The following is a 219015-nucleotide window of genomic DNA, read 5'->3' on the forward strand; positions in this document are numbered from 1 at the left end:
GACCCTCTCGCCACCCAACAAACCACCGGCAAACCCAAATCCGACAGGCTGCTAGCGCGGTTTCCGTTCCCAGTGGCTCACGGAAGCCGCTCTCATCCATTGCTTGGCCGGGCAAATGCCCCCGATCGGGTGTTTCCACCTGATCGGAGTTTGCTCTAGGCGCTCAGCCGCCCGAGCCGCCGGTGCCGCTGGTGTTCGAATTCGCCGCCGCCGGCTGGTTCGGCGTCGGGCCGGCACCGGTCGCCTCGCGGTAGGCGGCCGTCGTCGGCGGCGGCGGCCCCTCCGGCTTGTCGGCAGTCATCTTGTGGAAGCCGAGCGCCAGGGTGATCACGATCAGCAGCGGCGCGATGACGGTGGACAGCGAGATGCGCGGCATTCTCCGCTCCTTCGGAAACTTGCCCCCTCAGGACGCATAAGGGCCCTGCCGGTTCAGACGGAGCACGGATCGATGGCGGTGGACCCAGCCCCGGAACTGCTCACCCCCGCCGAGATGGCCCGGGCGGATGCGCTGGCGGCCGAGGCCGGCATCCCCACGCTTCGCCTGATGGAGGCGGCCGGCCGCGCCGTGGCACGGGCCGCAGGACGCCGCTTCCGCCCCTGCCGCACCCTGGTCCTCGCCGGCCCCGGCAATAACGGCGGCGACGGCTATGTCGCGGCGCGCCTGCTGGAGGCGGCGGGCTGGCCCATCGCCGTCGCAGCCTCGGCGCCACCCCGCCCCGGCAGCGATGCGGCGGCCGCGGCGGCGCGCTGGCGCGGCCCGCTGGTCCCCTTCTCGGTGGAGGAGGCAGGGCGCGCCGGCCTCGTCATCGATGCCGTCTTCGGCGCCGGCCTCGCCCGCCCGGTCGGTGGCCTCGTCGCCGAGGTGCTGCAGGCCTGCCGCGCGCCTATCCTCGCCGTCGACACGCCCTCCGGCCTCGATGGCGCGACCGGCCAGGTGCAGAGCTTCGCCCCGCAAGCCGCCCTCACCGTCACCTTCTTCCGCCTCAAGCCCGGCCACCTGCTGCTCCCCGGCCGCGGCCTCTGCGGCGAGACGCTGCTGGCCGAGATCGGCCTGCCTGCCTCGGTCCTCGCCGCCATTGCCCCGCGCTGCCGCCGCAACGGCCCCGGCCTCTGGCGCCTGCCCGGCCTCGACGCCTCCTCGCACAAATACACCCGCGGCCACCTGACCATCCTCGGCGGCGCGGCGATGACCGGGGCGGCCCGGCTCGCCGCCGGCGCCGCGCACCGGGCGGGTGCCGGGCTCGTCAGCATCCGCGCTCCGGACGCCGCCGCGGCCGCACTCTACGGTGCGGCCGAACCTGGCAGCCTCGTCACCGAAGCCTCGATCGAGACCCTGCTCGCCGACGGGCGCCGCGCCACCTGGCTGATCGGCCCCGGCCTCGAACCCGATGGGGCGACCCGCACCGCCATCCGCCAGGTGATCGGCGCCGGCCGGCAGCTCGTCGCCGATGCCGGCGCCCTCGGCGCCGCCGCCGGCACGCCGGAGCTGCTGCAGGGCGCCGCCATCCTCACCCCCCATGCCGGCGAGTTCAGCCGCGTCTTCGGCCCCATCGGTTCGGACAAACCCGAGGCGGCGCGCCAGGCGGCCGCCAGCACCGGCGCCGTGGTGCTGCTCAAGGGCGCCGACACCGTCATCGCTGCGCCGGACGGCCAGGTGATCATCAACCACAACGCCCCGCCGAGCCTCGCCACCGGCGGCACCGGCGACGTCCTGGCCGGCACCATCGCCGCGCTGCTGGCCCAGGGCATGCCGCCCTTCGAAGCCGCCGCCGCCGGCGCCTGGCTGCAGGGCGAGGCCGCCCGCCGCCACGGCCCCGGCCTGCTGGCCGAGGACCTGATCACTCTCCTGCCAGCGGCAGCGGCGGAGGCGCGGAGGACCTGACGGAATCCGCTTGCTCGCATTAGGTTACATAGGATTTCATTGCGCTTCCCTGAAGGGCCCGACCATGTCCGAAGTCCTGGAACAAGCCGGCCTCCTCGACCGTGCCCTCCGCCGCGTCACCAGCCTCTGGCGCGACATGGCCGACCGGGTCACCGGCGCCGAGGCCGAGGGCATCGCCGAGCAGATGCGCGCCTGCCTCGAGGACCGCGGCGGCGAGCTGTCGGCCCGCAACCGCGCCGCCAAGCTGGCCCGTGCCTATCTGGGCCTCGACGCGCCGGGCCGCATCGGCTTCCTCCGCACGCTGGCCGCCTTCGACTCCGACGAGGCCACGGTCCGCGCCGCCATGGAGCGCGTCCAGGCCGCCGCCGACGCCGCCGAGCGGGCCAGCGCCCAGGCCCGCCTCCGCCGTGCGCTGGAGCCGCCGCGGCTGCGGCTGCTGACGCAGTTCACGACCATCCCGGACGGGGTGAAATTCCTGGTCGACCTGCGCGGCGAGCTGCTGCGGCTGACGGACGGCGACCCCCTCCTCGGCGCGCTGGAGAGCGACCTGCGCGGCCTGCTGGCGAGCTGGTTCGATGTCGGCTTCCTGGAGCTGCGGCGGATCGACTGGAACAGCCCCGCTGCCCTGCTGGAGAAGCTGGTCAGCTACGAGGCTGTGCACCGCATCCGCACCTGGCGCGACCTGAAGAACCGGCTCGACAGCGACCGCCGCTGCTATGCCTTCTTCCACCCCCGCATGCCGGAGGAGCCGCTGATCTTCGTCGAGGTGGCGCTGGTGAAGGGCTTGGCCGGCAGCGTCCAGAAGCTGCTGGACGAGAAGGCGCCGGTGCTCGACTCGGCCCAGGCCGACACCGCCATCTTCTACTCCATCAACAACTGCCAGCGCGGGCTAGACGGCATCAGCTTCGGCAATTTCCTCATCAAGCGGGTGGTGGCGCTGCTGGGCGAGGAGCTGAAGGGGCTGAAGGCCTTCTCCACCCTCTCGCCCATCCCCGGCTTCTGCCGCTGGCTGCAGGAGCGCATCGCCGAGGGCGAGGCCGGGCTGGTGACGGAGGAGGAGCTGGCCGCGCTGCGCGCCGCTGCGCCCGCCATGCTCGCCCTCCCCGCCCCGGCCGAGGGCGGCGCCGCCACTACCAGCGCCCCCTCCATGGCGGTGGAGACGCCGGCCCAGACCCTCGCCCGCATCCTCGCCCGCCGCGGCTGGCAGCGGGAGGAGGCGCTGGCCAAGCTGCTGGAGCCGGTGCTGACGCGTCTCTGCGCCACCTATCTGGTCCAGGCCGCCTCGGCGCGGAACCCGAAGCGGGCGCGCGACCCGGTGGAGCATTTCCACCTCTCCAACGGCGCGCGGATCGAGCGGCTGAACTGGCGCGGCGACACCTCCGACAAGGGGATGCGCGAGAGCGCCGGGCTGATGGTCAACTACCTCTACGACCCGGCGCGGATCGAGGAGTACCACGAGGGCTATATGGGCGAGGGCCGGCGCCCGATGGCGAGCGCCATCCGCAAGCTGGCCCGGGTCTGAGCTGCCCCGGCCCGCAAGGCGGGCCATGACCGCGCTCGGCCAGATCGGCCAGCTCGACTACACGGTGCTCTTCGCGCGCGACCTCGCGGCGATGCGGGATTTCTACAAGCGGGTGCTGGAGTTCCCGCTGTCTCGCCGCCTCAGCGACCGCTGGTTCGAGTAGCGCATCGGCTCGGTGACGCTGGCGCTGACGACGCATGGCGGGCGCTTCGACGATCCGCCGCCGGCGCCGGGCGCGCTGTCGGTGCAGCTCGCCTTCCGCGTCGCGCCGCCGATGGTCGCGGCCTGCGCGGCCGAGCTGGAGGCCAAGGGGGTCGTCCTGGTCTCGCCGCCGACGGACCACCCCTTCGGCCACCGGACCATCTTCTTCCGCGACCCGGACGGCAACGTCATTGAGATCTATGCGGAGATCTGAGCCGGCGGGCTAGCCCCGCGCCCGCATCAGCCGCGCCTTGTCCCGCGCCCAGTCGCGCTCGGCGATGGCATGGCGCTTGTCGTGCTTCTTCCGGCCCTCGGCCACGCCGAGCAGCACCTTGGCGCGGCCCTTCTCGTTGAAATGGATCTGCATCGGCACGATGGTCGCGCCCTCGCGCGCGATGTTGCCGATCAGCTCCTGCACCTGCTTCCGGTGCAGCAGGAGCTTGCGCGGCCGCGTCGGCTCGAAGCGGGCGACGGTGCTGCCCGCCTGCCATTCGGGGATGGTGCAGTTGAAGAGCCACATTTCGCCGTCGCGCTCGCCCGCCCAGGCCTCGCTGAGCGTGGCGCGGCCGGCGCGGAGCGACTTCACCTCCGGCCCGACCAGCGCCATGCCGGCCTCGATGGTCTCGCCGATCGTGTAGTCATAGCGGGCGCGGCGGTTCTGCGCCGCGATGCCATGCGAGATCAGCCCCTTCTTTTTCGTGTCTGCCATGGGGGATACTTAGTTAAGCAGGCCCACGGAAACCATGGCCTCCCGCACCCGCTTCCGCACCGGCTCGGAGACCGGGGCCATCGGCAGGCGGCAGTGGTCGCTCCCCTTGCCGAGCAGGCTGGCGGCATACTTCACCGGCCCCGGCGAGGTCTCGGCGAAGAGCGCGTCGTGCAAGGGCACCAGCCGGTCCTGGATGCCGATCGCCTCGGCGATCCGCCCCTCGCGCCAGGCCTTGTGCATCTCGGCGCAGAGCCTCGGCGCCACATTGGCGGTGACGCTGATGCAGCCATGCCCGCCGGCCGCGTTGAAGGACAGCGCCGTATGATCCTCGCCCGAGAGCTGGATGAAGTCCGCGCCGCAGGCCCGCCGCGTGTGCAGCGGCCGCGCCAGGTTGGCGGTCGCGTCCTTGACGCCCACGATGTTCGGGTGCCGCGCCAGCCGCGCCATGGTCTCGACGCTCATGTCGATCACGCTGCGCGGCGGGATGTTGTAGATGAAGAGCGGCAGGTCGGCCGCATCCGCCAGCGCCTTGAAGTGGAGATACATCCCCTCCTGCGTCGGCTTGTTGTAGTAGGGCGTCACGACGAGCGTCGCATCCGCCCCCGCCGCCTTGGCGTGCTTGACGAAGTCGATCGCCTCGGCGGTGCTGTTGCTGCCGGCGCCGGCGATCACCGGCACCCGGCCGCGCGCCACCTCGACGCAGAGCTCCACCACCCGCTTGTGCTCGGCATGGCTGAGGGTCGGGCTCTCGCCCGTCGTGCCGACCGGGACGAGGCCCTCGGTGCCCTCGGCGATCTGCCACTCCACCAGCTCCTGGAAGGCTTTCTCGTCCAGGGATCCATCGCTCCGCATCGGCGAGATCAGCGCGACCATCGATCCCCTGAACATGACCCGTTTCCTCCGTGGCGAGCGCGCGACATTAGAGCAATCTCCGGTCAGGTGGAATCACCTGATCGGCGCGCCGCGCGGCCGCGAGGCGGAACGGCTTCGGAAACCGTTAGTTCGCGCATGCGACATCACCCGGCGAATCAGGATACACCGCACCGATGCGCCGCCGCACCGTCCTCGCCTTGCCGCTCGCCCTTGCCCTGCCGCAAGGGGGCCTCGCCCAATCCGCCGGCCCCGGCGCCGCGGAGACCATGCGCTCGGCGGGCCGTCAGGCCGTCGCCTTCGCCGGCAGCCAGCGCTGGGCCGAGGCCGATGCCGCCGCCCTCTCCGCCGACCCGCTGATCCGCAAGCTCGTCGCCTGGATGCGCCTGCAATCCCGTGGCAGCGGCGCGACGGCGCCGGAGATCGCGGCCTTCGCCCTCGCCAATCCCGCCTGGCCGGCGCAGGAGGCGCTGTCCCGCCGGGCGGAGGAGGCGCTCGCCGCCGACCCGAACGACACCCTCGCCGCCGAGTACTTCGCCGCCCGCGCCCCGCGCACGCTGGAGGGCTACCAACGCCTCGCCGATGCCCTGGCCCGCGCCGGCCGCGGCGAGGAGGCGGCGAAGATCATCCGCATCGGCTGGCAGGAGGCACCGGCCGACCCGATCGCGGAGCCCGGCTACCTCGACCGCAACGCCGCCAGCCTGACGCCGGAGCACCACTGGCAGCGCTTCGACCGCCTGGCGCTTGCCCGCGAGGCGGCGGCGGCCGGCCGCACCCTCGCCTATCTCGACCCGGCCCGGCAGGGCATCGCCGCCGCCCGCCTCGCCTATGCCGCCGACCAGGCCGATGCGGACCTCCCGGCGCTCGCCACCGCTGCTGCCGCCGACGCCGCCCTGGCCTTCGAGCGCGCCCGCTGGCTCCGCCGCCGCGACCGCGATGCCGAGGCCGCCGCCTGCTGGGCGACGAGCCCTGCGCCGACGCAGGAGGTCGCCCGCGCCGCCTGGCCGGAGCGCCAGCTCCTCGCCCGCAAGCTGATCCGCCTCGGCGACCCGCGCACCGCCTATGCCGTCGCCGCCCGCCACGGCCTCGAGGTGCCGGGCGAGGCGCGGCAGGAGGCCGAATTCCTCGCCGGCTTCATCGCCCTCCGGCGGCTGGACGACGCCGCTTCGGCCGAGCGGCACTTCACCCTGCTCGCCGAGGGCAGCCGCAGCGTCATCACCCGCGCCCGCGCCCTCTACTGGCAGGGCCGGGCCCTCGCGGCCCGCGGCGATGCGGCCGCCGCCCGCCAGCGCTATGCCGCCGCTGCCGAATTCCCGGTCACCTTCTACGGCCAGCTCGGAGCGCTCGCCATCGGCGAGGACGGCGCCGCCCTTTCCGCGCGCATCGCCCGCACCCCCGTGCCCGCAGCCTCCGCCAGCCTGGCCGCCGGCTTCGCCGGCAACGAGATGGCCCGCCTGGTCCTGGCGCTGGCCGATATCGGCGAGACCCGGCGCGCCCGCACCTTCCTCCTCCGCCTGGAGGAGACCGCCGCCGATCCGGCCGAGCGCGTCCTCGTCGCCCAGCTGGCCAGCCGCATCGGCCGCCCCGACCATGCGGTCTGGGTCGCCCGCCGCGCCGGCGCCACCGGCCTCATGCTGCTCGCCGATGGCTGGCCCACCCCCTACCCCGCCCCGGCCGATGGGCCGGAGCCGGCCCTGACCTATGCGATCACCCGCCAGGAGAGCAATTTCGACCCCGAGGCCGTCTCCTCCGCCAATGCGCGCGGGCTGATGCAGCTGCTGCCCAGCACCGCGCAGCTCGTCGCCCGCCGCCTCTCACTGCCCTATGCCGTTGGCATGCTGACCGCCGACCCGGTGCTTAACATGCGCCTCGGCGCCGGTTACCTCGCCCAGCTGCTGGACCGCTTCGCCGGCACGCTGCCCTTCGCCATCGCCGGCTACAATGCCGGGCCCGGCCGCGTCGACGAGTGGATCGGCACCTTCGGCGACCCGCGCGGCGGCACGACCGCCATGCTCGACTGGATGGAGCTCATTCCCTTCGGCGAGACCCGCAACTATGTGCAGCGGGTGATCGAGAACATGGCCATCTACCGCGCCCGCGACCCCGCAGCCGCCGCCCTGCCGCATCCGATGACGCGCTGGCTCGCGGCGTGAGCGCGCTGCCGCGCCGCATCGCCTTCAGCGCCCGCGACGGCCTCCGCCTCTCGGCGCTCGAATGGCCGGGCGATCCGGCGGCGGTGCCGCTGCTCTGCCTGCCGGGCATCGCGCGGACGGCGCTCGACTTCACCGGCGTCGCGCTCCGCTACCGCGGCCGCCGCCGGGTCGTGGCGCTCGACTATGCCGGCCATGGCGAGAGCGGGCGCGCCGCCGACCCGGCGCGCTACCGGGTCGAGGGCGCCATCCGCGACCTGACGGATGCGATGGCGGCGCTGCACCTGCACCGCGTCGCCATCCTCGGCACCAGCTTCGGCGGCATCCTCGGCATGGCGCTCGGCATCCTGCGCCCCATGACGCTCGCCGCCCTCGCCCTGAACGACACCGGCCCCCGGCTCGAGCCGGTGGGCCTCGACGAGGTCCGCGGCTTCATCGGCCGCGACCCCGCCTTCGGCACGATCGAGGAGGCTGCCGGCTTCCTCCAGCAGGTCCTGCCGCCCCTCGGCATCCCCGAGGAAGGCTGGCGGGCCGTCGCCGAGACCACCTATGCCCGCGGCCCCGACGGCCGGCTGCATCCCCGCTGGGACACCCGCATCCTCGCCGCCATGCCGCGCGAGGCCGGCCCAACCGAGCTCTGGCCGCTCTTCCACGGCCTGCCCGCCATCCCTCTGCTGCTGATCCGCGGCGAGGCCAGCGCCATCCTCTCCGCCGGGACGGCAGAGCGCATGCGCGCGGCGCGGCCGGAGATGGAGTTCGTCTCCCTCCCCGGCATCGGCCATGCGCCGACGCTGCTCGAGCCGCCCTGCCTCGCCGCCCTCGACCGCTTCCTGGCCCAGGTCCGGTGAAGATGACGCCGCTCCGCTTCGTGGCGACGATGGGCGGCATCGGCCTGCTCCGTCCGGCGCCGGGAAGCTGGGGCTCGGCCCTCGTGCTCCCCCTCGCCCTGCTCGGCCCCACGGCCTGCCTGGCCCTCGCCTTCCTGCTGACCGTGCTTGGCCTCTGGGCCGTCGACCGGCTGCTGGCCACCGACCGCCGTGCCGACCCGGGCTGGGTGGTGATTGACGAGGGGGCCGGCCAGCTCCTGGCCCTCACCGCCCTGCCGGCCGAGCCGACCGGCTGGGGGATCCTGCTGGCCTTCCTGCTCTTCCGGCTCTTCGACGTGACGAAGCCGGGCCCGGTCGGCTGGGCCGACCGTCAGCACGGCCCCTTCGGCGTCATGCTGGACGATGTCGTGGCCGGAGCGATGGCGGGCGCGCTCCTGCTGCTGCTGCGCCTCGCCTGGCCGGGCCTTCCCCTGTAGGCTTGCCCCAGGATGCTGCCCGAAGAGACCCTCGACGCCGCCCGCAGCCTGCTCGCCCTGCTCGAGGCGCGCGGCCTTACCCTCGCCACGGCGGAGAGCTGCACCGGCGGCCTCATCGCCGCGGCGCTGACGGCGATCCCCGGCTCCTCCGCCGTGGTGGCCCGCGGCTATGTCACCTATTCCAACGAGGCGAAGGCCGGGATGCTCGGCATCCCGATGGGAGTGATCGAGGGCTACGGCGCCGTCAGCGAGACCGTCGCCCGCCGCATGGCCGAGGGCGCGCTGCGGGCGAGCGGTGCCGGCATCGCCGTCAGCTGCACCGGCATTGCCGGTCCCGGCGGCGCGACGCCCGGCAAGCCGGTCGGCCTGGTGCATATGGCAGCGGCTCAACGCAGCGGGCGGACCGTGACGCTGCGCCGCGTCTTTCCCGGCGACCGCACCGCCGTCCGCGCCGCGACCGTGGCCGAGGTCCTGGAACTCGCCCGCTCGCTGGCCGGGTAGCTATTCCAGCCGGAAGGCATCTGCGATCCGCCGCACCGTCCCGTCGGCCGCGACGAGCAGCAGGTCGAACCGCACCCCCGCCCCGCCGCGGCCGGGGTTGGCGGCGAGCCAGCATTCGCCGGCCCGCAGCAGCCCCTCCCGCTCGGCGACGAGGTCGATCTCCCCGGCCGCTGTCCGCACCCGCCGCGCCAGCACGAGCCAGCCCTCGGCGACAAGCGCCGCCTCCGCCGCCGCCTCGGCCTGCCGGCCGGAGAGTTCCGCCCGCCCTCCGGTCGCGGCCCGGCTCAGCGGCTCACCGCCTCGCGGATCGCCGCCACGGCCTCCTCGATCATGGGCGCCGAGACATCGAGATGGGTGCAGGCCCTGACGCGCCCACCGAGCCCACTCACCGCAATGCCCTTGAGCGCGAGCCGCGCCTGCAGCGCCTCCACCGTCAGCCCCGTATCGCGGACATCGAAGAAGACCAGGTTGGTGTCCGGCTCCTCCACCACGATCCCGGGGATCTGCCGCAGGCCCCGCGCCAGGGCCTTGGCATTGGCATGGTCCTCGGCCAACCGGTCCACATTGTGATCGAGCGAATAAAGACAGGCCGCCGCGCAGATGCCCGCCTGCCGCATGGAGCCGCCGAGCCGCTGCTTCCACCGCCAGGCCTGGCCGATGAACTCCGCCGAGCCGCAGAGCACCGCCCCGAGCGGCGCCCCGAGCCCCTTGGTGAAGTCGAGCCAGACGCTGTCGTACTGCGCGACCATCTCGCTCGGCGCGATCCCGGCGGCGACGCAGGCATTCATCAGCCGGGCGCCGTCCATATGCGTCGACCAGCCCTGCTCATGGGCGACGGCGGCGACCTCGTTGAGCTGCGCCAGAGGCCAGACCGTGCCGCCGCCGATATTCGCCGTCTGCTCCACCTCCAGCAGCCGCTGCGGCGGGGCGTAGCGCGTCCTCGGCCGGATCGCGGCGCGCACGTCATCGGCGGTGAATTGCCCGCGCGGCCCCCGCAGCGGGTGGATCTGGACCCCGGTCAGCGCCGCATGGGTGCCGCCCTCGCTGTGGAGGATGTGGCTCGTCTCATGGGCGATGACCTCGTCGCCCTTGCCGCAATGGGTCAGGATGGCGATGACGTTGCACATGGTCCCCGACGGCAGGTAAACGGCCGCCTCCTTGCCCATCAACGCCGCCATCCGGTCGCAGAGCGCATGGACGGTCGGGTCGTCGCCATGCTGCTCGTCGCCGACCTCGGCGCGCATCATCGCCTCCTTCATCGCCGGGCCCGGGCGGGTCTGGGTGTCGGAGTAGAGGTTGATGCGGACGGGCGGGGCGCCGGCGGGCGGGCGGGCGGGGGCATGGACCATGGCGGGACTTCCTCTCAATCGCCGCGACCCTGCGGCGACCCGGCCGCGCTGGCAACTCCCCGCACGCGGCTAGATGTGCTTCGCCCAGACCGGCGCGACCCGCGGCCGCGCCGCGACCGCCTGGGCCAGCGCCTCCACCCTCGGGCAATTGGCCGGCGTCCACTCCCGCCCGCCCATCCAGCGCGAGAGGAAGGCGAGGTAGAGGTCGGCGACGCAGAACCGCCCGCCCAGCAGGTAGGGCGCCGGCGCGATGCCGTCCTCCACCAGGCGCCAGACCGCCCGCCCCATCTCGAAGGCCCGCGCCCGGATCGCCGGCGCATGGGAGGAATCGGCGCTGAACCGCTCCGGGTAGTCGCCCCGGGTCACGCAGGGATAGAACTCGCCGGCGATCAGCGCCATCCAGCGCAGCGCCACGGCCCGGCCCGGATCGCCGGACGGCGGCAGCAGCGCGGCCTCCGGATGCCGGTCGGCCAGCGTCAGCAGAATGGCGAGGCTCTCCGTCACCACCGTCCCGTCCGGCAGGATGAGCGTCGGGATGCGCCCCATCGGGTTGATCCGCCGGTAGTCCTCCGCCAGCTGGTGGTCGCCCTCAAGCGGCACCGGCCTGAGCTCCACCGGCGCCCCGATCTCGGCCAGCGCCATCTCCACCGGAGCCGAGCCCGACCCCTGGTCGCCATAGAGGATGTAGGTCATGGACAGGAGCCTGCCGCGACCGGCCCGGCCCTCGCCAACACAAAAGTCTGATGCCGCGGATCAGCCGCGCTGATCAGGCGGCCGGCACCGCGCTCGCTGCCCCGTTCGGCCGGCCGTAGAGCTGCATGGCCCGCCGCTCGAAGGCTCGGACCATCAGCCGCACCGCCTCATTGAAGACGGTGCCGATCACGGCCTGCAGCAGACGGGAGCGGAACTCGAAATCGACGAAGAACTCGACCTGCGTGCCCTGCGGGTGGGGGACGAATTTCCAGTGGTTGTTCAAGTAGCGGAACGGCCCGTTCATGTACTGCACATGGATGTCGTGCGGCCGTTCCAGTTGCACCTCGCTGCGGAAGCTCTCCCGGAACAGCTTGAAGCCGATGGTCAGGTCGGCGACCAGCTTGTCATCCGTCTGCGAGATCACCCGGGCGCCGACGCACCAGGGCAGGAATTCGGGATAGCGGCGCACATCCGCGACGAGGGCGAAAAGCTGCTCCGGGGTGTAGCGCAGGATGCGCCTCTCGGCATGGGTCGGCATGGGCCTTAGGTGGCACCCGCCGGCGCCATGGCAAGCTGCCGCTCCCGCGCCGTCCGCAATGCCGCGAAGTCGCGATCCGCATGGTAGCTGCTGCGGGTCAGCGGCGTCGCCGAGACCAGCAGGAAGCCCTTGGACCGCGCCATCCGGGCATAGTCCTCGAACTCGTCCGGCGTCACGAACCGGTCCACGGCCGCATGCTTCACGCTCGGCTGGAGGTACTGGCCGATGGTGAGGAAGTCGACCTCGGCGCTCCGCATGTCGTCCATGACCTGCAGCACCTCGATCCGCTCCTCCCCAAGGCCGACCATCAGGCCGGACTTGGTGAAGATGGTCGGGTCCAGCCGCTTCACCCCGTCCAGCAGCCGGAGCGAGTGGTAGTAGCGCGCCCCCGGCCGGATGTTCGGGTAGAGCTTCGGCACGGTCTCGAGATTGTGGTTGAAGACATCCGGCCGGGCCTCGACCACCACCTCGAGCGCCCCGTCCTTGCGAAGGAAGTCCGGCGTCAGTACCTCGATGGTGGTCTCGGGCGTCGCCGTCCGGATCGCCCGGATGGTCTCGGCGAAGTGTCGTGCGCCGCCATCCGGCAGGTCGTCCCGGTCGACGCTGGTGATCACCACATGCCGCAAGCCGAGCGTCGCCACCGCCTCCCCAACGCGCCGCGGCTCGTCGGCATCGAGCGCCTTCGGCAGCCCGGTCGCCACGTTGCAGAAGGCGCAGGCGCGGGTGCAGGTCTCGCCCATGATCATCATGGTGGCGTGGCGCTGCGACCAGCACTCGCCGATATTGGGGCAGGCGGCCTCCTCGCAGACCGTGACCAGCTTCTGGTCCCGCATCAAGGCCCGGGTCTCGTGATAGATCGGATGCGTCGGCGCCTTCACCCGGATCCAGCTCGGCTTGCGCTGGATCGGGTTGTCGGGCCGCCGGACTTTCTCCGGATGCCTCACGGCATCACGCGCCTTTTCCGGGTGCCTGATTTCGATGCGGGTCGTCATGGGTCACATGTGGATCACGCGGCCATAGGCATCAAGCACCGCCTCATGCATCGCCTCCGAAATCGTCGGATGGGGGAAGATGCTCTGCATCAGCTCCTCCTCCGTCGTCTCCATGGTCTTGGCGATGGTGTAGCCCTGGATCATCTCCGTCACCTCGGGCCCGACCATGTGGGCGCCCAGCAGCTCCCCGGTCTTGGCGTCGAAGATGGTTTTGATGAGCCCCTCCGGCTCGCCCATGGCGATCGCCTTGCCGTTGCCGATGAAGGGGAAGCGCCCGACGCGCAGCTCGTGCCCCGCCTTCTTCGCCGCCGCCTCGGTCAGCCCGACGCTCGCCACCTGCGGCCGGCAATAGGTGCAGCCGGGGATGTTGAGGACATCCATCGGATGCACCCCCTCGATGCCGGCGATGGTCTCGACGCAGAGGATGCCCTCATGGCTGGCCTTGTGCGCGAGCCACGGCGCCCCAGTCAGGTCGCCGATGGCATAGACCCCCGGCTCGCCCGTCCGGCAATACTCGTCGATCACCACATGGGTCCGCTCGACCTTCACCTTGGTGCCTTCGAGGCCGATATCCTCGACATTGCCGACGATGCCGACGGCGGAGATGACGCGATCGGCCGTCACCTCCTGCACCTTGCCCCCCGCTTCGATGATGGCGGTGACGCTGTCGGCGGCCTTGCGCAGCCCCTGCACCTTGGCCTCCGTCAGGATCTTCATCCCCTGCTTCTCGAAGGCCTTGCGGACGAAGGCGCTGATCTCCGCATCCTCGACGGGGAGGATGCGGTCCATCACCTCGACCAGCGTCACCTGCGCCCCGAGATTGAGGTAGAAGCTGGCGAACTCCGCCCCGATCGCGCCCGAGCCGATGACGATCAGCGACTTCGGCATCGAGGGCGGCACCATCGCCTCCTTGTAGGACCAGACGAGCTTGCCGTCCGCCTCCAACCCCGGGAGCGTCCGCGCCCGCGCACCGGTCGCCAGGATGATGTGCTTCGAGGCCAGCTCCGCGACCGGCTTGCCGTCCTTGCTGACCGACATCTTGCCGGGCCCGGCGAGCTTGCCCTGCCCGTCGAAGACCGTGACCTTGTTCTTCCGCAGCAGGTGCTTGACGCCGCCCGAGAGCTGCCCCGCCACCGCGCGGCTGCGCTTGACGATCTTGCCGAGGTCGAAGCGGATGTTGTCCGCCGCGAAGCCATAGGCATCGAGCGTGTGGAGCAGGTGGTTGATCTCCGAGCTCCGCAGCAACGCCTTGGTCGGGATGCAGCCCCAGTTGAGGCAGATGCCCCCCAGATGCTCGCGCTCCACCAGCGCCGTCTTCATGCCGAGCTGCGCGCCACGGATGGCGGCGACATAGCCGCCCGGGCCGCCGCCGAGGACGACAAGGTCGAAGCTCTGGGTCTCAGCCATTCTCAATCCTCCCGCGCGGCGAGCGCCTGCAGCGCCGCGCCGCTGAGCTGTTGCTGGGTCCATCCCTCGCGCGGCCGCGCGCCGATGGAGCGGTAGAAGGCGATGGAGGGCGCATTCCAGTCGAGCACGGCCCATTCCATCCGGCCGCAGCCGGCCGCCAGCGCCCGCCGGGCGAGCTCGGCGAAGATGACCCCCCCGATGCCGCGCCCGCGCCGCTCCGGCTCGACGAAGACATCCTCGAGATAGAGCTTCGGCGCCCCGTCGAAGGTCGACACGCTGTAGAACCAGAAGGCGAAGCCGACCGGCTTCCCCTCCCACTCCGCAATCAGCGCCTCCGCCCTCCGGGGCTCGTCGAAGAGCAGGCGGCGGAAATGCTCCTCCGTCGCCGTCACCTCATGGAGCAGCTTCTCGTACTCGGCGAGCGCGCGGACGAAGCGAAGCACCAGCCCCTCATCGCCCGGCTGGACGTCGCGGAGATGGAGGGTCACAGCATCAGGCTCAGCGGATCCTCGATGACGCCCTTCAGCGCCTGCATGAACTCCGCTGCCAGCGCGCCGTCGATGACGCGGTGGTCGACCGAGAGCGTGCAGGTCATCACCGTGGCGACCGCGAGCTCGCCCTTGCGCACCACCGGCCGCTGCTCGCCCGCCGCGACGGCGAGGATGCCGGCCTGCGGCGGGTTGATGATCGCGCTGAACTCCCGCACCCCATACATCCCCATATTGGAGATGCTGAAGCCGCCGCCCTGGAATTCCTCGGGCTTCAGCTTGTTCGCCTTGGCCCGCGCCGCGAGGTCCTTCATCTCGTTGCTGATCGCCGACAGCCCCTTGCGGTCCGCCTGCTTCACGATCGGAGTGATGAGCCCGGTCGGCGTCGAGACCGCGACAGAGATGTCGACGTCTTGGAACTGGAGGATCGCCTCATCCGTCCACATGGCGTTGACACTGGGGAAGCGCCGCAGCGTCGTCGCCACCGCCTTGATGACGAGATCGTTGACCGAGAGCTTGAAGGCCCCTGCCCCTTCCTTCGGCGACTTCGCGTTGAGGTCGGCGCGCAGCTTGAGCAGCGCGTCGATCTCGAAATCCATCGTGACGTAGAAATGCGGGATGGTCTGCTTCGACTCCGCCAGCCGCCGGGCGATGACCTTGCGGATGGTGGAGTTCGGCACCGGCGTATGCGGCTGGGTGACGGTCGGCGCGGGCGCGGCCGGCTTCGGCGCCGGGGCAGCCGCCGGGGCCGGGGCGGCCGGCGCCGGCTGCGCCGCGGGCGCCTGCTTCGGCCGGTTCAGCGCCGCCTCGATGTCCGACTTCACGATCCGGCCCGCCGGCCCGCTGCCCTGGATGCCGGCCAGGTCGAGCCCCGCCTGCTGCGCCATCCGCCGCGCCAGCGGCGAGGCGAAGATGCGTTCCTCCCCCTTGGCATGCCCGTTGGCGACCGGCGGCAGCGGCTGCGAGTTGAGCGACTGCGGCTGAGGCGAGGGCTTCGGCGCCTCGATCGGCTGCTCGGCCGCACCCGCAACCTTGCCGCCATCCGCCTTCACCGCCTCGATCGCTGGCTGCGAGGGCGATTCGTTCCCCGCCGACCCGCCCGACCTGGGCGCCTCGCCGACGCTCTCGCCCGGCTCCACCAGCACGGCGATGGTATCGTTCACCTTCACGCCCTGGGTGCCGTCCGCGACCAGGATCTTGCCGAGCACGCCCTCATCGACGGCCTCGACTTCCATGGTCGCCTTGTCGGTCTCGATCTCGGCGATGATGTCGCCGGCCTTGACCTGGTCGCCTTCCTTCTTGAGCCAGCGCGCCAGCGTGCCTTCCGTCATGGTCGGCGAGAGCGCAGGCATCAGGATGTTGGTCGCCATCTCCCCGCTCCCCCCTACTTGTAGGTCACGCGCTTCACCGCATCGACGATCTCGGGGATCGTCGGCAGCGCCAGCTTCTCGAGGTTCGCGGCATAGGGCATCGGCACGTCCTTGCCGCAGACGCGGACGGGCGGCGCATCCAGGTAGTCGAAGGCCGCCTCCATCACCTGCATGGCGACCTCGACGCCGATATTGGCGTAAGGCCAGCCCTCCTCGACCGTCACCAGCCGGTTGGTCTTGCGGACCGACTGCGCGATGGTCTCCGCATCCAACGGCCGGATGGAGCGCAGGTTGATCACCTCGGCCTCGATTCCCTGCTTCGCCATCTCCTCCGCCGCCTGCATCGCCCAGGTCACGGCGATGGAATAGGCAACGATGGTCACGTCCTTGCCGGCGCGCTCCACCTTCGCCTTGCCGATCGGGACGATGAAGTCGTCGGCCGTCGGGCAGTCGAAGGTGTGGCCGTAAAGGATCTCGTTCTCCAGAACGATCACCGGGTTGGGGTCGCGGATCGCCGAGCGCAGCAGCCCCTTGGCATCGGCCGAGGACCAGGGCGCCACCACCTTCAGCCCCGGCACATGCGCGTACCAGCTCGCATAGCACTGCGAATGCTGCGCGGCGACGCGCGCCGCCGCGCCGTTCGGCCCGCGGAAGACGATCGGGCAGCCGAGCTGGCCCCCGCTCATGTAGAGCGTCTTGGCCGCCGAGTTGATGATCTGGTCGATCGCCTGCATCGAGAAGTTGAAGGTCATGAACTCCACGATCGGCTTGAGCCCGGTGAAGGCCGCGCCTACCGCCATGCCGGTGAAGCCATGCTCGGTGATCGGCGTGTCGATGACGCGCCGTGGCCCGAACTCGTCGAGCAGGCCCTGGCTGATCTTGTAGGCGCCCTGGTACTGCGCGACCTCCTCGCCCATGAGGAAGACCTTGTCGTCGGCCCGCATCTCGACCGCCATGGCGTCGCGCAGCGCCTCGCGCACCGTCATCGGCTTGGTGGGGCCCCAATCCTTCTCGGGCGCGGCCGCCGCCTCGCCCATCTTGGCGGCGCCTTCGTGGCGCTCCGTCCCGCGCTGGGCGACGGCGCCGTAATCCTCGGCCTGCTTCGCCACCTCCCCGACCACGGGGCTCGCCGCCGCCGGCGGCGCCGGATGCTTCGGCGCTTCCGTGTCATGCCCCGGCGCCACGCCCTTCGAGCCGGCACCGCCGCCATCGAGTTCGGCGATCGGCGAGTTGACGGCAACGCCCTCCGTCCCTTCCGGCACGACGATCTTGGTCAGCGTGCCCTCGTCGACCGCCTCGACCTCCATCGTCGCCTTGTCGGTCTCGATCTCGGCGATGACGTCGCCGGACTTCACCGCATCGCCCTCCTTCTTGAGCCAGCGAGCGAGCTTCCCCTCCGTCATGGTCGGGGAGAGGGCCGGCATCAGGATCTCGACACCCATCTCAGCGCGCCTCCACCAGCACATCGGTCCAGAGCTCGGCCTCGTCGGGCTCGGGGCTGGACTGCGCGAAGTCGGCCGCCTCCTGGACCACCGCCTTCACCTCGTCGTCAATCTTCTTGAGCGCCGCCTCCTCGAGGCCGCCCTCCAACAGCAGCTTGCGCGCCGTCTCGATCGGGTCGGACTGCTCGCGCATCTTCTGCACCTCCTCGCGGGTGCGGTACTTCGCCGGGTCGGACATGGAATGCCCGCGATAGCGATAGGTCTTCATCTCGAGGAGGTACGGCCCGTTCCCCGCGCGGCAATGCGCCGTCGCCCGCTCGCCCGCCTCTTTGACGGCCATGACATCCATGCCGTTGACCTGCTCGCCGGGGATGCCCCAGGCCGCGCCGTTCTTCGACAGGTCGCGCGAGGCGCTGGCCCGCTCCACGCTGGTGCCCATGCCGTACTTGTTGTTCTCGATGATGAAGATGACCGGCAGCTTCATCAGCGCCGCCAGGTTGAAGCTCTCGAAGACCTGCCCCTGGTTGGAGGCGCCCTCGCCGAAATAGGTCAGCGAGACGTTGCGCGACTCCCGGTACCAGTTGGCGAAGGCGAGCCCGGTGCCGAGCGAGACCTGCGCGCCGACGATGCCATGCCCGCCGAAGAAGCCCTTCTCCCGGCTGAACATGTGCATGGAGCCGCCCTTGCCGCGGGAATAGCCGCCCGAGCGCCCGGTCAACTCGGCCATGACGCCGCGTGCCTCCATCCCCGTCGCCAGCATGTGGCCGTGGTCGCGGTAGGAGGTGATGACCTGGTCGCCCGGCTCGAGGCAGGCCTGCATGCCGACGACGACCGCCTCCTGCCCGATATAGAGGTGGCAGAAGCCGCCGATCAGCCCCATGCCGTAGAGCTGGCCCGCCTTCTCCTCGAAGCGGCGGATCAGCAGCATGTCCCGATAGGCCTGCAGCAGCTGCTCCTGCGTCATCGGCGGCGCCGATGCCGCCTTCCCACGGCGCTTCGCGCCTGTGGCTTCCGCTGCCTGGGCCATGCGGTCCCCTCCCTTGCCTGCGATGTCTCAGCGCCTCGAATTACGCGCCCCAGCCCTTGACGACAAGCGAGCGCCCGCGAAAAAACCCAGCCAGGGCAAGGAAATACGGCGATTAACCAGATGTCGGTTAATATGGTTTAGGTGCGGCGCAGCAGGCTTGCCGCCCGTTTCCCGCACGCCCCCAGCAAGCGCAAGAAGCGCAAAGCAGTTCCACCCGGGACGCATCATCCGGTTCTGCTTGACGCGCCAGGCCCGCGCCCGGGATAAGCTTGCCTCTCAACTTCGTGACCTCGTAGGAGAGCCGGATGCCTAGCTGGACCGGCTGGCTGCTCGCCCCGCTGCACGCCCTGGCGCTGGCGAGCAGCGCCAAGTCCTTCCGCGGCAACCCGGTCCTCGGCAGCCCGGCGCTGAACCGCTTGGGCCTGCACATCGCCCGCAAGAGCCTCGCCGCCCGGATGGCAGGCCGGCGCCGCGCCCGGCTGGCCGAGGCGCTCTCCCCCGCCGATCGCGCCGCCTTCGACCGCGACGGCTACCTCGCCATCCCGGACTTCCTGCCGCCTGCCGCCTTCGCCCCGATGCGCGCCGAGCTCCTCGGCCAGCAGGCCGAGGCGCGGGAATTCGTCGACGGCTACAGCCTGACCCGCCTCATCCCCCTCGATGCGCTGACCCTGCCGGCCCTGCCCGCGACGGCCGAGGCCCTGGCCTGCCCGCGCTACCGCGCGCTGCACGACTATGCCGGCTCCCACCGCCTGCCGCCGCATCGCTTCGTGCAGACGGTCTTCAGCGGCGTCCGCGACGCCCCGCCGGATGTGCAGAGCCACTTCCACACCGACACCTTCCACCCGACGGTGAAGTCGTGGCTCTTCCTCACCGATGTCCCGGGCGATGCGGCGGGCTTCACCTATGTCCCCGGCTCCCATCGCCCGACCCGGCGCCACCTCGCCTGGGAGCGCCGCCTCTCCGTCACCGCGGCGCGGCATGCGGACCGGCTGACCGGCGAGGGCTCGCTCCGCATCGAGGAGGCACGGCTCGCCCGCCTCGGCTATCCGCCGCCGCGGAAGCTCGCCGTCCAGGCCAATACTCTGGTCATCGCCGATACCAGCGGCTTCCACCGGCGCGGGATCAGCGAGGCCGCGGCCTGCCGCATCGCCATCTGGGCCTATGCGCGCGGCAATCCCTTCACGCCCTGGGCCGGGCTTGGCCTAGCCGGCGCGGGGGGATGGAAGGTCAGGGCCTTCTGGGCCGCGCAGGACGCGCTGGCCCGCCTCGCCGGCCGCGGCAATGGCTGGCGCTGGGTCGGCGCCCGCAGCCCGGCGGCGCCGCCCTGACGGTCAGTAGAGGCGGCGCTGCGCCTCGTAGGGGATGACGATCTCGTCCTTGCTGACCAGGTTCAGCAGCGTCCGCGCCCGCTCGTCGAGCTCATCCCGGTCGATGCGCTCGCCGCGCAGCCCGTTGACCTTGCGCTCCATCGAATCCCGCTCCGCCTCGGCCCGCGCCAGCGTGGCCCGGGCCTCGGCGATCTGCTGCTGCTTCTGCTCCCGCGCCAGCAGCCCGCTCTCGCCATGCAGCGAGTGCCAGATGAAATAGCCGCAGAGCAGCGCCAGCCCGACCGGCGGCAGAGCCTCCGCCAGCTTGCGCTTCACCGCACGTCCGAAGGACATGTCCGGAATCCCCCAATCCCCGGCCTATAAGCACCAGCCGGGGCGGGTTTTGGCAAGCGGGATCGGCGGCTTGCCGCCGAATTCCTACCGCCTGAGGATCGTCCGCCCCGCATAGCGCGCCGCGGTGCCGAGCTGCTGCTCGATGCGGATGAGCTGGTTGTACTTGGCGAGCCGGTCCGAGCGGCTGAGCGAGCCCGTCTTGATCTGCCCGCAATTGGTGGCGACGGCGAGGTCGGCGATGGTCGCATCCTCGGTCTCGCCCGAGCGGTGGCTCATCACCGCCTTGTAGCCCGCCCGGTGCGCCATCTCGACGGCCTCGAGCGTCTCGGTCAGCGTGCCGATCTGGTTGACCTTGACCAGGATCGCATTGCCCGTCCCGCTCTCAATCCCCTGGCGCAGCCGCTCCGGGTTGGTGACGAAGAGGTCGTCGCCGACCAGCTGCACCTTGCCGCCGAGCCTCTCGGTCAGCAGCTTCCACCCCGCCCAGTCATCCTCGGACATGCCGTCCTCGATGGAGATGATCGGCCACTTGGCGCAGAGCCCGGCGAGGTAGTCGACCATCCCCGCCTGGTCGAGCGTCTTGCCCTCGCCCTCCATCGTGTAGACGCCGCCCTGGAAGAACTCGGTCGAGGCGCAGTCGAGGGCGAACATGATGTCCTCGCCGACCCGGTGCCCCGCCGCCTCGCAGGCGCGGGCGATGAAGGAGAGCGCTTCGTCCGCCGAGCCGATATTCGGCGCGAAGCCGCCCTCGTCGCCGACATTGGTGTTGTGCCCGGCATCGTGCAGCTGCTTCTTCAGCGCGGCAAAGACCTCGGCGCCGATCCGCACCGCATCCGCCTGCGTGCCGGCCGCGACCGGCATGATCATGAATTCCTGGATGTCGATCGGGTTGTCGGCATGCTGGCCGCCATTGATGATGTTCATCATCGGCACCGGCAGCGTGCGGGCGAAGACGCCGCCGACATAGCGGTAGAGCGGCTGCCCCAGCTCCTCCGCCGCCGCCTTGGCGACCGCGAGCGACACGGCAAGGATCGCATTCGCCCCGAGCCGCGCCTTGTTCGGCGTGCCGTCCAGCTCGATCATCGTCTCGTCGATGCGGACCTGCTCGGTCGGGTCCATCCCCGACAGCGCGTCGAAGATCTCGCCCTCGACATTCGCCACGGCCTTCTGCACGCCCTTGCCGCCGAAGCGCGCCTTGTCGCCGTCCCTGAGCTCGACGGCCTCATGCGCGCCGGTCGAGGCGCCGGAGGGCACGATGGCCCGCCCGATGGCGCCGCTCTCCAGCACCACCTCGGCCTCGACGGTGGGGTTGCCGCGGCTGTCGAGGACCTCGCGGGCGATGATGTCGACGATGGCGGACATGGGGGACCTCCGGCTCTCTCAGCGCGCGGATACCGGCCCCGCCGCCGGGCGGCAAGACCCCAACTTTCCGGGAGAGGCCCGGTCGCGGCCAGGCCTACTTGCCCCCGCCGTCCCCGCCGCCGCCCCCGTCACCTCCGGCATCTCCGCCGTCGTCGTTCCCGCCATCGCCACCGCCGCCGCCATCCCCATGGGCGACGACGCCATCCGGGCTGCCCTCGCCGCCCTCCTCAGGCTCCGACCGCATCGCCATGGCGACCGCCCCGAGCCCGAGGATGACGAGCGGCGCGGCCCAGGCGGCCACCCCCTCCGACGCCAGCCCGCAGGCCACCACGCCGCCGAAGCCGAGCGCCGCCAGGACCAGCGCCTTCCTCACCCGCGCCGGGCGCCCTCGGTGAGCGCCCTGAGCCGCGCCACGGCCAGCTCCAGCGCCGCCACCTTGGCCGAGGCATCGGGCCCGTCGGCCGCGAGCGCCGCATGCGCCTGCTCGATCGCGGTCAGCACGTCGTTGATGGTGGCGAGGTTGCCCTGCGCGGGGTCGTTGTCCCGCCCCTCGGAGAGGCTGCGGAAGATGCTGTAGCGCTCCCCCGCCCCGATCCGCCCGTCATTGCGGAGCGCGGCGAGGAAGCGCGCCTGCTGCGCGTCCAGCCCCTCGCGCCGCGCGCGGATGGCGCCGCGGGTGCCGAGCCCAGGCTCCGGCCCGATCACCGCATGCAGCATGGCGATGACCGCGGCCACATGCGGCTGCCCCTCCTGCACCAGCGCGGCGAGGCTCGGCGCCTCCCGCCGCTGCGCCAGCACCGCCGGCAGGTCGGCCAGTGCCGCGATGCCGGCGAGCCCCGCCGTGCGCACCGGCTCCAGCACCGGCGTGCCGCTCGCGGCCCGGACGGCCTCGAGCCCCCTCGCCGCCGCCTGGGCCAGCGCCTGGCCGTTCCCGACCGTTTCATCCCGCACCCGCTGCCCGGCCGCGGCCTCCGCCAGCACATGGGCATAGTCGCCGAGCGCGGCGAAGGCCGGCGTCAGCACCCGCCCCGCCGCCTCCGCCGCCCCGGCCGGCGGCGCGGTGAAGCGCCCGGCCGGCGCCTGCCGCCCGCCGATGGCGAAGGCGATTGCGTTGTCCTCCCTCAGGGCCATGCGCTCGAACCCGTCCATCCGCCCGATCGCCGCCTCCACCGCGTCATCCGCCTGGTCGAGCGTCTGGGCGAAGCGCAGCGAGGCGGGGGCCGGCGGCTCCGGCCGCTCCCCCATCTGGGCGCAGCCCGCGAGCAGCGGCAGGGCGAGGAGCATCAGGCGAGGCCGGACCATGCGGTGTCCCTTCTGGCTGGTATGCCGCCGAGAGAGACCCCCGGCGGGCGCTCAGGTCAAGCGCAACCGCCGGCACCATGCCGCGCCGTGGCTTTCCCCAAAGTTACAGGAGCATGGAGGACTTTGGAGCGGTTTCCGTTCGCCTCGGCTCGCGAAGCCCGCTCCGGATTGGTGCTTGATCGAGCGAATTCCTCCGACCGGGCAAGTCGACCTGGCCGGAGTTTGCCCTAGACCAGCCGCGCCTGCTTCACCGCCGCCCCGATGAAGCCGCGGAACAGCGGATGCGGCGCGAAGGGCTTCGACAGCAGTTCCGGATGGAACTGCACGCCGATGAACCAGGGATGGTCCGGATACTCAACGATCTCCGGCAGCTCTCCATCCGGCGACATGCCGGAGAAGCGCAGCCCAGCCTCCTCGAGCTGGTCCTTGTAGTTGACGTTGACCTCGAAGCGGTGCCGGTGCCGCTCCTCGATCGTCGCCGCGCCGCCATAGACCTCGCGCACCAGCGACCCTTCGGACAGCTTCGCCGCATAGGCGCCGAGTCGCATCGTCCCGCCGAGGTCGCCCATCGCATTGCGCCGCTCCAGCGCATTGCCGCGCAGCCACTCCGTCATCAGCCCGACCACGGGATGTTCGCAGGGGCCGAACTCGGTCGAGGACGCGCCCTTCAGCCCGACGAGATTGCGCGCCGCCTCGATCACCGCCATCTGCATCCCGAAGCAGATGCCGAAGAAGGGAACCTTCCGCTCGCGGGCGAAGCGCACCGCCTCGATCTTCCCCGGCGTCCCCCGCTCGCCGAAGCCGCCGGGCACGAGGATGCCGCTCGCCCCCTCCAGCCGCTTCACCGCCTCGTCGCCGCGTCGCTCGTCGAAGACGCCGCTGTCGACCCAGTCGAGGTTGACCTTCACGTTGTGCGCGATCCCGCCATGGGTCAGCGCTTCCATCAGGGACTTATAGCTGTCGAGCAGGTTGGTGTACTTGCCGACGACGGCGATGGTGACCTCGCCCTCCGGCTGCTTGATCGAGTGGACGATGCGGTCCCAGCGCCGCATGTCCGGCTCGCCATAGGCCGAAAGGCCGAAATGCCGCAGCACCTCCTGGTCCATGCCCTCGGCATGGTACTGGATCGGCACGTCGTAGATCGTGCTGGCATCCAGCGCCGGGATCACGCTCTCCGGACGGACGTTGCAGAACAGGGCAATCTTTCGCCGCTCGTTCTCCGGGATCGGCCGGTCGCAGCGGCAGAGCAGCACCTGCGGCTGGATGCCCAATCCGAGCAGCTCCTTCACGCTGTGCTGCGTCGGCTTGGTCTTCAGCTCGCCCGCCGAGGAAATGTAGGGCAACAGCGTCAGGTGGACGAAGAGGCTCCGCGTCGGCCCCAGCTCGTTGGCCAGCTGCCGAAGCGCCTCGAGGAAGGGCAGCGACTCGATATCGCCGACCGTGCCGCCCACCTCAACTAGGATGAAGTCGTAGCCATCCGTCTCGGCCTGGACGACTTCCTTGATCTTGTCGGTGATGTGCGGAATCACCTGGACGGTGCCGCCGAGGTAGTCCCCCCGCCGCTCTGCGGCGATGACGTCGGAGTAGATCCGCCCCGTCGTCCAGTTGTCGGCCTTGGTCGCATGCACGCCGGTGAAGCGCTCATAGTGACCGAGATCGAGGTCGGTCTCCGCACCGTCATCGGTGACGAAGACCTCCCCATGCTGATAGGGCGACATGGTCCCCGGATCCACGTTCAGATAGGGATCGAGCTTGCGCAGGCGGATCTTGTATCCGCGTGCCTGCAACAAGGCACCCAAGGATGCCGCTGCGATGCCCTTGCCGAGGGAGGAGACCACGCCGCCGGTGATGAATACGAACCGCGCCATGGGCGCCCTTCATAACCGGCTCCGGCGCGCTCCGCTACCCGGGATGGCACGGTCCAGGGAAGGATCAGCCATGCGGTACGGGGACTTGTAGCCGCGCGACTCGCCTCGGACGGGGCTTCGCCGCTCCCGTGCCCGCCCATCAAGGCCCGAAAGGCCCTTGGAAACCTTCAGTTTGGCCGGAAGCGCGGCAGCTAGTTGGTCGGGACGCTTGGGGCCGCGGGGGTGGCGGGGGCAGCAGGTGCCGTGGCGGCGGGCGGCGGCGGGGCCGCGTCGAGAATCGAGCCGCGCAGCCCCGTGCCCCGCCCGAGCAGCGCCAGCGCCAGCGACAGCACGAAGAAGGCCGTGCCGAGAACCGCCGTCGTCCGGGTCAGCAGGTTGGCCGTCCCCCGCCCGGTCATGAAGGACCCCATCCCCTGGGAGGAGCCGATGCCGAGCCCGCCCCCCTCGCTGCGCTGCAGCAGCACCACCCCGATCAGGGCCAGGGTGACGAAGAGGTGGATGACGAGAAGAACGGTGGCCATGGTCTTGCAACGAGGTCCTGGAGGGGGTGCGGAGGCGCCTTCTACAGGCTTGCCGCGAGCGAAGCCACCCTCCCCTGCGCCACCGCCTCCGCCAGGTCATGGCTGGCGAGGTTCTTCCCCTTCGCCTCCACCTCGAGGTCGGTCCAGGCCAGGTGCCCGGCCGCCCAGTCGTTGATGGCCCGGTTCCACATCCGCTCCGAATGCGCCCGGATCTCCCGCGCCGGCACCCCGGCCGCCACCAGCGCCCCGAAATCGGGCAGGGTGTTGAGGTCGAGCCCGCCCGGCAGCAGCCCCTCCCGCGGCGCGCTGAGGTGTCCCATGGGCCGCACCCCAAGCCAGCTCTCCCTCACCCGCTCGATCCGCGGGTCATCGGGGGCGATGTGCTCGCCCTGCGAATGGCACCAGTGGTGATGCAGGTCGAGCACGATCGGCAGGGTCTCGGCCAGCGGCAGCAGGTCGTCCAGCCCATAGGCGATCTCGTCGTTCTCGACGGTCAGCAGCCCCTGCGTCTCCTCCGACAGCAGGTCGAAGCCCCGCCGGAACCCCTCGATCCCCGGCGCCCGCGCCCCGCCATGGATGTTGATATGCGCCCCCTCCCGGTGCCAGCCGCCGGCGAGGCCGAGCATCCCCATCACCTCGGTATGGTAGTCCAGTTCCTCGACGCTGTTGGCCAGCGCCCGGGGGTTCTCGGTGGACAGCACGCAGAACTGCCCGGGATGCATGGACAGCCGCACCCCCGCCGCCCGCGCCCGCTCGCCGATGGCGGTGAGCCCGCGCTCCACCATCTCCCGCAGCGCCGGCTCCGCGTAGCGCGGCCTGGCGACGGGGTGGGTGTAGACCGGCAGCACGCTCGAGATGATGCGGAGGCACCGCTCGAGCGGCGGCGCTGCGGCTGCCTCCTCCACCTGCGCGGCCAGCGCCGCCATGTTTCCCTTGACCAGGCCGAGCAGCTTCGCCGTCGCCTCCGCCGGCCCGAGCCGGCTGAGCGCCGTGACCGTCGTGTCGCGCAGGTTCATCGAGGCCGCCGGCCGGTCATCGCCCGCCGGCGGCACCCATTTGCAGCACCATCCGATCCGCATGGGCGCCGAACGCATCGCGCGCCCCCGAGGTTCGCCTTGCAAAACCGGCCTTAAGTTGCTATACTGGAATGATCATCGCCCGCGCGCCTCAGCCGAGGAAGACGTCATCAGCCGCGATGCCCTGTACGCCGAGGAGTTCGATCTCGAGCGATACGCCCGGCCTTGGCTGCGGCTCGTAATCCGGCGGTGGCAGGTTGAACTGGGTGTAGACCTGCAGGATGGTCCGGTCGCCCTGCACCTCGTAGCGAACCTGCATCCGGAAGCCATCCTCCGGGGTGACCCGGAAGGCTTCAGTGCCGATGAAGATCGGCGGGGGCGTGTCCTGGGGCAGGAAGGAGCTGCAGTAGCCGGACAGGTCGAGCACATCGCCATCGGCGTGCCGGAAGTCGGTGACGATGTCCCTGTTGCTGGGGCCGATGCCGGTATCCAAGGTCGTTCCGGATATGTCCTCCCGATTGAACAGGAAGCGGTCGGCGCCTGCCCCGCCGGTCAGGCGATCGAGGTCATACCCGCCCTGCAGCGTGTCGTCTCCTGTGCCGCCCTCGATGGTATCCTTCCCGCCTCCGCCCCGGATGCTGTCCCGTCCGGCGCCGCCGTGGAGCCAGTTGTCGCCATCATACCGCTCGAAAGCCTCGGCACCGGAGGGGCTTGGCGGGCCGTAGCCCCAGCCGATGATGATGTCGTTCCCCGCGCCGCCGAAGGCGGTATCCTCGCCATAGCCGCCCCAGACGACGTCATTCCCGCCGCCGGCGAGGAGCAGGTTGCGGCCTGGCGTGCCGTCGTATTCGGGCGGGTTCGGGCCGCCGCCGGACGCGTCGCCCACGACCAAATCATCCCCGGCGCCGCCGGAGACGAGATCGTCGCCCGCACCGCCGAACACGCTGTCATTGCCGTCGCCGCCGAAGACGGCGTCCTGGCCCCCCAGGCCGTCCAGGCGGTCGGCACCGCCGAAGCCCGTGAGGAGATCGTTGCTATCCGTCCCGGACAGGCTGTCGGCACCGGCGCGGCCTAATCGGATGCTCATCGGGTTTCCTCTGGGAAGTCCATGCTTCTGCATCGATCTTGCCCATCCGTAACCCGGCGGCGATCCGCACCGAACCTGTTTTCCAGCCAGCCTGGCCGGTTCGGCTTCAACTTCCTTTGACGGTGCCTCTATACGGCCTCAATTCCTCAGTCGACGGCTCAAACCACTAAGATCGGCGACGAAAGCCACAGCCAGCCTCAACCGATTGAGGGAATTGAAGCGAGATGGCGGCCCACCATCAGGCCTCGACCACCACATACTCATCCTCGACCTTCACGGGGAAGGTCTCCGCCACATAGGGCCCCTCGATCAGCGCCGCCCCGCTCGTCACCTGCGCCGGGAACTGCCTGACCTGCACCCGCTTCGGGTCGAACCAGGACTTGCCGGTGCGGATGTCGAACTCCCAGTAATGCCAGGGGCAGCGGACCATCTCACCCCGCCGCGCATAGCGGTAGACGCCCGGCTCGGGGCTATCGACATGGCCCGAGACCAACCCGGCGCAGAGGCTGCCGCCCTGGTGCGGGCAGCGGTCGCTCAGGGCGTAGAAGGCGCCGCCGAGGTTGAAGACGACGATCCGCTTCCCCTCCGCCTCCACCAGCTTCCGCCCGCCGGCCGGGATCTCCCCCACCGGCGCCACCACGATCCGCGCCACCGCCTTAGAAGCCGTAGAGCGCCCGCGCATTGCCCCCGTAGATCGCCTGCCGCCGCTCGGCCGGGATCACGCCGGGGATGGCCGCGCGCGGGTCGTCGAAGTCCCAGTGCGGATAGTCGCTGGCGAAGAGGATGCGGTCCCAGCCCACCCATTCGCAGATGTCGAGGATATGCTGCCCCCGCTCCGGCTCCTCCATCGGCTGGGTCGAGACCCAGATATGCTCGCGGATGTACTCGGAGGGCGCCCGCTTGAGGTGCGGCACCTCGCTCTTCAGGTGTCGCCAGTGCTTGTCGAGCCGCCAGCCGACCGAGGGCAGCCAGGCGAAGCCGCACTCGATCAGCACGACCTTGAGGCCGGGGAGGCGCTCGAATACCCCCTCGGTGACGAGGGAGATCACCTGGTTCTGGCAGGAGGTCGCATGCTCGCTCACCTCCTCGATGTAGAAGGAGGGCCAGCCGCCATTGGTCATCGCCCAGCCGCTATAGCCGAAGGCGTGGAAGGCGACCGGCAGCCCCGCCTCCACCGCCGCCTCGTAGATCGGCCAGTAGCGCGGGTTGCCGGCCGGCTCCGCCGTGCGGCTCATCATCAGCACCTGGCAGAAATTCGGGTCGCCGGCGCGTTTCCGGATCTCTGCCGCCGAGGCCTGCGGGTCCTCATAGGGCACGACGACGCTGCCGCGGAGCCGTGGCTCGCGCCGCAGCCAGGCCTCGAGCTGCCACTCGTTCGTCGCATGCGCCATGGCGGCGGAGAAGGCGTTGTTCCGGTCTCCCTGCCCGCTCGGCTGCAAGGGGTTCAGCACCCCGACGTCGATCCCGTAATTGTCGAGCAGCTGGAAGCGCAGGAAATCGAGGTCCGAGGCCGGCGCCCCGCCCGTCGGCGGCCAGGCGTCGCGCCGCGAGGCCAGGGGCTGCGCCTTCGGGAAGGGCGGCTGCCCCGCGGTGAAGCCATGCCGCGCCCGCATTCCCCAGGTCTGGAAGTGGTCCCACCAGCGCTCGCTGAGGAAGGGCCGCAGGGCCTCCGGGTTGTCGGGACGCGGATGGATATCGACGTCCACCAGGCCCTGCGTCGCGGCGGTCGGCTTGCCAGGGGCGGCGATCGGCTGGATCACGTTCATGCCACGACTCCTTCGCTGAGGCGCTGATAGGTGGCGAGCGGGTTGTCCCGCATGAGCTTCGGCCAGAGGCTCTCCGGGATGCCAGCCGGCATGGCGGCATCCCCCTCATACTGCCAGTGGGGCCAGTCGGAGGCCCAGAGCAGCAACGCATCGGAGCGCAACTGGTCCATCACCCGCTGCACGATGGCGCCATCCTCCGGGGCGTCCAGCGGCTGGACGGTGAGCCGCACCTGGTCCCGCACGATCTCCGCCGGCAGCCGGTCGACCCAGGGCACCTCAAAGCGCACGCCCTTCCAGGTCTTCTGCAGCCGCCAGAGGAAGCTCGGCAGCCAGGAGACGCCGGATTCCAGCAGCACCACCCGCAGGTCGGGAAATTTGGAGAAGGCGCCCTCGGTGATGAGGCTCGCCAGCGTGCTCTGGAAGGCCTGCTGGTTGGCTGCGTATTCCTCGAGATACCAGCTGGTCCAGCCGACCGAGGTCTGCGGGTGCCGGTAGGCGCTGCCGGCATGGATGCCGAGCGGCAGCCCGTGCCGCACGCAGGCCTCGAGGACCGGCCAGAATTGCCGCCGCCCGAGCGGCACCTCCCCCATCGCCAGCGCCAGCACCTGGACGAAGCGCCGGTCGGGCGCCAGCCGCTCGATCTCGGCGACCGCGGCCTCGACGCTCTGCAGCGGCAGCACGATGGAGGCCCGCAGCCGCGCGTCTCGGTCGAGCCACTCCGCCCGGGTCCAGTCGTTCAGCGCCTGGGTGAAGGCCGCGGCCATGTCCTCGTTGAAGACGAGCTGCACGCCATAGAGCGGGTTGAGGATGCCGAGCGCCGTCCCCAACCGGTCCAGCGACTGCGCCTGGAGCTGCCCGACCGTCGCCGCGCCGCGCCCATCCGCCCCGCGCCAGTCCGCCCGGATGGTCTTCGGCGAGCGGACCGGCCAGGACTGGGTGTCGAGGGTAGTGATCCCCCGCTCCGCCACCTGGTCGCGCCAGAACTCGTCCATATAGGGGGCGAGCGCGGTCATGCCCGGCACCATCGGGTGCAGGTCGCAGTCGATCGGGCGGAACCGGCCATACATCGGCGCCATCACCCTCCCAGTTCCGCGAGCCCAAGGAAGGCCGCGGCCAATCTTGCCTGGCCCTCGAACATCGCGCGGCCGGAGACGGTATCACACCCCGCCGCGGCCGCCGCGTCCAGCAGCGCCGTGCGCTCCGGGTTCGGGACGACATCCGCCACCACCTGGCCGGGCGAGAGCCGCCCCGGCTCCACCGCCAGCGCATCGCCGGGGCGGAGCCCGAGCGGCGTCGCATTGACGACGAGGCCCTGCCCCGCCGGATCCGCCGGGCCCGTCGCCACCGCGCAGCCGGGGAAGGCGGCCGCCACCGCCTCGGCCAGCGCCCCGGCCCGGCCCGGCGCCGGGTCGGAGAGGACGAGCGAGGCCAACCCCGCCCGCGCCAAGGCAAAGGCGATCGCCCTCCCCGCCCCGCCGCAGCCGAGCTGGAGGGCACGCATCCCCGCCGGCTCGTGCCCCTCGGCGCGGAGCCCGGCGACGAAGCCCTCGCCGTCGAACATCTCGCCCTCCCAACTGCCATCAGCCCGCCGCCGCACGGTGTTCACGGCGCCCGCCAGCCGCGCCAGCGGCCCGAGCGCATCGAGCAGCGGCACCACCGCCTGCTTGTGCGGCATGGTGAGCACGACCCCGTCGAGGTTGCGGATGCGCGCAAGCCCCCGCCATGCGGCGGCGAGGTCGCCAGCCGCCACCTCCATCGGCAGGAAGGCCGCATCCAGCCCCGCCCGCGCGAAGGCCGCGTTCCACCACTCCGGCGAGCGCACCACCCCGACCGGGTCGCCGAGGATGGCGAAGAGCCGGGCCCGACCGGTGATCGGCATGCTGCACCCCTTCCGCTGTCCGCGCGCCTCGCCCATCCTCGCCCCGGAGATCGCGCGGAGGAAGGCATGGCGAGCGGCAAGAGGCCGGTGGCGCTGGTGACGGGGGCGCGGCGCGGCATGGGGGCGGCGACCTGCATCGCCCTCGCCGGCGCCGGCTACGACATCATCGCCATCGACAAGGAGCTGGAGGGGGCACGGGAGACCGGCCATGCCGTGGTCGCCGCCGGCGGCGACTTCGACTTCCGCTTCTGCGACCTGGCCGATCCGGAGGCGGTGGCGCGGATCGCGGAGCTCGCCTGGGAGATCGGCGGCGGCGTCGAGGCGGTGGTGAACAATGCCGGCGTCGGCACCCTGGTCCGCGGCGACCTGCTCGAGCTGGCGCCGGAAAGCTGGGAGCGGGCGCTCGCGGTCAATACCCGCGCGCCCTTCTTCCTCACCCAGGCGCTGGCGAAGCAGATGGTGGCGGCGGAGGCGCCGCGGCGCGGGCCGCGCGGCATCGTCTTCGTCACCTCGGCCAATGCGGTGCTCGCCAGCCCGGACAGGGCGGATTACAGCGCGAGCAAGGCCGCGCTTTCCATGGTCGCCCGCTGCTTCGCCCTGCGCCTCGCCGAGGACGGCATCCCCGTCTACGAGGTCCGCCCCGGCGTCATCCGCACGGCGATGACGGAAGCTGTGGCCGAACGCTACAGCCAGCGCATCGCGGACGGCCTGTCGCCGATCCGCCGCTGGGGCGAGGCAGAGGACGTGGGGCGGGCGGTGACCGGCCTGCTCTCGGGCGCCATCCCTTTCTCCACCGGCGATGCCTTCCATGTCGATGGCGGGCTGCATATCGGCCGGCTCTAGCCTCGCCGCCTCCGGCTAATCGATATGGATGTTGGCGAGCCGGGCGACCTCGGCGTTGACCGCGATCTCGCGCGGGATGCGCTCGCGGAACTCGGCCGGCCCCTCGCCCTCCACCACGCCGCCCGACTCCTCGATGCGGCCGATGATCTCGGGCCGGCGCAGCAACCCCTGCACATCCGAGGCGATGCGGGCGACGAGCGCTTCGGGCAGGCCGCCGGGCGCGGCGAAGCTGTACCAGGGCGAGGTGTCGCGGATCGGCACGCCCTGCTCCGCCATGGTCGGCACATCCGGGAAGGCGCGGGCGCGGCGGGGCGCGGCGATGGCGATCGGGCGGAGCTTGCCGTCGCGGGCAAGGCCGATGGCGCCGGAGAGCGTCGAGAAGGTGATCGGCACCCGGCCGCCGATCACGTCCTGCATCGCCGGCACGGCGCCGCGATAGGGCACATGGGTCAGCTCGATCCGCGCCGCGCGCATGAACATCTCGGTGGCGAAGTGGCCCGAGGTGGCGACGCCCGAGGTCGCGGCGGCCAGGCCCGGTTGCCGGCGCGCGGCGGCGATCACGTCCTGCAGATCGCGGTAGGGCTGGTCGGCGCCGGTGAAGAGCACCGTAGGCGAGGAATAGATGACGACGATCGGGGTGACGTCGCGCAGCGTATCGAAGGGCAGGCGGGCGAAGACGGCGGGGTTGCTCGTCAGGTTGCTGGTGCAGAGCAGCAGGGTGTAGCCGTCGGGCGGTGACTTCGTCAGCGCCTCGACGGCGATGTTCTGCGATGCGCCGGGGCGGTTCTCCACCACCAGCGGCTGGCCCCAGAGCGCCTGCAGCGGTTCCTGCAGGAGGCGGGCGGCGAAGTCGGTGGGGCCGCCGGCGGGGAAGCCGACCAGCAGGCGGATCGGCCGGTCAGGCCAGGCCGGCTGGGCGCGGGCGGCGGCGGACAGCGTGAGGCCGGCGGCGGCGAGCACCCCGCGTCGGTCGAGCATGGCGTTTCCCCGTCCCTGTCGTTGCGGCAAGCATTCGCCTTGCGGACCGGCCCGTCAAGCAAGCCCGGGCGGGGCAAACCGCGCAAGAAGCGGGACCCGATGCGGCAAGCGGCGAGGACCGAGCGGCATGCCGGCCGCTGCCATCCGCCGCAGCCCCAGGGCGTCGATCGATGCCGGCAGCGTCGCGGGGCGGCACGCGGCCTGGCGATCAGCTTCGCAGGAAGGGGTTGCCGCGCCGCTCCTGGCCGAAGCTCGAGCCGGGGCCATGGCCGCAGAGAAAGGCGATGTCGTCGCCGAGCGGCAGCAGCTTCCCATGGATCGCCGCAAGCAGGGCTGCCTGGTCGCCATAGGCGAAGTCGGTGCGGCCGACGGAGCCGCGAAACAGCACGTCGCCGACCACGGCGACGCGCAATGCCTTCTGGACGAAGACGACATGCCCGGGCGTATGGCCCGGGCAGTGCAGGACGTCGAAGGCTTTGCCGCCGATCGGGACCACGTCGCCCTCGGCGAGCCACTGGTCGGGGACAAGGTTGCGGGCGGTCATGCCGTATTTGGCCGCCTGCTCTTCCAGCCCTTCGAGCAGGAAGGCATCGCGCCGGTCGGGGCCGATGACGGGCGGCGTGCCGGGCAGCGCCGCCTTCAGCTCCACCGCGCCGCCGGCATGGTCCATATGGCCATGCGTGAGGAGGATACTCTCGACGGACAGCTTCAGCTCGCCGATGGCGGCGAGGATGCGGTCCACCTCCCCGCCCGGGTCGATGACGCTGCCGCGGAGGCTCGCCTCGTCCCAGAGCAGGGTGCAGTTCTGCTGGAAGGGCGTGACGGGGATGACGGCGGCCTTGAGCATGGGCCGAGCCTAGGCACCCCTCCCCGTCCCGGCAAGCGGGCTGGACGGGCAAGCCCATGCGACGCAGCCTCGCGCGATGCTGGACTCGATGCGCGGCGGCGCCCTTCCGCCACGGGCCGTCGGCCTGATGCTGCTTCTCTGCCTCGTATGGGGGCTCAACCTGGTGGCGATGAAGCTCGGCAACCAGGGCATCCCGCCGGTGCTGCAGGCGGGGCTGCGCTCGCTGATCGCGGCCGTGCTGCTGCTTGCCTGGTGCCGGTGGCGGGGGATCGGCTTCGGCCTCTGGCGCCGGGACGGGACGCTCGGACCGGGGGTGCTGGCGGGGCTGCTCTTCGCCGTTGAATTCGTCGCGCTCTTCATTGGGGTCGGGCTGACGACGGCATCGCGCGGCGTCGTCTTCCTCTACGGCGCGCCCTTCTTCGTGGCGCTCGGGGCGCACTGGCTGATCCCGGATGACCGGCTGACGCGGGCCAAGGCCATCGGCCTGCTGGTGGCCTTCGGCGGGCTGGTGCTGGCCTTCATCGAGGGGCTCTTCGCCCCGGCGGGGGAGCAGGCGCTGCTGGGCGACCTGCTCTGCCTGCTGGCGGGGGCGCTCTGGGGGGCGACGACGGTGCTGGTGAAGGCCTCGGCGCTGCGGCGAGCGCCGGCGATGCTGGTGCTGCTCTACCAGCTCGCCGTCTCGGCGCCGCTGCTGCTGCTGGCCTCGCTCCTGCTCGGCGAGGCTTGGCAGATCGATGCGCGGCCGCTCGTCATCGGCGCGCTGCTTTACCAAGCGGCGGGGATTGCGGGGGCCAGCTACGCCCTCTGGTTCTGGCTGGTCTCGCAGTATTCCGCCTCGCGGCTGGCGGCCTTCAGCGTGCTGACGCCGATCTTCGGGGTGATGGCGGGGGCGGTGCTGCTGGGGGAGCCGCTCGGGCGGCTCTTCGGCGTCGCGCTGGGGCTGGTGGTGCTCGGCCTCTGGCTGGTGAACCGCCCTGCCCGTGCGGTCGCCAGGACGGGATGAAAAGCGGTCCATCTGCGCGGTTATGAGGCAGACTGGGGTGGCAACGCCGTGACCCCGGCCCCCGGCCGCTGGCACGCATCTCGCAAAGCCTTTCTTCGCGGCTCGCCGTCGCCCTTTGCGCGGCGAAGCGGCTGCCTGCCGCACAGGCTTCGGAGACCCGTGGGGGTGCAACCCTCGGGCTCGGGAGCCAAGGCCTGAAGAAGGAAGGAATACCAGTGACCTCGACCTCTCCCACGATCACGCGGCGCGCGGCGCTGGGCGGCCTCGGCGCCGCGCTCGCCATGCCGGCCCTTCGCCCCGCCTTCGGCCAGGGCACCCCGATCAAGGTCGGCGTTCTGCACTCCCTCTCCGGCACCATGGCGATCAGCGAGACGGCGCTGCGCGACACGGTGCTGATGATGGTCGACTGGGCGAATGCCAAGGGCGGCGTGATGGGCCGCAAGGTCGAGGCGGTGGTGGTCGACCCGGCCTCCAACTGGCCGCTCTTCGCCGAGAAGGCGCGCGAGCTGCTGCAGGTCCACAAGGTGGACGTGACCTTCGGCTGCTGGACCTCGGTCTCGCGCAAATCCGTGCTGCCGGTCTTCGAGGAGCTGAACGGCATGCTCTTCTACCCCGTCCAGTACGAGGGCGAGGAGCAGAGCAAGAACATCTTCTACACCGGCGCCGCGCCGAACCAGCAGGCGATCCCGGCCGTCGAGTACCTGATGTCGAAGGATGGCGGCGAGGCGAAGCGCATCGCCCTCCTCGGCACCGACTACGTCTATCCGCGGACGACCAACCGCATCCTGCGCGGCTTCCTCCAGTCCAAGGGGATCGGCGAGGGCGACATCATGGAGGAGTACACGCCCTTCGGCCACAGCGACTGGCAGGGCATCGTCGCGCGGGTGAAGCGCTTCGCCTCCGAGGGCAAGAAGACGGCGATCGTCTCGACCATCAACGGCGACGCCAACGTCCCCTTCTACCGCGAGCTCGGCAACCAGGGCATCAAGGCCGAGGACATCCCCTGCATCGCCTTCTCGGTCGGCGAGGAGGAGCTGGCGGGCATCGACACCAAGCCGCTGGTCGGCCACCTGGCGGCGTGGAACTACTTCATGTCCGTCCCCGGCACGCCGAACACCGAGTTCAAGCAGCTCTGGCAGAGCTACATCAAGAACCCGAAGCGCGTGACCAACGACCCGATGGAGGCCACCTATACCGGCTTCCGCATGTGGACCCAGGCTGTCGACAAGGCCAAGTCCACCAAGGTCGACGATGTCCGCGCGGCGATGATCGGCCAGAAGCTGATGGCCCCCTGCGGCTATGAGGAGGAGATGCTGCCGAACCATCACCTCTCGAAGCCGGTGCTGATCGGCGAGGTGCAGGAGGATGGGCAGTTCAACATCGTCTGGAAGACGCCGGATGCGGTGAAGGCGGAGAACTGGTCGCCCTTCATCCCCGAGAATGCCAACCGGCGTCGCTGAGCCTGGCGGCGGCGCCGGGAGGCTCCGGCGCCGCCTCGTCCTGAAAGTCGATATGAGACAGTTCTTCCTGGCCCTGGGCCTGGTGCTCTGGCTGGCGCTGCCGGCCCGGGCGCAGGACGCCTTCACCGCCGCCCTGCCTGGCCTTGCCGGCGGCTTCGGCGACGTCGCCACCTCGGTCGAGCAGCTCGGCGCGCTCGGCGACCCGCGGGCGCTGCCCGTGCTGCGGGCGCTGCAGGAGGGCAGGCTGCAGAAGACGGCCGATGGCCGGGTGCTGCTGCCCGGCGGCCTGGATGCAGCGACGGGGCGGGCTGTCGATGCCCCGGCGGCGGAGACGGTGCGGCTGAACAACCGGGTGCGGCAGGCACTGCGCGGGGCGCTCGGGCGGCTGCAGCTCGTCTCGCCGGATGCGGCGGAGCGCGGCGCGGCGGCGGAGGCCATCTTCCGCGCGCGGAGCGCCGAGGACGTGCCGCTGCTGCAGGCCGCCATCGGGCGCGAGGCGGATGCAGCGGTGCGCGCGAAGATGGTGCTGGCGCTGGCCGCGGCGCAACTCGTCGCCCCGGATGAGGAGGCGAAGCGGGCGGCGGTCGCGCGGCTCGGCGCGGCGGGCACGGTCGAGGCGCGGGCGCTGCTGCTGGAGGCGCGGGCGGCCAATCCGGGGATGGCGACGGCGATCGACGTCTCGGTCGCCACCATCGACCGGGCGCTCTCGCTTCGACGGGCGGCGGAGACGCTGTTCCAGGGCCTCTCCCTCGGCTCGGTCCTGCTGCTGGCCGCACTTGGCCTTGCCGTCACCTTCGGGGTGATGGGCGTGATCAACATGGCGCATGGCGAGTTCGTCATGCTCGGCGCCTATGCGACCTTCCTGGTGCAGGAGGCCTGCCGCGGCATCCCCTGGCTGGCGCCCTGGTCCCTGCCCCTCTCGGTGCCGGCGGCCTTCCTGGTCGCGGCGGCGGCGGGGGCGGTGCTGGAGCGGGGGCTGATCCGGCATCTCTACGGAAGGCCGCTCGAGACGCTGCTGATGACCTTCGGCGTGGGGATGATGCTGCAGCAGGCGGTGCGGACCATCTTCGGGGCGCAGAACCGCGAGGTCACCTCGCCGGCCTGGATGCAGGGAACGCTGATGCTGCCGGGCGGCATCGCGGTGACGCAGAACCGGCTCTGGATCATCGTCTTCGGCGTCGCCGTGCTGCTGCTGGTGGTCGCGGCCATCCGCTTCACCCGCTTCGGGCTCGAGATGCGGGCGGTGGTGCAGAACCGGCGGATCGCGGCGACCATGGGCATCCGCACGGGGCGGGTGGATGCCCTGACCTTTGCCTTCGGGTCGGGCATCGCGGGCATGGCCGGGGTGGCGGTGAGCCAGATCGACAATGTCTCGCCCAATCTCGGCACGGGCTACATCATCGACAGCTTCATGGTCGTCGTCTTCGGCGGCGTCGGCTCGCTGGCGGGGACGTTGGTCGGGGCGCTGACGCTCGGCGTCGTCAACAAGGTGCTGGAGCCCTATGCGGGGGCGGTGCTGGCCAAGGTCTTCGTCCTCATCGCCATCATGCTGTTCATCCAGCGGCGGCCGCGGGGGCTCTTCGCACTCAAGGGCAGGGCGGCGGAATCATGAGCGCGTCCCTGGCGGCGCCCGCGCCGGGCGGGTTCGGGCGGCTGACGCTGCGGCTGGTGCTGGTCGGCGCCGTGCTGGTGCTGGCGGCGCTGCCGGCGCTGAACCGGCTGCCGGCGGAGAATGCGCTGCATGTCTCCGACTTCATCGTCACCGTCACCGGCAAGTGGATCACCTATGCGATCCTGGCCCTCGCCATCGACCTGGCCTGGGGCTATGCCGGCATCCTCTCGCTCGGGCATGGCGCCTTCTTCGCGCTCGGCGGCTATGCGATCGGCATGCACCTGATGCGGCTGATCGGGCCGCGGGGCGTCTACGGCCATCCGGTGCTGCCGGACTTCATGGTCTTCCTCGGCTACAAGGAACTGCCCTGGTATTGGCTTGGCTTCGACCACTTCCCCTTCGCCATCCTGATGGCGGTGGCGGTGCCGGGGGCGCTGGCGGGCGTCGTCGGCTACCTCGCCTTCCGCAGCCGGATCACGGGCGTCTACCTCTCCATCATCACCCAGGCGCTGACCTACGCGCTGATGCTGGCCTTCTTCCGCAACGACATGGGCTTCGGCGGCAATAACGGCTTCACCGACTTCAAGGAGCTGCTGGGGATGCCGTTCAACACGCCCGCCGCCCGGAGCGCGCTGTTCTATGCCTCGCTGCTGCTGCTGCTCGGGGCGCTGTGGCTGTGTTCAATGGTCGTGCGCTCGAAGCTCGGGCGGGTGCTGGTCGCCATTCGCGATGCGGAGAGCCGGGTGCGCTTCCTCGGCTATGACGTGACGCAGCACAAGCTCTTCGTCTTCGTGCTCTCGGCGATGATCGCGGGGCTGGCTGGTGCGCTCTACGTGCCGCAGGTCGGCATCATCAACCCGGGCGAGTTCAGCCCGGGGAACAGCATCGAGGCGGTGATCTGGGTCGCGGTCGGCGGGCGGGGGACGCTGGTGGGCGCGCTGCTCGGCGCCTTCTCGGTCAATGCGCTGAAGACCTGGCTGACGACCGTGGCACCGGATCTCTGGCTCTTCGCGCTGGGCGGGCTCTTCGTCGCGGTGACGCTCTTCCTGCCGCGCGGGTTGATCGGGTTGTTCTCGAGGGCAGAGCGATGAGCGAGCCGGTCCTCTATCTCGACGGCGTCTCGGTCGTCTTCGACGGGTTCCGGGCGCTGAACAACCTCTCCCTCATCGTCGATGCGGGGGAGTTGCGCGCCATCATCGGGCCGAACGGCGCCGGCAAGACGACGATGATGGATGTCATCACCGGCAAGACGCGGCCGACGGCGGGCGTGGTGCGCTTCCGCGAGCATGACCTGACCAGGCTCGACGAGGCGAGCATCGCCAATCTCGGCATCGGGCGGAAGTTCCAGAAGCCGACGATGTTCGATGCGCTGACGGTCTTTGAGAACCTGGAGCTCGCCCTGAAGGCGCCGCGGGGGCCCATCGCCTGCCTGCGCTGGGTGCTCACCGGCGAGGCGCGCCGGCGGATCGAGGCGGTGATGGAGGAGGTCGGCCTTTCCGCCCGGGCGCAGGACCGGGCCGCGATCCTCAGCCACGGCCAGCGGCAATGGCTTGAGATCGGCATGCTGCTGATGCAGGACCCGGAGCTGCTGCTAGTGGACGAGCCGGTGGCGGGCATGACCGATCAGGAGACGGAGCATACTGCCGCCCTCCTCCTCCGCATCGCGGGACAGCGGAGCGTCGTCGTCGTCGAGCACGACCTGGAGTTCGTGCGGGCGCTGGGTAGCAAGGTGACGGTGCTCTGCGAGGGCTCGATGCTCTCCGAGGGCAGCATCGACCATGTGCAGAACGACCCGCGGGTCATCGAAGTCTATCTGGGGCGCTAGGCGATGCTCAAGGTCGAGGCCATCGATCTTTCCTACGGCGCCTCGCGCTGCCTGCGCGGCGTCTCGCTGGAGGCCGATCCGGGGCGGATCACCTGCGTGCTGGGGCGGAACGGCGTCGGCAAGTCCTCGCTGATGCGGGCGATCGTCGGGCTGGAACGCATCCAGGGCGGGCGGATCCTGTGGGAGGGCCGCGACGTCGCCGGGATGGCGCCGGCGGAGCGGGCGCGGGCGGGCATCGGCTACGTGCCGCAGGGGCGGGAGATCTTCCCCTTCCTCACTGTGCAGGAGAACCTGGAGACGGCGCTCGCCGCGGCGCCGCGCGGGAGCAAGGTGCCGGAGGATGAGATCTTCGCCCTCTTCCCCATCCTGAAGCAGTTCCTGAAGCGCCGCGGCGGCGACCTCTCGGGCGGGCAGCAGCAGCAGCTCGCCATCGCGCGGGCGCTGACGGCGCGGCCCCGCCTGCTGATCCTCGATGAGCCGACCGAGGGCATCCAGCCCTCCGTCATCAAGGACATCGCCCGGGTGATCCGCCTGCTGGCGCGGGAGAAGGGCATCGCCCTGGTGCTGGTCGAGCAGTATTTCGAATTCGCCCGCGAGCTGGCCGACCGCATCGTGGTGATGGTGCGCGGCGAGGTGGCGCTCGGCGGCCCGGTCGAGGCGTTGGAGGACGAGGCGGTGCGGCGGCTACTGACCGTGTAGCCCGCCGCGCAGCACGACCGGGATCTTCATATAGCGCACCCCGTTGCTCTCGGCCGGCGGGAAGCGCCCGGCGCGCATGTTCACCTGGATCGAGGGCAGCAGCAGCAGGGGCAGCGGGAGCTTGGCGTCCTTGCCCTCGCGCATGGCGACGAACTCCTCCTCCGTGACTCCATCTCGTACATGCGGGTTGCGGGCGCGCTGCTCGGCGACGGTGCTCTCCCAGGCGAAGTGGTCCCGCCCGGGCGCCTTGTAGTCATGCGCGGTGAAGAGCCGCGTCTCCGGCGGCAGGGCGAGCAGGCGGCGGATGCTGCGCCAGAGGGTGCGGGCGTCGCCGCCGGGGAAGTCGCAGCGGGCGGTGCCGTAATCGGGCATGAAGAGCGTGTCGCCGATGAAGGCGGCGTCGCCGATGCGGTAGGCGATGCAGGCGGGGGTGTGGCCGGGGACGTGGATTACCTCGGCCTCGAGGCCGCCGAGGCGGAAGCGCTCGCCATCGGCGAAGAGGTGGTCGAAGTCGCCGCCGTCCGGCGCCAGGTCGCCGGCATCGAAGACCGGGCGGAAGATCGCCTGGACATCGCGGATCCCCTCGCCGATGCCGATCCGCGCGCCGGTGCGGGCCTTGATGTAGGGTGCGGCGGTGAGGTGGTCGGCATGCACATGGGTCTCCAGCACCCAGGCGAGCCGTGCGCCCTCCTCTTCCGCCGCCCGAAGGATGGCGTCGGCGCCGGCGGTGTCGGCGGTGCCGGCGCGGTTCTCCCAGTCGAGCACCGGGTCGATGACGGCGCCCTCGCCGCTCGCCCTGTCCCAGACCAGGTAGCTGACCGTGTTGGTCGCCGCATCGAAGAAGGCCCGGATCGCCGGGCCGGTGCTCTCCACCATGGCATCCATCCCTGCCGAGGCAGGAAGCATGCTGGACTTCGCCCGCGATGTCAGCCCGGAAGGTCGCGGTCCGCGAGGCCGATGCCGCGCTGCATGAAGACCAGGTCGACCCAGCGGCCGAACTTGATCCCGGCCGCCTTCAGCACGCCGGCCTGGCGGAAGCCGAGGGAGACATGCAGGCCGATGGAGCCGACATTGTCGCTGTCGCCGATGAGGGCGAACATCTGGCGGAAGCCGGCCTCCGCGGCGCGTTCCAGCAGCGCCGCGACCAGCGCCTTGCCGACGCCCTGCCCGCGGACGTCGTTGCGGACATAGATGCTGTCCTCCGCCGTGTAGCGATAGGCGGAGCGGTCGCGGAACTGGGCGTAATAGGCGAAGCCGATGATGCCGCTGCCCTCCCCCGCCTCCGCCTCGGCGACAAGCCAGGCCCAGCCGCGGGACTGCACGTCGGAGAGGCGGCGCGCCATCTCGGCCTCGTCGGGCGGCACCTCCTCGAAGGTCCCGGCGCCGTGCTGGACGTGATGGGCATAGATGGCGGTGATGGCCGGAAGGTCGTCGGGGCCGGCATCACGGATGATCATGCAGCTTGTCCTGGCAGGAGAATCGATTGCGCCCTCGTCCTAACCGCGGGGGCCGGGTGGGACAAGCATTCGACTCAGACAGGCAGCCCGAGTTCCGCGGCGAGGCGCTCGGCCAGCGCCAGAAGCGCGCGGTCCCGGCCCGCGGCGGCGACCAGGGAGAGGCCGACCGGGGCGCCCTCGGCGCGGCCGACGGGCAGGCTCACCTCCGGCAGGCCGGCGAGGCCGGCGATGGCGGTGACGCCCATGGTCCGCTCGCGGATGGCGTTCTGCTCGGCCGGGCTGGCGCCGAGCCTCGGCGCCGGCACTGGCGAGGTCGGGTAGGCGAGGACGGCGCCGCCGGCCAACAGCGCGCGCATCCGCGCCTGGAAGCCGCGGCGGAAGGCGCGGCCGGCGGCGGCCTTGGCCGGGTCCATCGCGCGGGCGGCCGCGAAACGCTCGGCGACGCCGGGGCCGAATTCGGGCCGCGTCGCCTCGACCCAGGAGCCGAGCGTCGCCCAGGCTTCCTCGGCCTGGACGCAGCGGAAATGCTCGTAGAGCGCATCGAGGCCTTCCGGGGCGACATCGACGCGGAGCGCGCGGCCGAGCAGGCGCTCAAGGGCCAGCATCGGCTCGGCCAGCGCCACGACGGTGGGCGGGACGGCGTTGATCCAGGCATCGTCCACGCGCAGCAGCGGGCCGAGGCCGGGGCCCGTGCCGTCCTCTGGCAGCAGCACGGCGCCGACGCGGGCGAGGACGGAGGCGCGGCCGGCGAACCAGCCCGGCGTGTCGAAGCTCGGGCCGAGGCCGCGGGCGCCGGCGAGGCTGACCGCACCCCAGCTCGGCCGGATGCCGAAGATGCCGCAATAGCTGGCCGGGATGCGGACGGAGCCGCCGGTGTCCGAGCCCATGGCGAAGTCGACGAGGCCCGCGGCGACGGCGGCGGCTGAGCCGCAGGAGGAGCCGCCGGGAAAGCGGTCCGGCGCCGCCGGGTTGCGGGGCGTGCCGTACCAGACATTCTCGCCGGTGAGCCCATAGGCGAGCTCCACCGTCTTGGTCTTGCCCTGCAGCCTGGCGCCGGCCTGGAGCAGGGCCTGGATGACGGGCGCCGTCGCCGCGGCGGGCGGGTTGGTGCGGGCCCAGGCGGGACTACCGTAGCCCGTCGGCTCGCCGGCGACGTCGAAGAGGTCCTTCACCGCGAAGCCGAGCCCGGCCAGCGGGCCGCCCGGCGCGCCTCCAATCTCGAGGCGGGGACCCGGCATGAAGGGGCTGTCGCGGTCGGTCATCGCATCCGGCATGCTGGCCTCCGGGGGGTCGGATCTGTGGCGCCGCGATCCTGCCTGCGGGGGCGGTTGGCGAAAAGGCCGATCTCGTCCGTGCATGGCAGGCATTTCACGGCGCCGGTTGCGTTTTTCATCGCAGCGCAGCATGTAGCGGGGCCATGGACGCCATCGCCCCGAGCCCGAAACCCGCCATCCCCCCGGCCTTTGCCGGCGAGACGGTGACCTGGGTCCATCATTGGACCGATCGGCTCTTCTCCTTCCGCTGCACCCGGGATCCGGGCCTTCGCTTCGTCGCCGGACAGTTCGCCATGATCGGGCTGATGGTCGCAGGCAAGCCGCTGGTGCGGGCCTATTCCATCGTCAGCCCGCCCTGGGACGAGGAGCTGGAATTCCTCTCGATCAAGGTGCAGGACGGGCCGCTGACCTCGCGGCTGCAGCACATCAAGCCGGGCGACACGGTCGTCATCGGCCGCAAGCCGACGGGGACGCTGCTCACCGAGAACCTGCTGCCGGGCAAGACGCTCTGGCTGCTGGCGACGGGCACCGGCCTCGCCCCCTTCCTGTCGCTGATCCGCGAGCCGGATGTCTACGAGCGCTACGAGCATGTCGTCGTCTGCCATACGGTGCGCGAGGTGAAGGAGCTGGCCTACCGGCAACTCATCAGCGAGGAGCTGCCGCGGCATGAATTTCTCGGCGAGATGCTGGCGGGCAAGCTGCTCTACTACCCGAGCGTGACGCGCGAGGCCTTCCAGACCCGGGGGCGGATCACGGACCTGGTCGAATCGGGCAAGGTATTCGCCGATCTCGGCCTACCGCCCCTCTCGCCGGAGCAGGACCGGGTCATGCTGTGCGGGTCCGAGGCGATGAATGCCGAGGTGAAGGCGCTGCTGGAGGCGCGCGGGTTCGTCGAAGGATCGAACAACGAGCCGGGCAGCTACGTTCTCGAGAAGGCCTTTGTCACCAAATAGGTGACGGCAAATCCATGCCTCGTCCATGAAGCGCGCGGGGCAGCGGCGCCCCGGGGGCGGCCCGCCGGGGCCGGAATGAGCGGGGCATCCGCCCATTTCGCCAGGGACTTGCGCCCAGGCCGGGACTTGCCTTGCCTTTCCCCGCAGCCGTTGCCATCCTGTTAACAGTTGATCCCGGCCAGGCTGCGCGATATGGCGCCCGGGGACGGCAGCCGGGCCCCTTCCCGGCATGTCGCCCGGCGTGTCTTCGGTGCCGAATGGCCAGGGGGGAAAGGGCAGGAAATGAGCGCGCATACGGCAGTCTCCAGTGCCGGGGCCAAGGCGGCCCCGATGACCAAGGAGGAGCGGAAGGTCATCCTGGCCTCCTCCCTCGGCACCGTCTTCGAATGGTACGACTTCTACCTCTTCGGCTCGCTGGCCGCGGTGATCGCGGCGAACTTCTTCAACCCGCTCGGCGCCGACGGGCAGCCGATGTTCAACGAGGCGACCCGGAACATCTTCGCCCTGCTGGCCTTCGCCGCGGGCTTCCTGGTGCGGCCCTTCGGCGCACTGGTCTTCGGCCGGCTCGGCGACTTGGTGGGACGCAAATACACCTTCCTCATGACCATCGTGATCATGGGCGCCAGCACCTTCATCGTCGGCATCCTGCCCACCTCGGCGGATATCGGCATCGCGGCGGCGGTGATCCTCATCATCCTCCGCATGCTGCAGGGCCTGGCGCTCGGCGGCGAATACGGCGGCGCCGCGACCTATGTGGCGGAGCACGCGCCGAACGGGCGGCGGGGCTTCTACACCTCCTTCATCCAGATCACGGCGACGGCCGGCCTGTTCCTCTCACTGCTGGTGATCCTCTTCACCCAGCTCGCGGTCGGCGATGCGGCCTTCCGGGCCTGGGGCTGGCGCATTCCCTTCCTCGTCTCCGTCCTGCTGCTCGGCATCTCCGTCTGGATCCGCATGCAGATGGAGGAGAGTCCGGCCTTCAAAAAGATGAAGTCCGAGGGCACCGGCTCCAAGGCGCCGCTGTCGGAGGCCTTCGGCCAGTGGAAGAACGCCAAGGTCGCGCTCTTCGCCCTGCTCGGCCTCGTCATGGGCCAGGCGGTGGTCTGGTACACCGGCCAGTTCTATGCGCTTTTCTTCATGGGCAGCGTGCTGAAGGTCGACGGCTTCACCACCAACATGCTGATCGCCTGGTCGCTGCTGCTGGGCTCGGGCGGCTTCGTCCTCTTCGGCTGGCTCTCCGACAAGATCGGCCGCAAGCCGATCATCCTCGGCGGCTGCCTGCTGGCGGCGCTGACCTACTTCCCGCTCTTCAAGCTGCTGAGCGCGGAGGCCAACCCGGCGCTGCACAAGGCGCATAGCGAGATCGCGGTCCAGGTGGTCGCCGACAAGAGCACCTGCTCCTTCCAGTTCAACCCGACCGGCACGGCGAAATTCACCCAGCCCTGTGACGTTGCCAAGGCGGCGCTGGCCCGGGCCTCGGTCAACTACACCGTCGAGGAGGCGGCGCCCGGCACCGTGGCCGGCGTTCGCATCCAGGGCGGGCAGGTGATGCCGGCGAACTCGCCGACCTTCGCCCGCGACCTCGGCGCGGCGCTGACGGCGGCGGGCTACCCGGCGGCCTCCAACCCGACGGTCGTGAAGATGGCGAACCCCTTCGACATCTTCCGCGAGCAGCCGGCGGTGCTGATCGGCGTGCTGACGCTGCTGGTGATCTACGTCACCATGGTCTACGGGCCGATCGCCGCGGCACTGGTCGAGCTCTTCCCGACCCGCATCCGCTACACCTCCATGTCGCTGCCTTACCATATCGGCAATGGCTGGTTCGGCGGGCTACTGCCGGCGACGAGCTTCGCCATGATCGCGCAGACGGGCGATGTCTATTACGGGTTGTGGTACCCGATCATCATCGCCTCGCTCACAGTCGTCATCGGCGCCTTCTTCGTGCCGGAGACGAAGAACCGGGACATCTTCGACGACAGCTCGACCACGGCGCGCTGAGAAGGGCGAGCCGGCCAGAACGGGCGTCGGGGGAAACCCCGGCGCCTTTCTTTATGCCCGCTTGCCGCCAGGCCGCGCGCTTGCGAGGCTCGCGGCAAACGGGGAGCGAAACCATGCAGGGCTATGACGCGACCTATGCCGGCTGGCAGGCGGATCCGGAGGGGTTCTGGCGCGAGGCGGCGCAGGGCATCGACTGGGAGCGGGCACCGGACCGAATCTTCGATGCCGCGGCCGGGGTCTATGGGCGATGGTTCCCCGATGCTCGGCTGAACACCTGCCACAACGCGCTCGACCGGCATGTGGCGGCGGGGCGCGGGGCGCAGCCTGCGCTGCACTATGACAGCCCGGTCACCGGGCGGAGCGTGACCTACACCTATGACCAGCTGCTCGGCCGGGTGGCGAAGCTCGCCGGCACCCTGGCCGCGCGCGGCATCGGCCAGGGCGACCGGGTGGTCATCTACCTGCCGATGGTGCCGGAGGCGGCGGTGGCGATGCTCGCCTGTGCCCGGCTGGGGGCGGTGCATTCCGTCGTCTTCGGCGGCTTCGCGGCGGCGGAACTGGCGGCGCGGATCGAGGATGCGCGGCCGAGGCTCGTCATTTCCGCCTCCTGCGGGATCGAGCCGGGGCGGGTCGTCGCCTACAAGCCGCTGCTCGATGCGGCGATCGGCCTGTCGCCGCACAAGCCGGAGCGCTGCCTGATCCTCAGGCGGCCGGAGCTCGACTGCAGCTTCGTCGCCGGCCGGGACGAGGACCTGTTGGAGGCGGAGGCAGCGGGGGTGGCGCATCCCTGCGTGCCGGTGGCGGCAACGGACCCGCTCTACATCCTCTACACCAGCGGCACAACGGGGAAGCCGAAGGGCGTCGTCCGCGACAATGGCGGGCATGCGGTGGCGCTGCACAACTCCATGCGGATGCTCTACGGCGTCGGCGCGGGCGACGTGATGTTCACCGCCTCCGATGTCGGCTGGGTCGTCGGGCACTCCTACATCGTCTATGCGCCGCTGCTGGCCGGCGCTACGACCGTGCTCTACGAGGGCAAGCCGGTCGGCACGCCGGACGCCTCAGCCTTCTGGCGCGTCTGCGCGCAGTACCGGGTGAACGCCATGTTCACCGCGCCGACCGCGATGCGGGCGATCAAGCGCGAGGACCCCGAGGGGCGGCTGATGACAGGGCACGACCTCTCGGCGCTGGAGGCGCTGTTCCTCGCAGGCGAGCGCTGCGACCCGCCGACCGCCGAATGGGCCGCGGCGCTGCTGCGGCGGCCGGTGATCGACCATTGGTGGCAGACCGAGACGGGCTGGCCGATCACCGGCAATTTCCGCGGGCTCGGCCTGTTCCCGCCGCGCTACGGCAGCGGCGGCAAGCCCTCGCCCGGCTATGAGGTGGCGGCGCTGGACGATGCGGGGCGGCCGCAGCCGCCCGGCGAGACCGGGACGCTCGCCATCCGCCTGCCCATGCCCCCCGGTTGCCTGCCGACGCTGTGGCAGGCGGATGGGCGGTGCCGCGAGGCCTATCTCGAGGCCTTTCCCGGCTGGTACAACACCTCCGATGCCGGGGTCATCGATGCGGATGGCTATGTCTCGGTGATGTCGCGGACCGACGACATCATCAACGTCGCCGGGCACCGGCTGAGCACGGGGGCGATGGAGGAGGTGCTGGCGGCGCATCCGGATGTCGCGGAATGTGCGGTGCTCGGGGTGAAGGACGCCCTCAAGGGGCAGGTACCGCTCGGCCTCGTCGTGCTGAAGGCCGGGGTGGCGAAGACCGAGGCGGAGGTCGCGCGCGAGCTGGTGGTGATGGTCCGCGAGCGGATCGGGCCGGTCGCCGCCTTCAAGGATGCCAAGGTGGTGTCGCGGCTGCCGAAGACGCGAAGCGGCAAGATCCTGCGGGCGACGCTCAGGAAGATCGCCGATGGCGAGGATTACGTGGTACCGCCGACGATCGACGACCCGGCGATCCTCGACGAGATGCGCGGCAGCCTCGCGCCGCGCTAGAGCAAACCCCGATCAGGTGGAAGCACCTGTTCGAAGTTTGCTCGATCCAACGACAAGCCGGGGCGGGTTCCGCGAGCCTATGCGAACGGAAACCGCCCTAGACGCCCGGCATCGCCTGGGAAAGGCGGCCGCCCTGGCGGATGGGCTCGACGCGCGTCGCCAGGCCCGTCGCGTCGTCGGTCTCGACGAAGAGGCCGCAGAGGGTCGCCTCGCCCTCCGCGGGCGCCAGCTTCTCGCCCGGCATCTTGCGCCAGAAGCGCAGCGCGGCGCCGCCCTTCTGCATGCCGATGACGCTGTCATAGTCGCCGCACATGCCGGCATCGGTCTGGTAGGCGGTGCCGCCGGCGAGGATCTGGTGATCCGCCGTCGGCGTATGGGTATGGGTGCCGATGACGAGGCTGGCGAGGCCGTCGAAGCTGTGGCCGAAAGCGTATTTCTCGCTCGTCGCCTCGGCATGGACGTCGATCACCGCGGCGTGGATGGTCTGGCCGAGGCGGTGCTTCTGCAACTCCGCCTGGACGGTGCGGAAGGGGTCGTCCAGCGCGTCCATGAAGAGGCGGCCCATGACGTTCATCACCAGGGCGCGGCGGTTGCCGGGCACGTCGACGAGGATGGCGCCGCGGCCGGGCGTGCCGGGCGGGAAATTGGCCGGGCGGATGATGCGCGGCTCGGTCTCCAGATAGGGGATGATCTCCTTCCGGTCCCAGGCATGGTTGCCGAGGGTGATGACATCGGCACCGGCGGCGAGGAAGGCGCGCGCCATCTCCGGCGCGAGGCCGAAGCCGTGGCTGGCATTCTCGCCATTCACCACGACGAGGTCGGCGCGGAGCGTGGCACGGAGGCCGGGAAGCTTCGCCGTCAGGGCATCGCGCCCGCTGCGGCCGACGATGTCGCCGAGGAAGAGGATTCTCAACCGGTCACGCCCCGCATCGCACCAGCCCCTGTTCCGTCGCCACCATCGGCAGCCGCCAGTCCTCGGGGCCGGCCGGCACCTCCGCCGCCTCCTGCACGGCATAGGCGCAGCCGATGGCGGTCGCCCCGGGCAGCCGGGCGAGCGTGCGGTCGTAATAGCCGCCGCCATAGCCGAGGCGCCGGCCGGCGCGGTCGAAGGCCAGCAGCGGGACGAGCAACCAGTCGGGCGTGACCGGCTCACCCTCGGCCGGCTGGCTGGTGCCCATGGGGCCGCGGGCGAGCGGCGCGCCGAAGCGCCAGCGGCGAAAGACGAGGGGTTGGCCGCGGCGCGGCGTCACCGGCAGGGCCAGCGCATGGCCGCGTGCCTCGAGCGCGTGGAGGAGCGGGCGGATGTCGATCTCCGGCCCCATCGGCCAGAAGCCGGCGACCACGGCACCGGGGGGGGGCAAGGCCTCCGCCAGGACATGGTCGGCGAGCTTGGCGCCGAGACCGGGGTCACAGCCCTCGCGCCGCGCCAGGGCGGCGCGGCGGGCCTCGGACTTCAGGCCGGCGAGCAGTTCGGCGCAGAATGCAGTGCTGTCTGAGTGCGGAGCCACCATGGCCGTCGGCGTCTCATCCTCCCAAGGCCTGCGTGAGCAGGTGGGCACCGGGTACCCGGACCAAGATCCGGACAGAGCCAGCTCCCGGAGGATGCTTATTGGCCCTGGGGATGAATTACCTGACGCACCGGGTAGCCCCGCCCCATTCATATAGGCGCTGCGGACCCCGGAGACTAGGTGCCGCGGTCGAGCGTCTGCGCCAGGCCTTCGATCCGCTCGGCGATGCGGGCCAGGCGGTCGGCAAGCTGCGGGTCGGTGCCCACGGGCTGGCCGCTGCGCAGCCGGTCGATCTCGGCGCGCAGGTCGCCGCCCTCATCGGCCAGCAGCAGCGCGACATGGAGCAGCATGCGCGCCTCCGAGAACTGCCCGCCCATGTTGCGGATCAGCCGGACCTTGTCCTCGATCTGCTGGGCAAGGGCGAGGACATGCCCCTCCTCGCCATCCTTGCAGCCGATGGTGTGGCTGTAGCCATTGACCCGGACGGTGACCTGCCCCACGCGCTATCCCCTCAACCCGGCTCGCCCTGCGGCGGCTCCGACAGCCCTTCTGGAAGCCCCATTGGCAGCCCCTCTGGCCGGAGCTCCTCGGCGAGCGCCCCCCGCAGCCGTGCGATGGTCGCCTCCAGCCGCTCGGCCATGGCGGCGACCTCGGCACGCGGGACCATGTCGCCCTCGGCGGCCGGCGGGCGGGCGCGGGTGAAGGCCTCGGAGAGCCGCTCCACCGCCGCCTCCAGGCGTGCCGCCACCGCCCCGACCGGATCCCTCGCGCTGTCGCTCATGCCTCTCCTACAGGCCGCCATCGCCGCCGGCAGCGCGCTGGACGCAGCCCCCCCGGCGTGCTGGAAGCCTTCGCATGGGTGCCGGGGCGGGTCAACGGCCAGGGGGAATGCCGGGGGCGGCGCTGCCGCCGGCCGTCCTCGTCCATGGCCGCATGGAGGCCGAGGCGGCGCTGGCGCTCGCCGGGCCGCGGGGCGTGACGCTGCTCTCGGCGCCGGGGATGGCGCCCGGCGCCTTCCTCGCCCTGGTGGCGGCAGCGGCGCGGCCGGGGGTGCCGCATGAGGTCATGCTCGACTGCGCCGATGCGCCGGGACTGGCCCTGGCCGCCCTGCGGGCCGGGCTGCGGCGGCTGGTGCTGGCCCCCTGCCCTGCCTCCGGCGCCGTCGCGGCGGCGGCCGAGGAATGCGGCGCCGAGCTTCGGACGGAGGCGCCGCCGGCGCTCGATGCGGGCCGGATCGACCTCACATCGCCCGGCGGGCGCAACAAGCTCGCGCATTGGCTATGCTCCGCCGGGTGACAGGGGCGCAACCTCGCGCTACAGGACGCGCCGCCCGCGACGACACGGCTGAGAAGGGACCCCCAATGAAGCTTTCCCGCAAGGTCAAGGACATCCTCTCCTGGTACGAGAGCGACAATCCGGGGACCAAGGCCAACCTCGCCCGCATCCTGATGGAGGGGAAGCTCGGCGGCACCGGCCGCATGGTCATCCTGCCCGTCGACCAGGGCTTCGAGCACGGCCCGGCCCGCTCCTTCGCGCCGAACCCGGCGGCCTATGACCCGCGCTACCACTTCGAGCTGGCGGTCGAGGCGGGGCTCAACGCCTATGCCGCGCCGCTCGGCATGATCGAGGCGGGGGCGGCGAGCTATGCCGGCGCCATCCCGACCATCCTCAAGGTCAACAGCTCCAACAGCCTTTCGACCACCAAGGACCAGGCGGTCACCGGCAGCGTCTCCGACGCGCTGCGGCTCGGCTGCTCGGCGATCGGCTTCACCATCTATCCGGGCTCCGAATACCAGTTCGAGATGATGGAGGAGCTGCGCGAGCTGGCGGAGGAGGCGAAGGCCGCCGGCCTCGCCGTCGTCGTCTGGTCCTATCCGCGCGGGCCGATGCTCGACAAGGTGGGCGAGACGGCGCTCGACATCTGCGCCTATGCCGCCCACATGGCGGCGCTGATGGGCGCGCACATCATCAAGGTGAAGCCGCCGACCGAGGCGATCTTCCTCGAGGCCGCCAAGAAGACCTACGAGAAGTCGCCGGTGCCGAACCTGGCCGAGCTCTCCGGCCGGATCACCCATGTGGTGCAGGCCTGCTTCAGCGGGCGGCGGCTCGTCGTCTTCTCCGGCGGCGAATCGGGGACGGTCGACAGCATGATGGCGATGGCGCGCGGCATCCATGCCGGCGGCGGCAACGGCTCCATCATCGGGCGGAACACCTTCCAGCGGCCGAAGGCGGAGGCGCTGCAGCTGCTCTCCGACATCATCGGCATCTACAAGGGGCCGGCCGCCTGAGCGAGACCGGCTGCCGCCTCTACCTGATCACCCCACCGGCCTTCGAGCCGGCGGGGCTCTCGGCGCGGCTGGCGGAGGCGCTGGATGCGGGCGACGTCGCCGCGCTGCAGATCCGGCTGAAGGATGCGGATGACGATGCGGTGCGCCGCGCGACGGAGGCGCTGCTGCCCGTGGCGCAGTCCCGCGGCGTCGCCGTGCTGATGAACGACCGGGCCGACCTGGCGGTCGAGCTCGGTTGCGACGGCGCCCATCTCGGCCAGGAGGATGGCGATCACAGGGCGGCACGGCGGCTCCTCGGGCCGGACCGGACGCTCGGCATCACCTGCCACGGCAGCAGGCACCTCGCCATGAAGGCGGGGGAGATCGGCGCCGACTACGTCGCCTTCGGCGCCCTCTTCCCGACCTCGACCAAGGAGGCGAAGCACCGGGCGGGTACCGAGCTGCTCGAATGGTGGTCGGAATTCTTCGAGCTGCCCTCGGTCGCCATCGGCGGCATCACGGCGGCCAACTGCGCGCCGCTGGTGCAGGCGGGGGCGGACTTCCTTGCGGTCGTCGGCGCGGTCTGGAACCATCCGGAGGGACCGGCGGCCGGAGTACGGGCGATGAATCGGGCCATCTCCGAGGCGGCTTAGGCAGTCGTCCCTGCAGCCAGCGTAAATGCCGCCTTCGCCTCTGCACTCGAAAGTGCTTCAGGCGCTGTCATGATGACGTCTTTGCACCGCGTCACTGCTGCTTCATCAGCTTTCTCCTGTGTTTTCCTATCCCGGGAAAAGTTCCGGGCCCATGTGCCACCACCGCGGCAGGCAACTCCCACGCTGACCGCACTCATCGGGAAAAGCCTCGACCACAGCTTCCCTGCCCCGTAACGGACCCAACCCCTTTCGTTGTGATACGGCGATCATGAACGAGCTCGACTTCCATCGCGTGCTTCACCGGCCGGGAGCGCTGCTGGATGTCGGGGCGCATGAGGGCGGCTTCACCCTGCCCTTCGCAGCGCTGCCCGACTCGCGCGTGCTGGCCTTCGAGCCCCTGCCGGAGAGCTTCGCCCGGCTCCGCGCGGCGGCGGGCGGGCTTGCGCATGTGACGCTTCGGCAGGAGGCGCTTGGGGATGCGACGGGCGAGGCGGTGCTGCGGCTGCCGGTCGTCGATGGCGTGGCGAACGAGCAATGGGCCAGCATGGCCAAGAGCTATGACCGCTTCGGGCCGCATGTCGGGGAGCGGCAGGTCGCGGTGCCGCTGCGGCGGCTCGACGAGTTTGGGCTCGAGGATCTGACGGCGGTGAAGCTCGATGCCGAGGGCGCGGAGTACGAGGTGCTGCGCGGCGGGGCGGAGACGCTGCGGCGCTGCCGCCCCGTCCTTTCCGTCGAGATCGAGGAGCGGCACCGGGCGGGCAGCACCTGGGCGGTGCCGGCCTTCCTCGACGCCCTCGGCTATGACGCCTTCTGGGAGGATTGGGGCAAGTGGCGCCCGATGGCCGAGTTCGACCGCGCGACGATGCAGGTGGCCAGCCCCGACCCCTCCGTCTTCGGCGCCTCGGACCCCTATGTCTTCGTCTTCTACTTCCTGCCGCGGGAGCTGGCGCCGGCGATGCTGGATCGGCTGCGGAAGGAGGAGGCGGAGCGTGATCGCCAGAGGCCGGCACGGCCGGAGGCGTGACTCACACGACAGGGCAACCTGCGGGGCATGATCCGCACTGATCGCGGATCATGCCCCGGCGGACTGAACCGCGGCCCCTCCCCGCCCGTTCCCCTGCGCAAGATGGCAGGAGGATATCCATGGCGAATGCGGCAGACCTCGCCGGGGGCGAGATCCCGGACCACACCCCGGTCATCGGCAGCGATGGGCGGAATGTCGGCACGGTGGACGGCATCGCAGGCGAGTACATCAAGCTGACGCGGGCCGAGGCGGGACAGCATCGCTTCCTGCCGCGCAAGCTGGTAGCGAGCCTCGAGGGCGGGCTGGTGCGGCTGTCGCTGCCGGCGGCGCAGGCGGCGGAGGCCATGGTCAACGAGGCGGAGCTGGCGCAGCGCATGGCGCTCGATCCGGATGCCGGTGCGAGTTTCGGACAGCCGGACGATAGCGGGCCGCATGGCAGCCGGGCCCAGGCGCATGGGCCGAAGGGCACGCCCGACCGGTTGAAGGGCGGCCACCGCCCGGAGGCGGATGGCGGCGTCAACACGCACAAGAGGTAGCGCCATGGCCCTTCCTCCTCGCCTCCTGTCGCGCGAGCTGCGGCTCGGCTAGGGGCCCGAGCTGCGGCGGCGCCGCCGAACCCTCGGCCCGTCGCTGCTGGGGACGCTGGCCGCGTAGATCGTTACCCTGTTCCAGATGGGGGCATCCGGCGGCTGCCGGACCCGCCGGGGCCCTTCGATTCAAGCCGGGTCGATGCCTCCGACTACGGCTACAGCCGGCTGCAGACGCCGGACGGGGCGCTGATGCTGGTCACCTATGGCGTCACCGCGGCGCTCGCCGCCGCCGGCGGGCGGGACCGGGCGGGGGAGATGCCCGCCCTGCCGCTGACCCTGGCCGCCAAGACGGGCTGGGATTCGCTCACCGCGCTGAAGCTCGGCCAGGAGGAATGGGCGGAGAACCGGGCGCTCTGCGCCTATTGCCAGGTGGTGACCTTCGCCTCGCTGGCGAGCTTCGCCCTCTCCCTGCCGGAGGCGGTCAGGGCAGCGCGGGTAGCCACAGCACGTCGCTGATTCGCCGGGCACCGCAGGCCAGCATCGCCAGCCGGTCGAAGCCGAGGGCGATGCCGCTGCCCTCCGGCATGCCCTGCTCCAGCGCCGCGAGGAAATCCTCGTCGATGTCCCAGGCCTCGCCGGGGTGCTGGGCGCGGCGGGCCTCGGTATCGGCGATGAAGCGGGCACGCTGTTCCACCGGGTCGGTCAGCTCGTCGAAGGCATTGGCGAGCTCGATCCCGGCGACGAAGAGCTCGAAGCGCAGCGCGGCGCGCGGGTCGGCGGGATCGCGGCGGGCGAGCGCGGCCTGGGGCGCAGGCCAATGGGTGAGGAAGGTGGCTTGGCCGCGGCCGAGCCGTGGCTCGACCCGCTCCAGCAGCAGGCGGAAGAAGAGGTCCTCCCACTCCTCCCCTGGCCGCGGCGGGTTGCCGATGGCGCGGGCGGCGGCGCCGAGAGCTTCGGCATCGCCCTCCGTCGCCAGGATGTCGAGGCCGCCGCACCAGCGCTCGAAGGCCTCGGCCATGGTGATGCGCTCGAAGGGCAGCGTCAGGTCGGTCTCAACCCCCTCGTGGCTGACGCGGGGCGGGCAGGTGGCGCGGATGAGCTCCTCCGCCTGATCCATCATCCCGGTGAGGCCGAGGCCGGGGGCGTACCATTCGAGCATCGTGAATTCGGGGGCATGGCGCGGGCTCGCCTCGCCATTGCGCCAGACCCGGGCCAGCTCGAAGACCGGGCCGGCGCCGGCGACGAGCAGACGCTTCAACGCCAGCTCGGGCGAGGTGCGCAGCCAAAGGGTCCGCCGCGTGCCGACGCCGAGATGCGGGACATATTCGCTGCGGAAGGCCTGGAGATGCACCTCCATCCCCGGCACGGGCACCAAGCAGGGGGTCTCCACCTCGGTGAAGCCGCGGGCGGTGAAGAAGTCGCGGGTCGCAGCCGTCAGCACAGCGCGGCGGCGGAGGAAGGGCAGCCGGTTGGCGAGGCTTTCCGGGAGCCAGGGCGGCAAGGGGGGCATTGCCGCGGAGCATGCCAGGGATTAGGTCCCACCGCATCATGTCCGCCCGAACCCTCCGTAGCGCCGCCGATCTCGCCGATGCTGGGCTCCTGCCCGACGCCTCGGTGGAGGCCGTGGCGCGGGTCGGCGAGCGCTACAGCATCGCGGTCACGCCGGCGGTCGCCAAGCTGATCGACCGGGCCGACCCCGCGGACCCGGTCGCGCGGCAATACATCCCCGACCCGAGCGAACTGTTGACGGCGCCGCATGAGCTGGAGGATCCGACGGCGGATGCGCCCTTCACCCCGGTCAAGGGCGTGGTGCACCGCTACCCGGACCGGGCGCTGCTGAAGCCGCTGCTCGCCTGCCCGGTCTATTGCCGCTTCTGCTTCCGCCGCGAGGCGGTGGGCGCCGATGGCGGGGTGCTGGGCGAGGCCGTGCTGGAGGCGGCGCTCGGCTGGTTCGCACGGACGCCCGCGGTCCGGGAGGCGATCCTCACCGGGGGCGACCCGCTGATGCTCTCGCCGCGGCGGCTTGGCGCCATCCTCGGGCGGCTGGCGGCGATGCCGCATATCGAGCTGCTGCGGATCCACAGCCGCGTGCCGGTGGCGGCGCCCGACCTCGTGACTGCGACGCTGGCTGAGGCGCTGGGGGCGATCGGGACGCCGCTCTATCTCTGCGTGCATGCCAACCACGCGCGGGAATTCTCGCCGGCCGCCATTGCGGCGCTCGCGCGGCTGCAGCGGGCAGGCGTCGTCCTGCTTGGGCAGAGCGTGCTGCTGCGTGGGGTCAACGACAGCGCCGAGGCGCTGGAGGGCCTGTTCCGCGCCATGTTGCGGGCACGGATCAAGCCCTATTACCTCCACCAGCTGGACCCGGCGCCGGGCACGGCCCGCTTCGCCGTGCCGGTGGAAGAGGGCCGCGCGCTGCTCAGGGCGCTGCGCGGGCGGATCAGCGGCCTCGCCTGGCCGACCTATGTGCAGGAACGGCCAGGCGGCGCCGGGAAGGTGCCGCTCGGGCCGGCCTATGAAGGCGCCTGATCGCGCGGGATCGGCTGCGCCTCGACCTGGCGGCTGACGGCGGGCGGGGCTGCGGGCTCCTGCTGCAGCAGCGGCGCCTGCGGAGCGGAGCTCAGCCGCGCCTCGGCCGGCGGCACCAGCCAGCCCGCGGCATAGGGCCCGCGGATCACGACGAGCGCAAGGATGGCCAGCAGGAAGAGCACGCCGAAGGGGAAGCCGTTGCCGATCGTCAGCAGCATGTTGATGATGCCGGCGCCGAGCAGGATGACGAGCAGCACGGCGGCGCGCTGCGGCTCGCTCAGCCCGTCATACCAGAGGTTCCAGCGATAGATGCTGTCGGCGCCCTCGATGCGCATCTGCGCCCGGCCGGGCTGCTCGGGATGCGCCTGGATCCATCCCATGGCATGCGGCAGGCGGACCGCCGCAATGGCGACGATGGCGAGCAGGACGAGCAAGGCGAAGGGGAAGCCGATCTCGACCGTCAGCCACATGTTGATGGCGCCGATGAGCACGACGGCGCCCACCACGACGTTGAACCGCAAGTCCTCGGGCGCCTGGTCATACAGGCGGTTCCAGTGCTGCAGGCGTTCGGCATAGCTCATCGATCTTCCCCTCCGGGTTGGTCTCGGGTTGTGCGCTCTCCGGTCTCGGTACGGCCGCGGCCCAAGGCCGGGCGGCACGCTATCGCTTGCGCCGGCGTGATAAAAGCAAGGCGGCCGGCCGGCGGATCACATGGCCTTGACGGTCCGCCGCGCCAAGGGCGGAACGGCGGGCGAGGTTGCCAGGACCGGGCTTGCCGGCTAAACCCCGGCCGGTCAGCGCGCCGGCCCCGTCGGCGCGCCGCTGCTCATTCCGCCCTTTCAGACGTCAGGTCCCGCCCCATGGCAAAGATGCAAGCCAACCAGATGCGTGCCGGCATGGTCATCGAGTTCGAAGGCCAGCGCTACACCATCCTCAAGCAGAACATCATGATCCCGGGCAAGGGCAACGCGATCATCCAGGTCGACATGCGCAACATCAAGACCGGCGCGAAGAAGGACCAGCGCTGGCGCACCGCCGACACCGTCGAGCGGCTGATGACCGAGGACAAGGACTTCACCTATTCCTACGCCGAGGGCGACACGCTGATCCTCATGGACCCCGAGACCTATGAGCAGACCTCGGTGCCGAAGGACATCCTCGGCGACCGGCTGCCCTTCCTGGTCGAGAACATGACCGTCGGCGTGCGGCTGATCGAGGGCGAGCCGGTGGCGATGACGCTGCCGCCGCAGGTGGTGCTCGAGGTGGTCGAAGCCGACCCGGTGGTGAAGGGGCAGACCGCCGCCTCGTCCTACAAGCCGGCCATGCTGTCGAACGGCGTGAAGACTATGGTGCCGCCCTTCGTCACCACCGGCGAGAAGATCGTGGTGAGCACCGAGGACGCCTCCTATGTGGAGCGGGCCAAGGGCTGAGGAAGGACATCCGCCTTGGCCTCCCCTGCCCGGCTCTCCCCCGCGCTCAACGTCGTCGTCTCCGCCGTGCAGAAGGCCGGGCGCCGGCTGCTGCGCGACTTCGCCGAGGTCGAGCAGCTCCAGGTCTCGGCCAAGGGGCCGGGCGACTTCGTCTCCCAGGCCGACATGCGGGCGGAGCAGTCGCTCCGCCAGGACCTCGGCCGGGCGCGGCCCAATTTCGCCTTCCTCATGGAGGAGAGCGGCACCCACGGCTCGGATGACTGGGAGTGGCGCTGGGTGGTCGACCCGCTCGACGGCACCAGCAACTTCCTGCACGGCATCCCGCATTGGTCGATCAGCGTCGGCATCGAGAAGCGCCTGGAGGACGGGCGGAGCGAGCTTGTCGCCGGCGTCGTCTACAACCCGGCTGCCAACGAGATGTTTTGGGCGGAGCGGGGCGTCGGCGCCTTCCTGAACGACCGGCGGCTGCGCGTCTCCGGGCGGAAGGACATGCGCGAGGCGCTGTTCGCCACCGGCATCCCCTTCGCCGCCGCGCCGCGGCGGGCGGAGTTCACGCATACCCTCGCCCGGCTGATGCCGCATGTCGCCGGCATCCGGCGCTTCGGCGCGGCCTCGCTCGACCTCGCCTGGGTCGCGGCCGGCCGCTATGACGGCTTCTGGGAGCTGAACCTCAAGCGGTGGGACATCGCGGCCGGCCTCGTCCTGGTGCGGGAGGCCGGCGGCTTCGTCACCGACCCGCAGGGCGGCGAGGCCTATTACGCCGAGGGCAATGTCGTCGCCGGCAACCAGGCGCTGCAGGGCAAGCTGCGCGAGGTGGTGGCGGAGGGCATCGCCGCCGCCGAGGCAGGCCGCCAGCGTCAGTCCGGCTGACGGCCGTGCATGGACCTCGGCATGGCCCATGCCCTAACTTGGTGAAGTGACGCGCTTCGCCCTCGTCTTCTGGCTGCTGGCCAGCCTGCCTCCGGCCGCGGCCCAGCCGACCGAGGCGGAGGAGATCATGCCTGCCCTGCCCGCCGCGGTGCCGCCGCGCCCGGCCGAGCTCGGCGGGCCTCAGGCGCCTCCTGCCCCGTCCACGGGCGGGCCCGTCCTGCGCGGCCTGCCGGCCGGGCTGGAGGCGCTGCCGGATGGCGGGGCACGGCTGCGCTTCACCGCCGGGGCCGAGGCCTTGCCGCAGGGGGCCGAGGGAAGCCTCGCCGATCTCGGGCGGCGGATCGCGGCCGGCCCGGCCGGCCGGGTGACGGTGACGGCCCAGGCCTCGGCCTCCGCCTCCGACATCTCCGCGGCCCGGCGGCTCAGCCTCGCGCGGGCGATCGCGGTGAAGCAGGCGCTCGCGGCCGGCGGGCTGGCACCGACGCGGATCGACCTCCGCCCCATGGGCCGGACCGGCGAGGCGCTCGATGCCGTCGACATCCAGCCGCCCGAACCGCCGCCGGCGCGACGAGGTTAAGCCGATGACCCCCCCGCTCCGCTTCCTCTGGCGCATGTTGGTCTTCCTCGCGGTGGTGCTCGGCGTCGGGCTGTTGCTGGCGCCGCAGCTCGCCACCGCCTTTGCGGCGAACCCGCTGCTGAACGGGCTGATCCTCGGCGTGCTGGCGATCGGCATCGCCTGGAACCTGCGCCAGGTGCTGGTGCTGAAGCCGGAGGTCGCCTGGCTCGAGCATTTCCGCGCGCCGAGGCTCGGGGCGCCTGCCCAGCCGGCGCCGCGGCTGCTCGGGCCGATGGCGAGCATGTTCTCGGCCCGGCGGTCGGAGCGGCTGTCGCTCTCCGCCCCCGCCATGCGGAGCGTGCTGGACGGCATCGCCTCCCGCCTCGACGAGACGCGGGAGCTGTCGCGCTACATGACCGGGCTGCTAATCTTCCTCGGCCTACTCGGCACCTTCTGGGGGCTGCTGCTCACCATCGGGTCGGTCTCCGAGGTGATCGGGGGGATGTCGGTCGGGTCGGGCGACCTGAACCAGCTCTTCAACCAGCTCAAGACCGGGCTGGCGCAGCCGCTGCGGGGCATGGGGACGGCCTTCTCCTCCTCGATGCTGGGCCTCGCGGGGGCGCTGGTGCTCGGCTTCCTCGACCTGACGGCGGGGCAGGCGCAGAACCGCTTCTATAACGAGCTGGAGGAATGGCTGGCGGGCATCACCCGCCTCTCCTCCGGCGTGCTCGGCGATGCGGGCGGCGAGGCGATGGGCAGCGTGCCGGCCTATGTGCAGGCGCTGCTGGAGCAGACGGCGGAGAATCTCGAGGGGCTCCAGCGCATCCTGGCGCGCGGCGAGGAGGGCCGGGCGCAGACCGGCCAGGCGATGCTGACGCTGACCGAGCGGCTGACCGCGCTGACCGACCAGATGCGGGCGAGCCAGACGCTCATGCTGCGCGTCGCCGAGCAGCAGGCGCAGCTCGCCCCGGTGCTGGCGCGGCTGGCGGATGCGCAGGCGCAGCCTCAGGTCGACGAGGTGCTGCGCGGGCATCTGCGCAACGCCGACCTCCATCTCGCCCGGCTGGTGGAGGAGGTGGCCCAGGGACGGCAGCAGGCGACCAACGAAATCCGCAGCGAAATCAAACTTGTGGCGCGCACGATTGCAGCGCTTTCTGAGGACCAGTCACGGTAATGGCAGCCATGGGCGGCCGGCGCCGGGCACGGGGAGGCGGCGGGCTCGAGGCCTGGCCCGGCTATGTGGATGCGCTCTCGACGCTCCTCATGGTGCTCATCTTCGTCCTCCTGGTCTTCGTCCTGGCGCAGGGCTTCCTTTCCGTCGCCCTCTCCTCGCGCGACCGGGCGCTCGACCGGCTGAACCGCCAGGTGGCGGAGCTGGCCGAGCTGCTGTCGCTGGAACGCGGCCAGACCAGCGAGCTGCGCAGCGCCCTCACCCGCACCGCAGAGGAGCTGCGCGGCGCTGCGGCGGCGCGGGATGCGCTGCAGGTTCAGCTGCGCGACCTGCGCGAGGAACGGGAGCGGCTCTCCGGCGAGCGCGATGCGGCCCGGGGCGAGCGGGACGAGCTGACGGCCCGCCTCGCCGATCAGGAGCTCACCAGCCGCGGAGCGCCGGAGCGCATCGCCGCGCTGGAGCGGCAGCTGGCGGATGCCCTACAGCGGGCCGAGGCGACGGGCGGCGATGCGGCGCTGACCGTCGGCCGGCTGACCGAGGCGACGCGCGCGCTTGCCGCCGAGCGCACGGCGCGGCAGCAGCAGGAGACGCGCGCCGCCGATCTCGACCGGCAGCTCGGTGAGGCGCGGGGCGCCGCGGAGACGGCGCGGCAAGAGCTCGCCGGGCTGAGGCGGCAACTGCAGGAGGCGCAGGGGCAGCTGACGGAGGCCCAGCGCCAGCTTGCCGCCATGCAGCAGGCCATGGCGGCGCTCGACCGGCAGGTGTCGGCGGACCGCGCCACCATCGAGGCGCGGCTCTCCGATGTCGCCCGGCTCAACGAGCAGGTGCGGGCGCTGACCGCGCTGCGCGACCAGCTGGAGCGCCAGGCCCAGGAGGCAGCGCGGCGCGCGGGCGAGGAGGCGCAGCGCCGCACCACCGCCGAGGCCACGGCCGGGAGCGAGCAGGAGCGGCGCCTCGCCGCCGAGCGGGCGGCGGCGGCCGAGGCGGACCGGCGCCAGGCGGCCGAGCGGGTGGCGGGCGAACAGACCCGGCTCGCCGAAAGCGCGCGGGCGCAGGTGGCGCTGCTCGGGCGGCAGATCGAGGAGCTGCGCGGCCAGCTCGCCCGGATCGCGGCGGCGCTCGATGCCGCCGAGGGCGCGGGGCGGGACAAGGATGCGCAGATCAGCGCCCTCGGCACCCGGCTGAATGCGGCGCTCGCCGCGCGGGTGGAGGAGCTTCAGCGCTACCGGAGCGATTTCTTCGGCCGGCTGCGCGACGTGCTGGGGGATCGGCCGGATGTGCGCATCGTCGGCGACCGCTTCGTCTTCCAGTCGGAGGTGTTGTTCCCGCCCGGCAGCGCCGACCTCTCACCGGCCGGGCAACAGCAGATCCGCGCGATCGCGCGGGTGCTGCAGGACCTGGCGGCCAGGATTCCGGCGGATGTGAACTGGCTGCTGCGGGTCGACGGCCATGCCGACCGGACGCCCATCCGCAGCCCGCGCTATGCCAGCAACTGGGAGCTGTCGGCATCCCGGGCGATCGCGGTCGCGCAGCTGCTGATCGCCGAAGGGTTGCCGTCGAGCCGTGTGGCGGCGACGGCCTTCGGCGACAACCAGCCGCTCGATCCCGGCGACGCGCCGGAGGCGCTGGCGCGCAACCGGCGGATCGAGCTGCGGCTGACGGACCGCTAGACCCGCCTCCTTTCGCCATGGCGCATGGAGATCGCGCTGGCCTGGTGTTCAGGAGAGCAGACCGGCCCGGCAGGGCGGCTCTCCTTGACCGGAGCCTGCCCTAAGCCGGCGGGTTGCCGGCCACCGGGTCCAGCTTGTAGCCGCCGGCCTCGGTCAGCAGCAGGCGGGTGTGGGAGGGGTCGGGCTCGACCTTCTGGCGCAGGCGGTAGATGTGGGTCTCCAGCGTGTGCGTCGTCACAGCGCTGTTGTAGCCCCAGACCTCGTTCAGCAGGATCTGCCGCGGCACGGGCTTGCCGCCGGCGCGGTAGAGGAATTTCAGGATCGCGCTTTCCTTGTCGGTCAGCCGGATCTTGCGGTTGCGGGCTGGCTCCATCAGCAGCTTGGCGCTCGGGCGGAAGAGATAGGGCCCGATGGTAAAGACGGCATCCTCGCTGTTGTCGAAGACCCGAAGCTGGGCGCGGACGCGGGCCAGCAGCTCCGGCAGGCGGAAGGGCTTGGCGATGTAGTCGTTCGCCCCGGCATCGAGGCCGCGGATGATGTCCGCCTCGGCATCCGCGCCGGTCAGCATGATGATCGGCATCTGCCGCCCCTCGCGGCGGAGCTTGGCGCAGAAGTCGCGGCCATCGGCATCGGGCAGCCCGATATCGAGCAGAATCGCGTCGTAGCGGGCATTGGCATCGGCGAGCTTGGCCTCCGCCTCGCCCGCGCTCTCGGCCTCGTCCGCGGCGAAGTCGCCATCCAGGGCAAGCTGCTCGACCAGGGTGGAACGCAAGGCGGCATCGTCCTCGACAATCAGGATGGGGCGGGGCGTCGCCATGGGACCTCCGGTAAAAGACATCGGCAGATCGCTGCGTCAGACGTGGACGGCGACCAAGCCTCGACGATTGAAACCAGAAAGCGAAACAACGCACCTCACGGATGCGTCTAATAGGCTACACGTTATTGCGATATAGGTTCGACCTCGGGCGCTTTCCAGGCCGCCATGACGGCCGACGCAGGAAATCCGACCTGCAAGGCGCTGGATCTGAAGGAAATATCACCGCTAGAGAAGTTTGCCCTCGAAAGGTGGAACCAGGTCCGGTGCCTCGAACTCAACAACCCATAAATCCGGGTCGCGTTTCACTTGCCGTTCGACATAAGCATCGGCCACCGCCTCCCCGACCGGGGTGGGCCCGGTCCCGCGCAGCCAGGCGGGCTGGCCTTCCGCGTCGCGGACCTGGCTGAGCACGACCAGCCCCTCGCGCCCGCGCAGCACGCAGAGGATGCCGCCCGAATCCGGATCCCCCTTGCGCAGGATGGCGCCGCTGCGGCCGCCGATATCCGCGAGCCGCAGCGCCATCGAGACCCAGATGCCGGCCTTCACGCGCGCTTCCATCCGGCGCATAGGCCGGGAGTCGGGCGCATCCGGCAAGCCCCTGCTTGCCGACCGGCGCCGTCTCCGTCACATCTCGGCCTTCAAGGCCAGTGTGGGGTTGGACCGTGGACCAGCGGAAAATGACCGAGGGCCAGCGCGCCTATGAGGCGAAGCGGGCGGCAAAGGCGGGGCTGAGCCTCGACAGGTGGCTGGCGCTGAAGGCGAAGGAAGCCGAGGCGGAACGCGCCGCCGCCAAGGCCGTCGAGGCAGCGGAACCCGTCAAGAAATCCGGTTTTTTCAGTCGCTTGCTGGAGCGGGCTCAGAAGCCGCTCTAGGCCGGGCCACCCACCATCCGCTGCAGGATGCCGTCACGCCTGATGGCCTGGTGGAAGACCACCCCGCCGATATGGAGGACGAGCAGCGCCAGGATCGCATAGCCGCCGATGGTATGGGCCGTCTGCACCGCGCCGGCGAGCACCTCGTTCGTTTCCATGAATTTCGGCAGGTCGATGAAGCCGAGATAGGCGGTGTCGCCGCGTAGCGGGAAGCCCCAGGCATTGGTGGCGACGAAGCCGAGGACGGGCTGGAGGATCAGCAGGGCGTAGAGCATGTGGTGCACCCCCGCCGCTGCCTGCCGCAGCGGCCGAGGCACCCGATCCGGCAGCGGCGGCGGCGGATAGCGGAAGCGCCAGGCCAGCCGGACCAGGACGACCCCCAGGATCGTCAAACCTGCTGATTCATGAACGCTGTAAAAGGGGATCTTCGCATCATCCTTAATGTACTTGATGACGAAGCCGACCGGCCAGGCGAGGGCCAGCAAGGCGACGGTGATCCAGTGGAACCACTTCGAACCGGTGCTGTACTCCTGCATGACCGAGCCTCCCCCGGCGTGGTCGCTGCCCATGCGGATTGGAGCATCGACCCGCGCAAGCGGTGGATATCAGTGGCCGAGCGCGGAGGGGAAGGCTGGCGCATGGCGGCGCCGCGGCCGGTCGGGGCGCTGGAGGGGCTGGTCGAGGGCCTGATCGGCCAGGGCCGGATGGTGGCGCTGGGGCTCGACCTGCCGCTCGGCCTGCCGCGGGCCTATGCGGCGGAGCGGGCGGAGGCCGGCTTTCCCGATTTCCTGCGCGGGCTGGGGGCAAGGCCGCAGTTCTTCGAGGTGAGCGCGGGGCTCGAGACGGTCTCGCCCGACCGGCCCTTCTACCCGGCGCGGGGCGTGAAGGGGATGACGCGGGCGGCGCATGCGGCGGCGCTCGGCTTCGCGGGGCCGGAAGGGCTGTCGCGCTGGTGCGACCGGGCGACGGCGGAGCGGCCGGCGGGGGCGCCGCTCTTCTGGACGCTCGGGGCCAACCAGTCGGGCAAGGCGGCGATCGGCGCCTGGCGGGACTGGCTGGTCCCCGCGCTGGCGGCGGGGGCGCCGATCCGGCTCTGGCCCTTCGAAGGCGGGCTGCGGGACCTGCTGGCGCCGGGGCGGGCGGTGCTGGCCGAGGTCTATCCGGCGGAAGCGCTCCGCCATTGCGGGCTCCGGCTCGCCGGCAGCAAGCGGGCGCAAGGCCCGAGGCGAGCCCTGGCCCCGGCCCTGCTCGCCGCGCTGGCCGCACGGCGGGTGTCGCCGGCGCCGGCGCTCAAGGCCGCCATCGCCGACGGGTTCGGGACGGATGCGGCGGGGGAGGATCGCTTCGACTCGGTGATCGGCCTGCTCGGGCTGATCGGCGTGCTGGACGGAGCGCGGCCGGACTTCATCCCCGACGATCCGTGGATCCGGCGCTGGGAGGGCTGGGTGCTGGGGCAGACGGCGCTGCCCCGCGCGCTCACGCCATGAGGTCGAGCGTGGTGTTCGTCGCCTCGCGGGCTGGGATGCGGAGCAGGCCGGGAGCCTCGCCGAAGGGCACGCCGTTGATGCGGAGCGCCGCGGCCGTCTCCGCCACGGAGCGGACCCGGAGGCCGAGCAGCACCATGCGGTCGCCGCGGCCCGCCGGGTTGGGCGCGGCCTCGCCGAGTTCAGCGGCGACAGCGGCATGCGGGGCGGCCTCCACCACTGCCTCGCCGGCGAGGAGGATGGCGCGGCCATCCGGCCCCTCGGTCACCGCAGCGGTGCCGAACATCCGCTGGAAGAGCGCCGCCTGCCGCTCCGGGTCGCGCACGGAGAGCAGGATGCGGGCGACGCCGAGCGCGCCATTGGGATGCGACTGCCATTCCGGACGCCAGACATGCTCCGGCGTCAGGTGCTCGCACCAATAAAGCCGGCCGTCGAAAGCGGCGGCACGGTCGAGGCGCGCGGTCCTGAAGCGCGCCTCGCCGCTGGTGCCATCCGGCAGGTCGACGGGGCGGTGGAAGGCCTGGGCGGGACCGACCGGGATGCCACGGGCCTGCTGGGCCGTGGCAAGGGCCTCCGCATCGCCGGTGCGGAAGACAAGGCCGTTCAGCCCGACCGGATAGGGCGCGATGTCGGGGCGGAGCGCGCCGCCCGGCAGGTCGGTGCCGAGCAGTTCGAGATAGTCGCGGCCGAGGACCGCCAGGTGGTTGGCGGAGCCGAGGCTGTGCCGGCCCATCGGCGTCAGCTGGAAGCCGAGGCGGCGCCAGGCCTCGGCGCCTTCGGGCATGCGGTCGCGGACATCGATGACGACGTGGTCGATGAAGTTGTCCATCTCACCCCTCCCGGCGGTAGAGGCCGGCGGCTTCGGCGGCCTGGGCGGCGAGCGCCACGATCAGCTCCAGCATTGGCGCCGGCACGCCGCGCTCCCGCGCTAGGCGGAGCGGCACCTGGAAGAGCGCATCCACCTCCATCGGCCGCCCTGCCTCGAGGTCCTGGAGGATGGAGGGCTTGTGTGGGATGTCGGCCGAAAGGTTGATCCGCTCCTCCGCCGCGCCGCCGACCGGGCGGCCCATGGCGGCGGCGATGGCGAGGCCCTCCTTCACCACCGCGACCGCCGCGGCGCGGATGGCGGGGTCGCAGAAGGTCTCCTGCATGTTGCGGCGGCTGAGGATGCAGAAGGGGCCGTTGGAGAGGTTGTTGAGCAGCTTGGCCCAGACATCGGTGCGGATGTCCGCGGCGACGCTGCAGGGCAGGCCGCCCTGCTTGAAGGCGCCCGCGAGCGCCATGACGCGGGCGCTGCGGCTGCCGTCCGGCTCGCCGAGGATCAGCTTGCTGGAGCGGCTGGTGACCTCGATCACTCCAGGCTCCGGCACGGAACAGGCGGAGTAGACCACGCCGCCGATCGCCCGCGCCGGGCCGATGGCGTTCCAGACGACGTCGCCCGGATCGACCTCCGGGATGCGCTGTCCCTCCTCCGCCCCGCCATGATGGCCGAAGTACCACCAGGGGATGCCGTTGGTGACGAAGGCGACCGGCGTCTCCGGCCCGAGCAGCGGGGCGATGGCGCGGGCGACGCCCGGCAGGGCCGGGACCTTGGTGCAGACCACCACGGCATCCTGCGGGCCGAGCTCGGCCGGGTCGGCGCTGGCGCGCGGGCGGCACTCGATCGCGCCATCGGCCAGGCGGACGGCGAGGCCGCGCTCGCGGATGGCGGCGAGCTGGGCGCCGCGGGCGACGACCGAGACCTCGGCCCCGCCCTGGGCCAGCCGCCCAGCAAGGTGGCCGCCGATGGCACCGGGCCCGTAGATGCAGATCCTCATGCAGCCTCCTCGGCGGGGGTGTAGAGCCCGGCGGCGATGGCGGCGCGGGTCGCCAGCGCCACCATCAGGGCGAGGGTCGGCACGGCGACGCCGGCCTCGCGGGCAATCCGCAGCGGGGCGCGGAGCATCGCCTCCACCTCCATCATCCGCCCGGCCTCGAGGTCCTGCAGGATGGAGGGCTTATGGCGCAGCCTGGCCGAGCGGGCGACGCGGGCGGCTGGCGCATCGCCGGGGATGGGCCAGCCCTCGGCGGCGGCGATGGCGGTGACCTCCTCAGCCATGCGGATCGCCGTCTCCCGCGCCTCGGGGCTTTGCAGCGTGTCCTGCATGCAGGAGCGCGTCAGGATGCAGAGCGGGCCGCTGACCAAATTGCCGAGCAGCTTCTGCCAGACCGCCTGGCGGATGTCCGGCACCACCGGCGAGGGCAGGCCGCCGGCGGCGATGGCGGCGGCGAGGACCTGGGCACGCGGGCTGATGCGGCCATCGACCTCGCCGAGGATGACCCGGCCGTCGCTGGTCTCGACCTCGACCACGCCCGGGGCGGTCACCTCGCAGGCGGAGTAGACGACGCCGCCGATGGTGCGCGGGATGCCGATCGCCCGGCGCAGCGCGCCGTCCGGGTCGAGCGCGGGCAGCGGCTGGCCGTCGCGGGCGGTAGCGTCGTTGTACCACCAGGGGATGCCGTTCATGACGAAGGCGACCGGCGTCTCAGGCCCCAGCAGCGGGGCGATGGCGGCGGCGACGCTCGGCAGGGCGGGGGCCTTGGTGGTGACGATCACCGCATCCTGCGGGCCGAGCGCGGCCGGCTCGGCGCTGGCGCGCGGGCGGCAATGCAGCGTGCCGTCCGGGGCGTGGACGGTGAGGCCCCGCTCCCGGATCGCCGCGAGGTTGGCGCCGCGGGCCACGACCGAGACCTCGGCGCCGCCCTTGGCCAGGCGGGCGGCGACATGGCCGCCGATGGCGCCGGCGCCGAAGACGCAGACCTTCATGCCGTGGCCCCGCGGAGGGCGGCGATGGCGGCGATGCCGGCCTCGACGAGGCGTGCGGCGAGCCGGGCGCCGTGTTCCGGGTTGCCGGGGCGGCTGTCGGCGCAGGCGACGCCGCCGGGGGCGACCTCCTCCACCTCGATCGGCACGGCGACTTCGACGCCGGCGAGGCGGATGGCGCCGAAGCTGGCGATGGGCTGGCCAAGGAGGCTGCCGGCCGGCTCGCGGGCGCGGGCGCGCTCGGGGCGACAGAGATCGGGGCGAAGATGGAGGGCGACGGACCAGACCGGGTCGCCGCCATGGCCGAGGCTCGCCGGGCTGCCGCCGAGCTCAGCATGGAGCGCCCCCGCGATGCGCCAGAGATGCAGCGCCGGGACCACCACGCCCTGCCGTCGACGGAGACTGCGGGCGGCGGCATCGACCGGGGCGATGGAGCCGGCATGGCCGTTGAGGATGAGGATGCGCCGGCATCCCGTGCGGATCAGGTTGCCGCAGACCTCCTCCACCACCGCCTGGAGCAGGCCTGGGGTGAGGACGATGCCGCCGGGGACCATGCCGAAATAGTCCTCGCCGCCGAAGGGGATGCTGGGCAGGACGAGCGAGTCGGTGCCGGCGGCGATGCGGTCGGCCAGCGCCTCGGCGAGGAGGTAGTCGCCCATCGGCGCCTGCGGGCCATGCGTCTCGAGGCTGCCCATGGGCAGGATCGCGCAGGCCCCCTGCCCCAGCCGCCCGGCGACCTCGGGTGCCGCCAGCTCGGCGATGCGGTTGCTCATGCGAGCATGTCGAGCGCGATGCGGGTCAGCGCCTGCGCGCCGAGGCCGATGCAGCGCTCATCGGGCTGGTAGCGGTCATTGTGCAGGTGGTCGTGCCGGCCGGGCGCGCCGCTGCCGATGCGGAGCTGGAAGGCGGGCACCCGCTCGGCGAATTCGGCGAAATCCTCGGCGCCCATGCTCGGGCGGCCCTCCACCACCGCCTCGCCGAACTGGCGGCGGACGGCAGCGATGGCGGGGTCGAGCACGCTGTCGGCATTGACGAGCGGCGGCACGCCGCGCCGGTAGCTGAGCGTGCAGGTGACGCGGTGCATCGCCTCCAGCCCGGCGGCGAGGCGCTTCAGCCCGGCCTCGGCGGCATCGCGCGCCGCATGGTGCAGCGTGCGGACGGTGCCGCGGAGCTCCACCGTCTCCGGGATGATGTTGGGCGCGGTGCCGCCATGGATCATGCCGATGGTGACGACGCCGGGCATCAGCGGGTCGAGCTCGCGGCTGATCACGGTCTGCGCCCCGGCGATGAAGGCGCCGGCGGCCACGATCGGGTCGACCGCCTGGTCCGGATGCGCGGCATGGCCCGACTTGCCACGGATCACGAGGTCGAAGCGGTCCGCGGCCGCCAGCGTCGAGCCGCGGCAATAGCCGAACTGGCCGACGGGCATGTCCGGCTGGTTGTGGAAGCCGAGCGCCATGTCGACGCCCTCGAGCACGCCGTCCCTGACCATCTCCGCCGCGCCGCCGAGCGCCTCCTCGGCGGGCTGGAACACCAGCACGACGCGTCCGGCGAGCTGCGGGGCCATGTCCTTCAGGACCTCGGCGGCGCCGAGCAGCGTCGTCGTGTGGATGTCGTGGCCGCAGGCATGCATCTTGCCCTTGACCGTGCTGGCGAAGGGCAGGCCGGTCATCTCATAAATCGGCAGCGCGTCCATGTCGGCGCGGATGGCGAGCGTTGGACCGGGGCGGCCGCCCTCGATCACGCCGACCACGCCGGTGCGGCCGACGCCCGTCCGGTGCGGGATGCCCAGGCGGGCGAGCTCGGCCGCGACGATGCCCGCGGTGCGCACCTCCTCGAAGGCGAGCTCGGGATGGGCGTGGATGTCGCGGCGGATCTCGATGAGCCGCGGCTCCAGGGCCAACACCGCCTCCCGGATCGCGGTCTCGGGGTCGTTCGGGCGGGGCGAAGCGGCCATGGCGACGGGTCCTGCTGATGGAAACGTGACGCGGGAGCTTTAAGGCAAAGCGAGCCTCCCGCAAGCCGCCGGGGCGCAAATTTGCCGCGTCGCAGCAGGGGATGGCTGGCTTGCCGTCCATCATCCCGTCATGCGATACGCCACCCAATCCAAAGGGAGGAGGACGCCCGGGATGCTGCCGCGCCGAGCCTGGCTCGCCGGCGGCGCCGCCATCGCGGCGCTGCCCGCGATCGCGCGTGCCGAGGCCGCCTGGCCGGCGCAGCCGATCCACCTCGTCGTGCCCGTCGCTCCGGGCGGGACCACCGACCTCGCCGCGCGGCTGGTGGGCCAGGGGCTCGGCGCCCGGCTCGGCCAGCCCGTCATCGTCGAGAACAAGCCGGGCGCGGGATCGACGCTGGGCGCGGCGATGGTGGCGCAGGCGGCACCGAGCGGGCTGACCCTCGTCGTGTCCAACATCGCAAGCCATGGCATCGCGCCCACGCTTTACGGCGACCTGCGCTACGATCCGCTGCGCGACTTCACCCATGTCGCGCTGCTGATCGAGACGCCCTCGGTCTTCGTCGCCAACCCGCGCTTCCCGCCGCGCGACCTCGACGCCCTGGTACGGCTGTCGCGGGAGCGGCCGCAGGGGGTCGACATCGCTTCCTCCGGCTCAGGCTCCTTCAACCATCTCCTCATCGTGCAATTCGGCCAGGCGACGGGGGCGCGGGTGAACTATGTGCCCTATCGCGGCGCCGGGCCGGCCATGACGGATGTCATCGCCGACGTGGTGCCGATGATGTCGGACAGCCTGCCGAGCGCCTCCGGCCATCTCCGCGCAGGCGCGGTGGGTGGCCTGGCCGCGGCATCGGCGGCGCGCCACCTGGCCGTCCCGGCGGTGCCCACCTTCCGCGAGCAGGGCGTCGACCTCGTCAGCAACTCCTGGTTCGGCGTCTCCGGCCCGGCCGGGATGCCGCCGGCGGTGACCGGGCGGCTCAACCGGGAGATCAATGCCGTGCTAGCCGAGCCGGCCACGCAGCAGCGCTTCGCCAAGCTGGGCGGGCTGGTCCGCCCGCTCTCGCCCGCAGCCTACGCGGAGTTCATCGCCGGTGAGGTGGTGCGATGGGCGCCGGTGGTGCAGGCATCGGGCGCGAGAGTGGAGTAGCCTCGAAGGCTTGGGGATTCGGCAGGGCCCCGGCTTGACCCGAGGCGCTCCATCGGGTTGTCGTTCCACAACTGCCGCCAAGGACATGCCGGGGGCAAGCTCCGGCAGGCCGGGAGCCGAGAAAGGTAGAGCATGAAGATCAATGCCAAGGATGTCGCCTCGGGCGTTTTGCTCGTCCTGATCGCTGCCGTCGGGCTCTGGCTCAATGGCGACCACTCCCTTGGCAGCGCCCGCCGCATGGGGCCCGGCTACATGCCCATGCTGGTGTTCTGGGCCCAGATCGGGCTCGGCAGCATCGTCCTGGCGCTGGCTTTCTTCAACGGCCCGGACCCGCTGGAGAAATGGACCGGGCTCGACGCGTCGATGCTGGCGATGGCGGTCATCGTCGGCACCGTCGTCGGGCTGGTGGCGCCCTATTTCGGCAGCTTCTTCGAGAGTTCCTATGCCGCGCTCGGCCTCGGGATGCTGGTGGGCTTCCTGGTCCTGAGCTACGCGGCCGGCTGGCGGCTGCTTGCCTTCATCTGCGCCGCCATGTGCGCCTTCTGCCTGCTGCTGGAGAAGGGCGGGCTGATGCTGGCGCTGGCGGCGACCATCGGCATCGCCTGCCTGGCCGAGCCGGAGCACCGCACGCGGCCGCTCGGCGTGCTCGGCATCACCGTCTTCCTGCTGGCGCTGTGCTGGTGGATCTTCATCAAGCAGCTCGACATCCGCGTGGCCGTCTGGCCGCTGCAGTACTGACCAGAGGCAAGGATAGGGACACGCAACGGTCATGGACATCCTTGGCAACCTGGCGCACGGCTTCAGCGTCGCGCTCAGCTTCAACAACCTGCTCTTCGCGCTGATCGGCGCTCTCATCGGCACCGCCATCGGCGTGCTGCCGGGCATCGGGCCGGTCGCCACCATCTCGCTGCTGCTGCCGATCACCTTCGGCCAGCCGGCCACCACCGCCATCATCATGCTGGCCGGCATCTACTACGGCGCCCAGTATGGCGGGTCGACCACTGCCATCCTGCTCAACCTGCCAGGCGAGATCAGCTCGGTCGTCACGACGCTCGAGGGCTACAAGATGGCCCGGAACGGCCGGGCGGGCGCGGCGCTGGCGACATCCGCCCTCGCCTCCTTCTTCGCCGGCACGGTCGCAACCATCGTCGTCGCCGGGTCGGGGCCGCTGCTGACCTCGGTGGCGCTGTCCTTCGGGCCGGCGGACTACTTCTCGCTCATGCTGCTCGGCCTCATCATCTCGGCCGTCCTGGCGCAGGGCTCGGTCATTAAGTCGATCGGCATGGTGGTGTTCGGCGTGGCCCTCGGCCTGGTCGGCACCGACGTGCAGACCGGGCAGCAGCGCTTCACCTTCGGCATCCCCGAATTGTCGGACGGCATTAGCTTCGTCGCCCTGGCGATGGGCATGTTCGGCATCGCCGAGATCATCCTCAACCTGGAGCGGCCAGAGGCCCGCAGCGTCCTCAAGACCGAGGTCGGCAGCCTTTGGCTGACGCGGGAGGAATTCCGCCGGGCGACGCCGTCCACGCTCCGCGGCACGCTGGTCGGGACCGTGCTCGGCATCCTGCCGGGCGGCGGCGCCGCGCTGTCCTCCTTCGGCTCCTACATGATGGAGCGCAAGGTCTCGAAGCACCGGAACCTCTTCGGCACCGGCGCCATCGAGGGCGTCGCCGGGCCCGAGGCCGCCAACAACGCGGCGGCCCAGACCAGCTTCATCCCGCTCCTCACGCTCGGCATCCCGGCGAATGCGGTCATGGCGCTGATGGTCGGCGCCCTGATCATCCAGGGCATCCAGCCCGGCCCCCGGATGGTGGAGGCCCAGCCCGACCTGTTCTGGGGCCTCATCGCCTCCATGTGGATCGGCAATGTCATGCTGCTGGTCATCAACCTGCCGATGATCGGCATGTGGGTGAAGCTGCTGCAGGTTCCCTACAAGTTCCTCTACCCGGCGATCCTGGTGTTCTGCTGCATCGGCGCCTACAGCGTGAACAACAACGTCTTCGACGTGTACTCCACCGTCGTCTTCGCGGTATTCGGCTACATGTGCAACAAGCTGAAGCTGGAGCCGGCGCCGATGCTGATCGGCTTCGTGCTCGGGCCGATGATGGAGGAGCATCTGCGGCGGGCCATGCTGCTGTCCCGCGGCGACGTCATGGTGTTCCTCGAGCGCCCGATCAGCGCCAGCATGCTGGCGATCGGGGCCATCGCCCTGGCCGCCATGCTCCTGCCGAACCTGCGGAAGGGCAAGGAAGCCGCGCTCAGCGGCTGAGTCCCGAAGCCCGCCCTGGCATGGAGGCCGCCCCGGGAGGCCGGGGCGGCCTTTCCTTTTGCCGGGCCTGGCCCCAGGCTGGCGCCGGCAACCGAAGGGGGCGCGGATGGATCTCCAACTGGCCGGGCGGGTCGCGCTCGTCACCGGCGCCTCGGCGGGGCTCGGGCGCTGCATCGCGGCGATGCTGGCGCGGGAGGGCTGCCGCCTCGCCATCCTGGCCCGCCGCCGGGCGCTGCTGGAGGACCTCGCCGCCGAGATGCCGGCAACGGCCGAACCGCTCGTCCTCGTCGAGGACGTGACCGACCCGGCGGCGGCGCCCCGCATCCGCGACGCAGTGCTCGGGCGGTTCGGGCGCTGCGAGATCCTGGTCAACAATGCGGGCGGCAGCCGGCCGCAGCCGCCGGGGGAATTTGGCGAGGAGGCGGTCTGGCAGGAGGCGATGGAGCTCAACTTCCATGCCGCCCGGCGCATCACCCATGCGCTGGTGCCGGCCATGCAGGCGGCCGGGTTCGGCCGGATCATCAACCTGACCGGGCAGGACGAGCCGCACAACGTCAACCCGGCCAATGCGCCGAATGGGGCGGTCCATATCTGGGCCAAGGCGCTGTCGCGCCAGGTCGGGCGGGACGGGATCACCGTCAACTCCATCCCGCCCGGACGCATCCACTCCGAGCAGATCGACTTCCGGGTGATGCCGACCGAGGAAGCGCGGCGCGCCTGGACGGAGCGGGAGGTGCCGGCCGGCTATATCGGCCAGCCGGAGGATCTTGCGGTGCTTGCGGTGTTCCTCGCCTCGCCGCTGGCGCGCTACATCACCGGTCAGGTCATCCATGTGGATGGCGGCACGAGGCGCTTCAGCCATTAGGGGAACAGGATGTTCATTGCGATGAACCGCTTCCGCGTCATGACCGGCGCTGAGGCGGAGTTCGAGGAGCTTTGGCTCTCGCGCGATTCGAAGCTCAGCACGGTGCCGGGCTTCGTCGAATTCCAGCTGCTGCGCGGGCCGCAGAAGGAGGACCACACCCTCTACGCCTCGCACACCGTCTGGGCGAGCCGCGAGGCCTTCGAGGGCTGGACCCGGTCGGAGGCGTTCCGCATGGCGCATCGCAGCGCCGGCGGAACGCGGCCCCTCTATGTCGGCCATCCCGAATTCGAGGGCTTCGAGCCGATCCAGACCCTGAAGGGCTAGGCGCCGCGCTCGCCCGGCACCAGGCGAAGGCGGCGGGGGTCGCCGCGGCGGAGGACCAGCAGCTCCACCGGCTCGCCGACGCGCTCCGCGGTGAGCCAGCGCAGCAGGGCATCGACGCCGGTCACCGGCCGGTCGCCGATGCGGAGGATGAGGTCGCCCGCCTCCAGCCCGGCGCGGGCGGCGGGACCCTCGGGTTGGACGGCGGTGACGAGCACCCCGCTCTCCTGCACCAGGCCGGCGGCGCGGGCGAGGCGGCGGGGGACGGCCTCGCGCTGGCCGGTCAGGCCGAGGCCGGCGCGGCGGACGCGGCCGAACCGCACCAGCTCCCCGAGCACCAGCTGCGCGGTGTTGGAGGCGACCGCGAAGCAAAGGCCCTGCGCGCCGGCGATGATCGCCGTGTTGATGCCGATCACCCGGCCGGTACTGTCGACCAGGGCGCCGCCCGAGTTGCCGGGATTCAGCGCCGCATCGGTCTGCACCAGATCCTCGATCGGCCGGCCGCCGCGGCCGGCGAGGCTGCGGCCGAGGGCGCTCACCACCCCGGCCGTGACCGTCGAGGAGAAGCCGAGCGGGTTGCCGATGGCGATCGCCAGCTGGCCCACGCGAAGCGCCGCCGAGTCGCCGAGCTCGGCGACGGCGAGCGCCGCCGGGGCCTCGGCGCGGAGCAGCGCGAGGTCGGTGTCGCGGTCGGCGCCGAGCAGGCGGGCGGGCATGGGGCGGCCCTCGGCGGCCGTCACCTGCAGCGCCTCGGCCCCGGCGACGACGTGGGCATTGGTCAGCACCAGCCCGTCGGGCGAGACGGCGACGCCGGAGCCCGCCCCCTGCCCCCGCCGGCCCCGCACCGCGACATGCAGCACGGCGGGGCCGGCGCGCTCGACCGCCGCCGTGACGGCGCGGGAATAGGCATCGAGCAGCGGGGCATCCTGGGGCAGCATCGTGTCGGGCATGGCCCTGGCGAGATGGGGCGCCGTCGGACCCTCTCGCAACCGGGCCGATCGGGCAGGTAGAAGCAGGACATGGCTCTGGTCGAACTGCTCCTCGCGCTCATCGGCGCCTGCATCGGATTCTCGCTCCTCGCGCGGCGGCTGCGGCTGCCCTATGCCGTGATCCTCGTGGTAGGGGGGATGGTGCTGGCGCTCATCCCCGGCATGCCGAGCCTGCAGCTCGACCCCGACCTGGCGCTCGCCTTCTTCCTGCCGCCGCTGCTGCAGGTGAGCGCCTACCGGACAGACTGGCGAGCCTTCCGCAGCAATCTGGGGCCGATCCTGCTGCTGGCCGTGGGGGCCGTGGCGTTCACCGCCTTCGTCATCGCCGGCGTGGCGCGCTGGCTGGTGCCGGAGCTTCCCTGGCCGGCGGCGATCGCGCTCGGCGCCATCGTCGCGCCGCCGGATGCGGTCGCGGCCTCAGCCGTGCTGCAAAGGCTGCGGCTGCCGCGGCGCATCGTCACCGTGCTCGAGGGCGAGAGCCTGATCAACGACGCCTCCTCCCTCGTGCTCTACAAGCTGGCGGTCGCCGCCGCGCTGGCGAGCGGCACCTTCGGCGCGGCGAGCGGGGCGGCGAGCTTCTTCGTGCTCGGCCTCGGCGGGATCGTCGTCGGCTGGGCCGTGGGCCGGGCCGCGCTCTGGGTGATGCCGCGGCTCGACGACCTCATGCTGGAGACGACGGTCGGCTTCCTCGCCGCCTACGCCTCCTACATGGCGGGCGAGGCGCTGCATGTCTCGGGGGTGCTGGCGGTGGTGACGACGGGGCTGGTCCTCGGCCGGGCGCAGCACACCGTGCTCTCCTATGGCGCGCGCGTGACCATGGCCACGGTCTGGCGCTTCGTCGAATTCCTGCTCACCAGCCTGGTCTTCCTGCTGATCGGCCTGCAGCTCAACGATGTGCTGGACCGCATTGCGAGCCGCGGGATGCTCGACCTCGCCGGCATCGCCGGGGGCGTAGCCCTGGCGCTGATCCTGTCGCGCTTCCTCTGGGTGTTCCCGGCGAGCTGGCTGCCGCGGCGCATCCCGGCGCTGCGCCGCCGGGACCCGATGCCGGACTGGCGGCACATCGCCATCGTCGGCTGGGCCGGAATGCGCGGCGTGGTGAGCCTTGCCGCGGCGCTCGCCCTGCCGGCGGGCTTCCCGGAGCGCGACCTCATCGTCTTCCTCGCCTTCACCGTCATCCTGGCGACGCTGGTGGTGCAGGGGACGACGCTGGAATGGGTGATCCAGCGGCTGGGCGTGACGCTGCCGCCGCATCCGAACGGCGTCGACCCGGAGGAGGCCGAGGGGCGGCGGCTCATCGCGGCGGCGGCGCTGGCCGAGATCGAGCGCCGGCTGGAGGATCCGCTGGAGGGGGCCATCGCCGCCGACCTGGTCCATGAGTACCGCGACCGGGCCGGACATCTGCACCGGACGGCCGCCGGACAGGGCGCGGCGACCGCCGAGCGGACGGCGCGGCGGCGCCTCCGGCTCGCGGCGCTCGAGGCATCGCGGCGGCAGCTGATCGCGCATTATCAGGCCGGGCTTATCCCGGAGGAGGGGTTGGTGAAGCTGGAGCAGGAACTCGACCTCGAGGAATTGCGGGTTCGCCAAGTGCTGGGCGACGACCGGACAGAGGCGCAGAAGCGGCACGACGCCAAGCTTCGGCAGGCGGCGGAGGCGGCGGCCGGCATCGCCGGCAAGCCGGACGGCCTGCTGGTGGAGAAGCGGGCATGACCGGCGCCGTGGCCCCTCCCCCCGCCTTCGCCCAGCAGGTCACCTTCCTCTATGCCGAGGATCCGGCCGCCTGCCGCGACTTCTACAGCCGTGTGCTCGGCCTCGAGCTGGTGCAGGACCAGGGCTTCGCCGCGATCTATGCGACGGCGGGGCGCCGGGCCTTCCTCGGCGTGGTGCGGGCGCGCGTACCGCGCCAGGGGCATGAGCCGCGGGCGGAGGGGGGCGTGGTGCTGACCCTCGTCACGCCGGCGGTGGAGGCCTGGCACGCGCACCTAACCGCCGAGGGCGTGGTGGTCGAGGGAATGCCGGAGGCGAATGCGGCGACGGGCATCACGCATTTCTTCTTCCGCGACCCGGCGGGCTACCTGCTCGAGATCCAGCGCTTCGACCGTCCGGATTGGCCGATCCCCGGCTGACATCCGCGTGCCGGTTCTCCACCGCCCGCGCAACCATTTCAGCGCGGAGGCGTTCCGGTTGGTGCGGGGCGGCGGCGCGCAGGCGCGACCACCCGGAGAAACGGCAAGGGATGGAGGAAGAGATGAGCTGGAAGATCCTGGGCGCGGCCGGCCTGGCCCTGGCGCTCGCGGCCTGCGGGACCAACAGTTCCGACCGGACGACCGGCGGCGCGGCCGCGGGCGCGGCGACGGGCGCCGGCGTCGGTGCGCTGGGCGGGCCGGTCGGCGCGCTGGCCGGGGCCGCGATCGGCGCCGGCGCCGGCGCGGTGGCGGGGGCGACGACCAGCCCGCGCGACGTCAACCTCGGCACGCCGCCCTGGAGCAACCCGGAGGTGCGGACGCCGATCGACAACCGCCGCTCGGCCCGCCGCAGCGGCCACCGCTCGCAGAGCGCGGCGCGCCGGCCGACCAGCGAGGCGGATCGCGCCTATATGGGCGGCGGCATGGTGGGCGGCACGACGCCGAGCAGCACCGGCGCGACGACCACCAACACAACCGGCACGACCGGCACCGGCATGGGGGCCCGTGGCGATGCGGTGCCGCCCGCCGGCACCGCCCCGGCCGGCAACAGCATGAACAGCACCACCCCGATGCGGTGAGGCTGGCAGGCGTAGCGGGGCCTCGGCCCCGCTACCGCGACAGCAGGAGGTCCGGCAGGCCGGTGACCAGCGTCACCGGAAAGAGGGTGCAGAGCACCACCGTCAGCACCAGCATCAGGAAAAAGGGCAGGCTGGCCATCGCCACCTCGGTCTGCTCCTTCCCTGTCATCGTCTGCATGACGAAGAGGTTGAAGCCGACCGGCGGCGTGATCTCGGCAATCTCCACCAGCAGCACGATGAAGATACCGAACCAGACCAGGTCGAAGCCGGCCTGCTGGACGAGTGGGATGACGATGGAGGTGGTCAGCACGATCATCGAGACGCCGTCGAGCGCGGTGCCGAGCAGGACGTAGACGACGGTGAGGATGGCGATCAGCCCATAGGGGCCGAGATTGAGATGCGCCACGCCCTCGGCGAGCGCCGCCGGGATGCCGGTCAGCGCCATCGCTTTGGTGAGGAAGGCCGCCCCCGCCAGGATGAACATGATCATGCAGGACAGGCGCGTCGCGCCCTTCACGCTGTCGATGAAGGCCTGCCAGGTCAGCACGCGCTCGCCGGCGGCGAGGCCAAGAAGCGCGAAGAAGGCGATCGGCCAGACCTCGGAGAAGCCGATGACGCCGAAGGCCCAGGCCAGGATGTCTGCCGCCAGCAGCACCGCGCCGGTGCGCCAGCCGGCCGCCATCAGCAGCGAGCCGAGCACGCCGAAGGCCGCCGCCTCCGTCGCCGTCGCCCAGCCGACGAACATGGTGCCGATGACGACGACGATGAGCACGGCGCAGGGGATGAGCTTGGCGCTGGCCCGCATCTTGTCGAGGAAGCTCATCCGCGGCTCGGCCCTGGGCTGCTTCTGCGGGTTCAGCATGGCCCAGACGGCGATATAGGCGCTGAAGAGCAGCATCACCAGCAGGCCCGGGATGCAGCCGGCGATGAAGACGCGGATGATCGAGACCTCGGCTGCCACCGCATAGACGACCATGATGATCGAGGGCGGGATCAGGATGCCGAGCGTCCCCGAGGTCGCCAGCGAGCCGACGGCGACGTTCTCGTCATAGCCACGGCGCTTCAGCTCCGGCAGCGCGATCTTCGAGACCGTCGCGCAGGTCGCGGCGCTCGAGCCGGAGACGCTGCCGAAGATGCCGCAGGCGAGGATGTTGACGTGCAGCAGGCCGCCCGGGATGCGCCGCACCCATGGGGCGAGGCCGTTGAACAGCTCCTCCGACAGCTTGGTGCGGAAGAGGATCTCGCCCATCCAGACGAACATCGGCAGCGCGGCAAGGGTCCAGGAGCCGGTCGCCTCCCAGAAGGAGGAGGCGAGGAAGAGGCCGGGGCTCGGATGCACGAAGACCATGGCGACATAGCCGACGGCGGCGAGCGACATGGCGATCCAGAGCCCGGCGCCAAGCAGCACGCAAAGCAGCACCAGCAGCAGCAGGGCGAAGGTCAGCAGATCCATCGGTCAGACCTCCGCCGAGAAGTCGCCGGCCGCGGCGCGTTCCTCAGCCGCGACGACATAGCCCGGCTTGGCGCCGGCGAGGACGGCTGCCCACTCGTCGAGGATGGCGAGGAGCAGCAGGCCGCTCCCGAGCGGGACGGACATCTTCGGAATCCAGAGCGGGATGGGCACCGTGCCCTGCGCCACCTCCTCGATCTCCCAGCTGAACCACATGTCCTGCGCGGTCCAGAAGGTGACGTAGGCGATCAGCACCGCGGCGATGCCGAGCACCAGCAGCTCCGCCCAGCGGCGGGCTGCGGGGCCGAGCCTGTCGAGCGCCATGCCGACGCGGATCAGCTCGCCGCGCTTGAAGGTGGCGGCGAGGGCGAAGAAGGTGGTGGAGACGCAGAGATAGGCGCTGATGTCGTCGGCGGCGGGAAGCTGGAGCTGCATCTCCCGCATCACCACCTGCGCCATCATCACGCAGAAGATGGCAAAGAGCGACAGGGCGGCGAGGCCGGCGCCCAGGGCATAAAGCGCATCGAGCAGGCGGCGCATTCGGCTCAGCAGCCTCCGGTGACGCGGCGGATGGATGGCATCGATGGAGGCCCTTTGATGGCGGAACCCGGCAGGGCACCATCGCCGGGGGCTCCGGCGGCCGCAAGGGGCCAAGCCATGGCTGAAACAGGGCGGATGGACGGCGCTGCCCGCGATGGAGGCAGCGCCGCGCCCGGAATGGTCAGGCGGCGCGCAGGGCGTCCACCAGCTTGCGGCCATCCTCGCCGGTGCGTTGGACCCATTCCTCGGTCATGGTGTCGCCGATCTTCTTCAGCCCCGCCATGACGTCGGGCGGGATGGTGCCGATCGTGAGGCCCTTCTCCGCGAGCCGCGCCACGGCCGCCTTCTGCGCCTCCTCGGCATAGGCCCAGCCGCGGTCCTCGGCCTTCCCCGCCATCGCCTTGACCGCGGCCTGCTGGTCGGCCGGCAGGCCCTCCAGCGCGCGGCGGGAGATGAGGACGGCGTTCTTGGTCATCGAGAAGGCGGCCGGGGTGAAGACCTTGGCATAGTCCCAGGCGGAGGTGTCGACGCCGGTCTGGGCGCTCGTCACCATGGCGGTGGCGATGCCGGTGGCGAAGGCCTGGGCCAGCTCCGCCTGCTGCACCAGCACTGGGTTGGCGCCGACCAGGGCGGCGAAGCGGTTGGTCAGCGGGCTGAAGGTACGGAAGCGGCTGCCCTTCAGCACGTCGAGGCTGGCGAGCGGCACCTGGGTATAGAAGCCGGCCGCGGGCCAGCCGACGGTATAGAGCAGCGACAGCCCCTGGCGGGCGAGGCGCGCCTCGATATAGGGGCGCTGGAGCTCGGCCAGCCTCTTGGCGCCGGCGAAGTCGGCGACGAGGAAAGGCACCGCATCGGCGTCGAAGAAGGGATCCTCGTTGGAATAGGCGGTCAGCAGGATTTCGCCGAGCTGCACCTGGCCGGTCTGCACGCCGCGCTTGATCTGCGGCATGGGCAGGAGGGAGGCGTTGCTGTGCAGCTGGACCTGCAGCTTGCCGCCGGTGCCCTGCTCGAGATCGGTGCAGAATTCGCGGAGGTTCCTGGTGTGGAAATTGCCGTCCGGATAGGCGCTGGCGAGCTGCCACCTGGTCTGGGCCCGGGCCAGGCCCGGGATTGCGAGCAGGCTCGGCGCCGCCAGCGCGGCGCGACGGGTGATGGTCATGCGTGGAAGCCCCCGGTTCATTACCAGGGGCGAGTGAAGCCCGGAAGGCGTCCCCTCAACAAGGGGCCTTAGCCGGCCGAGACCACGTAATGCTTCAGCTCCTCCGCCTCCTGCTCGGCGGCCTCGATACGGGCTTTCACCAGGTCGCCGATCGAGACCATGCCGACCAGGCCGCCGCCGGCATCGAGCACGGGCAGGTGGCGCACCCGGCGCTCCGTCATCAGCGACAGGGCCTCGGCCACCAGGGTCTGCGGGCGAATGGTGACGAGGTCACGGGTCATGAACTGCGTGGCTTTGAGGCCGGTGGTGCCGGGGCCGTGTGCCGCCATGCCGCGGACGATGTCCCGCTCGCTCAGGATGCCGAGCAACTCGCCGGCCGGGCCGCGCACCAGGGCGGCGCCGATGCGGTGCTCGGCCAGCAGCCGGGCCGCGTCGAGGACGCTCTGTTCGGGCCCGAGCGAGATGACGCGGTTGCCCTTCGTCTTCAGGATGGCGGCGATGACCATGGGTTTCTCCCTTGGGCTGTCTCTTCCAGGGGATCAGGCTGCGCTGCCGCGCGCGGCGGCTGCAAGCAAAAGCCGTGCTGCGGCATCGGTCATTCCGCCGCCTTCACGGCTTCGGGCGCGGCGAGCGGGGCGCTGGCGGTGAGCTGGGTCTTCACCAGCTCGGCGAAGCGGCCGCCCTCGCGGACCAGCGCGTCGAAGCTGCCGCGCTCGGCGATGCGGCCGCCCTCGAAGACGAGGATCTCGTCCGCGTCGCGCACGGTGGAGAGCCGGTGGGCGATGATGAAGGTGGTGCGCCCGGCCATCAGCGCGGCGAGCGCCTTCTGCACCCGCGCCTCGGTGGCGGCGTCGAGGGCGCTGGTGGCCTCGTCGAGGATCAGCACCGGCGGGTCCTTCAGCAGCGCGCGGGCGATGGCCAGGCGCTGGCGCTGGCCGCCGGACAGGCTGGCGCCGCGCTCGCCGACCAGCGTGTCGTAGCCCTTCGGCTGCCGGATGATGAAGTCGTGCGCCTCGGCCATGCGGCAGGCGCGCTCCAGCTCCTCATGCGTCGCTTCGGGGCGCCCGACCAGCAGGTTGTCCCGGATGGTCCGGTTGAAGAGCATGCTCTCCTGGAAGACGACGCCGACATTGCGGCGGAGGCTGTCGAGGCTGATGTCCCGCAGGTCGTGGCCGTCGAGCGTGACCCGGCCGGCGACCGGATCCCAGAGGCGCTGCAGCAGCGCCATGGCTGTCGACTTGCCGGCGCCGGTCTGGCCGACCAGGGCGATGGTCCGGCCTGGATCGGCGCGGAACTCGACATCGGAGAGGATCCGCGGGCCGCCCGGATAGGCGAATGCCACCCGCTCGAACACGACCTGGCCGCCGGCGCGGCCGAGCGAGATGGCGCCCGGACGCTCCGGCACGCTGGTCCGTGCGTCCAGCACCTCGAAGAATTCGGCGATGCCCGGTGCCTGGAAGACGAGGCGGGAGACGAAGGCGACGGCGCCCTCCAGCTTGCTGATCAGTAGCGTGGCGAAGCCCATGAAGCTGACGATCTCGCCGACCGTCGCCTTGCCGTCGAGATGCAGCACGGTGCCGAGGATGAAGATGGCGATGACCGTCAGCGTGCTCGCGGCGCGGGTCAGCACGGAGACGACGGCCCACCAGTTCAGCACCGGGAATTGATGGTCCATCACCTGGCGGATGATGTCGCCGAACATCCGCGCCTCGCTCGCCATGCGGGTGAAGGACTGCACGACGATGACGTTGGAAAGCGCATCCTGGGCCGTGCCGGCGAGGCGCGACTGGAACATCTCCACCTTGCCCTGCGCCGTCTCGGTCTGCCTGATGACGAAGGCGGTGATGACGGCGAAGACGACGACCAGGCCGAGGAGCAGCAGGCCGAGCCGCCAGTTCATCGCCAGCGTCAGCGGCAGCAGCACCAGCGCCGCGACGAAGGTCGACATGTGGTCGCGGAAGAAGGCGAGCCAGATGCTGAAGAGGTTGTCGGCGCCGACCAGCATCACCTTCATCAGGCGGCCCGACTGGATGTCGCCGTGGAAGGAGAGCGGCAGGGCGAGGACGTGCTCGAAATACTGGTGCATGGAGACCAGCCGGTTGCGATGCGCCATGCGGTCCGCCAGCAGCGAGACGGCGACGGTCGCGCCGATGCCGGAGAGGCCGACGGCGCACCAGAGCGCGAGCAGGGCGAAGGCCTGCTCCCAGACCTGCTCCCGCGTGTTGGTCGCGGCGTGGGAGAGCACGTCGACCACTCGGCCGAACAGAACCGGCTCCAGGAAGAGCAGGCCGGCGAGCGCGATGTTGGCGATCGAAAGGCCGACCGCGACCCAGCGGTCCTTCGACAGCAGCTTCAGGACCCGCCCGTAGAGCCTGACAAAATCCATCCCGGCGCCCCTGTGAGTGGTCCCCGCGCCCGGCGGCGCCGGGCTCCATCCTGCCTATTGGGCAAGCCCCGCCGACCGGCAAGGCCTGCCCTGCGACAACACCGGAGAGGGATCGGCGGAAGGCGGCGCAAGTTCCCTCCCTCCAGTGGAACGATCCCGTGCCGGGAGGGTTGACGGCGGCCCGGCCGCACCGCCACCTATGCCGCAGAAGAACCGGGAGAGACGTCCGATGATCCTGACCCGCCGCAGGGCGCTCGCCGCCGGGGCCGGCCTGCTCGCCGCCCCTGCCCTCGCCCAGGAGGCCTGGCCGTTGCGCACCGTGCGGCTGGTCGTGCCCTTCACCCCGGCCGGCACCACCGACATCTCGGCCCGCATCCTGGCCGAGCGGCTGACCCAACGGCTCGGCCAGAATGTCATCGTTGAGAACCGGCCCGGGGCGGGCGGCAATATCGGCTCCGATGCCGTGGTGAAGTCCGACCCGGACGGCTACACGCTGCTGATGTGCACGGTGAGCTCGGGGGCGATCAACTACAGCCTCTACGGGTCGAAGATGCCCTACAAGCCCGAGGAGCTGGCCGCCGCCGGCCTCATGCTGCAGGTCCCGAACTCCATCTTCGTCACCAACGCCCTGCCGGTGAGGACGCTGAGGGAGCTGGTGGACTACGTGAAGGCGCGGCCGGGCCAGCTCAACAACGGCAGCTCCGGCATCGGCACCTCGCTGCACCTGACCGGGGAGCTGCTGAAATCCGTCGCGGGCATCGAGATGCAGCATGTGCCGTTCCGCGGCGCCGGGCCGATGCTGCAGGAGGTGATCGCCGGGCGGATCGAGGTGGCGGTGGACAACCTGCCCTCGGTCATCGGCCATCTGCGCGAGGGGCGGCTGCGGCCGCTGGCGGTGACGACGAAGCAGCGCAGCTCCGCCTTGCCGGACGTGCCGACCACGGCGGAGGCAGGCTTCCCCGATGTGGAGGCGACGGCCTGGTTTGGCGTGCAGGCGCCGGCGCGGACGCCGAAGCCGATCATCGACCGGCTCGGGGCCGAGATCGACGCGGTGGTGAAGGAGCCGGAGACGCGGGCCAAGATCGCCGACCTCGGCGGCATGGCGCCGGGGCTGACGCCGGATGGCGGCACCTCGCCTGCCGGGTTCGAGCGCTTCATCCGCGCCGAGATCGCCAAATGGACCGAGGTGGTGCGGAAGTCGGGCGCAACGGCGGAGTAGCACGCCGGCGGACCAGGATTCAGGGCCGCCTGGGCGTGGCCCCTGCGGTGCTCTGTGGCATGTCGCCAGCCCGCGGCAGCGGCGCCCTACCCGCCGCGGAACAGGGCAGCGAGGGCCGGGTCGACGCCGCTCACTTCGCGCCCGCGCGGCGCGGCGAAGCTGCCGAGGCCAGGCTTCGGCAGCTTCAGGGCGACGAGCATCTCCAGCAGCCGGACGCCGCAGGCGATGCCGTCCACCAGCGGCACCGGCGATTCGGGCTGCAGCCGCGCCGCCATCCCGGCCAGCGCGGCGCCCCCGAGCACGACCGAATCGGCGCCCTCCGCGGCGAGGCCGGCGATGGCCGCCTGCAGCTTGCGCGCCACCCCCTCCGGATCCCGCACGGCATCCTGCGGCGTGGCATCGACACCGGCGAGGCCGGCGAGGCGGGCGCTCAGCCCGTGCTGCGCGATGCGCTCGCGGTAGGTCTCCGTGCCGCCGAAGGTGACGAGGCCGAAGCGGCCGCCGGCGAGGCAGGCGGTGAGGCAGGCGGCCTCCGTCATCCCGACCACCGGGCAGGGCATGAGCTGGCGCGCGGCCTCCAGCGCCGTATCGTGGCTGACGGCGAGCAGCACGGCATCCACCGCGCCGGCCTGGGTGGCGAGGAGCTCCAGCAGGGCATGGCCGGCGACGATGTTCTCGGCGCGGGAGGAGATCACCGCCGGGCCGAAGCGCGGCGTCGCCGGGACGATCTCGGTGCCTGGGCTCGCGGCGGCGCGGGCGGCGGCGGCGCAGAGCCCGGTGATGGCCTCGGTAGTGTTGGCATTGGCGACCAGGATGCGCATCGGCTCAGCCCCCGACCATCGGCGAGCCGCGGGCGCGGAAGGGCTCCGGCAGGGAACGGGGGTTCGGCCGGTCGATCCAGAGGCGGCGGAGCTCCGGCGCCGGCGCGGCGATGCGCGTCCAGACCAGGCGGGGGTTCAGCAGCAGCAGGTCTCCGGCATGGAGCGGCAGAACGAGCGCCTGGCCGGGCGCCGCCGCGGCCGCCTCCAGCGCCGCGAGCGCAGATTGCTGGTCGGGGTCGAGCGCGGCTTCGGCCATCGCCTCCGGGTCGTGATGGCTAACGAAGGCACCCTCGGTGGTCGAGAAGACCGGGAGCGCGGCCTCGCCAAAGGGGAAGTCGCGGTGGAGCACGGCGAGCGCCCCCCGGTCGGCCTTCAGCAGCGCATTGTGTAGGGCGGCGGCGGAGACGAGGCCGAGCGCACCCTCCGGCAGGCTGCCGAGGCACAGCAGCAGGGCGGCATCGGCCGGGTCGGCGCGGAACTGGGGGCTGGCGGCGGGCGTCTCGGCACCTTGCGGGAAGGGGCGGCCAAGCAGGCGGCCGAGGGCGAGCAGCGGCTCCTCCGGCGCCGGGAGGCGGTCGAGCTTCAGGCCGCGGAGGAGGCAGAAGCCGCGGCCGTCGTCCAGCCGCTCGGCGGCCTGGCGCAGCAGCGCGGTGAGCTGCGGCCGCTGTGCCGCATCGGGCTCGGCCAGCTCGGCCGCGGCCTCGGCCCCAGCCGGGATCATCCAGTCGGCGGGGCTGAGGGCAGAGCCGGCCCAGGCGGCAGGGCCGGCCTGGGGGATGAGGCGGGGGGGCTGGGTCATGGCGGCAAGCCTAGCAGCCGGGCCGCGTCGGCGTCAGGGAGAGCGCGGCCGCGCAAGGACCCCATTGCCGGCCGGCCGCGACGGATACACGCTCCCTTCCCTCTCACACCGGAGATGCCGCATGGACCAGCCCGTCCTCGACCTGCCCTTCGACGCCGAGGCAATGCTGCCTGGCCTGCGCCGCTGGGTCGAATGCGAGAGCCCAACCTTCGACGCCGCCGCCGTCGCCCGGATGATGGAGATCGCGGCGCGCGACCTGGCGCTGATGGGCGCGCGCATCGAGACCATCCCCGGGCGGATGGGCTACGGGCCCTGCGTGCGGGCCAGCTTCCCCCACCCGAACCCAAGCCTGCCCGGCGTGCTGGTGATGGGGCATCTCGACACCGTCCACCCCATCGGGACGCTGGAGCCGCTGCCCTGGCGGGTCGAGGGCAACCGGGTCTACGGCCCCGGGGTCTATGACATGAAGGGCGGCAACTGGATCGCCCTCGAGGCCATCCGCCAGCTCACCCGCGCCGGCATCGCCACCAGCCGGCCGGTGACGGTGCTGCTGACCAGCGACGAGGAGGTCGGCTCGCCCTCGACGCGCGACCTGATCGAGGCGGAGGCGGCGCGCCACGCCGTGGTGCTGGTGCCGGAGCCGGCGCGGCCGGATGGCGGCGTGGTGACGGGGCGCTACGCCATCGCCCGCTTCAACCTGCGTGCCACCGGCCGGCCGAGCCATGCCGGGGCGCGGCTCGCCGATGGACGCAGCGCCATCCGCGAGATGTGCCGCCAGGTGGTGGCGATCGAGGCGCTGACGACCGACGACGTCACCTTCTCGGTCGGCGTGATCCATGGCGGGCAATGGGTGAACTGCGTGGCGACGCATTGCGATGCGGAGAGCCTCTCCATGGCGAAGCGCCAGGAGGACCTCGACCACGCGGTCGAGACCATGCTGGCGCTGCGGCCGACGGGCAACGACGTGCAGCTCGAGGTGCGGCGCGGCGTGACGCGGCCGGTCTGGGAGCCGGATGCGCGCGGGATGGAGCTCTACGGCACGGCGCGGCGGATCGCCCGGGGCATCGGCTTCGACGTCAGCTCGCAGAGCGCGGGCGGCGGCTCGGACGGCAACTTCACCGGGGCGATGGGCATCCCGACCTTGGACGGGCTCGGCGTGCAGGGCGCGGGCGGCCATACGCTGGAGGAGCACCTGTTGCTCGACAGCCTGGTGCCGCGGGCCCGGCTTCTGGCCGGGCTGCTGCAGGTGGTGTGAGGGCTCAGGCGGCCAGCGCCGCCTCGAGCGGCGCCGCGTCGAAGCCGAAGTCGCAGTAGCCCTGGCGCAGCCGCGCCACGTATTCGGCCGAGGGCGGGCCGGGGCGGAAGGCGAGCTCGTGGTAGATCCAGGCCTCGCCGCCATCCGGCAGGGCGAGGCGGGCCCGCTCATAGGTATGCGGGCCCTCGTAGCGGTCGAGGCTCGCCATGTGCGCCTCCGTCACCTGCCAGAGGCCGATCGGGCAGGCGGCCACGGAGTCCGGCTCGATCAGGGCGAATTTGCGCAGCACCAGCCGCCAGCCGGGGAGCAGCAGGCCGCGGACGACGACTGCGCCTGGGCAGCGGGCCTGCATCTGCGCATGGGAGAGGTTGCTGCCATAGGCGGCATAGAGTTCGGGCATGGGCGAAGCATCCCCGGCGCGGGCGGCATGGCGCAAGCCCGGGCGGCCAGGATAGAAGCGCCGGATGAGCGACATGGCCGGCGGCAGCCCGAAGCAGACCGAACGCCCCGACTGGGCCCGCGCCGAGCGCGCCCTCAGGCGCGACCCGGTCCTGAAGAAGGTGATCAAGCAGATCGGCCCCTGCACGCTCGAGCCGGTGACGCGCGAGCCCTATGAGGCGCTGGTCCGCGCCATCGCCCACCAGCAGGTGCATGGGCGGGCGGCGGAGGCGATCCTCGGCCGGCTGCTGGCGCTGCATCCGGCGCATGCCTTCCCGCCGCCGGAAGCGATCCTGGCGATGGAGGTGGAGGCGATGCGGGGCTGCGGCCTCTCTGGCTCCAAGGTCGCCGCCATCCGCGACATCGCCGAGAAGTCGGCCGGCGGGCTGGTGCCGACGCGCGAGGCCTGCTCGCGCTTCGACGACGCGGCGCTGATCGAGCGGCTCGTCGCCATCCGCGGCGTCGGGCGCTGGACGGTCGAGATGCTGCTGATCTTCACGCTCGGGCGCCCCGACGTGCTGCCGGTCGACGACTTCGGCGTGCGCGAGGGGTGGAAGGTGGCGGCGGGGCTCGAGGCACAGCCGAAGCCGAAGGAGCTGGCGGCGATCGGCGAGGCCTGGAAGCCCTGGCGCAGCGTCGCCGCCTGGTATCTCTGGCGCGCGGCGGATGCGGCGAAGCGGAGCGTGTTCAAGCCGCAATAGAGCACGATCGCTGAAGGCTGGAGCGGCCGGAGGCGTCCATCATGCAGCGAGGGAATGAGCTGGACCCCGGCCCAGCGGCTCAGCCAGGCAGCAGCTCGCGCACCAGGACGGCGGGGTCCTCGGCCGGCAGCGCGCCGTCGAGCAGCAGCATCGCCAGGCCATGCACCAGGCCCCAGGCCCGCAGCGAGGCCGGGCGGGAGCCCGCGCGGGCCGAGAGCGCCTCGAAGGCGGCGTTGCGGGCGGCGGCCAGGCCGGCATCGCGGGCCGAGGCGCGGGCGGTGAGCGGGCCGAACATCAGCCGGAAGCGCGCCGGCCGGGCCAGGGCGAAGTCGACATAGGCGATCCCCATGGCGTCGAGCGGCCCATCGGGCGCCGCGGCGGCGGCCTGCCGCAGCGCCTCACCGAACTCGGCGAAGCCGCGGAGTGCGATGCGGGCCAGCAGCGCCTCCTTGTCCGGGAAGTGGCGGTAGGCGGCAGCGGGGGAGACGCCGGCGCGGCGGGCGGCCTCGCGCAGGGAGAAGGCGCCGTCGCCGCCCTCGTCGAGCAACGCCTCGCCGGCCGCGACCAGGGCGCTCGGCAGGTCGCCATGGTGGTAGCTGCGCTCGGATGTTGACATCGTTCACATGGGCTCCGAAGTTATCGCCGTTAACATAACCGGCGAGGCCTCCCATGCCCATCCCCGTGCTGCTGCACCTCGGCTTCTCCGCCTTCGCCATGCTGGTGGTGCCGGTCGCGCTCCTCCTGCCGAAGCCCGGCGGCGGGGGGCACCGCCTTTGGGGCCGCCTGGCGGCGGCGGGGCTGGTGGGGGCGGCGGTGACGGCGCTCTTCGTCGCCCGGCATGGGCCCTCGCCGCTGCATCTCTTGGCCCTCGCCCTGCTGGTGACGGTCGCGCGGGCGGTGGTGCTCGCACGGCGGGGGCGGATCGAGGCGCATCGGCGGATGATGCTGGTCGCGGCGGGCAGCCTCTATGTCGCCGGGGCGGCGGCGGTCTTCGTCCTCGACCGGGTCGCCTACCGGCTGCTGTTCGGCTGATCCTCCCGCTCCATCCGGGCGCGGGCATTGCCGGCGACGCCGGTGCCCTCCGCCACGGGGGCGTAGAGGGAGCCGCTGGTCGGCGGGGTGGGCGCGCCGCTCTCCATCTGGGCGCGGTGGACCACGTCGCCGGCGATGCGCTCGGCAAGGCCGGGCCAGATCCGCTCGCCGAGCACGGCGCCCTTCGCCTTCCAGCCCACCGCCAGCTCGCTCGTCGGGCGCACCGAGACGCGGATGATGGCGTCGACCGTCTGATCGGGCCCATCCATCAGCACCATGCGCGGCGTCCGGCCGCTGTAGTTGCCCGCATGCTGCCAGAAGGGCGTGTCGACGGCCCAGGGCAGCACGGTCGAGACGGCGATGCGGTCGCCGAGCCCGCCGAGGCGCAGCTCCTGGTTCAGCGCGTTGCCGAGGCCGATGACGGCATGCTTCGTCGCGCTGTAGCTCGCATGATAGGCGAGCGGCACGCGGCCCTCGACCGAGGCGATGTTGACCAGGGTGCCGCCGCCCTGGCTGCGGAAGCGGCGCAGCGCGGCATGGCTGCCATAGATCACGCCCTTCAGGTTCACGTCGACGACGCGGGCATGGTCCTCGACCGGGATCTCCTCGAACCGGCCGATGCTGGCGACGGCGGCGTTATTCACCCAGACATCGATGCGGCCGAAGCGGGCGACGGCTGCCGCGGCCAGGGCCTCCACCTGATCGGGCTGGCTGACATCGGTCGGGACGACCAGGGCCTGCCCGCCGGCGGCCCGGATCTCGCCCGCCACCTCCTCCAGCACCGGGGCGCGGCGGGCGGCGAGGACGACATTCGCCCCCTGCGCGCCGACCCGCGTGGCGACGCCGCGGCCGAAGCCGCTGGAGGCGCCGGTGACGACATAGGTGCGGTTGGCGATCTCCTCCCGCCCCGGCTGGGTGGCGCAGGCGGCAAGGAGCAGGGCCAGGGCGATGAGGGCAAGCGGCGATCGGGGCAAGGCGGCCGGGCTTTCGGCAGGGATGCGGCTTCAACCGGGAGCGTGGGCGGCCGTTCCCGCCCGGCGCGGACCGAATGGTGCTTTTCAAGGACGGCCCTCCCATGCCATTCGAGCGGCGCATCCCCGCTTTTCGGCACAGGGCGAGGCCCCAGATAGGGGCTGGGTTAGGACAGGACCAGGCATGACGACGGAAGCGGCAGCCTATGGCGGCCTCACGGCCGGCGCGGAGTCCCGGCCGGAGGCCCTGGCGCGGACGGCTCCGGCGCGGCGGCCCGGACGCCGGCGGCTGCTCGGCTGGCTCGGCGCCCATCGCCGCGGCGGAACGCATGAGCCGCGGCTCGAGCTGGTGCGCTACCGCCTGGCCCCGGCCAGCTGGCCGCGGGACCTGCCGCTCTCCATCGCCATCATCGCGGACCCGCATGCCGGCGGGCCGCAGACGCCGATGGAGCACCTGGCGCGCGCGGTCGGCATGACGAATGCGCTGCGACCGGACCTCGTCGTGCTGCTGGGGGACTACCTCGCGGATGGGCGCTTCGTCGCCGACCGGCCGGCCATGCGGCAGGTGGCGGAGATCCTGGCCGGGCTGCATGCACCCCTCGGCGTGCATGCGGTGCTCGGCAACCATGATTGGTGGGAATGCCCGGCGACGCAGGCCGGCCTCCGGGCGCTGCCCGAGGCGGCGGAGGCCTTTGCCGCGGCCGGGCTTCCGGTCATGCACAACGAGCTCCGCCGCCTCTCGCATCGCGGCCGGGAGGTGTGGCTGGCCGGGCTCGGCAGCCAATGGGCCTATCGCCGGGGCGGCGCCATCTACGGCGCGCATGACCTCGAGGGGACGCTGGCCGGCATCCCCGACGGCGCGCCGAGCATCCTGCTGGCGCATGAGCCGGACATCTTTCCCTTCGTGCCCGAGCATGTGGGGGTGACGCTGTCCGGCCATACCCATGGCGGGCAGGTGCGGGTGCGCGGCTATTCGCCGCTGGTGCCGAGCCGCTACGGCAACCGCTACGCCTATGGCGCCGTGGTCGAGGAGGGGCGGCACCTCGTGGTCTCCGGCGGGATCGGAAACTCGGCGCTGCCGATCAGGGTCGGGATGCCGCCGGAAGTCACGCTGGTGGAGCTGGCCTAGGCTTCGTCCACGAGCAGCGCCTCGATGGTGATACAGACCGGGTTCTCGCCCGGCAGCAGGGTCCCGTCATGCACCCGGCCCTGCATGTCGGCCAGGGCGATGCCGAGGCCATCGCCGGTGAAGAGCATCTCCGTCGCATAGTCCTCGACCGCGCCGCCGCCCGCGAACCGCGCGCCGATCAGGCTGCCGAGGCTGCCGCGCAAGGCGGGGCAACGGAGGCCGTGCCGGCTCGCGACCGCGGCGAGGGCGCCCGCGGCATCCTCGTTCGGTCGGATGCGGACCGCAGCCGCGGGCCGGGCACCGGGCCGCGGCGGACCCATGGCGGGGATGGGATGGAAGACGGTGAAATTCGTCTCCGCATCCGGCTCCGAGACCAGGGCGATGCCGCTGAGGCCCCAGGCGCGGGCGGCGACAGGGCTGGCGAGCAGTGTCTCCTCCGGCAGCACATGGCCGCCGCGGCGTCCGGCGGCCTCCTCCCAGACGGCGTGGCAGTGCAGCCAGGGCTGTCCGGTGCGGCGGCCCAAGGTGATGCAGGCGCGCTCGAGGCGGGCGCCGGCGGCCGGCATATGGGTCCTGCTGTAATAGGCGGCATGGGTCGCATCCGGCGCCGGGGCCGGAAGGACGTAGGAGAAGGGCGCGAGGGTGCCGCCCTCGAGTTCCAGCGTCGCGCTGTCGAAGCCGGCGGCGTAGACGGCGCGCGTCACTGCCTCCAGCAGCGACAGGCCGGGCGCGAGGGTGAGTGCGAGCGGCAGCGCATGGCCAGCGACGCTCTCGATGCGCGGCTCGAGGGCCGGGCCAGGCTGGGCGAGACGGCGCGGGCTCATGCGAGGGGCAGCAGGCCGCGGGCCTCCATCTCCTCCCGCACCATCTTCTTGGTGATCTTGCCGTAGCCGGAGCGCGGCAGCGCCTCCCAAGCGAAGACGCGCCGCGGCATCTTGTAGCGGGCCATGCGGCCATCGAGCCAGGCGAGCAGCGCCTGCTCCTCCACCGCCTCTCCCGCGCGGGGGACGATGACGGCGACGCCGACCTCGCCCCAGTGCCGGTCCGGCACGCCGACGACCGCGACCTCTGCGACGCCGGGATACTGCAGGATCAGCTCCTCCACCTCGCGCGGATAGACGTTCGATCCGCCGGAGATGTACATGTCGGAGGCACGGCCGGTGATGTAGAGGAAGCCCTCTGCGTCCATGTGGCCGAGATCGCCGCTGCGGAACCAGCCCTGGCGAAAGGCCTTGGCATTGGCCTCCGGGTTGTCCCAGTAGCCGGCGAAGACGGCGGGGCCGGCGACGCAAATCTCGCCCTGGGCGCCGGGCGCGACCTCCCTGCCCTGCTCGTCCTGGATCTGGATCTCGATCCCCGTCCGGGCATAGCCGCAGGTGCCGATGCGGGCGGCGGGGCCGTCCTCCTCCTCATGCAGGCCGGCGGGCAGGACGGTGATGTTGCCCGTCACCTCGCCCAGGCCGAAATACTGCACGATGACGCGGCCGAGCTTGCGCAGCGCGAATTTCTGATCCTCGCGGTACATCGGCGCGCCGGCATAGATGACGTAGCGCAGCGAGGCGTGGTCGTGCCGGTCGACCGCGGGGTGCTCCACCAGCATCTTCAGGATGGTCGGCACGGTGAACATGTTGCTGACGCGATGGGCCTCGACCAGCCGCCAGGCCTCGGCCGCGTCGAACCGCTCGCCGGGGAGGAGGATGCTAGCGGCGCCGCGCGCCACCTGCGTCAGGAAATGGATGCCGGCGCCGTGCGAGAGGGGGGCGACGACCAGCGAGGCATCCTGTTCGGTCGTGCCCGGCATCAGGTCGCACAGATGGTTGGTGATGACGAAGGCCATCTGCCCATGCGTCAGCACTGCCGCCTTGGGCCGTCCGGTGGTGCCGGAGGTGAAGAAGAACCAGCACGGGTCGTCATAGGCGGCATCGGCGATGGGGAAGGCCTGGCCCTCGCCGGCGGCGATCAGCGCCTCATGCGTCGCCTGGCCGAACCCGGCCTCGCCGATGCTTGCCAGCAGGCGGAGATCGGGCAGCGCCGCCTCGACGGCCGCGGCATGCTCGGGGAAGACGGACCCGCAGAGGAAGGCGCGGGCGCCGGAGGCCTCGGCGAGATAGGCGACCTCCTCCGGCACCAGCCGGACATTGGTCGGCACCAGCACAGCGCCGAGGCGGAAGGTGGCGAACATCGCCTCCAGGATCTCGTTGGCGTTCCTGGCATGGACCAGCACGCGGTCGCCCTTGCCGATGCCATGCACGGCGAGGGAGGCGGCAAGCGCCGTGCTGCGCCGCTCGAACTCGCGCCAAGTCCAGCGGCGCTCGCCCCAGGCCAGGGCCAGGCGATCGGGCAGGCGGCGGGCGGTCTGGGCGAGGAAGCCGGCGAGGTTCATCACCCGGCGCGAGACGGGCAGGCTGGTCATCGAGGTCATGCGGGCGGTCCCTCCTTCGTTGCCGGGGAAAATACCGCCTCCACGCCCCCGGCGACATGGCCTATGAGCGGAGCGAAGCACAGCTCCGGCCGAGACCGGAACGGAGGGAACAGATGGTCCTCATCAATCGCCGCGCCCTGCTGGCCGCCGGAGCGCTCGCCGCCCCCGCCATCCGCCTGCGCCCCGCCCATGCTGCCGAGTTCAGCTTCAAATACGCGAACAACCTGCCGCTCACCCATCCGCTGAACCAGCGCGCCAAGGAGGCGGCGGAGGCGATCGCCCGCGAGACCGGCGGCAGGGTCGAAATTCAGATCTTCCCCAACAACCAGCTGGGCTCAGACACCGACATGTTGAGCCAGGTGCGGTCGGGCGCAATCGAGTTCTTCACCCTTTCGGGGCTCATCCTCTCGACGCTGGTGCCGGCGGCCTCGATCAACGGCGTCGGCTTCGCCTTTTCCAACTACGCCTCGGTGTGGAAGGCGATGGACGGCGCGCTCGGCGCCCATGTGCGGGCGCAGATCGTGAAGTCCGGCCTCGTCGTCATGGACAAGATCTGGGACAACGGCTTCCGCCAGATCACCTCCTCCTCCAAGCCGATCACGACGCCGGACGACCTGCGCAACTTCAAGATCCGCGTGCCGGTGAGCCCGCTCTGGACCTCGCTCTTCCAGGCCTTCGGCTCGGCGCCGACCAGCATCAATTTCGCCGAAGTCTATTCGGCGCTGCAGACCAAGGTGGTGGACGGGCAGGAGAACCCGCTCGCCATCATCTCGACCGCCAAGCTCTACGAGGTGCAGAAATTCTGCGCCCTGACGAACCACATGTGGGACGGGTTCTGGATGCTCGGCAATCGCCGCGCCTGGGCGGCGCTGCCGGCCGATGCGCAGGCCGCGGTGGCGAAGCACTGGAATGCCGCGGCGCTGGCCGAGCGCGGCGACGTTGCGGCGCTCAATGCCGGGCTGCAGGCGGAGCTGACGAAGCAGGGCCTCACCTTCAATACCGTCGATCCCACGCCCTTCCGCGAGGCGCTGAGGAAGGCTGGCTTCTACACGCAGTGGAAGCAGCGCTATGGCGAGGAGGCCTGGGGCATCCTCGAGCAGGATCTCGGCAAGCTGACCTGAGCCATGGCGGATATCGGCCTGGTGGAGCGGCGGCCGCCGGGCAGGGTCGAAGCCCTGCTCGGCGGCGCGCTGGAGCTGACCGCCGCGGGGCTGGTGGCGGTGGAGACCGTGCTGCTGCTGGCCGGCATCGTCGCGCGCTACGTCTTCCACAGCTCGCTCGTCTGGTCTGACGAGCTGGCCTCGGTGCTTTTCCTCTGGCTGGCGATGCTGGGGGCCGTGGTCGCCTTCCGCCGCGCCGAGCACATGCGGATGACGGCGCTGGTCGCCATGGCCCCGGCGCCGCTGCGCGGCTTCCTCGAGGCTACGGCCGTCGCGGCTCCGATCCTCTTCCTGCTGCTGCTGCTCCACCCGGCCTATGACTATGCGGTGGAGGAGAGCTTCATCACCACGCCGGCGATGGAGATCCCGGGGAGCTGGCGGGCCTCGGCCCTGCCGGTCGGCCTGCTGCTGATGCTGGTGGTGGCGCTGGTGCGCCTGCCGCGCGTCGCCGGCTGGGGGCGGGCGCTGGCGGCGCTCGGCGCGGTCGGGCTGGTGGCGGCGGGGTTCTGGTGGGCGGGGCCGGCCTTCAGGCCGCTCGGCACCCTCAACCTCGTCATCTTTTTCGTCGGGCTGGTGGCGGCGACGGTGCTGGCGGGCGTGCCGATCGCTTTCTGCTTCGGCCTCGCCACCTTCGGCTACCTGGCGCTGACGACGCGCGTGCCAATCATGGTGGTGGTCGGGCGGATGGATGAGGGGATGTCGCATCTCATCCTGCTCGCCGTGCCGCTCTTCATCTTCCTCGGCAGCCTGATCGAGATGACGGGCATGGCCCGCGCCATGATCCGCTTCCTCGCCAACCTGCTCGGCCATGTGCGGGGCGGGCTCTCCTATGTGCTGGTGGGGGCGATGTACCTCGTCTCCGGCATATCGGGGGCGAAGGCGGCCGACATGGCGGCCGTCGCGCCGGTGCTCTTCCCTGAGATGCGCGAGCGCGGGGCGAAGCCGGGGGAGCTCGTCGCCCTGCTCTCGGCGACGGGGGCGCAGACCGAGACGGTGCCGCCCTCCCTCGTGCTCATCACCATTGGCTCGGTGACGGGCGTCTCGATCGGGGCGCTATTCACCGGCGGGCTGCTGCCGGGGGCGCTGCTCGCGGTCGTGCTCTGCGGCGTGGTGTGGTGGCGGCATCGCGGGCAAGCGCTCGCCAGCGCCGCGAGGCCGGGCGCGCGGGAGATCCTGCGGAGCTTCGGCTTCGCCCTGCCGGCCCTCGCCCTGCCCTTCCTGATCCGCGCCGCGGTGGTCGAGGGCGTCGCCACGGCAACCGAGGTGTCGACCATCGGCATCGCCTATGCCTTCCTCGTCGGGCTTGTCTTCTACCGGCAATTCGACTGGGCCCGACTGCGGCCGATGCTGGTGGACACGGCGGCGCTCTCGGGGGCCATCCTGCTCATCATCGGCGCGGCGACGGCGATGGCCTGGGCGCTGACGCAATCCGGCTTCTCCCGCCAGCTCGCCGCTGCGATGGCGGCGCTGCCGGGCGGGCAGGCGGGATTCCTTGCCGTCTCCATCCTCGCCTTCGTCGTGCTGGGCAGCGTGCTGGAGGGCATTCCGGCCATCGTGCTCTTCGGCCCCCTGCTCTTCCCCATCGCGCGCGACATGGGCGTGCATGAGGTGCACTACGCGATGGTGGTGATCCTCTCGATGGGGATCGGGCTCTTCGCCCCGCCCTTCGGCGTCGGCTACTACGCCGCCTGCGCCATCAGCCGCATCGGGCCGGATGAGGGGATGCGGGCGATCTGGGGCTACATGCTGGCGCTGCTGCTCGGCACCGCCGTCATCGCCGCCATCCCCTGGATTTCCATCGGCTTCCTTTAATCGAGGAAGGGGTCGATGAGAGCCAGGAAGCCGGCCGGGTTCTCGGCATGCACCCAATGGCCGACGCCCGCGACGGTGGCGAAGCGGCAGGCCGGAAAGAGCGCCTGGATGCGCGGATGGCTTTCCGGCCGGATGTAGCTCGACCGCTCGCCATTGATGACGAGGGTCGGACCCTCATAGCGGCCGGGAAAGTCGGGGAAGCCTTCGATCACCGGCATGGCCGCGGCGATCTCCTCGAGGCCGAGGCGCCAGCGCGGCGGGTCGTCCTGCATCCGCAGGTTCTGCACGAGGAAGGCGCGGATATTCGGCTCCGGGATGGTGGCGGCCAGCGCCGCATCGGCGTCGCGGCGCGTCAGCCCCGCCTGGAGCGGAATGGCCTGCATCGCCGCGACATAGGGCCGCAGCGCCGGCGGATAGGCGATCGGCGCGATGTCGACGACGACGAGGCGCGAGATGAGACCCGGCTCGGCGAGGGCCAGCGCCATCGCCACCTTGCCGCCCATGGAATGGCCGATGACTGCGGCGGGCCTGGTATCCGTCGCCCGCATCGTCTCCGCCACATCGGCGGCCATGGCCGGATAGTCCATGGCGTCGCTACGGTCGGAGGCGCCATGGTTGCGGAGGTCGAGCGCCAGGACGCGGTGCCGCGCCGCCAGGTGGCGCTGCACCGCGCCCCAGTTCTGCGCCGCGCCGAACAGCCCGTGCAGCAGGATCACGGGCGGGCCGTCGCCTGCTTCGACCAGATTGAGGCGCATCGGCACTTCCTCCCCTACCCTCTCGCGGCCAGCAGCACGCTCGCGGCGATCAGCCCGCCGCCGATCAGGACATCCCATCCCAGCGCCTCGCCAAGCCAGAGGTTCGAAATCAGCACGCCGAGCGCCGGCACCACCAGGAAGCCGACCGAGGCACGGATGCCGGACAGCCGCCGCCCCGCCTCGATGGTCGACCAGGTGCCGATCGGCGCGGCGACGGCGCCGATGAAGGCGGCATGCGGCCAGGCAGGCAGGCCGATGCCGCCGGCCGGCTCGCGCCACAGCGCGAGCGGCAGCAGCAGCAGCGCGGCGATGGCGAAGCACCAGGGCAGCAGCTCCATCACCGGCCGCCGCGGCGGCAGGCGCCGGGTGACGAGGATGGCGACGCTCCAGAACAGGCTCGAGCCCAGCAGCATCAGATAGCCCGGCAGGGCGCCGAGGCCCGCCGTGCCAAGCATCGTCCAAGGTTGCATCAGCACGCCGACGCCGAGGAGGCCGATGGCGACGGCCAGCCATTGCGGCGGCGAGACCCGCTCCCCCAGCACCCACCAAGAGAGCGGGATCAGCCAGAAGACGGTGACATTGGTGAGGATTGCCATCCGCCCGGCCGGAATCCAGGCCAGCGCCGTATGGGTCAGCGCGAAGAAGCCGCCCAGCTGCAGCAGGCCGACCGCCAGGATGCAGGGCAGGTCGCCCCGCGCCGGCCACCTCAGTCGCCGCATCCCGGCGAGCAGCAGCAAGGTGACGGCACCCGCCATGGCGCAGCGGCTGAAGGCGAACCAGAGCGGCGTCGCATGCGCCAGCGCGTCCTTGGTGACGGGCCAGACGCCGCCGAACAGCACCACCGACACGGCGAGGTAGCGGAACCCCTCGAGCGTCGTCGCCCGCGGCGGAGTGTGTGGAGCGCCCGTCAAGACGTTGTCCTGCCCGGCGTCCTGCCGCGGCCCCCGCGACGCCGCGACGCGGTTGCGTGGAGAGTGATCAGTCGGCGACCTTGAGCATGATCTTGCCGATATGCGCGCTGCTCTCCATCAGCGCATGCGCCGCCGCAGCCTCGGCCAGCGGGAAGACCTTGTGGATCGGCGGCGCGACCTTGCCTGCGTCGAGCAGCGGCCAGACCTTCTCGCGCAGCGCCGCCGCGATCTCCGCCTTCTGCGCCGTCGTGCGCGGGCGCATGGTGCTGCCGGTGACGGTGAGGCGCCGGGTCATGATGGGGCGAAGGTCGGCCTTCGCCACCTCGAAGCCGCCAAGGAAGGCGATGATGACGAGGCGCCCGTCCATCGCCAGGCAGCGCAGGTTGCAGTTGAAGTAGTCGGCCCCGACCATGTCGAGCACGACACTGGCGAGCTTCCCGTCCGTCGCGCGCTTCACCTCCTCGACGAAATCCTGCGCGCGGTAGTCGATGGCCTGGTCCGCGCCGAGGTCGAGGCAGGCCTTGCACTTCTCGGCGCTGCCAGCGGTGGCGATCACCCTCGCGCCGAACGCCTTGGCCAGCTGGATGGCGGTGACGCCGATGCCGCTGGTGCCGCCATGGATCAGCGCCGTCTCCCCGGCGGCGAGCCGGCCATGGCCGAAGAGATTGGCCCAGACGGTGAAGAAGGTCTCCGGCAGGGCGGCGGCGCGGATGGCGTCGAACCCCCGGGGCCAGGGCAGGCACTGGCTGGCGGGGGCGACGCAGTATTCCGCATAGGCGCCGCCATTGGTGAGGGCGCAGACGCGGTCGCCCGGCTTCCACTGCGTGACCTCGGCGCCGGCGGCGACCACCTCGCCCGCCGTCTCGAGGCCGATGATCGGGCTGGCGCCGGGCGGCGGCGGGTATTCGCCCTTGCGCTGGGCGACGTCGGGGCGGTTCACGCCCGTGGCCAGGACGCGGATCAGCACCTCGTCGGGCCGCGGCCCGGGGACGGGCGCGGTGCCGGGCACCAGCACCTCGGGCGGGCCGCCTTCGCCATGGGCAATCACGGTCATCGTCGAGGGCAGCGTGGCCATGGCGGTCTCTCCCAGAGTTGCGGGGAGGTTCCGCGCGGGGGCGCATCGCGTCAAGCCGCGGGGTCTTGCCAGGACGGGTGAGCATGCGATGAATCCGCCGCCGCGCATCCGTCGCGGGAGGATGCCGATGTCGAGGATCGCCCGTCGCCCGCTGCTCGGCGGGATCGCTGGCCTGGCCGCGCCGTGCTTGGGCCGGGCGCAGGGCATCGCGACGGCCCATGAGCTGAGGTTGGGGGCGCTCTTCCCCTTCTCCGGCAGCCTGGCCCTGCTCGGCGACGAGAGCTTCCGCGGCCTCGAACTGGCGGCGGAGGAGCGGAACGCGGCCGGCGGGCTGCTGGCGCGGCCGATCCGGCTGGTGAAGGGCGATGCGGCCGGGGCGGAGCAGGCGGTTGCAGAACTGCGGCGGTTGCAGGGAGCCGAGAAGGTGGCGGCCGGCTTCGGCACCTATGCCTCGCATCTCGGATTCGCCGCGAGCCAGGCGGCGGAGCTGCAGGGCTTTCCCTTCTTCGAGCTCGGTGCCATTGCCGATCCGATCACGGAGCGCGGCTTCCGCACGCTGTTCCGGCTCTGCCCGCGGGCCAGCGACTTCGCGCGCGACTCGGTCGCCGTCATCCCGGACATGCTGGCCGCGGCCTGGTCGACGCCGGCCGAGGCGCTGCGCATCGCCATCCTCCACGAGGAGGGGCTCTACGGCCAGGCGGTGGGCGGGGCGCAGGAGGCGCAGCTCAGGGCGCGCGGGCTGAACCAGGTGGAGCGCATCGGCTATGCGGCGCGGAGCGTCGACCTCTCGCCGCTGCTGCAGCGGCTGCGCGCGGTCGGCGCCGATGTGGTGCTGCATACCGGCTACCAGAACGACATCGTGCTCTTCTACCGGGGCATGAAGGAGGCGGGCTGGCGGCCGCGCATGGTGATCGGCGCGGGCGCCGGCTACAGCCTGACGGATACGGCGCGCTCGGTCGGGCCGGACTTCGACGGCACGCTCGATGTCGACTTCCCGCAGCTCGCGGTGAACGAGGCGGCGGCACCGGGCGTGCAGGGCTTCGCCGAGCTGTACAAGCGCCGCTACGGCAGCGACCCGCGCTCCGGCCATTCGCTGGCGAATTACGTCGGCGCGCGGCTGGTGCTGGAGGCGATGCAGCGGGCGGCCGCGCTCGACCGCGACAAGCTCCGCGCGACGCTGCTGGCGACCGACGTGGCGGAGGGCGGGACGCCGAATGGCTGGGGCGCGCGCTTCGACGAGAAGGGCCAAAACCTCAGAGCCCGGCCGCTGCTCTCACAGTGGCAGGGCGGGAGGCTGGTGACGGTCGCGCCGGCCGAGGCAGCCGTGGCTGCGCTGCGGCCGGTAATGGGCGCTACTCCACCTTGATCCCCGCCTCTTGGATGATCGCCTCCCACTTGGCGATCTCCTCCATCAGCCAGCGCCTCGCCGTCTGCGGCGTGGTGTCGTGGCGGACGAGCATGGTGAGGTCGGTCAGGCGGCGCTGGACACTCTCCTGCGCCGCCGCCTTGTTGAAGGCCGCGTTGATCGCCTGCACGACCGGCTCCGGCGTGCCGGCCGGGGCGAAGACCATGTGCCAGGTGTAGCTCTCGGCATTGGCGATGCCGGCCTCGGCGAAGGTCGGGATCTCCGGCGCCTGGGCCAGGCGCTCGGCCGAGGAGATGCCGAGGGCCCGGGCATCGCCGCGCCGCGCATAGGGCAGGCCGCCGGCCGCGACATCCATGAACATCGCCAGCCGCCCGGAGAGCAGGTCCGGCATGCCCGCCGCCGAGCCGCGATAGGGGATGTGGCTGACCTTGAGGTTGCCGGCGCGCTTCAGCAGCAGCTCGGTCGCCAGGTGCACCGCGCCGCCGACGCCGCTGCTGCCGTAGTCGTACTCGCCGGGCTTGCTGCGGAAGAGGGCGACGGCCTCCTGCAGCGTCTTCACCGGCAGGTCGTTGTTCACCAGCAGGATCATCGGGATGACGCCGAGCAGCGCCACCGGCTGGAAATCGGCGACCGGGTCGAAGGCGAGCCGCGGGAAGAGCGGCCGCAGCACGGAATGGGCGATGGTGCTGTAGAGCAGCGTGTGCCCGTCTTTCGGCGCAGTCGCCACCGCCTCCGTGCCGACCACCACCCCGGCGCCGGTGCGGTTCTCGACGACGACACGCTGCGGCAGCATCTTCGACACCTCCTCGGCGAAGAGGCGGGCGGGGATGTCGGTCGGTCCGCCGGCGGAGAAGGGGACGATCAGCCGGATCGGCTGGTTGGGCCAGGCCAGCTGCGCCCGCGCCGAGGCGGCGGGCAGGATGGCGGCGGCGGCAAGTAGGCTGCGGCGGTGCATGAAGGGGCCTCCCGGTCGGCTTCGATGCCGTTGCGGGTGATCTTGGCCCCCGGGGCCTAGGGGTCAAGCCGCCTGCCGGTCTCGCCATCGAAGACGTGCAGCGCCGCCGCGGGGAGGGCGACGGGCAGGCTCGGCGCGTCCGGCGCGGGGCCGGCCAGCTTCACCACGAGGGCCTCGCCGCCCGGCAGCCGGCCATGCAGCACCGTCTCGGAGCCGAGCGGCTCCACCAGGTCGAGGGGCAGCGGCATGCCGCCCTCCGCCAGTTCCACATGCTCCGGCCGGATGCCGATGGTGAGCGGCCGCCCCTCCCCGCCCGGGCGCAGCCCGTCGGCGAAGCGCAGCACCGGGCCCGCCTTCAGCGCAACGGCCTGGCCGCCCTCGGCGAGGCTGCCCTCGAGGAAGTTCATCGCCGGGCTGCCGATGAAGCCGGCGACATAGGTATCGGCCGGCCGGGCCCAGATTTCCATCGGGGTCGCGATCTGCGCCGCATGGCCCGCATGCATGACGACGAGACGATCGCCGAGCGTCATCGCCTCGGTCTGGTCGTGGGTGACGAAGAGGGAGGTGACGCCGAGCCGGCGCTGCAGGCGCCTGATCTCGGCCCGCATCTGCACGCGCAGCTTGGCGTCGAGGTTGGAGAGCGGCTCGTCGAAGAGGAAGAGCTTCGGCTCCCGCACGATGGCGCGGCCCATGGCGACGCGCTGGCGCTGGCCGCCGGAGAGCTGGCGTGGGCGGCGGCTCAGCAGCGCCTCGATGCCGAGGAGGCCGGCGGCCTCGGCGACGCGGCGGGCGATCTCGGGCTTCGGCAGGCCGCGGATCTTGAGGCCATAGGCCATGTTCTGCTCGACCGTCATATGCGGGTAGAGCGCGTAGTTCTGGAAGACCATGGCGATGTCGCGCTCGGCCGGCTCCAGCCCCGTCACCTCCCGCCCCGCGATCGTGATGCTGCCGGCGGTCGCCGTCTCGAGCCCGGCCACGATCCGCAGCAGGGTGGACTTGCCGCAGCCCGAGGCGCCGACGATGACGATCATCTCGCCATCCTCGACGGAGAGGTCGATGCCGTGCAGGACGTGGGTGGTGCCGAAGGACTTCCGGAGGCCGGAGACGTCGAGGCTCGCCATTACTTCTCGGTCTCCGTCAGGCCCTTCAGGAACCAGCGCTGCATGAGGATGACGACGGCAACCGGCGGCAGCAGCGCCAGCACCGCCATCGCCATGATGACGTTCCACTCGTTCTGCGCGTCGCCGGTGCCGATCATCTTGGCAAGGCCCACAACGATGGTCTCGAGGCTGCGGTCGTTCACCACCAGCAGCGGCCAGAGATACTGGTTCCAGCCATAGATGAACAGGATGACGAAGAGCGCCGCGATGTTCGTCACCGAGAGCGGCAGCAGAATGTCGCGGAAGAAGCGCATCGGCCCGGCGCCGTCCATCTTGGCGGCCTCGACATACTCCTCCGGGATGGTGAGGAAGAACTGCCGGAACAGCAGCGTCGCCGTCGCCGAGGCGATGAGCGGGATGGTGAGGCCGGCCATGGAGTTGAACAGGTCCATGCTGACGATGACCTGGTAGGTCGGGATGATGCGCACCTCGACCGGCAGCATCAGCGTCATGAAGATGGTCCAGAAGGCCACCATCCGCCCGGGGAAGCGGAAGAAGACGACCGCATAGGCCGAGAGCAGCGAGATGGCGATCTTCCCCACCGCGATGCAGAGCGCCATGATCGTGCTGTTCAGCATCATCCGCCAGGCGGGCGAGACGGTGAAGCGGCCGGCACCGCCGCTGATCCAGGCGGAGGCGTAGTTCTCGGCCGCATCGCTCCCCGGCAGCAGGGGGACGTCGCCCCGGCCGATGGTCGAGGCGTCATGCGTCGAGCCGATCAGGGTGATGTAGATCGGCGTGGCGAAGACCAGCACCCCGAGCAGCAGCCAGAGGTGGGGCCAGCTGCGCCGCATCAGTAGTGCACCTTGCGCTCGATGAAGCGGAATTGCACCGCCGTCAGCGCGATGACGAGGACCATCAGGATCACCGATTGGGCGGAGGAACTGCCGAGGTTCACGTTCTGCACGCCCTCGACATAGACCTTGTAGATCAGCGTCTCGGTCGCCTTGCCGGGGCCGCCGCCGGTGAGCGCATGGATGACACCGAAGGTGTCGAAGAAGGCGTAGACCAGGTTCACGACCAGAAGGAAGAAGGCGGTCGGCGAGAGCAGCGGCAGGATGATGGTCCAGAAGCGCCGCACCGGCCTGGCGCCGTCGATCGCCGCCGCCTCCAGCACGCTGCGCGGGATGGATTGCAGCCCGGCGAGGAAGAAGATGAAATTGTAGCTCACCTGCTTCCAGGCCGCGGCGATGATGACGAGCAGCATCGCCTGGTCGCCGTTCAGCTTGTAGTCCCAGGCGATGCCGGCCTGGTTCAGTGCCCGCCCGATCAGCCCGATCGAGGGGTGGAAGAGGAAAAGCCAAAGCACGGCGGCGACGGCCGGAGCCACGGCATAGGGCCAGATCAGCAGCGTGCGGTAGAGGTTGGCGCCGCGGATGGACTTGTCCGCCTGCACCGCGAGGAACAGCGCGGTGCCCATGGCGAGCACCGCGACGGAGGTCGAGAAGATCAGCGTGTTGAAGGCCGCGCCGCGCCATTCCGGCTGCGCCAGGACCTCGGTGAAGTTCCGCAGCCCGACGAATTCGGACCGCGTGCCCCAGGGATCCTCCTGCAGCAGGGACTGCCAGATGGCGGCCCCTGCCGGCCAGAGGAAGAAGATGGCGGTGATGATCAGCTGCGGCGCGAGCAGCAGCAGCGGCAGCGCCGTGCCCGTGAATGTCGTCTTGCGCACGGCGAGCCCCTGATCAGCCGCGGTTCTGCCGCTCGAAATTCCGCAGCACCGCGTTGCCGCGCTGCACCATCGCCTCCAGCGCCAGCTGCCCGTTATGCTGGCCCTGGAAGGCCTTCTCCATCTCCTCCTGGATGATGTTGCGGATCTCGACATAGCCGCCGAGGCGGATGCCGCGGGTATTGGGCCCGGTCTCGCCGCCGCGCAGCAGCTGCTCGATGGGCACGTCGGAGCCGGGGTTCTTGTCGTAGAAGCCGGTGGACTTCGCCACCTGGTAGCTGGCGCGGCGCACCGGCACGTAGCCGGTCTCCATATGCCACTTCGCGTCGATCTCGGGCTGGCTGAGATAGCGGTAGAACTCGGCCACGCCCTTCCACTCGGCGGCGCTGCGCCCGCCCTGTGGGCCGCGGTTCAGCGCCCAGAAGCTGGCGCCGCCGATGATGCTGTTGCGCGGCGCGCCGGCGACGTCGCCGTAATAGGGCAGCATGGCGGTGCCCCACTCATAGCGCGCCTCGCGCAGGATGCGGCTGCGCAGGCCGGAGGAGGCCATGGCGATGCTGACCTCGCCCGCCGGGAAGAGCGCATCCGGCGCGCCGTCGCGGCCGCCATACTTCACCAGGCCGTCCTTCTGCCAGGCGATGAGGTTGTTCATGTGGCGGACCATCAGCGGGTTGTTCACCTGCATGGTGGCGCCGAGTCCGTCGAAGCCGTTGCCGAGGCTAGCCAGCGGGATGTTGTGGATGGAGGAGACCTGCTCCACCTGGGTCCAGGCCGGCCAGGAGAAGGTCATCGGGTTGGCGCTGCCGCCGGCCTTGAGCTTCTTGAGGGCCTCGGCCAGCTCCTCCCAGGTCTTGGGCGGCGCATCGGGGTTCAGCCCGGCGCGCTTGAAGTGGTCCTTGTTGTAGAACATCACGGCGGTGGAGCTGTTGAAGGGCATGCTCATCTGCCGCCCGTCGGAGGCCTGGTAGTAGCCGCGCACTGCCGGCAGGTAGTCGTTGAAGTCGATGGTCACGCCGGATTCGGACAGCAGCTCATGGACCGGCTTCACCGCGCGGCCCGCGGACATCATCGTGCCCGTGCCGACCTCGAACATCTGCACCACATGCGGCGCCGTGTTCGCGCGGAAGGCGGCGATCGCCGCCACCATCGTCTCCGGATAGGAGCCGCGGAAGGAGGGCACCACCTTCACGCCGGATTGCGAGGCGTTGAAGCCCGCCACGACCTCCTCGAGCTGCCCGCCCAGCGGCTGGGCCAGGCCGTGCCAGAACTGGATCTCGACCGGCGCCTGGGCGGCGGCGGGGCGGGTGCGGGTGGCGGCAATGGCCGCAGCGGCTAGGCTGGCCTTGGTCAGGGAACGGCGCCTCATGATTGCTATCTCTCCCAAAACGATCTCGTTGCCTGCGGCCGCCGGTTAGCGGCGCCAGGTTGCGGCTCCGTGCCAGTACCGTGACAGATAGATGAAGCCCGCGTGGCGCGGCAAGCCGGTCAGGCCGTCAGCCTGGCGTAAAGCTCCGGGTCGGTCGCCGCTTCGGTGCCGAAGAGGAGGATGCGGCTCGCCTCGGTGAGGCCGAGCGCGGTGCGGGCGAAGGGCTCCCGCGCCGCCAGCAGCAGCCCGGCGAGGCCGGCGACGCCGCTCTCGCCGGCGACCAGGGCCGGCTGGCGGCGGGCGAGGAGGCGCATGCAGTCGACGGCGCTGGCATCGGGGATGGCCATGAAGGCGAAGCCGGCCCGCTCCAGCTCCTGCCAGGCGAGCAGGCTCGGCTCGCCGCAGGCGAGGCCGGCCATCAGCGTATCGAGATCGCCCTCGACGGCGATGGGCTCGCCCGCCTCGGCGCTGGCCATGAGGCAGGCGGCCCGCTCAGGCTCGACGACGACGATGCGGGGCCCCTCCAGCCCGTAGCGCGCGCGCATCTGCACCGAGACGGCGGCGGCGAGCCCGCCGACGCCGCCCTGGATGAAGACATGGGTGGGCGCGGCCGGGATCGCCTCCGCCGCCTCCTCCGCCATCAGGCGGTAGCCCTGCATCACGTCGCGGGGAACCTCCGTATAGCCGGCATAGGAGGTGTCGGACACGACGAACCAGCCACGGTCCTTCGCCTCGCGCTGGGCAGCGCGGACGGCATCGTCATAGGTACCGGGGACGACGCGGATCTCGGCGCCGTAGCGGGCGATGGCGTCGCGGCGGCCCTGGCTCACCCCCTGATGGACGAAGATGACGCAGGCGGCACCGAAGCGCTGCGCGCCCCAGGCGACGCTGCGGCCATGGTTGCCGTCGGTGGCGCAGGTGACGGTGATGGCGCGCGTCGCCTCGCCATGGGCGCCCGCCGCCAGCTCGGCGGCGGTCGCGGCATTGGCGACGCCCCGCCGGGCGAGCTCCGCCTGCAGCAGCTTCATCACCGCATAGGCCCCGCCCAGCGCCTTGAAGCTGCCGAGGTCGAAGCGGCCGCCCTCGTCCTTCCAGTGCACGGCGCCGAGGCGGGCGGCCTGGGCCACGTCCTCCAGCGCGACCAGCGGGGTCGGGGCATAGCCGTCCCAGCCGGTGATCTCGTCCCGTGCCCGGCGGAAGCCGCCCTCGGGCAGCACGACGACGCCCGGGGTGCCGAGATGGCGGTTGAGGATCAGGCGGAAGGGGCGGTTCGGGATGCTCATGGCGCGGTTATCGCGCGGGGCAAGGCTGCCCGCCAATGGCGGCTTGCGCCCAGGGAGGGGCGGCGCGACATCTATTGGCGCAAGATCGGGAGAGCGCCATGCAGATCACCATCCTGGGCGGGGGCGGCTTCCTCGGCCGAAAGCTGGCGGCGCGGCTGGCCCGCGAGGGCAAGCTCGGCGGCCAGGCGATCTCGGGCCTCACCTTGTTCGACCTGCAGGCGCCGCCCGGCCTCGAGGCCCCCTTCCCCGTCCGCTGCCTCGGCGGCGACGTGGCGGACCCGGCGCAGGTTGCCGCCGCCATCCCGGAGGGGACGCGGGTGGTGGTGCACCTGGCCGCCGTGGTCTCGGCCCAGGCAGAGGCGGATTACGAGCTCGGGATGCGGGTGAACCTGCACGGCACGCTGGCGGTGATCGAGGCCTGCCGTCGGCTGGCGGCTCCGCCGCGGGTGGTCTTCACCTCCTCCGTCGCCAGCTTCGGCGGCGGGCAGGAGGCCCGGCTGGAGGACGATGCCCGCCAGCTCCCGGGCAACAGCTACGGCGCGGAGAAGGCGGCGGCGGAGCTGCTGCTGCAGGACGCCTCGCGGCGCGGCATGCTCGATGCCGTCAGCATCCGCCTGCCGACGGTGATCGTGCGGCCGGGCCGGCCGAACAAGGCGGCCTCGTCCTTCGTTTCGGCCATCCTGCGCGAGCCGCTGCTCGGGCTTCCGACCGAGCTGCCGGTGCCGGAGGATTTCGCCGTCTGGATCTGCTCGCCGCGGCGCGCGATCGAATGGTTCCTGCATGCGATGACGATGGACACGGCGCCGCTCGGCCTCGACCGCGGCATCAACCCGCCGGGGCGGAGCGCCACCGTCGGTAAGATGCTGAGCGCGCTCGAGAGCGTCGCCGGGCCGAAGGCGCGGGCGCTGGTGAAGCCCATGCCCGACCCGGCGATCGAGGCCATCGTCGGCGGCTGGCCGGCCAGCTTCACGGCGGAGCGGGCGCGGCGGCTGCTCGGCTTCTCGGAGCAAGAGTCGCTCGAGCAGATCATCCAGGGCTTCATCGAGGACGACCTTGCCGCCACCCGGGCCGAGCGGGGGCTCTGAGCCATGCTGGAGGTCGCCCGCTTCCTGCTGCCGGATGCGCCGGAGCGGGTCGCGCCCTTCAGCCATGCGGTGAGGGCGGGCGATTTCCTCTTCGTCACCGGGCAGATGCCGACCCTGCCCGGCGGCGGCCATCGCAAGGTCGGGGGCGGGATCGAGCAGCAGACGCGGCAAGTGATCGAGAACCTGAAGGCCGTGCTCTCCGGCTGCGGCGCCGCCTGGGAGCGGACGGTCTTCGCCCGGGTCTACCTGACCGAGTTCGAGCGCGACTATGCGGCGATGAACGCGGTCTGGGAATCGAGCTTCGCGCCCGGCGGGCTTCCCGGCCGGACCTGCGTCGGCGTCACGGCGCTCGCCCTCGGCGCGCTGGTGGAGATCGACCTGGTGGCGGCGCTGTAGCGGCCCCAAGGGCGACGCTAGCCCTCCTCCACCGCGCCCTGCCCGACCATCGCCGCGCGCATCGCCGGCGGGATCGCCGCCTTCTCGCCGCTGCCATGGCGCACCAGGACTAGCACGGCGCGGCAGGTGAAGACGAGGCCCTCCTTCCACACCGCATAGTCATGGGTCAGGCTGCTGCGGCGAAGCGCCGCCGGCCGCATGGTGACGGCCACCGCATCGTCGAAGGCGAGCGGGCGGAGGTAGCGGACCTCCATCTGCGCGACGACCGGCCCCACCTCGCCGGGCGCGAACCGGCCGCCGAGCGAGAGCCAGTGCGAAACGCGAAGGTCCTCGCAGAGCGCCAGATAGGCGGTGTTGTTGGCATGGGCATACTGGTCGCATTCCGACCAGCGGATTCGGTGGCGCCGGACCATGGCCCAATGCCCTTCGATGCCGAATTCCGCGCGCTCCGCATCCTCGACCATGGGTCCCTCCCTGGCCAGAGACTGCCACGGTACGGCCGGGTTGGGCAGCAGGCGGCGGATTGGTGTTATTTTGCAACAAAATCGCGCCGAATGCGGGAACGATCCGCGTGCGACCTTCACAAAACTAGGGGTTGAAATTAAACTTCAGTTCTTCGCGATTTAACGGGGTTCAGCAAGTGGCTGTTCGTGACCAACGGGCGCGGGACGATGCGCCCGAAAGCTTGGTCGTTGCCCTGACTGAACCCCGGCGCCTGTCCCCCGTGCAGCCGCGCACGATGGTGGAGCAGGCGGCGGAGGCCATCGTCGCGGCGGCTGCCCGCGGCTTGTTCCTGCCGGGCGACCGCCTGGTCGAGGCGGAGATCGCGCGCGACCTCGGCATCAGCCGCGTCCCCGTCCGCGAGGCGCTCCGCCTGCTGGAAAGCCAGGGCATCGTCGTCAGCACCCCCTACAAGGGGATGCGGCTGATGCAGGTGACGAATGCCGGCGTCGCCGCCTTGATGCGGGTGCGCCTCGCCCTCGAATCGCTTGCGGTGCGCGAGGCGCTGCGCCGGCCGGGCGGCGCCGAGCGCTTCGCCGGGCTGGGTGCCGCGGCCACCGCCTACCGGCAGGCCGCGCAACTCGGCGATCCGGCGCTGATCGTGCTGGCCGACGGCGAGTTCCATGCCGAGCTTTGCCGCATCTCCGGCAACGAGCCGCTGCTCGCCCTGTGGCAGAGCCTGGCGCGCCAGCTCGCGGTGATCTGGGGCCTCGCCCAGCAGGGCAAGATGCGGGAAGGACCCGGGGCGGAGCATGGCGCGCTGATCGCCGCCCTCGCCGCAGGGGATGAGGCAGCGGCGCTCGCCGTGCTCGAAGCCCATGTGAACTGGAACCTCGGCTTCGACTTCGAGGCGGTGATCGAGGAGCGGCGGCGGCCTCCGGCCGGGCTTTAGGGGATTGCCGCATCCTTCCTGCGGCGGGACGATGGCGGCGCCTTGAGCGCCGGAGCTGCCGCCATGACGGATGCCTTCCCCCTCCCCGATCACCACAGCCAGAACTGGTCCTTGCGCAAGCCGGCCGCGAGCGGCGCCGGGGGCATCGTTGTCTCCCAGGTGAAGGTCGCGGCTGAGGCGGGGGCCGCCATGCTGCGCGCCGGCGGCACCGCGGCCGATGCCGCCGTGGCCGCGGCCTTCGCCCTCGCCACGCTCGAGCCCTGGAACAGCGGCCTGGGCGGCATCGGCTTCGCCCAGGTGATGAAGCCCGGCATGGCGCCGGCCGAGACGGTCGATTTCGGCCCGGTCGCGCCGGCAGGGCTCGACGCCTCCGCCTTCCCGCTGACGGGGCGGATCAAGCAGGACCTCTTCTCCTGGCCGGAGGTCGAGGGGGACCGCAACATCCACGGCCCGCTCTCCTTCGTCATCCCCTCCGCCGTCGCCGGCTATGCGCTGCTGCATGAGCGGCACGGCCGCCTGCCGATCCGCGATGTGCTGGCGCCCGCCGTCGCCCTGGCGAAGCGCGGCCTGCCGGCCGACTGGTACACGACGCTGAAGGTGGCGAGCTCGGCCAGCGTGCTGCGGCTCTATCCCGAGACTGCGCGCATCTACCTGCCGAACGGCCTGCCGCCGACGACGCCCTATCAGGGCGCGCCGGGCTTCTTCCCGCTCGGCAACCTCCCGCCGACGCTGGAGCGGCTGCAGCAGGCCGGCCTCCGCGACTTCTACGAGGGCGAGATCGCGGCGCAGATCATGGCCGATGTGCGGGAGATGGGCGGCCTGCTCTCGACCGGCGACCTCGCCGGCTGCCGGGCGCGGGTGAAGCCGGCCGTCGCGGTGCCCTGGCGCGGGCGGACGCTCATGCTCTCGAACGGGCTGACCGCGGCGCCGACCATGCGCCGCGTGCTGGAGCTGATGGCCGATGTCCCGCTCGGCCCGGAACCCTCCCCCGCCTGGTACGGCCGCTTCGCCCGCGCCATGCAGGCGGCCTATGCCGAGCGGCTGGCCGGCCTCGGCGATGCGGAGCCGGAGGGCGCCGACACCTGCACCACCCACCTCACCGCCTGCGACAAGGACGGGATGATGGTGGCGGTGACGACGACGCTGCTCTCCTCCATGGGCAGCCGCGTCGTGCTGCCGCGCTCCGGCGTGCTGATGAACAACGGCGTCATGTGGTTCGACCCGCAGCCGGGCACGCCGAATGCCATGGCGCCCGGCAAGCGGCCGCTGACCAACATGTCGCCCATCATCCTCGCCTCCGGCGACCAGCCGGAGATCGCGGCCGGCGCCTCGGGCGGGCGGCGCATCCTGGCGGCGGTGCTGCAGCTGCTCTCCTTCGTCGCGGAGTTCGGGATGGAGCCGGAGGCGGCGGCGCATTACCCGCGGATCGACGTGTCCGGGCCGGAGGGCGTGACCGCCGACCGGCGCCTGCCGCCCGAGGTGCTGGCGGCGCTGCCGGGGACGCCGCTCGTCGTCGAGCATGCCGTGCTGCCGCTCAATTTCGCCTGCCCGAACCTGATCCGCCGCGGCCCGGGCGGCGAGGCCACCGGCATCAGCGACGCCATGACGCCCTGGAGCGGCGCCGTCGCGGCATGAGGCTTGCTCTCCTCTGCCGGTGACGGGGGCAAGGGCGGCTAGGCGGATTACCGCTGCGTCATCCTGAGGCAAGCAGCCCTGCCCCTGCCGCAAAGGAGCGCAGAGCATGCAACGCCGACACCTGCTGGCCGCCCTGGGCGGCCTCGCCGCCCCTGCCCTGCTGCCGCGCGCCGGCCTCGCGCAAGGCGGCGCCTGGCCGGGCCGCGGCTCGATCCGCCTCGTCGCGCAGTTCCCGCCGGGCGGGCTGGTCGACACCATCTCCCGCCTGCTCGCGCCGCCGCTCGCCCAGGCGCTCGGCCAGACCGTGGTGGTCGAGAACAAGGCGGGCGCCGGCGGGGTGGTCGGCACCGACTTCGTCGCCAAGGCGCCGGCCGATGGCTACACCTTCCTGGTCAGCCATGCCTCGGTGCATGTCTTCTCGACGGCGACGCTGCCCACCCTGCCCTTCGACCCGGTCGCCGACTTCACCCATCTCGGCATGCTGGTCGAGGCGCCGAACGTGCTGCTGGTGAAGGCGAGCTCGCCCTACCGCACGCTCGACGGGTATCTGGAGGCAGCGCGGAAGGCGCCGGTTCGCTTCGGCTCCTCCGGCATCGGCTCGGCGCCGCACCTGCTCGGGGTGATGCTCGGGGCCGAGGGGCGGGCGCCCAACCTCGACCATGTCCCCTATCGCGGCAGCGCGCCGGCGATGCAGGACCTGCTGGCCGGCTCCATCGAGAGCCTGATCGACCCGATCACCACCAATGTCGCCCTGCTGAGGGACGGCACGCTGCGCTGCCTCGGCGTCTCCTCGCCGCAGCGGCTGGCGCAGATGCCGGACATCCCGACCTTCGCCGAGCAGGGCTACGGCCAGCTGACCTCGAGCCAGTGGCTCGGCCTCTCGGCACCGAAGGGCCTGCCACAGCCCATCGCCGAGCGGGTGACGGCGCTGATCCCGGCCTTGCTCGAGACGCCCGCGCTGCGCACCCGCTGCGAGGAGCTGGTCACGCTGCCGCGCAACCCGCCGCCGCTGGGGGCCGACTTCGTCGCCATCATGCGCGAGAACATCGCCACCTGGACCGGGATCGCCCGCCAGTTCAACATCGTGGCGAGCTGACCCGCGGCCGCTGGCATGGGGATTGCGTGCCCCTCTGCGCACCATCGCAGAGGGGCAGGTCCATGGATATCGGCGTCTTCATCCCGATCAACAACAATGGCTGGCTGATCTCCGCCACCTCGCCGCAATACATGCCGAGCTTCGAGCTCAACAAGCGGGTGGTGCAGATGGCCGAGGGCTACGGCCTCGACTTCGCCCTCTCGATGATCAAGCTGCACGGCTTCGGCGGCTCGACGCAGTTCTGGGACCATGGGCTCGAGAGCTTCACGCTGATGGCGGGGCTCGCCTCCGTCACCTCGCGGATCCGGCTCTATGCCTCGACCGCCGTGCTCACCATCCCGCCCGCCATCGTCGCCCGCATGGCGGTGACGATCGACAGCATCTCGGGCGGGCGCTTCGGGGTGAACATCGTCTCCGGCTGGCACAAGGTGGAGTACAGCCAGATGGGGCTGTGGCCAGGCGATGGGCATTTCGCCAAACGCTACGACTACAGCACGGAATATGTCCGCATCATGAAGGAGCTCTGGGAGACCGGCACAAGCGACCTCAAGGGCGACTACTTCCAGATGGACCAGTGCCGGCTGAGCCCGCCGCCCTCGGTGCCGATCAAGCTCGTCGCCGCCGGGCAGAGCGGCCGCGGGATGGAATTCGCCGCGCAATACTGTGACTTCAACTTCGCCCTCGGCGAGGGAGTCAACGAGCCGCAAAAATGCATCGAGGTGCCGCAGCGCATGCTGCAGGCCGCCGAGAGGACGGGCCGCGATGTCGGCTCCTACATCCTCTACATGGTCATCGCCGACGAGACGGACGAGGCGGCGATGGCGAAGTGGGACCTCTACAACCGTGGCGCCGACCGCGAGGCGCTGGCGCATCTGCTCGGCCATGCCGCGGCCGACGTGAACACGGAATCGACCTCCATGGCGGCGGCGATCCAGCGCTCGCCCTCGCCGATCAATTTCAACATGGGCACGCTGGTCGGCTCCTATGCCAGCGTCGCGCGCATGCTGGACGAGGCGGCGACGATGCCCGGGGTGAAGGGCATCATGCTCACCTTCGACGACTTCCTGGTGGGGATGGAGAATTTCGGCACGCGCATCCAGCCGCTGATGGGGTGCCGCGGCCATGTGAAGCTCGCCGCCTAGCCCTTGGCCTCGGGCAGGTCCAGATTGGGCGCCTGCCCGAGGTGACGCATGACCGAGACCGATCCCGCCCTGATGTCTGCCGAGACCCTGCTTGCGCTTTATGCGCGGCGGGCGCTCAGCCCCGTGGAGGTGCTGAAGGCGGTGATGGAGCGGGTCGCCCGCTACAACCCCTGGGTCAATGCCTTCGCCGCCATGAACCCGCGCGCCCTGCAGGCCGCGGGCGAGAGCGAGGCGCGCTGGATGGCCGGCCGCCCGATGGGGCTGCTGGACGGCGTGCCGGCCACCGTGAAGGACCTGCTGAACCTGTCCGGCTTCCCGACCCGGCGCGGCAGCAAGACCACCGACGCCACGCCGGCGACCGAGGACGCGCCGGCGGTGCTCGGGCTGAAGGCCGCCGGCGCCGTCCTCCTCGGCAAGACGACCACCACGGAATTCGGCTGGAAGACGCCGGGCGACTGCCCCCTGCACGGCATCACCCGCAACCCCTGGAACCGTGAGCGCACGCCAGGCGGCTCCTCCAGCGGCGCCGGGGCGGCGGGGGCGGCCTGTTTCGGCCCGCTGCATATCGGCACCGATGCCGGCGGCTCCATCCGCATCCCGGCCGCCTTCTGCGGCCTGGTCGGGCTGAAGCCGAGCTTCGGCCGCGTGCCGCAATGGCCGCTCGGCGCCTTCGCCAATGTCGCCGTCGCCGGGCCGATGACGCGGACGGTGGGCGACGCGGCGCTCATGCTCTCCGCCCTGGCGGCGCATGACCTGCGCGACCCCTTCAGCCTGCCGGACGCGCCGCGTGACTGGCGGGCGGGCCTCGAGGGCGGCGTCGCCGGGATGCGCATCGGCCTAGTGCGGCGCCTCGGCTTCGAGGCCCCCCTCGATGCGGATGGCGAGGCGGCGCTGCTCGGCGCGGCGCGGATGCTGGTGGAACAGGGCGCCATCGTGGAGGAGGCGGATCCGGCCCTGCCGGATACGCGGGCGATCTTCTCCCGCGTCTGGGGCGTGGCGCTGGCGCGGCTGGTCGCCGGCATCTCGGAGGACCGGCGCGGCGTGCTCGATGCCGGCCTGGTCGAACTCGCCGGGCGCGAGGCGGGGATGAGCGCCGTCGACTTCCTCGGCGCCGAGGCGCTCCGGATCGAGGCGGCGCATGCGGCGGCGCGCTTCCACCAGCGCTTCGACCTGATGCTTTGCCCGGCCACGCCGACCGCCGCCTTCGCCGCCGACCAGCCGACCATCCGCCCGGCCGAGGCGCTGTGGCGCGACTGGGCGCCCTGGACCTTCGCCTTCAACCTCACCCGGCAACCGGCGATCTCGGTGCCGGTCGGGCTCGACGAGCATGGCATGCCGCGCGCGGTGCAGCTCGCCGCCGCGCTCTACCGCGACGACCTGGTGTTGCGCGGTGCCCGGGTGCTGGAGCAGGCGGCGGCGGTACCGCTGGCGCAGCCCGGCTGAGTCTGCTCACCTGGGAGAGAGGGTTGGAGGAAGCGGCATGCGGTTGGTGACCTACAAGCGAGGTGGCTGGGCCGGCGGCAAGGTGGGCGCGCTCCGGGCGGATGGGGCGGTGCTCGACCTGTCGGCGGCGGATGGGCAGGTCTCCTGGGACAACATGCCGGCGCTCATCGCCGGCGGCGAGGGCATGCTGAAGCGCGCCCGGGCCGCCGCCGCGCAGGCGCCGGTGGTGGAGGATGCGGTGCTGCTGGCGCCCATCCCGCGCCCGACCAAGAACATCTTCTGCGTCGGCAAGAACTACCACGAGCATGCCAGGGAGTTCGCCGGCTCGGGCTTCGACGCCACGGCGAAGGAGGTGGTGCCGGAGGCGCCCGTCGTTTTCAGCAAGCCGCCGACCGCCGTGAGCGGACCGGGCGATGCCATTCCCGCCTTCCTCGACCCAACGAACTCGGTCGATTACGAGGGCGAGTTGGCCGTCGTCATCGGCAAGGCGGGGCGCGGCATCCGCGCCGCCGACTGGGCACAGCACGTCTTCGGCTACACCATCGTCAACGACGTCACCGCTCGGACGCTGCAGCACCAGCACCGGCAATGGATCCTCGGCAAGGGGATCGACGGCTTCTGCCCGATGGGTCCCGCCATCCTCACCGCCGACGATGTGCCGGACCCGCGCGCGCTTCGCCTGACCACGCATGTGAATGGCGAGCTGCGGCAGGACGCGTCCGCCGCCGACCTGATCTTCGACATCCCGACCCTGATCGAGACCATCAGCGCCGGCATCACGCTGGAGCCGGGCGACGTCATCGCGACCGGCACGCCGGCCGGCGTCGGCATCGGCTTCCAGCCGCCGCGCTTCCTCAAGAAAGGCGATGTGGTGCGGATCGAGGTGACCGGGATCGGCGTGCTGGAGAACCCGGTCGCATGAGGCGCCGGGCGGTGCTGGCGGGCGGGCTGGCGCTGCCGGCGCTGGCCCATGCCCAGCAGGTCCAGGCGCAGGACTTCCCCGGCCGTCCGGTCACCATGGTCGTCGCCTTCCCGCCCGGCGGCCAGGCGGATGTGGTGGCCCGGCCCGTCGCCGCGGCGCTGGAGCGGCATTGGCGCCAGCCCGTTCCGGTGGTGAACCGCGCCGGCGCGGCGGGCGAGATCGGCAACGCCTTCGTCGCCCGCGCTGCGCCCGACGGGCTGACGCTGCTGATGGCGCTCTCCTCGCTGGCCATCCTGCCCGAGGCGGCGCGGCTCCTCGGACGCAGCCCGGCCTATGAGGTGGAGCAGCTGGCGCCCATCGCCCTCTTCACCGCCGACCCGACCCTGCTGGTGGTGCCGGCCGCCGCGCCCTGGCGGACGCTTGAGGAATTCCTGACCGATGCGAAGGCGCGGCCGGGCCAAATCAGCTATTCCTCCTCGGGCCACTACTCGGCGCTGCATGTGCCGATGGCGATGCTGACCACGGCGGCGGGCATCGACCTGCTGCATGTGCCCTTCCAGGGCGGGGCGCCGGCGCTGACGGCGCTGCTCGGCGGCCAGGTGCAGGCGCTGGCGAGCGGGCCGGGGCCGGTCGCGCCGCATCTGCGCGAGGGGCGGCTGCGGGCCCTTGCCGGCTGGGGCGCGCAAAGGCCCATCGGGATGCCGGAGGTGCCGACGCTGATCGAGCGCGGCTTCCCGGAGGCCGAGTACTACATCTGGGCCGGCGTCTTCGCGCCGGCCGGCACGCCGCCGCCCATCCGCGAGGCGCTGCGCGCGGCCATGGCGGCGGTCGCGGCCGAGCCGGAGACGGGCCGGGCGCTGGCCGCCGGCGGCAATGCGCTCGCCTATCGGGACGGCGCCGGCTTCGAGGAGTTCCTCCGCGCCGACAGCGCCCGGCTGGTGCGGGCGGTGCGGCGGATCGGGCGGGTGGAGTAGCGGGCGCCCTCAAGGGACGGGACAAGCGGCGCGAGCCGTGGCAGGATCGGCGCCGATGCGTCAACTCCTGTTGCTGCGGCACGCGAAGTCTTCCTGGGACGATCCGGGCCTCTCCGACCATGCCCGCCCGCTCAATGCGCGCGGCCGGCGCTCCGCCGCGGCCATGGCCGAGGCCATGCGCGAGCTGGGTCTCTCGCCCGACATCGTGCTGGTCTCCTCGGCCCGCCGCACCCTGCAGACCCTCGAGGCGCTGACGCCCTTCGAGGACGGGGCGCTGGTCGAGCCGATGGATGCGCTCTACCTCGCCCCCTGGCCGCAACTGCTGGACGAGCTGCGGCGGGCGCCGGAGACGGCGCGCAGCCTGCTGCTGATCGGCCACAACCCGGGCCTGCACGAGCTCGCCATGGAGCTCGTGGGGCCGGAGGCGCTGGCCCGCGGCGGGGCGGATGCGCGCCGCCTGGCGGAGGGCTACCCGACCGGAGCGCTCGCCGAGTTCACCATCGCCTCCGCCTGGCGGCAACTCGACCGGGGCGGGGCGCGTCTTGTGCGCTTCCTCGCCCCCCGCGACCTTCCCGCCGCAGAGGTGCCCGCCTGAGCCGCTTCGAGACCCCCGATCCCGCCATGGCCCCCCCGGACGAGGCGATCGCCGTGCCCGGGGCGGAACAGACCGTCACGCTGGAATTCGCGCTCGACCCGGAGGCGGCGCTGCGCCTGCCGCGGCATGGCGCCATCGCCTCCGCCCGGGCCGGCCGCACCAGGAGCCTGGCCGAGGAGCTGATCTGGCTCGACACGGCGGATGGCGCCCTGGCGGCGGAGGGCTTTGCCCTCGAGACCGCTCGCCGCGGTCCGCGCCGCCTTCTGCGCGCCATGCCGGCGCCGAACGCCCCCTGGTGCCCCGGCCAGCCGCCCGAGGAGCTCGAGGTGCCGCCCGACGAGGCTGCCACGCTCGTCCCCATCGCCGCCTTCAGCGGGCGCCGCAGCGTGATGGTCCTTGGCGAGGTGGAGGCAGCGCTGCTGACCGGCAAGCTGCGCGCCGTCGCCGCCGAGATGCCGGTCGCCAGGCTGACCCTGCGCGGCCCGCCGGCGGCCGTGCTGGCCCGCGCCGCGGCGCTCGCCGACCTGCACCCGCTGCCGCCGGTCGCCAGCCTGGCCGAGGAGGGCCGCGCCCTGGCCCGTGGCGAGCCGCCCCGGGCGCGCCGCCGCGGTCCGCCGGTCCTGGCCGGGGCGGCAAGGGTGGAGGAGGCGCTGCTCGCCGCCCTCGGCCATCTGCTGGAGGTGATGCTCGGCCATGCGTCCGGCTGCCGGCTGGGGGCGGGGCCGGAGGGGGTGCACCAGACCCGGGTCGCCCTGCGCCGCCTGCGCTCGGTGCTGAAATCCTTCGGCGCAGCGGCCGCCTGCCCGGAAGTCCGGGAATTCGACCTGGGCCTGCGCAGCCTGGCGACCGCCCTCGGCCCGGCACGGGACTGGGACGTCTTCCTCGCCGGCACAGGGGCGGCCGCCGCGGAGGCGATCGGCGGCGACCGTCGCCTCCTCGCCCTGCTCAAGGCCGGCGAGGCCAAGCGGCAGGAGGCCTATGGCACGCTTCGGCGCATGCTGGACGGCCCGGCCTTCCCGCGGCTGGTGCTGGCCGGGCTCGGGCTGATGCTGCTGCGCCCCTGGCGGGCCGGGCCGCCGGAGCAAGCGGCCCTGCTCGACCAGCCGCTGGCGGAATTCGCCGCCGGCCTGCTCGACAAGCGCTGGCACCGGCTGCGCAAGCGCGGCGAGGACATCGCCGAGCATGGCGCCGAGGCGCTGCACGAGGTCCGGCTGGACGCCAAGCGGCTGCGCTATGCGACGGAGCTCTTCGCCCCGCTCTGGCCGGGCAAGCCGGCGCGCCGCTTCCTCCGACGGCTGGCGGCGCTGCAGGAGGAGCTCGGCCTGGCGAACGACGTGACCGTGGCGCGGGGGCTGGTCGGCTCGCTGGGCGGCGGGGTGCCGGCCTGGGCGGTCGGCGCCGTCGAGGGCTTCGCCGCCGCCCGCACCGGCCGCGCCCGGCGCCACGCGCTGGAAGCCTGGGACGAGCTGCTGGGGGCCGATCCCTTCTGGCGCTGACGGTTTGGCTTGACGTGGCGGCAGGGAGGGCTAGGTTGCGCCCCCTTCAGTCCTCGCGGGATATACGGGCTTCGCCATGGCCAAGTCGAACACCATCCAGATCAAGCTCGTCAGCAGCGCCGAAACCGGCTTCTTCTACGTGACCAAGAAGAACGTCCGGAACACCACGGGCAAGCTGGAACTCAAGAAGTACGACCCCGTCGCGCGCAAGCACGTCGTCTTCCGCGAAGCCAAGATCAAGTAGCACTGCCGCCGGCACCGGCGCAGCGGGGGGCGGGGCCGCGAGGCGCCCGCCCTCGCCGATTCAGGCCTTGCCCTCGGCCACTTCGGCGAATTCCTCGAGGCGGGCCTGCTCGACCCGGTTGCGGCCGCCCTGCTTCGCCCGGTAGAGGGCCGCATCCGCCGCCGCCACGGCCGCGTTGACGCTGGTGCCGGCGGTGGCGATGGCGAGGCCGAAGCTGGCGGTGATCGAGAGCGAAAGCCCGGCGATCTCGAAGGGATCGGCGGCGAGCGCCATGCGCAGCCGCTCCGCCACCATGGTGGCGTAGTCGGTCGGGGCGCCGGCCAGCACCACCATGAATTCCTCGCCCCCGTAGCGGGCGACCACATCCGCGGCGCGGAGGTGGGACTTCAGCCGCTTCGCCACCTCCTTCAGCGCCGCATCGCCGGCGGGATGGCCGTAATTGTCGTTGATCGCCTTGAAGCGGTCGACGTCCAGCAGCAGCACCGCCGCATCGGCCCCGCGCAGCACGCCCTCCATGTGACGGCGGACATAGCGGCGGTTGCGCAGCCCGGTGAGCGGATCGGTGACCGCCATCTCCAGCGAGCGGTCGAGATCGGCCCGCAGCCGCTCCTGGTAGCGCTTGCGGCGGATCTGGTTGCGGGCGCGGGCGCGCAGTTCGTTCGGGTCGATCGGGCGGAGGACGTGGTCGTTGGCGCCGAGGTCGAAGCCGCGCAGCACGAGCCCGCGCTGGCTGACATCGGCGGCAAGCAGCACCGGCAGGTCGCGCGTCACGCCCTGGGCGCGAAGGCGGGAGGCAAGGCGAAGCACATCGCCCCCCTCCCCCGGCAGGCAGAGCACGGCGAGGTCGAAATTACCGTCGACCAGGATGCGCCGAGCGGCCTCCGACTCGGTCGCCGTCTGCACCAGGACGCCATCGGCGCCGAGGATGGCGGCGACCTCGGCAGCCTCCCCCGCATGTTCGGACAGGACCATGACCTGGGCGCCGTCGATGTCCGGCGATGGGTCCGGCTGCGGCTCGAAGCCCAGGTCGCGGGCGGTGTCCGAGCGCAGGCGCCAGGCATCCTGCACCTGCTTCACCCGCAGCAGCGCGCGGAGGCGGGCGAAGAGCGTCGCGTCGTCGACCGGCTTCGACAGGAAGTCGTCCGCCCCGGCCTCGAGGCCGCGGACGCGCTCCACCGGGTCGATCAGGGCGGTGATCATGACGACGGGCATATGCGCCGTCGCGCCATTCTCCTTGAGACGGCGGCAGACCTCGTAGCCATCCATCCCCGGCATCATGACGTCGAGCAGGATGACGTCGGGCGACCAGCGGGTCGCCGTCGCCAGCGCCTCGGGCCCGGAAGCGGCGAGGGCGACCTCGTAATACTCGTTCAGCAACTTCGCCTCGAGCAGGCGGAGATTGGCGGCGATGTCGTCGACGACGAGGATGCGGGCGGTCATGCTGCGCCCCCGATGTCCTGCGGGCTCGGGCGCCGAGAAGGCATCTGCTGCTGCATTCCTCTTCGATCGCCTTCCACAGCCACACTTGCGCCGGCCCTTCCGGCTTGGCGCGAGCCAGTGGCGAGCGTCCGCCACCGCTTTTCCAACCACCCCTATATCACAGGGTCGCGGGGGCATAGAACCACTCGTCAGCTTGGGGAAAGGACGAGTTCCGCTCGCTCCCGCCGGCGGAAACGGGCGGGCCTGAAGGCGGCGGCTCACCGCGCCCGGCCAAGGCGGACGCGACTGCCCTTGCCTTCGGATGCTCGGCCTCAAGGCGCAGCCCGCTATCCGCCAGGCGGGCGGCTGCCCCCTCACCCTGCCAATGGATGAGGCAAGCCTGGCATGGCTCGCGAGGCCAAGCGCGGACCGAGGAGGCGCGGCCGGGCCGAGCGGCGGCGATCCGGGCCTGCGCCGATATGGTTCCTCGGTGACGTGGTCAGGCGTTGCCGTTGAGATAGGCCATCGCCGCCTGCACGCCGCCCGGCTTGTGCGGCACGCCGGCCGCCGCAAGCCCCATCTCCGCCCCGCCCAGCGTGCCGATCAAGGAAAGCGGGCCGAAATCGCCGAGATGGCCGATGCGGAAGACCCGGTCGTTCAGCCGGCCGAGGCCGTTGCCGAGGGACATGTTGAACCGTTCGAGGATCACGGCGCGGAGCGCATTGGCGCTGTGCCCCTCCGGCAGCCGCACCGCGGTCAGCGAGGAGGAATGATGCCGCGGATCCTCGCATTGGACCTCGAGGCCCCAGTGCCGGACGGCGCGGCGGGCCGCCTCGGCGAAGCGGTCGTGCCGGGCGAAGACGTTGTCGAGCCCCTCCTCGTTCAGCATGTCGACCGCGGCGTCGAGGCCGTAGAGAAGGTTGGTCGCCGGCGTATAGGGGAAGTAGCCGGTCTCGTTCGCCTTCAGCATCGGGTGCCAGTCCCAGAAGCTGCGCGGCAGCCGGGCCGTCTCGGTCGCCTTCAGCGCCTTGGCCGAGACGGCGTTGAAGGACAGGCCGGGCGGCAGCATGAGCCCCTTCTGCGAGCCGGCGACGGTGACGTCGACGCCCCACTCCTCGTGCCGGTAGTCGATCGAGCCGAGGGAGGAGATGGTGTCGACCAGCAGCAGCGCCGGATGGCCGGCGGCGTCGATGGCGCGGCGGACCTCCTCGATGCGGGAGGTGCAGCCGGTGCTGGTCTCGTTATGGACGACGCAGACGGCCTTGATGCCATGCGACTTGTCCTCGCGCAGCGCCGCCTCGATCGCCGCGACATCGGCGCCGCGGCGCCAGTCGGTCGGGATGAATTCCGGGCGGAGCTGCAGGCGCTCCGCCATCTCCCGCCACAGCGTCGCAAACCAGCCGGTCTCGCACATCAGCACCCGGTCGCCGGGCGAGAGGGTGTTGACCAGCGCTGCTTCCCACGCCCCCGTGCCGGAGGCGGGGTAGATCACGACCGGGCCCTCGGTCTTGAAGACGGTGCGCAGCTTCTCCAGGAGCTGGGCGCCGAAGCGGCCGAAATCCGGGCCGCGATGGTCCATGGTCGGGTTGTCCATGGCGCGGAGCACGCGGTCCGGCACGTTGGTCGGCCCTGGGATCTGCAGGAAATGCCGGCCGGCGACGGGGGAGGACTGGTAGTAGGCCATGCTCTGGTCTCCGCTCTTGGGGCGGGTATGCGCCCGATCCCTGCGCTTCCGCCAATGAGAAGGGCTTGTCGGATTGATGAGCATTATAGATCGGACAAGCATCCCGCCCAGGATTAGAAACCGCGCATGAACGCCTTCACCATCCCCAAGGACCGCATCGGCGACAGCCGTCTCGCCGACCGCCTGCGGCGCGAGACCCAGGGCGAGGTGCTCTGGAGCGCCGCCGATCGCGGCCGCTACGCGACCGATGCGAGCATCTACCAGATCGAGCCGGTCGGCGTGCTGGTCCCCCGCAGCATGGCGGATGTGGAGGCGGCGCTCTCGATCTGCCGCGAGGCCGGCGTGCCGGTGCTGCCGCGCGGCGGCGGGACCAGCCAGTGCGGCCAGACGGTGAACCGCGCGCTGGTCATCGACTGCACCAAGTACCTGAACCGCGTCCTCTCCGTCGAAGGCGACACCGTGCGGGTCGAGCCGGGGATCAGCCTCGGCGCGCTGAATGCGGCGCTGGCGGCTCGCCGGCAGTTCTTTCCCGTCGACCCCTCCACCTGGGCGCGCTGCACCATCGGCGGCATGGCGGGGAACAACTCGTGCGGCAGCAAGTCGATCCGCTACGGGCTGATGGCCGACAATGTCCACGCCATCGATGCGCTGCTTGCCGATGGCAGCCGCTTCCGCTTCGGCGAGCTGCCGGACAATCTCGGCGCCGATGTGCCGGCCGGCATCGCCGACCTCATCCAGCGGCTGCGGGCGCTCGGGGCGCGGGAGGCGGAGGAGATCGCCGCTCGCTTCCCCAACCAGCTCCGCCGCGTCGGCGGCTACAACATCGAGAGCCTGACGCCGGCGGCGCGGGCCGAGGGGCGCGGCAACCTGGCGCGCCTTCTAGTCGGCAGCGAGGGCACGCTCGCCTTCTCCGCCGCGCTCGACCTCAAGCTCTGGCCGGTGAAGCCGCGCAAGGCGCTCGGCATCTGCCAGTTCCCGAGCTTCCGGGCGGCCATGGCGGCCTCGCAGCACCTGGTTACCCTCGACCCGGAGGCAGTGGAGCTGGTCGACCGGACGATGATCGATCTCGGCCGCTCCATCCCGATCTTCCGCGGCACCATCGACCGGATCGTGCGCGGCGAGCCGGACAGCCTGCTCATCGTCGAGTTCCATGGGCAGGAGGATGCGCCGCTCGCCCGCAGCCTCGATGCGCTCGAGGAGATGATGGGCGACCTTGGCTATCCCGACAGCGTCGTGCGCTGCATCGACCCGGGCTTCCAGGCCGCGGTCGCCGAAGTGCGCGAGGCCGGCCTCAACATCATGATGAGCATGAAGGGCGACGGGAAGCCGGTCTCCTTCATCGAAGATTGCGCCGTCGCCCTGCCCGACCTCGCCGACTACACGGAGCGGCTGAACCAGGTCTTCGAACGGCATGGCACCCGCGGCACCTGGTACGCCCATGCGAGCGTCGGTTGCCTGCATGTGCGGCCGGTGCTGAACATGAAGGACCCGGGCGACGTGCGGCGGATGCGCGCCATCGCCGAGGAATGCTTCGCGCTCGTCCGCGAGTACAAGGGCTCCCACAGCGGCGAGCATGGCGACGGCATCGTGCGCTCCGAATTCAATGCGACGATGTTCGGGCCGCGCATCACCGCGGCCTTCGAGGAGGTGAAGGATGCCTTCGACCCCGCCGGCCTGCTGAATCCGGGCCGCGTCGTCCGCCCGCCGCGGATGGATGACCGCACGCTCTTCCGCTACGCTCCCGGCTACGCCGCCGATCCGGCGGTGCAGCCCGTGCTGGACTGGTCCGCCTGGCCCGGCCCGCAAGGCGGGCTGCTCGGCGCGGTCGAGATGTGCAACAACAACGGCACTTGCCGGAAATCCGATGCCAACGTCATGTGCCCGAGCTACCGAGCGACGCGCGACGAGGAGCATCTGACCCGCGGCCGGGCCAACACCCTCCGCCTCGCCCTGACCGGCCAGCTGCCCGGCGGCCTCGCCTCGGACGCGGTGCATGACGCGCTCTCGCTCTGCGTCTCCTGCAAGGGCTGCAAGCGCGAATGCCCGACCGGCGTCGACATGGCGAAGATGAAGATCGAGGCCATGGCCGCCCGCGCCCGCGAGCGCGGCATCAATGCCAAGGACCGCCTGATCGCCACCCTCCCCCGCTGGGCGCCCTTCGCCGCCATGCTGCCGGAGGCGGCGAATGCCCGGAACTGGATCCCTGGCCTGCCGCGCCTCGGCGAGCGGCTGCTCGGCCTCTCCGCCGAGCGCCGCCTGCCCCGCTTCCGCCGCGATGCCTTCCATAATGCGGAGCTGCCGGCGCCGGATGGGCGGGAGGGCGAAGTCATCCTCTTCCCCGATGTCTTCAACCGGTATTTCGAGCCGGAGAACCTGCGCGCCGCGGTGCGGGTGCTGCGTGCCGCCGGCTACCGCCCGGCCGTGGCGCGGCCGCCGCGCGGGTCGCGGCCGCTGGACGAGGGCCGCACCCTGCTCGCCGCCGGGCTCGTCGAGGAGGCGCGGGCCGAGGCGCGGCGGACCCTCGTGGCGCTCTCCCACTTCCCCTCGCCTGTCATCGGCATCGAACCCTCCTCGACGCTGACGCTGCGCGACGAGTTCCTCTCCCTGCTGCCGGGCGCGGAGTCGGAGGCGCTAGCGGCGCGCACCTCCCTCATCGGCGAGTTCCTGGCACGCGAAAAGCCGAAGCTCGCCCTGAAGCCGGTCGCCGCGGCGGCGCATGTGCACGGCCACTGCCATCAAAAGGCCTTCGCCGCCTTCTCGCCGGCCGTCGCCATGCTCAGCATGATCCCGGAGCTGAAGGTGGTGCCCATCGCCTCCTCCTGCTGCGGCATGGCGGGCAGCTTCGGCTACGAGGCGGCCAATCTCGAGGTCTCGAAGGCGATGGCGGAGCTCTCCCTGCTGCCGGCGGTCCGCAAGGTGCCGCAGGCAGAGCTGATCGTCGCCGACGGCACCTCCTGCCGGCACCAGATCCAGGATTTGGCGGGGCGCGAGGCGCTGCACGGCATCCGTGTGATGGAGATGGCGCTGGCATGATCGAGGCGGTGCTCGGCACCTGGTTCGGCGGCGACCGGGCCAGCTTCCAGCCCCGCTGGTTCCAGCGGGACGAGGAACTGGATGCCGCCTGCGGCCGCCTCGCCCAGCTGCTCGACGAGGCCGGATCCGGCGCTCTCGACGGATGGGCGGCGACGCCGCACGGGGCGCTCGCCCTCTGCCTGGTGCTCGACCAGTTCCCGCGCAACCTCCGCCGCGGCCGCGCCGAGGCCTTCGCCCTCGACCCGAAGGCCCAGGCCATCGCCCGGCAGGCGGTGCTGCGGGACGGGCTCGATTGGGCGCTGACGCCGACGGAGCGGTGCTTCCTCTACCTGCCCTTCGAGCATTCGGAGCGGATGGCGGACCAGGACCTGTCCGTCGCGCTCTTCGAAGGGCTGCGCGACGACCCGATCCACCGCGCCCCCGGCGGCGCCATCGACTTCGCCTGGCGGCACCGGGCGGTGATCCTCCGCTTCGGCCGCTTCCCGCATCGCAACGCCTCCCTCGGCCGCGCCAGCACGGTGGCGGAGGCGGCCTATCTCGCGGAACCCGGTGCGGGCTTCTGAGCCCTTAAGCTTCCATTCGGACCTTCGGCGCATGCTCACGCCACGGCGATGTTGCAGCGCAGCGTAAGTCCGCCCTATAATCGTTTGGTTTCGGGAAGGAAGGCGGTCACGGCCTCGCTTATCCATGCCGCGGATCGGGCGCGCTCAGTGCCCGTCCACGGCCAGAAGGGGGTCGTATGCGAAGACGCGATGTGCTGGGCGCAGCCCTGGCGATGCCTGCCATTCTCCGGGCCGGACAGGCCCGGGCCGCCACCCTGGTCGATGTGGAGCTCGTGCTGGCCGTCGATGTCAGCCGCTCCGTCGACCCGGAGGAGCAGGAGATGCAATTCGCCGGCTACGAGGCGGCCTTCCGCGATCCGCATTTGATCGAGGGCATCATGGGCGGCCCGGTCGGCGCCATCGCGGTGACGATGTTCACCTGGTCCGACTGGCACATCCAGAACACGGTCGTGCCCTGGATGCTCCTCGACGGCGCCGCCTCGGCCAACCGCTTCGCCGACGCCGTCGCCAAGGCGCCGCGGCAGACCTGGCTCTACACCTCGATCTCCGGCGCCATGGACTATGCGGCCCGCCAGTTCGGGCAGGGCTTCGAGGGCACCCGCAAGGTGGTCGACATCTCGGGTGACGGGGTGAACAATTCCGGCCGCGCCGTCGCCGACGCGCGGGCCGAGGCGCTGGCCCAGGGGATCGTGCTGAACGGCCTCGCCGTGCTCGACCGGACGCCGCAGCCGGCATCCCTCACGGCCGGGCTGCCGCCGCTCGACACCTATTACCGCGATCAGGTGATCGGCGGCCCCGGCGCCTTCCTGGTCGTCGCCGAGGGGTTCCAGGCCTTCGAGGCGGCGGTGCGCCGTAAGATCATCCGCGAGATCGCCGCCGTCCCGCAGCCGGGGCCGGCCATGGAGCGCTTCGCCTGAACCCCTTGCGGAACGGCATCAGATGGCCATTCCTGGCGGTGCATGACCCGAATCGCCATCCTCGGCGCCGGCCTCGCCGGCCTCGCCTGCGCCCGTGAGCTCGCCGCCCGCGGCGGCGCCGTCACCCTCTTCGACAAGGGGCGGGCGGCCGGCGGGAGGCTGGCGACGCGGCGTGCGGAGGTCGGCGGCCGCAGGCTGCAATGGGACCATGGCGCGCAGTACCTGACGGCGCGCGGGGCCGACTTTGCCGCGCTGCTGGCCGAAGCGGGCGCGCAGTCCTGGGGCGAGGCCGGGCGCTTCGTCGGCGTGCCCGGAATGTCGGCCCTGCCGCGGGCCCTGGCGGCGGGGCTCGACCTGCGGGCGGCGCGGCATGTGACGGCGCTGACGGGCGAGCCCGGTGCCTGGATGGTACGGCATCTCGACGCGGCACGGGTGCGGCCGGGCGCACCCCTGCCCGACGATGCGCCTGCGGAGGACGGGCCCTTCGAAGCGGTCGCCATCGCCTTGCCGCCGGCCCAGGCGGCGCCGCTGGTGGCGCGGCCGGCGCCGGGGCTGCGCGAGCGGATTGCTGCGGTCGGCCTCGCCCCCTGCTGGACCGTGCTGGCGGCCTTCGAGGCACGGCCCGACTGGCCGGAGACGCTTCGCCCCGAAGCCGGCCCCGTCGGCTGGCTGGCCCGGGACAGCGGCAAGCCGGGGCGGGCTGCCTCGACCGAATGCTGGGTGATCCAGGGCTCGCCGGGCTGGTCCCGCGCCCATCTCGAGGCGGAGGCGGCCGCTATCGGCCCTGCCCTGCTCGCCGCGCTGCCGCCGGCCCCAGCCCCGATCCACCTCCAGGCCCATCGCTGGCGCTATTCCCTGGTCGAGCAGCCGCTCGGCGAGCCCTGCCTCTGGCTGCCGGAGGCGCGGCTCGGCCTCGCGGGCGACTGGTGCCTGGCCGGGCGGGCGGAGGCCGCCTTCGACAGCGGCCGGGCGCTGGCCGCGGCCATCCTCGGCTGAGTGGAGGAAAGGTGGCGCAAATCCAAGCTGACAGCGGCGCAGGCGGCCCTATGGTGCCGGCCAGCATGACCACCGACCCAGACCAGGCCAGCATCGCGGCCGAGATCCTCCGCCAGACCGCCGACCGCGGCGCGGAGAAGTCCATATGCCCGAGCGAGGTGGCGCGCGCCCTCGCAGGGGAGGAGGAATGGCGCCCGCTGATGGGCCGCGTCCGCCAGGCGGCGATTGCCCTCAGCCGGGAGGGCTCGGTCGAGATCCTCCGCAAGGGCAAACCGGTGCCGCCCGAGAAGGTTCGCGGCGTGATCCGCCTGCGCCGGCGCGGCGAGGCATGAGCGCGCCGATCGGGGCGCTCTTCGGCACCGGCGCGGGCGGGCTGCCGCCGGCCGAGCCGGTCGACTTCGCCCGCCTCACCCTGCCGGCCTCGCCCAATACCTGCCTCGCCGCGCCGCCGGGCGGGCACCCCCAGGCCCACATCACCGTCCCGCCGCTGCCGGTCGACGCCGCGACGGCCTGGCCGGTGCTGCGGCGCCTCGGCGATGGCTTCCCCCGCACCACCCTGATCCGCGACTGGCCGGAGCGGCGCCAGGCGCAATGGGTGGAGCGCTCGGCGCTGATGAACTACCCGGACATCGTCGCCGCCGAACTGGTCCCCAGGCCGGGCGGCGCCGGGCTGTTCCTCTATTCGCGCAGCCTCTTCGGCTGGTCCGATCTCGGGGCGAACCGCCGCCGGGTGGAGCGCTGGCTCGCCGCGCTCGATGCGGCGCTGCGCCGCCGCTGATTCCCCCCTCCCTACTCCGGAGTGCCTGCCATGCGCCGCCTCGGCCATTTCCTCTCCGATGCCTGGGCCCTGGCAGGCCCCTACTGGCGAAGCGAGGAACGCTGGCGGGCCCGGCTGCTGCTCGGCGTCGTCGTCGTCCTGAACCTCTCCCTGGTCGGGATGAGCGTGCTGCTCAGCTACTGGAACCGGGAATTCTTCAACAGCCTGCAGGAGAAAAACGCCGAGGCCTTCTGGGCGCTGCTCTTCTGGTGGCGGCAGACCGACAGCGGGCCGATGCCGGGCTTCGTCTTCGTCGCCGCGCTCTACATCCTGATCGCGGTCTATGCGCTCTACCTCCGCCAGGCCTTGCAGATCCGCTGGCGGTCCTGGCTGACGCGGGAGGTGCTGGACCGATGGCTCGCCGACCGCGCCTATTACCGCGTGGCGCTGACCGACCCAGGCACCGACAACCCGGACCAACGCATCGCCGAGGATCTCCGGCAATTCGTCGACAACACCCTGGCCCTCGGGCTCGGGCTGATGCGCTCGGTCGTCACGCTGTTCAGCTTCATCCTGGTGCTCTGGGGGCTGTCGGGGCCGGCGACGATCTTCGGCATCACCATCCCCGGCTACATGGTCTGGGTGGCGCTGGCCTATGCGGTGGTGGGGACAGGCCTCGCCCATCTCGTCGGCCGCAGCCTGATCCGGCTTAATTTCCAGCAGGAGCGGGTGGAGGCAGACTTCCGCTACGCCCTGGTGCGGCTGCGCGACAATGCCGAGGGCATCGCCCTCTATGGCGGCGAGGCGGACGAGAAGCGCGGGCTGCGCGAGCGCTTCGGCGCGGTGATGGGGAATTGGTGGTCGATCATGGTCGCCACCAAGCGCCTCACCTTTTTCACCAACGGCTATGCCCAGGTGGCAATCATCTTCCCCTTCGTGGTCGCGGCGCCGGCCTATTTCGCCGGGCGCATTCCGCTCGGCGGCCTCACCCAGACCTCGGGCGCCTTCTCCGAGGTGCAGGGGGCGCTGTCCTGGTTCGTCGACAACTACGCCACGCTGACGGAATGGCGTGCCACGGTGCTCCGCATCCGCGGCTTCCTGGGCGCGATCGAGGCGGCGCGGGCGGCGGCGGGCACGGGCATCCAGGCCGTGCAGGATGGCGGCGGGGCGCTGGTGCTGGAGGACGTGACCCTTGGCCTGCCCGACGGCCGGGTGCTGATCCAGGATGCCGAGGCGCGGATCGAGCCGGGCGAGGCGGTGCTCATCGCCGGCCCTTCGGGCAGCGGCAAGTCGACGCTGTTCCGCGCGCTCGCCGGGCTCTGGCCCTTCGGCCGCGGCCGGGTCCATGTGCCGGCGGGGGACGCGCTGTTCCTGCCGCAGCGGGCCTACCTGCCGCTCGGCACGCTGCGCCGGGCGGTCTGCTACCCGCGCGATGCGGCCGAATTCACCGACGCCGAGGTGCGCGAGGCGCTGGAGACCGCAGGCCTAGGCCATCTCGCGGAACGGCTCGACCAAGCGGATGCCTGGGACCGGCATCTCTCCGGCGGCGAGCAGCAGCGGGTGGCGCTGGCCCGCGCCCTGCTACTGAAGCCGCGCTGGCTCTTCCTCGACGAGGCGACGGCGAGCCTCGACCCGGAGGCGGAGGCCCGGTTCTACGAGCTGCTGAAGGAGTGGCTGCCGGGCACTGCCCTCGTCTCCATCGCGCACCGTCCGGCTGTCGCCCGGTATCACAGCCGGGCGCTCCGGGTGCGCGACGGGCATCTCGCCGCCGCGCCGGCGTGACGCCGCGCAACCCTTTCCGCCTGCGGATGTTTGTCCGGCGGCGGGAGTTGGGTGGATGCTGAACCGGATCTGGGCGCTGCTGCGCGCGAGCGTCGAGGGCTATATCGAGGACGAGGCGATGAGCCGCGGCGCGGCCATCGCCTACTACACCGTCTTCTCCATCGCGCCTCTGCTGGTGATCGCCACCGCCATCGCCGGCATCTTCTTCGGCGAGGATGCGGTGCGCGGCGCGATCTCGGAACAGCTCCGCGGCCTGCTCGGGAGGACCGGGGCGGAGACGGTGGAGGCGATGGTCCGCGGCGCGGGCAACCTCACCTCCGGCACCATCGCCACGGTCATCGGCGTCGTCACCCTGCTGCTGACGGCGAGCGGCGTCTTCGGCGAGCTGCAGACGGCGCTGAACGCCATCTGGCGGGCCCAGCCGCCCGAAGGGGGTGCGGTGACGCGGCTGATGCGGGCCAAGCTCGCCAGCCTCGGCCTGGTGGCGGCGACGGGCTTCCTGCTGCTGGTCTCGCTGATCGCCAGCACGGTGCTTTCGGCCCTCATTACCTGGTTCGGCGACCAGCTGCCGGAGCGGGTGATGCTGCTGGGCGCCGCCAATTTCGTCCTGTCCTTCCTGATGGTCACCATCCTCTTCGCCGCCATCTACAAGATCCTGCCGGACCGCGAGATCGGCTGGCGCGATGTCGCGGTGGGCGCGCTGGTCACGGCCTTCCTCTTCACCCTCGGCAAGACGCTGATCGGCTGGTATGTCGGCAGCAGCCATGTGGCGACGAGCTACGGCGCCGCGGGTGCGCTGATGGTGGTGCTGCTCTGGGTCTACTACTCGGCGCAGGTCTTCCTGCTGGGTGCCGAGTTCACCCGGGCCTGGGCCGGGCTGCAGGGAAGCCCCGCGGGCCAGGCGGCCATGGCCGAGGCGCCGCACCATCGCGGGCGGGACCGCCGCGCGCAGAAGCGGGCCGAGACCGGGCATTTCCTCGGCGGCGCCGCGGCCATGGCGGTGGTGATGGCGATGCTCCGGCGCAAGAAGTAACCCTCAGCCGACCTCGCGCACCACGCGCAGCACCGAGTCCGCATAGCGCTCGAGCTTGCTGCGCCCGACGCCCGGGATCATCGCCAGCTCCTCCGCATCCTGCGGCCGGCGCTCGGCGATGGCGGCCAGCGTGTCGTTCTGGAAGATGACATAGGCCGGCACGCCCTGCTCGGAGGCCTCGCGCTTGCGCCAGGCGCGGAGCGCATCGAACAGCGCGTCGCCGGCCATGGCGGGCTCGGCGCTGCGGCCGCGCTCGCGCGGGCTCGGCGTGGTCAGCGTCTCGGCGCGGAGCATCACCTTCTCCTCGCCCTTGAGGATCGGGCGGGCGGCCTCGGTCGGCACCAGCTCGCCATGGTTCTCGACGGCGACGTCGAGCGCGCCGCGGGCGACGAGCTGCCGCGCCACGCCGCGCCAGGCGAGGTCGGACAGGTCGGCGCCGATGCCGAAGGTCTTGAGCTGGTCATGCGAGAACTGCGCGACCTTCGGCGTCAGCTTGCCGCGCAGCACGTCGACCACATGGCCGAGGCCGAAATGCCCGCCCGAGGGCAGCCGGGTGCGCAGCACGGCGCTCAGCAGCTTCTGCGCCGGGATGGTGCCGTCGAAGAGGCGCGGCGGGTTGCGGCAGACATCGCAGGCGCCGCATTGCTCCGTCGCCTGCTCGCCGAAGCAGCGGAGCAGGATGCGCCGCCGGCAGGTGGCCGCCTCGGCGATCGAGACCATCGCCTCCAGCCGCGCCCGCTCGATGCGCTTCTGCTCCGGGGTTGCCGGACTTTCCTCGATCCGGTGGCGGGCGAGGGCGATGTCGCCGGCGCCGTAGAGCAGCAGGGCGCGCGCCGGCAGCCCGTCGCGCCCGGCGCGGCCGATCTCCTGGTACCAGCTCTCCGGCGAGCGCGGCAGGTCGAGATGGGCGACCCAGCGCACGTCCGGCCGGTCGATCCCCATACCGAAGGCGATGGTCGCCGCCATGATGACGGCATCGCCGCGGGCGAAGCGGCGATGCGCCTGGCGCTTCGCCTCCCCCTCCATGCCGGCATGGAAGCAGAGCGCGTCATGGCCGTCGGCGCGGAGCCACTCGGCGGTCTGCTCGGTCTTGGCGCGGCTGCCGCAATAGACGATGCCGGCCCCCGCGCCGTCGCCCGCCGCCTTGACGAAGGCGCGGAGCTGCGCCCGCTCCTGCTCGCGGGGCTCGGCGCTGATGAAGATGTTCGGCCGGTCGAAGCCGCCGCGGAAGACCGGGCTCTCGGCGAGGCCGAGCTGCGCGCGGATGTCCTCGACGGTGCGCGGGTCGGCGGTCGCGGTGAGCGCGAGGCGCGGCACGCCCGGGAAACGCTCGGCCAGCAGGCCGAGGCCGCGATACTCGGGGCGGAAGTGATGGCCCCACTGGCTGACGCAATGCGCCTCGTCGATGGCGAAGAGGGCGAGCGGCCGACGGGCGAGGAAGTCGAGCGTGCCCTCCAGCGTCAGCCGCTCTGGCGAGATGTAGAGCAGCTTGACCGCGCCGCGGCCGAGGTCGCGCTTCACCTCCCGCGCTTCCTCCTCCGGCAGGTCGGAGTGCAGGGCGGCGGCGGCGACGCCCTGCTGGCGGAGCGCCGTAACCTGGTCCTCCATCAGCGCGATGAGCGGCGAGACGACGACGCCGAGCCCCTCGCGGCACAGCGCCGGCACCTGGAAGCAGAGCGACTTGCCGCCGCCTGTCGGCATGAGCACGAGGCCCGAGCCGCCCGCCATCACATGGCGGACGATCTCCTCCTGGCGGCCGCGGAAACCGGGATGGCCGAAGACCCGATGCAGCAACTCGGCTGGGTCGGCAACAGCCCCCGGATGGGTCGGGGACTCCATGACATCGGGCATGCCGCCTACATGGCACGGGCCGGAGCCGCCGTCAGCTATTGTTGCGGATCAGCTGCCGAGAAGGATCTCGACGCGTCGGCTCTCGGTCGGGATCATCTCGTAGGAGACCGGGCCGCGCGGCTCGATGCGGATCCGGCTGCGGTCGATGCCCGCGGCCACCAGCACATCGGCGACGTTGCGGGCCCGCGCCTCGGCGAGGCTGCGGTTGAAGCCGGCGCTGCCCTCGGGCGCGGTGAAGCCGCGGATGCGGATCGGGGCCGAGGGGCTTGCCTTGGCGCGCTCCGCCAGTTCCGAGACGAGGCTCACCGCATTCTCGTCCAGCGCGGCGCTGTCGGTGGTGAAGAAGACGACGCTGCGCGAGGCCGGCGCCTGGCCGGGCATCTGGCAGGCGGCCACCAGCAGCATCGGCACGGCAGCGAGGAAGGGACGGCGACGCATGCGACCACTCTAGGGGCGATGTGACGGATCGGCGCGCTTTTCAACCGGAAGCTGCGAAGCGGGTCGATGATGCAACCTGAACCGGCTTGGTTCTCGCATGGCGGCGGGCGCCCTGCCACATCACATTCCGGCGGGTGCGATACGCCCCCTCACCGCGAGCAGGCTGCGCCGCCGAGGACGCAGAAACGCGCGCAATGCGGGTGGTTCAGTGCCACCGGGCGAGACGCCTCGGCCAGCGTCCCGCCGAGCTCGAATTGCGGGTCGTAAGGCAGCAGCGTGCAGGCGAGCACGGCCGGCGTCGCGGCGCCGCGGCGCTTCACCAGCATGCGGGAGGAGGCGCACATCATGCTGTCGGGCGACTTGCCGAGGATGCCCCAGCAGGCGGTGGTGATCTCCGGCACGTCGACCGCCGCATCCATCTCCGGGAAGAGCATGAGCTCCACCGGATCATGGGCGTCGATCGGGATGCCATGCTCGGCAAAGAGGGCGGCGAAGCCGGCGCGCATCGCCGCCTCCGCCTCGCCGCCGAAGGAGGCGCGGCCGGCGACATGGACGCGGCAGCCCGCCCGCGCCAGCCAGGCCAGCCCGTCGAGGGCGATGGCGAAGCTGCCCTCCTGCCGCTCCAGGTCGTGCAGCACCGCGCCGTAATGGTCGAGGCTGACGCGAAGGGTCAGCGCCTCGCCATACCGCTCCTGCAGCGAGAGCAGCGCCGGGGCATGGTTGCGCATCGGCTTCATCGCATTGGTCAGGACCAGGGCGCGATGGCCGCGGGACAGCGCGTCCTCCAGCATCACCGGAAGGTCGCGGTTGAGGAAGGGCTCGCCGCCGGTGAAGCCGATCTCCTCCACCGGAAGGCGGTCCCGCGCGATCTCGTCTAGGAAGGGACGAAGCTCGGCGGCGGTGATGTAGACGAGCGAGTCGTTGCGCGGGCTGCTCTCGATGTAGCAGTTGCTGCAGGCGATGTTGCAGAGCGTGCCGGTATTGACCCAGAGGGTGCGCAGCCCGGCCAGGGCCACGGTGGCGCGGCGCTCGCCCTTCGCCGTCACCTGCGGATCGCGGAACTTGGCAGGGTCGAGCGGCGTCGGGGCGGTCGGCGCGATCACGGACATTGCGGGTAGATGGTCCCTTAGCCGGCGGCCGGCAAGGCGCGTCCGCCGGCGAGGCGGATGATGCGGGTCGGCCGCTCGGCCCCGGTCAGGCGATGGGCGATGAGGATGACGGTGCGGCCGGCCGTCACCTCCTCCAGGGTCTCGAGGAAGGCGCGCTCGGTTTCGGCGTCGAGGCCGGCCGTCGGCTCGTCGAGGATCAGCACCGGCGCCGCCGAGAGCAGCACGCGCGCCAGGGCCAGCCGCCGCGCCTGGCCGCCGGAGAAGCGCGCCCCGCCCTCGCCGCACCGGGTCTCGAGCCCTTCCGGCAGGGCGCGGACCAGCGCGCCGATGCCGGCCCGGTCGAGCGCCCGCCAGAGCGCCGCCTCGGGCGCGAGCGGTGCGGCGAGGCGGAGATTGGCGGCGATGCTGTCGTCGAAGAGGCGCGCATCCTGGCTGAGGCAGGCCACACGCCGGCGGACATCCTCGGCGGCGAGGCTGGAAAGGTCGGTGCCGCCAAGGGTGATCCGCCCGTCCTGCGGCGCCGCGAGCTTCAGGAGCAGGGCGGCGAGCGTCGACTTGCCGATGCCGCTCGGCCCGAGCAGGGCAAGCCGGGTCCCCTCGGGCAGGTCGAGGTCGAGCCCGTCGAAGACCGGCGGGCGGTCGGGGGTCCAAGCGAAGCGGAGGCCCTCGATGCGGATGGCATGGCCCTCCGGCGGCGCGGCGGGGCGGTCCGGCTCGGCCAGGGGCGGCGGGGCATCGGCGGCCTCCAGCAGGCGGCGCGCGCCGGCGGCGGCGGCGGCGAGCGCCGTGCCGGCCCGGGGCAGGATGCCGGTCGTCTCCGCCGTGGCGAGCACGAGGAAGAGCGCCAGCACCGTCATCCCCGGTGCCCCGCCACCCAGCCCCCAGGCGAGGGCGGCCAGCAGCGCGGCTTGGCCGAGCACCGTGCCGCCGGCCCCGGCGAGGGCGGCGCGGGCCGCCAGCCGGCGCTGCGCCCGGCCGAGATTCCGCGCCTCCGCAGCCAACGTGGCGCCGGCCAGCCCCTCGGCATTGGCGGCGAGCGTATCCTCGATGCCGATCAGCGGGTCGACCGCCGCGGCCCGCAGCCGCCCCTGCGCCTCGGCTGCCTCGGCCGCGGCGCGGGCGGCGCCGGGCGCGAGCAGCAGCGGCAGGGCGAGGGCAAGGGCCAGCGGCAGGGCGACGGCGGCGGCCAGCAGAGGCTGCCCGGCGAGCAGCACCACCACCACCAGCACCAAAGCAACGGCGGCGGCGACCGGGACCATGACCTTCAGGTAGAGTCCGTCGAGCGCCTCCACATCCGCCACCAGCCGGGCGAGCAGGTCGCCGGAACGCCGGAGGCCGATCCCGGCCGGCAGCCGCTCGGCCAGGCGGCGGAAGAACCAGACGCGAGTATCGGCCAGCGCGCGGAAGGTCGCGGCATGGGTCGCCATGCGCTCGGCCCAGCGGGCGGCAGGGCGGAGGCCGATCAGCGGCTTGAGCAGGAAGAAGGAGACGGCCGCGGCGACCGCGGCACCGCCCAGCGCATCGGCCACCGCCTGGCCGGCGAGCGCCAGCAGCGCGGCGCCGATCAGGGCGGAGAGGATGGTGACGCCGAGGCCGGCGGCGAGCCAGCCGCGCCGCCCGCGCCAGAGGCCGAGGATGCGGAGAAGGTCGGCGGTCATGGCGCTACCCCTGGGCCAGCCGCGCGCTGCCCGCGGCGCGGCCGCCGCTGATCTCGAGAACCCGGCCGAGCCGGGCGCGGGCGGCCGCGGAATGGGTGGCGATGATGGCGGTGCGGCCCATGCAGAGGCGGTGCAGGCTCTCGATCACCTCGGCCTCCGTGCCGGGGTCGAGATGGGCCGTTGGCTCGTCGAGCAGGACGAGCGGCGTGTCGCGCAGGAAGGCGCGGGCCAGCGCCACCCGCTGCGCCTGGCCGCCCGAGAGGCCCCACCCCCCCTCGCCCACCAGCGTGTCGAGCCCCTGCGGCAGGCCGGCCGCGAAATCCAGCACGCGGGCGGCTGCGGCCGCGGCCTCCACTTGCTCGGCCGAGGCCTCGGGCCGGGCGAAGCGGATGTTGTCGCGGATCGAGGCGCGGAAGAGATGCGGCTTCTGCCCGATATAGGAGGATAGGCGACGCAGCTCGGCCGCCCTGAGCGCCAGCGCGTCCTGCCCGTTGATGGCGATGCGCCCTGCATCCGGCCGGTTGAAGCCCATCAGCAGGCGGAGCACGGAGGACTTCCCGGCCCCGGATGGTCCCGCCAGCACCAGCGTCTCCCCAGCATTCACCCGGAAGGACAGCCCGTCGAGGGCGGGCGGCCGGGCCGGGTCGTAGGTCAGCCGGACATCGGTGAAGGTGACGACGATGCGGGGCGGCATCTCCTCGAGGCGGAGGCCGCCCTCCTCCTCGGCCAGCAGCAGGGGCGCCAGCGCCGCGGCGGCGCCGGCGGCGGACAGGCGCTCGTGATAGGCGGCGGCGAAGCTCCGTAGCGGCGCGAAGAAGGCCGGCACCAGCAGCAGGCAGAAGAGCCCGGCGGCCGGGTCGCCGCCCTCGAGCGCGCCATGCCGCCAGGCGATGCAGGCGAGCGCGAGCGCCGAGAGCAGCTCCAGCGCCGTGCCGGAGAGGAAGGCGACACGCAGCACCGTCATGGTCCGCTGCCGCAGCTCGTCGGCCGCCTTGCCGAGCGCCTCCGCCTCCGCCTCCTGCCGGTTGAAGAGCACGAGGGTCGGCAACCCCCGCATCCGGTCGAGGAAGCGGCCGGACAGGCGTTCCAGCGATTCGAACTGGCGCCGGCTCGCCTGGGCGGCGCCGATGCCGGTCAATGCCATCGCCACCGGGTAGAGCAGGCCGGCGATGGCCAGCAGCAGGCCGCTGCGCGGATCGGCGGTGCTGGCGGCGGCGATGACCATCAGCGGCGCGAGCAGGGCCAGCATCGCGGCCGGCAGCCAGCGGCCGAAATAGCCGTCGAGCGCCTCCACCCTGTCGACCGCGAGGGAGGCCGCCTCGCCGACGCCACGCGGCGCGGCCGGCCCGGCCGCGAGCAGCCGCGCGAAGGCGAGGTCGCGGAGGCGGGTGCGCGCCGCCTCGCCGGCGGCAAGCTGCGCGCGTTCCTGGGCCAGGCCGAGCGCAGCGCCGAGCACGGCCAGTGCCGCGGCGGCGGCGAGTTCCGCCCAGCCGGCGCCGGGGCTGCCGAGCAGGGCGGCAAGCAGCCGCGCGACCAGCCAGATCGTGCCCAGGGCGCAGGCGGTGGCGGCCACGCCCAGGAGGACGGGCAGCAGGACGCGGCCGCGAAGGGCCCGGGATTCGCGGCGCAGCAGGGCGCGCGCTGCGTCCTGGCGGCCAGCCGAGGGGGAAGCCATGACGCATATTAGGGTGGCGCCGAGGCTTCGTCACCTTGCAGTGCCGCAAAGTGCCGGGCAGATGGGGGCAAACCGCATCGGGTGCCCATCATGCTGCCGAGCCATGGCCGTTACGACTACCGCCCCTGGCCCGGGCGGCCGCGTTACGCCTGGCCGGGCGGGGCCGGGCTTGCGGTCTATCTCGGCGTCAATCTCGAGCATTTCGCCTTCGGCGAGGGCCTGGGGGCGGAGCTGGCGCCGGGCGGGCCGCAGCCGGACGTGCTGAATTTCGCCTGGCGGGACTACGGCAACCGCGTCGGCGCCTGGCGGCTGATCGAGCTGCTGGACGCCCTCGACCTGCCGGCGACGGTGCTGCTCAACAGCGCGATGTACGACTACGCCCCGCAGCTGGTCGCGGCGCACCGCGCGCGGGGCGACGAGATCGCCGGGCATGGGCGGACCAACAGCGAGCGGCAGTCGATGCTCGATGCGGGGCCGGAGCGGGCGCTGATCGCGGAGAGCACGGCCGCCATCCTGGCGCATGAGGGGGCGGCGCCGCGCGGCTGGCTCTCGCCCTGGATCGCCGAGAGCCGCGTGACGCCCGACCTGCTGGCCGAGGCCGGCTACCGCTACACGCTGAACTGGTGCATGGACGACCAGCCGGTCTGGATGCAGACGAAGGCCGGACGGCTGCTCGCCATCCCCTATCCCCAGGAGGTGAACGACATCCCCTCCATCGTGGCCCGCAAGGACGGCGCCGAGCGGTTCGCCGCCATGGTGCTGGCCGATTTCGCGGAGCGGCTGGAGCAGGTGGCGCGCGACGGCATCCCGCAGGTCATGGGGATCGCGCTGCATCCGTACATCATCGGCCAGCCCTACCGGGCTGCGGGCGCTGCGCGGGGCGCTCTCGGCCATCGCGGCGCGGCGGGGCGAGGCGTGGATCACCACCGCCGGCGCCATCTACGACCATGTGGCGGCGCTGCCCGAAGGCAGCGTCGCCTGAGCGCCTACTGGCGGAGCAGGGCGCGGTAGCGCTCCAGCATCGCCCGTCCGTCCGGCCCGGCCTTGGCGAGCCATTCCTCCTCCTGCCGCGCGCCAATGGCGCGGAGGCCGGACATGAGGGTCTCGCTCGGCACCGGGGTCTGCATGCCCTGGGCCTGGAGGCGGGCCGTCATCTGCTGCTCGGAGGCCTGGGACGCCTCCAGGCCACGTGCTGCGGCACGCTCGGCGGCGGCCGCGATGGCGGCCTGGGTGGCGGCGTCGAGCGAGCGCAGCGCCCGGGTATTCGCCACCACCACGTTCCGCGTCAGGGTGAAGCCGATATTGTAGAAGTACTTCGAGTAGTCCCAGGCGGCGCTGTCGACGCCGGTCTGGGCGCTCGTCACCATGGCGGTGGCGATGCCGGTGGCGAAGGCCTGCGGGATGTCGGCCGCCTGCACCAGCACTGGCGTCGCGCCCAGCAGCTCCGCCATGCGGGCGATGATCGGCGTCTGCGCGCGGAAGCGGCTGCCCTTCAGGTCCTCGATGCTGCGCAGCTCGGTGCGGCTGTAGAGGCCCTGGCTCGGCCAGGGGACCAAGTAGAGCGCTGTCAGCCCCTGGCGCTCCAGCCGGGCGCGGATGGCGGGCTCGATCGCCTGGCCGAGGGCGCGGCCCTCCGCCCAGTTGCTGGCGAGGAAGGGGATGAAGTCGACCTCGTAGACAGGGTCCTCGTTGCCATAGGCGCCGAGGAGGAACTCGCCGAGCTGGATCTGCCCGGTCTGCACGCCGCGCTTGATCTGTGTCAGCGGCATCAGCGAGGCATTGGTGTGGAGTTGGACGGCGAGCTTGCCCGGCGCCGCCGCCTCGATGTCGGCGAGGAAGGCGCGCACGGTCTGGGTGTGGAAATTCGCGTCCGGATAGGCGGTGGCCATGACCCAGCGGGTCTGGGCGGGGGCTGGCCCGGCCCCCAGCGGCGCAAGCATGGCGACGAGCGCGGCGAGGGCCGCGGTGACGAGTCGGTGCATGCCGCTCCTCCCTGTTGCAGGTGGGCCGTGAGCGCGTCCTTCCCATATCCGTTATGGCAGGGGGCAGGCCGTCAGGTCCAGTAGAGGCGCCGGGCCTGCGGGAGGTGGCGGGCGAGGCTTGCCTCGATCCCCCGCCGCAGCTCGGCCATCTGCTCGCGCGGGAAGACATACTTGATGCCGCCGAACTTGGTCGTCTTCCGGCTGCGGCTGGCATCCTCCATCTCGAGCCGGCTGCCGGGGTACCAGCCGCGCAGGATCTTGCGCGAGGACTCGGTGAAGCGGTGGGTGATGAGCTCGACGGTGAGGTCGGGGTCCGCGATGCCGTCCAGCGCCTCGGCGCAATCCGCCATGAGCCGGTCGTACTGCTCCTGCCAGCCGGCGATCGGCAGGATCGGCGCGATGGTGAGGCCGATGCGGTAGCTGGCCTCTGCCATCTGCCGCATCGCGCGGAGCCTTGCCGGCATGCGCGGCGCCCCGCCCTCGAAGCGCTCCGCCCCCGCGGCATTGAGCGAGAAGCGGATGCGCGTGCGCCGGTTGTGCGCGAGGCCGAGCAGCGGCTCCACCGCATCATACTTGGTGGTGAAGCGGAGCTGCACGGGCGCCTCCCACGCGCCGAAGCGGCGGATGGCGGCGGCGAGCGCGCCGGTGATGTGCTCGAGCGCCAGCGGGTCGGTGTAGCAGGAGCACTCGAAGGTCGTCCCCTCCCCCGCCCGCGCGGCATCGGTGGAGGTCACACGGCCCTGGCCGAGCAGCGGCGGCAGCTCCGCCAGGATCTCCGGCAGGTTGGCATAGGCGCGGATGATGGGCGGCCCGGCGAGCGAGCCCGCGAGGTAGCAGTACTGGCAGTGCGCCGGGCAGCCCGCGGCGAGGTCGAAGCGGAAATCGGCGCTCGGCGGGATGGGCTGCGGCCGGCGCTTGCTGGGCGGCGCCACGACCAGGGCAAGCGTCGTCTTCGCGTCGCGGTAGGTGTCGGGCAGGCCGGTGAGGCGATCCGACTTCAGCCGGACCAGCTCGGCGCCGAGGGCGGCGGCGCGCTCTGCCATGGCGGCGCCCTCCGGCCAGTTGAGGGCGGCCGGCGTCGCCAGCACGCGCTTCGGCACCCAGAGGCGCGGCGGGGCGGCGTCAAAAGGCATAGCGCACCCGGCAATAGGGCATGTGCTGCGCCAGCAGCGCCTGGAAGCGGGCGAGCCAGCGCCCCTTCCAGCCGGTGCGGTAGCGGAGGTTCACCCCGCCCGCCTCGGAGCGCTTCTCCTCCTGGATGTCGGGGCGCCAGAGCATCTCCTCGGCCTTCGGGTGCCAGGCGAGGTTCACCTCGTGCAGCGCCTCGTTATGGGTCAGCATGATGATCTCGGCCGCCAGTTGCTGCTTCACCGCAGCGGGCAGCAGCGCGTCGAGTTCCGCGAAGAGCGCCGTCCATTCCGCCTCCCAGCCCTCGTGCAGGACGACGGGGGAGAAGTTCAGGTGGACCTCGTAGCCGGCGCGGTGCAGCTCCGGGACGAAGGCCATGCGCTCGGCGATCGAGGGCGCGCGGACGTCGAGCAGCTTCGCCATGCCGTGCGGCATCAGCGACATGCGGATGCGGGTGCGGCCCCTCGGGTCGTAGTCGAGCAGCGCCGGCGTCACGCCCTTGGTGGCGAAGCTGGCCTTGGCATTCGGCAGGGTGCGGAAGAGCGCCACGAGGTCGCGGACATTGTCGGAGACCAGCGCATCGACCGAGAGGTCGCCGTTCTCGCCGAGGTCGTAGACCCAGTCCCGCGGGTCGACCTGGTTCGGCTCCCGCTTCGGCCCCTGCTGCGCGGCGTGGCGGGCGGTGGCGGCGAGGATGCCCTCGATATTGGCGAAGACGGTGATCGGGTTCGCATGGCCCTTGCGCCGCGCGACGTAGCAGTACGCACACGCCATGGCGCAGCCATTGGAGCTGGAGGGCGCGATGAAGTCGGCGCTGCGGCCGTTCGGGCGGAAGGCAAGGCCCTTCTTCACGCCGAGGACCAGTACCTCGCGCTTCGGGCGGAGGTAGTCCTCCGGATCGCCCTCGCGGAGTTCCGAGATGCGCCAGTGCGAGGCGACCTCGATGCGCTCGGCCTCCGGGAAGCGGTCGAGCACCGCCTGGCCGCGCGGCAGGGCTGCCGCCGCGGCTTCGAGGTAGATGCGGCGGATGTCGAGAAGCGGGGCAACCATCCCCCATCAGATGGGGTCGCGGCCCCGGAACGTCAGGCCATGAGCCGGCGCATCACCTGGCCATAGGCCGCGCCGATCGCCCCGGCCTCGACATGCCGCCCGCCCTCCACCACGGCCCGGCCGCCGGCGATGACGGTGCGGACGGCATTCGCCCCGCCGGAGAAGACCCAGGCATCGAGCAGCCCGTCCCCGGCATGGCCGGCGAGCAGCGGATGCTCCGTATCGAGCTCGACCAGGTCGCAGCGCCGGCCGGGGGCGATGGCGCCGACCGGGCGCCCGCAGGCGATGGCGCCGCCGGCCAGCGCCCCGTCCAGCAGGAAACGGCCGGGATGCGGCTGCGCCTCGCTCGTCGCCACGGCGCGGGCCTCGAGGCGAAGGCGCTGGCCCACCTCCAGCAGCCGCAGCTCGTCCCGCGCGGCGGTGCCGACATGGCTGTCCGTCCCGACCCCGAACCGTCCACCGGCGGCGAGCCAGGCCGGGAGCGGGAAGAATCCGTCGCCGAGCGAGGCCTCCGTCGTCGGGCAGAGGCCGGCGACGGCGCCGGTCGCGGCGAGCGCCGCCGTCTCGGCCGGGTTCATGTGGGTGGCATGGATCAGGCACCAGCGCCCATCCACGGGCAGGTTGTCGAGCAGCCACTGCACCGGCCGGGCGCCGGTGGCGAGGAGGCATTCCGCCACCTCGCGCTGCTGCTCGGCGATGTGGATGTGCAGCGGCCCTGGCTCCTCCGCCACCGCGGCGAGCATGTCCGGCGTCACCGCGCGCAGGCTGTGCGGGGCGTGGCCGATGGCGGCCTGGGAGTCCTCCCCCGCCGCCGACCGGCAGGCCTCGACGATCCGCAGATAGGCATCGATGTCGTTGAGGAAGCGCCGCTGCCCCGGCGCCGGCGGCAGGCCGAAGATGCCGCCATGCCGGTAGAGCACCGGCAGCAGGGTCAGGCCGATGCCGGTGCGGCGGGCGGCGGCCAGGTTGCGCAGCGCCATCTCCGCCGGCTCCGCGTAAGGGGTGCCGTCCGGCTGGTGGTGCAGGTAGTGGAACTCGGCGAGGCTGGTGAAGCCCCATTCCAGCAGCTCCACCTGGAGCTGGGCGGCGATCGCCTCCGCCTCCTCAGGCCCGAGCCGCTCGCTGAAGCGGTACATCACCTCCCGCCAGGACCAGAAGCTGTCCCGCCCCTCCGGCCCGCGCCGCTCCGTCGCCCCGGCCATGGCGCGCTGGAAGCTGTGGGAATGGAGGTTCGGCACCCCGGGGATCACCGCGCCGCGAAGCCGCCGCGCCCCGCCCGGCGCCGCGCCGGAGGTGACGGCGGCGATGGAGCCGGCGGCATCGGCGGCGATGAGCACATCCTCGGCCCATCCATCGGGCAGCAGGGCGGCGGAGGCGTGGAACTCGGGCATCGGCCCATCATGGCCGCTCAGCCGGGCGGCGCGAAGACCTTGAGCGCCGCCCGGTGCAGGCGGAAGACGGCCGGGGTGTGCGTCGTCAGCTCGCCATCGGTGTTGACCGGGCGGGGCTTCCGGGTGCGCAGCTCCAGCGCCGTGGTGCGGAAGGCGCGGACATCGTGCCAGCGCCCCTGGGTGCCGCTGCGCAGCCAGGGGATCAGCGCCACCAGCCGCCACCAATGCTCGACCTCGAGGCTGTAGACATCGAAGAGCCCGTCATCCGGCCGCGCGTCCTCGGCGACGGTCATGCCGCCGCCATAATGCCGGCCGTTGCCGACCGAGACCTGAATGGTCTTCACCCGCCGCACCTGCCCGTCATGGATCAGCGTCGCGGTGAAGGGCCGGGCGCGGCGCAGCAGGCGGAAGGCGGCGATGCCGTAGCCGAGCGTGCCCCAGCGCCGCTTCGCATCCGCCTTCAGCTCGGAGGCAAGCTCGGCGCTGAAGCCGATGCTGGCGACGTTGAAGTAGCGGTGCCCGTTGACCTCCCCGAGATCGACCGGCCGCGGCTGCTCCTCGGCGATCACCTGCGCCGCCCCCTCCAGCTCGAGCGGGATGCCGAGGCTGCGCGCCAGGTCGTTGGCAGTGCCGAGGGGCAGGATGCCGAAGGGCAGCCCCGCCGCCAGCAGGCCCGGGATCGCGGCGTTCAGCGTGCCGTCGCCGCCGCCGATGACGATGCGGTCGATCACGCCCCCCTGGCTCCGCCCCTGGGCGAGGCCGGCGGCGACACCATCGGCGCAGGACATCCCGGGCGGCGGCTCGAAGCGGGCGACGCTGAGGCCCGCCATCTCCAGCGCGTCCTGCGCCGCCTCCGCCGCCTCGGCGCCGCGGCGGGCCTGGCGGTTGACGATCAGCAGGGCGCGGCGAGGTTGCTCAGCGGTCGTGATGGTCGCGGCTCCGGGCTGTTGCGCCGATGCAACCGGCGAGGCGGCTCAAGGTTGCCACCGCATCGAACCCATGGAGGAGAGCACGAATGCCGGAGCCGCGCCCAGCACCCCTGCTGATCCGCCAGGCCGCGCCGCTGCTGGCGCTCGCGGTCTGCGCCGGCGGGATCTTCGGCTTCATCGAGCTGACGGAGGTGCTGGCGGGCGAGGCCGGCCGCTTCGACGAGGCGCTGCTGCTGGCGCTGCGCAACCCGGCCGACCCGGCCGATCCGATCGGCCCGGCCTGGCTGGAGCTGGCGGTGCGGGACATCACCGCGCTCGGCGGCATCCCCGTCCTCGGCCTGCTCTCGCTGCTGGCCCTCGGCTGGCTGATGCTCCGGCGGCGATGGCGCTCGGTGGTGCTGCTCCTGCTCGCCCTGCCCGGCGGGCTGCTGGTGAACACCCTGCTGAAGCGCGGCTTCGACCGGCCGCGGCCCGGCCTCGTCGCGCATCTGGTCGAGGTGGAGACCAGCAGCTTCCCGAGCGGGCACGCGATGCTCTCGGCGATCGGCTTCCTCACCCTCGGCGCGCTCCTGGCCGGCGGCGCGGCACGGCGGCGCGAGCGGGCCTATATCCTTGGCGCCGCCATCGCCCTCACGCTGCTGGTCGGCGCCAGCCGGGTCTATCTCGGCGTCCACTGGCCGAGCGACGTGTTGGCGGGCTGGTGCCTCGGCGCCGCCTGGGCGACCGGCTGCTGGCTGCTGCTGCGCCTGGCGCGGCGGGTCTTCCCCGACCGGGGAGGGGCGCCGGCGGGCGACATCGCCGGGCAGGAGTGACCGGCCGGCGCGGGCAGCCCGATCGAGCGATCATCCCGCCGCGGGCGCGGCGCCTCTCGGGCGGCCCGACCAGCCGGGCGGGCACTGGGCGCGGTCCGCCCTGGCGCCCTGCAGGCCGTCGCCGGGCCGGCGCAGCCCAGGGCCGCGCCATGGCGGGCGCGCCTTGCCGGGTCGCCCGGCTTAACCCTCCGCCGGTTCGACGGCTGACGCGCGGCCCGGGCCAGCTTAGCATCCCCCCATGACCGACCCAGCCGCCGCCCGCTTCCGCAACGCCCCCGCCATCCGCGCCCCACGCGGCCTGGAGCGATCCGCCCTCCACTGGACGACGGAGGCGCCGCTCCGGATGCTGATGAACAACCTCGATGCCGAGGTGGCGGAACGGCCGGGCGAGCTCGTCGTCTATGGCGGCATCGGCCGGGCGGCACGCGACTGGGCAAGCTATGAGCGCATCGTCGCCACGCTCCGCCGGCTGCGCGAGGACCAGACGCTGCTGGTGCAATCCGGCAAGCCGGTCGGCGTCTTCGAGACGCACCGGGACGCGCCGCGGGTGCTGATCGCCAACAGCAACCTGGTGCCGCGCTGGGCGACCTGGGAGCATTTCTCCGAGCTCGATCGCCGCGGCCTCATGATGTACGGCCAGATGACCGCCGGCTCCTGGATCTATATCGGCAGCCAGGGGATCGTGCAGGGCACCTACGAGACCTTCGCCGAGGCCGGGCGGCAGCATTTCGGCGGCGACCTCGCCGGGCGCTGGATCCTGACCGGCGGCCTCGGCGGCATGGGGGGCGCGCAGCCGCTGGCGGGCGTCTTCGCCGGGGCCTCCGTGCTGGCGGTCGAGTGCCAGCCCTCCTCCATCGAGAAGCGGCTCGAGACGAAGTATCTTGACCACCGCGCGGACGACCTCAACACCGCGCTGGCGATGATCCGCCGCGCCTGCGAGGAGCGGCGGGCGGTCAGCGTCGGCCTGCTCGGCAATGCGGCGGAGGTCTTCCCGGAGCTGGTGCGCCGCGGCGTCGTGCCGGACATCGTCACCGACCAGACCTCGGCGCATGACCCGACCAACGGCTACCTGCCGGCGGGCTGGAGCCTCGCCGAATGGGCGGCGAAGCGGGAGACGGACCCCGCTGGCGTCGCCGCCGCCGCGCGGCGCAGCATGGTCGCGCATGTGCAGGCGATGCTCGACTTCCAGGCGCTCGGCGCCAAGGTGCTCGACTACGGCAACAACATCCGGCAGATGGCGAAGGAGGAGGGGCTGGCGGAGGCCTTCGGCTTCCCCGGCTTCGTGCCGGCCTATATCCGCCCGCTCTTCTGCCGCGGCATCGGGCCCTTCCGCTGGGCGGCGCTCTCCGGCGACCCGGAGGATATCTACAGGACGGATGCCAAGGTGCGGGAGCTCATCCCGGACGATCCGCACCTGCATCGCTGGCTCGACATGGCCCGGGCGCGGATCAGCTTCCAGGGCCTGCCGGCGCGCATCTGCTGGGTCGGACTCGGGCTGCGGGACCGGCTCGGCCTCGCCTTCAACGATATGGTGGCGCGCGGCGAGATCGGGCCCATCGTCATCGGGCGCGACCATCTGGATTCCGGCAGCGTCGCCTCGCCCAACCGCGAGACGGAGGCGATGCGGGACGGCTCGGACGCCGTCTCGGACTGGCCGCTGCTGAATGCGCTGCTCAACACCGCCTCCGGCGCCACCTGGGTCTCGCTCCATCACGGCGGCGGGGTCGGGATGGGCTTCAGCCAGCATTCCGGCATGGTCATCGTCTGCGACGGCACGGAGGATGCGGCGCGGCGGCTGAAGCGCGTGCTGTGGAACGACCCCGCGACGGGGGTGATGCGCCACGCCGATGCGGGCTACGACATCGCCATCGACTGCGCGCGGGAGCATGGGCTCGACTTGCCGAGCCTCGGCTGACGCGCGGGCAAGGAGGGATCATGGCGGTCATTCCGGGCGAGGCCAGGCTCGGCCAGTGGCGGGCGGTGATGCAGGGCGGGCGGCTCGAGCTCGCCCCCGGCTGGCAGGCGGTGGCGCAGGAGAGCGTCGCGGCGCTCGGGGCGCGGCTGGCGACCGGCGAGGCGCTCTACGGCGTCAATACCGGCTTCGGCAAGCTGGCGGGGACGCGGATCGGCCCGGCGCAGCTCGCCCAGCTCCAGGTCAACCTGCTGCGCAGCCATGCGGCCGGCACCGGGCCGCTGCTGCCGGCGCCGGTGGTGCGGCTGGTGCTGGCGCTGAAGGCGGCCTCGCTGGCGCGTGGCGCCTCCGCCATCCGGATCGAGGCGATCGAGGCGCTGCTCGCGCTGCTGGCGGCCGATGTGCTGCCGGCCATCCCAGCGCGCGGCTCGGTCGGCGCCTCGGGCGACTTGGCGCCGCTCGCCCATATGGCGCTGCTGCTGATCGGGGAGGGCGAGGCCTTCCAGGGCGAGCGCGTGCTGCGCGGGCCGGAGGCGCTGGCGGCCGCCGGCCTCGCCCCCATCGCCCTCGGCCCGAAGGAGGGGCTGGCGCTGCTTAACGGCACGCAGGTCAGCACCGCGTTGGCGCTGACGGCGCTCTTCGCGGCCGAGGACTTGCTGCGGACGGCGCTCGTCGCCGGCGCCATGTCGGTGGATGCGGCGCGCGGCAGCGACACGCCCTTCGACCCGCGCATCCATGCCCTGCGCGGCCAGCCGGGGCAGATCCGCGTGGCGGCGGCGCTGCGCGGGCTGCTGGCCGGCAGCCAGATCCGCGAGAGCCACCGCGAGGGCGACCCGCGCGTGCAGGACCCCTATTCGCTGCGCTGCCAGCCGCAGGTTGCGGGTGCCTGCCTCGACCTGCTCGGCCAGGCCGCCGCGGTGCTGGAGCGGGAAGCGAATGCCGTCACCGACAACCCTCTCGTCATTGACGGCGACGTGCTGTCGGGCGGCAACTTCCATGCGGAGCCGGTGGCCTTCGCCGCCGACACCATGGCGCTGGCGCTCGCCGAGCTCGGCTCGATCAGCGAGCGGCGCATCGCCCTGCTGACCGACCCGGCGCTCTCCGGCCTGCCGGCCTTCCTCGTCCGCGACGGCGGGCTCAATTCCGGCTTCATGATCGCGCAGGTGACGGCCGCCGCGCTCACCGCCGAGAACCGCGCGCTCGCCGTGCCGCGCAGCACCGACAGCATCCCGACCAGCGCCAACCAGGAGGACCATGTCAGCATGGCGACCGGCGCCGCGCTCCGGCTGCACGACATGGCGGCGAACCTGGCGGGGATCCTCTCGATCGAGTTGCTGGCGGCGGCACAGGGCATCGAATTCCACCGCCCGCTGCAGAGCACGCCGGCCATCGAGGCGGCGCATGGGCTGGTGCGGGGCGCAGCCGCCGCCTGGGATGCGGACCGCACCATGGCGCCCGACATCGCCGCGGTGAAGGCGCTGGTGGAGCGCGGCCGCTTCGCCGCCCTGGTGGACCTCTCCTAGTGTTCGACCGGGTCTGGCTGAACGCGCAGCTGGCGACGATGGAGGGCGAGGGCCTCGGCCTCGTCGAGGACGGCGCCGTCGCCGCGAAGGATGGCCGCATCGCCTGGGTCGGGCCGCGGGACGCGCTGCCGGGCACCGGCATCGAGACCACGGATTGCGGCGGCGCCTGGATCCTGCCCGGGCTGATCGACTGCCATACCCATCTCGTCTTCGGCGGCGACCGGGCGGACGAGTTCGAGCGGCGGCTGGCCGGCGAGGACTACCAGGCGATCCTCAAGGCGGGCGGCGGCATCCTCTCCACCGTGCGCGCGACGCGGGCGGCGAGCGAGGAGGCGCTGCTCGCCGCCGCCCTGCCCCGCGCCGAGGCGCTGATCGCCGAGGGCGTCACCACCATCGAGGTCAAGTCGGGCTACGGCCTCGAGCAGGCGGCGGAGCTGCGCCAGCTCCGCGCCGCCCGCCGCCTGGCCGAGGCGCTGCCCGTCTCGATCCAGGCGACGCTGCTCGCCGCCCATGCCGTGCCGCCCGAATTCGCCGGCCGTCGCGCCGACTATGCCCGCCTCGTGGCGGAGGCGATCGTGCCTGCCGCGCATGGCCTCGCTGATGCCGTCGACATTTTCCACGATCCTCTCGCCTTCGACACCGCGGATGCGCGGCTGGTGATTGGGGCAGCACGGCGCGCCGGCCTGCCGGTCAAGCTGCATGGCGACCAGCATGGCGACATGGGCAGCGCCGCCCTCGGCGCTGAATGCGGCGCACTTTCGGTCGACCATCTCGAGCATGCCAACGCCCAAGGCCTCGCCGCCATGGGCCGCGCCGGGACCGTTGCCGTGCTGCTGCCGGGGGCGACGCTCTTCCTCCGCGAGACCCGCATCCCCGACATCGCCGCTATGCGGGCGTCGGGCGTCCGGATGGCGGTGAGCACGGACATGAATCCGGGCTCCTCCCCTGCCCTCTCCCTGCTGCTGATGCTGAACCTCGCCTGCACCCTCTACCGCCTCACCGTCACCGAGGCGCTGCGCGGCGCGACCGTCGAGGCGACGGCGGCGCTCGGACTCGCCGATCGTGGGCGGCTGGCGCCGGGGCTGCGCTGTGACCTCGCGCTCTATCGCATCGCCCGGCCGGCGGAGCTTTGCTACTGGGTGGGCCGCAACCCCTGCATCGGCCGCGTGCTGGAAGGACGCTGATGGATCTCCCCACCATGCTCGCCGTGATCCGTCGCGGCGTGCCGCTCGCTGAGGAATGGGGAGTCGAGCTGCTGGAGGCCGAGGGCGGCCGCGCCCTGCTGCGCCTGCCGGCCTCCGCCCGGCTGCTGCGGCCGGGCAACACGCTATCCGGCCCGGCGTTGATGGGGCTTGCCGACGTGGCGATGTGGGCGGCGCTGCTTTCCCTGACCGAAGGGCGCGACGACAGCGTCACCTCCACCATGACGGTGAACTTCCTCCGCCCCGCCGGCAGCGGCCCGGTGCTGGCAGAGGCGCGCATCCTGAAGCGCGGCAGGCGCATGCTCTTCGGCGAGATCCTGATCCGCGCCGAGGGCAGCGAGGAGACCGCGGTGCATGTGACGGCGACCTGGATCGTGATCGCGCCGGCCGCCCGATGAGGCGCCTTGCATTCGCCCTGGCCGCGCTGCTGCTCGCCTCGCCGGCCGGGGCGGCGGGGTTCGACGAATTCCAGGTCTTCGACGGCCGCATCGCCGAGCAGGGGCGGCCCGACCTCAACATCCACCTGAATGCCGGGCGCCGCGGCCGGCTCGGCGACGGGGGCGCGCCACGCAACGGGCTGCTGGCGACGGCGGAACTCGGCTACGCGACGGCGCCCTGGCACGAGGTGGCGCTGCTGCTGCCCTTCGCCCGCGAATTCTCGGGTGACACCTATGGCGGCGGCTTCAAGCTGCGCAACACCTTCATCAGCCCGGGCGCCGAGGACCGTCCCTTCGCCTATGGCTTGGACATCGAGATCCGCCACCAGCCCGCCCGCTTCTCGGAGACGGACTGGGCGCTGACGCTGCGGCCGATCATCGACCTGCGCACCGGGCCCTGGCAGCTGATCCTCAACCCGGCGGTGGAGGTGCCGATCGGCCGCAGCGGCCCGATCTTCGCGCCGGCGGTGCGCGGCGTGCGGCAGGTGGCACCCGTCGTCTGGCTCGGCGTCGAGCACTACATGGATTTCGGTCGCTTCAGCCGCGGCGAGGGCCTGCCGCGGCAGGCGCACCAGCTCTTCGTCACCACCGACATCAAGTTGAGCAACCGCTTCGCCCTGCATCTCGGCCTCGGCCATGGGCTGACGCATGCGAGCGACCGCTGGCTCGGCAAGATGATCCTGAGCGTCGACTTCTAGGCGCCCGTGCAGCAAGCCGCCCAGGGTATCTTGCCGAAGCCAATGGCGCCGGCCTTGTTGCACACGTATAAGTTGCATCATCCATCTGAATACACTTTAAGATTGCAGTCGCGGGCATGGGTGCTAGCTTCCCCCTGTCGCTCGCCATGGCTCGCCTTCACCGCTGCAAGCCGCCTTCCAGGGCGGGACAGTGTGGGCATGGCTCCCGACGGCCGGCCACCCGAACCGGGCGAGCCGGCCCTGCGCAGGGGCCGCCCGTCATCCGTGCCGGACGGGAAGCTCCTGCGTCCCGAAAGCAAGAAACCGAGACCTTGTCCTTGGCCATCACGACCTTGCTGCGAGGTTGGCGTTCGCCGCGCGCCGAGGCGCCCGAGCCGCAACTCGGCGCCCCGCATCTCTTCGGGGACGAGCTCGATCTGATGCATCGGGTCTTTGCCACCGGCTGCCGCCGTTACCTCGAATTCGGCATCGGCGGCTCGACCCTCCTCGCCCTGCGCAGCGGCGCCGACACCGTGGTCGCGGCCGATTCCGACCAACGCTGGGTGGAGGTGGCGCGGGTCCATCCGGAACTGGCGCCCAAGGTTGCCACCGGTCAGGTCCGCCTGGTCCATGCCGATTTCGGCCCGACCGGGGATTGGGGGCGCCGGCGGCGGAGAACCCGCAGGTGGCCTGGCCGACCTATCTGGCGCGCCCATGGGCCGAATGGCAGGGGATCGGCCTGCTGCCGGACCTCGTCTATGTGGACGGGCGGTTCCGCGTCGCCTGCTGCCTCTCGATCCTGCTGGCCTTCGCTGGCCGGAGCGAGGCGCCGCGGGTGATGGTCCACGATATCGGGCCCGAGCGGCCCTATTACGGCCCGATCTTCGAGTTCTTCGAGACGGTGGAGGCCGTCGGCAGCCTGCACCTGCTGAACCGCCGCCCGGGCGCATCGACGCTCGGCGCCGTCACGCGCCTGCTGGAGACCCAATTCGACGCCCGCTGACGCGCCAGGGCCCGCGGGCGTCAGGCCATCCCTTCCAGCGCCGCCCAGGCGGAGAGCACCGCGCCCTCCTGCCAGCCGGTGAGCCAGGAGAGGTATTCCCCGGCGAAGTGATAGGGGCCCTCCGGCGCCCGCAGCAGCGGGTAGAGGCCGCGCCGCTGCTCCGCCGTCCATTCTGCCCAGGCGCCGCGTGCCCGCGGCATCCGCCGCCACGCGACCGAGACCGGCGACGCGACCTCCTGCGAGAGGCCCGGGTGCAGCGTCTCGCCATCCGTGGCGATGACGGCGGCGCGCTCGGCCGGGCTGCGGGCGCCGAAGCGCTCGCCGATCTCGTCCTCCCAGATATAGGCGCCGGTCAGGATGCCCTTCGCGGCGTGGAAGCCATGCGACGGGTACCAGATCTGCGTCGCCTCCCGCGGCAGCCAGGAGATGCCGCCATAGATGGCATGGTCCTCCTCCCAGAAGCGCCGCTCGCATTGGAAGGCGAGCTTGGCGGCGGCGGCGTAGTGCAGCGCGGCGAGCCCCGCCTTGCGCTCGGCCGAGAGGTCGGTGTCGAGCCGCGCCAGCACCGGCGCCGGCAGGGCGAGCAGGATGCGCGGCGCCTCCTCCTCCCGCACCGTGCCATCCGCGCCGCGCCAGGCGACCCGGGCGCCGGCTTCGGTGCGGCGAAGCGACAGCACCTCGGCGCCCGTCACCAGCGCGTCGCCGAGGGCCGTTGCAAAGCCGGCGGCGATGCGGTCCATGCCGCCCGACGGCTGCAGAATGGTCGCCGCGTAATCCACCCCTTCGGCGAAGGCGGCACCCTCCCAGAGCGACGGCTCCAGCAGCAGGCGCGGGTCGAGCGGCGCGACGGCGCGCGGCGGGGCGAGGCCAGCCCCCGGCGCCTCCGCCCAGCCCGCGCGGGACGTGCCGTGGTAGCGCATGTCCCGCCCCAGCGCCCCGAAGCGGCGCAGCATGGCGCGCAGCGCCTCGAGATCGGCCTCGCCGAGCGGCGCCTCGGCCGTGCCGCGCTCCAGCCCCTTGGCCGCCAGCTCGGCGACCAGGCCGCGCAGGTCGGCCTGCACGCGCCGCATCGGCACCGGCCCGGCTGCGGAGGCGAGGAGCGCCGCCCGGTTCTCGTCGACCAGCACCTCGAGCGGCACGCCGAGCGCCCGGCAGTAGCCGAGGATGCCGCGATGGTGGTGCGGGATGCGCGCGGGCCCGGGATTGGCGTAGAGATGCGGCGCCGCATCCCAGGTGACGCGCTGCGCCGGCCCGCCTTCCTCCTCCACCACGTCGCCGGCCCGCAGCGTCATGCAGCGCCCGCCGGCGCGGGGCGCGGCCTCCAGCACCCGCACCGCCCAGCCCGCCCGCCGCATCTCGAGCGCCGCGACAAGCCCGGCGATGCCGCCGCCGACCACCAGCACCCGCCGCCCGTCCCGCGGCAGCATCGGCGGCGCGGCCGCGACCGGCATCGCCGGCAGCCCGCCGAGCGCGGCGAGCACCGCGACCGCCGCCCGCGCCCCGCCGGCCGCGGCGGCGCCTTCCAGCAGGGCGCGGCGCGAGATCACCGGCCGAGCCGCTCCGTCACCGCCCGCACCACCGCCGCCGTGCCGTCGCCGCCGCCGATATCGGCGGTGCGCAGGCCGGCGGCGAAGGCGGCATCCACCGCCCCCTCCAGCTCCGCCCCCGCCTCGGCGAAACCCTGGCCGGCGCCGCGGCTCCCGAGCCAGTCGAGCATCATCGCCGCCGAGAGCAGCATCGCCGTCGGATTGGCGATGCCCTTCCCGGCGATGTCGGGCGCCGTGCCATGCGCCGGCTGGAAGACCGCATGCTCGTCGCCGATATCGGCCGAGGGCGAGAAGCCCATCCCGCCCACCAGCCCGGCGGCGAGGTCGGAGAGGATGTCGCCGAACATGTTCTCGGTCGGCAGCACGTCGAAGGCCCAAGGGTGCCGCACCAGGTCGAGCGCCATGGCGTCGACATAGTGGTGGCCGCTCTCGACCTCGGGGAATTCCGCGGCGACGCCATCGAAGACCGCGCGCATGAAGGCGAAGGCGCGGAACACGTTCGCCTTGTCCACCAGCGTCACCCGCCCGCGGCGGCCGAGCCGCGCCGCCCGGCGCTCGGCGAGGCGGAAGCTGAAGCGTGAGAGCTTCTCCGTCGTCGCGCGGGTGATGCGGAGCGTCTCCTCCGCCCGGTCCTCCGTCACCAGCCCGGTGCCGCGCGAGTGGAACAGCCCCTCCGTGCTCTCCCGCACCAGGACGAAGTCGATGGATCGGGCGCGCGGATCGGCCAGCGCCAGCGGCACGCCGGGGATGGCCCGCACCGGCCGCACCCCGGCATAGAGGCCGAGGCGGAAGCGGAGGTCGAGCTGCGGCGCGATCTCCGTCCCGTCCGCCTGGCGGATGCCGGGCCAGCCCATGGCGCCGAGCAGGATGGCATCGGCCGCCTCGGCGGCGCGGAAGCTGGCCTCGGGGAAGGCCTCGCCGGTCGCCCGGTAGTGGAAGGCACCGGCCGGCAGCATCTCGGTCGAGAGGCCGATGCCGTGGCGGCGTGCGAGAGGCTCCAGCACCGCGAGCGTCGCCTCGGTCACCTCCGTGCCGATGCCGTCGCCCGGCAGCACCGCGATCCGTACCGAATTGGCGGCCATGCGCTTCCCCTTCCCGCAGCTTTGGCGCCATCCTGGGGTAAAGACCAGGGGAGGGACAGACCATGCCGCAGGCCACGCGACGCCGCCTGCTCGGGGCGGCCGCCCTGCTGCCCGGGATCGCCCGGGCGCAGCCGGCCTGGCCGGAGAAGCCGGTGCGCATCATCGTCCCCTTCCCGCCCGGCCAGGCGGCCGACATCTTCACCCGCCTTTATGCCGACGAGCTGTCGCGCCGCTGGCCGCAGCGCGTCATCGTCGAGAACCGCGGCGGCGGGGCCGGGGCGCCGGCGCTGGAGGCAGGCGCCCGGGCAGCCCCCGACGGCTATACGCTCACGGCCGGGACCTCGGGGACGCTCGGCGTCAACCCGTCGGTACTGCCGCGCATCCCCTATGATGCCGAGCGCGACTTCGCCTTCGTCAGCAACGTGGTGGTGCTGCCGCTGCTGATCGTGGCGCACCCTTCGCTCGGGCTGCGCACGGCGGCGGAGGTGGTGGCGGCGGCCAAGGCGGCGCCCGGCGCGGTCGACCTGGCGACGGCGGGGCCGGCGACGAGCCAACACATGTCGGCGGAGCTCTTCGTCCACCGGACCGGCATCAAGGTGAACACGGTGCATTACCGCGGCAGCGGGCCGGCCATGGCCGACCTGCTCTCGGGCAACGTCAAGCTGATGTTCGACAGCGTCGCCTCGGCCCTGCCGCATATCCAGGCCGGCAAGGTGATCCCGATCGCGGTGACGACGCCGGAGCGCGCGCCGCAGCTGCCGGCGGTGCCGACCATCGCCGAGACGGTGGCGCCGGGCTATGGCGCCTATGGCTGGACTGGCCTCTGCGCACCCGCGGGGACGCCGGCCGAGATCGTGCAGAGGATCAATGGCGATCTCGGCGCCATCCTGCGTCAGCCCACGATGCAGGCGCGCTTCATCGAGCTCGGCGGCACGGCGGCACCCGGGACGCCGGAGGAGTTCGGCGATTTCGTGCGGCGGGAGATCGCGCAATGGCGCGAGGTGGCCCGCATCGCCAATGTCAGGCTGGAGGGGTGAGATCCCGCGGCGCCCGGAGGCGCCGCGGGAGATCGGCCGTGCTCAGCCGCCGATGCGGTCGGAGGGCTGGGCGGCCATGGTCGGGCTGCCCGGCTGCGCCGGGACATAGACCAGGGCCTGTTCGCGGCCGCCGCCCACGAACTGGGCGACATAACCCGTCGGGGCCTGGCCGGCGGTCGGGCCGACGGCGGTGACGCTGCGGTTGCCGGCCTCGCCGGTGATGCGGGCATAGCCGCCGCCGACGACGTTCTGACTGGGCTCGGCATACTCGACCCGGGGCCCGCCATCGGCGCCGCCACCGATCAGGCGGGGGCCGTTATCCTGGGCCAGCGCGGTACCGGCCGTGCCGAAGAGCACCAGGGAGGCGATGAGTGCGTTGCGGTACATGGTTCCAATCTCCTTCAGCGCCGCCAACCGGCGCCGCTGTTGGGAGGCTATGTAGCGGGCGATTAGGTCGTACACGATAGACATGGCTGCATGGCCGCCATGCAGGTCTTTCATGTACGATTAAATCGCGCGATATTCATTTGGAGGCGTCAGGGAGACCCCGCATCTGGGGATGCAGCCATGAGCGAAACGCCATCGACCAGTCCGAGCCTGGACCTGAACGAGTTCCTTTGCTTCGCCCTGCACTCGACGGCGCAGGCGATCGGGCGCGCCAACAAGCCGATGCTCGAGCGGATCGGCCTGACCTACCCGCAGTACCTCGTGATGATCGTCCTGTGGAAGGAGGACAACCGCACGGTCAGCGCCATCGGCGAGAAGCTCTTCCTCGAATCCAGCACGCTCACGCCGCTGCTAAAGCGGCTGGAGGCGCTCGGCCATATCCGGCGCGAGCGCGACACGGTGGATGAGCGGCAGGTGCGCATCCGCCTCACCGAGCAGGGCCGCGCCCTCCACGACAAGGCCTGCGCCCTGCATCCCGACTGGATGGAGCAGGCCTTCGGCGGCGACAGGGAGGCGGTCCACGACCTGAAGCGGCGGGTCCTCGCGCTCAGGGACAAGCTGCTCGCGGTCGAGGGCTGATCACCGCGCCGGCGGCACGATCCGGCAGGCCTCCGCCGCGACGCGGGCAAGGCGCAGCATCCGCCGCGCCGCCACGGCCCCGGCCGCCGCCTCGCCGGCGAATTGCTCCAGCAGCTTGTTGGAAAGCAGGGCCCGCGCCGCCGCATCCACCGCCACATCCGTCACCGCGACCGTCGCGGCATCGAACAGCGTCCGGCGCAGCAGGGCGAAGGTTCCGGCGAAGCCCGGCCGCAGCCCGTGCAGCGCCGCCACCTGCCGCACCAGCCGCACCCCGCGCCAGGCGAAGACCAGCGCATCCAGGCCCGGCGAGGGGCTGACCGCGGTGATCGAGAAGGCCTGCACCGCCGCGACCCGGCCGAGCCCCGCCGCCTCGGCATCCAGCAGCCGCAGCGGCCCGCCTTCCAGCAGGGCGCGCAGCTCCTCGGTGCTGCCGGCCTGGCGCAGCGCCGGCTGCAGGCTCGCGGCCTCGGCGACGCCGCCGGCCCAGCGCAGCGCCTCGGCCCGCGCCGCCTCCAGGTCCTGCCGCGCGAAGGCCGCCCGCGCCCGGTCGACGGCCCGGAGGGCGGCGAGGCTGCGCAGCTCCCGCCAGACGCCGCCCGCGAGCAGGCCGAAGCCGAGCGCCACCACGCCGAGCGTCGCCCAGCCCTGCACGGGCCCGCGGCCGAACTGGTCGACGACGAAGTTCACGGAATCCAGCGCCGCGAGGCCGAGGCCGAGCACCGCCGCCCCCGCCGCCGCCCGCCCGAGGCCGGACCAGCGCGACCGCGGGACGGGCACCGCCACCGGCACCACCGCCTGCTCCCACTGAAAGTCGAGCCTCGGTGCCGGCTCCTCCAGGATCACGCGCGGTCCCCTCGGCGCATCGCTCACAGCAGGTCTCCGATCAGCGCCGCCAGCAGCGCGTCCAGCCCGAGATGCGGAACGCCGGAGCCGCCCGCCGCGTCCAGCCGCGGCGGCTGGAATTCCGGCATCTCGAAGAAGCCATGGTCCCAGAAACCCGGCTCCGGCGGCCGCAGCGGGATCTCGCCCGGATAGACCTTGGCGCTGCGGCCATTCTCCAGCAGCAGCCCGCGCACCGCGGCGACCGGGCGGCCATCCAGCACCGCGACGTCGTCCTCGGTGCAGCGGAGTGCGGCGAGGGCATGGACGCTGGTCGGCACCCCGGCCTCGCTCGCCCTCCCCTGCGGCCCGGCGACCAGATGGCCGAGCAGCGCCGCCAGCGCATCCCGCTGCCGCGCCGGCACGTGGTCGGCCTTGGTGGCGGCGAAGGCGATGCGGCTGATGCCTGCCCCGGTGAGCCAGTCGAACCAGCCGCCGCCATGCCGCAGCGCGCCGGCGATGGCAGAGAGGGCCTCCGCCGTGTCCTCGAAGGCGGCGCGGCCGGCATGCAGCGCCCCGAGCACGTCGACCAGCACCGCCTGCCGCTCGAAGCGGCGGAAGAAGGGCTCGAAGAACTCGTCCCGCTGCGCCGCGACATAGGCGGCGTGGCGCTCGGCCAGCAGCCCGGCCAGCCCGCCGCCGCGGGGATGCGGCAGCGGGAAGAACCAGAGCAGCGGCGTCTCCCCGCGCGGCCCGGGGTTGAGCACGCGCCCGGGCTGGAGGAAGCGGAAGCCGAGCCGGTCCCGGCATTCCCTGAGCGCATCGCGGTAAAGCGCGTGGCCGCGCCGCGCCAGCGCCTCATCGGCCGGGGCCTGGGCCGGCAACGCCTCGGCCCAGGCGAGGAAGGCGCGGGCCGCCGCGGCCCCCTCCGCCCGGCGCAGCCGCCGCAGCGCCTCGGCCGACCAGGCGGCATAGGACTGGTCCAGCATCGGCAGGTCGAGCAGCCACTCGCCCGGATAGTCGAGCAGCTCCAGCGTCACCCGCCTCTGGCCGAGGACCGGGCTGAGCAGCCCGCCGAGGCTGCTGCCCCGTTCCAGGTCGAGGGTGAGCTCCAGCGTCGAGAGGTCGTCGGTCCGCCCCGGCCAGGCCGGTGGATCGGCGGCGAGCGCGGCCAGATGCGCCTCCACGTCGAAGCGCGGCAAGGCTTCCGTCGCCGACGGGACGAGGCGCACGCCGCGGAGCCGCCCGCCGGCGGCCTGCTCCAGCAGCGGCAGCGTCCGCCGCCCACGCCCCGCCGCCAGCAGGTTGGCGACCAGGGCGGTGAGGAAGACCGTCTTTCCCGCCCGGGTCAGGCCGGTGACGGCAAGGCGGATGCGCGGCTGGCCGATCAGGCTGCGGAAGCCGCGCTCGGGCATCTCCGCCAGGTCGCGGAGCAGGCCGAAAGGATCAGCGGGCATCGGCAGAGCGGGTCCCCCTTGTCGCGCCCCGGGGTGTAGGGGCGGGTCGCAGGGGCGGCAAGCCGGCCGGGATCACGGAATTCGGCGTGGCCTCGCAACGGTGGCCGCGATCTGGTCTAATCCCGGGGCAACAAGGGGGCGGTGGGTGGCGATGGGGCCCGATCTCCGCTTCGAGCGGGTCAAGGCGGTCTTCGCGCAGGTGCCGGTCGCACTGGCGACCACGCTGGCGAATGCCAGCTTGGCGACCGCCCTCCTTGTCCTCCACCGCGGGGATATGCGGGCTATCGCCTGGTATGCCGCCTGCCTCGGCGTCGCCGGCCTGCGCGTGGTCGGCTGGCGGCGCTACGGTGCCTCCGCCCGCAAGGAGGATCCGCGCTGGGGCCTCGTCGTCGCGGGCGGCAGCGGCTTGGCGGGCCTGTGCTGGGGCCTCGGCGGCGCCTGGCTGATGCCGGAGGCAGGCATCTACCGGCAGTTCTGGATCTTCCTCCTCGCCGGCATGTGCTCCGGCGCCGCCTCGCTGCACTACCCGCATCTGCCGACGGTGATTGCCTTCCTGGTCGCGGCGACGGCGCCCGTCGCGCTGCGGATCGCCCTCGACGGCGACGGCCAGGCGGTGGCGGAGACCGCGATGATCCTGGTCTTCGTCCTCGCCCTCGTGGCGGCGGCCCGGCGCGTCGGCCGGCAATTCGATGCCATGATCCGCCTGCAGCTTGACCTCGCCGCGCTGCAGTCGCGCCTCACCGCCGAGATCGCCGAGCACCGCGCGACCGGGGCCAACCTCGTCCAGGCGCAGAAGATGGAGGCGGTCGGCCAGCTCACCGGCGGCATCGCGCATGACTTCAACAACCTCCTGATGGCGGTGCTGGGCAGCCTGAAGCTGCTGCGCAAGCGCCTGCCGGAGGAGGATGCCAAGGCCCGGCTGCTGCTCGACAACGCGCTCGCCGGGGCAGAGCGCGGCGCCGGGCTGACGCGGCGCCTGCTCGCCTTCGGCCGCCGCCAGCCGAGCCAGGCGGAGCGGGTGGAGCTGCCCCGGCTGGTGCGCGGCATGGCCGGCCTGCTGCGCAATTCGCTGAGCGCTGCCATCCAGCTCCAGCTCCGCCTGCCGGAGGACCTGCCGCCGGTGCAGGTGGACCCGAACCAGCTGGAGCTCGCCCTGCTCAACCTCGTGGTCAATGCGCGGGACGCGATGCCGGCGGGCGGCACCATCACCATCAGCGGCCGGGTGGCCGAGCCGGAGCCGGAGGCCTTCCTGCCGCCCGGCGCCTATGCCGTCCTCGCCGTCGGCGATACCGGCGAGGGCATGGACGAGGCGACGCTCGCCCGCGCCACCGAGCCCTTCTTCACCACCAAGCCCGCCGGCAAGGGGACGGGGCTCGGCCTGCCGATGGTGCAGGGGCTGGCGCTCGGCTCGGGCGGGCACTTCCTGCTGCGGAGCGTCCCCGGCATCGGCACGGAGGCGGAGCTCTGGCTTCCCCAGGCCCCGGCCGAGGCCGCGGCTGAGGCGCCGGCCGACCAAGGCCCCGCCGCACCGCAGCGTCCCGCGCTCAGGCGCCAGGTGCTGCTGGTCGATGACGACCCGCTGGTGCTGGCCAGCACCCGCGCCATGCTGGAGGATCTCGGCCATGCGGTGCTGGAGGCCAGCTCCGGCCCCCAGGCGCTCGAGATGCTGCGCGCCGGCTGCGCCGCCGACCTGGTCATCACCGACTACGCCATGCCCGGGATGACTGGCGTGCAGCTCGCCACCGCCATCCGCCAGCACTGGCCCGGCCTCGCGGTGCTGCTGGCGACCGGCTATGCCGAGGTGCCGGCCGAGGGAGAGGCCGCCCTTCCCCGGCTCGAAAAGCCCTTCGATGCCGAGGCGCTCGCCCGGGCGACGAGCGGCCCCTGACCGGCTCAGCGCTGGATCAGCTCGATCTTGTAGCCGTCCGGATCCTCGACGAAGGCGATGATGGTGGTGCCGAACTTCACCGGCCCCGCCTCGCGCGTCACGCGGCCGCCGCCGTTCCGCACCTTCTCGCAGGCGCCGGCGACATCCGGCACGCCGACGGCGAGGTGGCCGAAGGCCGTGCCCTGCTCGTACTTCTCCGTGCCGTAGTTGTAGGTCAGCTCGATCTCCGCCTGGCCTTCCTCGTTGCCGGTGCCGTAGCCGAGGAAGGCGAGGGTGTACTTGCCGTCCGGCACGTCGCGCCGCCGCAGCTCCTTCATCCCCAGCAGTTCGGTGTAGAATTTCACGCTGCGGTCGAGGTCGCCGACCCGGATCATGGTGTGGAGGAATTTGCCCATTAGATCGTCTCCTTGAGGAATTCGTCCGGCCGGATGGCGAGCAGGAAGAGCCCCGCCGCATCCGCCGCCGCGATGGTGGCGGCCCGGTCCACCAGGATGGTGCCGCCCGCCTCGACCGCAATCCCGGCGAGCCCCGCCGCGGCGGCGCCGGCGACGGTCGCCGGCCCCACCGTCGGCAGGTCCACCCGCCGATCCTGCCCCGGCTTCACCAGCTTCACCAGGACCCCGCCCGGCCCCTCGCGCCGGAGCCCGCCGCAACGCGCGAGCAAGGCATCCGTCCCCTCGATCGCCTCGACGCCGAGGACGAGCCCCTGCTGCACCACGGCCCCCTGCCCGACATCGACGGCGCCGAGCGACCGCACGACGGCGATGCCCCGCCGGATGTCGCCGAAAGCGCCGGCCGCCGGCGCCACGGCGCCGAGCTGCCCGGCCTCCGGCAGGACGCCCCGCAGGATCGCCTGGGCGGGGACGATCTCGAACCCCTCCTCCTCCAATACCCGCACCACGGCCTTCAGCAGCCCGTCATCGCCCTGCCAGGCGGCTCGGCCGATCTTCAGCAGCAGCCGGGCCATGCCCGCATCGGGCCGGATCGAGAGGAAGGAGGGCCGCTTCGCCGTGCCGCACATCACCAGACGGCGGATGCCCCGCGCCCGCAGCGCCTCGACCGCCTCGCCGACCGCGCCGAGCCGGATCGCCAGATGCGGCATATGGGCATAGTCGGCCGGGTCGGCCCAGCCCTCGATGACGATGGCGAAGACATCCTCGCCTGCCGCCCGCGCCGCCGCGGCCACCTGGAGCGGCACCGCCCCGCCGCCGGCGACGAGGCCGAGCGTCACGCCCCGTCCCCGTTCTCCTCGTCCACGCCGCCGAGCTCAGGCGCCGCCATCCGCCCCGGCCGGACGAGCTGCCGCCGGCGGTTGGCGTCGCGGACGAAGGCGATGATCTCCATCACCAGCGGCTCCTCCGCATAGCGCTCCTCGGCCTGGGCGAGCTTCGCCGCGAACTCGCCGGGGTCCTTGAAGAGCAGGTTGTTGGCCACGCGGAGGGTGCGCAGCTGCTCGCGGCTCGCCCCCCGCCGCAGCAGGCCGATCTTGTTGAAGCCGACCAGCCGTGCCGGCAGGCCGAAGACATAGCCGAAGGGCGGGATGTCGTTGGTGACGCCGGCGAGGCCGCTGACCATGGCGAGCCGGCCGATCCGCACGGTCTGGTGCACCGCCGCGCCGCCGCCGACGAAGGCGCCGTCGCCGACATGCACATGCCCGCCGAGCATCACGTTGTTGGCGAGGATGACGCCCTCGCCCACGACGCAGTCATGCGCCACATGCGCCTGGGCCATCAGCATGCAGCCGGCGCCGACGATGGTCACGCCGCCCCCACCGACCGAGGCGCGGTGGATCGTGCAGCCCTCCCGCACCAGGGTGCGGGCGCCGAGGTCGCAGCGGGTCGGCTCGCCCTTGTACTTGGTGTCCTGCGGCGGGGTGCCGATGGAGGCGAAGGGCAGGATGCGGCACCCGGCGCCGATGCGCGTCGCCCCGTCGACCACGACATGGGAGACGAGCTCCACGCCCGCCTCGAGGATCGCCTGGGGGCCGACCTGGCAGAAGGGGCCGATGCGGACATCGTCCGCGACCTGTGCGCCGGGCTCTATGACCGCGCTGGGATGGATCTGCGCCAAGGCCTCAGCGGTCCAGGATCATCGCGGTATAGGTCGCCTCGGCCACCACCTTGCCGTCCACCTTCGCCTCCGCCGCGAATTTCCAGATATTGCCGCGCTGCCGGTCCTTGTTGACATGGATGCGCAGCTGGTCGCCCGGATGCACCGGCTTGCGGAATTTGGCGCCCTCGACGGACATGAAATAGACCAGCTTGCCACGCGCCTCGGGGCCGAGCGTCTCCACCACCAGCACGGCCGCCGTCTGCGCCATGCTCTCGACGATCAGGACGCCCGGCATCACCGGATGCTCCGGGAAGTGGCCCTGGAAGAAATTCTCGTTGATCGTGACGTTCTTGATGCCGACGCAGGAATGGTTTTTCCGCACCTCGACGATGCGGTCCACCAGCAGGAAGGGGTAGCGATGGGGAATGGCGCGCATGATCTGCGCGATGTCGAAGGCCTCGACCCTCCCTTCCTCGCCGACCGGACCGGCGGTCTCCGCCGCCCTCGCCTCGCTCGCATCCATTGCCTTAGCCCGCCTTCCCCTCATCCTGCCGGGCCGCACCCAGCTTCCGCAGCCGCGCTATGGAGCGCCAGAACTCCCGCACCGGCCAGGCCGGGCTGCCGATGACGTCCGTCTTCGCGGGCACGTCGTTCATGACCCCGGCCTGCGCCCCGATCCGCGCCCCGCTGCCGATCTCGATATGCCCGGCAATACCACCCTGGGCCGCCAGCTGCACGTAGTCGCCGAGTACCGCTGAGCCGGCAATGCCCGCCTGCCCGACGATGATGCAGCCCCGGCCGGTTCGCACGTTGTGCCCGACCTGCACCAAATTGTCGAGGCGCGAGCCCGGCCCGATGACCGTATCGCCCTGGCTGCCGCGGTCGACGCAGCTGTTCGCCCCGATCTCGCAGAAGTCACCGAGCAGCACCCGGCCGAGCTGCGGCATGGTGACGAAACTGCCGTCTGCCGTCGGCGCGAAACCGAACCCCTCCTGCCCGATCCGCGCCCCGGGATGCAGCACCACCCCGCGCCCGGCCACCGCATGGCTGATGCTGCAATGCGGATGCAGCCGGCAGCCATCGCCGAGCTCCACCCCCGGCCCGACCACCGCATGGGCGCCGATGATGCAGCCCTGCCCGATCCGCGCCCCGGCCCCGATCACGGCGCAGGGCCCGATCTCGCAGCCCTCCCCTACCACCGCGTCAGCGGCGACGACGGCGCTCGGATGCACGCCGGCCACCGGCGCCGGCAGCGGGTGGAACAGCGCTGCGATCCGGGCGAAGGCGAGGTAGGGAAGCGCCGCCGTGATGGCGATCGTGCCCTCCGGCACTTGGCCGGCCAGGGCCGGGGCCAGCACCACCGCCCCCGCCCTGGTCGCCGCGAGCGCCGGCAGGTACTTCCGGTTGTCGAGGAAGCTCACTTCCTCCGGCCCTGCCGATTGCAGCGGCCCGACGCCGGCGAAGGATCGTGTCGGATCGCCTGCGCTCTGCGCGCCGGCGGCGAGGAGCATGTCGGCCAGCCGCTGCGGGCCGGCCGACGGGAAGAAGCGCGGATCGACCGCCACGGCCGCCCCCTTGCTTCAGCGCCGCTGCTGCTGCGTTGCCGGGGCCGGCGCGGCCGGCCGGGCGGGTGCCTGGGCCGCCGGGGCCTCGGTCCCGCCGCTGGTGTCGGCCGGCATGGTGACGCTGCGCAGCACGCGGTTGAACTGCTGCGCCACCTCCTCCGTCAGGTCGAAGGGTGGGTCGTTGAAGATCACCAGCGGCCGCGGCAGCACAAGATTCACCTTCCGGCTCGCCGCCACCTGGCGGATGACGCCGCCAAGCGCCTGCTCGATCTCCTGCAGCGCCTGCTGCGCCGCCTGCTCGATGGCGCGGGAGCGCTCGCGGAAGATGCGCTGGCTGTCGGTGATGCGGTCCTGCAGCGTCCGCTCCCGCTCGCGCAGCTGGTCCGGCGGCAGGGAGGCGCGCTGGTTCGCCAGTTGCTGCTGCTGCTCGCGCCAGCTGTTCTGCTCGCGCTGGAGGTCGTCGTTGAGCCGCTGGCGCCGCCGCTCGATCTCGTCCCGCACCTGATTGAAGGCGGTGGAGACGCGCTGGATCTCGGGGACGTCGACGATGCCGATGACGGCATCCGGCGGCTGCTGGCCAGGTGGCAGGGGCGCCGGCGCTTGGGTGCTGGGCCGCCCCGGCTGGGCCTGGGCCGGGCGCTGCTGCTGCTGCGCCGGCTGGGCAGGCCGTTGCTGCTGCGGCTGTTGCTGCTGGGCCGGCCGCTGGCCCCCGGGGATGAAGAAGCCCGGATCCTGCTGCTGCTGGGCAAGCGCCGGCCCTCCCACCAGGGCGGCGATCACCAGGGCCAAGGCGGGGCGGAGCAGGGCGGACGAGGCGCGAGAGGCTGGCATAGGCAGGAAAATCCCAGGGTTCAGGTGATCGGGGTCACAAGCTGCGGTCAGAACCGGGTGCCGAAGCCGAACCGGAAGATCTGCGTCTCGTCGTAGGACTTCTTCACCACCGCCTGGGCGATGTCGATGTTGATCAGGCCGAAGGGGCTGCGCCAGGAGACGCCGATGCCGGCGCCGACCCGGGGCGAGGCATCATCGGCGACGCCCTGCCCGGACACGGTCTTGGAGAGCGAGCCGACATCGACGAAGGCGCGTCCGACCAGGCCGAGCTCGGACGGGAGGGGCAGCGGGTAGCGCAACTCGGTGGTCTGGGTCCAGAGCAGGCGGCCGCCCAGGCTGTCCCGCGTGTTGATGTCGCGCGGCCCGGCGCCGGCGATGCGGAAGCCGCGCAGGTTCTCGCCGCCGAGGAAGAAGCGGTCGATGATGCGGGTCTGCTTGCCGAACAGGTCCTCGAGATAGCCGACGCTGCCGGAAACGGACAGCAGGTAGTCCGGGTCGCCGAGCCAGGATTCGAGCGGGATGTAGTAGGTGCCGTCGAGCCGCGCGCGCAGATAGGCGACGTCGCCGCCGAGGCCGGCGAAGTCGGTGCCGAGGCGGAGCACCGCGCCGCGCCGCGGATCGACGATCGAATCGCGCAGGTCGTAGGTCAGCGTCTGGCCGATCTGCGAGAGCAGCGTCGTGCCCTGCTGCTCGGTGATGAAGCGCGAGGCGCCGAGCGCGACATCGGTGATGCGCCGGTTGGTGAGCGTATAGGCCCAGGTCTGCCGCAGCCGCTCGTTGAAGGCGTAGCCGGCGCGGAGGGTGAAGCCCTGCCGCTCCTCCCGGTAGGAGGCGATGTTCAGCAGGTTGCGCTGGACGTAGAAGATGTCGACGCCGGCGGCGAGGTTGCGGTTCAGGAAATACGGGTCGGTGACGGAGATGTCGACCTGGCTGCGGCGCTGCGCGATGGTGCCGTTGATGCGCGCATCGATGCCGGTGCCGAGCAGGTTGCGCTCGCGCAGGCCCACATCGGCGAGCGCGCCCGCATCCGTCGAGTAGCCGCCGCCGATCGAGACCTCGCCCGTGGCGCGCTCAGCCACCTGGGTGTTGAGGATCGCCCGGTCCGGCGCCGAGCCCGGGGTCGAGGTGACCTGCACGTCGGAGAAGTAGCCGAGGTCGCGCAGCCGCTGCCGGCTGCGCCTGATCTGCGCGGCATTGAAGGCATCGCCCTCCGCCAGGCGGAATTCGCGCCGCAGCACGCGGTCTTGGGTGCGGGTGTTGCCGTTGATCTCGATGCGCTCGACATAGACCCGCGGCGCCTCGTTGATCTCGAAGGTCAGGTCGACCCGGCGATCCTCGCGGTTGCGGGTGATCCGCGGCTGCACGTCGACGAAGGGGAAGCCCCGGAGATTGGCGGCATCCTGGATCGCCTGCGCGGTGCGCTCGACGACGTCGCCGTCATACCAGTCGCCCTCGGAGACATCGACCAGCCGCCGGACGCTCGCCGCGTCGAGGTTGCGGAGGTTGGAGACGACCTCCACCTTGCCGACGCGGTAGCGCACGCCCTCGTCGACCGAGTAGGTGACGAAGAAGCCGGTGCGGTCCTGCGCCAGCTCGGCCGTCGCGTTGGTGACCTGCACGTCGGCATAGCCGTTGCGGAGGTAGAAGCGGCGCAGCAGCTCCCGGTCGAAGGCCAGGCGCTCCGGGTCGAACTGGTCGGAGGAGGAGAGGAGGCGGTACCAGGCCTGCTCCTTGGTCGCCACGATCTCCTTCAGCTTGCTGTCCGAGTAGGACTGGTTGCCGACGAAGTTGATGCGGGCGACGAGGGCAGCCTCGCCTTCCCGGATTTCGTAGACGATGTCGACGCGGTTCTGGTCGCGCTGGATGATCTTCGGCTCGACGGTCGCGGCGAAGCGGCCGCGGCGGGCGTAGAGGTCGAGGATGCGCTGGCGGTCGGCCTGGACCGCCTGGGTGGTGTAGACCGAGCGCGAGCGGAGCTGCAGCTCCTTGCTCAGCACGTCATCCGAGATCTTGCGGTTGCCCTCGAAGGCGACGCGGCTGACGATCGGGTTCTCGGTCACCTGCACGAGGACGCGGCCGCCCTCGCGGCGGATCTGCACGTCGCTGAAGAGGCCGGTCGCGTAGAGCGACTTCAGGCTGCGGTCGAGCCGGTCGGCATCGAAGGCATCGCCCGGCTGCAGCAGCATGTAGGAGCGGATGGTGTCGCCCTCGATGCGCTGGTTGCCGGTGACATCAATGGCCTGGACGACCCCTTCCGCGGCCGGCGGGCGGGCCGGCACGGCGCGCGCGGGTGGACGCGGCCTTGCCTGGGCCTGCTGCTGGCGGGTCTGCGCCTCGGCCGCCGCCGGGATCAGGCCTGACGCGATGCAGGCGGTGGCAGCAAGGAAAACACGGAAGGAAGGGAGCAAAGTGCAGGCCCGTAACGTTGGGGTTCAGCGAGCGGGCCGGAGAATAGCCGCGCACCACCGCCACCGCCACCCCACTCCTCGCGCCTTCGCTACTAATCCACTCAAAGACTTAGCCGACGGACCGCAGACGGGCGAAAAACTACCCGACGAGCCCCGCCACCCAGCGCCCGATGGCCCCACCCGCGATGTCGTTCCAGGAGGCGAAAAGGAAGAGCGAGACCAGCAGCGCGAATCCGGCGCGGAAGCCGTATTCCTGGGCCCGCGGCGGCAGCGGCCGGCCGCGGATCGCCTCCGCCGCGTAGAAGACGAGATGCCCGCCATCCAGCAGCGGAATGGGGAAGAGGTTCAGCAGGCCTAGGCTGACCGAGAGCAGCGCCATCAGGTTGACCAGCGGCGACAGGCCGAGCGAGGCCGCCTCGCCCGAGACCTCGGCGATGCGGATGGGCCCGCCGAGCTCCTTGGCGCTGCGCTCGCCGACAATCATCTCGCCGATGCCCTTCAGCGTCAGCCAGGTGATGTCGGCCGTCTGCACCGCCCCGGCGGCAAGGGCCGAGAAGGGGTCCAGCCGCTCGAAGCGCGAGGCGCCGCCCTGGATGCCGAGCACGCCGACCGGCCCCTGGCCGTTGTCGCGCGCCTCCGGCGTCACGGTCACGACCTGCTCCACCCCGTCGCGGCTGACGGCAACCGCCACCGGCTTGCCGATGCGCGGCTGGATGTAGCGCTGCACCTGCTCGAAGCGGCTGACCTTCTGCCCGTCGAGGGAAAGGATCGCATCGCCCGGCAGCAGGCCGGCCCGCGCCGCGGCCGAGCCCTCGACCACGGTGGTGATGCCCGTGCCGCCCATCGGCTGCCCGACCGTCATGAACAGCCCGGCGAAAAGCAGGATGGCGAGCAAAAAATTGGCGACCGGCCCGGCCGCCACGACGATGGCCCGGCTGGAGACCGGCTTCTCATGGAAGGTGCGCCCCGGCTGCCAGCCCGCCCGCACCTCGGGCGCGACATCCTCGGGCGTCTCCTGCCCATGCAATTTCACATAGCCGCCGAGCGGGATCCAGCCGAGGCGCCATTCCGTCCCGCGCTTGTCGCGGCCCTGCAGCAGCGGCCGGCCGAAGCCGATGGAGAAGGCATCGACATGCACGCCGCGCCAGCGGGCGGCGAGGTAGTGCCCCATCTCATGCACGAAGACGAGCACGCCGAGCACGACGGCGAAGGCGATCAGCGTGCGCGGCAGGGCCGGCAGCATGTTCCAGAGATGGCCAAACACGTCCAAAGCCGTCGCTCCTGCTCAGGCCGCCGCCCGCCTCGCGGCGAGCCGGCCAGCCTCCTCACGCGCCGCCGCATCCACGGCCAGCACCGCCTCGAGCCCGTCGATGGCGGGGTTGCCGAGGGCGCCCAGCGTCTCCTCCACCACCGCAGCGATGTCGAGAAAGCCGAGGCGCCGCCCGAGGAACAGCGCCACCGCCACCTCGTTGGCGGCATTCAATATGGTGGTAGCGCCCTGCCCCGCCTGCAACGCCGCCCGGCATAGGCGAAGGGCGGGGAATCGTACCGTATCCGGAGCGAGAAATTCCAGCTTCCCGAGCGCGACCAGGTCGAGCCGCGGCACATCGACCGCCATCCGCTCCGGCCAGGCCAGCGCATGGGCGATGGGCGTCCGCATGTCCGGCGAGCCAAGCTGGGCGAGGACCGAGCCATCGGCATACTGGACCAGGCCATGCACAGTCGATTGCGGGTGGATCAGGATCTCGATCCGCTCCTCCGGCACTGGGAAGAGCCGGGCGGCCTCGATCAGCTCGAGTCCCTTGTTGAACATCGTCGCGCTGTCGACCGAGATCTTGGCGCCCATGGACCAGACCGGGTGGCGCACCGCCGCCTCCGGCGTCGCCGCCCGCATCGTGACGAGGTCGGCATTGCGGAAGGGCCCGCCGGAGGCGGTCAGCACGATCTTCTCGATCACCGCCGGGTCGCGCGTGTCAAGCGCCTGGAAGATGGCGTTGTGCTCGGAATCGACCGGCAGCAGCGTCGCCCCCGACCGGCGGGCCTCGGCGAGGACGATCTCGCCGGCGCAGACCAGGCTCTCCTTGTTGGCCAGCGCCAGCGTGCGGCCGCGCTTCAAGGCGGCCAGGGTGCTGCGCAGGCCGGCGGCGCCCACGATCGCCGCCATGGTCCAGTCGGCCGGCCGGGCCGCCGCCTCGATCACCGCCTCGGCCCCCGCCGCCGTCTCGATGCCGCTGCCGGCCAGGGCCTCGCGCAACGCGCCGAGGCAGGCCGGGTCGGCGACGACCGCCAGCCGCGCGCCGAAGCGCCGGGCCTGGGAGGCCAGCGCCGTCACGTCCCGCCCGGCGACCAGCGCCTCCACCGCGAAGCGTCCGGGCGGCGCTGCCGCCAGCAAGGCCATGGTGCTGCGGCCGACGGAGCCGGTGCTGCCGAGAACAGTGATGCGCTTCAACGCCATAAGGCTTCCCCAGGCCCCAGCAGCACGCCAAGCAGCGCCGCCGCGGGCGCAGCCGAAATCACTCCGTCCAGCCGGTCCAGCAGGCCGCCATGGCCGGGGATGAGGCGGGAGGAGTCCTTCACGTTGAAGCGCCGCTTGATCCAGCTTTCGAACAGGTCCCCCGCCTGCGAGAGCAGGCCGAGGATGGCGGCGATCACCAGCACCCGCGGAAGGGGCACCGTCGCCGGCTCCATCACATACGCCGAGAGCGCGCCGACCGCCATCGCGGAGACGAGCCCCCCCGCCGCCCCGGACCAGGTCTTGTTGGGGGAGATGGCAGGCGCCAGCTTCGGCCCGCCGAGGGCCCGGCCTGCGGCGTAGGCGCCGATGTCGCTCGACCAGACGATGAGGAAGAGGAACACGACGTTGCGCAGCCCCGCCTCCGCATCCCCCCTGAGATGGATCAGGGCGAGGCCGGCAAGGCCGATATAGACCACCCCGAAGGCCAGCCAGAAGCCCGGCACAGCCCGGCGGAAGCGCGGCGGCTCGGCCACGGCCCAGAGCCCGGCGAACCCCACCCCCAGCACGGCGAAGGCCCAGAGCCAAGCCCCGCCCACCCCCAGCACGCCGGCCAGCAGCACCGCCACCGGCACCACCATCCCCGGCAGGCGCTTGGTCGAGAAGCCGCAGAGCCTCACCCATTCCCAGGCCAGCAGGGCGACGGCCGCGGCCATCAGCGCCGTCCATGCCTCCGCCCCGAGCCAGATGCACAGCAAGGCCGCCGGCCCGAGCAGCAGGGCCGAGAGGGCGCGCTTGCGCAGGTCGGGCCAGCGCGAGGCGGGCCGGGCGGCCGGGTCGGTCACGCGCGGCGGTCGCTCATCCCATGCGGGCGCCGAAGCGCCGCTCCCGCCGGCCATAGTCGCGGAGCGCCCGCGCCAGGTGCTCGGCGCCGTAATCGGGCCAGAGCACGTCCTGGAAGACGAATTCGGCATAGGCCGCCTGCCAGAGCAGGAAATTGGACAGCCGCTGCTCGCCCGAGGTGCGGATGATGAGGTCGGGGTCCGGCATGCCCGCGGTGAAGAGGTGCCGGGCGAAGGCCGCCTCGTCCACCGCCTCCGGATCGAGCTGCCCGTCCCGCGCCGCCGCCGCCATCGCCCGCGCCGCAGCGACCATCTCGTCCCGCGCGCCGTAGCTGAGGGCAACGGTGAGGTTCAGCCGCGTACCCCCGGCGGTCACCGCCTCCGCCTGGTCGATCTCCCGCATGGTCTCGGCGCCGAAGCGCGCCCGGTCCCCGATCACCCGGAGGCGGATCCCCTCCTTGGCGAAGGTCGCCACCTCGGAGCGAAGATAGAGGCGGAGCAAGCCGGTGAGCGCCGTCACCTCCTCCGCCGGCCGCAGCCAGTTCTCGGAGGAGAAGGCAAAGAGCGTCAGCCAACCGATGCCCTCATGGGCGCAGGCCTCGATGGTGCGGCGCACGGCCTCCGCCCCCGCCTTGTGGCCGAGCGCCACCGGCAGCCCGCGCGCCTCGGCCCAACGGCGGTTGCCGTCCATGATGACGGCGACATGCTGCGGCAGCGCGCCTGGGGAGGCGGTGTCGGGCAGCGGCTGGAGCTTGGGGGCGCCGGACACGAGGCTCAAACCTGCCGGATGTCCTTCTCCTTCTCGGCGAGCGTGCTGTCGACCTGCTTGATGTACTGGTCGGTTAGCTTCTGCACCTCGTCGGACCAGTGCTTGACGTCGTCTTGGCTGATCGGCGCCTTCTTGTCCTTCTCCTGCGCCTTCACTTGCTCCATCCCGTCGCGGCGGACGCCGCGGACCGCGACCTTGGCGCTCTCGGCATACTTGCCGGCGGTCTTGATGAGCTCGTTGCGCCGCTCCTGCGTCAGCGGCGGCAGCGGCACGCGGATCACCTGGCCCTCGGTCTGCGGGTTGAGGCCGAGGCCGGAGTCGCGGATGGCGATCTCGACCGCCTTCACCACCGACTTGTCCCAGACCTGGACCGAAAGCAACCCGGGCCCGGAGACCGAGACATTGGCGACCTGGTTCAGCGGCTGGTTGTTGCCATAGGCCTCGACCCGGATCGGCTCGAGCAGCGCCGGGCTGGCGCGGCCGGTCCTGAGGCCGGAGAATTCCTTCTTCAGCAGCTCGATCGCGCCATCCATCCGGCGCGTCAGATCCTGTTTCAGCGTCTTGAGGTCGGCCGGCATGGCCTGTCTCTCCCGATCGGTGCGGCCCGCGGCATGGCCCGGGGCCTCGTCACGTCGCGCCCAGGGCGCGTGTAAGCCCACTTCACCACGCGAAGATGGCGGGAAGCGGGCGGCGTCAGTGCTGCTCGATCACCGTGGTGAACTTCCCCTCGCCCTGCATCACGGCGGTGAAGGCGCCGGGCTCGTGAATATTGAAGACGATGATCGGCAGCTTGTTCTCGCGGCACAGGCTGATCGCCGCGGCATCCATCACCAGCAGGTCCCGGGCGAGCATGTCGAGATAGGTGAGCGTCACGTAGCGCTCCGCCTTCGGGTTCTTCCGCGGATCGGCCGAATAGACGCCATCCACCTGCGTGCCCTTGAAGAGCGCGTCGCACTCCATCTCGGCGGCGCGCAGCGCGGCGGCGGTATCGGTGGTGAAGAAGGGGTTGCCGGTGCCGGCGGCGAAGATGACGACCCGGCCCTTCTCCATGTGGCGGATGGCCCTTCGCCGGATATAGGGTTCGCAGAGCGACTGCATGGGGATGGCGCTCAGCACCCGCGTCGGCAGCCCCTGCTTCTCGAGGGCCGACTGCATGGCGAGCGCGTTCATCACCGTCGCCAGCATGCCCATGTAGTCGGCCTGGGCACGGTCCATGCCCGCCGCGGCGCCGGCGATGCCGCGGAAGATATTGCCGCCGCCGATGACGAGGCAGACCTCCGCGCCGAGGTCGACGACGCCCTTCACATCCTCGGCGATCCGCCGGACGGTCGCGGATTCGAGGCCGTAGTCGCGGTTGCCCATCAGCGCCTCGCCGGACACCTTGAGCATGACACGCTTGTAGCTGGTCGGCTGGTTCATTATGGGACCGTCACGGGGGCCAGGAACGATATGCAGCGGCCCCCGGCCCCGCAAGGCCCTGGACGAGCCACGGACGCCACATGCGGGTGAGCGAGGAGCCCGCCCACATGCAACGGTTTCGGCTCAGGCGGCGCCGACGCCCGAGACCTTGGCGACCTCGGAAGCGAAGTCGGGCCCGACCGGCTTGTCGATGCCCTCGCCGAGTTGGAAGCGGGCGAAGCCTGACAGCTTGCCGCCGGCCTTCTGGACGATGGCCCTCACGCGGCTCTCGCCGTCATGCACCCAAACCTGCTCCAGCAGCACCACTTCCTCGTAGTACTTGCGGATGCGGCCCTCGACCATCTTCTCGATGATGGCCTCCGGCTTGCCGCTGGCGCGGGCCTGCTCGGAGAGCACCGCCTTCTCCCGCTCGAGCGCCGAGGGGTCGACGGCGGAGACGTCGAGCGCCTCCGGCCGGGTGGCGGCGACATGCATGCCGATCTGCCGGCCGAGGCCCTCGAGCGCCTCGATCTCGGAGGCGCCCTCGAGCGCCACCAGCACGCCGATCTTGCCGAGGCCCGGGCGGATGGCGTTGTGGGTGTAGGTGGCGACGGCGCCGCTGCTCACCTCGAGGCGACGCGCGCGGCGGATCGTCATGTTCTCGCCGATGGTGGCGATGAGGCGCGTCAGCTCCTCGGTCACGCTGTGGCGCGTGCCGGGATAGGTCGCCGCCTTCAGCGCCTCGACATCCTCGCCGACGGAGAGCGCCAGCCCCGCCACCTCGGCGACGAAATTCTGGAACTGCTCGTTGCGGGCGACGAAATCGGTCTCGGCATTTACCTCGACCATGGCAGCGACGTTGGGGGCGCTGGCGACGCCGACCAGGCCCTCGGCGGCAACGCGGCCGGACTTCTTGGCGGCTGCCGAAAGGCCCTTCTTCCGAAGCCAGTCGATCGCGGCTTCCATGTCGCCGTTCGACTCCACCAGGGCCTTCTTGCAGTCCATCATGCCGGCGCCGGTCTTGTCGCGCAGGTCGCGAACCATCGCTGCGGTGATTTCGGCCATGGATCAACCCTCCATCGAGCGTGATCGCCGCAGGCTGGGACGGCCGGAGGCGTGACTCACGCGACACAACAACCAATTCAACGCGGCCGCCCAACCCGGACGGCCGCCATACGCGTCTGCAACACGGCCCGCCCGAAGGGCGGGACGAAAGCTCAGGCCTGCGCGGCGGGCTGCTCCGCCGGGGTCTCCTCGGCCGCGGCGGCCGCGGTGAACTCCTCCGGCGTCGCCTCCTCGGCGGCGGCGGTCAGCGCCTCGTCCTCGGGCAGCTCCTCGACCGCGCCCATGTCGACGCCCGAGGCCTGCAGCCCGGCCGAGATGCCGTCGATGACGGCGCCGGCGATCAGGTCGCAATAGAGGTTGATCGCGCGGATCGCGTCGTCATTGCCCGGGATCGGGAAGGCGACGCCCTGCGGATCGGCATTGCTGTCGACCACGGCGATGACGGGGATGCCGAGCTTGTTGGCCTCCTCGATCGCCAGCTTCTCCTTCACCACGTCGATGACGAAGATAATGTCGGGCAGGCCGCCCATCTCCTTGATGCCGCCGAGCGCGCGGTCGAGCTTCTCCTTCTCGCGCGTCAGCATCAGGATCTCCTTCTTGGTGAGACCCGTGATGTTGCCGCCGAGCTGCTCCTCCATCTGCTTTAGGCGCTTGATGGAGCCGGTGATGGTCTTCCAGTTGGTCAGCATGCCGCCGAGCCAGCGGTGGTTGACGTAGTACTGGCCGCAGCGGGCCGAGGCCTCGGCCACATACTCGGCCGCCGCCTTCTTGGTGCCGACGAAGAGCACGCGCCCGCCGGCCGCCACCACGTCGCGGACGGCGCGCAGCGCACGGTCCAGCATCGGGACGGTCTGCTGCAGATCGAGGATGTGGACCTGGTTGCGGACGCCGAAGATGTAGGGCGCCATCCGCGGGTTCCAGCGCCGCGTGTGGTGGCCGAAATGGACGCCTGCCTCGAGCAGCAGGCGAAGGGAAACCTGGGGCATCGCCATGATGGGCGAGATCCTTCCTGTCAGTCCGGTTGAGCCTCCGCGGCGCCTTCCCGGGGTTCCCCGGGACCGGACCCTGCCAAGCCGGAAGGGCGCGCCGCGTGCGAATTTGCCGCGCCGGGTGGCCCCGGCTTCGGCGGGGCGTGCTATGGCACGGCCGGCAGTCCCGAGCAAGCCCGCAAGGGTCGGCCGCGCCATCCTTGCGGAGGTGGTTGCAACTCGGGAGGCGGAACCCGGGGAGGGCAGCGAGGCGGCAGAGGGCGGGGCCAGCTCGGTCAGACCGCCCCGGCCAGGGCCCGCATCCAAACGGCCACCGCCACCGCTCCGGCATCCGGCACGCCAATCGCCCGCGCACCGAGATAGCTCGCCCGGCCGAGGCGCGGCGTCATCGCCGCCGTCGCCGCCGCGCCCTGCTCCGCCGCCTCGGCGGCCGCGGCGAGGCCGCCGCTCGCCAAGGCCTCCGCCGCCGGCGCCAGCGCGTCCAGCATCGTCCGGTCGCCCGGCCTGGCGCCGCCCAGCTCGGCGATGGCCGCGATGCCGGCGCGGAAGGCGGCCGGCCATTCGCCGCCCTGCTGCATCTCGCGCGACGCCCGGAGCAGGCCGGTGGCGTAGAAGGGCCCGGAGCTGCCGCCGAGTGCGCGCCGCAGCGCCTCGCCCAGGGCAGCGAGCGCCGTTGGCGGGTCGGCCCAGGCGCCCTCCGGCAGGGCCCGGATCGCCGCCGCGCCGCGCACCATGCTGAGTCCGAGATCGCCATCGCCAGCCGCCGAGTCCAGCTCGGTCAGCCTCGCCTCCGCCGCCTCCAGCGCCGCCGCCACGGCCAGCCCCGCGGCCTTCAGCCGAGGCGTCAGCGGCCCCGGCGTTCCGGCCGGCGCCGGCGCGGCAGGCGGCGCCGCGAGCACGACCCTCGGCGCGATCCGTCCCGGCCCCGCCCAGGCCGGCGCCTCGCCGGGCGCATCGAGCAGGGCGAGCCGCGCATCGTCGAGCCTCAAAAGAGAAAGCGAGCAGCCCGGCATCTCGAGCGCGGTCAGGAAATTGCCGGCCCAGGCCCGCTCCACCACCAGCCCGCGCTCGCGCAGCAGCGCGACGGCGCGGCGGGCGACGATCGACAGCTCCATCGGCGGCGTGCCGCCCAACCCGTTGACCAGCAGCGCCACCCGCGCCCCGGCACCGAGGCTACGGTCCTTGAGGATCGTCCCCAGCATGCGCTTGACCAGCGCATCGGCCGGCGCCATCGCCCCGCGCTCGACGCCCTGCTCGCCATGGATGCCAAGGCCGAGCTCGATCTCGTCCTCGCCGAGGGTGAAGCCCGGCTTCCCCGCCGCCGGCACGGTGCAGGCGCCGAGGGCAACGCCCATGCTGCCAAGCTCCGCCGCCGCCGCGCGGGCGATGGCCGCGACCTCCGCCACCCCCTGCCCTGCCGCCGCCGCGGCGCCGGCCAGCTTGTGGATCAGCACAGTGCCTGCAATGCCGCGCTGGCGCTCGGGTGCCACAGTCTCGCGCAGCGCCACGTCATCGGCGACGACGACGACCTCGCAGGGGATGCCCTCCGCCCGCGCCAGCTCGGCGGCGAGGCCGAAATTCAGCCGGTCGCCGGTGTAGTTCTTGAGGATGAGCACCGCCCCGGTGGGGCCGGCCGCGGCGCGGATCCCGGCCAGCACGGCATCGACGCTCGGCGAGGTGAAGACATCACCCGCGATCGCGCCCGCCAGCAGCCCCGGCCCGACATAGCCCGCATGCGCCGGCTCATGCCCCGCCCCACCGCCCGACAGCACCGCGACCGGCCGGGCCCCGGGCGGCGGCAGGTCGGCGCGGACCACCACCTCCTCGCCCTCCAGCAGGGCGAGGCCGGGATGCAGGTCGCAAAGGCCCTCGAGCATCTCCCGCACCACCCGGCGCGGGTCGTTGACCAGCTTCTTCATGCCCGAACCCTCCCCTACTTCACGGATGCCACCCGCAACGCATTGGTTGTGCCCGGCGTGCCGAAGGGGACGCCGGCCGTCACCACCACCTCCTGCCCCGACGCGGCGAAACCCTCCGCCTGGGCCGAGCGCAGCGCCTTCGCCACCATGTCGCCCATCGAGTTCGGCTCTTGCGAGACCAGCGGATGCACGCCCCAGACGACGGCCAGCCGCCGCGCGCTCTCCATGCTGGCGGTGAGGCCAAGGATCGGGCAGTCCGGCCGCTCGCGGGCCACGCGCAGCGTCGTCGAGCCGGTGGAGGTGAAGGTCGCGATCACCTGCGCCTTGATCGTATGCGCCACCTGGCGGGCCGCGGCGGCGATGGCGCCGGCGCTGTTCGGCTCCGGCTCCGGGCGGGAGTTGTCGGTGAGCGAGCGCCAGTCCGGGTCCTGCTCCACCCGGGCCACGATGCGGTCCATCATGTTGACCGCCTCGAAGGGATACTGCCCCGCCGCCGTCTCGGCCGAGAGCATCACCGCATCCGCCCCGTCGAAAACCGCCGTCGCCACGTCCGAGGCCTCGGCCCGGGTCGGCGCCGGGGCCGAGATCATGCTTTCCAGCATCTGCGTGGCGACGACCACCGGCCGGCCCAGGGCACGGGCCGCGCGGACGATGCGCTTCTGCACCAGCGGCACCTCCTCGGGCGGCAGCTCGACTCCGAGGTCGCCGCGCGCCACCATCACGCAATCGGCCAGCGCGATGATGGCATTGAGGTTCTCGACCGCCTGCGGCTTCTCCATCTTGACCATGACGAGGGCGCGGCCCCCGCAGATCGCCTTGGTCTCCGCCACATCCTCCGGCCGCTGGACGAAGCTGAGGCCGATATACTCGACCCCCTGCTCGAGCACGAAGGCCAGGTCCTCCCGGTCCTTCTCCGTCAGCGCCGGGATCGGCAGCGCCACGTCGGGGACGTTGACGCCCTTGCGGTCGGAGAGCGGGCCGCCGACCACGATCTCCGTCTCCAGATGGTCCTCCCGCACCCGGGTCACGCGCAGCCGCAGCTTGCCGTCATCGAGGAGCAGGGAGGTGCCGATCTGCGCCGCCTTGATGATCTCGGGATGCGGCAGCTGCACCCGCCGCACATCGCCCGGATTGGGGCTGAGGTCGAGACGGAAGGGCTGGCCCGTCTGCAGCTGCACCCGCCCGCCCTGGAAGCGCCCGACCCGGAGCTTCGGCCCCTGCACATCGGCGAGGATACCGATCGGCCGCCCGACCTTCCGCTCCAGCGCCCGGATGATGGCGATGCGCTCGGCATGGTCGGCATGCGAGCCGTGGGAGAAGTTCAGCCGGAACACATCTGCCCCTGCCCGGTAGAGCCGCTCGATCACCTCCGGGCTGCTGCTCGCCGGGCCCAGGGTCGCGACGATCTTGGTGCGGCGGCGGCGGCGCAGCGGGATGCGGGTGGCCATGCGGGGCGTGTTCCCTTCGGGCGGGGTTTTGTGGAGGTCCGGCCGCAGCCGGTAGGGCGGCAGGTCCAGGACGCGGGAAAGCTCCGCCACCCGGTCGGCGGGGACGCGCTGCCATTGCGAGACGGCGGCGGGAGAGATGCCGAGGGCGGCCGCGATACGGGTGACGGTGCCGCGTCGGGCCAGGAGATCATCCAGTTCGGGATCGCGCATGGCGCCAACTTAGGAATGTTAAGGCAACCCGCCTAGCACCCAAGATAGCTTAAATTTTAAGACGAGATTAAGTTACAAGCACGGCACGGACGTCATTCACATTGGTCAAGGTCGGCCCGGTGACGACGAGGTCGCCGAGCGCGGCGAAGAGGCCGTAGCTGTCATGCGAGGCCAGCATCGCCCGCGGGTCGAGCCCCGCCGCCCGCGCCCGCGCCAGCGTATTGGGCGCGGCAACCGCCCCCGCGGCATCCGACTTGCCGTCGATGCCGTCGGTATCCGCCATCAGCGCCCAGATGCCGGCATGCCCCTCCAGCGCCAGCGCCAAGCCGAGCAGCCCCTCCATGCTCCGCCCGCCCCGGCCCTCGGCACCCAGCGGCAGGGTCACCGTCGTCTCCCCGCCCGACAGGATCAGAGCCGGCCGCCCGACCGGCAGCCCATGCGCCGCGCTGCTGCGGGCGATGCCGGCCAGCACCCTGCCGAGCTGGGCCGCTTCCCCCTCCAGCGCATCGCCGAGAATGAGCGGGACGAGGCCCATCGTCTCCGCCTCCCGCGCCATGGCCCGGAGCGCCATCAGGGGCGTAGCGACCATCCGGAGATCGGCGCCCGCGAGGCGCGGGTCGCCCGGCTTCGGGCTTTCCTCCCGCGCCTCCGCGAGGTGCCGCGTCACCGCCGGCGGCAGCTGCATCCCGTAATGCGCAACCAGCGCCCGCGCCTCGGCGAAGGTCGTGGGGTCCGGCACGGTCGGGCCGGAGGCGATCACCGCCGGGTCGTCCCCCGGCACGTCGGAGATGGCAAGCGTCACCACACGGGCCGGATGCGCCGCCACCACCACCCGCCCGCCGGAGAAGGCCGAGAGGTGCTTGCGGATGCAGTTCATCTCCCCGATCGGCGCGCCGGAGCGCAGCAGCTCCCGGTTCACCGCCATCAGCTCGTCGAGGGAGAGCCCCGCCGCCGGCAGGGTCGAGAGCGAGGAGCCGCCGCCCGAGACCAGGAACAGCACCAGGTCATCGGCCGAGAGCTCGCGCAGCAGCCCGAGCATCTCCGCCGCCGCCGCGGCGCCTGCCGCATCCGGGACGGGATGGCTGCCGAAGCGCACCGCGATTCGCCGCCCGGCCGGCGGGTCCGGCACGTCGGCGCCATGCGTCGTGATGACGAGGCCGGAGAGCGGCCGCCCGGCCCATGCCCGCTCCACCGCCAGCGCCATCTTCGCCGCCGCCTTGCCGACGCCGATGACGATGCAGCGGCCGCGGGGCGCCTCCGGCAGATGCGCCGGCAGCGCCGTCAGCGGGTCGGCCGCCGCCAGCGCCGCCTGGAAGACCCGGTGCAGCGCCGCCCGCGCCCCCGCATCGTCGAAGCCAACCGCCATGCCCCCGCCCCTCCCCTTTGCCTGGAGGCGAGTATGGACCATCTAGCCAGTGACGAAGAGGGAGAGCCCCATGCCCGATATCGACCCCGCCACCCGCACCGAGCTCGAGGCCGCCGCTTTCCGGCGCCTGGTCGAGCACCTGCGCGAGCGGACCGACGTGCAGAACATCGACATGATGAACCTGGCCGGCTTCTGCCGGAACTGCCTCAGCAAGTGGTACCGCGCCGCCGCCGAGGAGAAGGGCATCCCGCTCGCCGACCCGGAGGCACGGGAGATCATCTACGGCATGCCCTACAAGGAGTGGCAGGCGAAGCACCAGACCGAGGCGACCGCGGCACAGAAGGCGCAGTTCGCCGCCTCCAACCCCGGCCACGGTTGATCGTCGTTGCTGCCCGGCTCCGGGCGCGGTAGGAGCGCCGCCCGCCCTGGAGCTAGGCAGCAGATGAGCGACATCGATTTCGAGGACGAAGCCCGCGCCAGCCGCGCCCGCCAGGCCGCCGACCCGGACCCCGAGGTGGGCGGCATCGCCGTCGACCGGCTGCGCTCCATCATCGAGCGGATCGAGCGGCTGGAGGAGGAGCGCAAGGCCCTCGCCAACGACATCAAGGACATCTACGGCGAGGCCAAGTCGGCCGGCTTCGACGTGAAGGTGGTCCGCCAGCTCATCTCGCTCCGCAAGAAGGAGCCGGCCGAGGTGGAGGAGCAGGAGACCCTGCTCGACCTCTACAAGCGCGCCCTCGGCATGTGATCGCCCGCGACCTTGCCGCCGGGCCGGGGCGGACCGAGACTGCGGTTATCGACCCGGCACGAGAGACCCCGCCGATCCACCACGGCCGCGACATGACGGCGCCTGCCCCGCCCGCCTTCCTCGCCGGGGGCGGCCGCATGGGCGCCCTGATGCGCGGCCTCGATTGCTCCGCCTCCCCGCTCGGTTCGCCGGAGGGCTGGCCCGCCTCGCTGAGGACCGTGGTCGGGCTGATGCTCGCCTCGCGCTTCCCGATGTTCGTCGCCTGGGGGCCCGAGCTGAGCTTCCTGTACAATGACGGCTACGCGCCGATCCTCGGCGCCAAGCATCCGGACGCCATGGGCCGGCCCTTCCGCGAGGTCTGGGCCGAGATCTGGCCCGACATCGCCCCGCTGATCGACCGGGCGCTGGCCGGGGAGGCCACCTGGGCCGAGAACATGCACCTGGTGATGGAGCGGCACGGCTATCCGGAGGAGACCTGGTACACCTTCTCCTACAGCCCCGTCCGCGACGAGGCAGGCGCCATCGCGGGGATGTTCTGCGCCTGCACAGAGACCACCGGCCAGGTCCTCGCCGACCGCCAGCGCGCCGCGGCCGAGGCGGCGCTGCGGGAGAGCGAGACCCGCTTCCGCACCATGGCCGACCATGCGCCGGTGATGATCTGGACCACCGACCCGGACGGCCGCTGCACCTATCTCAACCGCCGCTGGTACGAGTTCACCGGCCAGGCCCCCGGCGCCGGCGAAGGCTTCGGCTGGCTCGACGCCATGCTGCCGGAGGACCGGCCGCGGGCGGAGGCCGGCTTCCGCAGCGCCAATGCCGCGCGGGCACTCTTCCAGGCCGATTACCGCCTGCGCCGCGCCGATGGCAGCCTCGCCTTCGTGCTCGACACCGCCGCGCCCCGCTTCAGCGAGGGGGGCGAGTATCTCGGCTATATAGGCTCGGTCATCGACATCTCCGACCGGCAGGAGGCCGCCGCCGCGGTGGCGGAAAGCGAGTCGCGCTTCCGCGCCCTGGTCGAAGCCTCCGCCCAGATCGTCTGGACCACCGATGCGAAAGGCGCGGTCCGGGCCGACTCGCCCTCCTGGCGCGCCTTCACCGGCCAGAGCGTGGAGGACTGGCTCGATTTCGGCTGGCTCAACGTCGTCCATCCCGAGGACCGCCCCCGCGCCGAGGCCCAATGGCGGGAGAGCGTCGCCAGCCGCCGCCCCTATGAGATCGAATACCGCCTCCGCCACCGCGAGGATGGCTGGCGCTGGACCCACGCCCGCGGCGTGCCCCTGCTCGATGCCGAGGGACGGCTGCAATCCTGGGTCGGCATGAACACCGACATCGAGGAGCAGCGCCAGGCCGCGGCGGCGCTGCGCGCCCTCAATGCCGAGCTCGGGGTCCGCGTCGCCGAGCGGACGCGGGAGCGCGACCGGATGTGGCGCCTGTCCCAGGACCTGATGCTGGTCGCCGGCTTCGACGGCACGATCACCGCCGTCAACCCGGCCTGGGAAAGGCTGCTCGGCCATGACACGGCGGCGCTCCCCGGCACCCGCTTCCTCGACCTCGTCCATCCCGAGGACCAGGCGGCGACGATCGGCGAGATGGGCCGCCTGGCCGATGGCTTCGCCACCCTCCGCTTCGAGAACCGCTACCGCCATACGGATGGCCGCTGGCGCTGGATTTCCTGGACCGCCGCGCCGGCCGAAGGGCGGGTCCACGCCGTCGGCCGCGACGTCACCGCCGAGAAGGAAGCCGCCGCGGCGCTCCGCACCGCCGAGGAGCAGCTGCGCCAGGCGCAGAAGATGGAGGCGGTGGGCCAGCTCACCGGCGGCATCGCGCATGATTTCAACAACCTGCTGACCGGCATCATCGGCTCCCTCGCCCTGCTGAAGAAGCGGGTCGCCGAGGGCCGCGCCGCCGAGACCGCGCGCTATGTGGCGGCCGCGACCGAATCGGCCGAACGGGCGGCGGCGCTGACCCAGCGGCTGCTCGCTTTCGCCCGCCGCCAGCCGCTCGACCCGCGCGTGGTCGATGTCTCCGGCCTCATCCGCTCGATGGAGGAGCTGCTGCGGCGCACGCTGGGGGAGGCGATCACGCTGTCGATCGAAATCACGCCCGGCCTGCCGGCGACGCTCTGCGACCCGAACCAGCTCGAGAACGCCATCCTCAACCTGGTCATCAACGCCCGCGACGCCATGCCGGGCGGCGGCCGCCTCGGCATCGCCGCGGCGCCGGAGCGGCTTGCCGCGGGCGAGGAGGCGCCGCCGGGCGAGTATGTCGCCATCATCGTCAGCGATACCGGCACTGGCATGCCGCCCGCGGTGGCGGCGCGGGCCTTCGACCCCTTCTTCACCACCAAACCGACCGGCCAGGGCACCGGGCTCGGCCTGTCGATGATCTACGGCTTCGCCCGGCAATCGGGCGGCGCGGTCACCATCCGCACCGCGCCGGGCCAGGGCACGGCGGTACGGCTCTGCCTGCCGCGCCATGCCGGCGCCGCCGGCACCCGGCACCCTCCCGGCCCGCTGCCCGGCCTTGCCGACGCCCCGGCGGCCCGCCCCGGCGAGACCGTGCTGGTGGTGGAGGACGAGACGGTGGTGCGCAGCGTGCTGGTCGAGGTGCTGCACGACCTCGGCTATCGCGCGCTGGAGGCGGTGGACGGGCGCGAGGCCCTCGCCATGCTGCGCGGCGACGTCCAGCTCGACCTGCTGGTCACCGATGTCGGCCTTCCGGGCGGGATGAACGGCCGGCAACTCGCCGATCTGGCCCGGCGACAGCGGCCTGGGCTGAAGGTGCTCTTCGTGACCGGCTATGCCGATGCCGCCGGTCTCTCCGGCGAGGTCCTGGAGGCGGACATGGCGCTGATGGCCAAGCCCTTCGAGGCGGGCAGCCTCGCCCGCCGCATCCGCGCCCTCATCGAGGGCTGAGGCTCAGCGGAACTGCGTCAGCGCCGCCGCGGCGGCCACCAGGCCGAAAGCCCAGGGCAACATGGAGATCAGCTCATTCATCGTCGGTCTTCCTCGGCCCGCATGCCCGGTATCGCGGGCACTCAAGATTGCATTCCTGCAATCTACAGTCCGGAAGGATGACGTTCCACTCATCGAACCGCCTTGCTGCCATGCAGCATCGGAATGGCCGTTCACGCTTACGTGGCCTCGCCCTCGGCCTTCCGACGCTGCTCGCGCAGCCGCGCCGCGCCCCCCGGCATTTGCGGGTTGATGGCGAGCGCGGCCGCGAGGCTGCGCAGCGCGCCCTTCGGGTCCCCCGCCTGGTCCTGGATGGCGGCGAGCGCCGCCAGCGCCGGCCAATGCCGCGGCTCCAGCCGCAGCACCTCCTGCAGGTCGCGCGCCGCCGCGGCGCCGTCGCCGGCCGCGAGATAGGCCTGGGCGCGGAGGAACCAGGCCTCGGCGAAATCGGGCGCGAGCGTGATGGCGGCATCGCAATCCTCGAGCGCCTCATTCGGCAGCCTGGCCTCGAGGTTGCGGGCGCCGCGGCGCAGCAGCAGCACGACCGAGGGGCTGGCGACCTGGGACCAGAGCGCCCGAATCCGCGCCTCGACCAGCGCCGCCCCCGCCTCGTCGGGCGCCGTCCGCAGCGCCTCGAAGGCCCGGTCGAGCTCCGCCTTGCGCGCCTCCGGGCCGGGCCGGGGCGCCGCCTGGGCAAGGGCCGCGCCGGGCGACAGCAGGGCGAGCAGCAGGCGCCGCCGCATCAACGGGCCGCGTCCCGGCAGGTGGCGCAGATCCCCTCCGCCTCTACCGTGCTGCGCGCCAGGGCGAAGCCGGCGGCGGCCGCGGCGCGGCTGAGGGCGAGCGCCACGCCCGGGTCGCTGATCTCGGTCGTGCCGCCGCAGCGGGCGCAGATCAGGAACTGGTGCGGATGGTCATGCGCCGTGCCGCAATCGCAATCCGCCGGATGCTCCTCCACCTCGGCGCAGCCGACGAAGGCGCCGAGCCGCTCCACCTTGTGGATCAGCCCCTGCTCCACGAGGAAGTCGAGGGCCCGGTAGACGGTCGGCGGGGCGGCGCCGGCGCGGCTCGCCCGCAGCCGGTCGAGCAGCGCATAGGCGCCGACCGGCTGGCCGCTCTCCAGCACCAGGCGCAGCACCTGCCGGCGCAGCTCGGTCAGCTGCGCCCCGCGCCGGGCGCAGACGGAGGCGGCACGGTCGAGGCTCGCCTGCAGGGTGTCAGGCATGGGGGCGTCGGGCATGGGCTCCTCCATCCGGGCATCCTGCCCTTATATAGGGGCATGAGCAGCCCCCCGAAGAGCCCCGAGCCGGAAGCCGGCCTCCCCTTGCTGGAGTCCATCCGCTTCGACCTGCGCGGCCTCGTCCCCGCCATCGCCCAGCAGCACGACACCGGCGAGGTGCTGATGCTCGCCTGGATGAACCGCGCGGCCGTCGAGGAGACGCTGGCGACGGGCCGGGCCTGCTACTTCTCCCGCTCGCGCAACGCGCTCTGGCGGAAGGGCGAGACTTCCGGCCAGGTGCAGCGACTGGTCGATATCCGCCTCGACTGCGACGGCGATGCGCTGCTGCTGCTGGTCGACCAGACCGGCGTCGCCTGCCACACCGGGCGGCGGAGCTGCTTTTACCTCGCACCGCGCGACGGCGTGCTGGCGGAGCTGACTCGGCCCGAGGTCGCGCCCGAGGCGCTGTACGGCGCATGAGCGCGTCCGATCGGCAGAGCGCCAGCGAGGCCGTGAATCGGGCGCGCCGACAGCCTATCCCGGTCACGCTCCTCACCGGCTTCCTCGGCGCCGGCAAGACGACGCTGCTCAACCGCCTGCTCCGCGACCCGGCGCTCGCCGAGACCGCCGTGCTGGTCAACGAGTTCGGCGAGATCGGCCTCGACCACCTGCTGGTCGAGCGGCTCGACGGCGATGCGGTGCTGCTCAATGCCGGCTGCCTCTGCTGCACCGTGCGCGGCGACCTGGTGCGGGCGCTGCGCGACCTCGCTGGGCGGGTCGAGGGCGGCCAGGCGGTGCGGCGGGTGGTGATCGAGACCACCGGCCTCGCCGACCCGGCGCCCATCCTGCAGACGCTGATGGCCGAGCCGCTGCTGCTCGCCCGCTTCCGGCTCGATGGCGTCGTCACGCTGGTCGATGCGGTCGCCGGCATGGCGACGCTCGATGCGCAGGCGGAGGCGGTGAAGCAGGCCGCCGTCGCCGACCGGCTGGTGCTCAGCAAGACCGACCTCGCCGCGCCGGCGGCGGTGGCGGCGCTGGAGGCGCGGCTGCGCGCCCTCAACCCCGGCGCGCCGCTGCTGCGGGCCGATGCGCCGGCGGCCGCCCTCCTCGACTGCGGCCTCTACGACGCGGCGGGCAAGCACCCGGACGTGCGGCGCTGGCTGGATGCCGAGGCCTTCGCTGGGCATCACCACCACCACCATCACCATGACGTCAGCCGGCACGATGCGCGCATCCACAGCTTCTGCCTCACCTTCGACGAGCCCTTGCCCTGGGACGGGCTCGCCACCTGGCTCGAGGTGCTGACCATGACGCGGGGCGAGAGCGTGCTGCGCATCAAGGGCATCCTGCACATCGAGGGCGAGGCGCGCCCCATCGCCATCCACGGCGTGCAGGGCCTGTTCCACCCGCCGGCGATGCTGGAGCGCTGGCCCGAGGGCGAGGACCGGCGCTCGCGCCTCGTCTTCATCCTCCGCGACCTCGACCGGGCGGTGGTGGAGAACGGGCTCCGCGCCTTCGCCGAGAGCGCCCGGCAGCAGCGCGAGATCAGCGGATGAGCGCGGTGCGGCTCGAGACCCTGGCCGACGAGGCGCGGCAGGCGGCGCTGCCGGCGCTGGCGCGGCTGCGCATCGCGGTCTTCGCCGAATGGCCCTACCTCTATGACGGCGACTCCAGGCAGGAGCAGGAATATCTGGAGACGCTCCTCGCCGGCCGGGATGCCGCCATCATCGTCGCCTGGGACGGGGCGGAGCCGGTCGGCATGGCGACCTGCCAGCCCATGGCGGAGGCGCATGCGCCGGTGCAGGCGGCCTTCCGCCGGCGCGGGCTCGACCCGGGGCGGGTCTGCTATTTCGGCGAGAGCGTGCTGCTCCCGGCCTGGCGCGGCCAGGGGATCGGCGTTGGCTTCTTCGAGCGCCGCGAGGCGGAGGCGCGGCGGCTCGGCCTCGGCGCGGCCGCCTTCTGCGCCGTGGTGCGCAATGCCCGCGACCCGCGGCGGCCGCCCGACTACGTCCCGCTCGACGGGTTCTGGCGCCGGCGCGGCTATGCGCCCCGGCTCGACCTGTCCTGCGTTTTCCATTGGCGGGAGCATGGCGATGCGGCGGAGACGCCGCATGCGCTCGGCTTTTGGATGAAGGACCCGCTGTGACGGCGCTCCGGCTCGGCGCCTTCGCCTGGCCCGTGGGGCGGCCGGCGGGGATCGATGGCTATGCGGCGCGGCTCGACCGCTTCGTCGCCGAGGCGGCGGGGCAGGCCGAGCTGCTGCTGATGCCGGAATACGCGCCGATGGAGATCGTCGGCGGGCTCGCGGATGCGGCCGAGGAGCTCCGCGCCATGGTCGCGCTGGCGCCTGCGGTGGTGGAGGCGATGCGCGGCGTGGCGCGCCGGCACGGCGTCTGGCTGGTGCCGGGCAGCCTGCCGATGGAGGTCGGCGGGCGGGTGGTGAACCGGGCGCCGCTGATCGCGCCGGACGGGCGCCTCGCCTTCCAGGACAAGCGGGTGATGACGCGCTTCGAGGCGGAGAGCTGGGGCGTCTCGGCCGGGGCGGGGCCCTCGGTCTTCCCGACGCCCTGGGGGCTGGTCGGCCTCTCCGTCTGCTATGATGCCGAGTTCCCGAAGCATGTGCGGGCGCAGGTGGAGGCAGGGGCCTGGCTGGTGCTGGTCCCGGCCTGCACCGACAGCGTCCATGGCTTCAACCGGGTGCGCCTCTCCGCCCAGGCGCGGGCGCTGGAGAACCAGTGCTTCGTCGCGGTCGCGCCGACCGTGGGGCTGGCGCCCTGGTCGGCCGCGCTCGACGTCAACCATGGTGCGGCCTCCGTCCATGGGCCGGTCGACCGCGGCTTTCCGGAGGATGGGGTGATGGCGGCGGGCGCGATGGATGCGCCGGGATGGGTGTTCAGCAGCCTCGACCCCGGCAGGATCGAGCGGGTGCGGCGGGAGGGGGCGGTGCTGAACCACCGGGACTGGCCGAAGGGGCCGGTCGAGGCTCCGGCGCTCGCGGTCTTCGCATGACGCTGATCTACGTGGCGGCCGGCGAGGCCTCGGGCGACATCCTCGGGGCACGGTTGATCGCGGCCCTGCGGCGGCGGCGGCCCGACCTCCAATTCGCCGGCATCGGCGGCGAGCGGATGGCGGAGGCGGGCGTCCGGAGCCTCTTCCCCATGGGCGAGCTCTCGCTCATGGGGCTGCTCGAGGTGCTGCCCAACCTCCGCCGCCTCGCCCGGCGCATGGCCGAGGCGGAGGCGGATGTGCTGGCGCGGCGCCCGGCCCTCTTCCTCTCCATCGACGCGCCGAGCTTCACCCTCCGCCTCGGCAGCCGGGTGAAGGCGCAGGGCGTGCCGGTGCTGCACTACGTCGCGCCGCAGGTCTGGGCCTGGCGGCCGGGCCGGGTGCGGCGCATCGCCGAGACGGTGGACCGCATCCTGGCCCTTCTCCCCTTCGAGCCCCCCTTCTTCGAGGCGGCGGGCATCCCGGTCAGCTTCGTCGGGCATCCGGTGCTGGAGAGCGGCGCCGACCGGGGCGATCCGGCAGGCTTCCGGGCGGCGCATGGCATCGCCGCCGGGGAGCGGGTGGTGGTGGTGATGCCGGGCAGCCGGCGCTCCGAGGTGCGGCGGTTGCTCGGCATCTTCGGCGAGGCGCTGCGCCTGGCGGGGGAGGCGGTGCCCGGGCTGCGGCCGGTGGTGGCGCTGGCCGGGCCGGTCGAGGAGGCGGTGCGCGAGGGCTGCGCGGGATGGGCGGCGCGGCCGGTGCTGGTCCGCCGGGCCGCGGAGAAATACGACGCCTTCGCCGCGGCCGAGGCAGGGCTGATCAAGTCGGGCACCTCGAGCCTCGAGGCGGCGGTCGCCGGCATGCCGCATGTCGTGGGCTACCGGGTCAATCCGCTGACGGCCGCGATCGCGCGGCGGCTCATCAAGGTGCCGCACGCCTCGCTGGTGAACCTGCTGGTGGAGCGGGAGGTGGTGCCGGAATTCATCCAGGAGCGCTGCACCCCGCCGCTGCTGGCCAGGGGGCTGACGCAGCTGCTGCGGGAGCCGGCGGCGGTGGCGGCGCAGCGGGCGGGTTTCGCCGAGGCGCTCGGGCGGCTCAGGCCGCCGGAAGGGGTGCCGAGCGAGGCGGCGGCCACGGCGGTGCTGGCGATGCTCGGCGCGCGTCGGGACGAGGGCGGAGAGGCGGGCAATGGCGGCGGCGCGGCGGGCCCGGGCGGATGACCTCGCCGGGCTGCTCGCCCTCTACCGCGCCTCGGAGGTGAGCGCCGCGGCGGAGGGCGCGCGGGCGGCGGCGGTCTGGCGGGAGATGCTCGGCTGGCCGGGGCTCGCGCTGCTCGTCTCCGAGGTCGAGGGGCAGGTCGTGGCCAGCTGCATGCTGGTGACCGCCCCCAACCTGCTGCGTGGGGGCCGGGGGCATGGCTTCCTCGAGAATGTCGTCACCCATCCCGCCTGGCGCGGGCGGGGGCATGGCGGGGCGGTGGTGCGGGCGGCCCTGGCCGAGGCCTGGGCGATGGGGTGCCACCAGGTGCTGATGCAGAGCGGCCGGGCGGACCCGGCCGTGCACCACTTCTACGAGGGCTGCGGCTTCCTCCCCGGCCTGCGCACCGGCTATGTGGCGCGCCGGCCGGCCGAGGGCCAGGGCGAACCCGGACCGCTTTAGGCAGCCTGGCGGCCGGCGATGGCGGCTTCGACGCGGAGCGCGGCATCGAGCGCGGCGAGGCCGACCTCGCCGCTCGCCTCCACCGGGGCACCGGCCTCGATGCTGGCGAGGAAGGCCGCCTGCTCGGCCTCCAGGCTGTCATGCTCGGTCCAGGTGGCGCGGGTGATGCCCCAGCCGGGCATGGTCCCGACTCGCTCCGTGCCGCCGGGATGCAGGCGCTCCAGGCTCCGGGCGAGGAAGTCGATGCGGGTCTCGCCCTGTCCGCCAAGGATGCGGAGCCGCCGCTCCATCCCAACGCTGACCCGGCTGGCGGTGACGGTGGCCCGCGCCCCGCCCTCGAAGCGGAGATGGGCGACGGCGAAATCCGGGTGGTCCGACATGATGCGGCGGCCGGTCGCCCGGACCTCGGCCAGGGGCGAGCCGGCGAGGCTCAGCACCAAGTCGAGGTCATGGATCATCAGGTCCAGCACCACCGAGACGTCGAGGCTGCGCGGGCGGAAGGGCGCCACGCGCGTCGCCTCGAAGCTCAGCGCGCCGGCCTCGGCGCCGCTGGCGCGCAGCGTCCGGATGGCGGCCGAGTAGCGCTCGATATGCCCGACCTGCAGCACCAGGCCGGCGGCGCGGGCGGCGGCGAGGATCTCCCGCCCCTGCTCCAGCGTGGCGGCGAGCGGCTTCTCGACGAGGAGGTGCCGGCCGGCGGCGATGGCCTGCATCGCCAGCGCGTGGTGATGCGCGGTCGGCACGGCGATGACGACGGCGTCGCAGGCGGCGAGCAGCGCCGCGGGGCCTAGGGCCGGCGCGCCGGTCTCGGCCGCGACCTCCGCGGCGCGGGCGGGATCGGCGTCGAAGAGGCCGCCGAGCAACCCGCGGCCGGCGAGCTTCAGCGCGTGGAAGCGGCCGAAATGGCCGGCGCCGAGGACGCCGATGCGGAGGGGCATGGTCTGATCACCGAGGCCAGGGAGCGCGGCTTGTAGCAGGTCACCGCGCGCCGATCATCTCGCGGATGCGGCTGGCCAGCGTCTCCATGGCGAAGGGCTTGGTCAGCACATGCATCCCCGGCTCCAGATGGCCATGGCCGATGGCGGCATTCTCGGCATAGCCGGTGATGAAGAGCACCTTGAGGTCGCCGCGCAGCGCCCGGCCGGCATCGGCGAGCTGGCGGCCGTTCATCCCGCCCGGCAGGCCGACATCGGTGACGAGCAGGTCGATGCGGGCGGCGGAGCGGAGGATGCGGAGGCCGGCCGCGCCGTCCTCGGCCTCGATGGCGGTGTAGCCGAGCTCGCCGAGGACGTCGGCGACGAGCATGCGCACGGTCGGCTCGTCATCGACGATGAGGACGGTCTCGCCATGCTCGGCCCGCGGCGGGGCGCCAGCGTCGGCGACCGGCTCGGCCTCCTCCGAGGGGCCGAGATGGCGGGGGAGGTAGAGGGTGACGAGACTCCCCTGCCCCACCTCGGAGTAGATCCGCGCCTGCCCGCCGGATTGCCGCGCGAAGCCGTAGATCATCGACAGGCCGAGGCCGGTGCCCTGGCCGAGCGGCTTGGTCGTGAAGAAGGGGTCGAAGGCCTTGGCGATGACGTCGGGCGGCATGCCGCTGCCGGTATCGCTGACGCTGAGCGCCACATACTGGCCGGGCGGCAGGTCGCGGCTGGCCCCCGCCCGCTCGTCCAGCCAGCGGTTCGCCGTCTCGATGGTGATGCGGCCGCCATCGGGCATGGCGTCGCGGGCATTGATGCAGAGGTTGAGGACGGCGTTCTCGAGCTGGCTCTGGTCCACCATGACGGTCCAGAGCCCGGCGGCGCCGACCACCTCGACCGCGATCGCGGGGCCGACGGTGCGGCGCACCAGCTCCTCCAGCCCGGCGACGAGGCGGTTGGCGTTGGTCGGCTTCGGCTCAAGCGTCTGGCGGCGGGAGAAGGCGAGCAGCCGGTGGGTCAGCGCCGCGGCGCGGTCGGTGGCGCCGCGGGCGGCGGTCAGGTAGCGCGGGACGTCCTGGAGGCGGCCTTGGGCGATGCGGGTCTTCAGCAGCTCAAGGCTGCCGGCGATGCCGGCGAGCAGGTTGTTGAAGTCATGCGCGAGCCCGCCGGTGAGCTGGCCGACCGCCTCCATCTTCTGCGACTGGCGGAGCGCGGCCTCGGCCTCCATCAGCGCGGCGGTGCGGGCGTTGACCTGGGATTCGAGGGATTCGGCCAGCGCCTTCAGGTCCTGCTCCGCCTGACGGCGCGCGACGGCGAGGCGGGTGCGCTGCGCCACCTCGCGGACGAAGGCGAGCTCCTCCGGCTGCCAGGGCCGCGGGGTGGCGTTGGTGAGGTAGAGCAGCGCGACCAGCCCGTCCCGCTCGGTGATGGGGAGGTTGATGATGGCCGTCGCCTGCCGGGCGCGCAGCGCCTCGGCCTTGTCGGCCGTGCGCGGGTCCTCGGCGGCATCGGCGAAGACCACGGTCTCGCCACGCTTCAGCTCCTCGATATAGGAGCCGTAGTCGCGGAAACGCATCACCCCGGCGAAGCTTCCGATGCCGGGCGCGGTCCAGTCGCGCTGGATGGCGATGGTCTCGGCCGCCGGGTCGATCAGCCCGTAGCCGGCGCGGCTGACGCCGAGGCTGCGGCCAAGGATCTCGGCGGCGGCGAAGGCGAGCTCGCCCGGGTTGTCGAGGCTGCGGAAGCGGTCGTCGAGCTCGAGCAGGGCGCGGTCCTGCGCCTCCTCCCGCTTGCGGGCGGTGATGTCGCGGGAGGTGCCGGCCATGCGGAGCGGGCGGCCCCCGGCATCGCGGAGGAAGCGGGCCCGCAGCTCGATCCAGCCGGGGCGGCCGTCCGGGCGGCCAACGCGGCATTCGAGGACGAATTCCTGGCCGGTGCCGAGGCCTTCGGCGATGGCCGCCTCGAGGCGGGGCCGGTCGCCGGCATGGATGGCGGCGCGCAGCGCCTCATAGGTGAAGGGCGCGTCGGGCGCGAGGCCGAAATCGGCCCGGCAGATGAGCGAGGCGGTGAGCGCGCCGCTCTGGACATCGAGCTCCCAGATGCCGAGCCGCCCGGCCTCGGTGGCGAAGCGAAGGCGGGCCTCACTCTCCTCGAGCGAACGGAGGCGCTCGTTCAGCTCCGCCAGCAGGGCGGCGTTGTGGCTCTCGAGGCCGGCCATGCGCTCCCGCTCCGGCGTGACGTCGAGCTGGCTGGCGAAGAAATAGGCGAGGTCGCCGGCGGCGTCGCGGACCGGGGCGACCAGCAGGCGGTTCCAGAAGGCGGAGCCGTCCTTGCGGTGGTTGCGGATGTCGATCTCGATCGGCTCGCGGGCCTCGATCGCGTCATGGATGCGGCGGATCGCGGCCGGGTCGCTCTCCGGGCCCTGGAGGAAGCGGCAGTTGCGGCCGAGGATCTCCTCCCGCCGGTAGCCGGTCAGGCGGATGAAGGCCTGGTTGGCGAAGACGACGGGGTTATCGGGCAGGCGCGGGTTGGTGATGATCATCGGCATGCGCGTGGCGCGTACGGCGGAGACGAAGGGGTCGGTGCTCTTGTCGAGGCCCAGCAGTTCCGCACCGATCCGCGCCTCCTCGGCGGCCAGCTCGGTCGGGGTGCTGCCTGAGGTCTCGGACATGGCTCGGGCGTCGGCCTTTCAGCGGGCGGTGAGGTTGCGCGATCGACGTGGCAGGTGGCGCGGCCGGCGGCGGGCGCAACGCCGGCAGAGGGGCTCTTCGGTGGTCAGGACCTGGTCATGGCGCCTTCCGCATCGGATCGGGGGGCGTATGTTCCGCCCCTGGGTATCGCACCGAACACCCGTGGAAGGTCAGGGTTGCATCGGTGGCCGGGCATCGTCACATTCCGGCCCGGACCACCGGCCGGGATGGCGCCCGGCGCCGGGGTTCCGCCAATTCCGATGAGTAGCACCCGATCATGATGTTCTTCGCCCGCTGGAAGACCCTGTCCATCCTGGCGGTCTGCCTGCTCGGGGTGCTGCTCTGCACCCCCAACCTCTTCCCCAAGGCTTCGCTCCCCTCCTGGGCTCGGCAATTCTCGCTCGGCCTCGACCTGCGCGGCGGCTCCTACCTGCTGCTCGAGGTCGACATGGATGCGGTGGTGAAGGAGCGGCTGGAGAGCCTGGCGGATGCCGCGCGGGGCCGGCTGCGCGCGGCAAATATCGGCTACGTGAACCTCGCCGCGGAGCCGGCGCAGCGGCGCGTCAGCCTCCGGGTGCGCGATCCCGGCCAGGCGCAGGCGGCGATGGCCGTGCTGCGGGAGCAGGCGAACCAGATCCCGACCAGCCTCGGCAACGCGGTGCCGGACATCGACGTGGCCTCGGCGCCGGACGGGACGGTGACGGCGACGCTGAGCGAGGCGGGGCTCAGGGCCAAGGCGACCGGCGCCGTCGAGCAGTCGATCGAGATCGTGCGGCGGCGGATCGACGAGACGGGCGTCTCCGAGGCGCTGATCGCCCGGCAGGGGCAGGCCCGCATCCTGGTGCAGCTGCCCGGCGTCGAGGACCCGAACCGGATCAAGCAGCTGCTCGGGCAGACGGCTCGGATGACCTTCCACCTGCTGGACGAGACCGCCAACCCCGCCTCGCCGACCCCGCCGCCCGGCGTGCAGTTCCTCGACGGCGAGGCCCGCCCCGGGCAGCCGGCGCAGCGCTACGCCGTGCGGCGGCGCGTCGAGGTGGACGGCGCCAACCTCACCGACGCGCGGGCCGGGCAGGACAACCGGACGGGCGAGTGGGTGGTCAACTTCACCTTCGACTCCACCGGCACGCGGCGCTTCGCCGACGTGACGCGGGCGAATGTGGGGCGGCCCTTCGCCATCGTGCTCGACAACAAGGTGATCACGGCCCCCAACATCCGCGAGGCGATCACTGGCGGGCGCGGGCAGATCAGCGGCAATTTCAGCGCGGCGGGCGCCAATGAGCTGGCCGTGCTGCTGCGGGCCGGCGCGCTGCCGGCGCCGCTGACCGTGGTGGAGGAGCGGACGGTCGGGCCGGAGCTCGGGGCGGATGCGATCCGCGCCGGCATCCTCGCGCTGGCGGCCGGGGCGCTCTTCGTCTTCCTCTACATGGGCTTCGCCTACGGGCAGTTCGGCTGGCTGGCCGACCTGGCGCTGCTAGTCAATATCGTCTTCCTGCTCGCGGCGCTCTCGGTCCTCGAGGCCACGCTGACGCTGCCGGGCATCGCCGGCATCGTGCTCACGCTCGGCACGGCGCTGGATGCGAACATCCTGATCAACGAGCGCATCCGCGAGGAGGTCAAGAACGGGCGGCCGCCGCTCTCGGCGCTGGAGGCGGGCTTCACCAAGGCCTCCGGCACCATCATGGACAGCAACCTGACGAACCTCATCGCCATGGCCTGCCTCTACGGCTTCGGCAGCGGGCCGGTGAAGGGCTTCGCGGTCACGGTCGCCATCGGCACCATCGTGCAGATGTGGACGGCGACGACGCTGGTGCGGCTGATGGTCTCGATCTGGTACCGCCGGACGCGGCCGAAGGCGCTGCCGGTGCTGGAGGACGGGGAAGGGCTGTGGGGGCGGCTGGCGCGGCCGCTCTTCCGCCTCGTCCCCGACGGGACGCGGATACGCTTCATGCGCGGCGCACGGGCGGGGCTCGCGGTCTCGGCCATCCTGTCCACGGCCTCCGTCATCGGCGCCTTCTATCCCGGGCTCGAAAAGGGCATCGACTTCAAGGGCGGCATCGTCATGGAGGTGCGGACGCCGGGCCCGGCCGACCTGGCGGCGCTCCGGGCGCGGGTCTCCGGCCTCGACCTCGGCGATGTAGGCCTGCAGCAATTCGGCGATGCAGAGACGGTCCTCCTGCGTCTGCCGGTGCAGGGCGACGAGAACGGCACCCAGGTGGCCGTCAACAAGGTGCGCGACGGCGTGGAGCGGGTGGCGCCGGGCGCGCGTATCCTCCGCGTCGAGGCGGTCGGCAACCGCGTCTCCGACGAGCTCTTTCTCGGCGGGATGATCGCGCTCGGCCTCTCCTTCCTGGCGATGCTGATCTACATCTGGTTCCGCTTCGAATGGCAGTTCGCCATCGCGGCCATCGCGACGCTGATGCTCGACACCACCAAGGTCGTCGGCTTCATGGTTGTCACGGGCATTGAGTTCAACCTGACGACGGTCGCCGCGATCCTGACGATCATCGGCTTCAACGCCAACGACAAGGTCGTGGTGTTCGACCGCATGCGGGAGAACCTGCGGAAGTACAAGCAGATGCCGCTGCGCGAGCTCGTCGATCTCTCGATCAACGAGACGCTGAACCGCACTCTTGGCACCTCGGTGACGCTGCTGCTCTCGGCGGTGCCGCTGGCGCTGTTCGGCGGCGACGCGCTGGCGGGCTTCGCCATGATGATGATCTTCGGGATCGTGGTCGGCACGTCCTCGTCGATCTTCATCGCGGCGCCGATCGTGCTCTACACGGGGAAGGACCGCCTCCGCCGCGGCACCGAGGCGCCGGCCGTGGCGCCGAAGCAGGCCCCTGCCGGCGTCTGACCCAAGGGTTCCAGGGGCCCCTCGGCCCCTGGTTGGAGGAGTGCGGGAGGGGCCAGGCCCCTCCCGATGGCCCTCACAGGAACCACTGCCCCGTCGCCTCGAAATTCGCGGTCACCCGCGCCGCGAGGGCGTTCCAGTCGATCTCCGTCGGCGGCTCGATCGGCGCGGGGCTGCCGGGCACGCCGAATTCGGCATCGAGCAGCTCCGCGATCCTGTCGTAGCTGGCGAGGTCGTCGCTGCCGTAATTGGCGTCGAAGGGGGTGATGGTGATCGCCCCGGCCTGGAAGGCATTCCCCTCTCCCGCCGGATCGGCGGTCGAGACCCGGCCGTCATAGACCAGCCGGGCGGCGCCGCTGCCATCGGCCACTGCCTTCAGCTCGGCATCGGTCGAGGCGTCGAACCGGGTGAAGGCGATGTCCGAGGCCTCGGCACCGAGCGGCAGGTTCACGTTGAGGCCGACGCCATCGGGCAGCAGGCCGCCCTTCCCCGCCGTCGCCTGGAGCTCCGCCACCAGCTCGGCGATGAAGGCCGCGCCGGTCTGGTAGAGCGAATCCGGCACTTGGCCGCCCCCGTCCTCCGCCGCGGAGACGGCGATGGCCGGGACGCTGTAATTGAAGACGCTGGCGACGGCGGCGGCGAGCGTCGCGGAGCCGGTCGCCTGCAGGCCGAGGCTGGGCCCGGCATCGATGCCGGAGATGACCAGGTCGGGCCTCTCGCTGCCGGTGAGCAGCGTGTCGAGGGCGGCATAGACGGTCGTCGTCGGCGTGGCGGCGACGGTGTAGCCCTGCGCCGTCTCGGTCACCGCGAAGTCGGAGAGGGTGAGCGCGGTGCCGGTGCCGGCCTGATCGTTGGCGGGGGCGACGACGGTAACCTCGTGCCCCTCGGCGAGCAGCGTGTCGCGCAGGGCCTGGAGCCCGGGGGCATCGGCGCCGGCCTCGTCGACCAGCATGATGTGGAGGGCCCTCTCCTCCGGCACGGTGCCGTCGCCGAGGCGGCTGTCGAGGCGCTGCGCGAGGTCGAGGCGGATGGCGTCCGGCGCCGACCAGTCGCCGTCGATCGGCGAGACGGTGAGGTTGCCGGCCAGGAACTGGGCGCCCTCGGAGAGCGGGTTGCCGGAGGGGTCGGTGTTCGGCGTGAAGGCCGAGTTGAAGAGGCTGCTGTCGAGCTGCCGGATCGGGTAGCTGGCGCTCGACTCCTGGTCAATGCGGGTAACGGCGAGGCCGGAGAGGTCCGCCTTGCCGGGGATTTCGATGGAGAGACCCTCGCCGCCCGGCAGCAGCGGCGTGCCCTCGGCCTGGCCGGCCTCGAGCCGATCGAGCAGGTTCACCAGGAAGTTCGCGGCATTCTGGTAGGCGGCGTCGTAGCTGCCCCCCTCGGGGCCGGCGGAGAGCGCGATGGCCGGGACGCCCTCATGCAGCGCGGCCACGGCGGCGTTGACCGTGCCGGAGATGTTGTTGCTCTGGCCGCTGTTGTCGCCGCGGTTGCTGCCGGAGATGACGAGGTCGGGCTTCTCGCCGTCGAAGAGATCGAGCACGTCGAGTGCGACCAGGGAGGCGGCGACCGGGCGGCCCTCGACGGCGTAGTTGCTGGGCGTCACCTCACGGTAGGTCACCGGCTGCTCGAGGCTGGCGAGGCCCCCGAGCGAGCTGCCCTGTGCGCTCTGGTTGGCGGCAGGGGCCACGATGTGGACGTCGTCGCCATGCGCGACGAGAGCGCGGTAGAGCGTCTGCAGGCCGGGCGAGGTGTAGCCGTCGTCATTGGTCAGGATGATGTTCAGGGCCAAGGCTGCGTCCTCCGGATCGTATACGCGCCCTCCTTAGGTCCCGCCCTGTTACAGGCCTGCGATCGCGGCCCCTCACCTTTGCGCAAGGTGGTGGTCGGCCGGATGTTCAGGTGCCGGGTGACCAGCCGGCGGCACGGCCAGCCCATCGAAAAACTGATGAATGTCGCGTTTATTTGCTAGTAATCTCAAATTCGTTCATGGAAGGAACTTCAACCGTTCTCTATCGTGATATCGTCTCATTTTGGAAAGTCCTCCGGGCGATGATAAGCGCCGCCGGGCCAGCGGATCTTTCGCTGGCCGCCTATCCTCCGGTTGTACCCTTGCTCGGATTGCACGGGGATGCGGCGGCGCTTGCGGCCGGCCTCAGGAACGGCGAGATCTCCGTGCATTACCAGCCGGTGGTGCGCCTGGCCGACCGGCGGCCGGTGATGGTCGAGGCGCTGGCGCGCTGGCACAGGCTGCCGACGCCGGTTCCGCCCGACCGGTTCGTCCCCCTCGCCGAAAGCAGCGGGCTGGTGCGCGCCCTTTCCATGCTGGTAGCGACCAGGGCGGCGGCGGAGCTGGCGCCGCTCTGGCAAAGGCTGCGGCTGACGGTCTCGGTCAACCTGCCTCTCGGGCAGCTGCTGCTGCCGGATCTGCCCGCCTGGCTGCACCTGGCGCTGCGGGCCAGCGGGCTGCATCCGCGCCAGGTGGCGCTGGAGCTGACCGAGACGACGGAGGTGCGGGACCGCTCCGACCTGCGCCGGGCGCTGCTGCGGCTGCGCCGTGCCGGGCACCGGGTGCTGCTCGACGACATCATCCTGCATGACGACCGGAGCTGGCTGTTCGGCCTGCCCTTCGGTGCGTTCAAGCTGGACCGCTCGCTGGTGGAGCGCCTGCCGGCCGATGCCCATGCCCGGCGCGAGGTGCGGCGCATGGTGCGGCTGGCTGAGGCGTCGGGGAAGCAGGTGGTGGCCGAAGGAGTCTCGGACCAGCGCCTCTGGCAGATGGTCCGCAGCCTCGGCGTGCACCACGCCCAGGGCTACATGGTCGGCCGGCCGCTACCGGCGGCGGCGCTGGCGCGCTGGCATGGGCGGTGGTGCGGCGGGGCCTGCGGGTAGGGCGGCCCCCGCTCACGGTCCAGGCGGGCTTCGCCCCTCACTCGTAGACGCGGCGGTAGAGGTCGATGATCTCCGCCTCGGTCGGCACCCGCGGGTTGTTGGCGGGGCTGCCGGAGGCAAGGGCCTGCTTCGCCATCAGCGGCAGCAGCCCCTCCCAGCGGTTGCCGCCGATGCCGTGCGCCTTCGGCGTCGGCACGCCGAGTTCCTGGTTCAGGGCCCGCAGCTCCTCCAGCAGCTTGGAGGCGGCCGCATCGTCGCTGTCCTCGCGCGTGGCGACGCCCATGGCCCGCGCCGCCTCGGCATAGCGCGGCAGGGCGTCGTTCAGGCCGAACTCGGTCACGGCCGGCAGCAGCATGGCGTTGGAGAGGCCATGCGGGACGTGGAAATGGGCGCCGATCGGGCGGCTCATGCCATGGACGAGCGCGACCGAGGAGTTGGAGAAGGCAAGGCCGGCCTGCATGGCCCCGAGCATCATCGCCTCCCGCGCCGCGGCATTCTTCGGCTGGTGATAGGCGGGGCGGAGGTGCCGGCCGATGAGCTGCATGGCCGAGAGCGCCAGGCTGTCGGCATGCGGGTTGGCCCGCTTCGAGACATAGGCCTCCAGCGCATGGGTCAGGCTGTCGATGCCGGTATCGGCGGTGGTGCGGGGCGGGACGCTGAAGGTCAGCTCGTAATCGACGATGGCGGCAAGCGGCAGGGCGCCGAGGCCGGCGATCAGCATCTTCTCGTCCGTCTCGGTGTCGGTGATGACGGTGAAGCGCGTCGCCTCGGAGCCGGTGCCGGCGGTGGTCGGGATGCAGACGACGGGGACGAGGCCGCGATCGGCCTGGGCGGGGACCTTGAAGTCGCGCATCTTCGCGCCGGCGGGGGCGGCGGCCAGGATGGCCATGGCCTTCGCGGTATCCATCGGGCTGCCGCCGCCGAAGCCGATCAGGCAATCGAAATCGCCGCCGCGCAGCAGGGCGGCGCCGGCCTCGATGACGGTGTCGGTCGGGTCGGGGACGGTATCGCTGAAGACCTCGGGCCGGAGGCCCGCGGCGCGGAGCGCGGCCAGCAGCGCCCGCTCGACGGTGCCGGAGGAGACCATCCAGGGATCGGTCACGACCAGCGGGCGGGAAAGGCCGAAGAGGCCGAGCACCTCGGCGGCCTGCGCGACGCTGCCGCCGCCGATGCGCATCAGCCGAGGCGAGACGATGGTGGCGGTCATGGCTGGACTCCTCCCCCGGGAATTCGGGGGAGGATAGGCGGGGGGCGGAGGCAGGGCTAGGGGCCGGGAGGCCCTTGGAACCCTTGGGATTCAGTAGCCGACGCCGCTGCCGCCGAGGCCGAAGGTGGTGATGTTCACCCCGCTGGTCTCGGCCTGGCGGGTGCCGGTCCAGCCGCTTTCGGCATCGAGCTGGGCAATCTGCTGGGCGAGCAGCGCCGTTGCGTTGGAGGCTTGCGGCAGGGGGCCGAGCTCGCCGAGGCGGGCGACGGAGCGTGCGCCGCCGGGGCGGAAGAGCGGCGCCGGCAGGGCGCGGGCGGCGGCGGCCTGGTCGCTGGCGCGCAGCGCACGGGCGGCGGCGAGCAGGCCGTCGATCACCGGGCGGGGCGGCGCCGCCTCCTGCACGCCGAGCGCGTCGCGCAGCTCCGTCCGGGCGAGTTCCATTTGCCGCCGCACGGCCTCGGGCACCGGGGTGAAGCGCGGGTCGCGCTCCAGCGCCTGGGTCGCGTATTCGAGCTGGGCGGCCGCCATCGCCCCCGCCGCCGGCTGGCCGGAGAGGCCGCGGCCGCGGTCGGCGAAGGCCTCGGCCGCCGCCTGGATCGCCGTCCGCGCCGGGTCCGCGGCGTTGGCGGCGAGATCCATGGGCGGCGCGGGCGGGCGCTGCTGCACCTCCGCGCAGCCGCCGGCGGCGACGAGCAGCAACAGGCCCGCCCGGCGCATCAAAGCCGGCGGCTCGACTGGGAGTCGCGCTGGCGGAGCGCATCCGTCGCGGTGACGGCCGCCGAGTTCGTCAGCGGCAGGCTGGGCAGGGCGGCAAGCCGGGTCAGCGTCGCCTGGCCGCCTTGCGGAAAGACGGGGCCGGAGAGCGCCACCGCCGGGTCGCCCTGCTGCGAGCTGAGCGCCCGGGCCGCGGCGTAGAGGCCGTCGATCACCGGCTGCGCCTCGGCATCGGGGGCGACGCCGAGGGCGGCGCGCCACTCCGCCCGGGCGGCGGCCATCTGGCCGATGATGCTGGGCGAGACGCTGGTGAGGCGCGGGTTGGTCGGCATCTCGACCGCCAGCCACTCCATCTGCGCGACGGCGCGGGCAGCCTGGGCCGGGCGGCCGGCGAGCAGGGCCGGGCTCGAGAAGGCGACCGAGGTGTTGGCGACGGCGGTGCGCAGCGGATCGCCCGCGCCGATGACGGCATCGGAGGGCAGGCTGGCGGTCTCGGGCGGCGGCGGCAGGGTGCAGGCCCCGAAGGCCAGCAGGGCGGCGAGCGGCAGGGCGGTCCGGATCATCATGGGCATTCCCCCAGTTGCATGGTCAAAGCTTGGCTCCGTCCCCGCCGGAGGAGAGCTGGTTGTCCTGCTCCACCCGGTAAAGCTCGCGCTCGGCGAGCGCCGTGGCGGTGCGGGTGCGGGGCAGGTCGGGCAGGTGGGCGAGGCGCCGCAGGGTCGCCCCGCCATGCGGGAAGACGGGGGCCGCGAGCGCGGCGCAGGCGGCCTGGGCATCGCCCCGGTGCAGGGCGCGGGAGGCAGCGAAGAGCGCGTCGACCACCGCCTGGGGCGGCGCGTCGGCGGCGATGCCGAGCGCCTCGCGCAGCTCGCTGCGCGCCTGCTGCAGGCCGAGCGTGACCGTCGGGTTGAAGTCGACCCAGCGCGGGCCGGACGGCAACTCCGTGGCGAGGTACTCGACCTCGGCCGCGGCGCGGGCGGCGTCGGGGCCTTCCGGGCGGCTGGCGAAGGCATAGGCGCTGCCGATGACCGCGGCGCGCGTTGGGTCGCCGGCGCCGATGACGGCGTCCCGCGGGAGGGTGGCATAGGGCTGGGTGGTGCCGCATCCTGCCAGGACGAGCAGGATGGCGGCGAGGCTCGGTCGCATGCGTGTCATCTCCGGGCCGGACTATGATCCGGCCAGCCTGACACGCCAATTGGTGCCGGGATGACCTTCCCGCAACCCAAGCTTGGGCTCAGTAGCAGCCGGCGAGCCGGGCGCGGGTGCGCAGCAGGGCCAGTACGGTGCGGCAGGTCGGCGCCGGGCGGTCGACCAGCTCGGCGAGCTCGACGATGACGCCGAGCAGCGCGTCGATCTCCATCGGCCGGCCGCGCTCCAGGTCCTGCAGCATGGAGGTCTTGTGCGCGCCGACCTCGGCGCCGCCGGCGATGCGCTTGTCGACGTCGATGGCGAAGCGGGTGCCGAGCGCCTCGGCGATGGCCTGCGCCTCCAGCATCATCGCGCGGCAGACGGCACGCAGCTCGCCCTCGCCGGTGATGACGTCGAGCGTCGCGCCGGTCAGCGCCGAGAGCGGGTTGAAGGCGAGGTTGCCCCAGAGCTTCACCCAGATCTCGTCGCGGATCTTGGGCCGCACCGGCGCCTTGAATCCGGCCGCGACGAGCGCGGCGGCGAGGGCATTGGCGCGCTCGGAGCGGCTGCCATCCGGTTCGCCGAGGCTGAAGCGATCGCCATAAGTGTGGTTGACGACGCCCGGCTCCGGCACGTCGGCCGCCGGGTAGATGATGCAGCCGAGGACGCGCGAGGGGTGCAGCGCCTCCCAGAGCTGGCCCCCGGGATCGACGCTGGCGACGCGGCGGTCCTCATAGGGGCCGGCGAGCTTGTAGAAGTACCACCAGGGGATGCCGTTGACGGCGGAGACGATGGTGGTGTCGGGGCCGAGCAGCAGCTGCATTTGCCGCGCGACACCGGGCAGCGAATGGGCCTTCAGCGTGATGAGGACGTAGTCCTGCGGCCCGGCCTCCTCGGCGGAGGCGACGCAGCGCGGGCGGGTGACGGTCTCCGCCCCATCCGAGATCAGCCTGAGCCCCTTCGCCTGCATGGCGGCAAGGTGCGGGCCGCGGGCGATGACGGTGACCTCCGCCTCGCCGCGGGCGGCGAGCCGTGCCGCCATCAGCCCGCCGATGGCGCCGGCGCCGTAGATGCAGATCTTCATGCGGTGCTCCCGGGCGGCGATGTCAGGCGGTGATGCCGAGCTTCTCGGCGAGGCCGATGCGCATCAGCTTGCCGGTCGCGCCCTTCGGGATCTCGGGCAGGAAGACGACCTTGCGCGGCACCTTAAAGTCGGCGAGGTGCTTCGCCGCGAAGTCGCGCAGCTCGCGCTCGCTGCATTCCATCCCCTCGCGCAGGACGACGGCGGCGCCGACCTCCTCGCCGAGCATGGGATGCGGGATGGAGAAGGTGAGCGCCTGGGCGACGGCCGGATGCTCGGAGAGGATGCCGTCCACCTCGAGCGGGCTGACCTGCTCGCCGCCGCGCTTGATCAGCTCCTTCAGCCGGCCGGTCAGCATCAGGTAGCCGTCCTCGTCGAACATGCCCTGGTCGCCGGTGCGGAACCAGCCATTGGTGAAGGCCTTGGCATTGGCCTCCGGATTGGCCTCGTAGCCCTTGGTGACGTTGGGGCCGCGGATAACAACCTCGCCGATCTCGCCCTGCGACAGGATGGTGCCGTCATCCGCCATGATGGCGACCTCCGGCCCCGCCGGCAGCCCGACCAGCCCGGGCTTCTGAGCCCGCGGCGGCAGCGGATTGCTGCACATCTGATGGCTGGCCTCGGTCATGCCATAGGCCTCGATGACCGGGGCATCGAAGACGGCGGCCAGCTCCTTCATCGCCTGGGCCGGCAGGGAGGAGGACGAGGAGCGGAGGAAGCGCAGCGGCGCCCGGGCGATGATCTCCCTGTTGCGCTCCGCGCGCTGGAGGATCGCCTGGTGCATGGTCGGCACCGCGGTGTACCAGGTCGGCCGCTCGGCATCGAGCCAACCGAAGAATTTCAGCGCGTTGAAGCCGGGCGTGCAGACCACCGAGGCGCCGGCCGAGAGCGAGGAGAGCGTCGCCGCGATCAGCCCGTGGATGTGGAAGAGCGGCATGACGTTGAGGCAGGCATCCGCCGGCGTCAGCTCCAGCGTGCGGGCGATGCTGCCGGCCGAGGCGGTGACGTTGGCATGGGTCAGCGGCACGATCTTCGGCCGCGCGGTGGTGCCGGAGGTGTGCAGGACGAGGGCGACGTCATCGGCCCCGGCCGGGCCGGGCCGGGCGGCCGCGGCCTCGGCGCCGCCGGCCAGGGTGAACTCGCCGGCGGCCTCGCCGGGGACGAGCTCCAGCACCGGGACCGAGAGGCGGGCGGCCACGGCCCGGGCGGGCGTCTCCATCCCCTGCAGCACGACCAGGGCCTTGGCCTTGAGGTCGGTCAGGTAGAACTCGAACTCCTCGTCTTTGTAGGCGGGGTTCAGCGGCGCGGTGGTGGCGGCGCCGGCGATGGCGACGAAGGCGGCGGCCATCTCCGGACCGTTGGGGAGGACGATCGCCACGCGGTCGTCACGGCCGATGCCCATGCCGTTCAGGCTCTCGACGGTCCGGCCGGCCAGGGCGCGGAGGCCGGCATAGGTCAGCGGCGCACGCTCCGGGGCGCGGATGGCGGGCCGATCGGCGGCCCCGGCCGCGAGGAGTTCGGCAAGGGTGCTGATGGCGGGCATGGGGCGGTTCCTCCGGCGTCTGCGGCCTTTCTCTGCATCAGGCCGGAGCGTCGGGCAAGTGGGGCGGCGGCGGCACTTTACACGCTTTTCGTTGATTTACCTCAATTTCCGCCGCAACCCGGGGCTACCGACGCGGTTTCACGACCGCAACGCTATGCCGGGGAAACGAGAATGCCACCGACTGGATGCACCCGCCGTTCGCTGCTGCTGGGGGCCGGCGCCGCCGCCCTCGCCTCCCACCTCTCCTCCCCCGCCCTCGCCCAGCGCGGCTGGGAGCCGACGCGGCCGGTGCAGTTCATCGTCCCGGCCGGGACGGGCGGCGGGGCGGACCAGATGGCGCGGGTCATCCAGGGCATCGTCTCCAAGCACAAGCTGATGCGCCAGCCGATGGTGGTGGTGAACAAGGCGGGCGGCGCGGGCGCCGAGGGCTTCCTCGAAGCCAAGGGCGCGCGCGGCAACCCGCACATGATCGTCATCACCCTCTCCAACCTCTTCACCACGCCGATGGCGACGGGGGTGCCCTTCAACTGGCAGGATCTGACGCCGGTCGCCATGCTGGCGCTCGACGAGTTCGTGCTCTGGGTCAATGCCGACTCGCCGTGGAAGACGGCCGCGGAGTTCATCGCGGCCGCCAAGCAGGAGCGGCTGAAACTCGGCGGCACCGGCTCGAAGCAGGAGGACCAGATCATCGGTGTCGCCATCAGCAAGGCGAGCGGCGCGCCGCTTACCTACGTGCCCTATCGCGGCGGCGGCGAGGTGGCGGTGCAGCTGGTGGGCAAGCATATCGACGCCACCGTCAACAACCCGATCGAGGCGGTGACGCATTGGCGCGCCGGGGCGCTGCGCCCGCTCTGCGTCTTCGACAGCCGGCGCCTCGCCGGCACGGAGAAGATGACGGAGACCATGTCCTGGTCCGACATCCCGACCGCGAAGGAGGCGGGGCTCGACGTCGAGTACACCATGCTGCGCGGCATCTTCATGCCGGGCGGCGTGCAGCCGGCGCAGGTCGCCTTCTATGAGGGGCTGCTCGAGAAGGTGCGCGAGACGGCGGACTGGCAAGAGCTGATGGAGCAGGGCGCCTTCAACACCACGACCATGACGGGCGACGCCTTCCGTGCCTGGCTTACCAAGGAAGAGGCCCGGCACCATGCCCTGATGAAGGATGCGGGGTTCCTCGCGTGAGCGCAGAACGCGGGTTGCGCATGAGTGCGGTGGAGGTCGGCACGGCGCTGGCCTTCGCGCTGGCCGGCGCGGCGGCGATCGGCGACAGCCTGCGCATCGGTACCGGGTGGGGCGTTGACGGGCCGCGATCCGGCACCTTCCCCTTCTGGATCGGCGTGATCCTCGTCGCGGCGAGCGCGGGCACCCTGGTGCAGGCCGTGCGCAGCCGGGCCGAGAGCGGCCTCTTCGCCAGCTGGGGGCAGCTCCGGCTGGTGGCCTCCGTGCTGGTGCCGACCGTGCTCTTCGTCGCAGCCATTCCGTTCACCGGCCTCTATGTCGCCTCGGCCGTCCTGGTTGCCTGGTTCATGCACCGGCTGGGCGGCTTCGGCTGGGCCCGCTCGGTGGCGGCCGGGCTCGGCGTCGCCGTCACCTGCTTCCTTGTCTTCGAGATCTGGTTCCTCGTGCAGCTTCCGAAGGGGCCGCTCGAGACCTGGCTGGGGTACTGATCCATGGAGCAATTCGGCCTGCTGATGCAGGGCTTCGCCGTGGTGCTGGAGCCGTACAACCTGCTGCTGATGCTGGTCGGCATCGCGCTCGGCGTGCTGATCGGCGTGCTGCCCGGGCTGGGCGGGGCGAACGGCATCGCCATCCTGCTGCCGCTGACCTTCGCCATGCCGCCGGTCTCGGCGATCATCATGCTCTCCTGCATCTACTGGGGCGCCCTGTTCGGCGGGGCCATCACCTCCATCCTGTTCAACATCCCCGGCGAGCCATGGTCGGTCGCCACGACCTTCGACGGCTACCCGATGGCGCAGCAGGGCAAGGCCGCCGAGGCGCTGACTGCCGCCTTCACCAGCAGCTTCGTCGGCGCCTTCGTCGCCATCGTGATGATCACCTTCATCGCGCCGGTGATCGCGGGCTTCGCGCTGCGCTTCGGGCCGCCCGAATTCTTCGCGGTGATGTTCCTCTCCTTCGCCAGCTTCATCGGCATGAGCAAGGGGCCGGCGCTCAAGACCGTCTCGGCCATGATGCTCGGCTTCCTGCTGGCGGCGGTCGGCATGGACACCGTGACCGGCCAGCTGCGGATGACCTTCGGCAGCACGGAAATGATCCGCGGCTTCGACTTCCTCGTCGCCGTCATCGGCCTGTTCGGGATCAGCGAGATCCTCTGCTCGATCGAGGACGGGCTGCGCTTCAAGGGGGAGCGGGCCAGGATCGACGCCAAGGTCGTGCTGAAGGTCTGGGCCGGGCTGCCGAAGCATTGGTGGCTGGCGCTGCGCTCCTCGCTGATCGGCTGCTGGATGGGCATCACCCCGGCCGGCGCCACGCCCGCGAGCTTCATGTCCTATGGCGTGGCGCGGCGGATGGCGAAGGACGGCGCCAGCTTCGGCAAGGGCCGGATCGAGGGCGTCATCGCCCCCGAGACGGCGGCCCATGCGGCGGGCACCTCGGCCCTGCTGCCGATGCTCACCCTCGGCGTGCCGGGGTCGCCAACGGCGGCGGTGCTGCTGGGCGGCCTGATCATGTGGGGGCTGCAGCCGGGGCCGATGCTCTTCGTCGAGCAGAAGGACTTCGTCTGGGGGCTCATCGCCTCGATGTATCTCGGCAATGTCGTCGGGCTGCTGGTGGTGCTGGTGGCGGTGCCCTGGTTCGCGGCGATCCTCCGTGTGCCCTTCTCGATCATCGCGGCGATCATCCTCGTCGTCTGCGCGATCGGGGCCTTCACGGTGAGCAATGCCGAGTTCGACATCACGCTGATGCTGATCTTCGGCGTCATCGGCTATGTGCTGAAGAAGCTCGACTACCCGCTGGCGCCGCTGGTCCTCGCCCTGGTGCTCGGCGACCGGACGGAGGAGGCCTTCCGCCAGTCGCTGCTGATCAGCCAGGGGAGCCTCGGCGTGTTCTTCTCCAACTGGCTGGTGAGCAGCATCATGGCGATGGGCTTCGCCCTGCTGCTCTGGCCGGTGGTGAGCTGGGTGCTGGGCCGGCTCAGCGCCTTCCGCTCCAAGCCCGGCGGGGTCGTCGCCCGCGAAGCGTAGGGCACGGGCCGGACGCCCGGCGTCCGGCCCGGCCTTCCCTGGCTACCTGAGTGACTCGCGGTGCCGCCCTGACAGCTCGACATAGTGCGGCGCGGTCCTGTCGAAGCCGGCCCGCTGCTCGAGGGTGAGCAGGCGCACCGGCTTCGCCGGATTGCCCATCCAGAGCTCGAGCGAGGCGATGCGCTTGCCGGGCGGCAGGACGGAGCCCGCGGCGAGAACCCCGCCCTCCTCGATCACCGCATCGTCTAGCACGGTCGCACCCATGCCGACGAAGGCGCGGTTCATCAACGTGCAGGCATGGATGATGGCGGCATGGCCCACCGTCACGTCATCGCCGATGCTGGTCGCCTGCTTCCCCGCATTGACGTGGATGATGGTGCCGTCCTGGATGTTGGAGCCGGCACCGATGCGGATGAAGTTGGTGTCGCCGCGCAGGACGCAGTGGTACCAGATGTTCGATCGCGGCCCGATGGTGACGTCGCCGATGACGGCGGCTGTCGGCGCGACCCAGGCCGCCGGGTCGACCTGCGGCAGCTTGCCCTCGAAGGGGTAGAGCGGTCCCATCCTCGCCTCCTTATTCGGCCGCGGCCGGCAGGCGCGTCTCGACCGGCACGCCGAGCATCAGCCCAATATTCTGCACCGCGGCACCCGAGGCGCCCTTGCCGAGATTGTCGTAGCGCGCCGAGAGCACGACCTGGCCCAGCGCCTCGTTGCCATGCACGCGGAGCTCCAGCAGGTTGGTGTTGTTGAGCGCCTGCGGCTCCAGCTTCGGCGTCGCCGGCACAACGTGGACGTACTCGCTGCCGGCATAGCGGGCCATAAGCAGCGCCTCGATATCGGCGGGCTTCGGCCGGCCCGGCAGGGTGTCCAGGTGGAGCGGGATGCTGTCGATCATGCCCTGCCGGTAGTCGCCGACCGAGGGGATGAAGATGGGGCGGCGGGTGAGGCCGCTGAAATGCTGCAACTCGGCCACATGCTTGTGGGTGAGGCCGAGGCCGTAGAGCTCGAAATCCGGCGCGCGCCGCGCCTCGTACTCGGCGATCATGCTGTTACCGCCGCCGGAATAGCCGGAGATGGCGTTGACGCTGACCGGGTAGTCGGCCGGCATCAGCCCGGCCTCGACCAGCGGGCGGAGCAGCAGGATGGCCCCCGTCGGGTAGCAACCGGGATTGGCGACGCGCGGGGCGGCGGCGATCAGCGCCGGCTGCCCGGCCGTCAGCTCCGGCAGGCCATAGGTCCAGTCCGGGTTCACCCGGTGCGCCGTGCTGGCGTCGAGCACGCGCGGGGCGGCACCGCCGAGCGAGGCGGCAAGCGCGGCGCTCTCCCTCGCGGCCTCATCAGGCAGGCAGAGGACGACGAGGTCCACCTCCGCCATCAGGACGCGGCGGGCCTCGGGGTCCTTTCGGCGGGCGGGGTCGATGGAGCGGACGGCGAGGCCAGGCAGGATCGCCAGCCGCTCGCGGATCTGCAGGCCGGTGGTGCCGGCCTCGCCATCGATGAACACCGTCGGGGTCTTCGCCATCGTCCTGGCTCCCTCAGCCTCGGAACAGTGCCGCCCAATGCGGCCCAAAAAGCAAGAGGGGCGGACCCAGCGCGGGCCCGCCCCTCTCGTATGACAGCCATGTGGCTGGCGCCGACCGGCGCCCGCCCGGTCAGCGCTTGCTGAACTGGAAGGAACGTCGTGCCTTGGCCTTGCCGTACTTCTTCCGCTCGACCACACGCGGGTCGCGGGTCAGGAAGCCGGCCTTCTTCAGGATCGGCCGCAGCTCCGGCTCGAAATTGGTCAGGGCGCGGCTGATACCGTGGCGGACCGCGCCGGCCTGGCCGGAGAGCCCGCCGCCGACCACGGTCGCGATCACGTCGAACTGCTGGTAGCGGTCGGCGACCAGGAAAGGCTGGGAGAGCAGCATCCGCAGCACCGGCCGGGCGAAATAGGTCAGCACGGGCTTGCCGTTGACGGTCATCTCGCCCTTGCCAGGCTTCACCCAGACGCGGGCCACGGCGTTCTTGCGGCGGCCGGTGGCATAGGCGCGGCCGAAGGCGTCGCGCTTCGGCTCGCGGGGGACCGGGGCCTCGCCGGTGATGGCACCGGACTGCACCAGGCTCTTCAGATCGGCGAGCGTGCCGGTCGTCTGCTCGCTCATGCTCAGAGCACCTTGTTCTTGCGGTTCATAGCGCCGACATCGAGTGCCGTCGGCTGCTGGCCGGCATGCGGATGCTCCGGACCGGCATAGACATGGAGGTTTTCCATCTGGCGACGGCCGAGGGGCCCGCGGGTGATCATCCGCTCCACGGCCTTCTCGATCACGCGCTCGGGGTACTTGCCTTCGAGCCGCTCGCGCACCGTGCGCTCCTTGATGCCGCCCGGGAAGCCGGTGTGCCAGTAGAAGATCTTCTGCTCGGCCTTCTGGCCCGTCACCCGGACCTTCTCGGCGTTGACCACGATGACATGGTCGCCGCAATCGACATGCGGGGTGAACTGCGGCTTGTGCTTCCCGCGGAGGCGATTGGCGATGATGGTGGCGAGGCGGCCGAGGACGAGGTCCTGCGCGTCGACCACCACCCAGGCCTTCTTGACCTCGGCCGGCTTCAGCGAGCGCGTCTGGGTCTGGAGTTGCATGGGAATGGGCTTTGTCCGGTCTGAAAGAGGCACGGTTTATGCGGCCCGAGGCGCCGGAGGTCAAGGGGAAAGCTGGGGTTTTCGGACGCGGTAGCCGAATACCGCATGAAGCGGGGTGCCTTGCCAGCGCCCTGGGCGGAGGGCACGCTCGGCGCAACGACAAGGGAGGGGCGGCCATGGCCAGGATCGGGCGGCGGGGGTTGCTTGCAACGGGCGGGCTATTGGCGGCGCCGGCCCTCGCCCAGCCATCCTGGCCGGCAGGGCAGACCGTCGCCGTCGTCATCCCCTACGCGCCCGGCGGGGCCTCGGACGTGGTCGGGCGGCTGGTGACGCAGACCCTGCAGGAGCGGCTGGGCGGCACCTTTGTCATGGACCACAAGCCGGGGGCCTCCACCAGCCTCGCGGCCCGGCTCGTGGCACGCGCGAAGCCGGACGGGCTGACCTTGCTGCTCGGCACCATCGCCACCTTCACCCTGACGCCGCTGGCGCTGCGCAGCCCGGGCTACGACCCGCTCGCCGATTTCGTCCATGTCACCCAGGTCTGCGAGACGCTCTCCGTGCTCGTCGCGCATCCGCGTTGGGGGAGCCTCGAGGCGATGCTGGCGGCGGCGAAGGCGCGGCCGGATGCGCTCTCCTATGCCAGCTGGGGCGTCGGCACGACGGCGCACCTGCCGATGCTCGACCTCCTCGGGCGGGTCGGCGCCTCCATGCTGCATGTCCCCTACAACGGCGCGCCGCCGGCGCTGACGGACACCATCGCCGGGCGGACAGACTGCATGTTCGCCCTCTATGCCGCCTGCAAGGGGCACTTGGAGGAGGGGCGGGTGAAGGGCCTGGCGCAGCCGACGCTGCAACGGCCGGCCGCGATCCCGGACATCCCGACCTTCGCCGAGCTCGGCATCCCGGACTTCGTCTATACCGGCTGGTACGGCGTGCAGGCGCCGGCGGCGACGCCGCGCGCCATCACCGAGCGGATCGAGCAGGCGCTGACCGAAGGGCTCGGCGACCCGCGTGCCCAGGCCTTCATGGCGACGCAGGGCATGGCGCCGGCAGCCATGGGCGGGGCGGCCGCCGTTGCGCGCATCGAGCACGAATTGCCATTGCACCGCAGGCTGATGCAGCGTGCGGGCCTCAGCCCGGAGTAGCCTCGTGACCCCCCCTGCGACCAAAGCGCCCCATGGCCTCGCCCGCAACGCCGCCAACTACGGCGACCGGGAGTTCGCCTTCTACCTGCGCCGCAGCTTCGCCGCCTCGATGGGCTATTCGCGCAGCATGCTGGAGAAGCCGGTCGTCGGCATCGCCGACACCGCCTCGGACTACAACAACTGCCACCGCAACGTCCCCGAGATGATCGAGGCGGTGAAGCGCGGCGTGCTGGCGGCGGGCTCCCTCCCCCTCGCCTTCCCGACCGTCAGCCTCTGCGAGCCTTCGCTGACGCCGACCTCCATGCACTACCGCAACCTGATGGCGCTCGACACCGAGGCGATGCTCTCCGCCCAGCCGATGGATGCCGCGGTGCTGATCGGCGGCTGCGACAAGACCGTCCCCGCCCAGCTCATGGCCGCCGCCAGCGCCGACATCCCCAGCGTGATGCTCGTCACCGGCCCGATGCTGGCGCAGCGCTTCGAGGGCGAGCGCCTCGCCGCCTGCACCGACTGCCGCCGCTACTGGGCCCGCTACCGCGCCGGCGACGTCTCGGCCGAGCGGATCGGCGAGATCGAAGGGAAGCTCGCCACCAGCGCGGGCACCTGCGGCGTCATGGGCACGGCCTCGACCATGGCCTGCATCGCAGCCGCGCTCGGCTTCATGCCGCTGATGGCCGCCTCGGCGCCCGCCGTCCATGCCGACCGGCTACGCATGGCGGAGGAGGCGGGGGAGCTCGCCGTCCGCCTCATCACCCATCCGGTGAAGCCCTCGCAGCTTATCACGGAAAAGAGCGTCGAGAATGCGCTCCGCGTGCTGCTCTCGCTCGGCGGCTCGACCAATGCGCTGATCCACCTGACGGCCATCGCCGGGCGCGCCGGCGTAAAGGTCGACCTCAAGCGGCTCGACGCGCTCTGCGAGGAGACGCCGGTGCTGGTCGACCTGAAGCCGACCGGCGAGGGCTACATGGAGGACTTCCACGCCGCCGGCGGCATGGTCGCGCTGCTGCGGGAGCTCAAGGACCTGCTGCACCTCGACTGCATCGACCTCACCGGCAGGACGCTCGGCGAGCAGATCGATGCCGGCACGCCCTTCGTCGACCGCACCTATATCCGCGCCCGCAGCCAGCCGGTGAGCCCGGTCGGCGGCCTGGTCTCGCTCTTCGGCAGCCTGGCGCCGGACGGGGCGATCCTGAAGCGGAGCGCCGCCACCCCTGCCCTCTTCGAGGCGGAGGCGCGGTGCATCGTCTTCGACGGCCTCGCCGACCTCGCCGAGCGGATCGACGACGAGGCGCTCGACGTGACGCCGCAGGACATCCTCATCCTGAAGAATGCCGGGCCGCTGACCCCGGCCGGGATGCCGGAGGCCGGCTACCTGCCCATCCCGAAGAAGCTGGCGCGGGCTGGCGTCAAGGACATGGTGCGGATGAGCGACTGCCGGATGTCGGGGACCGCCTTCGGCACCATCGTGCTCCACATCACCCCCGAGGCGGCGGCGGGCGGGCCGCTGGCGCTGGTCGAGACAGGGGACCGGGTGCGCCTCTCGGTCGCCGAGCGGCGCCTCGACCTGCTGGTCGGCGAGGAGGAGCTGGCACGCCGCCGTGCCGCCTGGGCGCCGCCCGCGCGGGCGAAGCGCGGCTGGAACAAGCTCGTCCAGGAGCAGGTGCTGCAGGCGACGGAGGGCGTGGACCTCGCCTTCCTCCGGCCCGAAGGAGTGTGACAGCCCCTTGCCAAGCCCCCCGCCCGCTCCGATAGCAAGCGGCATCCACTCCCTCCCACGAGGCACACCCCCATGCCGATCCTGAACCGCATAGCCGATTTTCATGCCGAGATGACGGCCTGGCGGCGCGACTTCCATGCCCATCCGGAAACCGCCTTCGAGGAGGTCCGCACCAGCGGCATCGTCGCCGAGAAGCTGCGCGAATTCGGCTGCGACGAGGTCGTCACCGGGATCGCCAAGACCGGCGTCGTCGGCGTGATCCATGGCAAGAAGGGGAACCAGGGCGGGCCGGGGCGCGCCGTCGGCCTCCGCGCCGACATGGACGCGCTGCCGATCCTGGAGCAGACCGGCCTGCCGCATGCCTCCACCATCCCGGGAAAGATGCATGCCTGCGGCCATGACGGCCACACCACCATGCTGCTGGGCGCCGCCAAGTACCTCGCCGAGACCCGCAACTTCCCGGGCAGTGTCTACGTCATCTTCCAGCCGGCCGAGGAGGCCGGCGGCGGCGGCAACGTCATGGTGCGGGAGGGCCTGTTCGACCGCTTCCCGATGGAGCGCGTCTTCGGCATGCACAACTGGCCGGGCGCGCCGGAGGGCAGCTTCTGGTGGCGCGAGGGGCCGATCATGGCGGCGACCGCGCAGATCGAGGTCACCGTCACCGGCAAGGGCGCACATGGCGCCATGCCGCACCAGGGCAACGACCCGATCGTCGTCGCGGCCCAGATCGTCACCGCCCTGCAGTCCATCGTTGCCCGCAATGTGGAGCCGGTGGAGTCGGGCGTCATCACCATCGGCCATATCCAGGGCGGCGACACCTGGAACGTCATCCCCGAGCAGGTGACGCTGCGCGGCACCGCCCGCTGGTTCAAGCCGGAGGTGGGCGACCTGCTGGAGCGGCGCTTCCTCGACATATCGACCGGCATCGCCACCGCCTTCGGGGCGACGGCGAAGGCGGTCTTCGACCGCGGCTATCCGGCCACGATCAACGAGCCGGAGAGCACGGTGCTGACCGTCGAGGCGGCCCGCGCCATCGCCGGCGAGGCGAAGGTGCAGGAGATGCCGAAGCCCACCATGGGCGGCGAGGACTTCGCCTTCATGCTCAACGCCAAGGCCGGCAGCTACATCATGCTCGGCGCCGGGCGGGGGCCTGCGGATCCGCAGGTCCACCACCCGAAATACGACTTCAACGATGCCGTGCTGCCGGTCGGCGCCAGCTACTGGGCGCGGCTGGCGGAGGCGGTGCTCGCCAAGGGCTAGGCCTTCGCCGAGGGCCGCGCGGCCATCATCGCGTGATGCGCGGTGATGGCCTTGAGCGCCGGGTTGATTGGCTGCCCGACGCCCGCGCCGAAGTCGAGGAAGGCGAAGAGCAGGATGTCGGCGAGGGTCAGCCTGTCGCCGCAGATGAAGGTCCGTCCCGCCATCAGCCCGTCGAGCCAGGCCAGCCGCTCCTGCGCCGTCGCCTTCAGGTCGTCGGCGGCATGCGGGATGCAGCGGATGCGGTTCTCGAAGATCTTCAGCCCCTCGGCGAAGCGGAAGCCATTGGCCATCGGCTCGACGATGTTGAGGTCGATCCGCCGCGTCCACATCCGGGTCTCGGCCCGCTCCCGCGGATTGGCGCCGATGAGCGAGGGGCCCGGGGTCACCTCGTCCAGGTATTCGCAGATGGTGGTGATTTCGGCGATGACGCTGCCGTCATCGAGCTCGAGGCAGGGCATCTGGCCGGCGGGGTTCTTCGCCATGTAGGGCGGCTGGCGGTTCTCGCCGCCGCGGAGGTCGATGGTGGTCTTCGGCAGGTCGATGCCGCGCTCGGCCATGAACATCCGGACGACGCGGGGGTTGGGGCCGATGGAGTCGTAGAGGCGCATGTGACTTTTCCTCCCAGGGGCCGGGTTCCTGGCATCGGCGATGGAGGCCGACGATCACCTTCGGTTCACGATGTTGCCTCGTGGCCGGGCGCAATCGCGGCGGAGCGCGCCTCCGATGCGGAACCCGCGGCCCGATGCTAGCCCCGCCGCGACCGGGTGGGGAGTACGCCCGAGATGCCGCTCGTCGGCTGGCGGGTCTCGCCCAGCGTCGGGCCTGTTGCGCCGCTCCCGCTCCGCCTCGTCACCGCCGCCCGAGGGGCGAGGTAGCGGCCGGTCGCCCGCCCGCTGATCGACCTGGTGCTGTTGTGGAGCTTGCGCAGGTGCAGGGCCATCGCCTCGGCCGTCCTCGCCCGGCGGCGGCGCCGCCGCTTCGCGTCCACCTGGAGGCAGGCTAGGCTGCCCTCTCCCAAGGGAGGACCAGGGCGATGATCCACGAGCTCCGCATCTATCACTGCGTGCCGGGCCGGCTGCCGGCGCTGCTCAAGCGCTTCGAGACAGTCACGCTGAAGCTCTGGGAGAAGCACGGCATCCGCCAGGCCGGCTTCTGGACGGTGCTGGTCGGCTCCTCCAACCAGGATCTCTACTACCTGATCGAGTGGGAAAGCCTCGCCGAGCGCGAGCAGAAGTGGAACGCCTTCGCCACCGACCCGGACTGGCTGACGGCGCGGGCGAAGACCGAGGAGGACGGGCAGATCGTCGCCGCGGTCGAGAATTTGCTGCTGGCGCCGACCGCCTTCTCGGCGGTGAAGTAGCGTGGCCGGCCCGCCGACCTTCGCCACGCCGCCGGGCTTCCTCGGCATCGAGCGGCGGGATGGGGACGCGGCCTATGTGGTGGCGGGGGTGCCGATGGATATCGGCACCACCAACCGCTCGGGCACGCGGGACGGGCCGGCGGCGATCCGGCGGGCAAGCCGGATGCTGGTCGATGGCGTGCATCCCACGCATTGGGTCGACCCGCGCGCGCTCGACATCGCCGATATCGGGGAGTTCGGGCTCGCGCTCGGCGACATCCCCGCGAGCCTGGCCCTGATCGAGCGGCAGGCGGCGAGGTGCCGGCACTTGGTGGCGCTGGGCGGCGAGCACGGCATCACCCTGCCCCTGCTGCGGGCGCTGGTGCGGCGGCTCGGCGGGCCGCTTGGGCTGCTGCATTGCGACGCCCATGTCGACACCTGGGCGGATAATTTCGGCCAGGCCTATGCCCATGGCTCGCCCTTCTACCACGCGATCTGCGAGGGGCTGGTCGATCCGCGGCGGATGATCCAGCTCGGCATCCGCTCGCCGGTGGACCGGGCAACCTGGGATTGGACGGTCGGCCAGGGCGTCACCATCGTCACCGGGCAGGAGGCGCAGGAGCTGGGGCCGGCGGCGCTGGCGGAGCGGGTGCGGGCGGTGCTCGGCGGCGGGCCGGCTTATCTCTCCTTCGACATCGACTGCCTCGACCCGGCCTTCGCGCCCGGCACGGGGACGCCGGAGATTGGCGGCCTCGCCTCCTGGCAGGCGCAGGGGCTGCTCCGGCGGCTGCGCGGCATCGACTTCCGCGGGATGGATGTGGTGGAGGTGGCGCCGGCCCATGACCAGGCCGAGGTGACGGCCCTGGCCGCGGCGACGCTCGCCTGGGAATATCTGGCCCTGCAGGCCCTCGACCGGCAAGATTCCTGAAAGCTTTCGCCGATTCGCGCGGCCATGCCGGTGGAACGGGCGAGCCCCTGAAAAAAGGCATAGCAATTCGGCGGCGGAGCCACTATTTCTCCGGCCGCGGTTGCTCCAGGGCGGCCGCTGGCGCTATCGCACGTGCCGCGAGCCCCTGCCGCCCGAAGGCCGGGGCACAGCAACGACGGGACGCGTCCTTTTCGTCCATGCCGGTTCCAGGGGGTGTTTCCCGGGGACCGGGGCCGTGAGGGATCTGCCTATGTTGCTCGAACGGTTCGCCGCGATGCGAAGTTCGCTGCGCATCGCCTGAAGCCGGGGTCCGCCCCGCCTCTTCCCGCCCTTGCCCAAGGATTGCGCCACATGTCCCAGCTCCGCACCCGTGCGGCGGTCGCCCCGCTGCGCCGCCGCTTCGACGACGCCCTGACCGCCCTGCCCTCCGTCGACGCCCTCGTCGCCGTCGAGCAGCCGGAGGAGCCGATGCACTGCCTGCGCCCGGCCG

At 72.0% G+C, this 219015-nt stretch carries 218 protein-coding genes, 1 other RNA gene and 1 pseudogene (1 of these 220 only partly in view); 99 read left to right on the forward strand and 121 right to left on the reverse strand.

The features are described from left to right. Positions 1–163: 163 nt before the first annotated feature. The gene (locus AC5JJ1_RS23115) at positions 164–376 is read right to left on the reverse strand and encodes a hypothetical protein (RefSeq protein ID WP_495787466.1); all 213 of its coding nucleotides are present in this window, start codon (positions 374–376) and stop codon (positions 164–166) included. A gap of 72 nt (positions 377–448) precedes the next feature. Here AC5JJ1_RS23115 and AC5JJ1_RS23120 point away from each other — a divergent pair, with 72 nt between their 5' ends. The 3 genes and pseudogenes from AC5JJ1_RS23120 to AC5JJ1_RS23130 all read left to right on the forward strand — a co-directional run bounded on the left by AC5JJ1_RS23120 (position 449) and on the right by AC5JJ1_RS23130 (position 3819). Then, positions 449–1882 carry an NAD(P)H-hydrate dehydratase gene (locus AC5JJ1_RS23120; RefSeq protein ID WP_495787467.1) on the forward strand — a complete coding sequence of 478 codons (1434 nt, stop codon included), beginning with the start codon at positions 449–451 and terminating at the stop codon, positions 1880–1882. A gap of 64 nt (positions 1883–1946) precedes the next feature. Continuing rightward, positions 1947–3404, forward strand: a complete 1458-nt coding sequence (locus tag AC5JJ1_RS23125) for a malonyl-CoA decarboxylase (RefSeq protein WP_495787468.1) — start codon at positions 1947–1949, stop codon at positions 3402–3404. 25 nt (positions 3405–3429) lie between these two features. After that, positions 3430–3819 (forward strand): annotated as a pseudogene (locus tag AC5JJ1_RS23130) (VOC family protein). A 9-nt stretch (positions 3820–3828) separates the two neighbouring features. Here the strand turns inward: AC5JJ1_RS23130 and smpB are convergent. Together smpB and dapA are read right to left on the reverse strand one after the other, a co-directional pair. Beyond that, positions 3829–4314, reverse strand: coding sequence for an SsrA-binding protein SmpB (gene smpB, locus AC5JJ1_RS23135; protein WP_495787469.1), 486 nt, complete (start codon positions 4312–4314; stop codon positions 3829–3831). Between the two features lie 9 nt (positions 4315–4323). Further along, positions 4324–5202: a 4-hydroxy-tetrahydrodipicolinate synthase gene (gene dapA, locus AC5JJ1_RS23140; RefSeq protein ID WP_495787470.1), complete on the reverse strand. Its 879-nt coding sequence runs from the start codon at positions 5200–5202 to the stop codon at positions 4324–4326. A 158-nt stretch (positions 5203–5360) separates the two neighbouring features. On the opposite strand from dapA, the gene AC5JJ1_RS23145 reads away from it, so the two are divergent. Genes AC5JJ1_RS23145 through AC5JJ1_RS23160 form a run of 4 tightly spaced genes read left to right on the forward strand, consistent with a single transcriptional unit; the run spans position 5361 to position 9138 of the window. Then, the gene (locus tag AC5JJ1_RS23145) at positions 5361–7337 is read left to right on the forward strand and encodes a lytic transglycosylase domain-containing protein (protein WP_495787471.1); all 1977 of its coding nucleotides are present in this window, start codon (positions 5361–5363) and stop codon (positions 7335–7337) included. Further along, positions 7334–8182: an alpha/beta fold hydrolase gene (locus AC5JJ1_RS23150; RefSeq protein WP_495787472.1), complete on the forward strand. Its 849-nt coding sequence runs from the start codon at positions 7334–7336 to the stop codon at positions 8180–8182. Before AC5JJ1_RS23145 ends, AC5JJ1_RS23150 begins: the two co-directional genes overlap by 4 nt. A gap of 2 nt (positions 8183–8184) precedes the next feature. Beyond that, positions 8185–8637, forward strand: a complete 453-nt coding sequence (locus tag AC5JJ1_RS23155; protein WP_495787473.1) for a phosphatidylglycerophosphatase A family protein — start codon at positions 8185–8187, stop codon at positions 8635–8637. Positions 8638–8649: 12 nt separating this feature from the next. Further along, the gene (locus AC5JJ1_RS23160; RefSeq protein WP_495787474.1) at positions 8650–9138 is read left to right on the forward strand and encodes a CinA family protein; all 489 of its coding nucleotides are present in this window, start codon (positions 8650–8652) and stop codon (positions 9136–9138) included. On the opposite strand, the gene AC5JJ1_RS23165 is transcribed toward AC5JJ1_RS23160, so the two are convergent. From AC5JJ1_RS23165 to pdhA, 10 genes are all read right to left on the reverse strand, one after another. Continuing rightward, positions 9139–9498, reverse strand: a complete 360-nt coding sequence (locus AC5JJ1_RS23165; protein ID WP_495787707.1) for a YraN family protein — start codon at positions 9496–9498, stop codon at positions 9139–9141. It lies immediately after the preceding gene. Then, complete coding sequence (locus tag AC5JJ1_RS23170) at positions 9423–10487, reverse strand: threonine aldolase family protein (protein ID WP_495787475.1); 1065 nt, start codon at positions 10485–10487, stop codon at positions 9423–9425. Before AC5JJ1_RS23170 ends, AC5JJ1_RS23165 begins: the two co-directional genes overlap by 76 nt. 69 nt (positions 10488–10556) lie before the next feature. Then, a complete protein-coding gene (locus tag AC5JJ1_RS23175; protein ID WP_495787476.1) occupies positions 10557–11180 on the reverse strand; it encodes a glutathione S-transferase family protein in 624 nt (207 codons plus the stop codon). Positions 11181–11253: 73 nt separating this feature from the next. Beyond that, complete coding sequence (locus AC5JJ1_RS23180) at positions 11254–11718, reverse strand: type II toxin-antitoxin system RatA family toxin (protein ID WP_495787477.1); 465 nt, start codon at positions 11716–11718, stop codon at positions 11254–11256. A gap of 5 nt (positions 11719–11723) precedes the next feature. After that, positions 11724–12710: a lipoyl synthase gene (lipA, locus tag AC5JJ1_RS23185; protein WP_495787478.1), complete on the reverse strand. Its 987-nt coding sequence runs from the start codon at positions 12708–12710 to the stop codon at positions 11724–11726. A 3-nt stretch (positions 12711–12713) separates the two neighbouring features. Beyond that, a complete protein-coding gene (gene lpdA, locus AC5JJ1_RS23190) occupies positions 12714–14117 on the reverse strand; it encodes a dihydrolipoyl dehydrogenase (protein WP_495787479.1) in 1404 nt (467 codons plus the stop codon). Between the two features lie 2 nt (positions 14118–14119). After that, a complete protein-coding gene (locus AC5JJ1_RS23195; RefSeq protein ID WP_495787480.1) occupies positions 14120–14605 on the reverse strand; it encodes a GNAT family N-acetyltransferase in 486 nt (161 codons plus the stop codon). After that, positions 14602–15975 (reverse strand): pyruvate dehydrogenase complex dihydrolipoamide acetyltransferase, encoded by a 1374-nt coding sequence (locus tag AC5JJ1_RS23200; protein ID WP_495787481.1) that lies wholly within the window; start codon positions 15973–15975, stop codon positions 14602–14604. Before AC5JJ1_RS23200 ends, AC5JJ1_RS23195 begins: the two co-directional genes overlap by 4 nt. A gap of 14 nt (positions 15976–15989) precedes the next feature. Continuing rightward, a complete protein-coding gene (locus AC5JJ1_RS23205) occupies positions 15990–17417 on the reverse strand; it encodes a pyruvate dehydrogenase complex E1 component subunit beta (RefSeq protein ID WP_495787482.1) in 1428 nt (475 codons plus the stop codon). A 1-nt stretch (position 17418) separates the two neighbouring features. Then, positions 17419–18444, reverse strand: coding sequence for a pyruvate dehydrogenase (acetyl-transferring) E1 component subunit alpha (gene pdhA / locus AC5JJ1_RS23210; RefSeq protein WP_495787483.1), 1026 nt, complete (start codon positions 18442–18444; stop codon positions 17419–17421). A 305-nt stretch (positions 18445–18749) separates the two neighbouring features. On the opposite strand from pdhA, the gene AC5JJ1_RS23215 reads away from it, so the two are divergent. Next, positions 18750–19772 carry a phytanoyl-CoA dioxygenase family protein gene (locus AC5JJ1_RS23215; RefSeq protein WP_495787484.1) on the forward strand — a complete coding sequence of 341 codons (1023 nt, stop codon included), beginning with the start codon at positions 18750–18752 and terminating at the stop codon, positions 19770–19772. 3 nt (positions 19773–19775) lie between these two features. Here AC5JJ1_RS23215 and AC5JJ1_RS23220 read toward each other — a convergent pair whose 3' ends face one another. From AC5JJ1_RS23220 to AC5JJ1_RS23275, 12 genes are all read right to left on the reverse strand, one after another. Beyond that, positions 19776–20105, reverse strand: coding sequence for an FtsB family cell division protein (locus AC5JJ1_RS23220; RefSeq protein WP_495787485.1), 330 nt, complete (start codon positions 20103–20105; stop codon positions 19776–19778). An 84-nt stretch (positions 20106–20189) separates the two neighbouring features. Next, positions 20190–21467, reverse strand: coding sequence for a phosphopyruvate hydratase (eno, locus tag AC5JJ1_RS23225; protein WP_495787486.1), 1278 nt, complete (start codon positions 21465–21467; stop codon positions 20190–20192). Between the two features lie 94 nt (positions 21468–21561). Then, a complete protein-coding gene (locus tag AC5JJ1_RS23230) occupies positions 21562–21840 on the reverse strand; it encodes a hypothetical protein (RefSeq protein WP_495787487.1) in 279 nt (92 codons plus the stop codon). After that, positions 21837–22769, reverse strand: coding sequence for a hypothetical protein (locus tag AC5JJ1_RS23235; RefSeq protein ID WP_495787488.1), 933 nt, complete (start codon positions 22767–22769; stop codon positions 21837–21839). Before AC5JJ1_RS23235 ends, AC5JJ1_RS23230 begins: the two co-directional genes overlap by 4 nt. 227 nt (positions 22770–22996) lie before the next feature. Next, positions 22997–24637: a CTP synthase gene (gene pyrG, locus AC5JJ1_RS23240; RefSeq protein ID WP_495787489.1), complete on the reverse strand. Its 1641-nt coding sequence runs from the start codon at positions 24635–24637 to the stop codon at positions 22997–22999. A gap of 191 nt (positions 24638–24828) precedes the next feature. Further along, entirely contained in the window at positions 24829–25158 is a 330-nt protein-coding gene (secG, locus tag AC5JJ1_RS23245) for a preprotein translocase subunit SecG (protein ID WP_495787490.1), read from the reverse strand. Positions 25159–25199: 41 nt separating this feature from the next. Next, a complete protein-coding gene (locus AC5JJ1_RS23250; protein ID WP_495787491.1) occupies positions 25200–26252 on the reverse strand; it encodes a hypothetical protein in 1053 nt (350 codons plus the stop codon). 73 nt (positions 26253–26325) lie between these two features. Beyond that, positions 26326–27261 (reverse strand): calcium-binding protein, encoded by a 936-nt coding sequence (locus AC5JJ1_RS23255; protein WP_495787492.1) that lies wholly within the window; start codon positions 27259–27261, stop codon positions 26326–26328. Between the two features lie 238 nt (positions 27262–27499). Next, complete coding sequence (locus AC5JJ1_RS23260) at positions 27500–27943, reverse strand: Rieske (2Fe-2S) protein (RefSeq protein ID WP_495787493.1); 444 nt, start codon at positions 27941–27943, stop codon at positions 27500–27502. After that, entirely contained in the window at positions 27918–29027 is a 1110-nt protein-coding gene (locus AC5JJ1_RS23265; RefSeq protein WP_495787494.1) for an amidohydrolase family protein, read from the reverse strand. Before AC5JJ1_RS23265 ends, AC5JJ1_RS23260 begins: the two co-directional genes overlap by 26 nt. After that, a complete protein-coding gene (locus tag AC5JJ1_RS23270) occupies positions 29024–30103 on the reverse strand; it encodes an amidohydrolase family protein (protein WP_495787708.1) in 1080 nt (359 codons plus the stop codon). Before AC5JJ1_RS23270 ends, AC5JJ1_RS23265 begins: the two co-directional genes overlap by 4 nt. After that, positions 30103–30906 carry a shikimate dehydrogenase family protein gene (locus AC5JJ1_RS23275; protein ID WP_495787495.1) on the reverse strand — a complete coding sequence of 268 codons (804 nt, stop codon included), beginning with the start codon at positions 30904–30906 and terminating at the stop codon, positions 30103–30105. The genes AC5JJ1_RS23270 and AC5JJ1_RS23275 overlap by 1 nt, the downstream gene beginning before the upstream one ends. 66 nt (positions 30907–30972) lie before the next feature. On the opposite strand from AC5JJ1_RS23275, the gene AC5JJ1_RS23280 reads away from it, so the two are divergent. Next, positions 30973–31749: a 3-ketoacyl-ACP reductase gene (locus AC5JJ1_RS23280; protein ID WP_495787496.1), complete on the forward strand. Its 777-nt coding sequence runs from the start codon at positions 30973–30975 to the stop codon at positions 31747–31749. A gap of 15 nt (positions 31750–31764) precedes the next feature. Here AC5JJ1_RS23280 and AC5JJ1_RS23285 read toward each other — a convergent pair whose 3' ends face one another. Both AC5JJ1_RS23285 and AC5JJ1_RS23290 read right to left on the reverse strand, forming a co-directional pair. After that, the gene (locus AC5JJ1_RS23285) at positions 31765–32727 is read right to left on the reverse strand and encodes a Bug family tripartite tricarboxylate transporter substrate binding protein (RefSeq protein ID WP_495787497.1); all 963 of its coding nucleotides are present in this window, start codon (positions 32725–32727) and stop codon (positions 31765–31767) included. Positions 32728–32935: 208 nt separating this feature from the next. Next, on the reverse strand, positions 32936–33574 hold the full coding sequence (locus tag AC5JJ1_RS23290; protein WP_495787498.1) for an MBL fold metallo-hydrolase: 639 nt from the start codon (positions 33572–33574) through the stop codon (positions 32936–32938). 76 nt (positions 33575–33650) lie between these two features. On the opposite strand from AC5JJ1_RS23290, the gene AC5JJ1_RS23295 reads away from it, so the two are divergent. The 6 genes from AC5JJ1_RS23295 (at position 33651) to urtE (ending at position 40173) form a co-directional block, all read left to right on the forward strand. Then, positions 33651–34577: a DMT family transporter gene (locus AC5JJ1_RS23295; RefSeq protein ID WP_495787499.1), complete on the forward strand. Its 927-nt coding sequence runs from the start codon at positions 33651–33653 to the stop codon at positions 34575–34577. A gap of 215 nt (positions 34578–34792) precedes the next feature. Next, a complete protein-coding gene (gene urtA / locus AC5JJ1_RS23300; RefSeq protein ID WP_495787500.1) occupies positions 34793–36037 on the forward strand; it encodes an urea ABC transporter substrate-binding protein in 1245 nt (414 codons plus the stop codon). 52 nt (positions 36038–36089) lie between these two features. Next, a complete protein-coding gene (gene urtB / locus AC5JJ1_RS23305) occupies positions 36090–37649 on the forward strand; it encodes an urea ABC transporter permease subunit UrtB (protein WP_495787501.1) in 1560 nt (519 codons plus the stop codon). Further along, entirely contained in the window at positions 37646–38740 is a 1095-nt protein-coding gene (urtC, locus tag AC5JJ1_RS23310) for an urea ABC transporter permease subunit UrtC (RefSeq protein ID WP_495787502.1), read from the forward strand. Before urtB ends, urtC begins: the two co-directional genes overlap by 4 nt. After that, on the forward strand, positions 38737–39474 hold the full coding sequence (gene urtD, locus AC5JJ1_RS23315; protein ID WP_495787503.1) for an urea ABC transporter ATP-binding protein UrtD: 738 nt from the start codon (positions 38737–38739) through the stop codon (positions 39472–39474). Before urtC ends, urtD begins: the two co-directional genes overlap by 4 nt. Before the next feature lie 3 nt (positions 39475–39477). Continuing rightward, the gene (urtE, locus tag AC5JJ1_RS23320) at positions 39478–40173 is read left to right on the forward strand and encodes an urea ABC transporter ATP-binding subunit UrtE (protein ID WP_495787504.1); all 696 of its coding nucleotides are present in this window, start codon (positions 39478–39480) and stop codon (positions 40171–40173) included. Here the strand turns inward: urtE and AC5JJ1_RS23325 are convergent. The 3 genes from AC5JJ1_RS23325 to AC5JJ1_RS23335 all read right to left on the reverse strand — a co-directional run bounded on the left by AC5JJ1_RS23325 (position 40159) and on the right by AC5JJ1_RS23335 (position 42904). Next, entirely contained in the window at positions 40159–41049 is an 891-nt protein-coding gene (locus AC5JJ1_RS23325; protein WP_495787505.1) for an MBL fold metallo-hydrolase, read from the reverse strand. The two genes, urtE and AC5JJ1_RS23325, sit on opposite strands and share 15 nt — an antisense overlap. A gap of 50 nt (positions 41050–41099) precedes the next feature. Beyond that, positions 41100–41630 carry a GNAT family N-acetyltransferase gene (locus AC5JJ1_RS23330; protein WP_495787506.1) on the reverse strand — a complete coding sequence of 177 codons (531 nt, stop codon included), beginning with the start codon at positions 41628–41630 and terminating at the stop codon, positions 41100–41102. Between the two features lie 74 nt (positions 41631–41704). After that, positions 41705–42904, reverse strand: a complete 1200-nt coding sequence (locus AC5JJ1_RS23335) for an amidase (RefSeq protein ID WP_495787507.1) — start codon at positions 42902–42904, stop codon at positions 41705–41707. 143 nt (positions 42905–43047) lie between these two features. Here AC5JJ1_RS23335 and AC5JJ1_RS23340 point away from each other — a divergent pair, with 143 nt between their 5' ends. From AC5JJ1_RS23340 to AC5JJ1_RS23350, 3 genes are all read left to right on the forward strand, one after another. After that, positions 43048–43857 carry a ferredoxin--NADP reductase gene (locus tag AC5JJ1_RS23340; RefSeq protein WP_495787508.1) on the forward strand — a complete coding sequence of 270 codons (810 nt, stop codon included), beginning with the start codon at positions 43048–43050 and terminating at the stop codon, positions 43855–43857. Between the two features lie 330 nt (positions 43858–44187). After that, positions 44188–45855 (forward strand): MFS transporter, encoded by a 1668-nt coding sequence (locus AC5JJ1_RS23345; protein ID WP_495787509.1) that lies wholly within the window; start codon positions 44188–44190, stop codon positions 45853–45855. A 113-nt stretch (positions 45856–45968) separates the two neighbouring features. Further along, on the forward strand, positions 45969–47849 hold the full coding sequence (locus tag AC5JJ1_RS23350) for an AMP-binding protein (RefSeq protein ID WP_495787510.1): 1881 nt from the start codon (positions 45969–45971) through the stop codon (positions 47847–47849). Positions 47850–47946: 97 nt separating this feature from the next. Here the strand turns inward: AC5JJ1_RS23350 and AC5JJ1_RS23355 are convergent, their stop codons facing one another. The 5 genes from AC5JJ1_RS23355 to AC5JJ1_RS23375 form a co-directional block, all read right to left on the reverse strand. Further along, positions 47947–48762, reverse strand: coding sequence for a TIGR00282 family metallophosphoesterase (locus tag AC5JJ1_RS23355; protein ID WP_495787511.1), 816 nt, complete (start codon positions 48760–48762; stop codon positions 47947–47949). Between the two features lie 4 nt (positions 48763–48766). Next, positions 48767–49360, reverse strand: a complete 594-nt coding sequence (locus AC5JJ1_RS23360; RefSeq protein WP_495787512.1) for a 5-formyltetrahydrofolate cyclo-ligase — start codon at positions 49358–49360, stop codon at positions 48767–48769. Next, a non-coding RNA gene (ssrS, locus tag AC5JJ1_RS23365) (6S RNA) lies at positions 49347–49501 on the reverse strand. Before ssrS ends, AC5JJ1_RS23360 begins: the two co-directional genes overlap by 14 nt. 32 nt (positions 49502–49533) lie before the next feature. Beyond that, a complete protein-coding gene (locus tag AC5JJ1_RS23370; RefSeq protein WP_495787513.1) occupies positions 49534–49857 on the reverse strand; it encodes a cell division protein ZapA in 324 nt (107 codons plus the stop codon). A gap of 11 nt (positions 49858–49868) precedes the next feature. Continuing rightward, the gene (locus AC5JJ1_RS23375) at positions 49869–50138 is read right to left on the reverse strand and encodes a hypothetical protein (protein WP_495787514.1); all 270 of its coding nucleotides are present in this window, start codon (positions 50136–50138) and stop codon (positions 49869–49871) included. A 74-nt stretch (positions 50139–50212) separates the two neighbouring features. Here AC5JJ1_RS23375 and AC5JJ1_RS23380 point away from each other — a divergent pair, with 74 nt between their 5' ends. From AC5JJ1_RS23380 to AC5JJ1_RS23405, 6 genes are all read left to right on the forward strand, one after another. Next, entirely contained in the window at positions 50213–50653 is a 441-nt protein-coding gene (locus AC5JJ1_RS23380; RefSeq protein WP_495787515.1) for a hypothetical protein, read from the forward strand. 65 nt (positions 50654–50718) lie between these two features. Beyond that, positions 50719–51645: a class I fructose-bisphosphate aldolase gene (locus AC5JJ1_RS23385; RefSeq protein WP_495787516.1), complete on the forward strand. Its 927-nt coding sequence runs from the start codon at positions 50719–50721 to the stop codon at positions 51643–51645. Then, complete coding sequence (gene thiE / locus AC5JJ1_RS23390; RefSeq protein WP_495787709.1) at positions 51642–52277, forward strand: thiamine phosphate synthase; 636 nt, start codon at positions 51642–51644, stop codon at positions 52275–52277. Before AC5JJ1_RS23385 ends, thiE begins: the two co-directional genes overlap by 4 nt. Positions 52278–52545: 268 nt before the next feature. After that, positions 52546–53301, forward strand: coding sequence for an FkbM family methyltransferase (locus tag AC5JJ1_RS23395; RefSeq protein WP_495787517.1), 756 nt, complete (start codon positions 52546–52548; stop codon positions 53299–53301). Between the two features lie 119 nt (positions 53302–53420). Next, the gene (locus AC5JJ1_RS23400) at positions 53421–53837 is read left to right on the forward strand and encodes a DUF2171 domain-containing protein (RefSeq protein WP_495787518.1); all 417 of its coding nucleotides are present in this window, start codon (positions 53421–53423) and stop codon (positions 53835–53837) included. A gap of 153 nt (positions 53838–53990) precedes the next feature. Next, positions 53991–54347 carry a vitamin K epoxide reductase family protein gene (locus AC5JJ1_RS23405; RefSeq protein WP_495787710.1) on the forward strand — a complete coding sequence of 119 codons (357 nt, stop codon included), beginning with the start codon at positions 53991–53993 and terminating at the stop codon, positions 54345–54347. On the opposite strand, the gene epmA is transcribed toward AC5JJ1_RS23405, so the two are convergent. Continuing rightward, positions 54313–55332 carry an EF-P lysine aminoacylase EpmA gene (gene epmA / locus AC5JJ1_RS23410; protein WP_495787519.1) on the reverse strand — a complete coding sequence of 340 codons (1020 nt, stop codon included), beginning with the start codon at positions 55330–55332 and terminating at the stop codon, positions 54313–54315. The two genes, AC5JJ1_RS23405 and epmA, sit on opposite strands and share 35 nt — an antisense overlap. Positions 55333–55379: 47 nt before the next feature. On the opposite strand from epmA, the gene AC5JJ1_RS23415 reads away from it, so the two are divergent. After that, positions 55380–56360 (forward strand): lysine-2,3-aminomutase-like protein, encoded by a 981-nt coding sequence (locus tag AC5JJ1_RS23415; RefSeq protein ID WP_495787520.1) that lies wholly within the window; start codon positions 55380–55382, stop codon positions 56358–56360. On the opposite strand, the gene AC5JJ1_RS23420 is transcribed toward AC5JJ1_RS23415, so the two are convergent. Continuing rightward, positions 56345–56941, reverse strand: coding sequence for a hypothetical protein (locus AC5JJ1_RS23420; RefSeq protein WP_495787521.1), 597 nt, complete (start codon positions 56939–56941; stop codon positions 56345–56347). The two genes, AC5JJ1_RS23415 and AC5JJ1_RS23420, sit on opposite strands and share 16 nt — an antisense overlap. 279 nt (positions 56942–57220) lie before the next feature. On the opposite strand from AC5JJ1_RS23420, the gene efp reads away from it, so the two are divergent. From efp to AC5JJ1_RS23445, 5 genes are read left to right on the forward strand one after another with little or no spacing between them, the layout of a single operon-like run. Then, a complete protein-coding gene (gene efp / locus AC5JJ1_RS23425) occupies positions 57221–57790 on the forward strand; it encodes an elongation factor P (protein ID WP_495787522.1) in 570 nt (189 codons plus the stop codon). A 15-nt stretch (positions 57791–57805) separates the two neighbouring features. Further along, positions 57806–58660 (forward strand): inositol monophosphatase family protein, encoded by an 855-nt coding sequence (locus AC5JJ1_RS23430; RefSeq protein ID WP_495787523.1) that lies wholly within the window; start codon positions 57806–57808, stop codon positions 58658–58660. A gap of 46 nt (positions 58661–58706) precedes the next feature. Then, positions 58707–59237: an OmpA family protein gene (locus tag AC5JJ1_RS23435; RefSeq protein WP_495787524.1), complete on the forward strand. Its 531-nt coding sequence runs from the start codon at positions 58707–58709 to the stop codon at positions 59235–59237. A gap of 4 nt (positions 59238–59241) precedes the next feature. Further along, the gene (locus AC5JJ1_RS23440; protein WP_495787525.1) at positions 59242–60390 is read left to right on the forward strand and encodes a flagellar motor protein MotA; all 1149 of its coding nucleotides are present in this window, start codon (positions 59242–59244) and stop codon (positions 60388–60390) included. A gap of 8 nt (positions 60391–60398) precedes the next feature. Then, the gene (locus AC5JJ1_RS23445; protein ID WP_495787526.1) at positions 60399–62057 is read left to right on the forward strand and encodes a peptidoglycan -binding protein; all 1659 of its coding nucleotides are present in this window, start codon (positions 60399–60401) and stop codon (positions 62055–62057) included. A gap of 100 nt (positions 62058–62157) precedes the next feature. Here the strand turns inward: AC5JJ1_RS23445 and AC5JJ1_RS23450 are convergent, their stop codons facing one another. After that, entirely contained in the window at positions 62158–62874 is a 717-nt protein-coding gene (locus AC5JJ1_RS23450; RefSeq protein ID WP_495787527.1) for a response regulator transcription factor, read from the reverse strand. Positions 62875–63099: 225 nt separating this feature from the next. Further along, positions 63100–63432, reverse strand: a complete 333-nt coding sequence (locus AC5JJ1_RS23455) for a DUF1491 family protein (RefSeq protein ID WP_495787528.1) — start codon at positions 63430–63432, stop codon at positions 63100–63102. Positions 63433–63551: 119 nt separating this feature from the next. Between AC5JJ1_RS23455 and AC5JJ1_RS23460 the strand changes: the two genes are divergently transcribed. After that, on the forward strand, positions 63552–63746 hold the full coding sequence (locus tag AC5JJ1_RS23460; RefSeq protein WP_495787529.1) for a hypothetical protein: 195 nt from the start codon (positions 63552–63554) through the stop codon (positions 63744–63746). Here AC5JJ1_RS23460 and AC5JJ1_RS23465 read toward each other — a convergent pair. Further along, positions 63743–64282 (reverse strand): cytochrome b, encoded by a 540-nt coding sequence (locus AC5JJ1_RS23465; protein ID WP_495787530.1) that lies wholly within the window; start codon positions 64280–64282, stop codon positions 63743–63745. The genes AC5JJ1_RS23460 and AC5JJ1_RS23465 overlap by 4 nt on opposite strands. Positions 64283–64384: 102 nt before the next feature. Here AC5JJ1_RS23465 and AC5JJ1_RS23470 point away from each other — a divergent pair, with 102 nt between their 5' ends. Beyond that, positions 64385–65233: a hypothetical protein gene (locus tag AC5JJ1_RS23470; protein ID WP_495787531.1), complete on the forward strand. Its 849-nt coding sequence runs from the start codon at positions 64385–64387 to the stop codon at positions 65231–65233. Here AC5JJ1_RS23470 and AC5JJ1_RS23475 read toward each other — a convergent pair. From AC5JJ1_RS23475 to AC5JJ1_RS23495, 5 genes are read right to left on the reverse strand one after another with little or no spacing between them, the layout of a single operon-like run. Beyond that, complete coding sequence (locus AC5JJ1_RS23475) at positions 65223–66059, reverse strand: VOC family protein (protein ID WP_495787532.1); 837 nt, start codon at positions 66057–66059, stop codon at positions 65223–65225. The two genes, AC5JJ1_RS23470 and AC5JJ1_RS23475, sit on opposite strands and share 11 nt — an antisense overlap. A 1-nt stretch (position 66060) precedes the next feature. Continuing rightward, on the reverse strand, positions 66061–67047 hold the full coding sequence (locus AC5JJ1_RS23480; protein WP_495787533.1) for a ketopantoate reductase family protein: 987 nt from the start codon (positions 67045–67047) through the stop codon (positions 66061–66063). Continuing rightward, positions 67044–68036: a ketopantoate reductase family protein gene (locus AC5JJ1_RS23485; RefSeq protein ID WP_495787534.1), complete on the reverse strand. Its 993-nt coding sequence runs from the start codon at positions 68034–68036 to the stop codon at positions 67044–67046. The genes AC5JJ1_RS23480 and AC5JJ1_RS23485 overlap by 4 nt, the downstream gene beginning before the upstream one ends. Beyond that, a complete protein-coding gene (locus tag AC5JJ1_RS23490) occupies positions 68033–68806 on the reverse strand; it encodes a creatininase family protein (RefSeq protein WP_495787535.1) in 774 nt (257 codons plus the stop codon). Before AC5JJ1_RS23490 ends, AC5JJ1_RS23485 begins: the two co-directional genes overlap by 4 nt. Further along, entirely contained in the window at positions 68803–69990 is a 1188-nt protein-coding gene (locus AC5JJ1_RS23495; protein ID WP_495787536.1) for a M20 metallopeptidase family protein, read from the reverse strand. The genes AC5JJ1_RS23490 and AC5JJ1_RS23495 overlap by 4 nt, the downstream gene beginning before the upstream one ends. 172 nt (positions 69991–70162) lie before the next feature. Here AC5JJ1_RS23495 and AC5JJ1_RS23500 point away from each other — a divergent pair, with 172 nt between their 5' ends. From AC5JJ1_RS23500 to hmuQ, 5 genes are all read left to right on the forward strand, one after another. Beyond that, positions 70163–71134 (forward strand): Bug family tripartite tricarboxylate transporter substrate binding protein, encoded by a 972-nt coding sequence (locus AC5JJ1_RS23500; RefSeq protein ID WP_495787537.1) that lies wholly within the window; start codon positions 70163–70165, stop codon positions 71132–71134. Between the two features lie 132 nt (positions 71135–71266). Continuing rightward, entirely contained in the window at positions 71267–71872 is a 606-nt protein-coding gene (locus AC5JJ1_RS23505; protein WP_495787538.1) for a hypothetical protein, read from the forward strand. 31 nt (positions 71873–71903) lie between these two features. Further along, positions 71904–73403: a tripartite tricarboxylate transporter permease gene (locus tag AC5JJ1_RS23510; RefSeq protein ID WP_495787539.1), complete on the forward strand. Its 1500-nt coding sequence runs from the start codon at positions 71904–71906 to the stop codon at positions 73401–73403. 106 nt (positions 73404–73509) lie between these two features. Then, positions 73510–74268 (forward strand): SDR family NAD(P)-dependent oxidoreductase, encoded by a 759-nt coding sequence (locus AC5JJ1_RS23515; protein ID WP_495787540.1) that lies wholly within the window; start codon positions 73510–73512, stop codon positions 74266–74268. A 9-nt stretch (positions 74269–74277) separates the two neighbouring features. Further along, on the forward strand, positions 74278–74592 hold the full coding sequence (gene hmuQ / locus AC5JJ1_RS23520; protein WP_495787541.1) for a heme-degrading protein HmuQ: 315 nt from the start codon (positions 74278–74280) through the stop codon (positions 74590–74592). Here the strand turns inward: hmuQ and AC5JJ1_RS23525 are convergent. Continuing rightward, complete coding sequence (locus AC5JJ1_RS23525; protein WP_495787542.1) at positions 74589–75539, reverse strand: S1C family serine protease; 951 nt, start codon at positions 75537–75539, stop codon at positions 74589–74591. The genes hmuQ and AC5JJ1_RS23525 overlap by 4 nt on opposite strands. 69 nt (positions 75540–75608) lie before the next feature. Here AC5JJ1_RS23525 and AC5JJ1_RS23530 point away from each other — a divergent pair, with 69 nt between their 5' ends. The 3 genes from AC5JJ1_RS23530 (at position 75609) to AC5JJ1_RS23540 (ending at position 78345) form a co-directional block, all read left to right on the forward strand. Further along, a complete protein-coding gene (locus AC5JJ1_RS23530; RefSeq protein WP_495787543.1) occupies positions 75609–77291 on the forward strand; it encodes a Na+/H+ antiporter in 1683 nt (560 codons plus the stop codon). Continuing rightward, complete coding sequence (locus AC5JJ1_RS23535; protein ID WP_495787544.1) at positions 77288–77707, forward strand: VOC family protein; 420 nt, start codon at positions 77288–77290, stop codon at positions 77705–77707. Before AC5JJ1_RS23530 ends, AC5JJ1_RS23535 begins: the two co-directional genes overlap by 4 nt. A gap of 122 nt (positions 77708–77829) precedes the next feature. Further along, positions 77830–78345 (forward strand): YMGG-like glycine zipper-containing protein, encoded by a 516-nt coding sequence (locus AC5JJ1_RS23540; protein ID WP_495787545.1) that lies wholly within the window; start codon positions 77830–77832, stop codon positions 78343–78345. Positions 78346–78376: 31 nt separating this feature from the next. Here the strand turns inward: AC5JJ1_RS23540 and AC5JJ1_RS23545 are convergent, their stop codons facing one another. The 5 genes from AC5JJ1_RS23545 to AC5JJ1_RS23565 all read right to left on the reverse strand — a co-directional run bounded on the left by AC5JJ1_RS23545 (position 78377) and on the right by AC5JJ1_RS23565 (position 83880). Beyond that, the gene (locus AC5JJ1_RS23545) at positions 78377–79798 is read right to left on the reverse strand and encodes a TRAP transporter large permease (protein WP_495787546.1); all 1422 of its coding nucleotides are present in this window, start codon (positions 79796–79798) and stop codon (positions 78377–78379) included. 3 nt (positions 79799–79801) lie between these two features. Next, a complete protein-coding gene (locus AC5JJ1_RS23550; RefSeq protein ID WP_495787547.1) occupies positions 79802–80335 on the reverse strand; it encodes a TRAP transporter small permease in 534 nt (177 codons plus the stop codon). A 181-nt stretch (positions 80336–80516) separates the two neighbouring features. Beyond that, complete coding sequence (locus AC5JJ1_RS23555; protein ID WP_495787548.1) at positions 80517–81494, reverse strand: TRAP transporter substrate-binding protein; 978 nt, start codon at positions 81492–81494, stop codon at positions 80517–80519. A gap of 68 nt (positions 81495–81562) precedes the next feature. Further along, on the reverse strand, positions 81563–82000 hold the full coding sequence (locus AC5JJ1_RS23560; protein WP_495787549.1) for a CBS domain-containing protein: 438 nt from the start codon (positions 81998–82000) through the stop codon (positions 81563–81565). 89 nt (positions 82001–82089) lie between these two features. Next, complete coding sequence (locus AC5JJ1_RS23565) at positions 82090–83880, reverse strand: glucan ABC transporter ATP-binding protein/ permease (protein WP_495787550.1); 1791 nt, start codon at positions 83878–83880, stop codon at positions 82090–82092. Positions 83881–84109: 229 nt separating this feature from the next. On the opposite strand from AC5JJ1_RS23565, the gene AC5JJ1_RS23570 reads away from it, so the two are divergent. After that, complete coding sequence (locus AC5JJ1_RS23570; RefSeq protein WP_495787551.1) at positions 84110–85099, forward strand: Bug family tripartite tricarboxylate transporter substrate binding protein; 990 nt, start codon at positions 84110–84112, stop codon at positions 85097–85099. Positions 85100–85185: 86 nt separating this feature from the next. On the opposite strand, the gene AC5JJ1_RS23575 is transcribed toward AC5JJ1_RS23570, so the two are convergent. Beyond that, complete coding sequence (locus AC5JJ1_RS23575; RefSeq protein ID WP_495787552.1) at positions 85186–85920, reverse strand: aspartate/glutamate racemase family protein; 735 nt, start codon at positions 85918–85920, stop codon at positions 85186–85188. Positions 85921–85924: 4 nt separating this feature from the next. Further along, positions 85925–86719 (reverse strand): hypothetical protein, encoded by a 795-nt coding sequence (locus AC5JJ1_RS23580; RefSeq protein ID WP_495787553.1) that lies wholly within the window; start codon positions 86717–86719, stop codon positions 85925–85927. 121 nt (positions 86720–86840) lie between these two features. On the opposite strand from AC5JJ1_RS23580, the gene AC5JJ1_RS23585 reads away from it, so the two are divergent. Next, positions 86841–87974 carry a M20/M25/M40 family metallo-hydrolase gene (locus AC5JJ1_RS23585; protein WP_495787554.1) on the forward strand — a complete coding sequence of 378 codons (1134 nt, stop codon included), beginning with the start codon at positions 86841–86843 and terminating at the stop codon, positions 87972–87974. Between the two features lie 4 nt (positions 87975–87978). On the opposite strand, the gene AC5JJ1_RS23590 is transcribed toward AC5JJ1_RS23585, so the two are convergent. After that, positions 87979–88374 (reverse strand): gamma-glutamylcyclotransferase family protein, encoded by a 396-nt coding sequence (locus tag AC5JJ1_RS23590; protein WP_495787555.1) that lies wholly within the window; start codon positions 88372–88374, stop codon positions 87979–87981. 64 nt (positions 88375–88438) lie between these two features. Here AC5JJ1_RS23590 and AC5JJ1_RS23595 point away from each other — a divergent pair, with 64 nt between their 5' ends. Next, entirely contained in the window at positions 88439–89113 is a 675-nt protein-coding gene (locus tag AC5JJ1_RS23595) for a DNA-3-methyladenine glycosylase family protein (protein WP_495787556.1), read from the forward strand. Positions 89114–89192: 79 nt separating this feature from the next. Here AC5JJ1_RS23595 and AC5JJ1_RS23600 read toward each other — a convergent pair whose 3' ends face one another. Next, positions 89193–89729 (reverse strand): TetR/AcrR family transcriptional regulator, encoded by a 537-nt coding sequence (locus AC5JJ1_RS23600; RefSeq protein WP_495787557.1) that lies wholly within the window; start codon positions 89727–89729, stop codon positions 89193–89195. A gap of 53 nt (positions 89730–89782) precedes the next feature. Here AC5JJ1_RS23600 and AC5JJ1_RS23605 point away from each other — a divergent pair, with 53 nt between their 5' ends. After that, the gene (locus AC5JJ1_RS23605) at positions 89783–90145 is read left to right on the forward strand and encodes a DUF2306 domain-containing protein (RefSeq protein WP_495787558.1); all 363 of its coding nucleotides are present in this window, start codon (positions 89783–89785) and stop codon (positions 90143–90145) included. On the opposite strand, the gene AC5JJ1_RS23610 is transcribed toward AC5JJ1_RS23605, so the two are convergent. After that, positions 90124–91119: an SDR family NAD(P)-dependent oxidoreductase gene (locus AC5JJ1_RS23610; RefSeq protein WP_495787559.1), complete on the reverse strand. Its 996-nt coding sequence runs from the start codon at positions 91117–91119 to the stop codon at positions 90124–90126. The two genes, AC5JJ1_RS23605 and AC5JJ1_RS23610, sit on opposite strands and share 22 nt — an antisense overlap. 181 nt (positions 91120–91300) lie before the next feature. Here AC5JJ1_RS23610 and AC5JJ1_RS23615 point away from each other — a divergent pair, with 181 nt between their 5' ends. Continuing rightward, entirely contained in the window at positions 91301–92245 is a 945-nt protein-coding gene (locus AC5JJ1_RS23615) for a metallophosphoesterase (protein ID WP_495787560.1), read from the forward strand. On the opposite strand, the gene AC5JJ1_RS23620 is transcribed toward AC5JJ1_RS23615, so the two are convergent. Both AC5JJ1_RS23620 and AC5JJ1_RS23625 read right to left on the reverse strand, forming a co-directional pair. Beyond that, entirely contained in the window at positions 92242–93069 is an 828-nt protein-coding gene (locus AC5JJ1_RS23620; protein ID WP_495787561.1) for a PPC domain-containing DNA-binding protein, read from the reverse strand. The genes AC5JJ1_RS23615 and AC5JJ1_RS23620 overlap by 4 nt on opposite strands. Then, positions 93066–94667: an acyl-CoA synthetase gene (locus AC5JJ1_RS23625; protein ID WP_495787562.1), complete on the reverse strand. Its 1602-nt coding sequence runs from the start codon at positions 94665–94667 to the stop codon at positions 93066–93068. Before AC5JJ1_RS23625 ends, AC5JJ1_RS23620 begins: the two co-directional genes overlap by 4 nt. A gap of 113 nt (positions 94668–94780) precedes the next feature. Here AC5JJ1_RS23625 and AC5JJ1_RS23630 point away from each other — a divergent pair, with 113 nt between their 5' ends. Together AC5JJ1_RS23630 and AC5JJ1_RS23635 are read left to right on the forward strand one after the other, a co-directional pair. After that, positions 94781–95788, forward strand: a complete 1008-nt coding sequence (locus AC5JJ1_RS23630) for a TRAP transporter substrate-binding protein (RefSeq protein ID WP_495787563.1) — start codon at positions 94781–94783, stop codon at positions 95786–95788. 3 nt (positions 95789–95791) lie between these two features. Continuing rightward, positions 95792–97639 carry a TRAP transporter large permease gene (locus AC5JJ1_RS23635; RefSeq protein WP_495787564.1) on the forward strand — a complete coding sequence of 616 codons (1848 nt, stop codon included), beginning with the start codon at positions 95792–95794 and terminating at the stop codon, positions 97637–97639. On the opposite strand, the gene AC5JJ1_RS23640 is transcribed toward AC5JJ1_RS23635, so the two are convergent. The 3 genes from AC5JJ1_RS23640 to AC5JJ1_RS23650 form a co-directional block, all read right to left on the reverse strand. Beyond that, on the reverse strand, positions 97636–98394 hold the full coding sequence (locus tag AC5JJ1_RS23640; RefSeq protein WP_495787565.1) for an alpha/beta fold hydrolase: 759 nt from the start codon (positions 98392–98394) through the stop codon (positions 97636–97638). The genes AC5JJ1_RS23635 and AC5JJ1_RS23640 overlap by 4 nt on opposite strands. A gap of 14 nt (positions 98395–98408) precedes the next feature. Next, complete coding sequence (locus tag AC5JJ1_RS23645; protein WP_495787566.1) at positions 98409–99305, reverse strand: DMT family transporter; 897 nt, start codon at positions 99303–99305, stop codon at positions 98409–98411. A 67-nt stretch (positions 99306–99372) separates the two neighbouring features. Continuing rightward, positions 99373–100380, reverse strand: coding sequence for an NAD(P)H-quinone oxidoreductase (locus AC5JJ1_RS23650; protein WP_495787567.1), 1008 nt, complete (start codon positions 100378–100380; stop codon positions 99373–99375). A 127-nt stretch (positions 100381–100507) separates the two neighbouring features. On the opposite strand from AC5JJ1_RS23650, the gene AC5JJ1_RS23655 reads away from it, so the two are divergent. After that, positions 100508–101746, forward strand: coding sequence for an ABC transporter substrate-binding protein (locus AC5JJ1_RS23655; protein ID WP_495787568.1), 1239 nt, complete (start codon positions 100508–100510; stop codon positions 101744–101746). Here the strand turns inward: AC5JJ1_RS23655 and AC5JJ1_RS23660 are convergent. The 6 genes from AC5JJ1_RS23660 to AC5JJ1_RS23685 all read right to left on the reverse strand — a co-directional run bounded on the left by AC5JJ1_RS23660 (position 101733) and on the right by AC5JJ1_RS23685 (position 108179). Further along, complete coding sequence (locus AC5JJ1_RS23660; protein ID WP_495787569.1) at positions 101733–102701, reverse strand: Bug family tripartite tricarboxylate transporter substrate binding protein; 969 nt, start codon at positions 102699–102701, stop codon at positions 101733–101735. The genes AC5JJ1_RS23655 and AC5JJ1_RS23660 overlap by 14 nt on opposite strands. 56 nt (positions 102702–102757) lie before the next feature. Beyond that, the gene (ugpC, locus tag AC5JJ1_RS23665; RefSeq protein ID WP_495787570.1) at positions 102758–103822 is read right to left on the reverse strand and encodes a sn-glycerol-3-phosphate ABC transporter ATP-binding protein UgpC; all 1065 of its coding nucleotides are present in this window, start codon (positions 103820–103822) and stop codon (positions 102758–102760) included. Beyond that, positions 103822–104655, reverse strand: coding sequence for a sn-glycerol-3-phosphate ABC transporter permease UgpE (gene ugpE, locus AC5JJ1_RS23670; RefSeq protein WP_495787571.1), 834 nt, complete (start codon positions 104653–104655; stop codon positions 103822–103824). The genes ugpC and ugpE overlap by 1 nt, the downstream gene beginning before the upstream one ends. Further along, positions 104655–105533 carry a sn-glycerol-3-phosphate ABC transporter permease UgpA gene (ugpA, locus tag AC5JJ1_RS23675; protein ID WP_495787572.1) on the reverse strand — a complete coding sequence of 293 codons (879 nt, stop codon included), beginning with the start codon at positions 105531–105533 and terminating at the stop codon, positions 104655–104657. Before ugpA ends, ugpE begins: the two co-directional genes overlap by 1 nt. Positions 105534–105546: 13 nt before the next feature. Continuing rightward, complete coding sequence (ugpB, locus tag AC5JJ1_RS23680) at positions 105547–106896, reverse strand: sn-glycerol-3-phosphate ABC transporter substrate-binding protein UgpB (RefSeq protein WP_495787573.1); 1350 nt, start codon at positions 106894–106896, stop codon at positions 105547–105549. Between the two features lie 119 nt (positions 106897–107015). Then, positions 107016–108179, reverse strand: coding sequence for a diaminopropionate ammonia-lyase (locus tag AC5JJ1_RS23685; RefSeq protein WP_495787574.1), 1164 nt, complete (start codon positions 108177–108179; stop codon positions 107016–107018). A 98-nt stretch (positions 108180–108277) separates the two neighbouring features. On the opposite strand from AC5JJ1_RS23685, the gene denD reads away from it, so the two are divergent. Both denD and AC5JJ1_RS23695 read left to right on the forward strand, forming a co-directional pair. Next, the gene (denD, locus tag AC5JJ1_RS23690) at positions 108278–109264 is read left to right on the forward strand and encodes a D-erythronate dehydrogenase (RefSeq protein WP_495787575.1); all 987 of its coding nucleotides are present in this window, start codon (positions 108278–108280) and stop codon (positions 109262–109264) included. Positions 109265–109267: 3 nt separating this feature from the next. Then, positions 109268–109660, forward strand: a complete 393-nt coding sequence (locus tag AC5JJ1_RS23695; protein WP_495787576.1) for a RidA family protein — start codon at positions 109268–109270, stop codon at positions 109658–109660. Between the two features lie 17 nt (positions 109661–109677). Here the strand turns inward: AC5JJ1_RS23695 and AC5JJ1_RS23700 are convergent, their stop codons facing one another. Further along, complete coding sequence (locus AC5JJ1_RS23700) at positions 109678–110124, reverse strand: acyl-CoA thioesterase (protein ID WP_495787577.1); 447 nt, start codon at positions 110122–110124, stop codon at positions 109678–109680. Between the two features lie 260 nt (positions 110125–110384). On the opposite strand from AC5JJ1_RS23700, the gene AC5JJ1_RS23705 reads away from it, so the two are divergent. The 10 genes from AC5JJ1_RS23705 to rpmG all read left to right on the forward strand — a co-directional run bounded on the left by AC5JJ1_RS23705 (position 110385) and on the right by rpmG (position 120600). Next, a complete protein-coding gene (locus tag AC5JJ1_RS23705; RefSeq protein ID WP_495787578.1) occupies positions 110385–111053 on the forward strand; it encodes a GntR family transcriptional regulator in 669 nt (222 codons plus the stop codon). 63 nt (positions 111054–111116) lie between these two features. Further along, a complete protein-coding gene (locus AC5JJ1_RS23710) occupies positions 111117–112688 on the forward strand; it encodes a gamma-glutamyltransferase (protein ID WP_495787579.1) in 1572 nt (523 codons plus the stop codon). 106 nt (positions 112689–112794) lie between these two features. After that, positions 112795–113784, forward strand: a complete 990-nt coding sequence (locus AC5JJ1_RS23715) for a Bug family tripartite tricarboxylate transporter substrate binding protein (RefSeq protein ID WP_495787580.1) — start codon at positions 112795–112797, stop codon at positions 113782–113784. Between the two features lie 62 nt (positions 113785–113846). Then, positions 113847–114926 (forward strand): pyrimidine utilization protein A, encoded by a 1080-nt coding sequence (gene rutA / locus AC5JJ1_RS23720; RefSeq protein WP_495787581.1) that lies wholly within the window; start codon positions 113847–113849, stop codon positions 114924–114926. A 48-nt stretch (positions 114927–114974) separates the two neighbouring features. Then, positions 114975–116369, forward strand: a complete 1395-nt coding sequence (locus tag AC5JJ1_RS23725; RefSeq protein ID WP_495787582.1) for an amidase — start codon at positions 114975–114977, stop codon at positions 116367–116369. A 37-nt stretch (positions 116370–116406) separates the two neighbouring features. Next, on the forward strand, positions 116407–117291 hold the full coding sequence (locus AC5JJ1_RS23730) for a fumarylacetoacetate hydrolase family protein (RefSeq protein ID WP_495787583.1): 885 nt from the start codon (positions 116407–116409) through the stop codon (positions 117289–117291). Then, complete coding sequence (locus AC5JJ1_RS23735; protein WP_495787584.1) at positions 117288–118265, forward strand: Bug family tripartite tricarboxylate transporter substrate binding protein; 978 nt, start codon at positions 117288–117290, stop codon at positions 118263–118265. The genes AC5JJ1_RS23730 and AC5JJ1_RS23735 overlap by 4 nt, the downstream gene beginning before the upstream one ends. Before the next feature lie 55 nt (positions 118266–118320). Further along, a complete protein-coding gene (locus AC5JJ1_RS23740; protein WP_495787585.1) occupies positions 118321–118860 on the forward strand; it encodes a SixA phosphatase family protein in 540 nt (179 codons plus the stop codon). 26 nt (positions 118861–118886) lie between these two features. Continuing rightward, on the forward strand, positions 118887–120356 hold the full coding sequence (locus AC5JJ1_RS23745) for a CYTH and CHAD domain-containing protein (protein WP_495787586.1): 1470 nt from the start codon (positions 118887–118889) through the stop codon (positions 120354–120356). A gap of 76 nt (positions 120357–120432) precedes the next feature. Continuing rightward, the gene (rpmG, locus tag AC5JJ1_RS23750; RefSeq protein WP_043342217.1) at positions 120433–120600 is read left to right on the forward strand and encodes a 50S ribosomal protein L33; all 168 of its coding nucleotides are present in this window, start codon (positions 120433–120435) and stop codon (positions 120598–120600) included. 60 nt (positions 120601–120660) lie between these two features. Here the strand turns inward: rpmG and AC5JJ1_RS23755 are convergent, their stop codons facing one another. Continuing rightward, on the reverse strand, positions 120661–122040 hold the full coding sequence (locus AC5JJ1_RS23755) for a PleD family two-component system response regulator (RefSeq protein ID WP_495787587.1): 1380 nt from the start codon (positions 122038–122040) through the stop codon (positions 120661–120663). A 478-nt stretch (positions 122041–122518) separates the two neighbouring features. Continuing rightward, a complete protein-coding gene (locus AC5JJ1_RS23760; protein ID WP_495787588.1) occupies positions 122519–123703 on the reverse strand; it encodes a pyridoxal-phosphate-dependent aminotransferase family protein in 1185 nt (394 codons plus the stop codon). A 126-nt stretch (positions 123704–123829) separates the two neighbouring features. Between AC5JJ1_RS23760 and AC5JJ1_RS23765 the strand changes: the two genes are divergently transcribed. The 8 genes from AC5JJ1_RS23765 to AC5JJ1_RS23800 all read left to right on the forward strand — a co-directional run bounded on the left by AC5JJ1_RS23765 (position 123830) and on the right by AC5JJ1_RS23800 (position 132784). After that, positions 123830–126736: an FAD-binding and (Fe-S)-binding domain-containing protein gene (locus AC5JJ1_RS23765; RefSeq protein WP_495787589.1), complete on the forward strand. Its 2907-nt coding sequence runs from the start codon at positions 123830–123832 to the stop codon at positions 126734–126736. Further along, positions 126733–127299: a DUF924 family protein gene (locus AC5JJ1_RS23770; RefSeq protein ID WP_495787590.1), complete on the forward strand. Its 567-nt coding sequence runs from the start codon at positions 126733–126735 to the stop codon at positions 127297–127299. The genes AC5JJ1_RS23765 and AC5JJ1_RS23770 overlap by 4 nt, the downstream gene beginning before the upstream one ends. 176 nt (positions 127300–127475) lie before the next feature. Continuing rightward, positions 127476–128216: a DUF1194 domain-containing protein gene (locus AC5JJ1_RS23775; RefSeq protein ID WP_495787591.1), complete on the forward strand. Its 741-nt coding sequence runs from the start codon at positions 127476–127478 to the stop codon at positions 128214–128216. Positions 128217–128258: 42 nt separating this feature from the next. Continuing rightward, complete coding sequence (locus AC5JJ1_RS23780) at positions 128259–129212, forward strand: NAD(P)/FAD-dependent oxidoreductase (protein ID WP_495787592.1); 954 nt, start codon at positions 128259–128261, stop codon at positions 129210–129212. A gap of 65 nt (positions 129213–129277) precedes the next feature. After that, positions 129278–129544, forward strand: a complete 267-nt coding sequence (locus tag AC5JJ1_RS23785) for a DUF3253 domain-containing protein (protein ID WP_495787593.1) — start codon at positions 129278–129280, stop codon at positions 129542–129544. Beyond that, on the forward strand, positions 129541–129990 hold the full coding sequence (locus tag AC5JJ1_RS23790) for a DUF1499 domain-containing protein (RefSeq protein ID WP_495787594.1): 450 nt from the start codon (positions 129541–129543) through the stop codon (positions 129988–129990). Before AC5JJ1_RS23785 ends, AC5JJ1_RS23790 begins: the two co-directional genes overlap by 4 nt. Positions 129991–130020: 30 nt before the next feature. After that, positions 130021–131751 carry an ABC transporter ATP-binding protein/permease gene (locus tag AC5JJ1_RS23795; RefSeq protein WP_495787595.1) on the forward strand — a complete coding sequence of 577 codons (1731 nt, stop codon included), beginning with the start codon at positions 130021–130023 and terminating at the stop codon, positions 131749–131751. Between the two features lie 55 nt (positions 131752–131806). Then, positions 131807–132784, forward strand: a complete 978-nt coding sequence (locus tag AC5JJ1_RS23800) for a YihY/virulence factor BrkB family protein (RefSeq protein WP_495787596.1) — start codon at positions 131807–131809, stop codon at positions 132782–132784. Between the two features lie 3 nt (positions 132785–132787). Here AC5JJ1_RS23800 and recQ read toward each other — a convergent pair whose 3' ends face one another. From recQ to cydD, 5 genes are all read right to left on the reverse strand, one after another. After that, positions 132788–134623: a DNA helicase RecQ gene (recQ, locus tag AC5JJ1_RS23805; RefSeq protein ID WP_495787597.1), complete on the reverse strand. Its 1836-nt coding sequence runs from the start codon at positions 134621–134623 to the stop codon at positions 132788–132790. Between the two features lie 60 nt (positions 134624–134683). After that, positions 134684–135073: an OmpA family protein gene (locus AC5JJ1_RS23810; protein WP_495787598.1), complete on the reverse strand. Its 390-nt coding sequence runs from the start codon at positions 135071–135073 to the stop codon at positions 134684–134686. Positions 135074–135222: 149 nt separating this feature from the next. Continuing rightward, a complete protein-coding gene (locus AC5JJ1_RS23815) occupies positions 135223–136182 on the reverse strand; it encodes a radical SAM protein (protein WP_495787599.1) in 960 nt (319 codons plus the stop codon). Positions 136183–136199: 17 nt separating this feature from the next. Continuing rightward, entirely contained in the window at positions 136200–137840 is a 1641-nt protein-coding gene (gene cydC / locus AC5JJ1_RS23820; RefSeq protein ID WP_495787600.1) for a thiol reductant ABC exporter subunit CydC, read from the reverse strand. Positions 137841–137844: 4 nt separating this feature from the next. Then, complete coding sequence (gene cydD / locus AC5JJ1_RS23825) at positions 137845–139515, reverse strand: thiol reductant ABC exporter subunit CydD (RefSeq protein ID WP_495787601.1); 1671 nt, start codon at positions 139513–139515, stop codon at positions 137845–137847. A gap of 90 nt (positions 139516–139605) precedes the next feature. On the opposite strand from cydD, the gene AC5JJ1_RS23830 reads away from it, so the two are divergent. After that, on the forward strand, positions 139606–140526 hold the full coding sequence (locus AC5JJ1_RS23830) for a polysaccharide deacetylase family protein (protein WP_495787602.1): 921 nt from the start codon (positions 139606–139608) through the stop codon (positions 140524–140526). Here the strand turns inward: AC5JJ1_RS23830 and AC5JJ1_RS23835 are convergent. From AC5JJ1_RS23835 to AC5JJ1_RS23855, 5 genes are all read right to left on the reverse strand, one after another. Then, positions 140502–141497: a TRAP transporter substrate-binding protein gene (locus AC5JJ1_RS23835; protein WP_495787603.1), complete on the reverse strand. Its 996-nt coding sequence runs from the start codon at positions 141495–141497 to the stop codon at positions 140502–140504. The genes AC5JJ1_RS23830 and AC5JJ1_RS23835 overlap by 25 nt on opposite strands. A 71-nt stretch (positions 141498–141568) precedes the next feature. Next, positions 141569–142630 (reverse strand): SPL family radical SAM protein, encoded by a 1062-nt coding sequence (locus AC5JJ1_RS23840; protein WP_495787604.1) that lies wholly within the window; start codon positions 142628–142630, stop codon positions 141569–141571. Beyond that, positions 142620–143675, reverse strand: coding sequence for a spore photoproduct lyase family protein (locus tag AC5JJ1_RS23845; RefSeq protein WP_495787605.1), 1056 nt, complete (start codon positions 143673–143675; stop codon positions 142620–142622). The genes AC5JJ1_RS23840 and AC5JJ1_RS23845 overlap by 11 nt, the downstream gene beginning before the upstream one ends. A gap of 32 nt (positions 143676–143707) precedes the next feature. Then, complete coding sequence (locus tag AC5JJ1_RS23850; RefSeq protein ID WP_495787606.1) at positions 143708–145066, reverse strand: formimidoylglutamate deiminase; 1359 nt, start codon at positions 145064–145066, stop codon at positions 143708–143710. A gap of 17 nt (positions 145067–145083) precedes the next feature. Further along, positions 145084–145995 (reverse strand): lipid kinase, encoded by a 912-nt coding sequence (locus AC5JJ1_RS23855; RefSeq protein WP_495787711.1) that lies wholly within the window; start codon positions 145993–145995, stop codon positions 145084–145086. Between the two features lie 86 nt (positions 145996–146081). Between AC5JJ1_RS23855 and AC5JJ1_RS23860 the strand changes: the two genes are divergently transcribed. The 7 genes from AC5JJ1_RS23860 to AC5JJ1_RS23890 all read left to right on the forward strand — a co-directional run bounded on the left by AC5JJ1_RS23860 (position 146082) and on the right by AC5JJ1_RS23890 (position 153561). Continuing rightward, positions 146082–146807: a phosphatase PAP2 family protein gene (locus AC5JJ1_RS23860; RefSeq protein WP_495787607.1), complete on the forward strand. Its 726-nt coding sequence runs from the start codon at positions 146082–146084 to the stop codon at positions 146805–146807. Positions 146808–147045: 238 nt separating this feature from the next. Further along, positions 147046–148722, forward strand: a complete 1677-nt coding sequence (hutU, locus tag AC5JJ1_RS23865) for a urocanate hydratase (protein ID WP_495787608.1) — start codon at positions 147046–147048, stop codon at positions 148720–148722. 20 nt (positions 148723–148742) lie between these two features. Beyond that, positions 148743–150242, forward strand: a complete 1500-nt coding sequence (hutH, locus tag AC5JJ1_RS23870; RefSeq protein WP_495787609.1) for a histidine ammonia-lyase — start codon at positions 148743–148745, stop codon at positions 150240–150242. Continuing rightward, positions 150242–151426 (forward strand): imidazolonepropionase, encoded by a 1185-nt coding sequence (gene hutI / locus AC5JJ1_RS23875; protein ID WP_495787610.1) that lies wholly within the window; start codon positions 150242–150244, stop codon positions 151424–151426. Before hutH ends, hutI begins: the two co-directional genes overlap by 1 nt. Further along, positions 151426–151842, forward strand: a complete 417-nt coding sequence (locus tag AC5JJ1_RS23880; RefSeq protein ID WP_495787611.1) for a PaaI family thioesterase — start codon at positions 151426–151428, stop codon at positions 151840–151842. The genes hutI and AC5JJ1_RS23880 overlap by 1 nt, the downstream gene beginning before the upstream one ends. Continuing rightward, entirely contained in the window at positions 151839–152579 is a 741-nt protein-coding gene (locus AC5JJ1_RS23885; RefSeq protein WP_495787612.1) for a hypothetical protein, read from the forward strand. The genes AC5JJ1_RS23880 and AC5JJ1_RS23885 overlap by 4 nt, the downstream gene beginning before the upstream one ends. Before the next feature lie 664 nt (positions 152580–153243). Next, positions 153244–153561 carry a hypothetical protein gene (locus tag AC5JJ1_RS23890; protein WP_495787613.1) on the forward strand — a complete coding sequence of 106 codons (318 nt, stop codon included), beginning with the start codon at positions 153244–153246 and terminating at the stop codon, positions 153559–153561. A 20-nt stretch (positions 153562–153581) separates the two neighbouring features. Here the strand turns inward: AC5JJ1_RS23890 and AC5JJ1_RS23895 are convergent, their stop codons facing one another. Together AC5JJ1_RS23895 and AC5JJ1_RS23900 are read right to left on the reverse strand one after the other, a co-directional pair. Then, complete coding sequence (locus AC5JJ1_RS23895) at positions 153582–155108, reverse strand: flavin monoamine oxidase family protein (RefSeq protein ID WP_495787614.1); 1527 nt, start codon at positions 155106–155108, stop codon at positions 153582–153584. After that, positions 155105–156190, reverse strand: a complete 1086-nt coding sequence (locus AC5JJ1_RS23900) for an isocitrate/isopropylmalate dehydrogenase family protein (RefSeq protein WP_495787615.1) — start codon at positions 156188–156190, stop codon at positions 155105–155107. Before AC5JJ1_RS23900 ends, AC5JJ1_RS23895 begins: the two co-directional genes overlap by 4 nt. 62 nt (positions 156191–156252) lie before the next feature. Here AC5JJ1_RS23900 and AC5JJ1_RS23905 point away from each other — a divergent pair, with 62 nt between their 5' ends. Then, positions 156253–157227, forward strand: a complete 975-nt coding sequence (locus AC5JJ1_RS23905; protein ID WP_495787616.1) for a Bug family tripartite tricarboxylate transporter substrate binding protein — start codon at positions 156253–156255, stop codon at positions 157225–157227. A gap of 42 nt (positions 157228–157269) precedes the next feature. On the opposite strand, the gene AC5JJ1_RS23910 is transcribed toward AC5JJ1_RS23905, so the two are convergent. Beyond that, a complete protein-coding gene (locus tag AC5JJ1_RS23910) occupies positions 157270–157614 on the reverse strand; it encodes a hypothetical protein (protein ID WP_495787617.1) in 345 nt (114 codons plus the stop codon). A gap of 180 nt (positions 157615–157794) precedes the next feature. Between AC5JJ1_RS23910 and AC5JJ1_RS23915 the strand changes: the two genes are divergently transcribed. Beyond that, complete coding sequence (locus AC5JJ1_RS23915; protein ID WP_495787618.1) at positions 157795–158253, forward strand: MarR family winged helix-turn-helix transcriptional regulator; 459 nt, start codon at positions 157795–157797, stop codon at positions 158251–158253. Here AC5JJ1_RS23915 and AC5JJ1_RS23920 read toward each other — a convergent pair whose 3' ends face one another. Further along, complete coding sequence (locus AC5JJ1_RS23920; RefSeq protein WP_495787619.1) at positions 158254–159096, reverse strand: DUF697 domain-containing protein; 843 nt, start codon at positions 159094–159096, stop codon at positions 158254–158256. A gap of 23 nt (positions 159097–159119) precedes the next feature. Further along, positions 159120–160529: a YcjX family protein gene (locus AC5JJ1_RS23925; RefSeq protein ID WP_495787620.1), complete on the reverse strand. Its 1410-nt coding sequence runs from the start codon at positions 160527–160529 to the stop codon at positions 159120–159122. Positions 160530–160680: 151 nt separating this feature from the next. Here AC5JJ1_RS23925 and AC5JJ1_RS23930 point away from each other — a divergent pair, with 151 nt between their 5' ends. Further along, entirely contained in the window at positions 160681–162417 is a 1737-nt protein-coding gene (locus tag AC5JJ1_RS23930; RefSeq protein WP_495787621.1) for a response regulator, read from the forward strand. A gap of 5 nt (positions 162418–162422) precedes the next feature. Here the strand turns inward: AC5JJ1_RS23930 and gloA are convergent, their stop codons facing one another. The 18 genes from gloA to AC5JJ1_RS24020 form a co-directional block, all read right to left on the reverse strand. Beyond that, the gene (gene gloA / locus AC5JJ1_RS23935) at positions 162423–162812 is read right to left on the reverse strand and encodes a lactoylglutathione lyase (protein WP_495787622.1); all 390 of its coding nucleotides are present in this window, start codon (positions 162810–162812) and stop codon (positions 162423–162425) included. After that, positions 162812–163648 (reverse strand): LpxI family protein, encoded by an 837-nt coding sequence (locus AC5JJ1_RS23940; protein ID WP_495787623.1) that lies wholly within the window; start codon positions 163646–163648, stop codon positions 162812–162814. Before AC5JJ1_RS23940 ends, gloA begins: the two co-directional genes overlap by 1 nt. Further along, positions 163645–164487, reverse strand: a complete 843-nt coding sequence (gene lpxA / locus AC5JJ1_RS23945; protein ID WP_495787624.1) for an acyl-ACP--UDP-N-acetylglucosamine O-acyltransferase — start codon at positions 164485–164487, stop codon at positions 163645–163647. Before lpxA ends, AC5JJ1_RS23940 begins: the two co-directional genes overlap by 4 nt. 4 nt (positions 164488–164491) lie before the next feature. Next, positions 164492–164992 carry a 3-hydroxyacyl-ACP dehydratase FabZ gene (gene fabZ / locus AC5JJ1_RS23950; RefSeq protein WP_495787625.1) on the reverse strand — a complete coding sequence of 167 codons (501 nt, stop codon included), beginning with the start codon at positions 164990–164992 and terminating at the stop codon, positions 164492–164494. A gap of 4 nt (positions 164993–164996) precedes the next feature. Next, positions 164997–165980: a UDP-3-O-(3-hydroxymyristoyl)glucosamine N-acyltransferase gene (lpxD, locus tag AC5JJ1_RS23955; RefSeq protein ID WP_495787712.1), complete on the reverse strand. Its 984-nt coding sequence runs from the start codon at positions 165978–165980 to the stop codon at positions 164997–164999. 69 nt (positions 165981–166049) lie between these two features. Next, the gene (locus AC5JJ1_RS23960) at positions 166050–166865 is read right to left on the reverse strand and encodes an OmpH/Skp family outer membrane protein (protein ID WP_495787626.1); all 816 of its coding nucleotides are present in this window, start codon (positions 166863–166865) and stop codon (positions 166050–166052) included. A 47-nt stretch (positions 166866–166912) separates the two neighbouring features. Continuing rightward, positions 166913–169144, reverse strand: a complete 2232-nt coding sequence (gene bamA, locus AC5JJ1_RS23965) for an outer membrane protein assembly factor BamA (protein WP_495787627.1) — start codon at positions 169142–169144, stop codon at positions 166913–166915. Positions 169145–169412: 268 nt separating this feature from the next. Beyond that, positions 169413–170516 carry an RIP metalloprotease RseP gene (gene rseP / locus AC5JJ1_RS23970; protein ID WP_495787713.1) on the reverse strand — a complete coding sequence of 368 codons (1104 nt, stop codon included), beginning with the start codon at positions 170514–170516 and terminating at the stop codon, positions 169413–169415. 42 nt (positions 170517–170558) lie between these two features. Continuing rightward, on the reverse strand, positions 170559–171728 hold the full coding sequence (gene dxr, locus AC5JJ1_RS23975) for a 1-deoxy-D-xylulose-5-phosphate reductoisomerase (RefSeq protein WP_495787628.1): 1170 nt from the start codon (positions 171726–171728) through the stop codon (positions 170559–170561). Continuing rightward, positions 171719–172570 (reverse strand): phosphatidate cytidylyltransferase, encoded by an 852-nt coding sequence (locus AC5JJ1_RS23980; protein ID WP_495787629.1) that lies wholly within the window; start codon positions 172568–172570, stop codon positions 171719–171721. The genes dxr and AC5JJ1_RS23980 overlap by 10 nt, the downstream gene beginning before the upstream one ends. 13 nt (positions 172571–172583) lie before the next feature. Further along, positions 172584–173258 carry a polyprenyl diphosphate synthase gene (uppS, locus tag AC5JJ1_RS23985; RefSeq protein ID WP_495787714.1) on the reverse strand — a complete coding sequence of 225 codons (675 nt, stop codon included), beginning with the start codon at positions 173256–173258 and terminating at the stop codon, positions 172584–172586. An 83-nt stretch (positions 173259–173341) separates the two neighbouring features. Next, entirely contained in the window at positions 173342–173914 is a 573-nt protein-coding gene (frr, locus tag AC5JJ1_RS23990; protein WP_495787630.1) for a ribosome recycling factor, read from the reverse strand. Positions 173915–174029: 115 nt separating this feature from the next. Next, positions 174030–174755 carry a UMP kinase gene (gene pyrH, locus AC5JJ1_RS23995; RefSeq protein ID WP_495787631.1) on the reverse strand — a complete coding sequence of 242 codons (726 nt, stop codon included), beginning with the start codon at positions 174753–174755 and terminating at the stop codon, positions 174030–174032. A gap of 123 nt (positions 174756–174878) precedes the next feature. Then, positions 174879–175799 carry a translation elongation factor Ts gene (tsf, locus tag AC5JJ1_RS24000; RefSeq protein ID WP_495787632.1) on the reverse strand — a complete coding sequence of 307 codons (921 nt, stop codon included), beginning with the start codon at positions 175797–175799 and terminating at the stop codon, positions 174879–174881. A gap of 152 nt (positions 175800–175951) precedes the next feature. Further along, positions 175952–176791 (reverse strand): 30S ribosomal protein S2, encoded by an 840-nt coding sequence (rpsB, locus tag AC5JJ1_RS24005; RefSeq protein WP_495787633.1) that lies wholly within the window; start codon positions 176789–176791, stop codon positions 175952–175954. Between the two features lie 272 nt (positions 176792–177063). Further along, positions 177064–178707, reverse strand: coding sequence for a dihydroxyacetone kinase family protein (locus tag AC5JJ1_RS24010; protein WP_495787634.1), 1644 nt, complete (start codon positions 178705–178707; stop codon positions 177064–177066). 14 nt (positions 178708–178721) lie between these two features. Then, a complete protein-coding gene (gene pyk / locus AC5JJ1_RS24015; RefSeq protein ID WP_495787635.1) occupies positions 178722–180365 on the reverse strand; it encodes a pyruvate kinase in 1644 nt (547 codons plus the stop codon). Positions 180366–180432: 67 nt separating this feature from the next. Continuing rightward, the gene (locus AC5JJ1_RS24020; protein ID WP_495787636.1) at positions 180433–181731 is read right to left on the reverse strand and encodes a glycerate kinase type-2 family protein; all 1299 of its coding nucleotides are present in this window, start codon (positions 181729–181731) and stop codon (positions 180433–180435) included. Positions 181732–181801: 70 nt separating this feature from the next. On the opposite strand from AC5JJ1_RS24020, the gene AC5JJ1_RS24025 reads away from it, so the two are divergent. The 3 genes from AC5JJ1_RS24025 to AC5JJ1_RS24035 all read left to right on the forward strand — a co-directional run bounded on the left by AC5JJ1_RS24025 (position 181802) and on the right by AC5JJ1_RS24035 (position 185394). Further along, positions 181802–182110: a DUF1244 domain-containing protein gene (locus AC5JJ1_RS24025; protein WP_495787637.1), complete on the forward strand. Its 309-nt coding sequence runs from the start codon at positions 181802–181804 to the stop codon at positions 182108–182110. Positions 182111–182173: 63 nt separating this feature from the next. Then, a complete protein-coding gene (locus tag AC5JJ1_RS24030; protein WP_495787638.1) occupies positions 182174–182479 on the forward strand; it encodes a DUF2312 domain-containing protein in 306 nt (101 codons plus the stop codon). Continuing rightward, a complete protein-coding gene (locus AC5JJ1_RS24035) occupies positions 182476–185394 on the forward strand; it encodes a PAS domain-containing hybrid sensor histidine kinase/response regulator (RefSeq protein ID WP_495787639.1) in 2919 nt (972 codons plus the stop codon). The genes AC5JJ1_RS24030 and AC5JJ1_RS24035 overlap by 4 nt, the downstream gene beginning before the upstream one ends. Before the next feature lie 3 nt (positions 185395–185397). Here the strand turns inward: AC5JJ1_RS24035 and AC5JJ1_RS24040 are convergent, their stop codons facing one another. The 3 genes from AC5JJ1_RS24040 to AC5JJ1_RS24050 all read right to left on the reverse strand — a co-directional run bounded on the left by AC5JJ1_RS24040 (position 185398) and on the right by AC5JJ1_RS24050 (position 186673). Beyond that, positions 185398–185520 carry a hypothetical protein gene (locus tag AC5JJ1_RS24040; RefSeq protein WP_495787640.1) on the reverse strand — a complete coding sequence of 41 codons (123 nt, stop codon included), beginning with the start codon at positions 185518–185520 and terminating at the stop codon, positions 185398–185400. A gap of 92 nt (positions 185521–185612) precedes the next feature. Continuing rightward, a complete protein-coding gene (locus AC5JJ1_RS24045; protein ID WP_495787641.1) occupies positions 185613–186176 on the reverse strand; it encodes a tetratricopeptide repeat protein in 564 nt (187 codons plus the stop codon). Then, positions 186176–186673 (reverse strand): transcriptional repressor, encoded by a 498-nt coding sequence (locus AC5JJ1_RS24050; protein ID WP_495787642.1) that lies wholly within the window; start codon positions 186671–186673, stop codon positions 186176–186178. Before AC5JJ1_RS24050 ends, AC5JJ1_RS24045 begins: the two co-directional genes overlap by 1 nt. 39 nt (positions 186674–186712) lie before the next feature. On the opposite strand from AC5JJ1_RS24050, the gene hisI reads away from it, so the two are divergent. The 6 genes from hisI to AC5JJ1_RS24080 are packed head-to-tail and all read left to right on the forward strand — an operon-like array spanning position 186713 to position 191296. Next, entirely contained in the window at positions 186713–187132 is a 420-nt protein-coding gene (hisI, locus tag AC5JJ1_RS24055) for a phosphoribosyl-AMP cyclohydrolase (protein WP_495787643.1), read from the forward strand. Next, a complete protein-coding gene (locus AC5JJ1_RS24060; RefSeq protein WP_495787644.1) occupies positions 187129–188208 on the forward strand; it encodes a CobW family GTP-binding protein in 1080 nt (359 codons plus the stop codon). Before hisI ends, AC5JJ1_RS24060 begins: the two co-directional genes overlap by 4 nt. Further along, positions 188205–188798 carry a GNAT family N-acetyltransferase gene (locus AC5JJ1_RS24065; RefSeq protein ID WP_495787645.1) on the forward strand — a complete coding sequence of 198 codons (594 nt, stop codon included), beginning with the start codon at positions 188205–188207 and terminating at the stop codon, positions 188796–188798. The genes AC5JJ1_RS24060 and AC5JJ1_RS24065 overlap by 4 nt, the downstream gene beginning before the upstream one ends. Further along, the gene (locus AC5JJ1_RS24070) at positions 188795–189661 is read left to right on the forward strand and encodes a carbon-nitrogen hydrolase family protein (RefSeq protein WP_495787646.1); all 867 of its coding nucleotides are present in this window, start codon (positions 188795–188797) and stop codon (positions 189659–189661) included. The genes AC5JJ1_RS24065 and AC5JJ1_RS24070 overlap by 4 nt, the downstream gene beginning before the upstream one ends. After that, a complete protein-coding gene (gene lpxB, locus AC5JJ1_RS24075; RefSeq protein WP_495787647.1) occupies positions 189658–190857 on the forward strand; it encodes a lipid-A-disaccharide synthase in 1200 nt (399 codons plus the stop codon). The genes AC5JJ1_RS24070 and lpxB overlap by 4 nt, the downstream gene beginning before the upstream one ends. Continuing rightward, entirely contained in the window at positions 190826–191296 is a 471-nt protein-coding gene (locus AC5JJ1_RS24080; protein ID WP_495787648.1) for a GNAT family N-acetyltransferase, read from the forward strand. The genes lpxB and AC5JJ1_RS24080 overlap by 32 nt, the downstream gene beginning before the upstream one ends. Here AC5JJ1_RS24080 and AC5JJ1_RS24085 read toward each other — a convergent pair. Then, positions 191293–192234, reverse strand: coding sequence for a Gfo/Idh/MocA family protein (locus tag AC5JJ1_RS24085; protein WP_495787649.1), 942 nt, complete (start codon positions 192232–192234; stop codon positions 191293–191295). The two genes, AC5JJ1_RS24080 and AC5JJ1_RS24085, sit on opposite strands and share 4 nt — an antisense overlap. 40 nt (positions 192235–192274) lie before the next feature. Beyond that, a complete protein-coding gene (locus AC5JJ1_RS24090; RefSeq protein WP_495787650.1) occupies positions 192275–194884 on the reverse strand; it encodes a PAS domain-containing protein in 2610 nt (869 codons plus the stop codon). A gap of 296 nt (positions 194885–195180) precedes the next feature. On the opposite strand from AC5JJ1_RS24090, the gene secD reads away from it, so the two are divergent. Continuing rightward, the gene (secD, locus tag AC5JJ1_RS24095) at positions 195181–197760 is read left to right on the forward strand and encodes a protein translocase subunit SecD (RefSeq protein ID WP_495787651.1); all 2580 of its coding nucleotides are present in this window, start codon (positions 195181–195183) and stop codon (positions 197758–197760) included. Between the two features lie 73 nt (positions 197761–197833). Here secD and AC5JJ1_RS24100 read toward each other — a convergent pair whose 3' ends face one another. Next, entirely contained in the window at positions 197834–199543 is a 1710-nt protein-coding gene (locus tag AC5JJ1_RS24100) for a 5'/3'-nucleotidase SurE (protein ID WP_495787652.1), read from the reverse strand. Positions 199544–199863: 320 nt separating this feature from the next. Between AC5JJ1_RS24100 and AC5JJ1_RS24105 the strand changes: the two genes are divergently transcribed. Continuing rightward, positions 199864–200643, forward strand: coding sequence for an EAL domain-containing protein (locus AC5JJ1_RS24105; RefSeq protein WP_495787653.1), 780 nt, complete (start codon positions 199864–199866; stop codon positions 200641–200643). A gap of 37 nt (positions 200644–200680) precedes the next feature. Here the strand turns inward: AC5JJ1_RS24105 and AC5JJ1_RS24110 are convergent, their stop codons facing one another. The 6 genes from AC5JJ1_RS24110 to AC5JJ1_RS24135 form a co-directional block, all read right to left on the reverse strand. Next, a complete protein-coding gene (locus AC5JJ1_RS24110; protein ID WP_495787654.1) occupies positions 200681–201850 on the reverse strand; it encodes an iron-containing alcohol dehydrogenase in 1170 nt (389 codons plus the stop codon). A gap of 90 nt (positions 201851–201940) precedes the next feature. Next, positions 201941–202567, reverse strand: a complete 627-nt coding sequence (locus AC5JJ1_RS24115) for a hypothetical protein (RefSeq protein ID WP_495787655.1) — start codon at positions 202565–202567, stop codon at positions 201941–201943. Next, on the reverse strand, positions 202567–203130 hold the full coding sequence (locus AC5JJ1_RS24120) for a hypothetical protein (protein ID WP_495787656.1): 564 nt from the start codon (positions 203128–203130) through the stop codon (positions 202567–202569). The genes AC5JJ1_RS24115 and AC5JJ1_RS24120 overlap by 1 nt, the downstream gene beginning before the upstream one ends. A 22-nt stretch (positions 203131–203152) precedes the next feature. Next, complete coding sequence (locus tag AC5JJ1_RS24125) at positions 203153–203710, reverse strand: hypothetical protein (RefSeq protein ID WP_495787657.1); 558 nt, start codon at positions 203708–203710, stop codon at positions 203153–203155. Positions 203711–203798: 88 nt separating this feature from the next. Beyond that, positions 203799–204776, reverse strand: a complete 978-nt coding sequence (locus tag AC5JJ1_RS24130) for a 2-dehydropantoate 2-reductase (protein WP_495787658.1) — start codon at positions 204774–204776, stop codon at positions 203799–203801. Positions 204777–204798: 22 nt separating this feature from the next. Next, entirely contained in the window at positions 204799–206316 is a 1518-nt protein-coding gene (locus AC5JJ1_RS24135; RefSeq protein WP_495787659.1) for an acyl--CoA ligase, read from the reverse strand. A gap of 171 nt (positions 206317–206487) precedes the next feature. Here AC5JJ1_RS24135 and AC5JJ1_RS24140 point away from each other — a divergent pair, with 171 nt between their 5' ends. From AC5JJ1_RS24140 to AC5JJ1_RS24150, 3 genes are read left to right on the forward strand one after another with little or no spacing between them, the layout of a single operon-like run. Next, the gene (locus AC5JJ1_RS24140) at positions 206488–207498 is read left to right on the forward strand and encodes a Bug family tripartite tricarboxylate transporter substrate binding protein (protein WP_495787660.1); all 1011 of its coding nucleotides are present in this window, start codon (positions 206488–206490) and stop codon (positions 207496–207498) included. Further along, positions 207495–207983 (forward strand): tripartite tricarboxylate transporter TctB family protein, encoded by a 489-nt coding sequence (locus AC5JJ1_RS24145; RefSeq protein WP_495787661.1) that lies wholly within the window; start codon positions 207495–207497, stop codon positions 207981–207983. The genes AC5JJ1_RS24140 and AC5JJ1_RS24145 overlap by 4 nt, the downstream gene beginning before the upstream one ends. 3 nt (positions 207984–207986) lie before the next feature. Continuing rightward, entirely contained in the window at positions 207987–209516 is a 1530-nt protein-coding gene (locus AC5JJ1_RS24150; protein WP_495787662.1) for a tripartite tricarboxylate transporter permease, read from the forward strand. A 42-nt stretch (positions 209517–209558) separates the two neighbouring features. On the opposite strand, the gene AC5JJ1_RS24155 is transcribed toward AC5JJ1_RS24150, so the two are convergent. From AC5JJ1_RS24155 to rplM, 4 genes are all read right to left on the reverse strand, one after another. Then, entirely contained in the window at positions 209559–210080 is a 522-nt protein-coding gene (locus tag AC5JJ1_RS24155; protein ID WP_495787663.1) for a gamma carbonic anhydrase family protein, read from the reverse strand. Between the two features lie 10 nt (positions 210081–210090). Further along, positions 210091–211038 carry an N-acetyl-gamma-glutamyl-phosphate reductase gene (gene argC, locus AC5JJ1_RS24160; RefSeq protein WP_495787664.1) on the reverse strand — a complete coding sequence of 316 codons (948 nt, stop codon included), beginning with the start codon at positions 211036–211038 and terminating at the stop codon, positions 210091–210093. A 130-nt stretch (positions 211039–211168) separates the two neighbouring features. Then, positions 211169–211660: a 30S ribosomal protein S9 gene (rpsI, locus tag AC5JJ1_RS24165; protein ID WP_495787665.1), complete on the reverse strand. Its 492-nt coding sequence runs from the start codon at positions 211658–211660 to the stop codon at positions 211169–211171. 2 nt (positions 211661–211662) lie between these two features. Beyond that, complete coding sequence (gene rplM / locus AC5JJ1_RS24170) at positions 211663–212136, reverse strand: 50S ribosomal protein L13 (protein WP_495787666.1); 474 nt, start codon at positions 212134–212136, stop codon at positions 211663–211665. A 176-nt stretch (positions 212137–212312) separates the two neighbouring features. Here rplM and AC5JJ1_RS24175 point away from each other — a divergent pair, with 176 nt between their 5' ends. From AC5JJ1_RS24175 to AC5JJ1_RS24185, 3 genes are all read left to right on the forward strand, one after another. Next, complete coding sequence (locus tag AC5JJ1_RS24175) at positions 212313–213281, forward strand: Bug family tripartite tricarboxylate transporter substrate binding protein (protein WP_495787667.1); 969 nt, start codon at positions 212313–212315, stop codon at positions 213279–213281. Between the two features lie 4 nt (positions 213282–213285). Continuing rightward, positions 213286–214998: a dihydroxy-acid dehydratase gene (locus AC5JJ1_RS24180; protein WP_495787668.1), complete on the forward strand. Its 1713-nt coding sequence runs from the start codon at positions 213286–213288 to the stop codon at positions 214996–214998. 72 nt (positions 214999–215070) lie between these two features. Then, positions 215071–216258, forward strand: a complete 1188-nt coding sequence (locus AC5JJ1_RS24185) for a M20 aminoacylase family protein (RefSeq protein WP_495787669.1) — start codon at positions 215071–215073, stop codon at positions 216256–216258. On the opposite strand, the gene AC5JJ1_RS24190 is transcribed toward AC5JJ1_RS24185, so the two are convergent. Both AC5JJ1_RS24190 and AC5JJ1_RS24195 read right to left on the reverse strand, forming a co-directional pair. Next, positions 216255–216866 (reverse strand): glutathione S-transferase family protein, encoded by a 612-nt coding sequence (locus AC5JJ1_RS24190; protein WP_495787670.1) that lies wholly within the window; start codon positions 216864–216866, stop codon positions 216255–216257. The genes AC5JJ1_RS24185 and AC5JJ1_RS24190 overlap by 4 nt on opposite strands. 137 nt (positions 216867–217003) lie before the next feature. Beyond that, entirely contained in the window at positions 217004–217246 is a 243-nt protein-coding gene (locus tag AC5JJ1_RS24195; protein WP_495787671.1) for a hypothetical protein, read from the reverse strand. A 45-nt stretch (positions 217247–217291) separates the two neighbouring features. Here AC5JJ1_RS24195 and AC5JJ1_RS24200 point away from each other — a divergent pair, with 45 nt between their 5' ends. The 3 genes from AC5JJ1_RS24200 to AC5JJ1_RS24210 all read left to right on the forward strand — a co-directional run. Then, a complete protein-coding gene (locus tag AC5JJ1_RS24200) occupies positions 217292–217618 on the forward strand; it encodes an NIPSNAP family protein (RefSeq protein ID WP_495787672.1) in 327 nt (108 codons plus the stop codon). Position 217619: 1 nt separating this feature from the next. Next, on the forward strand, positions 217620–218525 hold the full coding sequence (speB, locus tag AC5JJ1_RS24205) for an agmatinase (RefSeq protein WP_495787673.1): 906 nt from the start codon (positions 217620–217622) through the stop codon (positions 218523–218525). A 351-nt stretch (positions 218526–218876) separates the two neighbouring features. Further along, positions 218877–219015, forward strand: the beginning of a protein-coding gene (locus tag AC5JJ1_RS24210; RefSeq protein ID WP_495787674.1) for a type III PLP-dependent enzyme. The gene runs 1094 nt beyond the window's last position; only the first 139 of its 1233 coding nucleotides appear in the window; the start codon lies at positions 218877–218879; the stop codon falls past the right edge of the window.

This window comes from Belnapia sp., assembly GCF_059504005.1.

What these genes read in the sequence shown, in the direction of transcription:
- AC5JJ1_RS23270 (WP_495787708.1), bottom strand. Translation starts at nt 30,103, where the DNA reads ATGGCGCCGATGTATGGCCGGTTCCGCCCGATCGACTGCGACCTGCAC.
- secD (WP_495787651.1), top strand. Translation starts at nt 195,181, where the DNA reads ATGATGTTCTTCGCCCGCTGGAAGACCCTGTCCATCCTGGCGGTCTGC.
- gloA (WP_495787622.1), bottom strand. Translation starts at nt 162,812, where the DNA reads ATGGGCAAATTCCTCCACACCATGATCCGGGTCGGCGACCTCGACCGC.
- AC5JJ1_RS23730 (WP_495787583.1), top strand. Translation starts at nt 116,407, where the DNA reads ATGCGGTTGGTGACCTACAAGCGAGGTGGCTGGGCCGGCGGCAAGGTG.
- AC5JJ1_RS23925 (WP_495787620.1), bottom strand. Translation starts at nt 160,529, where the DNA reads ATGCCCGCTGATCCTTTCGGCCTGCTCCGCGACCTGGCGGAGATGCCC.
- AC5JJ1_RS24090 (WP_495787650.1), bottom strand. Translation starts at nt 194,884, where the DNA reads ATGTCCGAGACCTCAGGCAGCACCCCGACCGAGCTGGCCGCCGAGGAG.
- AC5JJ1_RS23145 (WP_495787471.1), top strand. Translation starts at nt 5,361, where the DNA reads ATGCGCCGCCGCACCGTCCTCGCCTTGCCGCTCGCCCTTGCCCTGCCG.
- cydC (WP_495787600.1), bottom strand. Translation starts at nt 137,840, where the DNA reads ATGACCGCCGACCTTCTCCGCATCCTCGGCCTCTGGCGCGGGCGGCGC.
- AC5JJ1_RS23845 (WP_495787605.1), bottom strand. Translation starts at nt 143,675, where the DNA reads ATGGTTGCCCCGCTTCTCGACATCCGCCGCATCTACCTCGAAGCCGCG.
- rpsI (WP_495787665.1), bottom strand. Translation starts at nt 211,660, where the DNA reads ATGAGCGAGCAGACGACCGGCACGCTCGCCGATCTGAAGAGCCTGGTG.
- AC5JJ1_RS23250 (WP_495787491.1), bottom strand. Translation starts at nt 26,252, where the DNA reads ATGCGTTCGGCGCCCATGCGGATCGGATGGTGCTGCAAATGGGTGCCG.
- lpdA (WP_495787479.1), bottom strand. Translation starts at nt 14,117, where the DNA reads ATGGCTGAGACCCAGAGCTTCGACCTTGTCGTCCTCGGCGGCGGCCCG.
- AC5JJ1_RS23735 (WP_495787584.1), top strand. Translation starts at nt 117,288, where the DNA reads ATGAGGCGCCGGGCGGTGCTGGCGGGCGGGCTGGCGCTGCCGGCGCTG.
- ugpE (WP_495787571.1), bottom strand. Translation starts at nt 104,655, where the DNA reads ATGCGGCGCAGCTGGCCCCACCTCTGGCTGCTGCTCGGGGTGCTGGTC.
- pyrG (WP_495787489.1), bottom strand. Translation starts at nt 24,637, where the DNA reads ATGGCGCGGTTCGTATTCATCACCGGCGGCGTGGTCTCCTCCCTCGGC.
- AC5JJ1_RS23500 (WP_495787537.1), top strand. Translation starts at nt 70,163, where the DNA reads ATGCTGCCGCGCCGAGCCTGGCTCGCCGGCGGCGCCGCCATCGCGGCG.
- AC5JJ1_RS23815 (WP_495787599.1), bottom strand. Translation starts at nt 136,182, where the DNA reads ATGTCCGTGATCGCGCCGACCGCCCCGACGCCGCTCGACCCTGCCAAG.
- AC5JJ1_RS23620 (WP_495787561.1), bottom strand. Translation starts at nt 93,069, where the DNA reads ATGAGCCCGCGCCGTCTCGCCCAGCCTGGCCCGGCCCTCGAGCCGCGC.
- AC5JJ1_RS23615 (WP_495787560.1), top strand. Translation starts at nt 91,301, where the DNA reads ATGACGACGGAAGCGGCAGCCTATGGCGGCCTCACGGCCGGCGCGGAG.
- AC5JJ1_RS23155 (WP_495787473.1), top strand. Translation starts at nt 8,185, where the DNA reads ATGACGCCGCTCCGCTTCGTGGCGACGATGGGCGGCATCGGCCTGCTC.
- AC5JJ1_RS23960 (WP_495787626.1), bottom strand. Translation starts at nt 166,865, where the DNA reads ATGCCAGCCTCTCGCGCCTCGTCCGCCCTGCTCCGCCCCGCCTTGGCC.
- AC5JJ1_RS23550 (WP_495787547.1), bottom strand. Translation starts at nt 80,335, where the DNA reads ATGCGCCGCCTGCTCGATGCGCTTTATGCCCTGGGCGCCGGCCTCGCC.
- AC5JJ1_RS23465 (WP_495787530.1), bottom strand. Translation starts at nt 64,282, where the DNA reads ATGCAGGAGTACAGCACCGGTTCGAAGTGGTTCCACTGGATCACCGTC.
- AC5JJ1_RS24045 (WP_495787641.1), bottom strand. Translation starts at nt 186,176, where the DNA reads ATGCGGCGGCGCCTGCTGCTCGCCCTGCTGTCGCCCGGCGCGGCCCTT.
- AC5JJ1_RS24080 (WP_495787648.1), top strand. Translation starts at nt 190,826, where the DNA reads ATGGCGGCGGCGCGGCGGGCCCGGGCGGATGACCTCGCCGGGCTGCTC.
- AC5JJ1_RS23595 (WP_495787556.1), top strand. Translation starts at nt 88,439, where the DNA reads ATGAGCGACATGGCCGGCGGCAGCCCGAAGCAGACCGAACGCCCCGAC.
- AC5JJ1_RS23640 (WP_495787565.1), bottom strand. Translation starts at nt 98,394, where the DNA reads ATGCGCCTCAATCTGGTCGAAGCAGGCGACGGCCCGCCCGTGATCCTG.
- AC5JJ1_RS23715 (WP_495787580.1), top strand. Translation starts at nt 112,795, where the DNA reads ATGCAACGCCGACACCTGCTGGCCGCCCTGGGCGGCCTCGCCGCCCCT.
- AC5JJ1_RS23470 (WP_495787531.1), top strand. Translation starts at nt 64,385, where the DNA reads ATGGCGGCGCCGCGGCCGGTCGGGGCGCTGGAGGGGCTGGTCGAGGGC.
- AC5JJ1_RS23540 (WP_495787545.1), top strand. Translation starts at nt 77,830, where the DNA reads ATGAGCTGGAAGATCCTGGGCGCGGCCGGCCTGGCCCTGGCGCTCGCG.
- hmuQ (WP_495787541.1), top strand. Translation starts at nt 74,278, where the DNA reads ATGTTCATTGCGATGAACCGCTTCCGCGTCATGACCGGCGCTGAGGCG.
- AC5JJ1_RS23885 (WP_495787612.1), top strand. Translation starts at nt 151,839, where the DNA reads ATGAGGCGCCTTGCATTCGCCCTGGCCGCGCTGCTGCTCGCCTCGCCG.
- AC5JJ1_RS23290 (WP_495787498.1), bottom strand. Translation starts at nt 33,574, where the DNA reads ATGCTCAAGGCCGCCGTCATCCCCGTCACGCCCTTCCAGCAGAACTGC.
- AC5JJ1_RS23790 (WP_495787594.1), top strand. Translation starts at nt 129,541, where the DNA reads ATGAGCGCGCCGATCGGGGCGCTCTTCGGCACCGGCGCGGGCGGGCTG.
- AC5JJ1_RS23850 (WP_495787606.1), bottom strand. Translation starts at nt 145,066, where the DNA reads ATGCCCGAGTTCCACGCCTCCGCCGCCCTGCTGCCCGATGGATGGGCC.
- AC5JJ1_RS23755 (WP_495787587.1), bottom strand. Translation starts at nt 122,040, where the DNA reads ATGACCGCCCGCATCCTCGTCGTCGACGACATCGCCGCCAATCTCCGC.
- pyk (WP_495787635.1), bottom strand. Translation starts at nt 180,365, where the DNA reads ATGCGCGATCCCGAACTGGATGATCTCCTGGCCCGACGCGGCACCGTC.
- AC5JJ1_RS23175 (WP_495787476.1), bottom strand. Translation starts at nt 11,180, where the DNA reads ATGACCTACATCCTCTATGGCGACCAGGGGTCGGGCTCGGCTCCGGTG.
- AC5JJ1_RS23350 (WP_495787510.1), top strand. Translation starts at nt 45,969, where the DNA reads ATGCAGGGCTATGACGCGACCTATGCCGGCTGGCAGGCGGATCCGGAG.
- AC5JJ1_RS24085 (WP_495787649.1), bottom strand. Translation starts at nt 192,234, where the DNA reads ATGCCCCTCCGCATCGGCGTCCTCGGCGCCGGCCATTTCGGCCGCTTC.
- AC5JJ1_RS23340 (WP_495787508.1), top strand. Translation starts at nt 43,048, where the DNA reads ATGGACGCCATCGCCCCGAGCCCGAAACCCGCCATCCCCCCGGCCTTT.
- smpB (WP_495787469.1), bottom strand. Translation starts at nt 4,314, where the DNA reads ATGGCAGACACGAAAAAGAAGGGGCTGATCTCGCATGGCATCGCGGCG.
- AC5JJ1_RS23515 (WP_495787540.1), top strand. Translation starts at nt 73,510, where the DNA reads ATGGATCTCCAACTGGCCGGGCGGGTCGCGCTCGTCACCGGCGCCTCG.
- urtC (WP_495787502.1), top strand. Translation starts at nt 37,646, where the DNA reads ATGAGCGCGTCCCTGGCGGCGCCCGCGCCGGGCGGGTTCGGGCGGCTG.
- AC5JJ1_RS23440 (WP_495787525.1), top strand. Translation starts at nt 59,242, where the DNA reads ATGACCCCCCCGCTCCGCTTCCTCTGGCGCATGTTGGTCTTCCTCGCG.
- AC5JJ1_RS24130 (WP_495787658.1), bottom strand. Translation starts at nt 204,776, where the DNA reads ATGAAGATCTGCATCTACGGCGCCGGCGCCATCGGCGGGCTGATGGCG.
- AC5JJ1_RS23255 (WP_495787492.1), bottom strand. Translation starts at nt 27,261, where the DNA reads ATGAGCATCCGATTAGGCCGCGCCGGTGCCGACAGCCTGTCCGGGACG.
- AC5JJ1_RS23740 (WP_495787585.1), top strand. Translation starts at nt 118,321, where the DNA reads ATGCGTCAACTCCTGTTGCTGCGGCACGCGAAGTCTTCCTGGGACGAT.
- AC5JJ1_RS23120 (WP_495787467.1), top strand. Translation starts at nt 449, where the DNA reads ATGGCGGTGGACCCAGCCCCGGAACTGCTCACCCCCGCCGAGATGGCC.
- AC5JJ1_RS23530 (WP_495787543.1), top strand. Translation starts at nt 75,609, where the DNA reads ATGGCTCTGGTCGAACTGCTCCTCGCGCTCATCGGCGCCTGCATCGGA.
- AC5JJ1_RS23765 (WP_495787589.1), top strand. Translation starts at nt 123,830, where the DNA reads ATGAACGCCTTCACCATCCCCAAGGACCGCATCGGCGACAGCCGTCTC.
- AC5JJ1_RS23775 (WP_495787591.1), top strand. Translation starts at nt 127,476, where the DNA reads ATGCGAAGACGCGATGTGCTGGGCGCAGCCCTGGCGATGCCTGCCATT.
- AC5JJ1_RS23710 (WP_495787579.1), top strand. Translation starts at nt 111,117, where the DNA reads ATGACGGATGCCTTCCCCCTCCCCGATCACCACAGCCAGAACTGGTCC.
- AC5JJ1_RS23360 (WP_495787512.1), bottom strand. Translation starts at nt 49,360, where the DNA reads ATGGTGGCTCCGCACTCAGACAGCACTGCATTCTGCGCCGAACTGCTC.
- AC5JJ1_RS23650 (WP_495787567.1), bottom strand. Translation starts at nt 100,380, where the DNA reads ATGGCCACGCTGCCCTCGACGATGACCGTGATTGCCCATGGCGAAGGC.
- AC5JJ1_RS24110 (WP_495787654.1), bottom strand. Translation starts at nt 201,850, where the DNA reads ATGACCGCCACCATCGTCTCGCCTCGGCTGATGCGCATCGGCGGCGGC.
- AC5JJ1_RS23510 (WP_495787539.1), top strand. Translation starts at nt 71,904, where the DNA reads ATGGACATCCTTGGCAACCTGGCGCACGGCTTCAGCGTCGCGCTCAGC.
- AC5JJ1_RS23605 (WP_495787558.1), top strand. Translation starts at nt 89,783, where the DNA reads ATGCCCATCCCCGTGCTGCTGCACCTCGGCTTCTCCGCCTTCGCCATG.
- AC5JJ1_RS23600 (WP_495787557.1), bottom strand. Translation starts at nt 89,729, where the DNA reads ATGTCAACATCCGAGCGCAGCTACCACCATGGCGACCTGCCGAGCGCC.
- urtE (WP_495787504.1), top strand. Translation starts at nt 39,478, where the DNA reads ATGCTCAAGGTCGAGGCCATCGATCTTTCCTACGGCGCCTCGCGCTGC.
- recQ (WP_495787597.1), bottom strand. Translation starts at nt 134,623, where the DNA reads ATGGAGTCCCCGACCCATCCGGGGGCTGTTGCCGACCCAGCCGAGTTG.
- AC5JJ1_RS23260 (WP_495787493.1), bottom strand. Translation starts at nt 27,943, where the DNA reads ATGCGCGGGCGCTCTACGGCTTCTAAGGCGGTGGCGCGGATCGTGGTG.
- AC5JJ1_RS24065 (WP_495787645.1), top strand. Translation starts at nt 188,205, where the DNA reads ATGAGCGCGGTGCGGCTCGAGACCCTGGCCGACGAGGCGCGGCAGGCG.
- AC5JJ1_RS23560 (WP_495787549.1), bottom strand. Translation starts at nt 82,000, where the DNA reads ATGGTCATCGCCGCCATCCTGAAGACGAAGGGCAACCGCGTCATCTCG.
- AC5JJ1_RS23660 (WP_495787569.1), bottom strand. Translation starts at nt 102,701, where the DNA reads ATGCACCGCCGCAGCCTACTTGCCGCCGCCGCCATCCTGCCCGCCGCC.
- pyrH (WP_495787631.1), bottom strand. Translation starts at nt 174,755, where the DNA reads ATGAACCAGCCGACCAGCTACAAGCGTGTCATGCTCAAGGTGTCCGGC.
- AC5JJ1_RS23475 (WP_495787532.1), bottom strand. Translation starts at nt 66,059, where the DNA reads ATGGACAACTTCATCGACCACGTCGTCATCGATGTCCGCGACCGCATG.
- AC5JJ1_RS24140 (WP_495787660.1), top strand. Translation starts at nt 206,488, where the DNA reads ATGCCACCGACTGGATGCACCCGCCGTTCGCTGCTGCTGGGGGCCGGC.
- AC5JJ1_RS23215 (WP_495787484.1), top strand. Translation starts at nt 18,750, where the DNA reads ATGCCTAGCTGGACCGGCTGGCTGCTCGCCCCGCTGCACGCCCTGGCG.
- AC5JJ1_RS23395 (WP_495787517.1), top strand. Translation starts at nt 52,546, where the DNA reads ATGAACGAGCTCGACTTCCATCGCGTGCTTCACCGGCCGGGAGCGCTG.
- AC5JJ1_RS23485 (WP_495787534.1), bottom strand. Translation starts at nt 68,036, where the DNA reads ATGAAGGTCTGCGTCTTCGGCGCCGGCGCCATCGGCGGCCATGTCGCC.
- AC5JJ1_RS23930 (WP_495787621.1), top strand. Translation starts at nt 160,681, where the DNA reads ATGGGGCCCGATCTCCGCTTCGAGCGGGTCAAGGCGGTCTTCGCGCAG.
- rseP (WP_495787713.1), bottom strand. Translation starts at nt 170,516, where the DNA reads ATGCTGCCGGCCCTGCCGCGCACGCTGATCGCCTTCGCCGTCGTGCTC.
- AC5JJ1_RS23770 (WP_495787590.1), top strand. Translation starts at nt 126,733, where the DNA reads ATGATCGAGGCGGTGCTCGGCACCTGGTTCGGCGGCGACCGGGCCAGC.
- AC5JJ1_RS23905 (WP_495787616.1), top strand. Translation starts at nt 156,253, where the DNA reads ATGCCGCAGGCCACGCGACGCCGCCTGCTCGGGGCGGCCGCCCTGCTG.
- AC5JJ1_RS23625 (WP_495787562.1), bottom strand. Translation starts at nt 94,667, where the DNA reads ATGACCTCGATGACCAGCCTGCCCGTCTCGCGCCGGGTGATGAACCTC.
- AC5JJ1_RS23725 (WP_495787582.1), top strand. Translation starts at nt 114,975, where the DNA reads ATGACCGAGACCGATCCCGCCCTGATGTCTGCCGAGACCCTGCTTGCG.
- rutA (WP_495787581.1), top strand. Translation starts at nt 113,847, where the DNA reads ATGGATATCGGCGTCTTCATCCCGATCAACAACAATGGCTGGCTGATC.
- pdhA (WP_495787483.1), bottom strand. Translation starts at nt 18,444, where the DNA reads ATGGCCCAGGCAGCGGAAGCCACAGGCGCGAAGCGCCGTGGGAAGGCG.
- ugpB (WP_495787573.1), bottom strand. Translation starts at nt 106,896, where the DNA reads ATGAGGCGCCGTTCCCTGACCAAGGCCAGCCTAGCCGCTGCGGCCATT.
- AC5JJ1_RS23575 (WP_495787552.1), bottom strand. Translation starts at nt 85,920, where the DNA reads ATGCGCATCCTGGTCGCCAATGCCAACACTACCGAGGCCATCACCGGG.
- AC5JJ1_RS23915 (WP_495787618.1), top strand. Translation starts at nt 157,795, where the DNA reads ATGAGCGAAACGCCATCGACCAGTCCGAGCCTGGACCTGAACGAGTTC.
- AC5JJ1_RS23860 (WP_495787607.1), top strand. Translation starts at nt 146,082, where the DNA reads ATGCCGGAGCCGCGCCCAGCACCCCTGCTGATCCGCCAGGCCGCGCCG.
- AC5JJ1_RS23555 (WP_495787548.1), bottom strand. Translation starts at nt 81,494, where the DNA reads ATGACCATCACCCGTCGCGCCGCGCTGGCGGCGCCGAGCCTGCTCGCA.
- AC5JJ1_RS23780 (WP_495787592.1), top strand. Translation starts at nt 128,259, where the DNA reads ATGACCCGAATCGCCATCCTCGGCGCCGGCCTCGCCGGCCTCGCCTGC.
- AC5JJ1_RS23285 (WP_495787497.1), bottom strand. Translation starts at nt 32,727, where the DNA reads ATGCTCGACCGACGCGGGGTGCTCGCCGCCGCCGGCCTCACGCTGTCC.
- AC5JJ1_RS24060 (WP_495787644.1), top strand. Translation starts at nt 187,129, where the DNA reads ATGAGCGCGTCCGATCGGCAGAGCGCCAGCGAGGCCGTGAATCGGGCG.
- AC5JJ1_RS23525 (WP_495787542.1), bottom strand. Translation starts at nt 75,539, where the DNA reads ATGCCCGACACGATGCTGCCCCAGGATGCCCCGCTGCTCGATGCCTAT.
- cydD (WP_495787601.1), bottom strand. Translation starts at nt 139,515, where the DNA reads ATGGCTTCCCCCTCGGCTGGCCGCCAGGACGCAGCGCGCGCCCTGCTG.
- AC5JJ1_RS23160 (WP_495787474.1), top strand. Translation starts at nt 8,650, where the DNA reads ATGCTGCCCGAAGAGACCCTCGACGCCGCCCGCAGCCTGCTCGCCCTG.
- AC5JJ1_RS23345 (WP_495787509.1), top strand. Translation starts at nt 44,188, where the DNA reads ATGACCAAGGAGGAGCGGAAGGTCATCCTGGCCTCCTCCCTCGGCACC.
- AC5JJ1_RS23460 (WP_495787529.1), top strand. Translation starts at nt 63,552, where the DNA reads ATGACCGAGGGCCAGCGCGCCTATGAGGCGAAGCGGGCGGCAAAGGCG.
- AC5JJ1_RS23200 (WP_495787481.1), bottom strand. Translation starts at nt 15,975, where the DNA reads ATGGCGACCAACATCCTGATGCCTGCGCTCTCGCCGACCATGACGGAA.
- AC5JJ1_RS23490 (WP_495787535.1), bottom strand. Translation starts at nt 68,806, where the DNA reads ATGAGCAACCGCATCGCCGAGCTGGCGGCACCCGAGGTCGCCGGGCGG.
- AC5JJ1_RS24155 (WP_495787663.1), bottom strand. Translation starts at nt 210,080, where the DNA reads ATGGGACCGCTCTACCCCTTCGAGGGCAAGCTGCCGCAGGTCGACCCG.
- lpxD (WP_495787712.1), bottom strand. Translation starts at nt 165,980, where the DNA reads ATGCTCCTCGCCGCCGGCGCGCAGAGCGCAGGCGATCCGACACGATCC.
- AC5JJ1_RS23415 (WP_495787520.1), top strand. Translation starts at nt 55,380, where the DNA reads ATGTCCGCCCGAACCCTCCGTAGCGCCGCCGATCTCGCCGATGCTGGG.
- lipA (WP_495787478.1), bottom strand. Translation starts at nt 12,710, where the DNA reads ATGACGACCCGCATCGAAATCAGGCACCCGGAAAAGGCGCGTGATGCC.
- AC5JJ1_RS23400 (WP_495787518.1), top strand. Translation starts at nt 53,421, where the DNA reads ATGGCGAATGCGGCAGACCTCGCCGGGGGCGAGATCCCGGACCACACC.
- AC5JJ1_RS23800 (WP_495787596.1), top strand. Translation starts at nt 131,807, where the DNA reads ATGCTGAACCGGATCTGGGCGCTGCTGCGCGCGAGCGTCGAGGGCTAT.
- AC5JJ1_RS24010 (WP_495787634.1), bottom strand. Translation starts at nt 178,707, where the DNA reads ATGAAGAAGCTGGTCAACGACCCGCGCCGGGTGGTGCGGGAGATGCTC.
- AC5JJ1_RS23375 (WP_495787514.1), bottom strand. Translation starts at nt 50,138, where the DNA reads ATGAGCGACAGCGCGAGGGATCCGGTCGGGGCGGTGGCGGCACGCCTG.
- uppS (WP_495787714.1), bottom strand. Translation starts at nt 173,258, where the DNA reads ATGGACGGCAACCGCCGTTGGGCCGAGGCGCGCGGGCTGCCGGTGGCG.
- AC5JJ1_RS23880 (WP_495787611.1), top strand. Translation starts at nt 151,426, where the DNA reads ATGGATCTCCCCACCATGCTCGCCGTGATCCGTCGCGGCGTGCCGCTC.
- AC5JJ1_RS23785 (WP_495787593.1), top strand. Translation starts at nt 129,278, where the DNA reads ATGACCACCGACCCAGACCAGGCCAGCATCGCGGCCGAGATCCTCCGC.
- AC5JJ1_RS23565 (WP_495787550.1), bottom strand. Translation starts at nt 83,880, where the DNA reads ATGGATTTTGTCAGGCTCTACGGGCGGGTCCTGAAGCTGCTGTCGAAG.
- AC5JJ1_RS23325 (WP_495787505.1), bottom strand. Translation starts at nt 41,049, where the DNA reads ATGGTGGAGAGCACCGGCCCGGCGATCCGGGCCTTCTTCGATGCGGCG.
- AC5JJ1_RS23450 (WP_495787527.1), bottom strand. Translation starts at nt 62,874, where the DNA reads ATGGCGACGCCCCGCCCCATCCTGATTGTCGAGGACGATGCCGCCTTG.
- AC5JJ1_RS23480 (WP_495787533.1), bottom strand. Translation starts at nt 67,047, where the DNA reads ATGAGGATCTGCATCTACGGGCCCGGTGCCATCGGCGGCCACCTTGCT.
- AC5JJ1_RS23590 (WP_495787555.1), bottom strand. Translation starts at nt 88,374, where the DNA reads ATGCCCGAACTCTATGCCGCCTATGGCAGCAACCTCTCCCATGCGCAG.
- AC5JJ1_RS23910 (WP_495787617.1), bottom strand. Translation starts at nt 157,614, where the DNA reads ATGTACCGCAACGCACTCATCGCCTCCCTGGTGCTCTTCGGCACGGCC.
- AC5JJ1_RS23745 (WP_495787586.1), top strand. Translation starts at nt 118,887, where the DNA reads ATGGCCCCCCCGGACGAGGCGATCGCCGTGCCCGGGGCGGAACAGACC.
- AC5JJ1_RS23455 (WP_495787528.1), bottom strand. Translation starts at nt 63,432, where the DNA reads ATGGAAGCGCGCGTGAAGGCCGGCATCTGGGTCTCGATGGCGCTGCGG.
- AC5JJ1_RS23795 (WP_495787595.1), top strand. Translation starts at nt 130,021, where the DNA reads ATGCGCCGCCTCGGCCATTTCCTCTCCGATGCCTGGGCCCTGGCAGGC.
- AC5JJ1_RS23535 (WP_495787544.1), top strand. Translation starts at nt 77,288, where the DNA reads ATGACCGGCGCCGTGGCCCCTCCCCCCGCCTTCGCCCAGCAGGTCACC.
- rpsB (WP_495787633.1), bottom strand. Translation starts at nt 176,791, where the DNA reads ATGGCGATGCCCCAGGTTTCCCTTCGCCTGCTGCTCGAGGCAGGCGTC.
- AC5JJ1_RS23125 (WP_495787468.1), top strand. Translation starts at nt 1,947, where the DNA reads ATGTCCGAAGTCCTGGAACAAGCCGGCCTCCTCGACCGTGCCCTCCGC.
- AC5JJ1_RS23585 (WP_495787554.1), top strand. Translation starts at nt 86,841, where the DNA reads ATGGACCAGCCCGTCCTCGACCTGCCCTTCGACGCCGAGGCAATGCTG.
- fabZ (WP_495787625.1), bottom strand. Translation starts at nt 164,992, where the DNA reads ATGGATGCGAGCGAGGCGAGGGCGGCGGAGACCGCCGGTCCGGTCGGC.
- AC5JJ1_RS24050 (WP_495787642.1), bottom strand. Translation starts at nt 186,673, where the DNA reads ATGCCCGACGCCCCCATGCCTGACACCCTGCAGGCGAGCCTCGACCGT.
- AC5JJ1_RS23570 (WP_495787551.1), top strand. Translation starts at nt 84,110, where the DNA reads ATGATCCTGACCCGCCGCAGGGCGCTCGCCGCCGGGGCCGGCCTGCTC.
- AC5JJ1_RS24115 (WP_495787655.1), bottom strand. Translation starts at nt 202,567, where the DNA reads ATGCGCCGGGCGGGCCTGTTGCTGCTCGTCGCCGCCGGCGGCTGCGCG.
- rplM (WP_495787666.1), bottom strand. Translation starts at nt 212,136, where the DNA reads ATGCAACTCCAGACCCAGACGCGCTCGCTGAAGCCGGCCGAGGTCAAG.
- AC5JJ1_RS24120 (WP_495787656.1), bottom strand. Translation starts at nt 203,130, where the DNA reads ATGATGATCCGGACCGCCCTGCCGCTCGCCGCCCTGCTGGCCTTCGGG.
- AC5JJ1_RS24175 (WP_495787667.1), top strand. Translation starts at nt 212,313, where the DNA reads ATGGCCAGGATCGGGCGGCGGGGGTTGCTTGCAACGGGCGGGCTATTG.
- AC5JJ1_RS23495 (WP_495787536.1), bottom strand. Translation starts at nt 69,990, where the DNA reads ATGGCCGCTTCGCCCCGCCCGAACGACCCCGAGACCGCGATCCGGGAG.
- AC5JJ1_RS23630 (WP_495787563.1), top strand. Translation starts at nt 94,781, where the DNA reads ATGGTCCTCATCAATCGCCGCGCCCTGCTGGCCGCCGGAGCGCTCGCC.
- AC5JJ1_RS23830 (WP_495787602.1), top strand. Translation starts at nt 139,606, where the DNA reads ATGCTGCCGAGCCATGGCCGTTACGACTACCGCCCCTGGCCCGGGCGG.
- AC5JJ1_RS23700 (WP_495787577.1), bottom strand. Translation starts at nt 110,124, where the DNA reads ATGGTCGAGGATGCGGAGCGCGCGGAATTCGGCATCGAAGGGCATTGG.
- AC5JJ1_RS23330 (WP_495787506.1), bottom strand. Translation starts at nt 41,630, where the DNA reads ATGATCATCCGTGATGCCGGCCCCGACGACCTTCCGGCCATCACCGCC.
- hisI (WP_495787643.1), top strand. Translation starts at nt 186,713, where the DNA reads ATGAGCAGCCCCCCGAAGAGCCCCGAGCCGGAAGCCGGCCTCCCCTTG.
- AC5JJ1_RS23275 (WP_495787495.1), bottom strand. Translation starts at nt 30,906, where the DNA reads ATGCCGATCACCGGTCGGGCCCGGCTCTTCGCCATCCTCGGCGACCCG.
- AC5JJ1_RS24125 (WP_495787657.1), bottom strand. Translation starts at nt 203,710, where the DNA reads ATGCGACCGAGCCTCGCCGCCATCCTGCTCGTCCTGGCAGGATGCGGC.
- rpmG (WP_043342217.1), top strand. Translation starts at nt 120,433, where the DNA reads ATGGCCAAGTCGAACACCATCCAGATCAAGCTCGTCAGCAGCGCCGAA.
- AC5JJ1_RS23685 (WP_495787574.1), bottom strand. Translation starts at nt 108,179, where the DNA reads ATGAGCATCCCGAACCGCCCCTTCCGCCTGATCCTCAACCGCCATCTC.
- AC5JJ1_RS24150 (WP_495787662.1), top strand. Translation starts at nt 207,987, where the DNA reads ATGGAGCAATTCGGCCTGCTGATGCAGGGCTTCGCCGTGGTGCTGGAG.
- AC5JJ1_RS23380 (WP_495787515.1), top strand. Translation starts at nt 50,213, where the DNA reads ATGGGTGCCGGGGCGGGTCAACGGCCAGGGGGAATGCCGGGGGCGGCG.
- AC5JJ1_RS23385 (WP_495787516.1), top strand. Translation starts at nt 50,719, where the DNA reads ATGAAGCTTTCCCGCAAGGTCAAGGACATCCTCTCCTGGTACGAGAGC.
- AC5JJ1_RS23280 (WP_495787496.1), top strand. Translation starts at nt 30,973, where the DNA reads ATGGCGAGCGGCAAGAGGCCGGTGGCGCTGGTGACGGGGGCGCGGCGC.
- AC5JJ1_RS24030 (WP_495787638.1), top strand. Translation starts at nt 182,174, where the DNA reads ATGAGCGACATCGATTTCGAGGACGAAGCCCGCGCCAGCCGCGCCCGC.
- AC5JJ1_RS24190 (WP_495787670.1), bottom strand. Translation starts at nt 216,866, where the DNA reads ATGCGCCTCTACGACTCCATCGGCCCCAACCCCCGCGTCGTCCGGATG.
- argC (WP_495787664.1), bottom strand. Translation starts at nt 211,038, where the DNA reads ATGGCGAAGACCCCGACGGTGTTCATCGATGGCGAGGCCGGCACCACC.
- AC5JJ1_RS23205 (WP_495787482.1), bottom strand. Translation starts at nt 17,417, where the DNA reads ATGGGTGTCGAGATCCTGATGCCGGCCCTCTCCCCGACCATGACGGAG.
- denD (WP_495787575.1), top strand. Translation starts at nt 108,278, where the DNA reads ATGCAGATCACCATCCTGGGCGGGGGCGGCTTCCTCGGCCGAAAGCTG.
- dapA (WP_495787470.1), bottom strand. Translation starts at nt 5,202, where the DNA reads ATGTTCAGGGGATCGATGGTCGCGCTGATCTCGCCGATGCGGAGCGAT.
- AC5JJ1_RS23180 (WP_495787477.1), bottom strand. Translation starts at nt 11,718, where the DNA reads ATGCCGACCCATGCCGAGAGGCGCATCCTGCGCTACACCCCGGAGCAG.
- AC5JJ1_RS23840 (WP_495787604.1), bottom strand. Translation starts at nt 142,630, where the DNA reads ATGCCTTTTGACGCCGCCCCGCCGCGCCTCTGGGTGCCGAAGCGCGTG.
- AC5JJ1_RS23835 (WP_495787603.1), bottom strand. Translation starts at nt 141,497, where the DNA reads ATGCACCGACTCGTCACCGCGGCCCTCGCCGCGCTCGTCGCCATGCTT.
- AC5JJ1_RS23810 (WP_495787598.1), bottom strand. Translation starts at nt 135,073, where the DNA reads ATGCGTCGCCGTCCCTTCCTCGCTGCCGTGCCGATGCTGCTGGTGGCC.
- AC5JJ1_RS23235 (WP_495787488.1), bottom strand. Translation starts at nt 22,769, where the DNA reads ATGGTCCGGCCTCGCCTGATGCTCCTCGCCCTGCCGCTGCTCGCGGGC.
- AC5JJ1_RS23635 (WP_495787564.1), top strand. Translation starts at nt 95,792, where the DNA reads ATGGCGGATATCGGCCTGGTGGAGCGGCGGCCGCCGGGCAGGGTCGAA.
- lpxB (WP_495787647.1), top strand. Translation starts at nt 189,658, where the DNA reads ATGACGCTGATCTACGTGGCGGCCGGCGAGGCCTCGGGCGACATCCTC.
- secG (WP_495787490.1), bottom strand. Translation starts at nt 25,158, where the DNA reads ATGGCCACCGTTCTTCTCGTCATCCACCTCTTCGTCACCCTGGCCCTG.
- AC5JJ1_RS24135 (WP_495787659.1), bottom strand. Translation starts at nt 206,316, where the DNA reads ATGCCCGCCATCAGCACCCTTGCCGAACTCCTCGCGGCCGGGGCCGCC.
- AC5JJ1_RS23420 (WP_495787521.1), bottom strand. Translation starts at nt 56,941, where the DNA reads ATGAGCTATGCCGAACGCCTGCAGCACTGGAACCGCCTGTATGACCAG.
- hutU (WP_495787608.1), top strand. Translation starts at nt 147,046, where the DNA reads ATGACCGACCCAGCCGCCGCCCGCTTCCGCAACGCCCCCGCCATCCGC.
- efp (WP_495787522.1), top strand. Translation starts at nt 57,221, where the DNA reads ATGGCAAAGATGCAAGCCAACCAGATGCGTGCCGGCATGGTCATCGAG.
- AC5JJ1_RS23580 (WP_495787553.1), bottom strand. Translation starts at nt 86,719, where the DNA reads ATGACCCAGCCCCCCCGCCTCATCCCCCAGGCCGGCCCTGCCGCCTGG.
- AC5JJ1_RS23445 (WP_495787526.1), top strand. Translation starts at nt 60,399, where the DNA reads ATGGGCGGCCGGCGCCGGGCACGGGGAGGCGGCGGGCTCGAGGCCTGG.
- AC5JJ1_RS23335 (WP_495787507.1), bottom strand. Translation starts at nt 42,904, where the DNA reads ATGCCGGATGCGATGACCGACCGCGACAGCCCCTTCATGCCGGGTCCC.
- urtB (WP_495787501.1), top strand. Translation starts at nt 36,090, where the DNA reads ATGAGACAGTTCTTCCTGGCCCTGGGCCTGGTGCTCTGGCTGGCGCTG.
- eno (WP_495787486.1), bottom strand. Translation starts at nt 21,467, where the DNA reads ATGTCCGCCATCGTCGACATCATCGCCCGCGAGGTCCTCGACAGCCGC.
- dxr (WP_495787628.1), bottom strand. Translation starts at nt 171,728, where the DNA reads ATGGCGTTGAAGCGCATCACTGTTCTCGGCAGCACCGGCTCCGTCGGC.
- AC5JJ1_RS24185 (WP_495787669.1), top strand. Translation starts at nt 215,071, where the DNA reads ATGCCGATCCTGAACCGCATAGCCGATTTTCATGCCGAGATGACGGCC.
- AC5JJ1_RS23265 (WP_495787494.1), bottom strand. Translation starts at nt 29,027, where the DNA reads ATGAACGTGATCCAGCCGATCGCCGCCCCTGGCAAGCCGACCGCCGCG.
- AC5JJ1_RS23295 (WP_495787499.1), top strand. Translation starts at nt 33,651, where the DNA reads ATGCTGGACTCGATGCGCGGCGGCGCCCTTCCGCCACGGGCCGTCGGC.
- AC5JJ1_RS23220 (WP_495787485.1), bottom strand. Translation starts at nt 20,105, where the DNA reads ATGTCCTTCGGACGTGCGGTGAAGCGCAAGCTGGCGGAGGCTCTGCCG.
- AC5JJ1_RS23760 (WP_495787588.1), bottom strand. Translation starts at nt 123,703, where the DNA reads ATGGCCTACTACCAGTCCTCCCCCGTCGCCGGCCGGCATTTCCTGCAG.
- hutH (WP_495787609.1), top strand. Translation starts at nt 148,743, where the DNA reads ATGGCGGTCATTCCGGGCGAGGCCAGGCTCGGCCAGTGGCGGGCGGTG.
- urtD (WP_495787503.1), top strand. Translation starts at nt 38,737, where the DNA reads ATGAGCGAGCCGGTCCTCTATCTCGACGGCGTCTCGGTCGTCTTCGAC.
- AC5JJ1_RS23655 (WP_495787568.1), top strand. Translation starts at nt 100,508, where the DNA reads ATGTCGAGGATCGCCCGTCGCCCGCTGCTCGGCGGGATCGCTGGCCTG.
- AC5JJ1_RS24200 (WP_495787672.1), top strand. Translation starts at nt 217,292, where the DNA reads ATGATCCACGAGCTCCGCATCTATCACTGCGTGCCGGGCCGGCTGCCG.
- ugpC (WP_495787570.1), bottom strand. Translation starts at nt 103,822, where the DNA reads ATGGCGAGCCTCGACGTCTCCGGCCTCCGGAAGTCCTTCGGCACCACC.
- AC5JJ1_RS23115 (WP_495787466.1), bottom strand. Translation starts at nt 376, where the DNA reads ATGCCGCGCATCTCGCTGTCCACCGTCATCGCGCCGCTGCTGATCGTG.
- AC5JJ1_RS23505 (WP_495787538.1), top strand. Translation starts at nt 71,267, where the DNA reads ATGAAGATCAATGCCAAGGATGTCGCCTCGGGCGTTTTGCTCGTCCTG.
- frr (WP_495787630.1), bottom strand. Translation starts at nt 173,914, where the DNA reads ATGCCGGCCGACCTCAAGACGCTGAAACAGGATCTGACGCGCCGGATG.
- AC5JJ1_RS23170 (WP_495787475.1), bottom strand. Translation starts at nt 10,487, where the DNA reads ATGGTCCATGCCCCCGCCCGCCCGCCCGCCGGCGCCCCGCCCGTCCGC.
- AC5JJ1_RS23695 (WP_495787576.1), top strand. Translation starts at nt 109,268, where the DNA reads ATGCTGGAGGTCGCCCGCTTCCTGCTGCCGGATGCGCCGGAGCGGGTC.
- tsf (WP_495787632.1), bottom strand. Translation starts at nt 175,799, where the DNA reads ATGGCCGAAATCACCGCAGCGATGGTTCGCGACCTGCGCGACAAGACC.
- AC5JJ1_RS24025 (WP_495787637.1), top strand. Translation starts at nt 181,802, where the DNA reads ATGCCCGATATCGACCCCGCCACCCGCACCGAGCTCGAGGCCGCCGCT.
- AC5JJ1_RS23900 (WP_495787615.1), bottom strand. Translation starts at nt 156,190, where the DNA reads ATGGCCGCCAATTCGGTACGGATCGCGGTGCTGCCGGGCGACGGCATC.
- AC5JJ1_RS23545 (WP_495787546.1), bottom strand. Translation starts at nt 79,798, where the DNA reads ATGGATCTGCTGACCTTCGCCCTGCTGCTGCTGGTGCTGCTTTGCGTG.
- AC5JJ1_RS24020 (WP_495787636.1), bottom strand. Translation starts at nt 181,731, where the DNA reads ATGGCGGTTGGCTTCGACGATGCGGGGGCGCGGGCGGCGCTGCACCGG.